We start from the raw sequence: 230,686 nt of genomic DNA, 5'->3' as shown, positions 1-230,686 counted from the left end.
TCGGGGTGCCGCGGGTCGCGTTCCATCGGCCCTGTCACTTCCCCGATCGCGATCCACGCGTCCTCGGTCGCTGAGTTTCTGAGCGGCAGAACCACGATGTCGCCTTCGCGTATCTGGTCGCGGAACCTCAGGATCTTGTGGCGGGCCGTGCGTCTCTTGCTGCGCTTGAATTCCGAGAAATTGTGTTCGAAGTACTCATCGAGTTCTTCTTTGCTTCCATGGTCGGCGACATCGACCTCGGCTACCCAGTCGCCCCATCCCAACGTCACCATGCTCTCACGCAGATTGAAATCGACGGTCTCTTTGCCCTTGCGGCCGCTGCGCACAACCCACGCGATGCGACCGTCAGGCTGCGCGGCGGGAAGGGCACCTATTGATGTGTTGCTCATGTCGCTCCGGGAACCCAGTCTCAAGCTGTCTTCAGGATCGTCGTTGCCGACCTGCCAAGGTGCCTGCATTGTGCCTCAACTAGCAGCCGGATCATTTCGCTGCCAACGTCTCGCCTAGTTGCCGTCGTTGGCTGCGAGGGCGCATTCCGCGGCGAAGAACAGAACGCATGCGATGTGGAACAAGACGATGTACTGCTCGGGTGTGGCTTCGGCGTCGAGTCCGTGAGCGAAGTTGTTTCGCAGGTTCAGCGACCAACGGTCAGTGAGCGCTGCTTGGAGGTATCGATGTCGTGTTGTTCCGAGGAAGTCTTCGAGTTCGGCTAGCAGCGGTTGAAGGGTTCGGGCTTCTGATGTGGGTGTCGTGGTTTGAGGTGCTTTGGTCACGTTGATGCCGACGTGGCTGCAGATGTTCCGCACGGCTTGTTCGAGTGTGGGGATCAGCACTGAGACTGCGCTGGTGCAGTCGCCGTCGAGCCATCGTTCATGAGATCGCGCGATTCGCTGCGCGATCTGTGGCGTGATGATCGTGTTCTGGATGCACTCGGTGAGTTCGGCTGAGCCTGGCTCGTACCGGCGCTGTATCTCGTCCGTGGCGAGCTTGCCTGTGACAGCAGCGAAGACGCCGATGCGCATTGCGTCTCTCTCGCCGATTTCGGCAGCGTCGCGCATCTCGTGGCCGCTGGGAAGCACCACTGCGGAGTTGTGCGGGCCGATTCGGATTTGGGTGACCAACGACTGCAGCGGATAAGCGTTGCGCTGCGCTGCGACCTCTTCCCGAGTTTCCTCAGGGTCGCTGATGGGCAGCAGCGCCCCATAGCGCAGCAGCGCCTCGCGAAGATCGCCGTCTCCTAATATGGAGTCCACCTCGGCGCGCATTTCGGTCATGTCGATCTCGCCGCTGACCTCGACGTGATGAGCGTCTTCCATAGCGTCGGTGTTCTCCAGCTTGTTTCGCAGCCGCTGAGAGTCGCTGGTCAGCCCCGCGGATTCAGCGATCTCCAAAGCAGTGCTCAAGTGAGAGAAACGCAGCAGCCCGTCCGCAGCTTCAGCAGCAGCTTCGAACGCCTCGACGCGCTCGGCTTGCAGCCGCTGGCGCTCCTGTTCGTTGGGTGCGATCTTGAGCGCTATTTCTCGCAGTCTTGAGACCTGCCACGGATCATCGCAGTACACCTCAGATGCCGCCGACATGATTTCGGCGCACTCGAACCCGCTTTCAGCCAGCGCATCGAGGCCGCGGGCCACGATGCCGAACTCGTCAGTGGTCCTGCTCAGAGACTCCCGAACGACACGAGCGAGCGATGCGAGAACACGGTCCAGCAGGTCCTGCTGGCGAGTTTCCTTGCAGATGTCGACGGCTCGTGTCAGTCCAGCGCTGCGCTCAAGAACATCCACCGGTGTGTCTGCGAGATCGAGATACGCGAGCACCGCTTCGCGGAACCACAGTTTCGGGCCGCTGTGGCGTCGAACCCACAACAGATCGCAAAGACGGGAGCGCACCAGCGGATGCATCGCGTCGTGGCTGGTGCACGCGCTCCACACGTCGAGCACGTCGTGCTCAACGCTGTCCAGCGGCATCGGATACACATTTGCGGTGTCGTCTTGATTGCCGAACACGAACAGCGGCTCGAAGGGGCCGCAGGCGAACGGGACATCGCGAGCGGATCGTCTCATGTGATAGCCGCAGGCGTCCGCGAGCGCCCGCAGCACGTCATCGTCGGGCCGGTCCTTCGAGAGCGCCTGTAGACGATCGTGAACCGGATAGATCACGAACCGTCGGCCCTGCTCGGCGTCGACCTGCGCGCACACCCGCGCAACAGTCTCGACGTAGGGGGCGCGATCGACTGTCTTCGAAGTCATCACGATCATCCTTCCAGGCCCCTGTGACACCAAACCCGCAGTCTTCGCTGACACGGCTGCCTCGTCGTGGCATATCGCCTGTGCGCGGTCTGGCTGCAGCGCTCACCTATGGGGCGGATCTCGCCCGTGGACGACACCGGCGATGCGCTGAGCCGATTCGGCTCCGCGGACCAAGCGGCACTGTCGGCATCCTCTGCCGTGTCGCCGCGATACTCGGCGAGTGCATCCTTCGAGGCGCACGATTCCGTCGTGGCCCGCGCAGGCAATGCTGTCCCGTCGACAGCGATGGCGGTGATCTGCGAACGACGCCATCGGGGACGGAGCAAGTGCGGGTTTCGGAAGTCCAACACTGACGCGGGTTTGCGGCGGCGCTTCTGTTTGGAGAACGCGCCAAACCGGAATTGTCAACGCGTCCAGGCCCGTTCTGGAACGCGTTTCGCGGTGCAAATTCGGTGCTCGATGCGGGTATCCGGGGTGTTCGGCGTTCTGCGGAAGGGCTGTCGGTTTGCTCTGGCGGCTCTCGTGCGACCAGAGCGGAACGCCCGTCCTGGGCGCCGTAGACCGCGAGTCGCTGCGGCGCGGTTCGACTTGTGGAACGCTCAGAGGTCGGAAATCGTAGCGACTGTGCCGTTAGCGTCGCTGCAGTGGGAGCAGAATCTCCTGAAGAGACAGACGCCTTCACCGAAGACCAACCATTCTGGTGTCGGTTCCCTGTCGGCATGACGCCTCAGTTTGGGTTCAACCGAGACGATCGTCTGCTGCTGAGAGCGTTCGTGAGCGCCGCGCAGCCGGGCGTCGAGTCGGACAGCGCGGCGGCGGCCGAACAGGAAGGCGACTGGTGTTTCGTGTTCACCACTCAGCCCACCCCGCGTGTGGACTGGAGCTTCGACAACGCGAACGCTCCGGAGGCTGAGGGCAACGATGGCCCGAATGTGTTGCTTCGATGCCGTCCCCCTGACGGCGAACTGATCGATCTGAGGACCACGAAGATCCACCGAGGGCCAGGCGTGACGTGTTCTGTGAGCGGCAGGTTGCCCTCCTATGAGCCGTCCAGCAAGATCGATGTGACCGAGGTCAGATTCGATGTTCTCAACTGGGGAGACATTCTCGGGACCGCGGACACGCGCTGCGAAGAATCGTCCGGCTGGTCGCTCAACAGGCACCAGTGGTCGTCGGACGGCTGGGAGGTCACGATCGACGGCGACCCTCGCCTCAGCGAGCAGTGGCGGAACGCAGAGGCCGACCGGGCGTTCACGGTGACGCACTGCGGCCGTCTCAGCCGTGCCGACCGCCAGCCCTTCGCGTTCCGCGACGCACACGACATCCTGAGATGTCTGCACTGGTTCTTGTCGTTCGTGCGAGGCAGACGAGTCGGCATCGCGTTGGCAGCAGGTTTCGCTGACGATCCCGGCCCGCAGCCCCAACGCGATCCGATTATCACGCATTGGGGCGTGACCCCAGTCGACGAGGCCGCATCGGCCCAGAGCTGGTACACGCTCGGCATGGAACACGAGTTGGACAGGCTGTTCCGGGCCATCCATTCCATCTGGCGCGCAGATGAAGCCAGCACCCATGAGCTGCGAACAATGATCTCGACCTACTGCGTCGCCCAGGACCAGTCGATCCCGATCGACATGCGCATCCTGGCCGGGTACATCGGTCTAGAAACCCAAAGACGAAAAAACCTGAACCTCCAGAAGCTCCAAGCCGTTCTCCACGAGCACAACCTGCCGCATCGCATCAAGGACAAGATCAGGCGACCGAAAAAGAAGTTCGACGGCCCCGAGACCCTCGTCGACGTCCGCAACAGAATCGTCCATCACAAGCCCTGCTACCCCGACACCGACGAACTGTGGCGCGCCTGGGACACCTGCCTGTACTACCTGGAACTGCTCATCCTGCGAAAACTGGGCCACGAAGGGCATTTCTGCGACAGATTCCGAGCCACCGCGCGCGGCATGAAGTACGACATGCCGCACAGTAGGAATGACGCATCTACAAGCCAATCGTTGGGCAGCGGCAGCAGCACCCGGTAGCAGTTCCCGCCCGCGGCTGTCCGATGATCGTCGATCAATCGGGGCTTCCTGGCTCAGATTTCGACAGCACCATTCGAGCCTTCGCGTTTTTGTGGGATTTGGGCTGCTGGGCTCGGCGGGTCGATTATGTCAGCAGGATGCCGCGGGCTTCGAAGTTCGTGTAGCTGGTGAACCCGTGAGCGGTTCTTCGCAGGACCTGGAGCAGGTTGTTGGTGCCTTCGATGCGGCCGTTGCTTGGCCGTGCGGTGTGGTGCCAGGCGAGTATCTCGGTGTGCCATGCGAGGAGCGTGTCGACGGTGTCGCTGAATTCGGGGATCAGCCCGGTGCTGTAGATGTCGGCGAACCTGTCGAGCGCGGCCATCGCGCCTTTGGGGTCCTTGGCGAGATAGAGGCCGTGCAGCTCGCCGAGCGCGCGTCCCAGGCTGATTTGAGCCGTGGATGGGCGGCGAACAGGGCGTCGAGGCGGGCCTGGTCGGCGGCGTCGAGCTTGTCGGGTCTGCGCATCAGCAGGAACCTGGCCCGGAACACGTCGCGGTCGAAGGCGGGCTTGGAGCCCTCGGGGCGGCGCTGGACGTCTCGGCGGACCGCGGTGAGCCCCGCACCGAACCACCGGATGACGTGGAACCGGTCCAGGACGTGGCGGGCGTGGCCGAGCCGCTGGTCGATCGCTGCCTTGTACGCGCGTGACCCGTCGGACACCACGACCTTGACGCCGCGGCACCATTTGTGCCCCTGAGCCGCCAGAAACGCGCTGAGCGCTTGGCTGGGGCGGTGGGGCACCATCGCGAGCACCTCGCCGGTGTCGCCGTTGACGAGCACCGTCACGTAGCGGTGCCGTTTGCGGATCGAGGTCTCGTCCACCAGCAGCACCCGGCATCGCCGGCGGCGGCGGTGCCGGGCGACCAGACCGGCATATGCGGCCACCAGGGCCATCACCGTGTGCCAGCCCACCTTGTGGCGACCAGCGACGGCGTTGACCGGCATCAAGCGGGCATCGGCCACCAGCCGACGCGCCACACGAGCCGTGACCTTGCCTTCGAACGCCCGATGGTCCTCCAAGAACCGCCGACCGCAGACGTCGCAGACCATGCGGCGCCGCACCCACAACAACAGCACCGGCCGTCCCGAGACCCCCAAGTCCCGGATCTTCTGTTCCCGGCGGTCATGGCAGCGCCCGCCCGGCGTCCCGCAATCACAGCAGCGCGGACGCGACACCGTCGAGGCCACCCTCACCGCCAGCCACTCCGGCGCGTCCGCCACGACCTCCAGCACCTTGATGCACGGCAGCCACAGCCGCACCGACATAACATCACTCGCCATCGAGGCCCTCCAGGGTTCGGCATCCAACAACACCGATCCCAGCAGGGCCTCGACCCCTACAAGCGGACCCTCAACCCCCCGTCATCCCACATTTTCGCGAAGGGCCGACTTCTATGAAGCGCAACTCGACGGCCTCTACATACGCAGAACTGGATATCGGAGCCCGCTGCCGCTACCATGAGCGCTAAGTCGTCTGCCAACACGGGCGGGGCCGAGTGATGACCCTTCAGGTGAGATCACGGCCCGCGCCGAATCTGCTCAAGACTGCAAAGGTCTTTGACTTCTTTTGCGGGTGCGGAGGCGCCAGCGCTGGTTTCCGCGCCGCAGGATTAGAAATCGCCTTTGGATTGGACAACGACTCCGACGCCGCGCAAACCTTCCAATCCAACTTCACGGGCGCCGAGTTCATCTTGGCAGACATCGAGCAGGTGTCAGAGGACGCGATTGACGGACTCGTCGATGCCTGGGCCGACCATCCGTTGTTGTTCAACGCCTGCGCACCATGCCAGCCGTTCTCTAAACAGCGGCGCGGCGTTGCAGATCCAGATGACACTCGATTGCAGCTTCTTTATCACCTACTCCGATTCGTATACAGGCACCGGCCAGAGCTGATCTTTGCAGAGAACGTTCCCGGATTGCGAGACGGCAGTGCCGGCAAAGACCTATTCCAAAGATTCACACAAGCTTTGAGCGAATTGGGCTACCGAGTGAGCCACGGGGTAATTCGCTCACAGGATTACGGTGTGCCACAACGACGTGGGCGTCTCGTGCTCATGGCGAGCCTATTGGGTTCAATCGCACATCCAAAGGAAACGCACGGCCCCGACAGCCCATCCCCTAAATACTCGACTGTGGCCGATTGGATTGGAAGTCTTCCCGCAATCGCAGCAGGAGAGACGCATCCTACAATGCCAAGTCATCGAGCAGCCCGTTTGTCACCGCTTAATCTAGAGCGAATCCGAGCAACGCCGCCAGGAGGCGGGTGGCGCGATTTGCCCCCGCACCTCCAGCCCAATAGCCGCCGATCTGGATTCAAGGGATACACCGATGTCTACGGCCGCTTGAGGTGGAACGCGCCAGCGCCTGCCTTGACGACTCGGTGCATTAGCTACTCCAATGGCCGTTTCGGACATCCACAACAGGACCGAGCCCTCAGCATTCGAGAGGCTGCCGCCTTGCAAACGTTCCCCATTGAATTCACGTTCACAGGTAATCTGAACTCGCAGGCCAAACAAATCGGAAATGCCGTTCCGGCACTGCTAGCACAACGCTTCGGCGAATCGATCATTGCTCATCTGAAACAACTTTCTCAGAACGACTACTAATAGTCCAAACAACTTGACCCATGAACAGCATCTGCACCGCCCCGTCTGAATCTAATCGTGCCTAGGTTTCGTACCAGCGCGCGAACGGTTGACATGCTGGGACGCCAGCAGATCGCGGGCATTCCGACGGCTATCAGTGAAGTCTTCAAGAACGCCCACGACGCCTACGCGACACGCGTAGAGGCAGACTTCTATCGGCCTGAACGGCTTCTTGTCTTGAGAGACGATGGACTGGGCATGACCCCGAAGGACATTTCGGAAAAGTGGTTAGTACTCGGAACCGATAGCAAACTGACCAGAGACACTAGCCTAGATTCTGTTGCCAATGATTTAGGACTTGCTCGGCGCGTACCAACGGGCGAAAAGGGAATCGGACGGCTAGCGATCGCTGCGATAGGACCACAAGTTCTCCTCGTAACGCGCGCCAAGCGAACTGACGGAATTTATCCCACTATTGCGTCGTTCGTCAATTGGTCCCTATTCACATTGCCCGGTTTACCACTCGACGAGATAGAGGTACCGGTTCTCGAATTCAATGACGGGGTCCTGCCGGATACGGACGATCTACTCCTTCTAGTCGAGATAGTTCGCGATAATCTACGGCAGATAGGTGCTGGTTTCGGATCCCAACTTATCGATGAAATCAACCAACAACTCGATGACGCGTCCTTCAACGTCAGCCGCCTCCAAGATCGCTTTCAGTCAGCACGGTTAGAGCCAGACACAGTCGGCACCCATTTCTACATTCAACCAACCGATCCGATGCTTGCCATTGCGCTAGATGCTAAGCCGGAGCAGCGCAGAATTGGCGATTTGCAAAAGACTCTCATGGGTTTCACTAACACCATGATTCCCGATCGCGCTGAACCAGTCATTACAACGTCGTTTCGAGATCATCTTTCCAACGATCTCTCAGAATCGATAATCGGCACACAAGAATTCTTTACACCCAGCGAATTCAAAGACGCAGATCATCACATACGCGGAGAATTCGATGATTACGGGCAATTCGTCGGTACCGTTTCGGTTTATGGCATTGAACCTGAAGAGCACGTTATCCCATGGCCGGAAGCGAAGGGGCACCCAACCGCTTGCGGCCCTTTCTCTATTGACTTTGCCTATTTGCAAGGAGCGTCGCGGGAATCTCGCATGCCTCACGATCAGTGGAGCCAGCTCGCGGCAAAACTTGACAGAATGGGCGGCCTATATATTTATCGTAATGGAATCCGAGTGTTGCCCTACGGCAACACCGATTTCGACTTTCTCGGCGTGGAGGTTCGACGAAATCTTGGTGCAGCCTACTACTTTTTTTCATATCGCAGAATGTTCGGAGCGATCGAACTTCCGGTAGAGAGTGCGAGCCGACTAGTGGAGAAGGCGGGCCGTGAGGGTTTCCGAGATAATTCGGCGTACCGGACGTTTCGCGCAATACTCGAAAACTTCTTGATTCAGCTTGCCGCGGACTATTTCCGCACCGAAGCTGCCCGAGGCGCTCAATATCAACAGACCAAGAGTGAACTAGACCGACAAGCCAAGCTGCGCGCCAAGCACGCTGAACGTGCGCGCGAGCGTAGAGCTAACTTGCGAAGTCTTCTCGAAGAGCGAGGAGCAGCCATCGCGAGCCACGAGCCGAGACGACAAGTGGACGCTGCGTTGGATGCATTGTCCAGACGGTTGCGTGCCGCACACAGGCTCGCAGATGAGGATGATCGACTCAGGGCTATCATTCGGGCAGAATCGCAAGCGACATCAGTAGTTGTGGCAGTTGGTGACGCTCTCCGCATACCAGCCCAGCGCGGATTCGCAATACCGAAAGCACTACGCCGAGACCTGAACGCCTACCAAGAAGAATACGCGGGCTTTGATGCCGAATATGTACAGCCGAGCTTGGAGACAATTCGGGAAGACATAGCTGAAGCAACGGAGGGATTGAACTTGGCGAGGCGTCAGCGATTTGATGCAGCCGTTTCAGAGGCACAGCATCTCGCTAGACACGAACTCGGCACAAGCCGCCGATACACCGAAATGCAACTGCGCGATACCACCAAGAAGGTTACTGAAGCTGTACAGAACGCCATCATGGGCCTAGAGTCACACCTCAATGAAATAGCCTCGCGCATTCAACAGACGAATGTAGATGATATGAGCGACTCCAATCTCGTCGATTTGAGGCTTGGAATCGAATCCGACATCAGGGACACAGCAAGCAAGAGAAAGTACCTCGTCGACGCGATTACAAACCAACTGTCCGCCATTTCCGTCGAGCTAGATGCCGACGGAGAGATAGCGACTGCATCAGACACCATCGGCGCGATGGAAGAGGAGCTGCTAGAACTGCAAGAACGGGCAGACTTCGACTTACAACTCACGCAGCTAGGCATGGCCGTCGAGATCATAGACCATGAATTCCAGGCAGTGATCCGTTCGATCAGAAAGAACCTCCAGCGCTTCCATGCCTGGGCTGATGTCAATGATCAGCTCGCGGAAATGTACGAAGGGATGAGCGCGGGCTTCGATCATCTTGACAACTACCTGGCTCTATTCACGCCGTTTCATAATCGCCAACGAAAGACCGAGATCGAAATCAGAGGAAGCGATCTCAGTAAGTTTCTCGAAGATCTCTTTGACGATCGGCTTGGAAGGCACGACGTCAGCCTAACTGCCACGCGTGCATTTCAGCGGCATCGCTTCATGGGACATCCATCTACCTTCTACCCGGTGTTTGTCAATCTCATCGATAACGCAATCTACTGGCTACGTGATCAGCAACCCCCGCGGGAAATCAGGCTCGACGCACAAGGGGATACGATGCTGATCTCCGACAACGGACCCGGAATCTTGCGTCAAGACTCTGAAGCGATTTTTGAGATGGGATTCACGAGAAAACCTGCTGGTAGAGGGCTCGGACTCTATATTTCGAAGGACGTACTCAACAAGACCTATTATGAGCTGCTGCTGGTAGACAAAGTTGAGGAGGTTGGTACGACATTCGCTGTTCAACCGATTCCGGCGGACGTCGATGGTTAGCGCTCATAGGCACTCGGATCTGCAGGCCCAATCGAAAGAAGTAGCGAAGGCCTTCTTGCAGAGCGTTGTGCTTCTCGATGACAAGGTTGAAATGTCTGCTTCGAGCACTTTGCCCGCGCCGCCCACGAGTCCCCAGTCACTTGTTCCCCCGGAATTTCCTGGTGACATAGCGCCGAGTGCGGGTAGGTCACGAGAAACGTTCGAAGTACGCTTAAACGCTGGACAGGTCATTGATGCGTTCGCACGGATAGGAGCCGTCTGCGCTGTTCTCACGACAGGAACCGACGATTCATATCAGGACCGCGTCTATAGCACAGCCATGCGAGCCGACATCGTCATTCTCGACTGGAAGCTAGAAGAGTCGACCGGCGATTCAGCTCTTGAGATCATTCACAGAATACTTGAGGCGGATAGCGACACGCCAAGGCTGCGTCTAGTTGCAATCTATACCGGCGAACCTGGCATTGCCAGAATTGCAGACCGTATCGAAGACCTGCTCCACGAGATTTGCGACCAAGATGTGCACATGGCCGACCGTTGCCACATGGCCACTAAGTCACTCCGAGTAGTCATCTTGGCTAAACCCGACACACTGAATGACCAAACCCGCGCCCTCGGAGCGGAGGAAGTCAGCGAAGATGGTCTTGCCGACAAGCTGCTAGATGAATTTAGCCGCCTAACGACTGGACTCCTGCCCAATGTCGCAGTAGCTGGTGCCGCAGCGATCCGAGACAACGCCCATAAGATGCTAGCACAGTTTAGCCAAGACTTAGACGCTGCATACCTCGGACATAGAATGCTGCTACCGCACCCGCCCGAATCCGAAGACCAACTGGTCAGGGCGCTCGGAGCCGAGATCTTGTCCATACTTGAAGAAGCGAAGCCCGGAGCCCACGCCGACGCCGATGCAATAGATATGTGGCTCGACGAGGCCGATTCTGAGTTGCTGGCCTCACCCTTTACATTTGATGGCAACCTTGATGCGAGAGAAAATTGGAGAGTCCTCTTGAGACAGGGGATCGATGCTGACTCCAGCCGACTACCGAAAGGTGGAAAAAGCAAGCTGGTTCCGAGCAGTACCGAGGTCTTTACAATCGATCAAGCGACAGCAGAACTCTCGAATCGACGCTTCGCAGCGTTGCTGAACCTCAAGACCAGATACGTGGAACACGCGCCATGTCTGGCGATCGGCACCCTAGTACGAATCGAGGGCGAGAATCCCCACCAGTATCTGCTTTGCTTGCTGCCCAAATGTGACAGCGTCAGACTGGATTCGCCTACGAGAGTACCGTTTGCACCATTGCAGCCACACTCAAATAGGAAGGGACAGAAGACGCTTCGCGTAGTTCTGCAATTGGACACCGATACATGGGTGCACCTTGAACTCGCATCAAGACTGTCGGAATTGGAAGTGGCCGTCTTTCAGCCTGGCACAAATCCCCCTGGTGAAATCGTTGCGCAACATGACGCAAGCGGAAGATATATATTTGAAGATGAGAATTCACGTCGGTACATATGGATGGCTGCGCTAAAGGACGAACATGCCTTTGGCATCGCGACAGAAGTTGCCGCCGCGCTAGCTCGCCCCGGTCCTGACGATGCCGAGTGGCTCCGACAGCGTTGAACCTAGGCACCTCTTGGCCCTCGCATGCGTTTGTAGAACCGCTCGACTGAGCCTCACTGACAATTGCTCAGGCCTCGGGTGCGATGAGCTGACGCAGCAGCACTCAACTCGCGATGCTCCCCCATCGTTGGCGCAGACCGTCAGGATGAGTCCGCTGGAGGCTCGGCGAGTCGCCAGATTTGTGTCAGCCACTCGCGCGGGATGCCGCACTCGGCTGCGATTTCGCTGACGATCGCAGGCTCGTCGCGCAGCACATCATAGATCGTGCTCGTCGTGTCTCCCTCGCGCCACGTCATGACAACCGTTACCAATCAACTCCCTCTCAGCAGGCAGGGTTCACCTCATCGCGATCAGATGTGCCTGGCTTCGGCGCTCCGCACGCCTCGATGCCCATCCTGCTCAGCTTCCCATCGCCAGGCAGACCTCACCGGGCTGCAGGCAGATGTGGCCGGGCGGCCAGCAGTCCCCTGTCGGCACGCCGCCGACGTCGGCGGTCCATGTGAGGTCGCCGTCGAGGTCGATGAATACCTCGCCGGGGTCCCATACGCCGTTGCGGTTCGCGTCGGTGTACGGCTCGGGGTGCCCCGCCGGGTACACCGCTGCGAGCAGCGACGGGCTGCCGGTGCACGGCTGATGCACTACCGGCGTCGGGCAGCCGGTGCTGTCGGTTGCGGAGGCCGCAGCGGAGGCTGCGCCGAATGCCGACCACGCCGAGTAGCGGCCGTTGGCGTATGCCCGTGCTCGGGCCTCGGTGGTGACTGACACGGTGGTGACGTCGCCTACTCCGATGGTCTGGTGGACGCTGCTGATGGACGCGCTGCGGCCCGACTGCGGACCGGCGGTGTGCGTCGTGGTCGTCCCGCTTGCGTTCACCGACCACGAGATCGTGTGCCGGTACTGCATGGTGCTCGTGTTCGACGGCGCATCCCAGGTTGCCTGCGCTGTGAAGATGCCGTTGGCAGCGGTGCAGTCCACGGCGAGATTCGTCGGGGCCGCGGCGGTCGGCGGCGTCGGGATCGGAGGCGCAATCGCCGGGCACCTCGGGGTGCTGTGGGCATACTGGGTGCTCCAAGCGCTCCAGCCCGACCACGCCGACCAGACGCCGCCCGCTCGCTGGCGCTGACGACAGCGGGCGCGCACACGGATGTCCACCGGGTTGCCCGGATCGGTCGGGCCGCTGAACTCGTAGCTGCCGCGGGAGTTCTCGGTCAGCGCGAGCGTCTGCCACACCGACGAGGAATCCTCGTACTCGACCTCGTACTCGGACTCGCGCTCCCAGTTCGCCGCGGCGCTGTCGGCCCAGTCGGGGAAATTCCCGTCGAAGGTCGCCGGCCCGCAGGTCAGCCTCGGCGCCGGGTCAGCGAGCGTGGCGGGGGCAGCGGGCGTGGGCGGCACGCCGCAGCCAGGCTCCGGCTGTGCTTGGGCGTCGTCCTGGGCGGCGGTGCCGTGCCGGTTCGGGGGACCGTCGTCGTAGGCGATCACAGTGACCATCACCTCGGTGCCAGCCGGGACCGCCAGCGTGATCGAACCGTCGCCCCACCCGATCAGGTTGCCGTTGAGGGTGCTGTACGCGAACAGCGGGCTTCCATAGCCGCCCTGGCCGTGCCACACATGGGCGTCCAAGGCCCAACCCGAACCTGTCGCCCACCTGCCCGACGGCACTGTCCACTCGACTTCGACGCCCGTGGTGGAACGGCACGCTGTCACAGTCGGGGTCGGCAGCGCCAGCACCGTGCACTGGCCCCAAACCGGGTTGCCTGTCGGAATATTGATCGAGGCAGAGTTCTGGCCGACGGTCCCAGACGAGAGCACTGGGGTTATCGTGATCGTCCACGCATTCGAAGTGGACAGCGAACGCTCATAGGAACGATCCGCTGCGGCGATATCGACAGTGGTTGTCGCCGATGAGCCCTGTATCCCTGACTGGACCTGCCAGCCGCCGAGCGCATTGCCGGTTTGCGCATTGGCAACAGTGACAGCGGACCATGCCAGTCGCACGGCGGTGCTGGACCGGCAGGCTTCCAGGCTGCCTACGCGTGGCTGCTGCGGCGTCGTCGGAGTCGGTTGTGACGGCGGCCGCACGGGACACGATCCGGGCGGGCGGTAGATGCCGTCCCAGCACAGCACGGCGTCCACGGTGGTGCCGCCTGTGGTGCTCTCACAGTTCTGCCCGTTGGTGCCGGCGATGAAGTTGCCCGGCTCGCCCGGCACAGGGCACTGCGATGCGCCGCAGCCCACTGTGTCCACATAGACCACGACCCATGATGTGCCGTCGAAGCAGGGCCGTCCGTGCTCGCCGTCCGCGTTGACGTCCCCGGTGCATCCGCCTGCGCCGTTGTTCAAAGCGGGGTCCCAGGTGCCCAGATCGGTGTCGGTTGCGCTCGTGCAGCGGTCCTGCCACACGTCGTCAAAGTCGAAATCCGGCGGGCAGCCCGGCGGGTCGTCAGCCAAATAGGTGGTGGTGTGCAGGTTCGTGGAGTCCTCGGTGTCGCGAATCAAGCACTGCACACGGCCCATCAGATCGGCTTCGGGGTCCAGCGGCACACAGGTCGTGATCCCTGTGATGAGGTGCAGTTCCGGCTTGTGCCCGCCGCCGCAGTTGCCCGACGCGAACTCCCCAGGGCTGTGACCGACGTCTTCGATGCCGTCGCCTTGATCGACGTCGGTGTTGATGCCGTCGCCGGGGCAGGTTCCTGCCCGGTGCGTGCCGTCAGGGCGATGAGCACGGCAGTCGCCGTTCTCTGCGATGTGGTCGCCGTGGCACCAGCCGTTGGGATCGCTGTAGATGTGAGCATGCAGACCGCTCAGACACGACAGTGTTCCTTCCTGCGTCTGGCACGGGCTGTTCAGGTGTGTGCCGTCAGCACGATGCGTTCGGCAGTCGCCGTTCGCTGCGGTGTGATCGAGGTGGCACCAGCCGTTGAGATTGTTGTAGGTGTGCTCGTGCTCGCCGCCGCCGCAGCCCTGATTCTGAACGGGATCAGCGGGATCAGCGGGATCTGTCTCGATGTCGCAGCCTTGTTCGTATGAGTACAGGCCGTGGTAGTAGTGATCGCCGTCTGGGCAGTGGCTGCGATCCGGGTGATCCGGATGCGAGTAGCTGTGCGGACTGCTGTGCTGTCCCCCCACCGGGCGCTCCACAGGGGTCAAGCTCTCCGGATCGGGGTCTGTCACGATGTCGCAGCCTTGTTCGTACGAGTACAGGCCGTGGTAGTAGTGATCGCCGTCCGGGCAGTGGCTGCGATTTGAGTGATCCGGATGCGAGTAGCTGTGGGGACTGCTGTGCTGTCCCCCCACCGGGCGCTCCACAGGGGTCAAGCTCTCCGGATCGGGGTCTGTGACGGGATCGGGGTCTGTGACGGGATCGGGGTCTGTGACGGGATCAGGGTCTGTGACGGGATCAGGGTCTGTAACCGGGTCCGGTCGTCTCACCCCGCAGAAGTGCCCGTGGCCGTTGTTGTCCCCGGGGTAGCTGAACCCGTTCGGTCCGTAGGTCGCAGTGCAGTCGTGGGCCGCCGCCGGTTCGGGTGAGAGTGCCTCTGACGCACCCCAAACCACAACAGACAGCGCAGCGACTGTGAGCAACCGCCCCAGCACTGTTGCGACGCGGCTGTGCTGGTTGTCTGAGCGGACCCGGAGGTGTGCGTCATCGACGCTTGGCGATGTGTGCATCAGGTACCTCCGGGTCGTGTGCTCATGTGGTGATCGGGCGCTGTCCGCAGATCAGGTTCCGCAGCGCCCACCCCAAGGGGGATGCGTGCTGGTCGTGGCGAAGATGCGGCGACAGGCCCGTCGTGAGCGGGTCGTCGCACATGGCCAGCATTCGCTGAGCGACGCACTTGGGGTGGCGCGTGGTCAGCAGCGTGTGCATCCCCCACACAGCCGGTTCGCGGTCAACAGGCGGGAACTGGATCATGAACCCCATCCAGTCCCACAGAAGCCGGCCGCCCTGGTCGATCCATAGAGCGTCGTTCGGGTCGACACGGCGAGGGTTGCGGATGCCGTAGTGGTCGGCGAAGCCCTCTGCGCCCGTGATCGCATCGGACACGAACCCGTCCATCGCGATGCGGTCATACAGGCCCCGCCAGACCGGGTTCCCAGCCGAGGGGACTTTCATCCAGTCGGGGCCTTGGAGATGGGGCCTCCACCCGAATCCGATCTGCCCGAAATTCCACATCGTGACGTGCTGTTTCGCCCAGGCGACGTCGATCTCGGGATAGGTGTTCTTGTAGACCTCGTACAACGTCTCGTCGGTCCACCAGCCCGTCGTGAAATCGATGGTCGTCGAGCCGAACGCTCCCGGTGTCACCTCGCGGTCGAACCCGCCATAGAGCGCCATCTGGGAGTTATTGAGGGCGATCGTGTTGGGGTGATATTCGGGCGGCGGCCCGCATTCGGGGAACAGCGCTGCAACCTCGCCGTGGTCGATGAAGTACTTGTCTTCCGCGGGCAGCATGCTGCGCTCAGAACGGTTCTTGTAGTGCTTCGCCCCGGCAACAGGGTTCGCGGCCAGATAGCCGTCCAGTGTCGCTTGGGCCACTGCGGCGCCGCCGCCGAACACGCTGAGCGTCACCGGTCGGCTGTCGCTGCGGGCGGCGTCGATGAACTCGACAGTCGCCGACGGGATGTGTGTCGGCTCGGTGAGCACCGCAGCAGCGCAGCGCTGAGCGAGCAATGGTGCGGCGCTGAACGAGTCGAACGGCACATAGGCCCGAGCCAGCCCGACCTGATCGCCGCTGAAGCAGCCCGAGGCCGAACGGTCGGCGGCGTAATTGCCGAACTCGGCGGCTGTCTCGAAACGTGTCGCCCCGGCCATGCGAGCGACACTGATCCCGATGCTGCGTATCGAGGACTCGACCGCCGGCGACAGCGCGGCGAGACCGCCCATCAAGATCACATGGTCGATGTCCGCCGACTCCAGATACGCGGCGACATCGACATGCAACACGGCCTTGGGCGTCAGCAGCACCGGATGAGGGCCGTGTGCTGCGAGCGGACCGGCGACAAGAGCATCAGCGAACACCTCGCCTGATGCGACGATCGCTGTGCGCCCGAATCCGGCGATCTCCCCGACGTCGCTGAGGCTTCGCGCCACAGCCACGCCGGTGCGGTACTGGTTGTTGCCTGACACACGCTCCACTGCCAGCCCCGCTGCGGCGAGGCTGTCGCTGACAGCCTCAGAAACATGCGACGGCTGCCTGAACGGGGCGGTGCTCACGATGACCGCTCGGGACGCCCCCACGCGATCCAAGAAATCAGCAGCATCGGAGCGCAGTTCATCCGGAGGAGTCATCAGCACCGGGGCGCCGAGGTCGCCAGCGAGCGACGCCGCGACCACAGCATCAGTCCAATGCCGTCCCGACGCCAGGACCACTGTGTCCAATGAACCGCCGGCGTGGGCTGCGAACGCCTCGGCCACGAGCAGCGACGTCGCGTACCGGTCAGCGCCGCCGTAACGCAGTATTTCGACTGCTCCAAGCCCGTTCGGAGGGCTGGCGCTGCCAGGCTGCGCTTCGGCCGGTGCTGCTGTCAGCGGAATCGTCAGCGTCGCAGCGGCCATCAGCAAAGCGAAGACTGCTGTCGCCGTGTATGAACCTCGGCCGAACAGGGCGCGCCTGTTCGACACGCCGCTCGGTGATGCGGTTCCGCTGGAAGGTGGGTTTCGGAAAATCATTTGCTGCTTCTTTCTCTCCATGTCGGCCGCCGATTGCGGCTGTCATTGATTGCGATGAGTATGCAGAGATACTCAAATACCCGACCGGCAACAAGTGCGGCCATCGGTCGCATTCACCGGAAGGCATTCCCGGCAATCAATTGCGCAACATTACTTCTAATGCCGAAATCGGCGCTTAAAGGGCATGCCGGGAACCTCCTTGACAGAAGATTCCCGTTGACTTGCAGTGATTTCGCGGACTGTTCGCACATATACGACCGAATCGCCCGCAGATCCGGTCGTTCTGCTCTTCGGCCTGCTCACCCTGCCAGACTCGCTTGCGGCGCGCATTGAGAACTGAGAGGCGGCAAGAACCGGCCCGCCGGCGATGAATCCATTCAATATCGGATCAGTGCCGGACCAATTGCACGATGGAGACTCAGCCAAATCGTGCGTGGCACATACTCGACGGCAACGAAATCAACGCGGCGCCATTGCCCGAAACCCTTGCTGCCGAACGGCACCAATAAGCCGCCGGTATCGAGCGCGTCAGTCGCTGACGCGCTCGATCTGGCAGATATCGCCGGCTGCGGCTTGCAGAGTCACGACGTCGCCTTCAACGAGCCCGAATCGGAAGGTGCGGGAGACGCTGCTGAGTCTCTCCTCGTCCCCTCTTGTCGGCTGGTCGTTCACCGTCACATAGTGCTGCGCTGCATTCGAACCGGCCTCGGCGTAGCTGTGCCTGCAATACGATCCGTAGGTGAAGATCCCGCCGCTGCGGCTGGTGAACTGCCACACGCCGGGCAGCAGGTCCGTGCCGACCCGGAACCGCGCTTCGCTGTAGCCGTTCTGATAGTCCTGCGCATTGCCCGGCCCCGTGGATGCCTCGCTTTGTGCCCCGGTGTCTGTGACCACAGGCACCGCCGATCCCAAGGTGTGCAATGCAGCCAGCGCCGCGGTGTGAATCCGGTCGTCCCCGGCGAGGCGAGTCACCGGGACATCAGGCACGACTTCGCCCAGCTCGGTCACGATGTCTGCGGTGAGTGCTGCGGTGCCGCCGACGAGGATGATCTCTGAGGGCTTGAGCTGCTTGAGGGCATCGACGGTCGGGTCGCCGAGGCTGGCCGTGTTCGCATAGAGGACGCTGCCGCCCAGGCTTGCAGCGAGAGGCGCAGCAGTCCCGACATCAGAAGGCGACCAGCCGTTGGCGATCACCACCGGCTTGTACGCCGTGGCCGACGACGCAGACGATGCGGACAACGTGAGAACCAGCACTATGGCGACTAGCCCTGATTATTCACGAGAATGCCTGTTCAGGGTTTATGGGTTGTGTTTTGGTGTGTCGGGCGGGTTTGTCGGCTTGACGGGACCCGGTGGGTGTTGTTTGGTGCCGCTGGGGTGGTCGCAGGGCCGGTGTTGGACCCTGACATGGGTGTGTGGGCGCGACGGGTCGGCCGCCGCGTGAGCGGCGCTGTTGGCGGCTGGGGGTGCGGGGTGCTCAGTTGGGGTGCTGGGCGGCGAGCAGGCTTCGGGTGCCGGGGTGTGCGGTGGGGAGCCGCAGCCAGGTGCGTCGGCCGGTTTCGCATACGAGCGCGGGCAGGTGCCACAGCTGCCAGCGGAGCCGTTTGGGTGCCGCGCGTTTGAGCGGTCCGGCAAGGCGCTGTGTCTGGAACCAGTGCACGAGCGCGGCGCTGATCATGCACAGCGCTGCCCATGCACAGTTGGCGTCCCAGGCTGTGAAGGGCATGCGGGCCAGTCCGCTGTCTTTGAGGCGGGCTATGGCGTCCTCGACGTCGGCGTGCTTGCGCATGAGACGGTCGAGCCGGGCGGGGCTGCCCGCAGCGTCGGTGAGGAATCCCCAGTAGCGGAAGTTCTCGGACGCGAACAGGCTGCGCTGCGCGCCCGGATGCAAGGGCTCGCGTCGGATGATCAGCCGTGTCCGCGCTGGCCAGCCCGACAGGTCCACCAGGTCGGTGAGCTCGGCGACGTGCGCTTTGGGATGCCGCTGTTTGGGGTTCGGCACCCCCGGCGTCCACCGCCCTGGGTCGCAGCGGGCCGCAGCGATCGCGGCGTCGATGCCTGCTGTGGCCCGGGCGGACATGAAAAACGTCACGTTGCGGTCCCTGCACGCCGCGGCGATACGCGCCGAACAGCCTCCTGAGTCCAAGCGCAGCACCATCTCGCGTCCTGCGAGCGCCAGATCGTCGCCTGCCCGATGGCCTGCCGCGTCAGCGTCGGGCAGCACCGATATCGCAGCGTCGAGCACCTCGACGTGATCGGCGATGCTGTTCGCGGCCGCGTTGCCCGGGCGCAGCTTCGCCCACAACGGCTCCCCGTCCGCGGTCGAGCAGATCATCGGGTGGAACCCGTACCCGCCCTTGAAATGCGGCGCCGCACCCGCCTTGTTGGGCGAGTGGACCTCCACCAGCGTCGAGTCGATGTCGACCACCAACGGACCCGAACCGCGGCGCTGGGACCACACTCGCTCACGCGCCTCGGCCGCGGCTGCCCACAGCCCGCCCAGCGCCGAGGCGTCGATGCCCCGCAGCGCCCGATACAGCGTCGAGTCCGACCCCACCGCCCCGAACAGCTCCCGCTGAGACCGCAGATGCTCGATATCTGTGCACGCCTCACCGCCGCCGGCGAGCACCAACAGCAAATGCGTCAACAGCCGGCCCCGGTCATGGACCGGGGCGCGCTCGCCGCGGCGCGGCACCGCCGCCGACAGCGCCTCGGTCAGCCCGACCCGGTCCGCGAAACCGCCCAAAGCGAACAGCCCCGCACCCCACACCACCCGATCCCCGCCGCCTGCCAGACGCGCGTTTGTCACACTGCTAAGTTTCACCTCGGAGATGCCCCCCTGAACTGCCGACCGCGTGCCTCGACAACACGCATCGTCGCAGATCAGAGGGGCTTTTCCGCGGACTCACACACCCAAGCCCACCAGACTCATGAAAAATCAGGGCTAGTGCTGTGCCGAGTCTCTTCGTCGTTCTCGTGCGGCTGGGTCGGTGCGTGCGCGTCTCAGCGTGGATGTTCTGGTTCACGGGTGGGTCCCTTCGGTCAGAGGGTGGAGGTTGTCTCGAACACCGACGCAACAGCCGATCCGAAGGGACCCGTGAGGGACCCTCTGAAACTTCGGCTGTTTGCCCCGTCGAAGACGGGGGTGTTCGAGACGAACGAAACGGTAGCCGCCGAGCGCCCCGAACGCGCAGCACACGCGGCAGAAACAACGAATTCGACCTGATACGGCGATCCACCCGATCGGGGCCTCGCGTTCGCATTCCCTGTCACATCCCCTTGCAAGGCTGGCCGAAGCAGCGCCCGTTTCGGATCGGACGCTCGATGGCCCGGAGGCTTCACCAATGAATGAGCTGATAACGATTGCCGGAACGGTCGCGACGGTGCAGATGCTGTTCGCTGTGTTCCGGGAGTGGAGGGCTGCGCGACGTGTCGTCGCGGTCGGCGGTCTTGACGCCGACCTGTACGCGGAGCATGGCTGCGTGCCGTTGCAGTTCGCAGGGTCCCGAAACGCCCTAGTGCGTGCTGTGGTGGCGTTTACGGGGTTCTTCACTGTTCGCCCTAAGACACGCAAACACGCCTTTGCAGCCGTTGAGGTCGCCGGGGTGCATGACAGCAGCGTGATCGACTTCCGCGATGTGCGTCCGCGCGACCGCCTGCGAGTCATGCTCGACAAGGGCGAACACTCCTCTGTGTTCGATCGGTCGATGCGTCGCGGAGTTCTCAGCTTCTATCGGACAGTCGCGATCCGCGACCTAGGTGATCCCGACTCCGACAACGCAGCGTGCTGTGTGACGGTTCGAACGCGAGGCAGTCTCGTTCGTGAGCCAACGGGACGACATCGCAGTTGGCTGGAATTCGAGGTGATTGCCGCTGCGCCCCGAGGCAATCGCCGCAGCGGAACAGTTCAGCTAACCGATATTCCCGACGACGCCATCGAAGTGCTTATCATCCCGCCAGCTACACATCGGTCAGTGCGCGACGCTGCGACTGCCTGGCGCCCCGGGGCATTGCGTCGCTGGCTGATGCGCAGGAACCCGAACCCGGTCGTGGCAGCGATGCACTGGGTCGCCAAGTACACCATCCCGTTCGTCGCCGTGAACATCATCACGGCGCTGGCCGTCGGTTCGGTCGATGTTTCGGCACTGCTCACCTCGCTTGCAGTGCCGTTCATCATGATCGCACTGCTCGTAGTCCGATTCGTGCTGCTCGACGCTTTTGGCCGACACGTGCGACGACGCGTCAGAAACCGACGTCTGCAAAAGGGCAGTGCTAGGCAGGAAGCGGTGGCACCGACTCGTGTGACTGTCCCGATCCAATATGTCGACATTTCGCCTCCGCACGTGTGGACCGGTGCAACCGCCTACGGGATGAGCGTCGGACGCAAAGTCAACGCGAACGACGCCCGCTCTGTCATCAGCCACGCCTTGTGGCATTCCACCGGCGGACTTCTGCCACGCAGCTAACCCTGATTATTCACGAGAATGCCTGTTCAGGGTTTATGGGTTGTGTTTTGGTGTGTCGGGCGGGTTTGTCGGCTTGACGGGACCCGGTGGGTGTTGTTTGGTGCCGCTGGGGTGGTCGCAGGGCCGGTGTTGGACCCTGACATGGGTGTGTGGGCGCGACGGGTCGGCCGCCGCGTGAGCGGCGCTGTTGGCGGCTGGGGGTGCGGGGTGCTCAGTTGGGGTGCTGGGCGGCGAGCAGGCTTCGGGTGCCGGGGTGTGCGGTGGGGAGCCGCAGCCAGGTGCGTCGGCCGGTTTCGCATACGAGCGCGGGCAGGTGCCACAGCTGCCAGCGGAGCCGTTTGGGTGCCGCGCGTTTGAGCGGTCCGGCAAGGCGCTGTGTCTGGAACCAGTGCACGAGCGCGGCGCTGATCATGCACAGCGCTGCCCATGCACAGTTGGCGTCCCAGGCTGTGAAGGGCATGCGGGCCAGTCCGCTGTCTTTGAGGCGGGCTATGGCGTCCTCGACGTCGGCGTGCTTGCGCATGAGACGGTCGAGCCGGGCGGGGCTGCCCGCAGCGTCGGTGAGGAATCCCCAGTAGCGGAAGTTCTCGGACGCGAACAGGCTGCGCTGCGCGCCCGGATGCAAGGGCTCGCGTCGGATGATCAGCCGTGTCCGCGCTGGCCAGCCCGACAGGTCCACCAGGTCGGTGAGCTCGGCGACGTGCGCTTTGGGATGCCGCTGTTTGGGGTTCGGCACCCCCGGCGTCCACCGCCCTGGGTCGCAGCGGGCCGCAGCGATCGCGGCGTCGATGCCTGCTGTGGCCCGGGCGGACATGAAAAACGTCACGTTGCGGTCCCTGCACGCCGCGGCGATACGCGCCGAACAGCCTCCTGAGTCCAAGCGCAGCACCATCTCGCGTCCTGCGAGCGCCAGATCGTCGCCTGCCCGATGGCCTGCCGCGTCAGCGTCGGGCAGCACCGATATCGCAGCGTCGAGCACCTCGACGTGATCGGCGATGCTGTTCGCGGCCGCGTTGCCCGGGCGCAGCTTCGCCCACAACGGCTCCCCGTCCGCGGTCGAGCAGATCATCGGGTGGAACCCGTACCCGCCCTTGAAATGCGGCGCCGCACCCGCCTTGTTGGGCGAGTGGACCTCCACCAGCGTCGAGTCGATGTCGACCACCAACGGACCCGAACCGCGGCGCTGGGACCACACTCGCTCACGCGCCTCGGCCGCGGCTGCCCACAGCCCGCCCAGCGCCGAGGCGTCGATGCCCCGCAGCGCCCGATACAGCGTCGAGTCCGACCCCACCGCCCCGAACAGCTCCCGCTGAGACCGCAGATGCTCGATATCTGTGCACGCCTCACCGCCGCCGGCGAGCACCAACAGCAAATGCGTCAACAGCCGGCCCCGGTCATGGACCGGGGCGCGCTCGCCGCGGCGCGGCACCGCCGCCGACAGCGCCTCGGTCAGCCCGACCCGGTCCGCGAAACCGCCCAAAGCGAACAGCCCCGCACCCCACACCACCCGATCCCCGCCGCCTGCCAGACGCGCGTTTGTCACACTGCTAAGTTTCACCTCGGAGATGCCCCCCTGAACTGCCGACCGCGTGCCTCGACAACACGCATCGTCGCAGATCAGAGGGGCTTTTCCGCGGACTCACACACCCAAGCCCACCAGACTCATGAAAAATCAGGGCTAACTGTCGGTTCGCGTGAGGTTGTGTGCGCGTGATGCGGGCGGGCCGCGTCGACTTGACGCCGTTCTCAGTTGACGCCAGAGTGCACGGCCATGACAGCGGGACCGGCGAGCGGGACACGGCGGGGAGCCGGGTCGCCGGCCGCCGTGGTGGGCGTTGCGGCGCGATGCTTGCGTGCCCGGGGCTTCGGTTCTCGGCCGATGGCCGAGGGGCCGTGTCGGGCGGGTCGGTCGTCAGCGAGTGTTGCTCACGTCTATGGGGATGCCCGCACCTGTCTTCGCCGCGCTGCGCTCGATGAGCGCAGCGGCCGTCTCGGGCGAACCCACGAATTCTCGTCTTCTTTTTGCTGCGTTTCGAAGGGGTGTTTCGCGCTCTCTTCTCGGCGTTCCTATTGTTTGCGTGGCATAGTCATTTGTTGCGGGTCCGCAAGTTCGGACAGCGCGTCTACGCGCACGCCTGACCGGGTAATTGTCCCCCGTAGTCGGCTTGTTGTCCGGTTGAAATCTCTCTCGAATTAGCCCCGTTGCTGCCTTAGTGGCTCGGTCGACGGCCGAACCGCATTCTTTTTTGATCGCCGGGTAGTGGCCGGTAGGAGGAGCAGGACACCCAGTCCTCTTCTCGGGTCTGATTCGGCATACGTCAATTGACCGATTGACGCAATTCGTGTGCAGCTCGACAGCACCGATTCGACACAAGGCAATCCTCGACAGAATGACACAGCCCGCCATCGTCTTCTCCGGCTCGCGGGACCTGTCCATCCGCCAATTGACGGAGACCGAAGCACTCGCGCAGCCGGCTGTGACCGGAGCCAGGCCGATCCTCCTTGATTTTTCGAGTGTTCCATCAAGGAACGGACGGATTCTCGGCAATGTGCTCGACGTGCCTTCACTGGCACTGGATTGCTTCACAGGGTCCTTTGAATCAACCGAAGACGCCAAAGGCCATGGGACGTCCTCAAATGTGGTCACCGGGAAGTCGGCCTTATTACATTCCCGTCACGAGGTAATAGACGGGCCGGCCGCAGTGGACCTGACAACAACATCTCACTGCGGCCGGCCGCCAGAACCATGGACAGTAGCAACACTCTTTCGACATCTGATTCGGTCGCCGGGAACTCCCTTGATTTTCGACCGGTCGATGGTCAGACGCGAGATCCGGTCGTCGGCAGGCACCGCGATTCGGCGGTTCGAGGCGACGCTGACAGGTCTCAACTCGCGCTGGTGTTCCCCTCGAATGCCTGCGCCGGCGCAGTGATGCGCCCGCTGCCGCCTGCCGATGCGCCGATGTCGCACTGGTCCGCGGCGATCCGCGAGGACATCATGGCGAGGAGCGGACTGTCGGAAACCTCGGCGCATCGCGTCGCGTCGGTCCGCGAGTCGCTGTTCGCCTATCTGAGGCGGCATGGCATCCGGCACTGGTCCGACCTCATGCTGGAGCCGGTCCTGGAGTGGGCGGCGGAGCCGAGGCGCGACCGGTACGGCGAGGTGCTGGGCGACCGAAGCCCCGACGACATCCGCCACCGAAACTCGTCGGCGCGGCACATCATCAAGTCGGCAGTCCGGCTTGGAGCGCCGGTGCCGCTGCTCGACGACGACAGCGAACTGAGCGACTTCCTGAGTCCGCCGCCGAAGCCGGACCGCGCACCTGACGACCCCGCCGAGATCGCTGATGCGGTGGCCGCATGGCGGCCTCAGCGGTGGCGTCACGGCAGCCAGCGCAATCTCGACAAGGTGCTGCCCGAGGTGCGCGAGCGGGTGCTGGCTAGCGAACCCGTCAACGTGCACCAAACACGAAGAGCGATGGCAGTTCTGTTGGGCTTCGCGTTGTGGGCGCGCTATGACCGTCACAGCGACCCGGTGGCGATGTGCACCCCGAACAACATCGAGACATGGGTGATGCACGTCAACGCCGACCAGGGCGACGACTGGCAGAACCGAGCACGGGGCGTGCTGCGAAGGCTCGGACCCACCGTCAACCCAGCGGCATGGCCGCGACAACCGAAGCCGATACCGCGACGCGGTGTCGCCGCCCCCTACGACGCGAAGGCAGAGCAGCAGTTCCGGCGTGCAGCGATGCTGCCGCGCCGAGACCGTCGGGCACGAATCTGGGTCATCATCGCAGCACCCGGCGCGGGACTCGACGGACCGGAAATCGCAGCCACCGAATACGACGATCTCGTCGCGCGTCCCGACGGACGCTGGGAGATACATGTGCGGGGAGACCAGCCGCGCCGTGTGCCGATACGTCGCGGCTATCTCCCGCTCGTCGCAGAACTTGTCGCGATGGAAGACCAATCGCGGTTCATCTCCTCCGACAAACCGGGTGCCGTGAACCAAACAGTGCAGCGCATCCGTGTCGGCGACGAGAGCCTGTCGCTGACCAAGGCACGTAACACGTTTCTCGCTGCGCATCTCGAAGCGGGGACACCGCCCGCAGCGCTGTCGGTCATCGCAGGCAGCGTGTCCTACGGCACCATGGACAGGCTGCTGCCGCATGTCGCGGACCGCCTCGACCCCGCCGATGCCGTCGAGCAGGCGCTGGGGCCATGAGCACCCATCCCGCTCCCGGCAGCGACGACACGTCGATCCCCTATGGGACGGTGGACCTTTCGGGGCTGCCCAAAGACCATTCCAGCCGATACCGCCAGCGCCACCAGCCCCCAGAGGTGCAGGAGGCCCAGTACCGGCAGGTATTGAAGAACGCCGAGGTGCTTGAGATGTTCGAGGCGCTGGTGTGCGATCACCCCGGACCGCAGTCGCAGCTCAGCCTCGAAGACGCCCACGTCGCGATGCTGTTCGCCGCAGCGGACCACAAGAGCTACAAGCGCACCGACATCACCGCCGCCGCGGCGAAGCTCGCCGGACGCGACGGGGAGGAACCCCCCAGCTACGGGACGACCGCCCGGCTGCTCGCCCGCTTCGAGGACGCCATGGTGGACCTGGCGGCTCATCCCTATTACGGCGAGCACGGATGGCTCGACGAGCACGGCATGTACCTGCTGGCGTACTGGTGGTCCGACGCGATGGTCCAGGCGTCGATCCCGCCCGAGTGGCGGGAGAGGATCACCGCCATCGCGGTCGACGGCACCTGCAAGCACCAATGGGCGAACGCCACCGAGTTCTCCACCAACGACGAGCTGTACCTGGACCACGCACAGCGGCGCGCCGACGAACTCGGACTAGCTGAACCCGACCTGGACGACCGCAAGAACCCCTGCGGCACCAAGCCCGGCGAACTGGGACCCGACGGCAGACCGATCCGCAGCAAGTCACCCACAGCCCGATGGGGATACCGCACCCCGACCCCCAAGGACAAACGGAAGTACTTCTTCGGCCACGACGTCATCTTGGGCGTCGCAGTGCACGACTTCCAGTACCAGGGCGATCCCGAGCGCTGGCAGCCCCATCCCGACCACTGGCAGTCCGATCCCCACCGCTGGCGGCCAGGGGACGACGTGCCCCATGTCGCCACCGGCGCGCGAGTGGTCCCCGCCGGCACAGACCCGTCGCCGCCCTCCGCCGCGGTCGCCGCCGCGACACAGCGCCGCATGCCGAACCTCAAGGACGTGATCGGCGACCGGATCATCACCAACAAGCCCAGCTTCGTCCAACAGATGCACGAGCGCTATCTCAACGGCGTGATGGACTACACCAAGACCGAGATCGCCAATCCCAAGACCGTCAAGCTCGGCCGAAACGGCAACGACTACTACATCCACGCCGGCGGCATCTACCCCGGCTGGGCAGGACCCTCGGTCGTCACCCCGCCCGCGATCCGCACACACGACGAACTCGACGACCCCGAAGTCACAGACGAAGAACTCGCCCAGTGGTACGCCGAACGCGCCAGGAACTTCCGGTGCAGCATCAACCAGCGGTTCCCCGACGGCAGCTTCCAGTACGCAACACCCCTCGCGGCGGGACGCATCGGCACCGAGCACAGCATCCACACCGCCAACACGGCAGCCACCGAGCACCCCGCGGACGTCGTGTACCCCGAGAAGTACTTCAACGTGCCAGCAGAACTAGCCGTCCGGCTGCAAGACAGACCATGGGGCGCACCCGTAGGCAATGCCGACTACGGAAGGCGCGCGATCGTCGAGACCGGCAACTCGCAATTCAAAGACGAAGCAGGGTTCGCCGAAGAGAAATGCCGAGTCCTCAAGTTCGTCGCCGAGATCATCCACACCACGCTCATCGCCGTCATCCACAACCTCGAAGAAATCCGCCGCTTCGAACTCAAACAACAAAAACTGCGCGACAAAGCCGCAAAGAAACAAACCGCCGAAGACCACCGAGACGCGAAGCTCAACGGCAGCGCACCTGATCCGGCGACCGTCGCGACCACAGACGAAGCCGAATCAGCCGAAGCCACAACAAACACCCAGCCCAACGGACAGACGACGAGCACCAACGGCACCATCACCACCGAAACAGACATCGAGATCCCAGACCAACCTGAACACGCCGAAACCGCAGAGGCCACCGCCGACGTTCAGCCGAACGGACACGCCGCTAACGCCCTCCGAACACCGGCAGCCAACCCGACCAACAGCAACAACCGCCGACGACGCAACAAGCGCCGCCGCCAGCCACAACAACGCCGAACGACGCCACCCAACGGCAGAAGCCCGCCACAGAGCTAGCGGACCCCCAGACTGAGGCAGGCGGTCCCTGACCGCCTGCCCTGTCGCGCCCAACAGCAGTCGAACTCTCCTGCAGGGCACCGAATCGCGCCCCAGAAACCCAAATATCGGACGCGCGCCCCACGCACAGCCCCTCCCGCACCTGTTCAAGGCGCGCGACGAGCTAACCCGCGAACATCAACCCACCTAACTCACAAATATGCCCTGCGTGGGCGATACAGGATTCGAACCTGTGACCTCTTGCGTGTCATGCAAGCGCGCTAACCAACTGCGCCAATCGCCCGGAAGGGTTTCAAACGGTAGCACCGCGGGTGCAGTGCACAGCCGAGGCGGAGACCGGATTCGAACCGGCGTACACGGCTTTGCAGGCCGCTGCCTAACCACTCGGCCACTCCGCCCGAGTCCGGGTGAGGGTACCGTCCGACGTGCGCGGGGTTGCCCGCCGTACACTCGTCCGCCAAGGCAGTTCGCCGCGTGGCCTCACTGCCCAGCGTTGTCGCACGAGTCGTCGCGACGTGCGCACCTCGCGGGTCACGCCCTCTGAAAAGATTTTCGTGACAACTTTTAGTGAACTCGGCGTTCCCGAGTCCATGTGCGACACCTTGGCTGATCAAGGCATCACCGAGCCGTTCGCCATTCAGGAATTGACCATCGGCGAAGCGCTTGCCGGCCGAGACGTCTGCGGCAAAGCCAAGACCGGCTCCGGGAAGACGCTGGCGTTCAGCCTGCCGATGCTGGCGCTGACCCCCCGTGCCGCCGACGGCCATCCCACAACCCTCATGCTCACGCCGACCCGGGAGCTGGCGAACCAGATCGCTGCCGTGGTCGAGCCGCTGGCCAAAGCCGCCGACCTGCGGTCAATCGCCACCTACGGCGGCACCAACCTCGACCGGCAGATCGAGCTGTTGGCGGGTGGCATGGACATCGTCATCGCCACACCGGGCCGCCTCATCGACCTCATCGACCGTGGCGCCGTCAACGTGTCGGGCATCCAACGGGTGGTAGTGGACGAAGCCGATCGCATGGCCGACATGGGGTTCCTGCCGCAGGTGGAATGGGTGCTGCGCCACATAGACGGTCAGCATCAGACGCTGCTGTTCTCGGCGACGCTCGACGGCGTTGTGGACACGCTGGTGAAGCGGCACCTGCGGGACCCGGTGTTCCACGAAGTGACCGAGCGGGAGGTGACCGTTTCGGAGATGGGTCACGTGTTCATGTCCGTGCACAAGATGGACCGGGTACGAGTCGCAGCGCGCATCATCGAGGCGAATGGCCGCACATTGCTGTTCACCCGCACCAAGCGGGGTGCCGACCAGCTCACCCGCGAGCTGCGAGAGGCCGGGGTTCGTGCCGGCGCCATTCACGGCGACCTGCCCCAGGTCAAGCGTGAGCGTGCGCTTGCAAGCTTCACTCAAGGCAAGCTGGCGGCCCTCGTCGCCACCGACGTTGCCGCCCGGGGACTGCACATCGACGAAGTCGATGTCGTCGTTCACTACAACGTGCCGCCAGAGCACAAGACCTACCTTCACCGCTCGGGCCGTACCGCTCGGGCGGGACGCGGCGGCACCGCGGTGACGATGTTCCTCTGGGACGAAGAACTCGAAGTCCGCCAGCTTCAACGCCGGCTAGGGCTGCGGCTGCCCTTGCACGACATGTTCTCGAACAATGAACGCCTCGACGACCTCCTGGCGTTCGCCGCCAGCAGCGACAACGTCGGCCGCTGAAATCCGCTTTAGACGGGCGGGAACCGACCGGTACCCTTGCCATTCCAGCGGCAGATTGGCCACTGGACGAAGGCCCCTACCGATGAAGGCTCAGCTGTGGACAGTGCGAGGCGCGCAAGCGCCCTGAGCGACGATGCGGCGCCCTGGCCGCTGCCCGCCTCGGGTGCATGGCACGCGGGCCTTGGCGCGGCCGAGCGGCGGTTCTTCGAGCTGTCGCCGAATCGACCGTTCACGCTGGAAGGCGGCGGCACCCTGGCGGGCCCCGTGCTGGCGTACGAGACCTGGGGCGCCCTCGACGCCGACGCAGCCAACGCAGTGCTGGTCTGCCACGCGCTGACCGGCGACGCCCACGCGCATGGCCTCGCGCATCCGCCGTCGCAACCCACCGAAGGCTGGTGGAACGACTTCATCGGTCCCGGCCGCCCTCTCGACACCAACCGGTACTTCGTGGTGTGCGTCAACGTGCTCGGTGGCTGCCAAGGCAGTACCGGCCCGTCGTCGGTGAACCCGGCCACCGGCGAACGTTTCGGGCCCGAATTTCCCGTCGTCACCAACCGCGACATCGTGCGGTCACAGTGGGCGCTGGGCCGCCACCTCGGCATCGACCGTTGGCTCTCAGTGGTCGGCGGCTCGATGGGCGGCATGACCGTGCTGGAGTGGGGCATCACCTATCCACGGCGGGTCGGCTCGCTGGTGGTGATCGCGTCCACCGCCGAGGCCTCGGCACAGCAGATTGCCTGGAGCAAGGTCGGCCGCCAGGCAATCCTGGACGATCCCAAGTTCAGAGGCGGCCGCTACTACGACGCAGCCGACGGGGACGGACCGCATCGAGGCCTTGCCAATGCACGGCGCATCGCCATGATCCACTACCGTTCCGGCGACGAATTCGACCGCCGGTTCGCCCGCCACAGCGAGGATCCGGTGCTGCCCCTGCGGCTTGAGCAACGCTTCGACGTCGAGAGCTACCTCGACTACCAGGGCGCAAAGTTCGTACCCCGCTTCGACGCCAACACGTACCTGGTGCTGAACAAGCTGATGGACCTCCACGATGTCGGCCGCGGTCGCGGAGGCATCGATGCAGCGCTCGACCGCATCGTCGCGCCGACCATGGTGATGAGCGTTCGCACAGACTTCCTGTATCCGCGGCCCCAGCAGTTGAGGATCGTGGAAGCATTGGCCCGCCGCCCGACGGTGCGAGTCGAACACGTCGACATCGACAGTGACAACGGCCACGACGGCTTCCTCACCGAGCCCGACCAGACCGGGCCGCCGATGGGCGAGTTCATCGACGACGTCTACAAGAGCGATGCGGGACCCTCGGGGGCAATCCGTTGACCACCAGCGCCGCGGCGCTGCTGGCCGAAGTGCACACCAGCGTGCCGTCCGAGGCCGTCGGATCAGGCTTAGGGGTGTGGTGGCTGCTCGTGTCGCTGCTCGGCTTGGTCACCGTGGCATGCGGCACGGGATTCGTGCTGCACCTGCGGCGGACGGTCCCGCAGCAGTGGCAAGGTGAAGAAAGCACCGTAAGGGGGACCCCATGAGCGAAACCTTCGATCCCCAAGAAGTGATCGCCCGCTTCGCAGAGCGCGCTCAGGCAGTGCGCAAGCGAAACCTGCCCGCCGTCGGCGGCGAGGAGCGACGACACTTCATCCGTCAAGCCGAGCTGGACTTCATGGACTACGCGATGATCGGCGACTCCGAGGCGACGCTCGTCGACGGGATTTTGACCCTGCGCATCGACTTGCGCTCCTCCGGGGAATAGCAGCGTTTCTCAGCCGCTCGGGGCCGTAACGGCCCGCTGAATCCACGCGTCTCTGCGGTGGCCGCTTGCTACAGTGATCCGCCCGCGCGGATGTAGCTCAGTTGGTTAGAGCGCAACCTTGCCAAGGTTGAGGTCGCCGGTTCGACCCCGGTCATCCGCTCCACGCTGCCTCTTGTGTGCTCCGCTACGGCAGTTGGCGTCGCGTCGAGCGTCCGGATGTGCCAACCTTATGCGGCCCAATCCGGGCACGGCAGTGGCCGAATCCGGGCAAGGCAGCAACCAGACATGACCCAAGGCTGCGTCTGTGGCGCGCCCCAGCGATCTTCAGGAACGGGAGAACAACATGGGTGCACTCGACGGACGTGTCGTCCTGATCACCGGCGCGGGCCGCGGCATCGGCCGTGAACATGCCCTGCTGATGGCGTCGGAAGGGGCGAAGATCGTCGTGAACGATCTCGGCGGTTCCGCTGATGGCACCGGCGCAGATCAGGGCCCTGCGGGCGAGGTCGTGGCGGAGATCGAGGCCATGGGCGGCGAGGCCGTTGCGAACGGCGACAGCGTCACCGATTGGGAAGGCGCGCAGCGCATGGTGAACCAGGCCGTCGAAGCGTTCGGCGATCTGCACGTGCTGGTCAACAACGCAGGCATCCTGCGTGACCGCGTGGTGGTCAACATGACCGAGCCGGAGTGGGACGCCGTTGTCGACGTGCACATGAAGGGTCACTTCTGCCCCACCCGCTGGGCCGCGGCCTACTGGCGCGAGCAGTCCAAGGCCGGCAAGGAAGTCAGCGGCTCGGTCATCAACACTGCCTCGGGCGCCATGCTCGGCAACCTCGGCCAGTTCAACTACTCAGGCGCCAAGGCCGGCATTGCCGCCATGACGCTGGTGGCTGCTGGCGAGCTCGCCCGCTACGGCGTGCGGGTCAACTGCCTGGCGCCGATCGCACGCACTCGTTTGACGCTGCAGACGCCGGGGCTGGAAGAGGTGGTGCGCGCACCGGAGGACCCTGCAGAATTCGATCTGTACGACCCGGCGAATGTCAGCCCGCTGGTGGCCTACCTGAGCATGGAGAACTGCCCGTTCACCGGTGGCGTGTTCCATATCGGTGGCAACGAGGTGGGGCTGTACCAAGGCTGGTCATTGTCGAACGACGACATCATCGCTGCGGACGGGCGCTGGACTGTTGAGGGCCTGACGTCGATTGCGCCTCGGCTGAATGAGGGTCGGTCGAAGCTGGCTTCGGTGGCTACTGCTATTGGGGACACGTTCAAGGGGTTTGGCAGGCGCGAAGCCACCGTGTAGTGCCGTGGGTGCTCCGCCACTGTCGCCCGGGGTGCGCGGGGGCAGGGGCACCCATGCTCAAACAGTTGCGGCGCCTTGTGCACGCTTTGAGGGTGTTGGGGGCGCGGCAAAACTGCGCGTGGGCACCCGTGCCCCCGCCCGCCCCTCGCTTTCTTGTTCGTTTGACCGCTTCCATCACGACTCCTCACCGCAATTCGCTCGTGAACTGCATGGGCAAGGTGTGACAATGGAGCCGTGGAACGCAGCGACCCGCTCACGATCTCAAAATTCCATGCCTGCGGTAACGACTTCCTCATCTCACTCCTGTCCCCGGCGACCGCGCGATCGCTTGGTGATCAGTTGCTCCGCTGCAACATGAGCCCATTGCTCCTGGCAAAGCGCATTTGCCACCGGCGAGCCGGAATTGGCGCAGACGGCCTCATTCTTGCCATCGCGGCACCACCAGCTGAACTGATAGACGCCGAATTGCCAGCCGACTGGGGTATCGAAGTCGATCGCCCGGTCATTTCCGAATCGGAGGACGACGAGATAGCCGCGCTCATGCTGCTTCAGAATTCAGATGGCTCACGGGCTGCAATCAGCGGCAACGGACTTGCGTGTCTGGGCCATGCGCTCGTCTCTGAGTTCGGTGACGGCGCCGGAAAGCTGTACGTCGGCACCGAGGGACAACTCACGACGCTCGATGTGCCTGTCGGCAACGGCAAGCCAATCGCACGCAATGCGTCCCATCAGTCTCCAGCTTCCCCGAGAGAGCTGCACATCGGCACCGATGCCGATTGGCAGGCAGTATTCGTCTTCGCCGGTGGAACCCCTGCGTCACGGCAGGTCGAGGTTGTCATGCCGCGTGTTGAGGCTGGCCCGACTGTGCCTTCGCGTCTGGTGGATCAGATCAACCATGACTTCGGTCCTGATGCGTCATTCGACACCGGAAACGTTGGCAACGAACACCTCGTAGTGCTGGCCGGACGTCCCATGAATCGCGAGGAAACAGGGCACTATGGCGCGGCGTACGAGGCCTACTTCAAGGACGGCATCAACGTTGAGTTCATTTGGCCTGATCGGTACCAACATCCTCAACTTGGGCCTCGTACTGATGTCGGCATGACGGTGTGGGAGCGAGGCGCAGGCATAACGGATGCCTGCGGAAGCGGCGCAGTGGTCGCAGCCGTGCGTGCTCGAGATTGGTTTGTGCCCGACGACCACGCCGTAGTCACCGTTCGGATGCCCTGCGCATACGCGAACGTCGGTCGCTTTGACCGGGGACCTGCCGTCGACGAAATGGCGAGTCTTGGCCTCGGTGTGTTGACCCATCACGTCGGCGACATCATCTATCCGCTCGATGCGCCTTGGCTGGATGCTTGATGGCTGAGTTTGAACAGCCGGCGGACCCCGACACCGGCGAGAGCCATCGGGGGGGGTTTGGGGAGTTTGGGGGGGCTGAATCGGGGCTGATTGACCGGGCTTTCCGGGAGCAGATCGTTCTGGTGGGGGTGCAGCTGGCGGAGCGGACTGCTGAGGAGGTGGATGCCAACCTTGACGAGTTGGAGCGGCTGGTTGACACCGCTGGGGCCGACTCGGTGGACCGGATCGTTCAGCGACGGGACGCGCCAGACCCTGCAACGTTTGTCGGGCGCGGCAAGGCCGACGAGATCCTGAATGCCTCGCTCGAACACGACGCCGACACGGTGGTGTTCGACGACGAACTCTCGCCGGCGCAGCAGTTCAATCTGGAGCGCATCCTGGGGCGCACCGCGCTCGACCGCGCGGCGGTCATTCTCGACATCTTCGCCCAGAACGCCACCACGCTCGAAGGCAAGGCCCAGGTGGAGCTGGCGCAACTTCGCTACCGGCTCCCCCGTCTCCGAGGCCGGGGGCGGCAGCTGTCCCAGCAGGCCGGCGGCATCGGTACCCGGGGACCCGGCGAGACCCAGCTCGAAGTTGATCGCCGGCGGATTCAGCGGCGTCTTGCTCGGCTGGAGAAGGACTTGCGCGGGCTGCGGCGGACTCGGCTGAACCAGCGCAAGTCGCGCCGCCGCTCTCGATACCACACGGTTGCGATCGTGGGCTACACCAACGCCGGCAAGTCGACCCTGCTCCGGCGTCTCACCGGTGCGAATGTGCTGGTGGAGGACCGCCTGTTCGCGACGCTCGACGCCACGACCCGGCGCCTGCCGCTGCCCGGTGGCGAGACGGTGCTGGTCACCGACACTGTCGGGTTCATCAAAAAGCTGCCCACCTCGCTGGTCGAAGCGTTCATGTCGACCCTCGAGGAGGTGGCCGAGGCCGATCTGCTGGTGCACATCGTGGACGCTGCGGCGGCAGAACCCGAGATGCACATTGACGTCGTGCGCTCAGTGCTGCGCGAGATCGGCGCCGGCGACATTGACGAGCTCATCGCGTTCAACAAGAGCGACGCGACCGACCGCGGCACGGTCCGGCGGCTGCTGGAGCACTACGAGGGCTCGCATGCGATCTCGGCGAACAGCGGCGACGGCGTCGAGGAGCTCTTGCTGGCTGTCGGAGACCGGCTCAGGCACCTCACCGAGGTCACCGAACTGCGAATTCCCTACTCCCGTGGCGACGCCCTGGCCGCTGTGCACCGCGAAGGCGAGGTGCTCTCGGAGACACACGACGACGACGGCACGCTCGTCCATGCCCGCTTCGACGACGTCTCCCGCCGTCTCTTCGCAGAATTCGTGACGCTGGGCTCGGAACGAGAAGACGCTCCACTGCAGTGACCTTCTATATGTACGATTCGTACATGACAGAGGTTGCAGTCAGCGAGGTACGAAATCGGCTGGCCGAAGTGATTGAGGACTCCCGTCGGTCGGGTGAGCCGGTCACAGTGACACGGCGTGGCCGCAGGGTGGCAGTGATCTTGGGCCCGGAGGCTTTCGACCGACTCGTCGACAGCGCTGACGATCTGGAGGACCGTCGTGAACTCGACGCCGCACGCGCCGAAGATGACTACGCGCCTTGGGACGAGGTCAAGGCCGCGCTGGGACTTGGGTGAGCCAATTCAAGGTCGAGATCGCGCGCCGAGCCGTGAAGTCGATCGCGCGCCTGCCACGCCGAGAGCAATTGCGCGTTCGCGCAGCGGTGGACCTGCTCGCCGACGAGCCCCGTCCCCCAGGCTGCGTCGCTCTCGCCGACGAGGACTCCGTATACCGGGTCCGAGTCGGTGACTACCGCATCGTCTATCAAGTCGTTGACGACCGCTTGGTGGTCCAGGTAGTCCGTGTCGGCCATCGCCGCGACGTCTATCGGCCCTGACTGAACCGACCGAGGCGGACATCGACCTCGGACGGAAGTTCGTAGCCGCCGGGCATCTGGAGTCGCACGCACTTTGGCTTCGGCGAGCAATGATGGTGCGGTGAGCGCAGGCACCGGGTTCGTCCCCCCGCCCTACCCCTACGACCGGCTGGACGAGCTGAAACCGCTCGCGGACCGCCATGACGGCGGGCTGGTGGATCTGTCCATCGGCACGCCGGTGGATCCGCCGTCGCCCGCCGTGCTGGCCGCACTCGGCGGTTCGGATTCCGAGCGGGGATATCCACCGTCGATCGGCACGCCTGACTTGCGAGCGGCCGCTGCACGTTGGTGCGAGGAACGCTTCGGTGTGCAGGTCGATGCCGCTGCTGAGGTGGCAGCAACGATCGGGTCGAAGGAGTTCGTGGCCGGGCTGCCCCACTGGCTGCGCCTGCGCACCCCCGATCGCGACACCGTGTTGTACCCCGAGGTCAGCTACCCCAGCTATGCCATGGGGGCTGAGTTGGCAGGCTGCCGGGCGGTGCCGGTGCCAGCGGACGAGCATTGGTCGATCCAGCTCGACGCCATCACCGAGTCCGATGCCGAAAGGGCATTGGTGCTGTGGGTCAACTCGCCTGGCAATCCCGCTGGCGGCCTCGATGATCTCGCTGCGGCTGCTCGGTGGGGTCGGGAACGGGGCGTGCCGGTCTTCAGCGACGAGTGCTATGCCGAGTTCACTTGGGACGGACCGCCTCGCACGATCCTGACACCGACCGACGCTGGTTCAGCGACAGCGGAATCTCGGCGCGCAGAGGTAGACGGCGTGGTCGCCGTCCATTCACTTTCCAAGCGGTCCAACCTGGCCGGTGTGAGAGTCGGCTTCTACGCGGGCGACCCCGAGCTCGTCCACTACCTGCGGGAGCTTCGCAAGCATGCCGGATTCATGGTTCCCGGTCCCGCCCAGTCAGCGGCAGCCGCGGCGCTGGCCGACCAAGTCCATGTGGCCGAACAACGAGACCGCTACCGATCGCGACTCGCGCGTCTCGCACGCATCGTGGGTCGCTTCGGTCCCGAGCCTCCCCTCCCGCGCGGCGGGTTCTACCTGTGGGCTGAGGCTCCTGACGGTGATGCGTGGGCGTTTGCCCGCACCCTGCTGGCGGAGGCGGGGATTCTCGTGTCTCCAGGCGAGTTCTACGGTCTGTCCGCGTCGGATCGGGTTCGGATTGCCGCGGTGCTCACCGACGATGCCCTCGACATGGTCGAATCCCGTCTCAGCTAAACTTTCGATCTTAACTTGAGGCTTCAGCGCGGCCCGGAACCATCAGGCTTCAAGTTGCTGGGCTCGGTCCGCCATCTCTGAGGTGCTTCCGTACCGGATCCAAGTGATCCGCGGGTCTCGTGCGAACCAACGCTGCTGCCGACGGGCGAAGCGTCGGGTCCGTGCAACGGCGACTTCGAGCGCCTCGCCCAGCGAGCACTCCCCTGACAGGTGGCCACGCAGCTCCTTGTAGCCGAGGGCTTGAGCGGCCGTGCGCGACAGTGGGCGCTCCATCAGCCGCCGCACTTCGTCCACGAAACCTTCCTCGATCTGTCGGCGATAACGGTCCGCAATGCATTCGTCGAGCGTGTCCCGGTCAAGGTCGATGCCCAGCATCCGGAAAGGCACCTCGGGATAGGTCTGCAGTCCCGGTCCGTACGAAGAGAACGGCCGGCCGGTGCCTAGGCAGACCGACAGTGCTCGCACGACCCGCCTCAGGTTTGTCGGCTCCATGCGTGAAGCTGCGAGCGGATCCAGTTCAGCGAGGCGGCGGTGCAGCCCGACGACACCGTCCGCGGATGAATGTGCCTCGGCATCGCAGCTCCGCCGCGATTGATCCGAATTCCGGCGGCGGGGTCAAGCCGTCGACGACAGCGCGCAGGTAGAGACCGGTGCCGCCGACGAGCATCGGAACGGCGCCGCGGCCAGCGATGTCGGCCATGGCCGCGTCGAACGCAGTTGCGAAGTCGACGACCGTGAATCGCTCTGCCGGGTCGACAAGGTCGATGAGGTGGTGCGGCACCTCGGCCTGCTCGGCGGCAGTGGGCTTGGCGGTGCCGATGTCCATCCCCCGATAGACCTGCATCGAATCGACCGACACCAATTCCACCGGATCGACGGCTTCGGACTGGGAGCGGGCACGCTTGGCCAGTTCCAGCGCGAGCGCCGACTTACCCGACGCCGTGGGGCCCACGATGACCAGCGGCTGGTCGACGCCGTCACCGCCCACGGCGCCGACCTCGTGCCCCCCGCTCTTGTTCCCCGTTCTCATACGACGGGCTCACGGGCCGCTCGGGACACGGTCTCGCTTCGAGAGCCGGCGGCAGCGCACGACGTACCTCCCAACCGCTCGGCCTCAGCGCGCGGCAACCGGGATGCGGGTGCGGTGCCGTGCGGGCGCGGTGACCTCGATGAGCTCACCGCTGAGATGGAACGTGGCGGCCTCGCGCACCAGCACTCGGGCGTAGGTACCCGTTCTCAGCGGCTCGGGCGATGCGAAGTGCAACAGGCGGTTCTGGCGGGTACGCCCCGTCAATGTGCCCGGATCCCGCTTGGACGGCCCCTCGACCAGCACCTTCTCGATCCGACCGACACGCGACTCGTTGCCCAGTCGTGCCGATCGCTCGACGACGGTTCGCAGCCGCTCCATGCGCTCGGCTGCCACAGCAGGTGCCACAAATCGATCGCTCAGCTCAGCGGCCTCGGTGCCGGGTCGCGGCGAGAAGACGAACGTGAACGCGCTGTCGAAGCGGGCTTCTGCAACGAGTTCGAGCGTCGCAGCGAAATCTGTTTCGGACTCTCCGGGGAAGCCGACGATGATGTCGGTGCTCACTGCCAAGTCCGCAACAGCGTCACGGGCTGCGCCGAGCCGCTCGAGGTAGCGCTGGGCGGTGTAGCCCCGGTGCATGGCGGCCAGCACCTCATCGCTGCCGGACTGCAGGGGAAGGTGGAGGTGCTCGCACACCGCCGGCGTCTGTGCCATGGCCGAGATGACGTCGGCCCGCAGATCCTTCGGGTGCGGGCTGGTGAACCGCACCCGCTCGATGCCTTCGATTGCGCCGACGGCGCGCAGCAGATCACCGAACAGCGGCCGTGCCGTGCGGCGCCCACCTGCCCAGGTCTCGCCGGCACGCCATGCGGCATCGATCTCACCGTTCGTGCCGCGCAGCGCCAGGGTCACGTCTCGGCCATAGCTGTTGACGTTCTGTCCCAGCAGGGTCACCTCGCTGACGCCGTCGGTCGCCAGCCGGCACACTTCGTCGATGAGTTCTCCGAACGGCCGGGAGATCTCACGGCCCCGAACCGAGGGCACGATGCAGAAGGCGCACGCGTTGTCGCAGCCGATCTGGATCGTGACCCACGCTGCGTGCTGGGCATCACGTCGCACTGGAAGCGCCGACGGAAACTCCTCGGACTCGGTGAGGATCTCCGTCAACGGCCCTGATACCCGCGCATCGGCCAGCAGTTCGGCGGCACGGCTCACGTTGTGGGTACCGAAGACCACGTCGACGTGGGGAGCCCGCTCGCGCACAAGGTCCTGGTCCTTCTGTGCCAGGCAGCCTGCAACGGCGATCTGCACTTCGGGTCGGTCCTCCTTGAGGCGCTTGAGGTTCCCGAGCTGCCCGTAGAGCTTGTTGTCGGCGTTCTCGCGGATGCAACAGGTGTTCAGCACGATGATGTCCGCATCGGCCATCGTCGGTGCGGCGACCAAGTCCTCAGCCTCCAGCAGGCCGGCGATCCGTTCGGAGTCGTGCTCGTTCATCTGGCACCCGTAGGTGCGCACGAAGTAGCTGCGCTGGGTCTCGCCTCGTTGGACTTGCTCGCCCGCAGCCACGGCGTCAAGGCTAGGGGCGCGCTCCGAGCCGCAGAGCAGCCTCAGCGACGGGTGAACGCGAAGTTCTGTGACATGTTGTCGCGGGCGTGCGACATGATGAACAGGTTCGGATATCCGGCCGTGTGGATCCCCATCAGCGTGCGGATGCCCTCTGAGTATTTGTCGTTGAGCTCAAGGCCGCCCTCGCCCACAATCTGGTTGTAGATGCCGGTCTGCTGCACCTCGAAGCCCGTGGCATAGATGAGCAGGTCGACCTCGTACTGGACACCGTCGTGCAGTGCCGAATTGCCGGGACGGCCGGCGCGCTGCGTCGGCCGATTGGCTCAGTCGACGCTGGCACCCTCAGTCCGTGTCGCCTGCGCATCGTTCAGACGGTCGAGCACGTCGGCATCGCTGTCGGCAGGGTCACCGTCGACGCCGAGACCCAGCGCACGCCGGATCCGGCCGTCGATCTCGACGGTGACTTCGGGATTAGCGATCAGGAACTTCTTGGCGTTCTCGCGACCTTGGCCCAGTTGCTCGCCCTCGTAGGTGTACCAAGCACCGGACTTCTTCACGATGCCGTGCTCGACGCCCACGTCGAGCAGCGAACCCTCGCGGCTGATGCCATGCCCGTACATGATGTCGAACTCGGCCTGGCGGAACGGCGGCGCCACCTTGTTCTTGACGATCTTGACGCGTGTGCGTCCGCCCACGACTTCGCCTTCGATCTTGATGGCCTCGATGCGGCGGATGTCGATGCGCACCGTTGAGTAGAACTTCAGCGCCCGACCACCCGACGTGGTCTCAGGGCTGCCGAACATCACGCCGATCTTCTCGCGCAGCTGATTGATGAACATGCAGATCGTCTTGGTCCTGCTGAGGTTGGCGGTGAGCTTGCGCAGCGCCTGCGACATGAGACGCGCCTGCAAGCCGACATGGTGGTCGCCCATCTCGCCTTCGATCTCGGCCCGCGGCGTGAGCGCTGCCACCGAGTCGATCACCACCACGTCAATCGCTCCCGAGCGAATCAGCATGTCGGTGATCTCGAGCGCCTGCTCGCCGGTGTCGGGCTGGGAGATCAGCAGCTCGTCCACATCGACGCCGATGTTCTTCGCGTACAGCGGATCCATTGCGTGCTCGGCGTCGACATAGGCGCAGACGCCACCGGTTCGCTGGGCCTCGGCCACCAGGTGCATGGCGAGCGTGGACTTGCCCGATGCCTCCGGGCCGTACACCTCCACCACCCGGCCGCGGGGAAAGCCGCCGATGCCGAGCGCCAGGTCGATTGCGAGACTGCCGGACGAGATCGCCTCGACAGCCATGTGATGCTTCTCGCCCATCTTCATCACCGACCCGTCGCCGAACTGGCGTCGGATCTGTGTGAGCGTCATATCCAGTGCTCGTTCCCGATCCTGCTTATCCATGTCGTCCTCCTCGGACACCCGCCGGCCGCACCCGGTGTGCGATGCCGTCTGGTGGCACCGTAGGAGCGGGGTGTGACAACTCACGGGTGATTTTCTGCCGGTTGATCTCCCTCGGACAGCGGTCACGCTCGGTGCGCCGCACGTCGCTGCACTGGCGGCCCCTGCTCAAGCGCTCTGCGCTGTTACAGCAGCCACTACGAATGACAGCAATGTAGTTCCGAACATCAGTTCGTGTCAAGGCCAGGGGCCGAGATTGGGGAACTCAGACACGCCTCGTGTGTGCGCGAGCGGCCGGCACGTCATCGTGTCGTACCCATGTGGCACGCTGCGCCCCATGAGCTCCCCATCTCAGATAGCCGACGACGACTTCGTGCTGCTGCACATCGAACGCGATGCCGGCGTGGTGTTCGCAACCATTGACGCCCCGCCGATCAACGTGATGACGCTGGCGCTGTTCCGCGAGCTGGCCAAATTCAGCAGCCACGTTGCCGACGACGCCTCCGTGCGGGTGGTCGTGCTGCGCAGCGACAATCCGGACTTCTTCATCGCGCACTTCGACGTGGAGGCAATTCTCGGCTTCCCCACCGAGGGACCGGCTGAGCGCCCCACCGAGCTGGGCGGCTTCCACGCCATGTGCGAGCGCTACCGCACGATGGGCAAGGCCACCATCGTCGAGATCGGAGGACGGGTCGGCGGCGGCGGCAGCGAGCTGTCCATGTCGTGCGACATGCGCTTCGGCGCCATCGATCGCACCTTCATCAACCAGATGGAGGTGCCCATCGGCATCCTGCCCGGCGGGACCGGCACACAGCGTCTCCCCCGGCTCGTGGGACGCGGGCGCGCCATGGAGGTGATCCTGGGCGGCGTCGACCTCGACGCACGTACCGCCGATCAGTGGGGCTACCTGAACCGGGCGCTTCCCGCCGACGAGCTGCGGCCCTTCGTGACCGATCTGGCCTACCGAATTGCAAAGTTCCCGCCCCAAGCAGTCGCGCTGGCCAAGCAGGCGGTCAACGCCGCCGACGACCAGCCGCTGCGCGAGGGACTGTTCACCGAGCAGTACCTGTTCCAGCAGCTCATGCGCACTCTCGAGGCTCGTCCCGCGATGGAGCGGTTCCTTGCTCTCGGCGGGCAGACCCGCGAGGGCGAGATGCGGGTGGCCGATCTGGTCGCCGACATCAGTACTGGCAGCTGAAGCTCGCGGCAGTGGCAGCCACCCATCCCCCACTTGCGGGCAATCCAGAACTCATCGACTCGTGGCGCGCGTGGCTGGTGGCAATTGGGGCCGGCCTGTCCTGTGGCATGGCCTTCGGCACCATCTACACCTTCGGTGCGTTCATCGAGTCGATGTCGACCGAGTTCGGGTCCGGCCAGGGCGGCGCCTCGGTGATGCTGGGCATCGCCACATTCCTCTTCTTCGGCACTGGGATCATCTCGGGTCCCCTGCTGCATCACGTCGGGCCGAGGCCGTTGCTGCTGGTTGGCGGAGCGCTGTTCGTCGGTGGCTTGGTCGCCACCTCGTCGGTCTCGCAGCTCTGGCACGGTTACGTCGTCTACGGGATCGGTTGCGGTTTCGGCTCGGGCATGTTTATCTCGCCCCTCTTTGCGACTTCGGCGGCGTGGTTCCTCCGGCAGCGAGCGGTATCACAAGGCCTGGTCGCGACCGGGCCCGGCCTCGGCACGATGGTGCTGGTCCCGCTGGCCCAGCGGTTGATCGACAACTTCGGTTGGCGCATCGCGTTCCGCTATCTCGCGCTCATTGCAGCGATCATCGTGCTGGTGTGCTTCATGCTGGTGCGGCGCACGCCTCTTGTCGCCACCGTTCATCCGCGGGAGCACGTCCGCCGGGTCATGCGCACGAAAGCGTTCTGGCAGCTGACCATCGGCTCCACGCTGTTCGCCGTGCCGGTCATCGGTTCGTTGGCGGCGATCATTCCCTTCGCTCGCTCGGCCGGAATCAGTGCGAGCGCTGCTGCGTGGCTGGTCTCGATCATCGGTGCCTCGAGCATCTTCGGCCGCCTGCTGCTGACGAGTTTCGCCCGTGCTCTGGGGTCAGTGCGTCTGCTCAAGATCTCGTTCGCAATGCTGCCGGTGGCGTATGTGACCTGGTTCTTCGCATCGGATCGCTACCTCCAGATGGTTGCCTTCGCCGTCATCCTGGGCGTTGGCTACGGCGGCTTCGTCGCGCTGATGGGCGATGTGACCCCTCACTTGTTCGGCGTGGCCGGTATCGGCACGGTGCTGGGGCGGCTGTTCTTCTGTTATGCGATCGGGAGCATGGTCGGCCCGATCGCCATGCTGACGGTGCACGAGAGCTCAGGAGGCACGTCGCTGCCGATCGCGATCGTGGCCGTTGCCGCTGCCTTGGGCGTGCTGACCATCTGGATGCTGCCGCACGAGCCAGTACTGGTTGAGGAGACCGCAAGCGCGCCGGCCCAAGGGTTGCCCCTGCAACTGTCGCCTCCCAACGTCTGGATGCCCGTGCCAGCAAGCAGCGGCCGCGGCAGCTGAGGGCGGGCAACCAGCACTCTCCGGCTCTATCGTCTTGCGCAATGGAGCGACCGCTCGAGGATGTGCTGGTGCTGGATCTGACTCGCGCGGTGGCCGGGCCGATCACCGGACGGCTGCTGGCCGATCTCGGTGCCCGAGTGGTGAAGATCGAGCCGCCCGACGCGGATCTGACTCGCTTCATCGTGCCCCAGGTAGATGGCCATTCGGCCTACTTCGCACAATTCAATGCCGGCAAGGAATGCGTTTCTCTCGACCTCACGACTGCCGCTGGCCGCGACGTGTTGATGGCCATGGTCCCCAAGGCGGACGTCGTGCTCGAGAACTACCGCCCCGGTGTGCTCGACAAGCTGGGCTTGGGGTACGAAGCGCTCGCCGAGGTCAATCCAGGCATCATCGTGGCATCGGTGTCGGGCTGGGGACATGGCAACAGCCGCAGCGACCGCGGCGCGTTTGCATCGGTGCTGCATGCCGAGGCCGGCGTGACCGAGATGGTGTCGCGTCGACATGGTGGCGAGCCCTACCGCAACGATCCGATGTCGCACGCCGACACCTACAGCGGGCTTCATGCGCTCGGCGCAGTGCTGGCCGCCCTGCACATGCGGCACCGCACCGGGCGCGGGCAGACCGTCGAGGTGTCGATGGCGGAAAGCACGCTCATGTGCAATGACCTGGCTGCCACGGACTTGACCGGCCAGGACCCCCAGGTCGGATTCAAGGGAGGACAGAACTGGGCCGCGGTCTACCCGCTGTCGAATGGCCGTCACGTCACCGTGACGCTGGACCTGACCGCCAATTTCGGCATGAAGACGATCATCGCAGCGATGGATCGTCCCGACCTGCGCGACGACCCCCGGTTCGCACGCATCGAAGATCGGGTGCATCACCGAGATGACCTGGAGGCCATCTTCGGCGAGTGGGTGAGCCAATTCGACAGCGCCGAGGCCGTAGAAGCCGCGATCGGCGTGAAGCCTGTGATGGCCGCCGAGGTCCGCACGGTGCCCGAGCTGGCCGCCACAGACTGGGCTCAGGAACGAGGCGCGTTCGTGGACGTTGCCGCAGGCGAAGCGGCAGTGCCGCTCACCGTGCCTCAGTCGCCGTGGCGATTCGCCAGCGCAGAGGCCGGTGCCCAGCCCGGGGCCGTGGTCGGGGACCGTGGTCAGCACAACCGCCAAGTGCTGGCGGAGTTAGCCGGCCTCGACGACGCCGCAATCGACGCTCTCGAAGCCGAGGGGATTGTCTCCGCCGGGCCGCCCATCCGCCGCCCCAACGTTCCCAATCGCGGCTAGCAAAATCACCCACACTCAACCGAAGACTCAACGACCGCTGCGTCAGGGTGCATTTCACGCGACCAGACCGCCTGACGCGCAAGACCCGGCTGCTCACCGTCCGGGGAGGAGCCGGGTCCACTTCCTCGGGCTACTGCCCTCGGCTTCGCCAGTCTTGCTCAATCCCATGCCAATTGCAAGGCGATTATCGATACCCACCGGGCATCGGCAACGTTTCGGCCTATAGCGATCATCGCTCCGCGTCAGCCTATGGGGCCAAGCCTCTGATGTCGATTTGACTCTGAGATCTTCTCGATACGGCGAGATCTTCGGCGCAACACGTCATCCTCCGGCGCTGGAGCGTCCCACTCCCTAGGTCGCGCTGCTCCAAGAACGTTCGTTCGTTGACCACGCGTTGTTCTGGGCTCTGGAACAACTGACCACAGAGCCGCGAGATGTTGGGGTTGAGCGCGGATGGTGGTGCTGGCGACGCTCGGATACGCCGCCTCCACAGCGATTCTTCTGTTGGGGCTGTTCAGACCTAGTCGAGGTACTGGTACAGGAGCTGGTCCGGTACTTCTCTGGCTACCGCTATGACAGCTTCTCATCTGTGATCGAAATGGTGTATGAACGTCGCCATAACATCATCAATCAGCTATTTTGAGGGCGTGAAATCACAGACGCCTGAGAGCACTCGAGCAACTAGCCACCAAACCATCGATGCCATCGTAGACAGCGCCAAGCGCGGTGCCATTCCGGTGCGCCACGGCTTCATCCAGAACAAGAATCGCGCTACGCCTCGAGCTGGATCCCTGGCCGCCTTCGTATCCAACGGCGACCGTACTGGCCTGCTCTTGTACCTACTTGTGCTCACGAAGGCCAGCTCGGAGCCGTGGGATGTGACACTCCATTCCTCGGTATGGGCGCGTGCACTAGGCCTTCCGGATCCAGGCTCAGCCGCCGCACGAGGACGAGTATCGAAGGCTTGGCGCCGGCTCGCTGAGCGCAGCCTTGTCGAACGAAGCCGTCGTCACAGGTACGCGGTTCTCAGTCTGCTGCGTGAGGACGGTTCCGGAGAGCCGTACGAACGGCCCAAACAGAGCTTCATACAAATCCCCCATGAGCTATGGACTACCGGACCTGCCCCACAGCAACGGTGGTACGAGTGCCTGAGTCTCCCTGCGCTCACATTCCTGCTCATCGCCCTGAGAAACGCCGACAACTTCAGCCTGCCCGCTGAACGCGGTCCGGACTACTACGGCATTTCTGCCGACACCCTGACAAGGGGTGTACGCGAACTTCGACACGCCGACCTACTCAGGGTTGACAAAGCCCTGATAACCGCACCGTTGGCGCCCTCGGGATTAACTGCCGAAAACCGGTACACGCTCAAGCCCCCGTTTGGCCCGCACGGCACTTCGAGCAGAGCGACGAGTCGGATTCGATGACGAACCATGCCTTTATCGACGAGTCGGTTCGCGGCGCGAACTACTGCCTCTGCGCCACTCTGATTCCGGAGCACGGCCTCGCGAAGGCGCGCTCTCACATGCGGTCCTTGTTGGTCTCGGGTCAGCGTCGCCTGCATTTTGTCTCGGAAAGCCCGCAGCGCCGAAGAGCTCTGCTCCGGGATATCGCCAAGATCCCTTGCCAATCAACGGTTCACGTCGCAGTCGGTGGTGAGCAACTCGATGCGCGTGCAACAGCGCTCAAGTCGCTCGTGGTCGAGCTCGTAGATGCGAACGTCGATCGCATAGTCCTGGACTGGCGCCAAGGTCAAGATCACCGGGACCGGTCGGTCATAGCGAAGACGCTGGGCAGTGACGGGGAATTGCGCATCCAGTACCGACATCTCTCCTCCGTGGACGAGCCACTTCTGTGGATCCCGGATGCCGTCGCATGGGCCTGGGGCCGAGGACGGGTTTGGCGTTCACTCCTGAGCGATCTTGATCTCATCCACGATGCAGAGGGCGCGACGGTCATACCGGTGAGATCCGCTCGTCCAAATCAGCGACGCTGACAGAGTGACTAGACGTACCGCTGCGATCCAGTTGCCTTCGGTGGCGCCGCTCCCGCAGTTTGCTCACGACAGCAGCGTGGCGCCGATGTGGTCGACGAAGGCGGCGATCTCGTCGACGGTCTGGCCGTTGGGCAGCAGCACCAGCCGGTCGACTCCCATCTCGGCGAAGCGCTCCACCATTTCCGGTGTCGGCCGCATGCGGGGCGTGACGGTGATCTCGAGCCGCCCGAGTTCGGCGGGACGGTCATGGCGGGCGCCAGCTTCGGACAGTCCTTCGATGCAGCGCTGAGTGCCGTCGTAGTCGAGCGCGAAGCCGTACCAGCCCTCGCTCATCGTGACGGCGCGGCGGTACGCCGGCGCGGTGTGGCCGCCCATGATCACCGGCGGACCCGGCTGCTGGACCGGCCGGGGCCGGGCCTGCACATTCGAGAAGCTCACGAACTCGCCGTCATAAGCGGGCGCATCCATCGACCAGATGGCACGCATCGCCTCGATGTACTCCTCGGTCCGGCGGGCCCGGTCGGCCATCGGGATACCCAGCGCATCGAACTCAGGTCCGAGGTAGCCGACACCGACACCGAACAGCAGTCGGCCTCCCGACAGCACATCCACGCTGGCCAATTCCTTGGCCAGAACCAACGGATTGCGCTGGGGCACGATGATGATGCCCGTGCCCAGCTTGATCTCGCTGGTGACCGCAGAGATAAAAGCGAGCGCCACCGCAGGATCCAGCATCGGGTGCAACGGCGGCAGCGGCGACACCGGCGCCTGCGGGTCGGGCAGCACCACATGCTCGCCCGTCCACACGGACTCGAAGCCCGCGGCCTCAGCGGCAGCTGCGACACGCCCAGCTCCCTCTGGGCCAGCCGCGTTGCCCAGCGCCCCCATATTGATCTGGAACAGACCGATCTTCACTGTGTTCCCCTCTAGTTGCCAGCCGTGGTGACGCTCTCGGTCGCCGATTCGCCGATGCGGTCAGCGGAAGTTGGGTGCCACCTCATTGATGAACAGGTCCATGGAGTGTTTCTTGGCTTCCATCGGGCCGAAGGTCAAGTCGGGAATGATCAGCTCGTCGACCCCCACCCTGCGGTACTGCTCGACCACCTCGCTGACCTCGTCGGGCGTTCCCACGATGGCGGCTCGACCGAAGTCCATGGCACGGAAACTCTCCAGCCTGGCCGAGTCCTCACCGATAAACAGCAGCGCGCACGCCGAGCGGCTGATCTCACTGGGATCGCGGCCAATCGCCTCGCAGTGCCCATCAAGCACGCCGCAAAGCTCGGAGATGTCGTCGGGCATTCCCCAGCAGTTCCACTCGGTGGCCCAGCGGGCCGTCGTGCGCAGCGTGCGACGCCGGCCGCCGCCGCCGATGAGCAGCGGCATCGGCGACTGAATCGGCTTGGGGTCCAGCGGCGCCTCGGCAACCGTGTAGTGCTCGCCGTCGAGGTTGGTGCGGTGGTTGCCGAGCAGCGAGCTGATGATCTCGACCGCCTCGTCGAAGCGGTCCATGCGGCTGCGCAGCGTGCCGAACTCGAATCCGTACGCCTCGTGCTCGTTCTCCTGCCAACCCGCGCCGATGCCCAGCACCACCCGACCACCGGACAGATGGTCGATAGTGGTGGCGATCTTGGCGGTCAGCACCGGGTTGCGGTAGGTGTTGCCCGCCACGAGCGGACCCAGGCGCACCCGCGGCACCGCCACCGCCAGCGCCGCCAGCACCGACCACGCCTCGTGAACGGGCTGGTCCACGTTCTCCTCGTTGGGCATGAAGTGATCTGCGAACCACAGACCGTCCCAGCCGGTGGCCTCGGCGTGCGCGCAGCATTCGATGATGGCTGACGTCTGTTGGTCGTTCTTGGTCCAGAATCCGAATCGCATCGGACCAGCCTGCCACCGTGCCGGTCAGGCGCGCAGGATGCGCAGGTGCTCGCCCGCGGATGCTCCCGAATCGATCAGCGGCGGCCGGCCAGCATCAGTCGCAGCAGGTTGAGTGCCGAGATGGCGCTGTAGTCGGCGAGACGCTCGCGGTCGCCGGGGAGGCGGATCTCGTCGGCCTTGTCCCGGTGCGCCACCGCAGGCACATCCCCATGCGCAGGCTGCGCGGTGATCGAAACGGCCAAGAAGGCGGTGCCGAAGGGGTGCTCTGCCGTCGCCGAGGCCTGGTCTTCGACCGCCGTGACGGCCAATCCCACGCTGGCGTTAGTGCGCGACCGGGCAGCCCGCGCAAGCGCTTCGGCACCGGCGGTCGACGCAAGCGGCGGTACGAGATCGTCGCCGAGCGGCGACACCTCCGACGAACCGGCATGCAGGAGGTACTCGGCCAAGTGCTCCGATCGGGCCACGATGCCTCCAGCGAAAGTGCGTGGGCCCGACAGATCCGGCTGATCGCCGCCGGCCGCGGCTGCCAAGCCGGGGTCGCCCAGCTTGGCGCCACCCGGGGCGGTACCGGCCCGCATGGCCGCCTCCGCTGACGAGAGGCGGTTCGCCATGCGGCCGCCGGTGATCGTCTCTGCGACGCCGAGCGTCAGCCCGAGCCGGCCCAACTCGGCCAGCACCGCCGTCTCCATGGTGTCGTCGTCATAGGCGAACACCAGATCGCCCAGCATTGGCTCCAGCACAGCCTGCTCAGCCTCGATGAGGCGCCATGCCTCGGCCGAATCAGCGCCCTTGGCGGTGATCCGTACCTTGATGCCTTCGATACCGCTGGCAAGGAACGCGAGCGTCGGGTTGCCGATCTCGTCCAGCTCGTCAATGCGACCCGCCAGCATCTCGGCAAGCCCCGACTCGCTCTGGCCCCACGTCCGCAGCACCCGGCTCTCGATGGCGGCGCTGACGCCGGCGCGTCGCTGCAGATCGCCCAGCACCGTGCCGTTGAGCATCTCGCGCATCTCATAGGGAACACCCGGCACCACGTACACCACCCGATCGAGCACCTCGGCACCGTCAGGAGATGCAGCACCAGGCGGTACCGCTCCCACGCCAGGCACCCACCGGATCGGCGCCACCAAGCCGGGCGCGGTACCGGGCTGCCGCGGTATCGGCGTAGCACCGGTCGGCACCATGGCTTGGCGCAAGTTGTTCTCGGGCATCGGACGGCTGCGGCTGGCGAACATGGCCCTGATGCGCTGGGCAATCTGCTCGTCGAGGACCAGCTCGGCGCCCATCACCGACGCGAGCACCTCGCGGGTGATGTCGTCCTGGGTGGGTCCCAAGCCGCCGCACACGATGACGGCGTCACTGCGATCGAGCGCAAGCCGGAGTGACGCGTCGATGCGGTCGAAGTTGTCGCCCACCTTCGTCTGATAGTGGCTGTCGATACCGGCGAGGGCGAGCTGTTCACCCATCCACGAGGAGTTCGTGTCGACGATCTGACCCAGCAAGAGCTCAGTGCCGACGGCGATGATCTCGGTCTTCACATCGGGTGACCCTAGGCGCAGGGGGCAACCGGCACAGTGCGAAGGTACGCACGCATAGGAGACCGATGGGTGCCGGGCGGCGCTGTCCAGCGCAGCGCCCTGCGTGTCAGGATGCGGGTTCTTCGCCCAGCTGTGCCGCGGCCACGCTGCGGGCCGAGCGCAGGTAGGCCCAGCCGGTCCAGATCGTGAGCGCCACGGCGATCCACAGCGTCAGCGTGGCAAGCCAGTGCACGTGAGTCGCCAAGGGTGGCATGACGGCGAATCCGATGGCCCACAACTGGGTAAACGTCTTCCACTTTGCGAGCTGTGTGGCGGGAACCGTGATGCCCTTGCGGCCGGCGCGTGACCGGTATGCGCTGATCAACAGCTCCCGCGCAGCGATGATGATGACGGGTGCAGCGTGGAATTGGCCGTTCCATACGAGCGCTGCCAGCCCGCCGAGCACCAACACCTTGTCTGCGAGCGGATCCAGGAAGGCGCCAGCGCGCGTCTTGCCGTGACGTCTGGCAAGCCACCCGTCCAGGTAGTCGGTCATGGCGATCGCGAACCCGGTGGCGAAAGTGCTCCACCGAGCCCCCCACGACACGATCATCGAGATGAATACTGGCGAGGCCGCGATACGGGCGACCGTCACGAGGTTGGCCGGGGTCACCAGTGCCGTCGGCCCGAACGTCGGGGATTCCGGCTCCCCCTCCGCCTGAGGCACGCCCATTGCCGATCGAGGCTAGGCCAGCGCGGCAGAAGCGAAGGGAGGCTCTTGAGCGACCGGCTGTCGCCGCGCCTTCGAATCGATGGGCCTTGGGAGACTGGGTCCAAACGATCATGCGACTGTGACCAAGACACCCAAACCTCTTGGTCCTGGCCGGAGGCCGGAATAGTCTCAGCACAGCGGAGAGGAGTGGCTGCATGGCAAGCAGGCGACATAGCGACATAGAGCGGCGTCGACTGGCGTACGCGACGAGCGGCCTCCCACTCAAGCAGGCAGCCGCCAACGCCGGAGTCGCGCCGTCGACGATGCAGCGGTGGCGCAACGAAGCTGGCGTATCGCTCAAAGGCGGTGCGTCCATCAAGGGCGAGACCTCCTCGCGCAAGAAGCAAGTACAAGAACTGCTGCGCTAGGACACAGCGACGGTGCGGCGCCCTCGAAAGGGACCGGAGATCGTTGGAGAGTGCCTTGACAGGAAGCAAGTCCGCAAGCTCCTGAGGCTCTCGTCACGAGAACTCGCGGAGCGGCGACGCAAGGGTGACGTGCTTGCGATAGCGGGCAAGACGACCGACCTGTTTCCCGTATGGCAATTCGACCGGGATGCTCGTGCAGTACGGCCAGCCGTCAAGCTCGTCACGAGTGCCTTCTACCGGCATCTGCGCGAGATCGACACCTTGCTCATCGCAACGTGGGCAATGAGCCGCAAGGTCGAAGACTTGGACGGGCAGACGCCGGCGCAGTGGATCGCGTCCGGCAATGACAACGAGACTGTGGCCGGGGCTGCGAGCCGCACGGCCGTCCGACTTGCCTGGTGATCGACTATGCGAACTTTCCGGCGCTTCCGCTGCCATCGGGAAATGACCTGTATCGCATCCACAGGTCTTCTCAGTCTCCCGGCTACTTCGGCAATTCTGGAGACAACCGATTCGAACCGCCACAAGGCCGCGAAAACGACTTCGGCGTCTGCTACTTGGGACGGGAACCACTTGCCGCCTATGTCGAAGTGTTCGGCAGTCTCGAGATCGTCTACACAGACATAGTGTCCGATCGCGGGGTGTCGACTGCCTCCCTCAACCAGCAACTACAACTTGGCGATCTGACGGATCGAAGAGTTCTCGGCCAATTCGGTATCACGGCGGAGATCTCGACGGGGCGGGACTACAGCGAATCGCAGCAACTGGCTGGCAGTCTCTTCGATGCCGGATTCGACGGGTTGCTCTATCGGGTCCGCCACGACCCGTCGATGGAATTGGAGGCTGTCGCGCTCTTTGGCGCGCCTGGTTCGGCATCGAGACGCGATCCTCGGCTCGAGTGGTTCGATCCCGAACCGATTCCGGCTGAACTCCAAGAGCGGGGAATGGATTTCGCAATCCTTGTCCAACAACGACCGACGCTTTCTTGAGGGCATGCGGGCAGCAACCAGTCGGCGAGCCCTTCGGCCACAGGGAGTTGCAATATTCCAAGAAACTCTCTGGTCTCGCTTGTCTCCCTGAGCCGACCGAGGCAGTCCACGTAGTATCGGCACGTGGCGCTGCGGACGGTCTCGGAGGACGGCGGCTCTTCCGCACCGGACGAGGCAGGCGACAGCGTGCGTCCCGCCCAACGGATCCTCAGTGCCGCCGACGCCGTCGAACGGATGGCCGCCAAGCGCCAGGGCAAGCGCGGTTGCTACGCCATGTTCAGTTCCTACCTCGGTGGGGTCGTCACCGATCCGATGGTGATGACCGTGCCGCTCGATGACCACATGGTCCACCGCGGACACGGTGTCTTCGACACGTGCTCGCTAGTGAACGGTCGGCTGTACCGGCTCGGCATCCACATCGACCGGCTGCTGGCCAGTGCAGCAGGGGCACGCCTCGAGGTCCCGTGGTCTCGCGACGAGCTCATTGCGATGGTCGCCGACACGGCTGCATCATCGGGCGCCCGGGACGGCATCGTCCGGTACTGGCTGACGGCCGGACCCGGCGGGTTCTCGTTCATGCCTGCCGAATGCGAGGAACCCTGCTTCTACTGCGTCGTGCTCGACCCGATGAGCTTCGGCGCAGGCGGTTTCGATCCGATGAGCGACGGCTTCCGCGAGGCGACGGTGCGCGATACGCCAATGAAGCCGCCGTTGCTCGCCCAGATCAAGTCGAACAACTACCTGCTCAACGTCTTGACCCACCTTGAGGCGGCCGACAGCGGAGGCACGTTCGGCATCATCGTCGACGACGATGGCTTCATCGCCGAAGCGTGCGTGCTGAACGTATGCAGCGTGAGCCACGACGGCGTGCTCGTCACTCCCCCATTTCAGGGAATCTTGCACGGCACCACCATGCGGCGGCTGCTGGATCTGGCCCGGGGAGCCCTCTGCGAGGACGGGCTGCTGCGAGACGTGCAGCAGCGGCCGTTGCGGGCGGACGAAGCTCGCGCCGGCGCCGAACTCATCATGACCGGAGGCGACACCCACGTCTTCCCGGTGGTGGAGTGGGACGGTGCCCCGATCGGCGATGGCAAGGTGGGTCCGGTGGCAAAGCGACTGCACGAGATCATCGAGGCCGAGACGACTGCGGGCGACGGCGCGCCGGAGGACTTCATCGAAGTGCAGTATCCGTGCTGAACAAGGTGCACAAGCGATCTGCTGACTGAACGCGTGAGGTGCTGTTAGCGGTCACGGAATGAAGTCATGCAGCGGAGAAGCGCTCCACCTTGACCGACGCGAGGCGCTCCCGTTGAACACTCACGCTGCGCCCTCGATCGCTTCGAGGAACTTGTACATGCCCGACGATGGGTTGTCGTTGGGGAAGGCAGTGCCGTCTCTCTCATGCTTGTCGCGCAGACAGCGGGCACGACGAGCCGCGTCGGCTCGACGTGGCATGTACTTGGCTCCGTCCACACCCTTGTCCACGGCGCTGTCATAGTCGCGCCGCAGTTTGTCGGCGGCGTCGTTGTCGAGCCACTTGCCGTACTTCTTGAAGTGCAGCGCCAGCCACAACTCGAAGCATGGATTCGACACCGCGGTCCGAATGGCGCGTGCCTTAGCGAGATCGAGGGCTTCCCGCAAGTTCGGGTGGTTGCGCGGCCACTCCACATCGAATACCCACCAAACCTCGTCGATTTCACCATCCTCGCCGGAGATGCGAGCAAGAGCATCGGCTGCCTCCTTCACCAGAGTCATCGGCACACCACCAGCCGAGGCCCGGTCGATCCTTATGTCGACGGAGGCCACGTCGCGCACATCGGGTTCTTGTCTCAGCGCCTTGAGGTAGTCGATCTCGGTCCGCTCGCCTTCGCAGAACACGAGGAAGGTCCGCCTCGGCTTGCGGGTGGCGACGCGTCTGCGCATGGGCCGCGATTTCTGAGGATTGCGTCCAGACGACTTAGCCATCAGAGTGCCGCGGAAGCGATTCCGAGGGCTTCGCGCACGGCGATCTGATCAACTTCGGGAACGGCACCGAAACGGCCCTGCAGGTAGGCCCTTTCAAGATTGAGCGACTTGCGTACCCGTTCTCCCCCGAACTCTGCCAACCCCACGAGGCGGGAAGTGCCATCGGGCTCTTTCTCGGTGAGCCAGACCTCGTCGCGGTTCATGACATTGAGCAGAGAGGTGTCGTGGGTCGTGAAGATCAGCTGTGCCCCGCGAGGATTGGTTTGCGGATCTTGGAATAGCTCGAGGAGCCGGGCTGAGAGCCGCGGATGCAGACTGGCGTCGATCTCGTCGAACAGCAGGACCCGGCCGTCCCGGAGCGCCCCAAGTGCGGGGCCGATGAGGCGGAACCAGGTTTGCGTTCCAGCGGATTCCTGCTCTAGCTCGAATGCGACCGGTTCATCGTCGACGCGGTGCACGAAGCGCAGCCGGCGGCGGGGGCCGGGGCCGCCCTCATCGTCAGTCTCAGTGAGCCGAACGTCGTCGATTCCGGGGTCGGCGAAACGGAGCAGGTCCAGGGGTCGTGCATGGCCTGCGGCTGTACCGAAGAGCTGCTCTTGGCGAACGCCGTGCTCGTCAGTGAACAAGCGCAGCGAAGAAGAGGAAGGGTCGTGCAACGACAGCCGTCGGTGCCACGGCCGGCGCAACCCGAGGGAGCGCATGCCAGCAATGGCACGACCGACACGCCACATTTGCGGGTTCTTGAAGCGGATCGCCGCGGACAGCGCCAGCGTGCTCGGCGTCAGCAACTCTTGAGTTCCACCGGTTTCTTTGAGTCCGCGGCGGAAGCGGATGTCCGTGTCGTGACGTTCAAAGAGCGTTCGTCGCCGTCGCTCGGGATAGCTGTGGAGGCTCTCATAGCGCACAGCGGAGTCCTCGACTTCAAGCTGGTACTCGTATCGGACGCCATCGACGACGATGTCGAGACCGAATAGCGACGGCGTGGTTGGGCCTTTGCCAAATCTGTGGGGATCACGAGGGATGAAGTCGTCCCAGCCGCGCAACGAGGTGGCGACAGCACTGGACAGCCACGCGATCGCATCGAGGAGGTTTGACTTGCCTGAGGCATTGGGTCCGTAGACGCCGGCAACTGTCAGTACCTGTTGCGACAGCAGTTCGAAGCTGCGTGTCGCAGGGCGGTCCTCGTCCACGGCGATCAGGGAGAGTTCGACCGGATCCAGAATCGAGCGATGATTGGAGACCTGAAACCTCAGCAGCATGAGTTGCCTCCTCGCCGGATAATAACACTTTCATACTAGATTTCGCGCAGAATTCTCGAAACTAGTTATATACGTGCACATAAGATACAATTAAGACACGCAAATGCCTGAGGGTGCGCGGCACTCGACCTCGCTGCTGCGGCTCCGCAGCTGTCCGGTGACTGTCACAGGGCCGTCCTAGGGTGCGCTCGTGAACCGCGCTGCCGATGTCGCCGTCGCCGAAAGCGACATCCGACGGCTCGATCCACGTCCTGCGCCGACCAAAGATCCCGCCGCGGTGCCGGTCACGGTCGTGGGTCGGGACGATCTGGGCGAATTCGTCGATGCGCTCCGTGGTTCCGCAGCGCGCGCGGTGGACACCGAGACGGTGTACGAGCCTCGCGAATTGGGGTCGCGCGGCAAGGTCCCCCAGCTATGCGTCATTTCCGCGGCGACCCGTGCTCCCGATGGCACCGAGCGCGCCTGGGTGGTCGATGTCGCCCAGCACGACGGGCCAGAGCTGGCCACGGCGCTCCACGAGGGCCTCCGGGTGCCCGATCTGGCATCCGACGTCTGGAATGCCACCTTCGACGATCGCGTGATCGACACGCATCTCATGGGCCCTGCACAGGCTGCCGGCGCAGCTGTGGGATCACTGCGCTGGTGGGACGCCCAATTGGCCGACGCCCTGCTGCATCAGGGATTGACCGGCTTCGGCTTCTTCCACGGCTTGGCATGGGCAGCCGAGCGCTATCTGGGACTGAGCGTCGAAGGCAAGGCAACCACGCAGCTGTCCTTTGGGGCCAACGGACCGTTGAGCGACCGCCAGGTGGCTTACGCCGCGGCCGACGCTGTCGAGACCCTGTGGGTGTCAGAAGTACTGCGTGACCGGTTGCGCGAAGCGGAGTTGGAAGAGGTGTGCCGGCTCGAGCAGGCAGCCCGGCCATTCCTGGACCGGATGGAGCGGGCGGGCTTGCCGTTTGACGTCCAAGGGTGGGAGGCCGAGCTGGCCGAACTGGCAGCTCGGCGAGTCGACGTGCTCACCCACTTGGCGGACCTGACCGGCGGCGGGCAGGCCGACTTGTTCGGCGGAGGCCTGGAGCCCAACTGGAATCCTGACAGCGAACAGCAGGCCCGCGACGTGTTGAATCGGTTTACCGCCGACCGGGTCGAGGCGTGGACCGCGAAGACCGATGGCCGCGCCCGTGCGCTGGTGCCCACCGATTCGCTGGGCGCTTCGGTGCTGGCAGGCGTCGGCGGCGAACTCTGCACCTCGCTGCTGGCCTACCGCGACCTGTCCAAGACGCTGAGCACCTATGGGCACACGATGGGAGAGCACCTGTGGCCCGACGGCCGTCTCCATCCGGAGTACCTGCAGGTGGTGGGCACGAACACGGGCCGACTGGCCAGCCGCAATCCCAACGCTCAGAACTTCACTCCTCGGCTGAAGCCGTACATGAAGCCGCCGCCAGGGCGGGTATTCGTCTATTCCGATCTGAGCCAAGCTGAGCTGCGGTTCGCCACCCAGCTGGCTGGCGACGAGGGCTTGAGGGCCGCATTCGAGAGAGGGCATGACATTCACACCGCCACCGCCGAGCGAATGTTCGGCGTGCAGATGGACGGTCCTGCGGGACTCGGCGCCCTGGACCGGCCTCGCTACGAGGAATTCCGCACCAAGGCCAAGCGCATCAACTTCGGCATTCTGTACGGGCAGCGCGGCGCGGGGCTGTCGCGTGGGCTCACCGATGCCGGTGTGCCCACTAGTCGCGGCGAAGCCGACGCGCTCATCGAGGCGTATCTGGGCGCCTACCCCGGCATCGCGCAGTGGGTGGACGAACGCGACCGCTTCATCGGGCACTTCGCAGCAACCTCGCTCGATGCCGATTGGCCGTTGACGCTGCAACTGCATGGGCTGTGGCCTCGAACCGATGCGGCCCGCCGCGCGCTGCGCAACCAGCAGCGCCGGCATCACAGCGCAGAAGAGGTTCACGAGGCGGTGCTCGCAGCGGAACGGGCAGCTGCAATCGACGCAGGTCGCTTCGCACAGGGCGGGGAGATTGACCTGCGTGAGGTGGTTGTCGCGGAGGTGGCATGGGCGCTGTCGTTCGCGGCACCGGTGGTCGTTCGGTCCGATGGCTCGCCGCTGTCGTTCAGCTCCCGGACGCCGGCTGGGCGCCGTCAGCAGTTCACGTTCTCGGTGGACTGGGTACTGGGCGAAGCCGCAGCCGTCGTCGGTTGCTCGACCAAGCCTCGGCCCGCTGAGGTGTGGCGCCGGGTGCTGCAGCAATTCGAGCTCGCGCCCCCGACAGCTTCGTCGGGAGAGGCTCTGCGCCCGGCCGTTGACAAGGTGCTCGAGCAGAGGCATGTGCGGCGCGCTGTGGTCGATGAGGTCGGCGTTTCGATGGGCGAAGCCGACCAGCGTTTCCTGCTGCAGCGCGCGCTGCACACCCGGGTCGGCCAGATGGCCAACGCCTACCGCAATGCACCGATCCAAGGCGGCGTGGCTGACGTCATGCTCGACGCCTATGGGCGGCTGGGTGAGATCTTGGAGCAGTATCCGACTGCCGTCGCTGTGCAGACCGTCCACGACAGCGTCGTCATCGAGTGCGACGAGCATGATGCTGCTGCTATCGCCAGCGATGTCAAGGCATCCCTGGAAGCAGCGATGTCGCGCTGGTGCCTCGACGTGCCCACGGTGGCCGACACCGACATCCGGTCAAGCCTGTCGGAAACCTCAATCCTCGAAGCGATCGACTGACGACGCAGCCGGCTCGGCGCGCGACGCCTATGCAACGTCCACGGATTGCGAGCGCTGGCTATTGCCGACATGGGTCATCGCATAGACCGCCATCGCAAGCGTGACGGCAATGCCCATGGTCAAGAACATGCGCTGCACGCCGACCCATTCGGCCAACGCACCTAAGGGCGCAGCTGCGATAGCGAATGCCGCGAACGGCAGCTGCACCAGCGATTGGACGCGGCCCTGGTAGGCCTCATCGGTGGAACGCATGACGATTGTCTGAATCAATGAGATGAACCCGGTAGATGCCGCGCCGACGGCCACCGCGATCAGCATCGCCACTGCATAGCTAGGTGCCCAGCTGAGGGCGATGACCGAGGCGCCGAAACCAAATCCCAGACCGATCAAGATGGTCCCGACACTCGACGAGTCAGCGCGCGACGCAAGCAGTATCGAAGCGATAACGGCACCGGCCGACGCAACCCCAGAGATGAACCCGACATATGCATCGCCATAGCCGAAGACACCTTCCACAAGCGCTGGCATGAATGCGACGTAGTTGAAGCCGAACATGATCACGACAATCGATGTCAGTATCGGCCGGCGGAGCTCGCGGCGGCTCATCGCATACCGGACTCCCTCGCCGATCTCTGCCAATGGTTTGGCGCGGGCATAGCGGGCGATCTGTGACTCGTTGCCTTCGGCCGCCCGCGGTCGATGCGTCTCAGGGAGCTGGAAGAGCAAGAAGCAGCTGAGCGTCGCGATGGCGGTCGAGACGAAGTACGCGCCTGCGAGGCCAAACAGCGCGATTCCCGCCAGTATTCCCGCCAGCGAAGGGGCAATCACGCGGCTCCCGCTCAGCGACAGCGACGAGAGCGTGATCGCGTTGCCCAGACGTTCCCGGCCCACAAGCTCGGTTGTCATCGAGATGCGAGCCGGACCGATCAGGCCGAACATCAGGCCCTGCAGGGCACTGGAGACGAGCAGCATCCAGAACTGGATGACACCGGTCGCGAGGGCCGTGCCCATCCCGAGCGCCGTGAGGACGAGGATGAACTGGCCGACCAGCATGAGGCGTCGCTTCGAGAGCCGATCAGCGGCCACCCCTCCGAACATCGTCGACACCGCCAGGGTGAGCCCGAAGAAGAGGAACACGATGCCGAGAGCCCCTTCGCTCTCGGTGAGATCCCACGCCAGCAGCCCCCGCAGCAGGAACTGCATCTGGATGCTCATAAAGGAGAACACCCCGCTCAGCCATAGTGCCCGGAACGCCGGAACATGCAGCGCTGCGAACGTCCTGGTGCGGTCGTTCGGTCCGGGCCCCGACGATGCCTTGATTTGACCGTCGCTGTCGGCAGGGGGCTGGGCCTGCCCGCCGGGCGCCGTCGTCGCCCGTGATTCCGTCATACCTGTAGCCCCTTCGGACAAGCCGGATGACGACGTTACCGGTTCGCCTGCGCCGGTGAATGGGGCGCGGACGTGGTGTGACCAGCGTTGCGGGCCAGCGTCTCGCAGCCGGCGCTAGCTTCAATTCGGCTCGGATCTGACGTACCAATTCGTGCCACAACCGATACCACCATTCCAGGAGAGTGCCCAAATGCCCCGTCTTGACCTCAGCGGAGCTTCAGCCATCGTCACCGGCGGAGCGTCGGGCATCGGCGAGGCCAGTGCACGCCAGCTGGCCGATGCCGGCGCGCACGTCGTGATCGCCGACCTGCAGGAAGACCTCGGCGCCGAGGTGGCGTCGTCAGTCGGCGGCCTGTTCGTGCGATGTGACGTCACCAGCGTCGACGACGCAAGCGCAGCGGTAGATGCCGCGTCGGAGATGGGGCCGCTGCGAGCGCTCGTCAACTCGGCTGGGCTCGGCCGCGCCGGGCGCACCATCGACCGCAGCAACGTGCCGATGGATCTCGAGCAATTCCGCTTCGTCATCAACGTGAACCTGATCGGCTCGTTCAACATGCTGGCCCAAGCTGCCTCGGCAATGGCCAAGACCGAGCCCGTCGACGGCGACGGATCCCGCGGCGCCGTCGTGAACATGGCCTCGGTTGCCGCGTTCGACGGTCAGATTGGCCAGGCCGCGTACTCCGCCTCGAAGGGCGGTGTGGTGGGCATGACCCTGCCGGTCGCCCGCGACCTGTCCGCCACCGGCATTCGCGTCAACACCATCGCTCCCGGCCTGATCGACACGCCGATTTATGGCGAAGGTGAGCAATCCGACCAGTTCAAGGCGCACCTCGGACAGAGCGTGCTGTTTCCCAAGCGACTCGGCTATGGCGAAGAGCTGGCGTTCATGGTCATGGAGTGCATTACCAACCCGTACATGAACGGCGAGGTGATCCGCGTCGACGGCGGCATCCGGCTCCCCCCGCGCTGATTGGCGCCGTCGCGCCAGGCGCTCAGCCTCTTACAGCTTCGAGGAACTCCGCGACAGCGTCGTTGAAGGCGCCCGGCCGTTCTTGGTTCGCCAGGTGGCCGGCGTCGCCAATCTCCACATAGCGAACATCCGCTATCCCCTCCGCGAGCCGTTGGGAGGCGCGCGGCGGGGTGACCTCGTCGTGTTCGCCGACCACTACGAGCGTCGGCGCAGCGATGCGCTCGAGGTCCGGGTAGTGGTTGGCCTCGGCCATCGAGTCGCACGCCCACTGGTAGCAGGGCATGCGGATCGACGGGATCATCATCTCCGCCACATGCGCCCGCAGCTCGGCGCGCGCACTGGGGCTCACCAGTCGCTGCGCCCGTGCGGCGGCGAAGCCTTCGGCGCCCAGGTCGACGAAGTCTGTGGCCCGCGCTCGCATGGCCTCCGCCTGTTCGGGTTTGGTCCCGGCGCCAGCACTGGAATCGGCCAAGATGAGCGACGACACAGCATTGGGATGCCGCAGGGCGAGGCGCGTCGCGGTGACACCGCCCCACGAGACACCCAGCACGGCAACCGGCCCGTCGGACTCAGCAGCAATCAGCGACGCAGCCGCATCGGCCCAGCCGTCGATGCCAGGGGCGTCTTCGGGATCGGCCGAATAGCGGTATCCGGGAGCGTCCCACGAGACCAGCCGCACTCCGAGCCGCTCGGCAAGCGGACGCTGCCCCAGAAAGGCATCGGCGCACGAGCCGATGCCGTGCAGGCACAGCAGCACAGGTGCATCGTGCGCACCGTATGACCAGCGAAAGATATTGCTCACAGAACTGGGCTCATTGACTCGGGCTCACTGGCTCAAGCGCACCTGCGCCAAGGCGGTGGGCACGCCGGCCACGGGCGCACGAGTCCGGTAAACGCAGCCGCCGTCGGAAGTGCCGCCGCCGGTCACCACGTAGAGATCGCGCATGTCAGCACCGCCAAAGCAGACGCTGGTCACGAATTGGTCGGGCACCGGCACTGCGACGTCCGACTCACCGTCGGGCGTGTAGCGCTGCACCCGGCCGCCTTCGGCCAACGCCACCCACACGCCGCCATCGACATCTACTGCCAAGCCGTCCGGAACCTGACTGTCACGCACGAACTCGCGCCGGTTGGTCACCGAATCGCCGTCCACGTCGGACACCCAGACCCGGCCCGGAATGCTGTCGGAGTGATAGAGCCGGGTGCCGTCGGGCGAAAAGCCAATGCCGTTCGTGAGCCGCACCTCGCCGTAGACCTCGTCCACCGAGCCATCCAGGTTGATGCGGTAGAGCTCGCCGGCTTCATCGGCGGATGACTCGTCGAAGGGGTTGCGACGCAGCGAGCCGACGTAGACGCGGCCCAGCGCATCGGTGTGCATGTCGTTGAAGCCGGCGACTTCAGGCGCAAACAGCACGGTGGAGCCGGCTTCAGTGACGTGCTGGATATTGCGCCCGCTGACGACGACGCCGCCGTCGGCGTGCAGCACCATGCCGCCCACACCTCGCCGCTTGGGAACCACCACCTCGATCTCTCCGCCAGGTGTCCGCCGGCGCACGCCGCCGTTGGGCACATCGGAGAAGTAGAAGTTGTCGTGCTCGTCGACTCGGGGGCCTTCGATGAGCCCCCATCCCGAACTCAGCAGCTCCAGCTCGAACTCAGCGCTCATCGACGTCTCCCCCACTCCAAGTCCTGACGCTCGGCCATCGACCCCGGCCCACAGGCCGGCGGTGTGCGGACCCTAACGAACATGACGTGTGCTGGCGCATAGCTGCTGCCCGAGCAAGAAGGGGCGGGTTTGCGGGATAGCGCAGGGGTGGGAAGCGACGCGGCGTCGGGAACCACCAGCCGCGCTGCTGTGGCATGTATTAGGGAAATAGGGCGGGTTTGCGGGACGGTGCGGAGTTGGGCAGCGACGCGGCGTCGGGAACCACCAGCCGGTAGCGGCCGTCGCGGACGACGACCTGCCAGTTGTGGTCGTGGATGCGGTCGTGGCAGGACCAGCACACCAGCACCAGATTGTCAACCCGCGTCGCGCCGCCACACCTCCAGGGGACGATGTGATGTGCTTCGCAGTCGCTGGGCACTGCACCGCAGCCAATGCACCCGCCGTCGCGGGCGATCAGGGCGCGGCGCTGCGCCGCGGTGGGCGCCCGCCCGGCGGCGGTCTCATAGAGGGGTGTGAGAGGTTTGCCGAACAGCACGACCGAGATGTCGGCGTTGCAGCTGAGGCGATCGATCACGCTGGCGGGGACTGGGCCTGCACCGGCGATCTCGCCCATCCCTCCGCACTCGTCGAGCAGGTCCCCGAGGTCGGCTCGCACGATGATCTCCGTGGATGGCCCCTTGTGCCCCACCGAGCCTGCGCCACCGGAGACCGCACCACCGGACGCAGTGCCGTTCGAGGCCGCGTGGCCACCACCGGAGGCAGTGCTTCCGGGCATCATGTCGCCAGCAGCGGTGTCGCCGGAGGCTGTGTCGCGGGCAGTGGCGGGCGTCGGGGCGGCCTGCGCGAGGATGCGGTCGAGCGCGTCGGCCATGCGTTGATCGCGGGTGCGCACCGCGCCGTCGCCTGTCGAACTGCTGCGTGCTGCATCGTGGAGGGCTGAGTCGTCGGGGCTCGCGGCTGGGCGGGTGCGCTTCAGGCGGCGGTCGGCTTGGCGGAGGCGTTCGGCTTCGGCCCGGACGCGGGCCTGGATGCGGGCACCCATCTCGGCATCGAATGAGCCGCGCATCTGCACAGTTCCGTCGTCACCGTTCCAGAAGCGCACATTGCGGTTGCGCCGGTTGCGACGATGCCGCGCGGCGAGGTCTGCGGCGCTCTGGTGCTGCGCGGTCCAGCGCTTGGAAGCGTGGGCGAACTCGTCGGGCGGCAGCGTCTTGGCCAGATTCACGAGCTCAGCATCGCCCTGCACCGCTTCGGGGCTGGTGTCGCGCGCTGCTCGGGCCAGACGGGCGGCGTTCGCCATGCACATCTCGCCTTGGGTCAGCGCAGATTGAGCAGCGGGCATCTGCTCGAGCTCGGCGGCGGTGCGCACATTGCGCGCCGCGTCTGAGCGCGGGACTGCGGCAATCTGGTGCAGCATTCCGGCACCGCCGTCGCCGTGTCGCTCGCGCCGTGCGATCTGAGACGCCACGGCGGTCTCCAGCGTCTCGAGCTTGGCGCGCAGCGGCTTGGCAAGCCCCAGCGCGTCGCGCAGCTCCCCAGTGGGCGCCGCGTCGACGCGGTCGAGCGCTGCTGCGAGTGAGTCGAGCGCCTGCCGCACCTGAGAGAACATTCGTTCACTCTAGCAGCGCCGTGGCACATATGAACATTTTCATCTCATGAGAATAGTTACAAATATATTACAGTATTTTATATTCCTAATAATTATTTTTCAATCAATTTCAATATCGCCATACGCGCCCACGCCGCGGCCTTGATCACCGCCACCAAGCCCATCGGCAGCCGCACTGACCGCATCGCTCGGCTGATCAGCGGGTGGGGCTGGTCAGCGCGCCGGGCTGAGATCGATCGGCAACCGATGGCCGACCCGGGTGAACAGGTCCTGCAGCATCCGCAGCGTCAGACCCCACACCACCCGGCCGTGCGCGACCTCGATACCGGGGAAGTGCATGTCGGGGCGAGGCGGATAGTGGTAGTCGATGTGGTGGCGGGGATCGGCCAACTCGGCCACCGGCACCCACAGCGCATCGGCGACCTCGTAGTTCAGGGTCAGATCGGGTCGAGCGCCTTCGAGCCAGCACACGTGGGGCGTGACGCGCAGCCCGGAGTTCGACCAGCGAGGGCTGCCCTCGAGGTCGTCGAGCCGGCCGAGCCAGCGAACGCCGCTGTGCGCGGTGATGTCGAATCCGATCTCTTCGCGGCTCTCGCGGACCGCTGTGTCGAACGTGTCATCGTCGTCCGGATCGGTGCGGCCTCCCGGGAATGCCATGTGGCCAGACCACGGGTCGCCGTCACGGGTTGCTCGCTCGATGAAAAGCACCTCAGGGCTGCTGCCGTTGGCTCGCACCACCGCGGCGACTGCGGCGGTCGGACCGTGATGCGGGGTGTCGAGAGTGTGGTTGAGCACCTCGCCCAGGGGCTGCGCCGCGAAGGCGTCGGTGAGACTCGGAACCCCAAGCACAGGGCGAAGCGTAGATCGGCGGTGCGTGACGGCTCCGGGTTCGCCCCCAACGACAGCGGGCTCGGCCGCGATGGCCGCTGCTACCGTCCCCGCGATGACCGCCGCCGACGCCGACACCTCGGGCCCTGACGCCGCGCCTCCTGAGCCTGGCAACTTCGACGATCCAGCCAGCGGCATGGACGCTGCGTCATTCGAAGACTTCGTGGACGAGGTCACGCAGTTCCGCGACACGGTTGTGGCACCGAACGTGTCTCGCTGGGAGGGCGAGAAGCGGATGGCGCCCGAAGCTCTGCGGGAAGCGTCGGGGCTCGGAATGCTGGCGATGGAAGTTCCCACAGCGCTCGGCGGCCTCGGGATGAGCTTCGCCCAGAAGTGCCGCATCGTCGAAGTGCTGAGTGCCGTGTCGATGCCGTTCGCATTCAGCCTCGTCAACACCGCAAACGTGGCCTCACGAGTGGCACAGTTCGGCAGCGATGCCCACCGTGAGCGCTACCTGGCCGACCTCATGGAGGGCCGCCGTTTTGGCTCGTCGGCGCTGACGGAGCCCGGCGCGGGAAGCGACTTCGCCAACATCGCCACCACCGCAACGCCCGTCGAGGGCGGCTGGCGGCTCGACGGTGCCAAGGCCTGGATCACCAACGCCGCTCACTCCGACGTCATCTTCTGTTACGCGCAAACTGAGCCTGGTTCGCGCGGCCGCGGCATGGCGTCGTTCCTGGTGGACGGCACACGGCCGGGCTTCGAACGCCTGCCGCCCTACGAACTCGCCGGCGGCCACCTCATCGGCACGGGGGGTTTCCTACTCGACGGCTATTTCGCCCCGGCCGACGATGTCATTGCGCCGCCCGGGCAAGCCTTCGTGACCGCCCTGTCGGGCATCAACGGGGCCCGGACCTATGTGGCAGCGATGTGCTGCGCGATGGTCGAGGCGACGCTCGCAGGCGCAGTTCGTTTTGGCACCCAGCGTCAGGCCTTCGGGCGGCCGATCATCGAGCACCAAGGGCTCGCGTGGAAACTCGCCGGCGTGCAGAACCGCCTCGAAGCAGCCCGGCTGCTGACGGACCGGGCCATCGATGCGGTCACGGAATCGCTTCGCACCGGCGACGCTTCGGGGGCGATCCTGCCAGCTGCGCATGCCAAGAAATTCGCCACCGAGACCGCCGAAGCCGACATTGCGGCATGCATCCAGGCCATGGGTGCGGAGGGCCTGCGCAGTAGGTACCCGTGGGGCCATCACCTGGCGGGTGCACGCATTGCGAACTACGTGGACGGCAGCACCGAGATCCAGACCGACCGGATTGCGCGTTCGCTGGTCGCCACTTACGCGAAGGACTGAACGGACACGCTCAGCCGAAGGCGCCCTGCTCGCGGAGTGCGTCGATGTCATCCCACGTGTAGCCGTGCTCGAGCAGCACCTCTTCGGTGTGCTGACCGAGCTCTGGCGCGACGGCGCCCGGTTCGAGCGGGGTGGCTGACATGCGGATCGGGGTGCCGATGACAACACGGCTGCCGTCGGGATGTTCCACCCGTTGCAGGTAACCGTTGTCGTACATCGACTGATCGGCGACGATCGACTCGTAGTCGCGGACCAGCCCGTAGCGAACCCCGGCCTCGTCGAGCGTCGCCTCCCAATCACTGATGGTCCTGGTCGGGAACACCTCGTCGATGATGGCGACCAACTCGGCCCTGGCATCGGCGCCCAGCATGAGAGCCATGAACCGCTCGTCTTCGGCAAGATCGGGTCGGTCGAGCAATTGGGCGAAATCGGGCCATTGGGGTCCGGTGCCGCTGAGCAGGTGGATCCAGCCGTCGGCCGCCTCGACGGTGTGGAGCAGGGTCGGGACAATGGCGTGGCCCGAATGGTTGCGCTCCGGGTTGCGGCCGGTCAACAGGGTGTAGGTGATCTCCGACGCCTGGGCGTAGATCATGCCGCCGACGAGCGACACGTCGATCCGTTGCCCTGCACCGGTCTTGTGCCGATGGAGCAACGCGGCCAGAATGCCGGCGACCATGTTCTGGCAGCCGACGTGGTCGGAGATGACTGCCCCGTTGATGATCGGAGGGCTGCCATCGATCCGGGTCGCAAACATGAGCCCGCCTTCGGCCTGACCGGTCATGTCAGCCCCTTCGCGGGCGGACTTCTCGCCGATAGGCCCGAAGCTCGAACCGGCGGCGTACACGAGCCGGGGATTGATGGCTGACAGGTGCTCGTATGACAGACCCCAGGCCTCCATGGTTCCGGGCACGAAGTTGTGGATCAGAACGTCATTTGCCTCGACGAGCCGCTCAATGGTGCTCTTCCCACCTGGGGTGCGAAGGTCGAGGGTGACCGACCGCTTCCCCCGGTTGCACGCTTCGTAGTACGGACTTCGGGGATCGTCCGCGGCAACGGGGATGACCCGACCCAGGTCACCCATGCCCGGCAATTCGATCTTGATGACCGCGGCTCCCATGTCGTGCAGGGTGGCCGCAGCTTGCGGACCCTGCACCAACACGGCCAAGTCCAGCACGGTGTAGTCGTCAAGCGCTCCCATCGCCGGATGGTAACGCCCACCATTCGCGGCAACCTCCCGACGTCTCGCCGTTCGATTCTGGCTTGCCAAACTACGTAGACCACACATCAAAGGACAGTGACCATGTCAGCCGCATCAACGCAGACAGCTTCGGCGGATCTCTATCGGACGATGAGCACGCTGCGGGCCGTGCGCCGTCTTCGCACCGACCCGATTCCCCCCGATGTCCTTGAACGGGTTCTGCAGGCGGCGTGCTGGGCCCCAACTGGAGGCAACCAGCAACCATGGAGAGTGGTCGTCGCTACCGACCCGGCTGTCAAACAAGGATTGTCCGACGTCTACGGGCCAGAGTGGGCGAAGTACACCGGCGGATTCATGAAGCGACTCGAAGGCCTCCCCTCCGACGAAGTCGCCAAGTGGGAGCGGGTCATAGCTGCGGGCGACTACCTCGCCGATCATCTGCATGAGGCCCCAGCGATCCTGCTGTTCTGCGCCAACCCAAAGATGATGGCGATCACCGACGCCAATTTGGATCGGATCAGCATGGTCGGCGGCGGCTCGGTCTACCCGGCAGTGCAGAACCTGATGCTGGCGTGCGCGGCCGAGGGGCTGGGCTGCACCCTCACGACACTGCACTGTTTCCGCGAGGACGAAGTGAAGTCGTTGCTGGGTGTACCCGACGGATGGGCCACGGTCGCGATGGTGCCGATCGGGTACCCGGTCGGCAAGGGCAACGGCCCGATAACTCGACTGCCGCCGGCCGACATGGCCTACCGCGACATGTTCGGTCAGGCCTGGACGAGCTGATCGGCCCAACCGGATTGCGCGTTCGCCTATCGCCACGTGTGCGAAGGACTGAACCCGGATCAACAACCTGTTGCGGCGGCTGCGTTCCGGAATCCGGTATGTCAGGCTCTCACCGTGTTCACAGGGGGTAGGTCATGAGCGAACCACTGGCAACTCCGACATCTCGAGCGCTGTACGAACGTGCGCAGGCGGTGATACCGAAAGGCGTATACGGGCACTACGGGCCAGCTGTGATCGACGACGGCCCGGTCTTCTTCTCCTCCGCAGAGGGTGCCCGTTTCACCGATGCGGACGGCAACTCATACATCGACTGGATGTGTGCCTACGGCCCGAACATCTTGGGCTACAACCACCCGGCGGTCGAGGAGGCCGCCGAAAAGCAGGCCGCCGACGGCAGCACGGTAAGCCTCGCCGCGCCCGTCATGGTGGAACTGGCCGAGGAGCTGATTGACCTCGTGGACGGGGCCGACTGGGCGCTGTTCGGCAAGAACGGTGCCGATGCGACGGGGCTGGCAGTGATGGTTGCCCGCGCGGCAACAGGACGGCGGTACATCCTCAAGATCCAGGGCGGCTATCACGGCTCGGCGCCGTGGATGCAAGCACCTGGCAACACGGGCACGATCGCGGAAGACCAAGCCTTCGTCGTCGAGGTGCCGTGGAATGACGCCGACGCGGTGCAAGCAGCCATCGACGCTCACCCGGGCGACATCGCCTGCTTCATCTCGTCGCCGTACCACCATCCCGTCTTTGCAGACAACGAACTGCCTGCGGACGGCTACTGGGCAGCAGTGGAGACGGCGTGCCGGGCGGCAGGCATCGTCGTAATTCTCGACGACGTTCGCAGCGGGTTCCGGATCGACCTCGCGGGCTCCCATGTCGCCTATGGATTCACACCCGATCTCATGTGCTTCGGCAAGGCGATCGGGAACGGGCACCCCATCGCAGCGCTGGCCGGCAGCGACGCGCTGAAGGAAGCGGCCGGGGAAACGTTCTTCACCGGGACGCAGTTCTTCAATGCGGCACCCATGGCGGCCGCCCTCGCGACGCTGCGGGAGCTTCGGGCCTGCGATGCAGCCGCTGCCGCGACGGAGATCGGCATTCGCCTGGGCCGGGCATTGGCTGATGTGGCGGCAGCACACGGACACGAGCTTCGAGTGACCGGCGTGCCGGCGATGCCGTACCTGCGCGTCGTCGGGCCTGGGGGCGGGCGATTTCATGCGCGGTGGGTTGCCGAGTGCGTTCGGCGGGGCGCCTACCTGATCAGCTATCACAACCACTTCATTTGCACTGCCCACACCGACGACGACATCAAGCGAACGTGCGACATCACGGACGCGGCCTTCGCCGCACTCGACTGACGCCCGACGGGCCAGATCGAACCTGATCGCCCCGCACTACCTGCCCGGCTGCTGCCCTGCGAGGAAGACACATGAAATACGGCTTCACCGTGCCCAACAACTTCGGGGTCGACGATCCCGCCGAGGTGGTCGGCCTGGCCGTCGAGGCCGAGGAACTCGGCTTCGACTCGGTGTGGGTGAATCATCACGTGATCAACGTCGGATATGTGTGGGACCGCCTCGGCGAGCGTCCCTATCACGATGCACTGGTGACGCTCACGTGGATCGCGTCGAAGACGGCCAGGGTGCGCCTCGGCACGAGCGTGCTGGTAATGCCGTACCTGCACCCGATGGTGCTGGCCAAGGAGCTCGCAACGCTGGACCGGCTGAGCGGCGGCCGGCTCGTCGTGGGGCTCGGCGTGGGCAGCCTTCCAGAGGAGAACGCGCTGCTCGGCGTGGGCTACGACGACCGCGGTGCGCTCAGCAACGAGTTCATCGAGGTGCTGGATCTGCTGTGGACCCAGTCCAGCGCCGATTTCGAGGGGCAGCACTACTCATTTCAAGGCGTCGTCAGCTCGCCGAAGCCGCTGCAACAACCCCGCCCGCCGATCCTCATCGGCGGCAACCGCCCGCCGGCGTTGCGACGCGTTGGCCGGCTGGGAGATGGCTGGCATCCGATGATGCTGTCGCCCGAGAGCGTCGCCAAGCGGCTCCCGACCATTCGAGAAGCTGCGGACGCCGCCGGACGACCAGGAATTCCCGCAGAGATATCGGTCCGCCTCGGCGCCGATGAGCTGACCCAAGAACTGGGAGCCGAATACGCAGCCGTCGGCGTAACCGAGCTGGTGATCTCGTGGAATACCGGCGATGTGGGAGTGATCAGCGAGGGCCTCGCTGCCTTCGCCAGCGAGCACGGCCTTCGCAGCTGAGCGCCTAGCGCCGGCCCTTGCCCTTCGCCCGGAACGTGTCGCGCATCTGGTCGGCGTCGTAGCCGCCGAGCACTTGGCCGTCGGTGGCGTACAAGTAGAGCGCCGTCTTGAAGTAGATGCCCAGGGCACCCACGACGACCATCACCGTCACGACTCCCGCAAGGCCGACGGCTGTACCGACGACGGTGCCGACGATGCCCGGAACGATCAGACCAATCAGCACGCCGACGATGACCGCGGGGAGCATCAGCACGAAGCCGAGCAGGCCGAATCCCGCTTGAGAGATCAGGTTCTCGCCCCAGGTCTGTCGAACCAGACCGCCCGACCGTTTGATGCTGGAGATCGGCCCTTCATCATCGATGACAATGGCGGGAACGACGAGATAGGTGGCGATGGCCCAGGCTGCCTCGGCGAACCACGTGAGGATGCTTCCGAGCGCTCCTAGGCGCTCTCGGAGCAATCGGATCAGGATGCCGACGGTGGCAGTGATGACCGCCCAGCCAAACAGGCTCGGCAGGTGCATCGCAGCCCGACCCATGGCGCTGCGCACTGTGGGGTCTCCACCCGACATCCGGTCATAGGCGCCCGCCACAAGCGCCCCTTCGAAGAAGACGCCGATGGCTGTTGCAGCCACGACAAACAAGAAGCCGAGTACCGCCATGCTGCCGCTGACGCTGCCCTCCTCGACATCGCCGACGACGAAGCCCACTACGCATGCAGCAGCAACGAGGGCGAGAATCGCGAGCATGCTGAGGACTGGCAGCCACAGCAGTTCCCGGTCCTGCTTCAGCAATGACCACGAGGTCTTCGTCAGTCGCCACGTATTTGCCATTCGGCCCATTGCCATGCTCCTAGGTGGGTCGGCTCCCCGCCGACGGAACGAAAGCAGCACCCGCAGGTCACGCTGGAGCGCCGCGCCGAACCCGAGCGTACCCAGCTCACGTGACACCGGATCATCACGTCGGTGAACGCGCTGCGACGGGCCGCGCCCCGGCTCAGCGAGCGGTGCCTGCCGGTTCGGGTTCGCGACGCGAGTTGGTTGGCGTGCGAATCACCATCGCCACCGAGAACAGCACAACGGCGCCGCCGGCGAATTGGGTCAGCGTGACCGGCTCCGCGTGGATCATCCACGCCAGCCCCACCGCCACGATGTGCATGGCCAGCACGTACAGCGACGACCGGGCGACCTCAATGTGGGCATGGCACCAGGTCATAAGGACGTGACCGAACACGCCGGTGACGAACGCCACGATGACGATCCAGAGCCAGTCGTAGCCGCCGAACTCCCGCCAACCCGCCGGCGAGACCCACAGCAAGGTGGGCGGGATTGCCACAATCAGCGACCAGAAGTTGATGCCGGCCATCCACTCCATTGGATCCACGGCGCTCGCGGAGCGCGCCATACGCGTCAACACGAAATAGACGGTGAACGTCAGCACCGACATTGCGGTCAGGAACAGTCCGAATGGACTTGCGCGGAAGTCTCCGCCGGCACCAGCGATCACACCAACGGCACCGCCCACCCCGAGCAGCGTGAAGGCGATCTGGCGGAAGCCGACCCTGTCGCCGAACAGGGGTCCCACGACCGCCAGGAGCATGGCCGGCTGCAGGGCCATCATGACCGACATCACCGAGATCGTGACCTGCTGCACTGCGGCGAAAACGAAGACCATGTTGATGCCGAACGACAGGCCCGGCAGCATTGTCTGCCAGAACACCCGCCGAGACAGCCAGCGGCCGCGCAGCGCCAGCACTGCCAGCAAGAACGGTGTCGACATCCCGAAGCGGATGACAGCGCTGACCATCGGGGGTGCACTGAGCAGCTTCGCTATCGGCGGACCCATGCCCCAGGAGATGACGACGAGCCCCATGATGACGAGCGGCAACGCGGCGCTGGTGGGACGCACAGGCATTACCCCGTCGGCGGGCGTCGGTAGTAGGGAAGTTCGGGCGCCGTTGAGGGGATCCCCGATGTCACCTGCTCGACCGATGGCAGGCGCCACAACGAAGATGGCACCGCCTCGGCTCGACGGTTCGGGGATGCTGCCGCCCCACGGCGCAGCCCGATCCGATCCCCTCACCCGAGCGAGGCTACGGCTGTTTCGCCGGCTGAGCCCGGGATCTCCGGACGTCCGGTAAGAGGCGGCCTCCGCTAATACGCTGCGATCCGCAGGCAGTTCAGCCCGCGGCAGAGGGGGAAACCATGACCGACGACGCCGGGTCCGAAAGGAGCCTGGCACCGCAGTGGTCAATTGACCTCAGTGGCCAGACGGCGTTCGTCACCGGCACTACCTCAGGATTGGGCAGGCGCTTCGCCACCGTGCTTGCTGCGTGCGGTGCCAGCGTGGTCATCTGCGGCCGGCGTGTCGAGCGGCTGAACGCCCTGGCGGCCGAGTTGGAGGCCGACGGCGCAACAGTGCTGCCGATGCCGCTCGATGTCACCGACACCGAGGCGCTGTTCGGTGCCGTCGCCACCGCCGAAGAACAGCTCGGGCCGGTGCAGATCCTCGTCAACAACGCCGGCAAGCCCGACGCCCGCCTGGCGCTCAAGATGGACCCGGCGTTTGTGGACGAGATGATCGCCACAAACCTCACGTCGCTGTTCCACCTGTCCTGTGAGGTCACCCGGCGACTGATCGCCGCTGAGCTGCCGGGCCGGATCGTCAACATCTCCTCGGGGGCCGCCTTCAGGGCACCGATCGGGACCTCGATGTACGCGATCACCAAGAGTTCTGTAGTGCGTATGACCGAAGTGCTGGCGCAGGAGTTCGCCCGCTACAACGTGAACGTCAACGCCATTGCCCCGGGCGCTTTCGAGAGCGAGATGATGGACGGGATGCTCGAACGCATGGGTGACATCACCAAGATGTTCCCCCGCCGACGCCTGGGCAAGGCTTCGCAGCTCGACTCGACGCTGCTGTACCTGGTGTCACCGCTGTCGGATTTCGTGTCGGGAACCTGCATCACCGTCGACGACGCGCAAGGAGCCGGCTGAGGTCGTGAGCGCGGCTGACACCACCGCTGGCGTCGGGCTCACCGACCTCGAAGCGGCGGCGCAGCACTGGCAAGAGCACGGCTGGGTGCTCGTGGACGGGCTCGTGCCGACCGCGGACATTGATCATGCGGTGGAGGAACTGTGGGACCTGTACCCGCACCCTGATGAGTTCCACGCCGACGACCCCGCTGTGCGAGATCGCTTCGTCGGCAGCAGCTTCAACCAAGGCCACAAGTTCCCCAAGGCCGACGCTGAGGGCGCCGCCTTCCGGCCCAAGCAATTCCTGGGGCACATCCTGTTCCCCTACACGTCGCCGCGGCTGAACCGACTGCAGGTGCATCCCAACGTCACAGCGTTCGCCCGACTGGCGATGGGCATCGATGACATCCGCATCTACCAGGCCCGCATCTGGGGCAAGTACACCGGCGTCACCAACTACGAGCAGCCCTTCCACCAGGACCGGAACCACAACGTGGTACCCGACCGCCTCGAGCCCGGCTGGTGGAACCTGGAGGGGTTCCTGTACCTGAGCGAGGTCGAGCCCGATGTGGCGCCGACTGAGATTGCGGGAGGCCCAGCCGACACGTCACGGCCCTACGACGGGCCACCCGAGGGCGAGCGGTTCTCCGCCGCCGGCGGCCGGGGCTCGTACCTGGCCTACCGTCCCGACGTGTGGCACCGAGGTGTCGACCTGACGCGGCCCGGCGGCAGCCGCTTCCTCATGAGCGCCTCATTCAAGCCGGCAGGTGCCGACTGGATGGGCTACGACAACGTGCAGCCGGTGACCGTCGGGCGGCCGTGGATCACGTTTGCTGCCGCTTGTTCGCCTGAGGAGTTAGCGCTGTTCGGCGCCCCGCTGCCCGGCCATCCGTACTGGACCCCCGAGTTGGTGGACGCCCTCGAACGCCGCTACCCCGGCATCGACGCAACCCCCTGGCGAGACGCCTTGGCCTGACCGTCCGCAGATGGCGAGTGTGACATTGCAAATCCAATAATTCCTTTGAGATGGGAATTACTGGATTTGGAATATCTCTATGGATCATTTCGGTGAGCCTGGAGGGCTGTCGGGCGCCAGTCGGCGAGAGCTTGCGATTCTGTTCGGAGACGGAGCGCGAACAGTGACCGTTGAGGCTGCTGCCGATGCACTGAACGTGAGTCCAGAGACTGCTGCGCGGCGGTTGTCGGCCTTGGCGTCGCGAGGGTGGCTGGGGCGGATTTGTCGAGGGATGCATTTCGCGGTGCCGGTAGATGCGCAGAACCCAGCTGCCTGGACAGAGGATTCGTGGTACCTCGCTGATCTGGTGTGGAAGCCCTGCTACATCGGGGGGTGGTCTGCGGCGAACCACTGGTCACTCACCGACCAGGTTTTTCGATCGACCATCGTCATGATGGCTCAACGGATAAGGCGGGTCGAGCAGGAACTCGCAGGGGGCCCCACCTTTCTTGTGCGCCACGTTGACCCTGAGCGACTCACGTGGGGCCTCGTAGGGGAATGGCGCCATGACCGGCGAATTCTTGTGTCCACCCCTGAACGGACCGTGGCCGACCTGCTTTCGAAGCCCGCTCTGGGTGGCGGAATCCGCCACTCAATGGAGATCCTGGATTCGCTGCTAGCTGACACAAGCGTCGACAGCCTCGTTGAGATCGTGAAACGTCTCGGCAACGGTGCCGGCCTCAAGAGGCTCGGCTATCTCTTGGAGCAGCTAGGCCACAGCTCTGAAGCGATCGGCCAACCCTTGACCACTGGTGTCCCGCTCTTGGACCCAGCGCTGCCGGCTGTAGGGCCGAGATCGCCCCAATGGTGTTTGCGAGTAAATGCGGACGTATCTGCGTGATAACCCAGCGCGAGATTGCCAACACGGGTGTCGGCGGCCATGAGATCCTGCCCAGTGGCGGCCATGTAGCTGCCCGCTGGCGGCCGACGGTTCTGCCCAGCGGCGGCCAACAGAACTGCCCGCGTTGAAGTCCATTTCCCGTCGGGGTGCACCGCGGCGGGGTGCTCCTCCTACTCGAATAGCCGGTCACCACAACCGTGACCATCGAGCAGGAGGAGCAAGTGAAGTCTCGCGAGGAAATCATGAACATGTTGGAAGCGTTCGACCTGACTGGGTCGTTCCGGGATGCCGGCGAGCTGGCCGGTTGTTCGCATCACACCGTCGCCGCGTATGTGGCTGAGCGCGACGAGGGTCGGCTGGGGGGTGTGGGCCCGGTGCGGCGGAAACGGATCATCGATCCGTGGCTGCCGAAGATCGAGGAGTGGGTGGAGCGCTCCTGTGGCAAGATCCGCGCCGATCGTTGCCACGCCAAGCTGAAAGCGTTGGGGTTCGAGGGTTCGGATCGCACGGTGCGCCGAGCAGTGGCGGAGGCCAAGAAGAGCTTCCGGGCGGGTCGGCGGCGGGTGTATCGGCCGTGGATCCCCGAGCCGGGCATGTGGGCGCAGTGGGACTGGGGCGCGGGCCCGGTCATCGCCGGGCGGCGGACGAATCTGTTTTGCGCGTGGCTGGCGTGGTCGAGGTTCCGGGTGCCGGTCGCGACCTGGGACCGCACCCTGCCCACGGTGATCGCCTGTGTGGATCGGGCGATGCGAGCCTTTGGCGGCGCTGCGACGTATTGGCTCACCGACAACGAGCGCACGGTCACGATCGACCACGTCGCCGGGATCGCCGTGCGCCATCCGGAGATCGTTGCGGTCGGCGGCCACTACGGCGTGACGGTCGCGACGTGTGTGCCGGCGGACCCTGAATCCAAAGGCGGCAGCGAGGCGACGGTGCGGGTCGCCAAGGCCGACTTGGTGCCAACCGACGCGAACCTGCGCGGCGACTACGCCAGTTGGGCCGAGCTGGTCGAGGCCTGCGAGGCGTTCACCGCTGAGGTGAACGAGCGGGTCCATCGGGTGACCCGGCGGGCGCCGGTGGAGATGCTCACCGAGGAACGGCACCGGCTGCACGCGCTGCCCGAACGCCCATACACGGCAGCGCTCGGGGAGACCCGGAAAGTCTCTTGGAGCTCCACGGTCAGCTTCGGCGGCGTGACCTACTCGGTCCCGCACACCCTCGCCGATGAGACGGTGTGGGTGCGCGTCGACGGTGACCAGGTCGTCGTCACCCACTGCGCACCGTCAGGCCCAATCGAGGTCGCCCGCCACCAGAGTTCGACACCCGGGCATCCGATGATCGACGACGCCCACTACCCGCCACGCCCGGCTGGGCCACTGGCGCGGCGTCCGAAGCCGACGAGCGCGGCCGAGACCGAGTTCCTCGCCATCGGAGACGGCGCCCGCACCTGGCTCGTTGAAGCAGCCGCCGCGGGCACGACCCGCATGAAGGTCAAGATGGCCCAAGCCGTCACCCTTGCCCGCCTCCACGGCCAGGTCCGCGTTGATTGGGCGCTCGGCCACTCCGCGATGTTCGGCCGCTTCGCAGACGGCGACCTGGCCTCGATCCTGGCTGCTGACCCGCCCGGACAACCCCGGCGCGCCGATGACGCGCACTCGCTGCAGCCCGGCACCGCCGCTTGGGGTCGCCTCGGAGGCGACCGATGAACCCAGCGCCGATCGACGAGGTCGTCGACTTGCTCCGCGCCCTGCGCCTACCCCACATGCGCGCCGCAGCACCGGACCTGTTGGCCACCGCCAAGGCACAACGCTGGGAACCGGCCGAAGCAATGAGGGCACTGCTGGCCGAGGAGCTCGCCGGCCGCCAAGCATCCTCAATCCGGGCCCGGCGCAAAGCGGCCGGGTTCCCCACCGGCAAGACCTTCGACATCTGGGACGGAACCGTCAGCTCGATCCCGGCGCCGACCCAGCGGGCGCTACGCACCCTGGAGTGGATCCACCGCCACGAGAACCTCGTCGTGTGCGGACCATCAGGCACAGGCAAGACGCACTTCCTTGAAGCGCTCGGCCAGGCCGCCGTCGATGCCGGCCACAAGGTGTCCTGGTTCAGTCTCGAGCACCTCGGCGCGCTCGTGCGCCGCCACAGCGCCGACGACACCGCCGCCAAGGCCATCCGGCGGATCATGCGCTCCGACGTCATCGTGATCGACGACATCGGCCTGCTCCCAGTCACCACCGAGACCGCCGAGGCGCTCTACCGGGTCGTCGACGCCGCTTACGAGAAACGCTCCATCGCCCTGTCGAGCAACCTTCACCCCGCCGGGTTCGACGAACTCATGCCCAAGACCATCGCCAACGCCACCGTCGACCGGCTGCTCCACCACGCCCACGTCGTCATGACCGCCGGCGACAGCATCCGCCTCACCCAAGCCACCGCCGGCAAGGGGGTGACGCCACTGACCAACTGACCCACGGGCAGAACACCTGGCCACCACCGGGCAGTTCTGTTGGCCACCAACGGGCAGTCCTGCTGTCCGCCACTGGGCAGATCCCACTGGCCCTTGACACACGGGCGCCGAGTGGCAATTGGCTCAGAATGTGGTTGAGAAGGACTACGCCCTCGGCTGGATGCTCGCTGGCATTACCCAACACCCAGTCACGAGGTCAGGGGCGTTCAAGGGGGGCACGTGTCTGCGCAAGTGCTGGTTTGAGACGCACCGGTTCTCCGAGGACCTCGATTTCACGGTGTCAGAGGCCGATCTAGATGCTTCCTTGCTACGCGACACCTTCGGCGAGATCGCCGAGCGGACGATCAACGAGTCTGGCTTACAGCTCATCCTGGATGAACGCTCCTTTCGCACTCGAAAGAACAAGAGGGGAAGCCCGACAATCGAAGGCCGCATCGCGTACGTAGGTCCACTCGGAATGCCGACGCCCCAGAAGGTGAAGTTCGACCTCACGGCCGACGAGGTAATCGTCCGGGGGCTCGCGCATCGTCCCGTGATCCATCCGTTCAGCGATGTCGATCTCGGAGGCGCCACCGATCGCCTTACCGATGTGTTGTGCTATTCGCTGCCCGAACTTCTCGGAGAAAAACTCCGAGCGCTGGCCGAGCGATGCCGTCCCCGCGACCTCTACGACGTTGTCCACACGCATCGGCACCCGAGTCTGATCGGACGCGCCAACGACGTTGCGAGCATCTTGCAAGCCAAGTGCTCGCATGTCGGCATCGAGACAGCTTCAGATTGGCGGCCGGCACGCCACATGACGACGTGGCGAACCGGGTCGCCGATCGAGCTGATTCGATTTGCAGGTGCTAATCGTCTCAGGATCACAATTGACTACGTCGCCAGCAACGGCCGAATCGGGCCCCGGAAGGTGGAGCCGTACTCATTCCGCCGATCACAAGACGGGAATCTGCTGCTGTACTTAGTCAACGATCGGGGCCTGACGCGTTCCTATCGAGTCGACCGCATCCGTGGCATCAGCATCGAACCCGAGACCTTTGTTCCTCGTTACTTGGTCGAGTTCTAGCGCATCACCTGCAAGATCGACGCCGGGCATCGGGGCATGGTGGCATCGCTGTAGGCGACCGTCCCGTTGCTGTCGGGGCTTCGCTCGACCGTCTGATCGGCAGCTGGACGCCGGTTGAAGCCGGTTGAGGAAAGGCACTGCGAAAGAGCAGCTCGGGAACATCGAGACGCAGCGTCTGCCGCACGACTGTTTTGACTCAGTATATGATGCATATTGAGTCATATCTGAATCGCATTCTTGTCATGGCGGAGGTGCGCAATGGACCAACTCACCGTTCGCGGATTTGAAGACGACCTCGAAGCTGCAATGCGTCGTCTCGCGCAACGCGAGGGCGTGTCGTTGAACAAGGCTGCGCTGAGATTGCTCCGAAAAGGAGCGGGTCTGTCTGAGGGCGCAGAACGAGCCCACACGGTCGGCACATCGCTCGACCGACTGATCGGTAGCTGGACGCCGGCTGAAGCCGACGAGATCGACCTGGCGCTCGCGGATTTCGAGACCGTCGACGAGGCCTCCTGGGCGTGAGGCTCCTCCTGGACTCCAACGCGTACTCGCTGCTCATGCGAGGACACGAACGCGCTGCGGAGCTGGTGCGAAATGCCGCGGAGTTGCTGTTCTCTGCCATTGTGGTTGGCGAATTGATGTATGGCTTCCGGGCGGGATCGCGTTTCGAGCGGAATGCCGCGGATCTGCGCTCCTTTCTCGAGAGCCCCTATTCGACACTTGTCGAGGTGGGTCAAACAACCGCCGACCGCTATTCGCGAATCGCCGCAGCCTTGAAGGCCAAGGGCCGCCCTATCCCGACGAACGACGTCTGGATTGCCGCACACGCCATGGAGACCGGCGCAGACCTTGTCTCAGCAGACCGGCACTTCGAGCACATCGACGGCCTCGTCTGGGTGCCGATCTCGGCGCGCTGAGCCCTTCGCCGACCCGGCGGCGCGCAGTAGCGTCGGCGGCTATGAGCTTCTTCGGACCTGATCATTTCGAGACCATCACCGACGGTCTGATCTTCCCTGAAGGACCGGTAGTGCTGCCCGACGGCTCGGTGGCCGTAGTCGAGATCGGGCGTGGCACTATCACCCGTGTCGATGTGTCCGATGGTCGCAAGGACATCCTTGCCACGCCCGGCGGCGGGCCGAACGGTGCAGCACTCGGTCCTGACGGTGCGCTGTACGTATGCAACAACGGCGGCTTCGAGTGGATCACGGTCCGCGGCCGCACGGTCCCCGGCGAGGTGGCGGCGGATTACACCACCGGACGGATCGAACGCATCGACCTCGAAACGGGCGAGGTGGACATCCTCTACGCCGATGTGAACGGCGTTTCGCTCAAGGGGCCGAACGACATCATGTTCGACTCCACCGGCGGCTTCTGGTTCACCGACCACGGCAAGACCCGCGAGCGTGACCGTGACCGCGGCGGGCTGTACTACGCCAAGGCGGACGGCAGCCATATCGAGGAGATCGTCTTCCCGATGGACGGGCCGAACGGCGTCGGCATCTCCCCAGAAGAAGACCGCGTCTATGTTGCCGAGACCTTCCAGGGCGCCATGTTCGCGTTCGACCTCGAAGGGCCGGGCAAGGTGGCCGCTGGCGTGCCATCACGGGGCTGGTTCCTGGCGCGACCCGCCGGCCGCAAGTACTTCGACTCGCTGGCGATGGACGCAGAAGGCAACGTGAGCGTGGCGACGATTCTCACCGGGGGCATCACCACCTTCACGCGCGACGGCGAAGAACTCGAATTCGCTCCCACCGACGACTCCGCCACCACCAACATCTGCTTCGGCGGCGATGACATGCGCACTGCGTACGTCACCCTGTCAAGCACAGGCCGCCTCGCCGTCGGCGACTGGCCCCGCCCCGGCTTGAAGCTCCCCTTCTAGGCCAGGCAGCGGGGCATGGCGCCGCCGTTGTAGGCGACGTGTCTGATGGGTCGCCTCCTGCCGACGGCGACTCTTATGCCAGGCAGCGGGGCATGGCGCCGCCGTTGTAGGCGACCATGTCCATGATCGCCCGTTCGACGCCCGGGAATTCGTAGCTGCCGGGGGCGGCCTCTCGGTAGGCCACGTGGAGGTTGCCCGCAAGGCGCTCAGGATCTGTGTAGTGGGCATGTGACCCGAGGTCGCTTGCTTGTGCCTGCTCCAGCGGTGAGCGGCCGGTTGCGATCCCCTCAGCCGCGCAGTCCTGCACGAAGCGCAGGTACGAGCGCTGTTCACCGAGGACCCGCTCAATGTCGTCGCCGCCGAAGTGCGGACCGTGGCCCGGCACGATCACCTCGGCGCCGTAGCCCTCGATGACATCGAGGGCGTCCAGCGTCCCCGACACCGAGCCGAACAGCGCGAACGGCGTACCCCCGTGGAAGATCAGGTCGCCGCAGAACAACGTTCGGCAATCGGGCAGCCACGCCAGGATGTCACCGTTGGTGTGCGCCACGAAGCCCAGGTCCGACAGCTCGATACGCCGGTCGTCGAGGTGCAGCACGGTCGAGCCCTCGAAGGTCACATCGGGCGCCCGGAAGCTCAGGTCCCCCCAGTCCACGCCAGGAAACACTGCGCTGTAGTCGGGTATCCCTGCCGCCACCATCACCTCGCGGCACGCCGTGTGCGACACCACCGTGGCGTCAGCAAAGAGGTAGTTGCCGTGGGTGTGATCGGCGTGGTGGTGCGTGTTGACCAGGATCGTCACCGGGTTGGGGGTCACCGACGCGATGGCATCGAGGTAGGCGCGCGTGCGGCGCTCGGTGGAGGTGGCGTCGATGGACACGACGCTGCGGGAGCCCACCACGAACCCCATGTTGTTGATGAACCAGGTGCCGTCAGGCTGCACGTAGCTGTACACGCCCGGTGCCACCTCGCTGAGCTGCGCTGCCTCGACTGCTGCATGTCCCGACATGTGACCTCCTCGGATCCCGGCGAACAGGCTCCGCTACTACGGCGAAGCGTAGAACCCGTCGCCTACGCTGGGGAGCGCCTCGGATCGCGCCCGCAGGGACTCAAGGGAGCCGCCATGAGCACGACTGCCGACATCGACAGCTCTTCGGTAGAACGGGACTTCGACGTCTACAGCGACGAGTACATCCAAGGCGCTGCTGACGTCTGGGACGATCTGCGCCCAGAGTGCCCGGTGGCTCACAGCAGCCACAACGGCGGGCACTGGATGCCCACCACCTGGGACGACATCGCCGCAATCGCCTACGACACCGAGAACTTCAGCTCCCGTGACATCGCCGTGGCGCCCACACCCGAAGGCGTCGGGCTGCTCACCGCCCCGCCGATCACCTCAGACCCGCCGTTCCATACCGACGCCCGACGGCTGCTGCTGCCGTTCTTCGGGCCCAAGGCCGTCGAAGACATGGTGGAGGTCACCCGCAGCATTGCGCGGGAGCGCATCGATGCGATCGCTGCAGAAACTGGTGCGGACGAGGGTCGCTCAGGGGTCACTGACGCGGCCGACACCTACTCCAAGCACATTCCGGTCCGGGTCATCGCCCGCATCCTGGGGCTGCCCGAGTCCGACGAGCCGGACTTCACCCGCTGGGCCGTCGACGTGCTGCAGTCCAAGGGCGACGAGTTCGACCGGCGAGCAAACGCCACACGCGAAGTGCTCCAGTACTTCGGCGAGCTCACCGACGAGCGGAGGCAGGAACGGGCAGACGATTTGCCGTCAAAGCTGCTCGACATGCGGCTGCCAAACGGCGACCCGCTGGCGAACCACCACATCACCGGTGCCAGCTTCCTGCTGCTCTTGGCCGGTATCGACACCACGTGGAGCTCGATCTCGGCCAGCTTGATGCACTTGGCCATGCACCCTTCCGACCGTGAACGGCTGGTGGCGGAACCCGAGCTCATTCCCACCGCCATCGAGGAGTTCCTGCGGGCCTACGCGCCGGTGACGATGGCCCGGGTCACTGCCACCGACGATGCACAGGTCGGCGGCTGCCCGGTCGCTCATGGCGACAAGGTGCTGCTGCCATTCGGGGCTGGCAATCGCGATCCGTCGAAGTTCGACCGTCCCGATGAGGTCATCATCGACCGGGCCGAGAATCGGCACTTCGCCTTCGGGCTGGGCATCCACCGATGCCTGGGCTCAAATCTGGCCCGCATGGAACTCAAGGTCGCCATCGAGGAGTGGCTGGAGCGGTTCCCGAAATTCGAACTCGCCACCGACGTCGGCCGCGGCGGAGTGGAATGGGGCGGCGTGCAGGTACGCGGCCCCCGCAACCTGCAGATCCGCGTCGGCATCTGAGCTTCAGGGCGCCTCCGCTGGCGCCTCACTCGCCGAGGGCGTCGGACAGCTCCTCTGGCGTCATCATTACATTGCGGGCCTTGGAGCCATGCGAGGGACCCACAACGCCCCGCTGCTCGAGCAGGTCCATGAGCCGGCCGGCGCGGGCGAAGCCGATCTTCAGCTTGCGCTGCAGCATGGAGGTAGAACCGAGTTGGGTCTCCACCACGATGACCATCGCCTGTCGCAACAATTCGTCGTCGTCGGCGTCGCCAGTGGTGCCGCCGGGAAGGCCTGTCGCACCCGCTGGCGCATCGGTGCCCTCGACGCCTTCGACATAGCTGACCTCGGGTGCCTGCCGGCGCCAATGGGCCACCACGTGGGCAATCTCCGACTCGCTTACCCAGCTGCCCTGGATGCGCCTCGGAGTGCTGGAATTGGCGGACAGCAGCAGCATGTCGCCCTGGCCCACCAGCCGCTCGGCGCCCGGCTGATCCAGGATGACCCGGCTGTCGGCCAGGCTCGACACGGCGAATGCCAGCCGGCTGGGAATGTTTGCTTTGATGACACCGGTGATGACGTTCACACTCGGGCGCTGTGTTGCGACGACCAGGTGGACGCCGACGGCTCGAGCCATCTGAGCCAGACGGGTGATGGAGTCTTCGACGTCGCGGGCCGCCACCATCATCAGGTCGTTCAGCTCGTCGACGACCACGACGATGAACGGCATCGATTCGTGTTGCTGGTCTTGGCCGAGCAGCTCGCTCTCGTTGCTGTGCAGCGCTCCGTCGAGCACGGCTGCGTTGTAGCCGGTGATGTCACGGAAGCCCGCTTCGGACAGCACGTCGTAGCGGCGCTCCATTTCCCTCACGGCCCATGCCAGGGCGTTCGCGGCCTTGCGCGGTTCGGTCACCACTGCGGTCAGCAGGTGGGGCAGGCCGTCGTACTGACCCAGCTCGACCCGCTTGGGGTCGACGAGGATCATTCGCACCTGGTCGGGGGTGGACCGCATCAACAGCGACGAGATGATCGAGTTGATGCACGACGACTTGCCCGAGCCGGTAGCGCCTGCAATTAGCACGTGGGGCATCGTGGCCAGGTTGAGCATCACCTCGCGCCCCGAGATGTCCTTGCCCATCGCCACTTCGAGCGGGTGCATCGCATCGGCCGCCGCCTTGGAAGACAGGATGTCGCCCAGCGCGACGAGGTGGCGGTCGGAGTTGGGCACCTCGATGCCGATCGCCGAACGGCCGGGGATCGGCGCCAGGATGCGGACATCGGCGGCCGCCATGGCATACGCGATGTCCTTGTGCAGGGCCGTGACGCGGGACACCTTCACGCCCGGGCCCAGCTTCAGCTCGTAACGCGTGACGGTGGGGCCTGGCTCCCAGCCGGTCACCTGCGTTTCCACGCCATGGCTCGCAAGCGCGGCCACCAGCGCTGCGGCTCCTGCCGACAGCTGCGCCCGGTCGAACTGCTGGGTGCCGCTGCGCTTGAGCACCGACTGCTTGGGCAGCTTCCAGCGCGGACGTTGGCCTCCGGCCCCGGTGCCCCGCGGTGCCGCGCGCGCGGCCGGTACGGGTGGGGGTACGACGTCTCCACCGAGAGGCTCGACGAAGGAAGGTGGCGACGGCTCGAAAGATACGTCGCGAGGCTCGGAGGCGCTCGGATCGAGACCTGGAATCGGGGCCCCCTCCGCGGCCGGCAGCTCGCCTGCGGGCATCTGTTCGCCACCGGTCGCGTCCAAGTCGTACTGCTCGGCATCGAATGAGGGCGGTTCGGGATCGGTGCCCACACGCTGCAGGCTCCGGGCGCCTTTCGACACAGAGCCGCTCAGCGTCCGGCCGAGCGCAGCAACGCCGGTCCACATCCAACGCAGGACCTGACCGAGGCCGACGTTGCCGACGATCATGACGGCGAACAGCATCACGAGCAGCAGCACGGCCCACGTCGCGGGGTCGTCGATGAGACGTCGCAACGGCTCGGCCACAGCGGCGCCCAGCACTCCCCCGCTGCGGCGCAGGTCTTCGAGCTCGGGTCCGAAGCCGTCCGCGGACCCCGACAGGTGCGCCGCTCCGGCGAACGCGACCGTCAGCAAGCTCAGCCCGAACGCGGCGCGACCGCTGCGCTCTGAGGCCGTCATGCGGGCGAGAGCCACCCCGATCCAGATGAGCAGGATCGGCACCGCGAAGCGGAACACACCGAGCAAGACGGCAAGCCCGTTCTCGAGGAGTCGGCCCACGACGCCCGCCCGGTCGCCCAGCAGGCCAAGCCCGCAGATCACGGCAAGTGCGAACAGCGACAGCGCTACGATCTCGCGAGATCGGCCGCTCAAGGCATTGCGGACTACCCGGGACAGGCCGCGCTGGGAATCTCCCCGCGTCGAAGACTTCGACGCATCCTTCGAGCCTTCGGCTCCGGCAGTGCCCTTCGCACTCACCTCTGCGAGAGTACCGAGACGGGGCTGGACCTACGGAGACCCACCGAGGCGACCACTCAGCAGTCTTGTGGCCCAGCGTCGATGCGGCGTTGCTCGGCCGCTTCGTGCTCACGCCCGATTCGAGCGCGCTCGGCGTTCGCGGCTCGGTGCTGGTTACGGGCGGTCTGCACCACAATCAGCACGAACATCGCGACGGTGAACGGGATCGAATAGCGATTGACGAAGTCGATGACTGAGCCGAGCGGCCCTGAGAACAGGTCGGCAACCCACCACACGAGCGCCAAGCGGGTGACCGTGCCGGCCAGGTTCACCACCACGAACGGCAGCTGGTGCATCCGCGCAATTCCCGACAGCAAGCACATCGGGTAACCGGGAATGGCGAACAGCAGCAGCCAGCCCACACGGGGGAACCAGCGCTCCAGCCAGCCCATGGCCCTGATGATGCGATTGCGGGGACCCAGCTCGGCCGCCAGGTAGGCCTTGGCATTCGGGCCGTAGTCATAGCCCAGCCGGTACAGGAACGGGTCGGTGATGAACAGGCGGGTCACCCCGATGGTCATGAAGGCCCACAACGGGGCTTGGTGGGCCACGCCGAGCAGGATCGGGTCGGTGGCATTGAGCGACAGGAGCAGCAGCGGTGCGCGCGCGATGAGCGCAGCAAAGAAGATCTGTCCGGCATAGGCCGCCAGGGCGAAGCCCACGGGCACTGCTGCCAGCAGCTGCATACGCCGCCGATCCGCGTCAGAGATCGCATCGCCTGGCGATGCCCCCTCGGCGTCGACGGCATCGGTCGTCGTTGGATCGTCCCGGCCGTCGTCAACCACCTCGGCCGAGGCTACGCGCCGACGCCGACACCACACCGGCATGCCCGGGAGGCCCTTGGTTGCGCCCTCTAGCCTGCGGCGTCATGGACTCGACGATGATGGACCTGCCGCTCACCTTGGACCCCTTCGTTGAACGCGCTGAGACGCTGTTCGCGGACAAGGAGGTCGTGACCGCAACCGCCACCGGCATCGAGCGCACCAACTACGGGCGCTGGGCCGAACGGACCCGGCTGCTGGGCGGTGCACTTGACGACCTCGGCATCTCCTCAAACGGCCGAGTGGCCACGTTCGCATGGAATACCGACCGTCACCTCGAGCTGTACTTCGCTGCGCCGTGCTCGGGTCGGGTGCTGCACACGCTGAACATCCGGCTGTTCGCCGAACAGATCACCTACATCGCCAACCACGCCGAAGACGAAGTGGTCTTCGCCGACCGTTCGCTGCTGCCGATCCTATGGCCACTGGTGGACGAGATGACGACAGTGCGCCATGTGGTCGTCATGGACGACTCAGGCGGTGGCGACGCAGCCCCTGAGGTTCCCGACGATCCTCGCATCGTCGACTACGAGGAACTGCTGGCCGCCGCGACCCCATCGGGCTTCCGGGTCGCCGACGAACGCCAGGCGGCGTCGATGTGTTACACGAGCGGCACCACGGGCGAGCCCAAGGGCGTGGTCTACAGCCACCGCTCCACCTATATCCACACGCTCGCCGCGATGCTGGTCGATTCGGCTGGCGTCTGCGAGAGCGATGTGATTATGCCGGTCGTGCCGATGTTCCACGCCAACGCCTGGGGTCTGAGCCATGCGGCGGTCGCAGCGGGGGCCAAGCTGGTCAATCCCGGCCCGAACCTGGCGCCCAAGCCGCTGGCGGAACTCATCGAGGCCGAACGGGTCACCCTCGCGGCCGGCGTGCCGACGATCTGGATGGGCGTGCTCGGCGAGCTCGAAGGGCGAGACGTGTCGAGCCTGCGAGCAATCCCGTGCGGCGGTTCGGCGGTGCCCAAAGCGCTGTCGGAGGGGTACCGGGCTACGGTCGGGCTGCCGATCCTGCAGGCATGGGGCATGACCGAGACCAGTCCGCTGTGCTCGCTCGCCCATATCCGCTCGGGCCAGCAAGGCCTCGACGACGATGCAAAGGCCGATCTGCGCACCACGGTGGGAACGGTCCTGCCGACTGTGGAGTTCCGCATCTGCGAGCCCGACACCACCAACGAGCTGCCCCACGACGGCGAGGCGTCCGGTGAGCTGCACGTGCGCGGCCCATACGTGACCGGCTCGTACTACAACCGGCCCGACGCCGCCGACTCGTTCACCGACGATGGCTGGCTGCGCACCGGCGACGTGGCCACCTGTGATCCGAACGGCTATATCCGGCTCGTGGACCGCACCAAGGACCTCATTAAGTCGGGTGGCGAGTGGATCAGCTCAGCCGAGGTGGAAAACGAGATCATGAGCCACCCCAAGGTGGCCGAGGCTGCGGTGGTCGCGGTGGCATCAGATCGCTGGATGGAGCGACCGATGGCGTGCGTCGTGCCCGTTGAGGGCGAGACGATCACCCACGACGAGCTCATCGAGTACCTGACGCCGCGGATGGCGAGGTGGTGGCTGCCCAGCGCCACCCAGATCATTGAAGAGGTTCCGAAGACCTCGACGGGCAAGTTCTCCAAGAAGACGCTGCGGGACCGCTTCGCGGATCTCGTTGTGGAGTGACCAGCGCGTGAACAACTCCGAGTCCGATGCGAGCGGTCCATACCGCTCCGAGCCCGATGCGAGCGGTCCATACCGCTCCGAGCCGCGCCTGATGGTCTGGCTGGCGTTGCGTCTCAAAGGACTCGGCGAGATCGATGACGTTGCCGCAATCCACGGACTAGAACCCGACGAGACCGAGTGGCTGCTTGCCGAACTTGATGCGTCCGGGCATTGCATGTTTCGCGAGGTCGGCGGCGTTCCGAAGTTCATCCTGACGCCGAGTGGTCGTGACGAAGGGGAAGCCGCGTTGGCGGACGAGCTGGACGCCGCCGGCGCCCGGGAGCCCGTCACTGCGGCCTACCAGGAATTCGGGGCGCTGAATCCCAAGATGCTGCAGCTGTGCACCGACTGGCAGGTGCTGCCAGCCGACCATCGGGCAGCGGCCGATGCGGGACCTGGCGACGGCGGGCGGCTCAACGATCACAGCGACGCCGACTACGACGCAGCGATCATCGAGCGGCTGGAGACGCTGCACGGCGAGTTGGCGGGAGTGCTGGAAGCGCTCAACAGCGTGATGGCTCGTTATGAGAACTATGCGCCGCGATTCGCTGAAGCGCTGGGCAAGCTTCAGGCCGGCGACCTGGACTACCTCACCAAGCCGATGATCCCCAGCTACCACACAGTGTGGTTCGAGCTGCACGAGGATCTGCTGGCGACGCTCGGCATCAACCGGGCCGACGAGGGCAGCGTCTAAAGCGCACTGGCACCACTCGCAGGCCCCGCAGCCGCCGATATCAAGACCGCTGGGGCAGCGCCTCGGCAGTAGTCTCGATGACATGAGCGCGCGATTCGGGCGAGTGGTTCCGGCGATGGTGACGCCGTTCGCGGCAGACGGTTCGCTGGATGTGGGCGCTGGCGTGACGTTGGCGCGCTGGCTTGTATCCGAGGGCGCCGAGGGTCTCGTCATTACCGGCACCACCGGTGAGGCACCCACCATCACCGACGAGGAGGACTGGGAGCTCTGGCGCGCCGTCGCAGAGGCCGTCACGGTCCCGGTGGTGGCCGGTACCACCACCAACGACACAGCGCATTCAGTGAGTCAGACCCGCAAGGCCGCCGAGCTGGGCGTAGACGGCATCCTGGCGGTGACGCCGTACTACAACCGACCCTCGCAGGCAGGCATCGCAGCGCACTTTGCTGCCGTGGCCGAGTCCACGGACCTGCCGATCATCATGTACGACATCCCGGTTCGCACGGGGCGCAAGATCAGCACCCCGACGCTGCTGGATCTGGCGCGGATCCCCAACATCGTGGCCGTCAAGGACGCGGCGGGGAATCCCGGCGAAACCGCCAAGGTCATCGCTCAGTCACCAGAAGGCTTCGAGGTGTACAGCGGCGACGACAGTCTCACTCTGCCCCTGCTGGCCGTCGGAGCAGTGGGCGTGATCAGCGTTGCGGCGCACTGGACCATTCCCGAGCACGTGGCGATGTTCGACGCCTGGGATGCGGGTGACGCGACCAAGGCCCGGGAGATCAACGCCACGCTGCTCGAGAGCTTCGACTACGAGACCGGAGACGCGGCGCCGAACCCGGTGCCGACCAAGGCGATGCTGCGCACGCTGGGTTTGCCCGTGGGTGAGCCACGGCTGCCGATGGGCCCAACGCCTGAAGGCTTGGAAGACCGCGCCCGCGAGGTCTACGCCCGACTGAAGCAGACTTGAGCGCCGCCCGGGCCGCCGACGGGCCCGTCACTGTCACGTTCCTGGGCGGGCTCGGCGACGTCGGGCGCAACTGCACAGTCGTCGAGGTTGACGGCAAGCTGCTGATCATCGACTTCGGGGTCATGTTCCCCGACCCGGCGATCATGCCGGGGGTGCAGCAGGTGCTTCCCGACATGGGTTGGCTGAACTCGCGCGCTGGTGACATCGTCGGCCTGGTCGTGACGCACGGGCACGAAGACCACCTCGGCGGTGTGCCGCACTTCCTGCGCAGCATCGAGGTGCCGCTCTACGGCTCAGCCCTGTCCATGGCGCTTGCCGAGCACAAAGTGACGGAGGCGCGCCTCGGTGACCGCACGTCATTTCATGTCCTGGGCGACGGCGAGCGTCGGCGCATCGGCCCCTTCGACGTCGAGGCACTGCCGATCACCCACTCGGTGCCCCAGAGCTTGTGCATCGTGGTGCACACATCCGCCGGCGCTCTCGTCCACACAGGGGACTTCAAGATCGACGAGTCGCCAGTGGACGGTCGTCTGACCGACTTGGCGCGGCTGCGGGCGCTCGGCGACCAAGGCATCGCCCTGCTGATGGCCGACTCCACCAACGCAGACCGTCCGGGACGCAGCGCCTCGGAGACCGAGATCGGCGCCACGCTGCGGCGGCTGTTCAGCGAACGCCCGGGGCGGCGGCTCATCGTGAGCTGCTTCGCCAGCCACCTGCACCGCGTCCAGCAGATTTGCGACGCCGTGATTGACGAAGGCCGCGTTGTGGTTCCGGTCGGGCGTTCGATGGTGAACAACGTGCGCATCGCACGCCAACTTGGGGTACTGGACGTTCCCGAGCGTGCGCTGTTCGGCGTTGAGCAACTCGGCAGTTTGGATCCGTCGAACGTCTGCATCGTGTGCACCGGCAGCCAGGGAGAGCCCAACGCCGCGCTGTCGTTGATCGCGAACGGAAGTCATCCGGACATTCACCTCGGACCTGACGACACCGTGGTGCTGTCGAGCCACCCGATCCCGGGCAACGAGCGCGCCGTGTTTCGCATGGTGTCCCGACTCGCGCGCCGGGGTGCCGAGGTGATCCACGACGGCCACGAACAGGTGCACACATCCGGGCATGCCCAGCGGGACGAGCTGCGCGAGCTGCACAAGGCCTGCCGGCCACGCTGGTTCGTTCCGATCGAGGGCGAGTTTCACATGCTGGCTCGCCACGCCCAGCTCGCCCGCGAGCTCGGCATGCGGGACCATCGAGTGCTGACGCTGACCGACGGTGGGCAGGTGGTGCTTCGGGGCGGCAACCTGTCGGTGGGCCGAGGCGTCCCTGCGCCGTACCACTACGTGGACGGCACGCTCGAAGACCCGGACCCTGAGGTGATCAGCGAACGCCGTGCGCTGTCCTCCGGATTCGTCCACGTCACCGTGGTGCTCGACGCCAAGGCACGCCTGGCGGCACCTCCCGACGTCACTTCGAGCGGCTGGCTGGACACCGAAGCCCACGCAGACGTCATCGAAGCGCTGGTCGGAGAGCTGACGACTGTTGTGAACGGTGCCAACAAGAACAAGGGCGCCAAACGCGACGGGGGCGACATCGAGCGTGCCGTTCGCCGGGCCACCGGACGCTTTGTCAGCAACCGAACAAGACGCCGTCCAGCCATCTCGGCGGCTGTGATTGCGCTCGGCTGACATCTCGGTTTCAGAGCCACGCAGTTCTGGTCGCTGCGCGTCCACGACCTCGGCAATTCCACAGCACCACGACTCCTCCACCAGGCCCAAGGCGTCCCAGAGGCTTCAACCAATCCAGGGCGATTCACCCCCGACCGCTGACCCCGACATCATGGTTGTAACACCCCCTCTTTAGGGTTCGGTCATGTCCCAGGTCCCGCCTCGACTGGCTGCCGGCCCGGCAGCGATGCGTCGGGATCGTTGCGCGGACGGTCCTCTGCGGGCGTTGCGTGAGCGGCTGGTCAGGCGATGCGATGCGCCTGATGTGCGCAGTGCGCTGGATGTGGGCTTGGCAGGATTGTTGGGCGGGGCGCTGCTGGTAGGGGTTGATGTCGACGCGCTCACCGATGACGAGCTGGTGTGGGCCACCCAGCGGGTGCAGCGCGCGGTCAACGCTCTGGAGGGCAGCCGCAGTGCGCTGGTGGCAGAAGCGGCTCGCCGGGAGCTGCAGCGCCGCCGCGGCGACGCGAGCTTGGCCGACACACTCGCGGCGACCACTTCGGTCAGCGGCGCGCAGGCGCGGCGGCTGGAACGAGACGCTGTGTCGGTGGCCGCCAAGCCCGGCGTGGCCGACGCCTTGACGGGCGGGGGCATCAACTCTGACCAGGCCGCGCTGCTCGCAGGCGCGTCGGTGCCCGAAGACGTGCGCGCCGCGTTGACCGACAGCGCCGCGGGTCAGACCGCGGACCAGACCCGCAAAGCCGTGCGCGCCCACGAGGCCGCACACCGCGTGGAGTCAGATACGGCACGGCGCGAGCGTCAGTGCGATGCGCGGTCCGCTTCGATGTGGATCGATCACTACGACGGCATGTGGAACCTGCGCGCCAAGTTCGATCCCGAGACCGGCGACCGGATCCACCGCGGCCTGACGCGCATGATCCAGCGCATGTGGCGCACCGACAAGAACCTGCCGTCCGCGCAGCGCCCCACCGTCGCGCACCGATCCGCGGACGCCCTCGCCCGGCTGCTCACCACCAGCGCTCCCGACCCGCAAACCGCGAGCGTCCCGGAACTGGATACCACCGCGAGCATCCCGCAGCAAGACACCACCGCGGGCGGCACGGAACCGGACACCGCCGCGGGCGTCGCGGGCGAACAACGAGAGGCGGGCCACGCCGATGGCCCTGGCGGCAGCACCGCGCTGGGTCCGGAATTCGATGCCTGGCGGTCTGACACGGCCCACATGATCGTCACCGTCACCCTCGACCAGTTGCGCGACGGCATCGCCGGCGCACCGCTGGGAGCCGTCGGCAGTAGCGGCGGCCAGCTGGTGCGGCCTGGCATGACCGAGTCGGCCACCGAGCTGACCGTGTTCGAGCTGCGCAAGCTGGCCTGCGACGCCGGGATCATCCCCGCAGTGCTCAACGGGCGCAGCGAAGTGCTCGACATCGGACGCATAACACGCACCATCCCGCCGCAGATCCGGCGTGCCCTGATCGCTCGCGACCAAGGATGCGTGTGGCCTGGCTGTGACAAACCGCCCATCGACTGCGTCGGGCACCACATCTGGCACTGGATCGACGGCGGACCTACCAGCGTGGCCAACCTCGCCTCGCTGTGCCACCGACACCACAACCACCTCCACAAACACAACCTCGAACTGCACCCCCCAAGCGACGGTGACGTTTGGACATGGTCACAAGCCCATGCGTCACCGCCATGAACCGGAAGCGTCGAGCAGCCAGCGACATAGACGCCGGTGCAGTCGTAAGCGTGAGCCGTCGTGATGATGTGCTGGTCGTGCACAGGGCAGCGATTCACGCTGCGGCAAAGCGGTGCAGGGCACGCTCCATTGCGCTCGTCGGCTCGATGGCCAGGGGCGATGGCTCCGAGGCGAGCGACTACGACTTCCTCGTTGACTTCGATGACGACGCGGATCTGTTCGACATCGCGGGGCTTCAGATGGACTTGACCGAACTGCTCGGCCACCATGTCGACGTCGTGGATTCCTCGGCAGTGCGTGACAGCCATCGAGGGATGTTCGAGGACGCGATCCCGCTGTAGCCATTCGCAGTGCCTCGACTACCGAATCCGTGCTAGAACGTATCCCTTGGGATACAATTTGTCCGGTAGCGTCCCCGCATCGAGATCGGGATTCGCCAGACCGATGACTACGAGCGATGGTTTGCCAGCCTTCGAGACAGGCAGACCCGAGCGCGACATCGCGCGAACTCGCAGGCTGGCGGCGAGCCTCTAGGGGCCAGCGTGAGTGATGAGATGAAGCGCACGACAACCCGACCTTGGGACCCGGCAGATCACCTCACCAGTGCGGAAGATGCCGTGGCATATCTGGACGCTGCGCTCGAAGCAGGTGAGCCGCAACTGGTGGCGGCCGTGCTCGGCGATATTGCACGCGCAGCGGGAATGTCCACGGTCGCGGCTGCGTCGGGTCTCGGACGCGAGAGCTTGTACAAGTCGTTGTCGGTGAACGGCAATCCCGAGTTCGCCACCGTGCTCAAGGTCATCGAAGCACTCGGCCTGCGACTCCGCGTGTCACCGACGGCCGGCATTTCGGCGGCCTCAGCAGGGAATCTCCGCTAGAGCCCGAGGTACTGGTCGAGGCCGATCGTGACGCCGGGGTGATCGGCGATTGCCTTGCACGCAAGCAGTACGCCGGGCATGAACGACACCCGGTCGAGGCTGTCGTGGCGGATCGTCAGCGTCTCCCCCGCTGTGCCCAGCAGCACTTGCTGGTGAGCCACCAGCCCTCGCAGCCGGACCGAGTGCACCGGGATGCCGCCGGGTCCCTTGCCGCCCCGGGCGCCGGGCAGCACCTCGTCGCGAGTGGGATCAGGGCCCCAGTCGTCCGAGGCCTCGGCCATGGCGCGCACGGTTTGCATGGCAGTGCCCGAGGGCGCATCGACCTTGTTGTCGTGGTGGAGTTCGATGACCTCTGCTGTCGGGAAGAAGGGTGCGGCGAGCTCAGCAAACCGCATCATGAGCACCGCCCCGATGGCGAAGTTCGGTGCGATGAGACAATTGCTGCTGACGAACGCAGCGCGGCACCGCTCGTAGTCGTCGGGATCGAGGCCGCTGGTGCCGACCACGGCGTGGACGCCGTTCGCCGCGCACCACGCCAGGTTCTCCCGAGCCGCAGCAGCAACCGTGAAGTCCACGGCGACGTCGAGGCTCGCCGGATCGACGTCGGCAGCAGACGCCACGATGTCGATGCTGTCAGTGACGTCGCGCTGACCCGGCGCACCGGGGTCCACCCCGGCCACGAGTTCTAGGTCAGCGTCGGCGGCGACCGCCTCGCAGACGGTGGCGCCCATGCGCCCGCCGGCGCCGAATACCAGCACTCTCACCGACGTCACGCTAGTGGCGCGTTCCGTTCCGGGCGAAACGAGTTGCTGTGCGTGCGAGGTGTGTTGGCCCAGCCGGCGGGCTGGGCCTCAATCGCTAGCGGCGGCCGCGGCGGCGGCCTGAACCCCGTCCGGTTTGCTCGACTTCCGGTCCCAGGTCGCCGTAGACGCCCTTCGCAATCTGTTCGAAGTGCTCGCCGAACGACACGTCCTCGCGGGCTGTACCGCTGGGCGCTGATCCGCTCGCCGGGGCCACGTCGTCGCCATCTCCGGCACCGGCCGATGCATCGGCACGGCCCGCCGTCACTGCCGCGGTCACACGCGTACGGGATCGGCGTGTGCCGTTGTCTCCCCCACGACCGCGGTCCCGACGTGGCGCAGAGGCATCGTCGTTCGATCCCTCGGCGTCGCCTTCGCTGCCCCCGACCTGAGTCGGATCGGCCGGCGAGAGGCTGATCTTGCCGTTGGGATCGATCTCCTCGACGATGACGCTGATGACGGCTCCCAGTTCGAGCACCTCTTCGACCGAACTCAGCCGGCGTCGGCCGCCGAGCTTGGAGATGTGCAGCAGACCGTCGGTGCCGGGCAGCACGTTCACAAAGGCGCCGAACTTGGTGATGTTCACCACGCGGCCCTCATAGGTCGCCCCAACATCAGGTGTCGGCGGGTTGACAATGAGCCGGATCTGCCGCTCGGCCTCTGCCACCACCTCACGGTCGGTAGCTCCGATGCTCACGGTGCCGACCGTGCCGTCATCGTCCACATTGATGTCGGCGCCGGTCTCTTCCTGGATGGAATTGATGACCTTGCCGCGCGGACCGATGACCTCAGCGATCTTGTCGATCGGGATCTCGAAGCTGGTGATCTTCGGCGCCATCTCGCCGACGTCGGGCCTCGGCTCGGCAATCGCTGCGCGCATGACCTCGAGGATCTGCAGGCGAGCCTGTCGGGCCTGGCCCAGCGCCTGGGTCAGCACCTCGGCGGGAATGCCTTCGATCTTGGTGTCGAGCTGGAGCGCGGTGATGGCGTCTTGGGTGCCCGCAATCTTGAAGTCCATGTCGCCGAATGCGTCTTCGGCGCCCAGGATGTCAGTGAGCGTCACGTACTGACCGTCGGCGTACACGAGGCCCATGGCCACACCGGCGACGTGATCGATGATCGGCACGCCGGCGTCCATGAGCGACAGCGACGCTGCGCACACCGACCCCATCGAGGTGGAGCCGTTGGAGCTGAGCACGTCGGACACCAGCCGGATGGTGTACGGGAAGTCTTCCTTGGACGGGACGACCGGGAAGATGGCGCGCTCAGCGAGTGCGCCGTGCCCGATCTCGCGCCGCTTGGGGCCGCGCATGAATCCGGCTTCGCCGGTGGAGTACGGCGGGAAGTTGTAGTGGTGCATGAAGCGGCGCCGGTCCTGAGGATTCAGGGTGTCGACGATCTGCTCCATCCGGGACATCGCCAAGGTGGTGACATTCAGCACCTGGGTCTCGCCGCGCTGGAACAGCCCAGAGCCGTGAGCGGTGCGCCCGAGGTAGCCGGCAATCGACGAGAGCGGCCGAACCTCATCGGTTGCCCGCCCGTCGATGCGGAAGCCGTCCGCCACGATGCGCTCTCGCACGATCTCCTTCGACAGCGACCTGACGGCGGAGGAAATCTGATCCTTGGCGCTGTCGAGGTCCGCGAATTCTTCGGCAACTTCGGCAATCACTGCTTTGCTGGTCTCGGATTGTGCGGCCTCGCGTTCGGCCTTGTCGGCGATTGCCATCACTTCACGCATGCGATCCACGGCGATCTCGCGCACGCGATCGAGCACCTCGTCGGAGTAGTCCTTGGTGGAGGTGTACTCCATTGGCTGGATCGGGCCGGAGGCTTCTTCGACCAACCGGCGCAGCGACTTCTGCATCTCGATGATGTCGTCGATCCACTGCTTGGATGCCTCGAGTCCGCTCGCGAGCACGTCCTCGGTGACCTTCGGTGCGCCCTGCGCGTAGTACGAGAAGGACTTCTCGGTGCCGCCGGCCTCGACCATCATCACGGCGATGTCGCCGTTGGAGAGCTGGCGACCGGCCACGATCATCTCGAACGTGGCGGCCTCGGACTCTTCGTGGGTGGCGAACGGGATCCATTCGCCGTCGGTGGAGTAGGCGATCCGCACGCCGGCGAGCGGGCACTCGAACGGAATGCCGCTCAGCCACAGGGCCGCCGACGCACCGTTCAGCGCCACGAGGTCGTACGGGTTGACGTGGTCGGCGCCGAGAATCGTGCCCACCACATGGGTGTCGTGGCGGAAATCGCTGGGGAAGTTCGGACGCAACGGGCGATCGATCAGCCGGCAAGTCAGGATCGCATCGTCGGATGCACGCCCCTCCCGCCGGAAGAACGAACCGGGAATCCGGCCCACCGCGTACATGCGCTCCTCGATGTCGACGGTGAGCGGGAAGAACGACGCGCCGTCGCGTGGACGGTTTGACGCTGTTGCGGTGACGAGCACTTGTGTGTCGCCGATGCGGGACGTGACCGCCCCGTTGGCGAGGCCAGCGAGTACGCCGGTCTCGAAGGTGATGGTCTTGTCGGTGCCCGCGATGGGACCGGTGACCGAAATGGCTTCAGCCATGTCTGCTCCTGTTGTGGTGACGGGACCTTCCCGCCTGTTGGTTGTTGTTCATCGGGTGTTGCCCATGCATGGGGTGTGCGACCCCGACGTGCACCCGTTGCGGCGACCGGCTAGCGGCCTTCGCTGCATGTGAGATCGGATGCGGCCGGAGACTCGCGTCAGCGCCGGAGGCCGAGCTTTGCGATCAAAGCTCGGTAGCGCTCGACGTCGTTAGCGATCAGGTAGTCGAGCAACCTGCGCCGACGTCCGACGAGCTTCAGCAGCCCTCGGCGGGTGTGGTGGTCTTTGTTGTGGGTATTGAGATGTTCGGTGAGGTGCTCAATGCGAGCGCTCAACTGAGCTACTTGCACCTCGGGCGATCCGGTGTCGGCCTCCGAATGACGATGTTCGTCGATCATCGAGGCCGCTGGGCTTGATCTCTTGGCACTCATGCCGTTGCTGTATTTCCTTTGTGGTGGCGTCGCGTGGGGAGTGGGGTGCCCGCTGCCGCGACGCGGCTGGTCGACCCAGCCCTGCTGATGTGTCTCTCTGTATTGCTGAGGCTATCAGCGCCGACCGCGCATGCCATCTGCACCGTTGCGGCGGGTCAGTTCGATGTCGTCTTGGGGATCTCACAGGAATGTGAACTGAATTCATATACTCCAGCCGCAATTTGAATCCTTGTTCATTCATGGAGTAGGCCCGCATCGTGCATAACCAATTCGAGACATCCGCCGCCAGCCCCCGTCGGGCGCACTTGCGGCACGCGCTGACCCCCCCCCCCCCCGCACCTCGTACGCGTAGATCACCCATGAAGCGGCCGTCTCGCCACACGCTGTCCAGAGTCGCGCTCGCGATCGCAGTGCTGGGCGCCGCGGCGTCGCTGACGCTGCTCGGCCCCGCACAAGCGGCGAGCACCGTAACCGAGGCGCTGCTCAGCAATACCGGCCAGACCCAGCACGCGGACAGCGGGGCCACGATGGGTCCCAGCAACAGTCATGCGGAGCATGCCGCACAGGCGTTCACCACAGGCACCGACACCGGCGGCTACGAGCTTTCGTCCATTGGCATCAAGTTCAGCGAGATCAGCGCAACGGCGGCACCAGATTCTTTTCTAGATCTGGACCTGAAGGTTTCGGTTCACGTTGGAGGCAGATACAACGGCGCAGATATCCCTGGGGCTCGACATTGCACCGGCAATCTGGTGAACCCGGACAATCTGGTGAACGCGGTCGCCACAACTCCCAGCGCGGTCTACACATTCACTGTCGATCCAGACAATCCGTGCACGCTCGCCGCAAACTCCACGTACTACATCAAAGTCCGACTCGATCAGAGGTTGGACAACGGTGTTCCGAAGTCACGCGGCAGCATCGTCTGGGACTACACGGGCTCAACGACGCTCGACGACGGAGCAGCGGCCGGCTGGAGTATCGGGGGCGGGTTCTTCCAGAGCATCATCTTCGGCGAGATCAACTGGCAGAGCGTGTCCGGCAAGACCTTGCAGGTCGAGATCAACACCGAGGTCACGGTTGCTGGGCTGATCATCGACCCCACCGAGCTCGACATTGAGGAGGGGGACTCCGCGAGCTACACCGTGAAGCTGGCGGCAGCGCCGGCAGGGGACGTCACGGTCACCATCGGGGGCCACGACAACACTGATGCGACGCTGTCGGGCTCTGGCCTCACTGGCAGCGACCTCACGTTCACGACATCGAACTGGAACAACCTCCAGACGATCACCGTGACCGCCGCCGAAGACGGCGACAACGACGACGAAGCAGCCATCGACCTCACCCACACCGCCTCCAGCACTGGTGACACTAACTACGACAACCTCACCGGCAGCACCGTCACCGTCACCATCGAAGACGACGACGAGGCCGGGCTGATCATCGAACCCACCGATCTCGCCATCGGGGAGGGGGTGGCCGCGGTCCCGGACGGCAACAACTACCTCGTCCCGGCGGGATACACCTACACCGTCAAGCTGGCGACTGAGCCAGATGCAGATGTCGATGTCGAGATCACGGGCCATGCAAGCACTAGCGCGGTGCTGACAGGTGTCAACAATGACACGCTCACCTTCACCTCCAGCAACTGGGACATGGCCCAGACCGTCGTCGTCACCGCCGACGAGGATGACGACGACGACGAGACAGTCACCCTCTCCCATGAGGCCAGCAGCACCGGCGACAACGACTACGACGGGCTGGCCGGCAGCGATGTCACCGTCACCATCACCGACAACGACGGGGCCGGGCTGATCTTCGACATCGACCCCCTCGAACTCACCGTTGACGAGGAGGGTTCCGCCAGTTACACCGTGAGGCTGGCTTCCAAGCCAGAAGCGACGGTCAGTGTCGTCCTGACGGGTCAATCGGGCAGCGATGTGTCGCTGACGGGCGATGTGCAAACGAACACTCTCCAATTCGCCCCCGATGACTGGAACACACCCCAGACCGTCACCGTCGACGCCGGCGAAGACGTCGGCACCACCGAAGACGAGGTCTTCCTCCGCTACACCGCCACCAGCACCGGTGACACCGAATACAACAATCTCACTGACGACCTCGTGAAGGTCACGATCACCGACAACGACAGCCCCGCCGTCGCCATCAATCCCACCGCGATTGACGTCGACGAGGGCGGCTCTGGGAGGTACACCGTGCAGCTCGTCACTCAGCCGTCTGCGAACGTCACCGTCACCGTCCCAGCCAACTCCGGCGCGTCACTGTCTGGCGGCGCGCTGACGCGCGACCTCACCTTCAACTCCGGCAATTGGAATGTGCCTCAGACCGTCACTGTCACGGCTCATGAAGACGATGACGCCCGCAACGGCGCAGTCGACATCAGCCACTCCTCATCCGGCGCCGACTACGTCAACCTCATCATCAGCGACGTCGGGGTCACCATCCTCGACGACGACGAAGCCGAGCTGGTCATCGACCCCACCGAGATCGACGTGGATGAGGAAGGTTCCGCGAGCTACACCGTGAAGCTGGTTACTGCACCGTCTGTGGACGTCACCGTCGACATCGACGGCCACGTCGGCACCGATGCGTCGCTGTCAGGCAGCAACGTGTCCAACGACGCTCTCACCTTCACCCCCCCAGAACTGGGACATGCCCCAGACCGTCACCGTCGTGGCTGCAGACGACGGCGACACCGATGACGAAGCAGCCGTCAACCTCGCCCACACCGCGTCCAGCGCCGACACCGACTACAACCTCACCGGCGACTCTGTCAGGGTCAGCATCACCGACAACGACGACGTCGGCACCGTCGGGAGCGACACCGCAGCGGTGCTCGTGTCCACCGACTCCTTCGAGCTTGTCGAGGGCGATTCGGGCGACTACACGATCACCTTGGGCACGCAGCCGACCGCGGACGTGACCGTCGCCATCGTCGGGCACATCGGCAGCGACGTGACGCTCGGCGGCAACACGCTGAGCAACGACAACAAGCTGACGTTCACGGCCGCGAACTGATCCACGACGCAGATCGTGACGGTGACCGCCGACCACGACGCCGACGCGATCGACGAGGCCGACGTGACGCTCACCCATGTGACCGAGAGCGCGGACTCGGAGTACAACGGCATCAGCGTCGACTCGGTCACCGTCGCCGTCGACGACGACGACACCGCCTCAGTCACCGTGACGGTCGCGGGGTCGGCCACGGAGCTGTCGGTAACCGAGGGCGGCTCCAACACCTATGGTCTCTATGAGCTGTCGCTGAGCTCGCAGCCGATCGCGGACGTCACCGTCACCATCGCCGGGCACGACGGGAGCGACCTGACCCTCAGCGGCCTCACGCTGAACAGCGACTACGAGCTGACGTTCACGGACGCGGACTGGTCCACTGCGCAGACCGTGACCGTGACCGCCGCCGAGGACGACGACGCCGGCACAGACGACCCGGTCGATCTCACCCACACGGCCGCCAGCGGCGATCCGGACTATGACGGCATCAGCGTCGACTCGGTCAAGGTCACCATCATCGAGAACGACGACGCCGCAATCACAGTGAAAGACACTGCCGCGACCACCGAGATGGACACGGAGTTGGACATGCCGGAGATCGGCACCGGTACCTACACCGTCACGCTGTCGCACCCGCCGACCAGCGACGTGACCATCGACATCACCGTCAGCTGCGACACCGGCAGCTGCGAGGTGACCACCAATCCCACCCGGCTCACCATCAACGCGTTGAACTGGGACACCGCCCAGACCGTCACAGTGATCGCCGGCAACGACGATGACGCCATCCACGACGGCGCCACGATCACTCACACCGTCGACGAGGGCAGCGCCGACGAATGCGCCCTGGTCGTCGTGGCCGACGTCACCGTCAACGTCATCGACAACGACACAGCGGGTCTGAGCGTCTCGCCTGCTGCGATCGGGATCGTGGAGGAAGGCACCGGCACATTCACGGCCGTGCTGACCAGCGAGCCATCAGATGATGTGACCGTCGAAGTGGCCTCCGCCGACGCCGCCATCGGGACCGTCACCGCAGGCGCGTCGCTGACGTTCAGTCCCACGAATTGGGACCGCGCCCAGCCCGTCACCGTGTCAGGCACCGACGACGCCGACAACGACAACGGCGACGAAACCACCACCGTGACCGCCACCGCGTCCTCGACCGACACCGGCTTCCAAGGCGAAACCGCCGACGTCACAGTCACCGTCACCGATAACGACGCTGCCGGAGTGGTGCTGACACCGCCGTCGCTGACGGTGACCGAGGGCGAGACTGGTACCTACACCCTCTCGCTCGCCCATGAGCCCTCAGCCAACGTGACCATCGACGCCACGGCCGAGGCCGGGGCCGGCATCACCGTCAACGACGGCGACACCGCCAGCGTGACGTTCACCCCCTCGAACTGGAATCGGCCCCGTTCGGTGACCGTTGCGGCGGCCGAGGATGACGACAAGGACCACAGTACGGCCAGGATCACCCACGCCTTCGCTGCGGACAGCGCCGCCGAGTACGCCGTCATCACTATCGGCGACGTCGTTGTGACAATCGAGGACGACGATGTCCCCGGGCTACGGATCGACACGGAGGGCCACGTCGTCACCAAGGGACGCACAGCGACTTTCACCGTCAGTCTCAACAGTGCACCGGATGCCGGTGCGGTGCAAACCAGCGTGCCGCCTCAGTTCGAGGCGCCCGAGGTCAGGACCGACCTTGGCATCAGACCGCCGACGGACGTGGACGTGACGATCCATGCAGCAGGCGATCTGTCGGTGGAGCCGACCGTCCTCAGGTTCACGGCATCGAACTGGAATGTGCCCCAGCAGGTCGAGGTGACCGCCAATGGTGCTGCGGCCGATTCCAGGTTCACGATCGTCCATGCGATCGCAGGCCCCACCGACTACGCCAACGTCGGCAACGAGGGCCTCGACCTGACCGTGCGACCGCCTGTCCGGTCCAACCCTGGTGGTGGCGGCAGTTCCGGTGGCGGCGGTGGCGGCGGTGGCGGCGGTCTCGATGTCGGTGTTGCGACGTTTGTGGTGGCGAATGGGTGGAGTGCTGCTGATGTGGGTGTGGCGGCGGTGTTGGCGGCGCGTACCTCTGGTGCGGTGGTGGTGTACACAGCGGGGGATGTGTTGTCGGCTGAGACTTCGATGCTGTTGCGGGAGGCTTCGCCTGTTGAGGTGGTGATCGTGGGCGGCATTGCTGCGGTGTCGCGTGATGTCCGTACTCAGATTCGTGCTGCGTCGTCGGAGTCGGGCGTGACGCGTATCACAGGCGACGATCGTTCCGACACAGCGGCGGCCACGGCGCGGCGCATTCTGGGCGGGCCCTCTGATGCGGGCCGTGTGACGTTGAGGGAGTGTCCGACGCTCCCTTGTCAAGCGGCGAGCGCGAGTGGCTGTTGTCGGGTGTATTCGTCTCGCCACATTCGGCGGATGACGCGGTTGGCGAGGTGTCGTTTGTGGGCTCGTCGGGCTTCGCGTCGTGTTTTGCCTTCGGTGGCTTTTCGGGCGAGGTATTCGGCGGCGTCGGGCTGGGTGCGCTGCTGGGTGACCGACGCGATGTAGAGCACTGAGTTGATGCGTCGGTTGCCTCGGAAGTCGAGGCGGTGCTTGACCGGGTCGCCTGAGCCTTCTCGTGATGAGAGCGCGACGGCGCCGGTGCCGCACCAGCGGGCGAACTTGGACTCGCGGTCGAACCGGTGAGGGTCGCCGACCTCGCACACCAGCGTGGCGGCTGCGATGGGGCCGATGCCGGTTTCGTCGCGCAGGGTGGTGCCGTGCTCGTCGAGCAACTCGTCGATGCGCCGTTCGAGACGACGGACCTCGCGGCGCGCTGCACGGTCGGAGTCGATGAACGCCTGGAGCCACTCGAGCCGGTACGCGCCCGCCGGGGTGGTGTCGATGCCAGGATCGACCGCGGCGAGGCGGCGCAGCCGGACCTCGATCTTGCCGTCGCTGGTGAGCAGGTCACGGATCTCGGTGGGGAGCTTCGCGATCTGGTCCCCGACGTGGTGCAGCAGCAAAGTGCGAGCAGCCACAAGGGTTCTGCGGTGCTCGAGGACTGCTTCGATCTCGGCGACGAGCGGGTCATATGCCTCCAGCGCCTGCACGGGACCGAGTGTCGGCTCGGCCTGCAACGCCCGTGCGGTGGCGACCGCGTCGACGGCGTCGGTCTTGCCCAGCCGCCGCGAGCGGCGTTGGGCTGCCGAGCGGGACGCGGGGACCTCGCGGGTGTCGAAGGCGGCCGCGACGAGCGCTATCGCGACATGGGCGCCCCACTTGGCCGACCCTTCCACGCCGACGCGCTTCACGCCGTGCGCGTCGAGCAGATCGATCGCCTCGCCGAACCCGGCTGCGGTGTTCGCGAAAGTCTCGTGGGTGACTTCGACGCCGTGGGGATCCACGATGCCCGCGGTGAAGGTGTCCTGGTGAGGGTCGATGCCCCCGATGGGTGATGTCATGCTGTGCTCCTGCTGGAAGTGGTGTTCCGGTGGGTCCGGGAACGGCAGGGGCGCTTCGTCACATCCGAGTCGAGACAATCAGGCTCCCTTCAAGACAGGAGCGCTCCTGCCGGCCCCACACTCGACGCGACAGGTCGGACAACAGGCACGAAGCCACGATTTTGGTGGAGTCACCGTCGAGCATGGGACCGGACCGTAACCCCCTGGCCGAGGGCACCGGCAACCCAACAGTGACACTCGGATGTTCTGTGTAAGCGGGCCGGTCGGTTGGTCATTTTGGGTGAGCGGGAGTCGTCCTGGGTAGCGGACGGCGAGCTGGTTCAAGCAGCGTTTCCATCCGATGGTTCCTGTTCGTTGTGGTCCTGCTGTGTTGGTGGTGATGTTCCTCATGGCGAGGCAGAGCAGTTTGAGGGCGGCTTGCTCGTTGGGGAAGTGCCCTCGGTTCTTGGTGACCTTTGTGAGCTGGCGGTTGATGGACTCGATCATGTTGGTGGTGCAGATGACCCGGCGGGCTTCTGGGGGGCAGTCCAGGAACGGGATGAACTGTTCCCAGCTCGACCGCCACAGGCTGACCACGGCGGGGTATCTGGCGCCGATGCCGGCTTCGAACTCGTCGAGCGCCGCCTCGGCGGCTTGGGCGTCGACGGCGGCGTACACGGGCCGCAGTTCCTTGGCGACTTGTTTGGGGTCGTTCCAGGTGACGTAGCGGTGCGAGGCCCCCAGCAGGTGCACTACGAGACTCCTGTTGTCAACCTTGGGCCTGACGCTGGTTGTTTGGGGGCAGGCGCGCTGGCGGGGCCGACGTCGTTTCGGTCGGCGACGGAGCGAGGGTTGTGGCGTCAGGTCAGCGGGGCGTCTGGGGTCGGTGGATCGCCGGGTCGTAGAGAGTGCGGTCTTGCCAGCAGCGCCACAGGACGCGCATCCAGCTCGAGGCGACGGCACGCAGGGCAGTGTGCTTGGTGGCGCCGCGTTGGCAGGCCCGGGCGTAGCGATCTGCTGAGATGGGGTCGATTCGCTTGAGCACGTAGGCCCAGCTCGTGGTGGTTGCTCGCAGTCGGCGGTTGCAGGCTCGCCGGATCCGGACCCGTTCGATCTTGCCCGACGACAGCGTCACCGGTGCTGCGCCGGCTTCGGCGAGCAGCGCCTGGGCTGTGGGGTAGCGGCCGCGGTCCTCGCCGATCTCTGAGATCAGCTCGGCCGCGGTGACACGGCCAACGGCGGGGAAGCTGTCGACGATCTGATGGTCGGGATGGTCGGCGAGGAGTTCATCGAGGCGCCGGTTGTAGGACCGGAGCTGGTTGTTCAGCAGCTCGAGCTGGTCAGCCAACGCCAGAGCCGCGTAGCTGTGTCCGGCGACGCTGCCCTCTGCTGCGGTGAGCAGGTTGGTGCGGAGCCGCTCGGCGAGCACAGCAGGCGGGACCCGGCCCGAGTAGCCCGTACGGCGACAGAAGCCGGCCATGCGCGCTTCGCCGACCCGGCCAGCAGCCGCCGGGGTCGGGTAGTCACGCAGAAAGGCAAGCGTGACGTCGCGGTCAACGCTGGAGAACAAGCCGGTCACAGAGGGGTGATACGCGATCAGGGTCTCGCGTAGCTGCGCCTCCACGGTGATCTGGTTCTCGACACACTGGCGTCGATGCCGGGTCACGGCCCGCAGCTCGGCCCCCAGCGCCGACGCGGGCGAGAGCGGCCGCCATCTCCAGCTGTCGGTTCGCATCAGGTCGGCCAACACGAATGCGTCGAAGCGGTCGTTCTTGCGAACGGCGGCCTGGTGCCGTTCGCGGGCAGCTGCTGAAACCCGCGGGCTCACCGGGAACACTGCGAAGCCCTCGCTGTGGAGCCGCTCGACGAGCAGCCCCTCGCTTCGCTCGATCGTGACTCCAACGAGTTCGTCGTGACCGCGCAGCACAACGACGAGCTCGTCGATGCCCGCTCGGTCGTGGGCGAAGCGCTGGTTGGTCAGCTCTCGCCCGATGTCATCGACGACTGCGGCTTGGTGATGAGCCCCGCCCCAGTCGATGCCGGCAAAGGTTGCCATGTGTTGTCCTCCGTCGAGGTCGGCTCATCCGCCTCGACAGGCCACCACCGTCACTCGTTTCGGCGCTCGCAGCGCAACTCCTGATTGCAGTTCGAAGCCCGCCATCGACGGAAGGAACAGGTCTGCGTCTGGACCTCCCGGGTCGGTCTGCACTGGTTCTCTTCCGCCGATGCGGATGACACCCGGAACCTTTCCGGGCCCGCCCATGATGAACCAACGAGGTCTGCACGGTGGCCGCGGGCCAGGTCGCCTCGATCGCGTCGGGGAGGCCTCGCAGGCCGTCGCAGCACACGATCAGCACGTCTTCGACGCCTCGGTTGCGCAGCTCGGTGAGCACCCCCAGCCAGTACTTGGCGCCCTCGCCGTCGCTGTCGCCGATCCAGATGCCCAGCACATGCTTGCGGCCGTCGAGATCGACGCCCACGGCGAGATAGGCGGGCCGGCTGGCGACGTGGCCGTCGCGGATCTTGACGTTCAGCGCGTCGATGAAGACGATCGGACAGACAGCGTCGAGGGGCCGGCTGCGCCACGCCTCGAGCTCGTCGAGCACCCCGTCGGTGACACGGCTGATCAGGTCACCGGACACCTCCACGCCGTAGATCTCCCCAAGATGGGCCGCCACGTCGCGCACGGTCATGCCCCTGGCGTACAAGGCGATGATCTTGTCGCCGAACCCTTCCAGGCGCGTCGCGCCCTTGGGCACGATCCGAGGCTCAAAGGAGCCGTCGCGGTCCCGGGGAGCGTCCACGTCCACGGTGCCGACGTCGGTGTGCACCCGCTTGGACGCGGCGCCGTCGCGCGAGTCGCCCGACCCCCCCCCAGGGTCGCCCTTCTCATAGCCCAGATGACCGGTCAACTCCTGCGCCAGCGCCCGCTCGAGCACCGCCTTGGAGAGCTGGGTCAAAAGCCCGTCCGCGCCGAGCAGCTCGGCGCCCTCGGCGCGGACGCGTTCCATCACCGCGTCCAGCGCCCCGTCACACACCAACGGCGTCGTGTCCGCCGCCGGCCTCGCCGGCAGCCTCTCTCGATCAATCTCAATCATTGCGGTCCTTCCTGTCGCCCCGGCATCCAACACCGACACGACACTCTCAGACCAACCCCCTTACACAGAGGATCTGACACTCTCGCGGCCGTCGAGCTCCGACAACGCGCAGGCGCGAGCTGTGGTCCAGCCCGCCTCGACGGCGCCGTCGACGAGGTCCAACAGGCCGGCCTTCACGCCGGCATCGACACGCGGGGGCACGCCGGCGGTCACCCCCAACGCTCTCTTCCCTCCAACAAGGTCACCTTGACCGCCATCTCCTTGAGCGCCTCGCCGAGACGGGCCACCTCGTCACGGGCCATCACCAACTCAGGATCGGGCCCCTCGCAGCGCGCACCCGGACGAGACGACGCCAACGCGTCCAAAGCACCCCGCTTGGCGACCTCGCGGGCCCGCATGATCGTGGAACGGTCCACACCCCAATGGTCCGCGCACTCGGCCACCGTCATCTCACCAGTGAGCACCTGCACGAACGCCTCATACTTCTGCACAGGCGACAACAACCGCCTCCTGCGCCGACCGCTGCGCTCCCGGGACTTCGACGGATCGGTCATCTGACGCTCCTCTCACAGCGCCATGCTCCCACCCCGATGTTGTGTAATCAGCGACCCAAAAACAGACACGATCCCAGAATCACGACACGCCCTCGCAGCGTTGCGCGACATCCGCGCCCGCCGCCTGCACGACTATCTGCGCTGGCGCAACGCCGCGGTCAGTCAGGCTGCGAACCCTGATTCACACCTCAGGTGTGCAGACACTTCGCCGCGTCCTCGATGTCGCGGCGAAGCTGGGTCTTCAATTCATCGATGCCGTCGAAGCGCCGCTCGGGCCGCAGCCGACGGACGAAGCGCACCTTCGCCGTCTCGTCGTAGAGGTCGCCGCGGAAGCCGATCAGGTGCGCTTCGATCAGCGAACGCTCTGCGAACTCATAGAACGTCGGCCGGCGGCCGATGTTGACTGCAGCCGGGTATTGCGCTCCATCAGGCCGCACGTACCAGGCGGCGTAGACACCATCGGCAGGAATCTGCAGGTCCGGGGTCGTGGGCAGGTTCGCCGTGGGCACTCCGATCTGGCGGCCGCGACGGTCGCCGACGGTGACGACTCCGCGCACCTCGAACGGCCGACCGAGCAGCCGGTGCGCTCGCTCCACATCGCCCGCAGCAAGCGCTTCGCGGATCGACGTGGACGAGATGACGTCGCCGTCGCCGGTCATCTGCTTCACCAGCGGCAGCCCGACCACCTCGTAGCCGTACTCGGCGCCGACTTGTCGCAGCGTCTCGATGTTGCCTCGGCGTCCCTTGCCGAAATGGAAGTCGGCACCGACCACCACGGCACGAGCAGACAGGCAGTTGACGAGAATGTCGTGGGCGAACTGCTCGGCGGGAACCGCTGCCTGCTTCTTATCGAAGGTCACAACAAGCGTGAAGTCGACGCCGGTCTCGGCCAGTAGCTCCAGCTTGTGGCCGAGATTGCACAGCAGCGGCGGTGCCGATTCCGGTCGCACCACGGTGGCGGGGTGACGGTCGAAGGTCACGACCGCTGTGGCGCAGCCCCGCTCGGCAGCTAGACGATGCATCTCTGAGATCACCGTGCGGTGCCCGCGGTGGACGCCGTCGTACTCCCCCACCGTCGCGACGCTGCCGTGGTCGAGCACCGGACACCAATCCAAGTCGCGGATGACCTCCATGCGCGCAACGCTACTCACGCCGGGCCCGTGCGAGTCCGCCCGCCCAGAGATCACTGCGGGATCGCCCAGAGATCACTGCGGGATCACTGCCGGATCGCCCAGAGATCACTGCGGGATCACTGCCGGATCGCCCAGAGATCACTGCGGGATCACGACGGCAAGACCGTGGCACGCAGTCGCCCGTCGACGCGCTCATGCACGGCCACGAGCGCTCCGGTGGGGTCGACCAGCGCCCACGGACCGGAGCCGTCGTAGCGAGCGTCCACGAGATGGACACCGCTTCTGGCCTGAATTGCCTCCTCATCGGACACGAGAATCTGCGCCAGATCCCGCACCAGCTCGAGGGGGGTTCGCAGTTCGGCCTCGGTCGGAGGACCCGCCTCGGACAGCGTGAACGAGCCGCTGCGCGTGCGCCGCAGCGCTCGAATATGCGCCCCGCCTCCCAGCGCAGTACCCAAGTCGGCACCGAGAGTTCTCACATAGGTGCCGGCGGAACAGTCGACCACGGCCCGGTAGACGAGCGGGTCGTCGGTGCGGTCCACTTTGAAGCGGTACACCTCGACATCGCGTGGAGCGCGTTCTGCGCTCTGCCCCGAGCGGGCGATCTCGTGCAAGCGGCGGCCTCCGACGCGCACTGCAGACACCATCGGCGGCAGCTGCGAGATCGTGCCGATGAAGCCCGCAGCTGCAGCGGCAACATCGGCAGGATCCAGATCCATGCACCAGGTCGTGACCGGCTCGCCGGCAGCATCGAGGGTGCTGGTCTCGACGCCGAACACGATCTCGCACTCGTAGCTCTTGTGGGAGGCGGTGGCGAATCGCAGCAACCGGGTCGCATTGCCGATGCCAATCACGAGAACCCCCGTCGCGGACGGGTCGAGCGTGCCGGCGTGGCCAATGCGTCTCTCGCCGAAGCGGCGCCGCAGCATGCCCACCACGTCGTGCGAAGTGGGTCCCGACGGCTTGTCGACGATGACGGCGCCATGAACGGTCGCTGGACGGCGCCGTGCCATGGCTGTCAGGCTTCCTCGTCCCGTTCAGCGGCGATATCGGAGACCTGCGCCTCATCGGGCTCGCCGGACAAGCCAGCCAGCAGGTCTTCGATCCTCTCGGCGTTGATAGGCCCCTGGTCCCGGCGAAAGCGGAGCGCTGGTGTGCGCCTCAAGCTGGTCTGGTCGCCCAAGGCTCGCTGAAGGCGGTGATGGTGCTCATCGAATGCCGCAGCCGCCGCCTCCTCGGATTCCTGATCGCGCACGTCGTAGTGCACCACTGCGACACTCAGCTCGCGATCAACGTCCACACCGGTGATCACAATGCCGTCGAACACCTCGTCGAGCCGTTCCATCTCCGAGGCCACGACGCTGCGCACCACCTGGGCGACGCGGTCGGTTCGCTCGTACTGGTGCGCAGTCGGCATCGAGTGTCGCCGGCGACGGGGGCGACGAGCCATCGGGTGAGTGCTCCCTCAGGCGACGCGGGCGATCTCGCGTTCGGTATACGTCTCGATCACGTCGCCTTCCTTCAAGTCGGTGAAGTCGCTCAGACCGATACCGCACTCCATGCCCGCCGACACCTCGGCGACGTCGTCTTGGAAGTGCCGCAACGACTTGACCGATCCCTTCCAGATGATCGTGCCGTCGCGCAGGAACCTGACCTTGGCGCCGCTGCGCACGTTCCCGTGCTCGACGACGCAGCCAGCCACGGGACCGACGCCAGAGATGCGGAAGACCTGGCGCACCTGCGCCTCGCCCACCACGATTTCCTCGAACTCGGGCTCGAGCAGGCCGACCATGGCGTTTTGCACGTCTTCGATGAGGTCGTAAATGATCTCGTACAGCCGGATTTCGACGTCCTCGGTCTCGGCTGTCTGGCGCGCGTTGCGGTCCGGGCGCACGTTGAAGCCGATGATCGTGGCCTCGGAGGCCGCGGCGAGCTGCACATCGTTCTCGTTGATCCCGCCGACGCCACGGCTGACGAAGGAGAGCTTCACGTCGTCGCGCTCGAGCTTGCGCAGGCTGTCGGTCACTGCCTCGAGCGAACCGTGCACATCGGCCTTGAGCACGAGGTTGAGCGTGGCTGTCTCGCCAGACTGCACCTGCCTGAAGATGTCCTCCAGCCTCGCTCCACCGCCGCTCCCGCCAGCAGTGCCGGCCAAGCTGGCCTGGCGCTGCCAATGCTCGCGGGTCTCGGCCACCTTGCCTGCGGTCTTCTCGTCGGGGGCGACGACGAACAGGTCGCCTGCACGTGCAACCTCGCCGAGACCGAGCACCTCCACTGGTGTGGACGGACCCGCCTCGCTGAGCGGAGCACCGCGATCGTCGGTCATGGCACGCACGCGGCCCCAGGCCGCGCCGGCAACCATCGGTTCGCCGACACGCAGGGTGCCCCGCTGCACCAGCACCGTTGCGACCGGACCCCGGCCGCGGTCGAGATGGGCCTCCAGCACGATTCCGACAGCCCGGCCCGATGATTCGGCAGTGAGTTCCTCGAGTTCTGCGACAAGCAGGATCTGGTCGAGCAGCTCGTCGATGCCCTCGCCGGACATGGCCGACATGAGAACGGTGATCACTTCGCCGCCGTAGGACTCGGGCACGAGGCCCCGTTCCGCCAGCTGGGCGCGCACCCGGTCGGCGTCGGCGCCGGGACGGTCCATCTTGTTGATGGCGACGATGATCGGCACATCGGCCGCATGTGCGTGGTCGATGGCTTCGGCAGTCTGCGGCATGACACCGTCATCAGCCGCCACGACCAGCACGACAACGTCGGTGGCCTGCGCTCCCCGGGCCCGCATCGCCGTGAACGCCTCGTGGCCCGGCGTGTCGATGAACGTGATTCGGTAATCGCCGCGAGAGGTCTGATACGCGCCGATGTGCTGGGTAATGCCACCCGCCTCGCCTTCGACAACGTTGGAGGAACGAATGCGGTCGAGCAGCAGTGTCTTGCCGTGGTCGACGTGACCCATGACGGTGACCACCGGCGGGCGAGTCTGCCCTTCGGCGTCAGAAAGGTCGACCTCGAGGGCCCGCAGCAGCTCCTCCTCCTGCTCGGCGCCGGGCTCGGTGATACGCACTTCGGCGTCGAGTTCGACAGCGAACAACTCGATCATGTCGTCGCTCAGCGACTGCGTAGCGGTCACCATCTCGCCCTGTTGCAGCAGGAACCGGACGATGTCGGCGGCGGAGCGATTCAGACGGGCGGCGACCTCCTGGGCCGTCGAACCCCGCTCGATGACGATCTCGCCTTCGGGAACGGGTGCGTCGATCGGCGTGTAGGCGGTGAGCTGCTGGGGCTGCAATTCCTCGCGCTGGCGACGGCGGCGACGGCGAGGGCGCCCACGGGCGCCGCGTGGTGCACCACGCGGACCTCCCGGGCGTGCACCAGGCGGACCCGCTGGGCGTCCGCCAGGCGCTGACGGGGCTCCTGCGTGAGGGCGACCGCCACCAGGCTGCCCGCCATGGGGACGCTCGCCACCGGCCGCTGGACGGCGGAACCCGCCAGGGGGACCCGAGCGGTAGGGGCCGCCGCTGCGCGGAGTGGTGCGTGGCGGACCGGGCGGCGGGGGAATCGGCTTGCCCGAACCCGAGCGAGGCGCCAATGGCGGGGGCGGAATCGCGCGGCCGTCGGCAGCCTTCGGAGTTACCGGCAATCGAGACGGGGGCGGCGGCAGTTCTGGGTTGGCAGCGTCGGAGGGAACTGGTCTCGATGGCGCCGCCGGTTCGTCGGTTCTGGCCGCCGGTCGCTGAAGTGGCGGAAGAACCGGCCGCGCGGATTCTTGGCCGCTTGAAGTGACCAGACGTCGCGGTGGCGGCAAGTCGGGCGGAAGGGTGCCCGGCGGAGGCATTTCCGGCGGGAGCGGTGGTGCGGACTCGGCTGGTGCCGCCGGCCGAGGCCCTGTTGGCGCAGGCGCTTCTGCCGCAGGAATGGGTTCAGGCGTCTGCGGAACGGGCTCCGGGGCGGGCGCATATTGCGGAGGTGGCTTCGGTTCGGCCGGGGCGGGCCGGGCCGGGCGGGCCGGGCGGGCCGGGCGGGCCGGGCGGGCCGGGCGAGCGGCTGGTGTGGATCGGGGCGCCGCTGCGGACTCTGGGCGTTGTGGCGCGCGCTCGGCCGCAGCGGCGGACTTCGCGGGTGCCTTGCGAGCCTTGCGAGCCCCTGGCTGCGACTCTTCACGAATCAGTCCCTCGCGTGCGGCCTTGCGCCGGACGCGGTCAGCCTGAGCGTCCTCCATGCTGGACGAGTGCGTCTTCACACCGATGCCCAGGGACTCGCATACGTCGAGCACCTCGGTGAGCGTGATGCCCAGCTCTTTGGAGAGCTCGTGAACGCGGACTTTCTTCGGCAAGCGGTCGGTCTTTCTTTCGGGAGTTGAAGCGATGCCCAGCAGGGCTCAGGAAATGGAACGGGGACGCGACGAGACCGGCCATGGGCCCTTAGGGCGTCGCCGAGTCCGATGGAAGCGTACTGGGGTCGGTGTGGGCCTCTGCAGGGGTCTCATCGGCGGTCTCGCCGACCGGCGCGTCATCGGCTGTCTTGCCGACCGGAGCGCCATCGGAGGTCTCGCCGACCTCCTGCTGTTCGTTGACTGCCTCGGACCACTGGCCCGCTGTGATCGCTTCGCCGCCATCGGCAGGAACCCAGGTCTGCTCGCCCGTATCCGGGTTCGTCACCCACTCTCCCTCGGCCCACTCCTCTCCTGAGTAGCCGGCCTCCTCCTCGGCAATCTGCGTCTCACTCTTGATGTCGATCCGCCAGCCGGTCAACCGGGCCGCCAGACGAGCGTTCTGGCCCTCGCGGCCGATCGCCAGCGACAGCTGGTGGTCGGGCACGATGACCTCCGCCACACCTTGTTCGGAGTGGAAGCGGACCTCCCGGACGCGAGCCGGGGACAGCGCCTTGGCCACAAAATCGTGGAGGTCGTCGGAGAACGGGACAATGTCGATCTTCTCGCCTCGCAGCTCGTTGACGACCTGACGGACGCGGCTGCCGCGGGCCCCGACGCATGCGCCGACCGGATCGATGTTGGAGTCGTTCGACCACACAGCGATCTTCGTGCGATGGCCGGGTTCGCGCGCGCACGCCTTCAGCTCGACAACACCGTCGGAGATTTCGGGGACCTCCAGCTTGAACAGCTCACGAATAAGTCCCGGGTGCGTGCGCGACACGACGATCTGCGGGCCCTTGGCGGTCTTGCGCACCTCCACGATGTATGCCTTGAGGCGGCTGTTCGGCTCTGGCCGCTCGTAGGGCACCTGCTCGGATTGGGGCAGCAATGCCTCAACGCGACCCAGGTCGAGCAGGGTGTAACGAGCATCGTTCTGCTGGATGATGCCGGTGACGATGTCGCCCTCCCGCCCGGCGTACTCGTCGTACTTCATGTCGCGCTCGACCTCGCGGATGCGCTGGTTCAGGACCTGCCGGACGGTTTGGGCCACGATGCGCCCGAGATCGTGCGGTGTGTCGTCCCACTCCCGCAAGACAGTTCCCAATTCGTCGACTTCCTGCGCGTAAACCGTGATGTTGAACGACTCGTCGATGATGACGTAGGCCTGCTCAGCGGCACCCTCGCGGCGCTTGTAGGCCGATTCGAGGCCGTTCGCGACTGCCTCGAGCAACACCTCGGTGCTCATGCCCTTCTCGGCGGCGAGTGCTTGGAGCGCCTCCATGATCTCGGGGCTGTTCATCGTCTCTGCCTTCCTGGCTTACTGCGAGGGTCTGACTTGCTGTGAGGGGTGCTGCGGGATCCAGGCTTGCGCCGCGGGCGCGGACCCCATTCGAATGTTGTGCGGGCCTTGGCGATGTCGTCGAATGGCACCGTCAAGATCTGGCCAATCTCATCCGGTCCGGCTTGGGCGTGGCCCTGCTCACCACTGGAAATCTCCTCGACGCGGACCGAGACGCCGGAGGGGTCGGATTCCAGAATCTCGCCGACGATACGCCGCCGCGGCGATTCGCTGGTCCGGATCACCACCTGCTCGCCGACAGCACCTGCAAAATGTTCTAGGCGGTTCAAGCTGCGCTCGAGCCCAGGGCTGGACACTTCGAGCACGTACCGGCCCTCGATCACGTCGGCGGCATCCAGAGCCGCGGACAGCCTGCGGCTCAGTCGGCCGAGTGCCTCGACGCCGATGGCGCCCCCGGCCATGGCAGAAGCCAGCACGACCAGAGTCCCGCCTCGCCATTGCACGTCGTAGAGGGCACAGCCGACCTCGGTCGCCACGGGACCAGCGAGGTCCGCTATTTCGGAGGGGTGAGCACTTGCGGGGGCGCGCGAGGCCGCAGCGGTGTGAGTCATCGCAACCTCCCTGTCCGCGTAGCCCCAGCCGCCCTCGGGGCTGTGCCTGCGGAACCGGCGCTTGCACCGGATCATGCAAGGACGCTTGCGCAGAGCCCACGACCAGCCGAAACTGTCCTGCGGGTCCCACGCTACCAGTGCAACCTCGGGGTTCCCGACCGCGGAGCCGGGTTTGCTGCGCGGCTAGCGGCCCTAGGGCCCGAGCGGCCCGAGCGGCCCGTGAGCGCAGCGAACAAGAGCGGGAGACAACAATCTCGTCAGTGGCAGCCGCATGCTGCGCGGCTAGCGGCCCTAGGGCCCGAGCGGCCCGTGAGCGCAGCGAACAAGAGCGGGAGACAACAATCTCGTCAGTGGCAGCCGCATGTTGCGCGGCTAGCGGCTCCGAATGAGGGCAACGCGCTCGGCGGCGTGGTTGACATCGTCACCCTGCTCGCTCGCCTGCGCAGCTCGATCAGCTTCAGCTGCTGCTGCGGCGCCGGCCTCGGCTCTCCCAAGTGCGGCCTCGACGCCGTCGGCCGCCACGATCTTGGCCCACTTCACCAAAGCCGCGACCATCTCGTCCTCGGGCACTACGGCCACGACTTGGCCCTTGACGAACAGGTGACCGCGCGAGCGGCCTGCTGCTATGCCCAGATCGGCGCTGCGGGCCTCGCCGGGCCCGTTCACCACGCAACCCATGACGGCCACCTGCACGGGCAGGTCCAGGCCTTCAAAGGTTGCTTGTGCCTCCTGGGCCACCGAGATCACGTCCACCTCCGCCCTGCCGCACGAAGGGCAGGCAACAAGATCGGTACCGGAACGCTCCCGCAGTCCGAGTGCCTGGAGCAGCTGCTGGCCGGCAGTGGCCTCTTGGACGGGGTCGGCTGTCAGGCTGTAGCGAATGGTGTCGCCGATGCCCTCGTTCAGCAGGGTCGCGATGCCAGCGGTGGCCTTCACCAGGCCGGCCGGCGGGGGTCCAGCCTCGGTGACGCCGAGATGCAAGGGAAAGTCAACTGCGTCGGCGAGCATCCGGTAGGACTCCACCATCAGCGTCACGTCGCTGGCCTTCACCGAGATCTTGACGTCGTCGAATCCCACCTCTTCGAAGTACCCGAGCTCTCGCTTGGCCGATTCCACCAGCGCGGCGGGAGTCATGCCATAGCGCGCCTCGATGTCGGGATCGAGGGACCCGCCGTTGACGCCGATGCGGATCGGGACGCCGCGGTCCCGGGCCTCAGACGCCACGGCGCGTATCTGGTCAGGCTTGCGGATATTGCCTGGATTCAGCCGCAGGCAGGCCACTCCGGCGTCGAGCGCTGCCAGCGCGAGCCGGTACTGGAAGTGGATGTCGGCCACCAAGGGCACGGGCGAGCGGGGAACGATGTGCGCAAGCGCCTCCACAGCCGCAACGTTGTTCGCGGTGCAGCGGACGATGTCGGCCCCGGCCCCGGCCTGCGCATAGATCTGAGCGAGCGTGCCGTCGACGTCCGATGTCTTCGTCGTCGTCATCGACTGCACAGAAATGGGTGCCCCACCCCCGACGGCGACCGAGCCGACGTTCACTTGGCGTGTGTGGCGTCGGACGTAGCGCCCAGATGACTCAAGCGTCATGTCCACCTCTCACAGATCTACCGGTCACAGGTCCACCGGGTTGGCGATATCGAGGTACAGCAGCCCCACTGCCAGCAGTGCGAGTGCGGCGACCACGACGGTGGCGAGCGGCGCAAGTTTGCTCGGATCGATCAAGTATCGGCCGCGACCCCCGCGTTCTCGCCAGCGCTCATAGGTAGCGACAGCCACATGACCTCCGTCGAACGGCGGCAGCGGCAACATGTTGAACACACCGAGGAAGACGTTCACCAGCGCAAACATCAGCGCGCGCTCGGACCAGCCCCAAGATGTGTCCGACGCCAGGTCCACGATGCCGTAGACCCCCAATGGGCGCATGCCCAGGTTGCTGTTCGCCGAAGGATCACCGGGCGGCGACACGATGCGGTCGACGACGTCGCCGAAATTCGCGAACAAGCCCCAAATGCCTCGTACAGAGTCGACTATTGAGCGCCCAAGGTCGACCAATGCCTGGACCACCGCAGTCGGCAGACCGACGGTCTCGTAGACGATGACCCACTCGGGCCGAACACCCAAGAGTCCCGACCCGGTACCGGGGTCTGTCGCCAGTTCGGCCTCAACGGTGCGCAGGACGCCATCTCGCTCGATCTCCAGCGCTACCCGCTCGCCGGGTCGGGACTGCACCTGGGACACGAAGACGTCCCATTCCTCGGTGGCTGCACCGTTCAACTTCACGATGCGGTCGCCGGCCTCGATGCCTGCCGCATCCGCCGGGAATGTGACTCCGTCTCGCTGCTTGACCACTTCGGCGACCTGCCAGTTGTTCCCATCGCGAGTCGGCGCGCCGAGCGCTGCATGCACCACTCCGAACGCGACGAGCGCGAGGCACAGATGCATGAGCGAGCCGGCGCACACGACCAGCAACCGGCGCGGATAGGTCTGGGTGCGGTAGGCCCGGCTCTCGTCGCCCGGTTCCACGGGTTCGGAGCGCGACATGCCGATGATGCGCACGTATGCCCCAAGCGGCAGCGCGCGCAGTCCGAACGACGTCTCTCCGCGTCGGAAGCTCCACAGACGGGGGCCGAAGCCCAGAAAGAAGTCGGTGACCTTCATCCCGACGGCACGAGCGGCCGCGAAATGGCCGAACTCGTGCATGAACAGCACACCGGCAAGCACCGCTGCGGCACCTACGGCGAACGGGTAGCTCCAAGCCAGCACCACCAGCGCCACGAGCCCCACGATCCAGCGAGCAGTGCGCGCCGCCGAGCCTGGCGCCGGGGGTTCCGGCTCGTCTGTGTGGCCCTTCATGATCGGATTCCCACCACTGCGTCGGCGGCTCGGCAGCGGCCAGCTCGATCAGCTGCGATCACGGCGTCCACGCTGTCAGCCGCGGCGCCGTCATGGTGCTGCATCGCGCTGTCGATGACGGTGGCGATCTCGTGCCACCGCAGCCGGCCATCCAGGAATGCGGCCACGGCCTCTTCGTTGGCCGCATTGAGCCACGCCGGGGCGGTGCCTCCGGTTCGGCCCGCCTCGTAGGCAAGGTTCAAGCAGCCGAAAGTGTCGGTATCGGGCAGCTCAAAGGTGAGGCTCCCCATTGCGGACCAGTCAATTGCCCCAAATGGCGTCCCGATGCGCTCGGGATAGGCCAGGGCGTAGCCAATCGGGAGACGCATGTCGGGCAGCGAGAGTTGCGCGACGGTGCTGCCATCAGCGAAGGTCACCATCGAGTGGATCACCGACTGGGGTTGGATGACCACATCGATCTGGTCGTAGTCCACCCCGAACAGTTCGTGCGCCTCAATGACCTCGAGGCCCTTGTTCATGAGGGTCGACGAATCGACCGTGATCTTGGGTCCCATCGACCAGGTGGGGTGCGCCAAAGCGTCTGCGACTGTCACCTCACGCAGCGCCGCAGCGCCGCGACCCCTGAAGGGCCCGCCGCTGCCGGTGAGAATCAGCCGCTCCGGCGCAGACGCTTGGCCGGCGAGGCACTGGTGCAGGGCGCTGTGCTCGCTGTCGACCGGAATGAGCTCGGCGCCCGGCACGGCTCGCAACGGCTGTACCAGCGGACCCGCTGCGATGAGGCTCTCCTTGTTGGCGAGCGCGAGGCGTCGCCCGGCCCGCAGTGCTGCCAGCGTGACGCCCAAGCCCGCGAAACCCACGACGCCGTTCACGACGACGTCGGCTCGGCCTGCGAGATCGGCGAATGCGTCGGGGCCCGCCAGCACCTCGACGCCAGCAGGCAGCGCAGCCCGCAGCTCCCGAACCAATCCCGGATCGCCGATGCCGACGGCAGCCGGTTTGAACTCGGCAGCCTGTGCCGCGAGCTCGCTCACGGAGCTGTTCGCGCCAAGCGCGATGGCCCGGAACCGATCTGGCTCGGCGCGCATCACCTCTAGCGTCTGGGTGCCGATCGAACCTGTCGATCCGAGCACCGCGACCGTCGTCGCGCCCATGGGCCTATCCCAACACGTATGTGCCGACGAAGTACGCCGCTGGCAATGCAAACAGCAGCGCATCGAAGCGGTCGAACACGCCGCCGTGACCGGGCAGCAGATTGCCCATGTCCTTCACGGCCACATCGCGTTTGACCAGCGACTGCGCCAGATCCCCGAGCGGCGCTGCGAGCGCGACGGCGAGGCTCAGCCACAACGCATCAAGCAGGCTTCCGGTCCACGGGAACACCCCGGGGAAGCGGTTCAGCACGAGAGTGGTGACCACCACCGACAGCACGATTCCCCCGATGAGCCCTTCGTGGGTCTTGTTGGGGCTGATTCGTGGTGAAAGCCGGCTCTGGCCGGTCGTGCGGCCGATGACAAAGCCGCCGACGTCGTACACGGCGGTCCCGATCACGGCGCCGATCAGCATCGAGTCGCCGTTGGGTTCGCGCAAGATCAGCGCAGCGAATGAGCCCAATCCGCCCACCCACAACAGACCGAGCGCGGTAATGGCCAAGTTCGCCGTGGGATGATCCCGCTCGATGCCGAGCAAGAACCAGCAGAAGATCGTCACTGCGGACACGGCCAGCACGATCGGATAGGCCTCCACACCACGCAGGTGCACCCCGACGGTCAGGCCGGCGACGCCCGCGAGTCCTGCCAGCGTCGCCGGGCGGTATCCAAGCGGCCGGGCGGCCCGGTAGAACTCCGCTGCAGCCAAGACCAAGACAATCACGACGAGCGCGACGGTGGCTGCCTCGCCGAGCCGAAGCGCGCCGAAGAACAGCGCAGCCAGCGCCAACCCGACGACGATGGCGGCAGGCAGGTTGCGACCGCTGCGGCCTGCATCAGAGGGGCCGTTGTGCAAGACGGTTCGGGTTTCGTCGCTCACGACTCCACGCTCCTCGTAGTCCTGGCTCCCCTCGCGCCAGTGCGAGGCAGACGCATCCAGCCGGGCCCATTGAGCGAAGCGATCAGGTTCAGATGTCGCCGCGCCAGCCTCCGACGGTACTTCGGCTGCGGCTGGCGCTGTTGCGACCGGCGCCGATGCGGCAGCGGCCTCAGTCCCGGTGTCTTCCGGCATCTCGGCCGGAGTCGGCTCGATGTCGGCCTGCGGGATCTGCGGCGTTGTCTCATCGTCGGGGGAATCGAACAACGGTTCATAACCGGCAGCATCGGGTTCGTCGGTTGGCGTTTGCGTCTCGCCGGCGATACGCGGGTCGTCGGGCAGCTGCGGAAACAGTCGCGAGCCCCCGCGACGCGCTGACTCTGCAGCCGCTGCGTCTGGCACCGGCGGATCCACAGGCTCAGCCGGAGCTGGGGGCGCGGGAGGGTCAGTCGACTCGAAGTTCACCAACGGCCGGGTCGAGCCCAGCGGATCATCAGTAGCCGCTGGATCGCTCGGATCCCCACCAGGGTGCGCCGGCGGATGCTCGCTGCTCTCGGACATCTACTTCCACACCTGTTCGGTCACACCTCGAGGAGTTCTTGCTCCTTGGCGTCCAACGCCCGATCAATGTCTCCGACGAACTTGGCGGTGTCAGCGTCGAGCTCCTGTTCGAAGCTGCGCTTCTGGTCGGCGGAGATCTCCTTCTCCTTTTCGAGCGTATCGAGATCGTGGCGAGCGCTGCGACGCAGGTTACGCACCGCGACGCGCCCGTCTTCGGCCATCTGTTTCACCACTCGTACCAGATCTTTGCGCCGATCCTCTGTCAGCGGGGGGAAGAGGAGGCGCAGGACATGGCCATCACTCGATGGGTTGATGCCCAGGTCAGACTCCATGACCGCTTTGGAGATGGCGTCGAGCGCAACGCGGTCAAAGGGCTGGATGACCAGCATGCGAGCCTCGGGTACCGAGAATCCCGCCAACTGTTGCAGCGGAACGGCCGCGCCGTAGTAGTCGACCTGAAGCTTCTCGACCAGCGCCGGCGTTGCTCGGCCAGTCCGGACCGTGCCGAAGTTGCCGCGGGTGTGTTCGACGGCGCTGCGCATGCGCTGGCGAGCGTCTCCGCAAATCTCGGCGGCGAATTCGCTCACCTGACCAGCGTACCGGGGCCCGTTCGAGTGTCGCCGTCACTCACAAGCCCAGTGTTAGCCGCTGAACCGATCAACGCACCAGCGTGCCCAACGCTTCACCTTCGACGACGCTGCGGAAGTTCCCTCGCGTCATCAGATCGAAGACCACGATGGGAGTGGCGTTGTCCTTGCATACGGCGATGGCTGCGGAGTCCATCACTGCCAGCTCCCGGGAGAGCACTTCGAGAAACGTAACCTCGCTGAGGAGCTGAGCGTCGGGGTCCGTCTGCGGATCGGCCGTATAAACACCGTCGACGCCCGAATGGGTGCCCTTCAGCACGACATCGGCGTCGACTTCCGCGGCACGCAGCGCCGCAGCGGTATCCGTCGTGAAGAACGGGTTGCCGGTACCTGCCGCGAAGATCACCACGCGACCCTTTTCCAGGTGGCGCACAGCGCGACGTCGGATGTACGGCTCTGCGATCTGAGCCATCCCGATGGCGGTCATCACCCGTGTGGGCACGTCCCGCCGCTCGAGCGCATCTTGCAGCGCGAGCGCATTGATGACGGTGGCGAGCATGCCCATGTAGTCAGACTGGGCGCGGTCCATGCCGCCAATCGAGCCTGCCATGCCACGCCAGATGTTGCCGCCCCCGACCACGACGGCGATATCGACTTCCAAGGAGGCCCACACATCGGCAATCTCCGATACCAGCGCGTCGACCACCAAGGCGCTCACGTTGTGACCCCCAGGTTCAGCCAAGGCTTCGCCAGACAGCTTCAGCACCACCCGCCTCCACATCGGCGGGCCTTCCCAACGACGGGGCCTCTGCGGCTCGTCAGACACAGCCACAGCCACCGGAGCGCTCAGCGGCCGATCTCGACCTGGACGAAACGCGTCACGGTTGCCGACCCGACGACATCGGCTACCGATCGTTTCTCGTCCTTCACGAACTTCTGCTCCATGAGCGTGTGCTCGCGCAGATAGCCCTTCAGGCGGCCTTCGACGATCTTTCCCAGTGCCGCCTCGGGCTTGCCCTCATTCCGGCTGATGGCCTCGAACGTGGCCCGCTCGCGGTCAAGCACGTCCGCAGGCACATCCGAGCGCCGGATATAGGTGGGGCGGCTGCTGGCGATGTGCAGCGCAACGTCGTGGGCAACCTCGGGGGTCGCTCCGTCGAGTTCCACGAGCACAGCATTGACGCCACGGCCGTTCTGTTGGTGGACGTAGGCGTCGATACACGAACTGGCCGGTGCCTCGAAGCGCTCGACCGAGCCGACAGCGATGTTCTCTTTGAGCGTGATCTTGAGGTCGTCGATGGCTCCGGCCGCATCGGCAACAGCCGAAGGGCCGCCCGCGATCACATCGCTCAGCAGCTGATCTGCCATCGACAAGAACCCATCGGACTTGGCCACGAAGTCTGTCTCGCAGCGCAATTCGACGATGGCACCAACTGGGCCGTTGCCATTGGGGACCACGCGCGCCACTACGACGCCCTCGCTGTTGTCGCGATCGGCTCGCGCCGCGGACTTGGCGATGCCGTTCTCACGCAGCCATTGGGCTGCGGCCTCGGCGTCCCCGTCGCATCGGGTCAGCGCGTTCTTTGCATCCATCATCCCGGCGCCGGTGGCCTGGCGCAAGGCCTGGACATCCTTCGCGGTGAACGCTGCCATGTCAGCTGGCTTCTTGTGTTCCGGTTGACACGGTGACGGTTTCGGATTCGCCAGTCTCAGCGGCAGGCTGTTCGGCAGGCTCGGCCTCGAGGGTCGCCGCAGCGTCATCGGAGGACTCGGCGTCGCTGCCGGCATCGGGGGATGCAGCAGGAGCCTCCGCGGAGCGCATGTCAGGAACCGCCGCGGCGGCAGCCGCCTTGGCGGCTTGGTCGGCAGCGATGCGGGCCTCGCGCTCAGCAGCCTCGGCCATTGCCGCACGCTGTGCCTCGGCCTGCTGCGCGGCGATGCGCGCTTCTTCGGTTGGCGAACGCTCCCCTGCTGGGGCCACCGCCACACCGCTGCGCTCGGCCATGTACCGACCTTCCCGGGCGGCATCTGCCATGACCCGGCACAACAGTTCGGTTGAGCGGATGGCGTCGTCGTTGCCCGGGATGACGTAGGTGATCGGGTCGGGATCGGAGTTCGAGTCGGCAACGGCCACCACTGGCAGCTTCAGCCGGACGGCCTCGGCAACTGCGATGTGTTCCTTCGGCGTATCGAGCACGAAGACGGCATCAGGCAGTTTGTCCATGTCCCGTATGCCGTTCAAGTTGCGTTGGAGCTTGGTGAGTTCGCGGGTGTGGAGGAGGGCTTCCTTCTTCGGCATGTTGTTGAAGTCACCGGCTGACTGCATCCGCTCGTACTCGAGCATCTTGGTGACACGGCCGCGGATGGTGCGGAAGTTGGTCAGCATCCCGCCCAGCCAGCGCTGGTTCACGTACGGCATGCCACACGCGTCGGCGTGACGCTGAATCGGATACTGCGCTTGGCGCTTCGTACCGACGAACAGAATCGTTCCACCTCGCGCCACGGTGTCGCGTACGTACGCGTAGGCGTTCTCGAGGAGATCCAGCGTCTGCCGTAGATCGATGATGTAGATGCCGTTGCGCTCGCCCCACAAGAAGCGTTCCATCTTCGGATTCCAACGACGGGTTTGGTGGCCGAAATGGACGCCGGCTGCGAGCAGGTCGGACATGGTCACGACAGCGGACATGGGTTCTCCTCCCCACGGTTCGAAACTCTGCGCCGGGAACGACGCCGCTTTGGGAAGCGGCGACCGCGGGGTCGCCCCGGCTGGTCAGTCAATAGGTGGTGGTGCTGCGGTCCCGAAGAGACTGCGCCTCCGGAAGATTGGGCCTCCGGGAGACTGGGCCTTAGAGCACCGCAATGCCAGCGCCGGAGTGTAACCAGCGCAGTTGCAGCCGGTACACCGAGGTTGACGCGGGCACGAGCCTCGGACGGCTGAAGGGTGGTCGCACGCCTGTGCTGGCGTCACCGTCGAAGATCAGGACTGGGTCGAGGTAGACGTCGCCCCGGCGCACGCCGACGTGGAGCCGGTCGGCCGTGGTACCGAGCAGCTGTCCCTGATGCACCCGTTCACCTCGTGTGACGCCGATGCCGGCAACCCCGGAGTACGAGATCCGCAAACCATCGGGGTGGCTCACTGTGACGTGCAACCGGCCTCCCACGGGTCCAGCGAAGCTGACAATGCCGCGTGCGGCTGCCCAGAACGATGAGCCGGGCCGGGTCGCAAACTCGAGGCCGCGATTGCCCGGCCCGTATTCGTGCGCCGGGGGCCTGAAGTGATCGACGATGGTCCCGTGCACGGGCCAGATGTAGGTCAGCGCCGGCTCAGCCTGCGCTGACGCCGGAGCGGTTCCGGCGGCCAAGACAGCAGCGCACGCGGCAGCGAACGCAGCTGATGTGCTGAGACCACGGCCGCTGCGGCGCACCCCTCGACCGCCGAGGCCTCGTTTGATGCGCCGACCCCACGAGGGCCGGCTGTGCTTGATGCGCCGACCCCACGAGGGCCGGCTGTGCTTGATGCGCCGACCCCACGAGGGCCGGCTGTGCTTGATGCGCCGACCCCACGAGGGCCGGCTGTGCTTGATGCGCCGACCCCACGAGGGCCGGCTGTGCAGCAGGCACTCGAAGGCGGCGCTTACGCGCGCGGGTGCGCCGACTCGTACACCTCTCGCAGTCGTTCCCTGCTGAGGTGGGTATAGATCTGGGTCGTCGCGAGTCGCTGGTGGCCGAGCAATTCCTGCACGACGCGCAAGTCGGCTCCCCCGTCGAGCAAGTGTGTGGCGTAGGTGTGTCGCAAGGCGTGCGGATGGGTCGGCACAACGGAGTGCCGATCCAGGATCCGCTGAACGTCGCGTGCACCGAGCCGGTTGCCGCGCAGGTTCACGAACAGCGCAGCAGGGTCGCGATCGGCCCGATTGCGCAGACGCTGCGCATCGAATTCGTCGCTGCCGCCGTCCCGCCATGCTGCGAGCAGCGACACGGACGGCTCGCTGAGCGGCACACGCCGATGCTTGGCACCCTTGCCGATGACCTCGATGTGACTGTTGCCTGGCCGGAAGGCGCCGCGGTCGAGTTGGCACAGCTCGGCAACCCGCAGGCCGCTGCCGTACAGCATCTCGAGCACGAGCCGATCGCGTAGCTCCGTCGGGTCTGCGGGCACCGTGCCGTCGCCGAGCATCTCGGACACTTCGGCTGCGCCGAGCACGCGCGGCAAGCGTCCTGCGCCGGCGGGCGCGGCGAGCCCGAGCGTCGGATCGAGGTTGATCGCGCCGTCGCGCACCAGCCAGCCGTAGTAGCGCCTCAATGCCGATGCCTTGCGGGCCACGGACCGTCGCGACAGCCCGCGAACTGTCAGAAACGCGACGTAACGCCGAAGCCAACGCCGGTTGATGTCGCCTGGATTGCCGTGGCCGGCTCGGGAGGCCCAATCGGCGAATTGGCAAAGATCGGTCCGATACGCGCGCTTGGTGGACTCCGATGCCGCAGTGAGCGACAGCAAGAATTCTCCGACTCGCCACTCCGGGGGCGCTAGGTCCACCAGATCCACAGTACCGAGGAGTCCCCGCCCCTTCGCAAGCGCGATCGCGGCGATGCGGAAGTCTCATCTGGACTTCTCCCACCATCCGCCCGTCTCGGTGACCCAGCCTGACAACTGCAGCCGGCCGAGCGAAGATGCCAGTTCCGCCAGCGTCGCTTCGACTCGCAACGCCAGCTCATCGACCGAGCGGGGTCCGCCAATCAGCTCGTCCAGAACCTGACGGCCGAGATTGTCTTGGGGTGCTTCGGGCACTGCAGCCCCGGCCGCAGAGCCAGCATGCTCTCCCAGAGCCAGCAGGACATCGGACACGTCGCACACGGGCGCACATCCGTCCGCGAGGAGACGGTTCGTGCCGACTGACGTCGCGCTGGTGATCGGCCCGGGCACCGCCATCACGGGCCGGTCTCGCTCAACAGCAGCGTCGACGGTGTACATCGAGCCGCCCGAGGCACCCGATTCGACCACCACCAGTACCTCGCTCAGCGCAGCCACGATGCGATTGCGAGCGGGAAAATGCCACTGCACGGCCGGAGTGCCGAGCGGATACTCACTGAGCAGCGTTCCGTACTGTGCGACGTCCGCCCACAGCGTCCGGTTGGCGGCCGGGTACACGCAATCCAGCCCGCTGCCAACGACACCGATGACAGGACCGCCCTCATCCAGCGCGGCACGCTGCGCGATGCCATCGATGCCAGTGGCAAGGCCTGACACCACCGCTACCCCATGGGCAGCCAGGCCCGTTCCGAGCAGCTGTGCCACGGTGCGGCCGTATGCGCTGCAGCGACGCGTACCGATGATGCCGACCCGCCTGGGCCCCGGCTCTAACGGCGCTCCCTGCCCGAACAGCACCGCTGGAGGCTCGGGCTCCGATTCCCACATCTCGGCAGTGCCTTGACTGTCCGGAACGTGCAGCCAGACGCCCGCTCTCGTGTGGGCTTCGAGCAGATCCGCCCCGATCGGCCGCTCGCCACGTGCAGCTCGGTCAAGCGCTGCGGCTGCGTGCCGCTGCCACGTCGCGATCAATGTTGCGTCCACGCCCCGGCAAGCGCTCAGCCCGGCAACCGTTGCAGCCCGACCAGAGCGCAGGTCCTCGACGGCATCGAGTGCAGTGCGGTCACCGAGCAGGGCCCGTAGGCGCGCCGGTCCAATTCGGGGCAAGGAGCACAATTCGAGCAGCGCTCCGATCTCTGACCGCTCGCCGGCATCGGCTGTTTCGACAATCATCTGGCCGCCGCGGGAACGTGCAGGCTTCCGACGCTCGCACGCAGCGCGAGTGCCTCGTTCAGGCGTTCAGCGTCGACGACTGGATCGTCGCCGTCGAGGTCGCACAACGTCATGACGACGCAACGGACACGGTGCAATCCCCGGCCACTGAGCAGTCCCTTGGCCAGGCGCGTTCGCAGTTCGCGCCGGGCGGCCGCGGTGATCGGAGCGTGACGCTCCAGCTGCTCGTGGGTGAGCTCGGCGTTCGTCGCCACGCCGCGGCCCGCGGCCCGGGCACGTGCCGCCGTCACTCGTGCGCCGACCGTCTCGGTGGATTCACCACGAGCGCCGTCGAGCAGCTGATCGGGTTCGGGACGCTGAACTTGAACACGAAGGTCAAAGCGATCGAGCAGCGGCCCTGACAGCCGGCGCAGGTACCGGAGCCGGGCATGGTCGGAGCAACGACAGGAATCGGGGCGGCCGGCCTGCCCGCAAGGGCATGGGTTCATGGCAGCCACCAGCAGGAATCGGGCGGGAAAGGTGCAGGCCCCCGACGCACGACTGACCCGCACAACGCCCTCTTCGAGCGGTTGGCGCATGGCGTCGAGCACACTCGGTGCAAACTCTCCCAGCTCATCGAGGAACAGCACGCCGCGATGGGCCAGCGAGATTTCTCCCGGGCGAATGGCCGTCGAGCCGCCGCCGATGAGTGCAGTCACGGTGGCGGTGTGATGCGGACTGCGAAGTACGGGGCGGGTCGCGAGGCCCGTCGGCAACGGCAAGCCAGCGGCCGATTGGACCCGCGTCGCCTCCATCGCGAACTGGCGGCTGAGCTCAGGCAGCAGACCCACGAGCCGTCGAGCCAGCATGGTCTTGCCTGCACCCGGTGGTCCCAGCATGAGCAGGTGGTGACCGCCCGCAGCGGCAACCTCGACGGCTCGGCGGGCGAGCGGCTGCCCGATCACGTCACCGAAATCAGGTACTGGCGCTGCGGGCGGTTGGGGCGGATCGGGCGGCGGATCAGGCCACGGCGCGCGGCCCGCGAGCACTGACGCCAGCTGGCCCAGCGTTTGAACAACGTGGACATCGCGGGGACCCGCAGCGAGAGCAAGGTGATACGACTCGGACGCGACGACGACGGCCCGGTCACGAAGCGCGTCGACAAGCGGCAGCACGCCCACCCCGCCCCGGACGACACCGTCGAGACCCAGTTCGCCCAAGAACGCTTTGCCGCGTAGCGACTCGGCCGGCAGCTGCTCGGTGACGGCCAATACTGCGACGGCCATCGCCAGGTCCAAGACGGCGCCGCCCTTGCGCACACCCGACGGTGCCAGGTTCAGCGTGACGCGCCTGTCGGGCCAATCGAGTCCCGACGAGAGCACGGCGGCCCGAACCCGGTCCCGGGCCTCTCGGCACGCGGCGTCAGGGAGTCCGACGATGGTGAAGGACGGCAGACCGTTGGAAACGTGCACCTCGACGGTGACAACATGACCGTCGACGCCGACGAGCGTCGCGGCGGTTGCAGCAGCCAGCATGAGCCTCCTCCGGCAGTTCGGACCGGACGCAACCACACAGGGCGCTGTCCGGCGTTGACGGGGAAGCCCGCTCGGGGCCACGATCGAGTCGGTCTGTGGTGCGCCAGCGTGGTCGTGTTGCTCGCTGCCGCGTGGACCTCTCCGGGACCGTAGATCACGCTCGCGCATCCCAAGGAAGGGTTTTCTGCCGGTCTGCGCCACGCCGATGCCGCGCTTGGGGGGCGATACTGCTCTCATGGGCTACAACCCGTACCGCGAGCACCGCACGACACGGCTCGACTACGTGCTCCTAGCCGCCGCTGCGGTCGTGGCGGCCGGCCTGGTGGTGTGGGCGTTGTTGGGCTGAGGTCTCAGATGCGCAAGCTTGAGCCAGTACCGGGATTCGAAGTGCGCCGGGTGCAGCCGTATGAGGCAACCAAGCGGTATGTCTGCGGCGGCTGCGCCCACAGCATTGAGGCCGCAGTGGGTCACGTGGTCGCAGTGCCAATCGACAACCCTGATCTGCGACGCCACTGGCATTGGGGATGCTGGCAGGCCCGGGATCGGCGACGGCCGGTGGGCTGAACGCCCTGGCTGTCAGAACGCCCCGCTGAGCACCTCGACGTTGCGACCCATGACCGCGGCTGCGTCGAAACGCACCGGCCCTTTCCAGCCGCCGCGCTGGCGCACGTAGTACGCGGCGAGGCGCCGGACTTGCTGCTGCTTGCGACCGGTGATCGCCTCAAAGCCCGTCCCGAAGCGATCGCTTGAGCGAGTCTTCACCTCGCAGACCACCAGCTGTGTCCCGTCGGTGACGACAAGATCCAACTCGCCTGCGGGGCAACGCCAATTCCGGTCCAGCACGCGGTACCCACGCTCGATGTACCAACGCTCGACAAGATCCTCGCCGTAGCGGCCAAGCGCTTGACGCCGGGCGGTCATACGCGCATCGCGCCCAGCCCCCGCCAGCGCGACCGAAGCTGGCCCGCTAGAAGCGCTTCTCGGGAATCCGGGCTGCCTTGCCAACGCGATCGCGCAAGTAGTAGAGCTTCGCCCTGCGCACATCGCCCACGGCCACGCGCTCGATCTTGGCAATGGTGGGAGCGTGCAGCGGAAATGTCCGCTCGACCCCCACGCCGAAGCTGAGCTTGCGTACCGTGAACGTCTCGCTGATGCCCGACGAATGGCGGGCGATCACATAGCCCTCGAACACCTGGGTTCGCTGCCGGTTGCCCTCGACGACGCGCACGTGGACACGCACCGTGTCACCGGGGCCAAAGTCAGGATGATCGTCGCGGAGACGAGCCTGGTCGACCAGATCGGTGCTTCCCATAGCGATCCGACTCCCGTGAAAGGCGTGACGACGACCACTGGAGGGTAGTGGTCCGTCGGCGAATTGCCGCAGCGATGTGCCGTGACAGCCGCAATGAGCTCAGCCGGATTCTCCAAGCTCCAGGTTGAACTCAGCGAGGAGCTCCCGGTCGAGGTCGCTCACGCCCCGCACCGCCAGCAGGTCGGGGCGCTCGCGTGCGGTTCGGACGAGCGCCATGGCTTGGCGCCAGCGACGAACCCGGGCGTGGTCGCCGCTGCGCAGCACTTCGGGAGCCTCGAGCCCGCGGAATGACGCAGGACGGGTCCAATGGGGATACTCCAGCAGACCCGCGGCAAAACTCTCGTCCGCGCTGGAAGCCGCATTGCCGAGCACGCCGGGCACCAACCTCCCAACGGCCTCGAGAACGACCATGGCTGCGAATTCGCCGCCGGCCAGCACGACATCGCCGACGGAGATCGAGCCGTCCACGAGGTCGGTGCGGATGCGCTCGTCAACTCCCTCGTAGCGGCCGCACAGCAAGCTGAATCCGCCCGATGCCGCCAATTCGGAGGCCAAGGATTGATCGAATCGCCGGCCACCGGCATCAAGCAGCAGCAACGGCCGCGGGGGCGAGACCGTCTCGACGGCAGCGAAGACCGGTTCGGGCATCAGGATCATGCCCGGGCCCCCTCCGAATGGTGCATCGTCAACCGTGCGGTGGGCGTCAGTGGTCGCCATTCGCAGGTCCCTGCAGCGGATATCCAGCAGTCCTTGGCTGCGGGCCCGACCCAGCACGCTCAGCCGGCACATTGCATCGAGCTCGGCAGCGAAGATCGAGAAGATGTCGATGCGCAGCCCAATCTCGGGACTGGGTGACGAAGCGGACTCAGTGCCGGTCGAGCTCGAAGAGCCCATCGGGCACCTCCACGTGGACCGTGCCGGGTTCGCAGCGCACGATGAACGTCAGCGGCACGAGGTGGCCCGTGTCGAGCTCGAGCAGGTCTGCTGCCGGATTCGCCACCACGCTCGTGACCACGCCGGCGTCGTATCCGTGCTGATCGATGACTGAGCTGCCGCACAGCTCATGCACCCACAGCTCGTCAGGATCATCCAGTGGCTCGGCGAACAACGTCGTGCCTGTCAGCGCCGCCGCAGCATCACGGTCATCGATGCCGTCGAAGCTCACCAGCCAACGGTTGCCGTCACGGCGAGCGCCCGATACCACTCGCTCGCCAGCGGCGGTCACGAGCGTCGAACCGACGTCGAAACGCTCGAATCGGTTGGTGACCGGGTGCACGGCAACCTCTCCGCGTAATCCGTGTGCGCGTCCGATAGTTGCGATCTCCAGCAGGTCTGCCGGACGGCGGGGATCAGTCCCGGAAGTCGACTTCGACCTGGACGCCATCGCGGTGGGCTGCGGCGCGCACCAGCGTGCGGATGGCGTTCGCGACGCGTCCTCGCTTGCCGATGACCCGACCGATGTCCTCTGAGCTCACGGTTGCCGTCAGGCTCAGTTTCGATCCCGACTCGGCAATCTCGACCTCGACCTGGTCGGGATGCTCGACGAGCTGGGCAATGAGGTACAGCAAGACCTCTTCGGCGGTGGTGGTCCCGGTGTCCGCCCCGGTGTGGCCCTCAGTCACTAGGCCTCCTCAGGTTCGGATGTCTTCGGCTCAGACGCCGCAGGTTCTGCCGAGACTTGCGTCTCCGCATCTTGTGGGGGGATGTCAGCGCTCGGCTCAGGGGTGTCGAGCACCAAGTCGGGCTCCGGCGGCGGCGGCGCGGGAGCTTCAGGGGCCGATTCTGTGGCCGTGTCGGCGGGCTGGGGTGAGCCCGGAGAGCGGAATTCGTCCCACGCGCCGGAAATCGTCAGCAGCTTGGAGACCGTCTCGCTCGGCTGGGCCCCGTGGTTGAGCCAGTGGACAGCGCGCTCATTGACGATCGAGATCGCAGAGGGTTCCTGTCGCGGGTCGTACGTGCCGATGACCTCCAGCACACGTCCGTCACGAGGCTTGCGACTGTCGACAGCGACGACGCGATAGCTGGGCTGCTTCTTCTTGCCGGTGCGCTTGAGGCGCAGACGTACGGCCATGTTGCTCCCGGTTAGGTGATTTCGAAAGGGGGCTCGTTGGGGGGCGGGCGAACCGGCACATGGGGCTTGGCATATGGGGTTTGGTGCACCGATGGGCTGCCGCGCCGACGGCTGAGCCTAACGGGGCATCGCCTCGCAACCCCCGCCCGCACCTGCAAAGGACGCGGCCATCGTCGCCGCTCAGCGGCCGGGCAGCTTCAGGTCCAGCGAATCGGTGTCAATGGCTCCGCCTGCGGGCTTCGTGTTGAGCTTTCCAAGCGACGGCGCGCCCTTGGGCGACACACGTCCTCCACCGCCCGTGCGGGCGCTGCCGCCAGATCGAGTCGGGCCCCGCCCTCGTTTGCGGGCAGTCTTGCGGCTCGCTGGACGTCGCTTCGAGCCCAGCCCCATTATGCCGCCCATCATCTTGCGCATCTGAGTGAACTGCTTGAGCAGGTTGGCGACCTGTGCCGACGATGTGCCGCTGCCCGCGGCGATGCGAGCCCGGCGAGAAGCGTCGATGATCTCCGGCGACACTCGCTCGGCTGGCGTCATCGACAGCACAATGGCCTCGGCGGTGGCGATCCGATCGTCGTCGATCTCGGCATTGCGAACCTGGTCGGAAATGCCCGGCATCATCTGCACAATGCTCTGCAAGTTGCCCATCTTGCGAAGCTGCCTGAGCTGATCCACGAAGTCGTCGAGTGTGAATGTGCCTTCGGCGAGACGCTGTGCTGCTGCAGTCGCCTCGTCGGTTTCGTAGACCTGCTCCGCCTTCTCGATGAGCGTGAGCACGTCGCCCATGCCGAGAATCCGGCTCGCCATCCGATCTGGATGGAACTGTTCGAAGTCGTCGATCTTCTCGCCGACTGAGGCGAACGCCACCGGACGGCCGACGACCTCGGCGACCGACAGCGCCGCTCCGCCACGAGCATCGCCGTCGAGCTTGGTCAGAATGATCCCGTCCACTTCGAGCGTGGCATGGAAAGCCTCGGCGGTCGCAACAGCGTCCTGACCCACCATCGAGTCGACCACGAGGAACGTGTAGTGGGGTTCGACAGCGTCGGAGATGCGGGCCACCTCGGTCATCAGCTCGACGTCGATTGCCAGCCGACCCGCCGTGTCCACGATGAGCACATCGCGGCCGGACTGCCGGGCATGCGCCAGGCCCCCAGCCGCGCAGGCGACAGGGTCACCCGGTTCGCTCCACACCTCCACATCGATGCTGCGGGCGAGCGTCCGCAGCTGCTCGACAGCTGCCGGACGCTGCAGGTCGGCCCCGACCAGCAGCGGGTTTCGGCCCTGGGACCTGCACCACTGAGCCAACTTGGCGGCAGCGGTCGTCTTGCCAGAACCCTGGAGCCCAGCCAGCAGCACGACCGTCGGCGGCTTCGAAGCGAACTGGACGTTGAGCGGGCTGCCGCCCAAGATGTCGATGAGCTCGTCGTTGACGATCTTGGTGACCTGCTGGCCGGGCGTGAGGCTGGCCGTGACCTCGCCGCCGACGCTGCGCTCGCGGACCCGTTCGACGAAGCGGCGCACCACCCGAACGTTCACGTCGGCTTCGAGCAGCGCCAACCGGATCTCGGCCAGTGCCTCGTCGACGTCGACGGGGCGCATCCGCCCGCGACTGCGCAGCGCCCGAAGGGTGCCGGACAGGCGGTCAGTCAGCGTGTCAAACATCGCTCAGTCCTCCTCCCAGGATGCTGATTGCGGGGAGGCTGATTGCGGGCTGGCGGGAAGCAGTGCATCGACGTAGCTGTCAGGGTCGAAGTCGACGAGGTCATGAGCGCCCTCGCCAAGACCCACCAGCTTCACGGGCAGTCCCAGCTCGGCCTCGATGGCGAAGACGATCCCGCCCTTCGCCGAACCGTCCAGCTTGGTGAGCACGACGCCGGTGACGTCAGTGGCCTCGGCAAAGGCTCGTGCTTGGCTCAAGCCGTTCTGTCCAGTGGTGGCATCGATCACCAGCAGTGTCTCGGCGACTGCGCCAGGCTCCCGATCTGCGACTCGGCGCACCTTGGCCAGCTCGTCCATGAGGTTCTTGCGGTTCTGCAGCCGGCCGGCGGTGTCGGCGAGGACCACGTCCGCGTCGCGAGCCGCCGCGGCGGTGATGGCATCGTGCACGACGGAACTGGGGTCTGCGCCTGAGCTGCCTGAGACCAGATCAGCCCCGCACCGATCAGCCCATGTCTGCAATTGGGAGGTCGCTGCGGCGCGGAACGTGTCACCGGCGGCCATCACGACACTCCGGCCTTCCTCCGTGAACCTGGCGCCTACTTTGCCGATCGTGGTGGTCTTGCCCACGCCGTTGACTCCCACGAACAGCCAGACCGGCGTCGCTCCTTCGCGCCCTGGGGTCGACACGGCGAGCGAACGGTCCGCATCCAGGGATGCACGCATCTGGTCCCCGAGCGCGCTGACCAGCTGCTCCGAGTCAACGATGCCCAGATCGAGGGCAGAGGTGCGGAGGCGCTTCAGCGTCGCCATGGTGGTCGCTACGCCCACGTCGGCCCCTAGCAAGGCCTCCTCGAGTACCGCCCACGTGTCGACGTCGGGCCGACGGCCTCGGATCGACGCCAGCCGATCACGCAGTGATCGGCGGGACGAGGCCAGACCCGATGCAAAGGTGGCCGCAGATGGTTGGGCCTCCGTCTTGTCGAGGTCGGCCACTTCGGATTCAAATGAGGGCTCCCGCCCGCCCGCCACGGTGTCGGTCGCTGTCACAGCCTGGGGTGCAGCCCGGCCGAAGCGGCGCTGCACCGTCCGGTGCACGAACGGCACCGAGACGAGCAGCACAAACATGGCGACGAAGATGACGATGGGAACGCTCAAGGATTCCCCGAAGACCTCCCCCAAGACCTCGCTTTGCACAAGAATCACTATCGCGGCGACAAAGACGACGGTGGCGGCAACCTTGGCGATCACTGCCGGGCAGGCTACCGAGGCGTCGTCGCGGGCTCTCCGATCTCAGACGTCGCGTGCGCGGCAACGAGCGCCGCTGCGCGCTCGGGCCGCTCCGACACGACCACGCTGGAGCCTCCCGGCGGCATCGACACGCCGTACAGGACGTCCGCCGACTCCATGGTGCGACGTTGATGACTCACGATGATGAGCTGCGACTCACGCCGGAAGTCCGCCACGAGATCCAGGAAACGCTGAAGGTTGACGTCATCGAGGGCTGCTTCGACCTCGTCGAGGACGTAGAAAGGCGACGGACGGCTGCGGAACACCGCAAAGAGGTACGCCAGGGCGACCAGCGAGCGTTCGCCGCCCGACAGCAGCGACAAGCGACCAATGCGCTTGCCGGCAGGCCGAACGTCAAGCTCCACACCGCACGTGAGGAGTTCTTCGGGCTCGGTCAGCGAGAGCTTGCCGACTCCACCGGGGAACAGGGTGCCGAACAACTCGGCGAAGTTCCGAGCGACATCTTCGAATGCGGTCGCAAACGTCGCCACGATCTCGGCGTCGATGGCACGAATCACCTTGTGCAGCTCGCGCCGACTGCTGCGCACGTCAGCGAGCTGAGCGGCCACGAACTCGAAACGCTCGGAGGCGACCTCATACTCGGACAACGCCAGGGGGTTCACCGGCCCGAGGCGATTGAGGTCTGCGCGCAATGCCCGCTCGTGGGCCCGAGCACTGACGCCTTGCGGCAGCGGCGGGGGTGGTGCTGCGAGCGCCGCTGCCGGCTCCGCAGCAAAATCCGCACGCAGCACCGAAACCAGGGCGTCTCGCTTGGTTCGCCGCTCGGCATCGGACACGTCAAGGGCTGCCAACTCCGTGCGAAGTTGCTCCTGGCGTGCAGACGCGGCGTCGCGCTCGAGCCGGAGCGCATCGAGGCGGTCCGACAGCTGACGCACCAACTCCGTGCGCGCGTCGTGGCGTGCTCGCAAGCGCTTGAACTCAGCGTCGAGTCGCTGGCGCCGCTCCGACAGCAGCAGCGCAAGCTGATCCAACGCCGTCACGATGGCCTCAGCGCGCGCCAGCCGGGCCCCAGCAGCCGCGTGAGAGTTCTCATGGCCAGCCAGCCGCTCCGTGATCGCCCGGAGTCGATGCTCAAGGCCCGATCGGCGCTGCAGCTGGGACTCGGCCCGAGCCTCACGCGCCTGGGACTGCGCGGCCCGCCGGGCTGTAGCAGCTGCGACCTGCCGTTGCAGCACGTCGGCCGAGCGCTGGGCGCCTCGGAACTCATCGAGTGCCGCTCGGTGCGCCTGGTGTGCTGAAGTCCACGCCTCGGCGGCCAGCTGGTGCTGGCGCTTCAGTTCGTTGATGTGCTCGCGCGTCTCGTCGAGCGCCGCGGCGGCCGCTGCCGGTCCCGCACTGCCGATCCGCCAACGACCTGGCCCGAATCGGTCGCCGCCGGCCGTGACGAACACGGCGTCACGATCGAGCGTTGCGCGTTCGAATGCGCTGGCCCAGCCGCCCCGAACACGCACTGCTGAACCCATCACCTCATCGAGCAGCGTTTCCAAGCCGGGACGGCTCCACTCGGGAGCGTCAGGTCTCACATGAACGTGCGGCCGAACGAGCTCCATTCCCGCCCCGAACCGCAGTTCGCCGTCACGATGCGACGAGAGGCCGTGGGCAGGCACGCCGATGAGCGAGACCACCGACCCGCTCACACCGGCCTCGGCAATCGCGGCAAGTGCATCAGCCGCTGCGGTGTCATCTCTCACAATCACAGCGCCCAATGCGCCGTCCGCTGCAGCTTCGGCGGCAGCTTCCCAGCCTTCGTCGATGGTCACGAGGTCGGCGAGCACGCCCAATAGGCCCGCAACGTCATTCAGCGCTGCGATGCCGGACTGGGCCTGCGCCGTTTCCACTGCGGAGGTCAAGGCCTCGGATCGCCCGATCCAGCGCTGCAGCTCCTCCGCCACCTCGCGCTGTCGTTCGTCTGCGGTCCCCAGCGCCTCGGCGGCTGCTGCCACGCCTGTCTCGGCCTCGGCGACTGCCAGATCGGCTTCTTCAGCGGCCGCTTCGGGGGTGTCGGATGTCTGGCCGGCTAGCTCGCCGGTCGGGACACTCGCATTGCCGCCCTGCGACGGCGCCTCGGCGGCCGCGTCAAGGTCTGCCAACTCCGCGGAGAGGCGAGCGTGCTCGTCAGTCAGCGTTGCGACCACGTCGGAATCGAGCAACACATTTCGTTCTCGCTCGACCGAGCGCATCCGCTCGTAGGTCTGACCGATGAGGCCCCGTGCCCGTTCAGACAGCGATGCCACACGCGAGAGCCGGTCCGCTGGTTCTGAAGTCAGTTGTGCGAGCTGAGACTGCGCGTTGCCGATCGCACCGTCGATGTCGCTGATCGACGCAGCGGCGGCTTCCTGCTGCGCCGCGAATTCGGCCCGTCGAGCATCAGAGGCACTCTGCGCCTGCTGATGCGCCGCCAGCTCGCGTCCAGCGTTGTACAGCTGAAGGTCAGACAGTGCCGCGCTGAGCTCTCGGTGCTGGCGAGCGGCCTCTGCCTGCCGTTCGAGCGGCCGCAGCTGGCGGCGGAGTTCGCGCTGCAGGTCGACGAGGCGCGTCACGTTCGCCTCGGTGCCTTCCAGCCGCCGCTCTGCCCGCTCCTTGCGGCGACGGAACTTGAGAACACCCGCGGCCTCCTCGATGAGCGCGCGCCGCTCTTCGGGCCGAGCTGCGAGCACCTGGGTGATCTGATCTTGGGCCACGATGATGTGCTGCTGGCGTCCGACGCCAGCATCGTTCAGCAGTTCCTGCAGGTCGAGAAGCCGGCAAGGCGTCCCGTTGAGTGCGTACTCCGAGTCGCCGGAGCGGAAGAGCGTTCGGGTGATGGCCACCTCTGCTGTGGAGGTCGGCAATGTCTGCGATTCGTTGTCGATGACCAAAGTGACCTGCGCTCGACCAAGCGCCACACGGCGATCGGTGCCGGCGAAGACGACGTCGTCCATCCGCTGGCCTCGCAACGTGCGCGGCCCTTGAGCGCCGAGCACCCAGGCGATGGCATCAACAACGTTCGACTTGCCGCTGCCGTTCGGACCCACCACCACGGTGACGCCCGGTTCGAACGTGAGCGTGGAGGTCTCGGCGAACGATTTGAAACCGGACAGTGTCAGGGAGCGGAGGAACACAGGAACTCGATGTGCGGAAGTTGACGTCTACACCTGATAGTCGCAGTAGTGGTGCGTCATGCCCCGGATAACAGCCGTGAGGACATCGCCCCGGCCGTTGCGGCATCGCTCGCCTGCCCGTCCATACACCTCGAAGTAGGAATCGAAGCCCCCTGCCTTGCCGAAGATGTCGAGATGGCCGCCGACCGAGGAGCCCCGGTACTTGATCGAGTTGTGAACCGTCTCGACGATGGCGCGGTAGAGCCGCCGGACCTCCTGGGTGTTCAGCTCCCTCGCAGCGCGCGCATGCCCCAGGCGAGCCGCGTGCAGTACCTCATCGGAGTACATCGGCCCGAGCCCCACGACGAACGTCGGGTCCAGCAGCAGGTCCCGAATGGTGTCAGAACGACCCCGCAGCATGAGAGCGAAGTCGGTCCACGGCATCGGCATCTCCACCGGGTCGAATCCCAAATCGGCCTGGGACGGGTACACCTTGTGGTAACGGGCTTTCGCGATCACGCGCAACGTCACACCGGCACCCGAGTCAACTACGCGCAACTGACCGCCGGTGGTGAAGCCGAGCACCACCTTGGTACCGGGGATCTGCGGCGTTCTCGAAGTGGCCCGACGCAATGAGCCAGTGGCACCGAGGTGCACCACCATGACCTCGTCTGGGCCGAGGTCGAACAGCAGCAGCGTGCCGTCTCGTGACACAGACAGGATCTTCTTGCCGACGAGGAGATCGGCAAACTGCTGCTTCGAACGCATCGCAGGCAGCGATTTCTTGGTGCCGGGGACATCGACCATCTTGATCCGGCGGCCCGCGATCTCCTTGTCAAGATCGCGCCGAGCGATCTCGATCTCTGGCAATTCAGCCATGGGCGGGCTCCTCCGCAATTGTCGGTCGGTCACTGCGGTCTGCGATCAACCGCAGGCACGCAGCTTGCGCTGCGCGACGCTCCGCGGCTCGTTTCGTCAGACCCTCTCCCCGGCCCCAAACGTCTGTGTCGATCCGCGCTTCGGCTACGAAGCGCGGACTGTGCGCGGGACCGGAACGCGACACTTCGTAGGTGGGTTCGGTTCCATAGCACCGAGCCACGAGTTCCTGGAATCGGGTCTTGGCCTCGCCAGCGCCGGGTTCGGCAGCTGCCTCCGCAATACGTGGGCCCAGAAGACGTTGCACGGCGCCGCGAGCTGCGTCGAGGCCACCGTCGAGATACACCGCACCCAGCACCGCTTCGAGTGCGTCAGCCAGGATCGACGCCTTGTCGGCTCCCCCGGTCGCCACCTCACCGCGACCGAGCAGCAGCGCAGACCCCAGGCCGCAGTCTCGAGCTGCGTCCGCCAAAGCCTCGGCGCTCACAACAGCCGACCTCACAGCGCTCAGCTCGCCCGGGCCGAGTTCGGGCGAGTTGGTCATGGCAACGTCGCAGACGCAGAGCCCTAGCACGGCGTCGCCCAGGAATTCCAAGCGCTCATTGGACGTAGCTTCATGGTCAGGGTCCGCCGCGCCGTTGTGCTCGTGGCACCAGCTTCGGTGTGAGAGAGCCTCGGTCAGAAGGCTGGCGTCAGTGAAGTCATGCCCGACACGCTCCGCGAAGCTGTCGTGGGAGGCACGTTCGGCGACAGCAATCTCCACGTCAGTCGACGCGCTCCATCACATAGTCGATGGCATCGCGCACAGTCTTGAGGTCTTCGAGGTCCTCGTCTTCGATGCGGAATCCAACCGTGCGATCCGAGAGCTCTTCTTCCAACGCTTCGACCAGCTCGATCAGCGCCAGCGAGTCTGCACCGAGGTCGTCCACGAAGGAAGCGGACTCGGCCACCTGAGAAGGTTCCAACTCCAGAATGTCGGCGAGCTGATTGCGAATGAGATCGAAGACCTCTTCACGCTCGGGCGGATTCTGGCGCACATGAGTTTCAGCGGGCATGGCGACTCCTGCCCCGGGGGCGTTCCGACGCCACTGCGGCGTCGTTCTGGGACAACGGACAGGTCCTGGCTATCTGGGCTATCCGTTCTGCGGATGCGCGGGCCAGCCTACCGGTGGTCAACCGAAGGAGATGGGAGGCTGACGGCTGCGAGCTCGCCCAACAAGTCCGCCTCGACCATGCGGTGAGCGACCCTGATGGCGTTCGTCACCGCTCTGGGGCTCGACGAGCCGTGCGCGATCACGCAGACTCCCCGCACGCCGAGCAGCATCGCGCCCCCGACGCTGTCGGGGCTCATTTCGTCGGCGAGCGGCGCAAGCAGGCGGAGCGCTTCGGCACCCGCCGGCCCGCTTTGGGAGAGTCGTTCAAGAATCAGCCGGACAAAGAACGATGCCGTGCCCTCGAGGGACTTCAGCACCACATTTCCGGTAAAGCCATCAGTGACCACAACATCGACGGGGCCATCGAGGACGTCGCGCCCCTCGATGTTGCCGAAGAAATCGATCTCGCTGTCGGCCGCGAGCAGCTTGTGGGTCTCCTTCACGAGCAGGTTGCCCTTCTCGGGCTCCTCGCCGATCGAGAGCAGCCCGACACTCGGTACTGCCACACCGAAACGGATGCGGCTATAGGCAGAGCCGAGGCGGGCGAACTGGTGCAGCCATCGGGCATTGCAGTCGGCCATGGCGCCTGAATCGAGCAAGACGCGTTCCGTGCCGCCGCCGGGCACGGGAAACGCGGTCGCGATGGCGGGCCGGGCAACTCCAGGCAAACGCCTCAGCCGCAAGAGAGCCGCCGCTGCGACTGCGCCAGTGTTTCCGGCGCTCACCACCGCCGAGGCCTCGCCGTCGCGTACGGCATTGACAGCGCGGGCGATCGAAGAGTCCTTCTTTGTCCGCACGGCGCGGCTCGGCTCCTCGGACATCTCGATGACCTCGGAGGCCTCGATGATGTCGAGCGAGTCGCCGCCGGCCGCAACGATCGCGTCGCTACGCCCCACGAGGACGACGTCGAGGCCCTCCCGTACTGCGTCCAGCGCTCCCTCGACGACCGCGCCGGGCGCATGATCGCCGCCCATGGCGTCGACAGCGACCGGCAGTGTCATCAGCCCCGGCGCCGATCTATGTTCAGGCGATGTCGAGGGCTTGACGGCCGCCGTACCAGCCGCATTGACCGCAGACCCGGTGGGGCAGCTTCGCGGCGCTGCACCGAGGACACAGGCTCCGTGGTGGTTCCGAGAGCCGCCACGCTGCTGCGCGACGCGATCTCGTCTTGCTCTTGGATGTCTTCTTCTTGGGGACTGCCACAGCTGGACTCCTCGAGCACTGGCGGCTGTGGGGCTTTGCCGCAGCCTGGGGCGGCACTGGTGCCGACGAAGGAATTGCGGCCCACGGTGATGCACCGCCCTGCGGTGCCATCGGCGGGTCGCGATCGAAGCAGCCTAGCCATCAGGGCTCTCCGAGCCGACCCGGTGAGCATCCTCAGGAGGACTCGTCTGGGTGGCCCCGCAGCGCTTCCAGTGCCGCCCAGCGCGGATCTGCGAGTTCGGCCGAGTCGTCGAGCGCCGCATCGTCGTGAATCGAATCGTCGTGAAATTGTACGAATTCCGACGGGAGATTCGGGCATGGATCGGCCTGCGGGCACGGGATCGCCTCGATGGGCAGCTCCAGCAGGACCGCCTCCCGCACCATTGGAACGAGATCGGCGTGTTCGGGATCGAGTCGGTATTGCTCCCCTTCGCGGGGTTCAGCGGTGAACACTTCGCGGACTGTCGTGCGTACCTCGCCTTCGAGCGGTAACCAGCAACGGGCGCACGGACCCTTCCAGGTCGCGGTGAGCTGGCCTGCGACGCTGAGTCCACCGCTGATGAGCTCCAGCGACAATCTCACCCCTACGTCGCTGTCGAGCGGCACTTCCACATCGGCGATGCGCAGGGCGTCTGGTGAGTCACGCTCGACCAGATCCGAGGCTGTCACCGTCGCAGACCACTCGAGCTGCCCGTCGCCGACCAGTCGCAGGGGCACCGACAGGGACCGCTCGGGGTCCCTGCGGCTCACTTCTGATCCTGGTCGAAAACCACCGGGTGTGTGTCGGGACCGCTGGCGGACGTCCGCGGGGCTCTGGTGCCGGCGGCAGCTCCTCCGTTCGGTACAGGTGGAGCAATCGGCGATGCGGGCGCCAACGGCGTCGCGACACGCTTGCCCAGTTTGCGCCGCGCCGCCTGCACAGCGATCTGGATCTGGTCGACTGCGCCCGCAAATTGCGCGAGCTGCCGCTCGCAGTACTCGTCGACTTCATGGCGGCGGCGACGGGTCTGGATCTGCGCGTCGTCCAGCAACTGGCGTGCACGGCGCTCCGCGGTGCGCACGACCTCGGTGCGCTGGACCATCTGAGCCACGCGGCTGCGTGCTTCATCGATGACCAGGTTGGCGTCGACACGCGCCTGGGCAAGCACCTCGTCGCGCTCGCGAAGCAGCCAGCGGGCCTGCCGGGTCTCGTCGGGCACGGCTGCCAGCGCAGACTCGAGCAACGTCATTACCTCGTCGCGGTTGATCATGACCGAGGTGGACAGCGGCATCGGCCGTGCGGCGTCGATGATCTCCATGGCTTCACGGATGAACTGCTCAGCCGTGACCGAGGGGCGGCGGGGCGCCAGCGTTCCCGGATAGCGAGACTGCGACGGCGTCGGAGTTTCCTCGGTAGGCGCAGCTTCCGCCCCGAACGGGGTTCGCGGTTGTGGCACTCCCGGGTGCGCATACGGTTGCGGCGGCGCCTCGACGCCACCTTCGGACATGCTCATGTGGCTGCCTCCTGCGCTATGCGCTGCCGGAGTCGATCGGCCACCGGGGGCGGGACCAGATGCGAGCAGTCGCCGCCGAACTTGGTGATCTCCCGGATGTAGTTGGAGGCGATGAAGAGATGCTCAGTGCGGGGCGGGACGAAGACGGTCTCGACGCCGGTGACTGAGTGATTCATGTGCGCCATGCGAAGTTCAGACTCGAAGTCACTCTGGCTGCGAAGCCCCTTCACGATGACATCGGCACCGAGGCGTTGAGCGAGGTCCACAACCAGTTCTCCGAACTGCACCACCGCGACGTTGCCGAGGTAGCCGGTTGACTCGGTGATCATTTCGACACGCTCGTCGTCAGAGAACAGTGGTGTGGCCTTGGACGGATTCCGCATGGCTGCCACAACGACCGAGTCGAACAGCCGCGACGCCGCCGCAATCACGTCAAGATGCCCGTTGTGCACAGGATCGAACGAGCCTGGATACATCGCCATGACCACCGAAAACGGCTCCTCCGGATCGATCCGCGTCCAGTGGGGCGACCGTACCGCGCGGCGGTCGGGAATCGAGGGACCCCCGGCGGCAAGTGCTCAGCTGGATGTACCCAGCCGGATGTGCTCCGCTGGATGTACCCAGCCGGATGTGCTCAACCGGATGTATCAGCGTCGGAGACGATGAGGTCCCAGCGGTCGCCGCAGTCAGCACAGCGGTAGGTGGCGACGTCTCCGGGCCCGAAGCCCCAGTCCGGCTCGGGCAGGTTCAGGAGGCCGCAGCGCCCGCCGCAGTCGACACAGATGATCTCTGCGGGCACCTCGACGCCGCCGATATCGCCGTGCGCATTCGGGGGGATCGCCATTGCCGCAGTGTCTCACGCGCCGGTTTTGCCGCCTGCTGCCAGAACGTAGGCGTGCCGCCTGCTGCCAGAACGTAGGCGTGCCGCCTACGGTGACGCCATGCGTGTCGTCGGCGGGGCGTTGGGCGGTCGCCGCCTGGAGACTCCCGGCAGCGATGCGATCCGGCCGACTTCCGATCGGGCCCGCGAGGCCGTCTTCAACATGCTCGTGAGCCTGCAGCCGCCGGATGGCGCCACCGTGCTGGACCTGTTCGCCGGCTCAGGCGCACTCGGCATCGAGGCACTGTCGCGAAACGCCACGCATGTCACATTCGTGGATTCGGACGCGACCGCTTGCCGGATTATTGATGCGAACCTGGCCGCGCTCGGACTCGCCGAACGGGCCACGGTGGTTCGATCCGACGCTCAGAGATTCTTGGCCGGGCCCCGGGACCCGGTGGACTTGGCATTTGCCGATCCGCCCTACCGATTCGATGGCTGGAACGATCTTCTCGGTGCGGTGAGCGCCCAGGTGCTGGTGTGCGAGTCGGACCACGAGATCAAGCCGGCTCCCGATCACCGCTGGCGCACCTCTCGGGTACGCCGCTACGGCACGCCCGTCATCACGGTCTTGCTGCGTCACGACGAGGCAGTTGCTGAGGGGTGAGCGGTCAGCTTCTAGCTGCGCTGCAAGTACTCGGAATCGCGGCGACTGGAAAACCAGTCGATCTCATCAACCAGCGCAGGGTGGGCATCAAGATCCCCGTCGGCCGAAATGAGTTCAGTGGCCGCGTCGCGGGCAGCCTGCACCCAGGTCAGGTCACGGGCCAGCGACGCCAGCTTCAAGTCGCTGCGTCCCGATTGCCGTTCGTCGAACAGCGTGCCCTCGCCGCGCAATTCGAGGTCACGCTCGGCCAACTCGAACCCGTCGGATGACTCGGAGAGCGCAGTCAACCGCTCGACGGCGGTGGGGGTCGGATCGTCGTCGCTCACCAGATAACACGCCGACGCATGACTGCCGCGGCCCACCCGACCCCTCAATTGGTGCAGCTGTGCGATGCCGAATCGATCTGCGGACAGCACGACCATCACGGTCGCGTTCGGCACGTCGATCCCGACCTCGATGACCGTCGTCGCGACCAGCGCGTCGAGATCTCCTGCCCGGAACCGGGCCATCACCGATTCCTTGTCGACCGACGGCATGCGCCCGTGCAGCAGGCCGACCCGCAGGCCGGCGAGAGAGCCCGCCACCAGCTCCGCATGCATTTGCTCAGCCGAGCGCGCGTCGAGGCTCTCGCTCTCGGTGATCAGCGGACACACCACGTAGGCCTGACGACCGGCCTCGATCTCGGTGCGCACGCTGGACCACATGGCTTCGGCGGCGAGCGGCCCACGCACCCAATGAGTCACCACGGGCGTCCGACCCGGCGGGAGTTCGTCGAGCACCGAGACATCGAGGTCGCCGTACACCGTCATCGCGGCGGTGCGCGGGATGGGTGTAGCCGTCATGACCAGCAGGTGAGGGAGACGGCGGTCGTCGCGCCCGCTCTCGCGGAGCCGGGCACGCTGCGACACGCCGAACCGGTGCTGCTCATCCACAACGACGACGCTGAGCGAGCCGAACTTCACTGATTCTTGAAGAAGGGCGTGCGTGCCGACAACGATGTCTGCGGTCCCCGTCGCAATCTCCACCAGTACCTCGCGGCGATGCGTTGCCGAGCCCGAACCGCTGAGCAGGCGCAGGTTCAGCGGCCGTGTTCCGCTGAGTCGTGCACCATCGGGCACTTCGAAACCGTCGAGCAATGCCCGCACAGCGATGAAGTGCTGTTCGGCGAGCACTTCGGTGGGCGCCATGAGCGCACCTTGATGGTTGTTCTGTACGGCGACGAGCAATGCGTGCAGCGCTACCAGCGTTTTGCCGGAACCAACGTCGCCTTGCAGCAGCCGGTGCATCGGACGCACGGTGCTCACGTCGGCGTCAATCTCGGCCATGGTTCGCTGCTGTGCACCTGTCAGGGCGTACGGCAGGCGTCGATGGAACGCATCGACGAGATTGCCGGATGGGTCGTGCGCAATGCCGAGCTCGTCTGCCTCGCGCGCCAAGCGCTGGCTCCGCAGCACGAGCTGGACTCGCAGCAGCTCGTCGAACACGAGACGATTTCGCGCTGTGGTGCGATCGGCCATTGAAGATGGTTCGTGAATGTCGGCGAGCGCCTGAGCCCGTCTAGCAAGGCGCAGCCTGGTTCGCAGCCGGTCCGGCAGCGGATCGGCGATTCCTCGGGGAGAACAGCGCCGCTGCGCTTCTGCGACCCAGTTCGCGACGTCCCACGTGGCAATGCCGGCCGTTTCGGACTGCGGGTAGATGGGAACGATCTTTCCGGTGCGATCCCCGAGCAGGTCGACCACAGGATTGGTCATCTGCTTGCGCCCCCGGTAGTTCTCCACCTTGCCGAACAGTGCGACGGTGAGACCCTCGGCGAGCTGACGCTCCCTCCACGCCTGGTTGAAGAACACCACGCTCATGGAGCCGCTGGCGTCGCCGACTTCGACGTTCACCAGCTGGCGGCCGCCACGCAGGCGACGGCTCGACGTCGACATCACATCGGCCACGACGGTGATCTCGGCTCCGACCGTTGCCTCGCTGATCGGGGCTTGGGCCGTGCGGTCGACGTAACGCCGGGGGTAATAGGTCAGCAAGTCGAACACCGACTCGACGCCGACTTCGCGCAGGGCCTTGCGGCGGTGCCGGCCGACGCCGTTGAGTCGTTCGACGCCGATCGCATCGAGTTCGCTCAGCGTCAGCGGACCCTTTGCCGCCGCGGGCCGCGGAACAGTCTCATCGGCTTCGACCGCGCCCTCGGCCCGGCCCCCGATGGGCTGGCCGCGACGGCGAGCGTTCATTCGATGCCGAACAGATACGGGTAGTGGTCCTGGCCGCCGACGTGCCGTTCGACTTCGACATCGGGCCAGTTCTGCGCGAGCCACGAGACCACTTCGTCGGTTTCTCCCGCCTGAGCACCGGCGCCTTCGATCAGCGTCAAGATCTCGTGCTCGGGTTGCAGCAGGTGAGCGAGCAAGCCAAGGGCAGCATCGGCTGCAGTCTCACCTGCAGCCGCAATACCGTCCGAGTCCAGGCCAATCCATTGTCCAGCGGTGACAGGACCGGTCGGCGCCGCGGTGTCGCGCACGGCTTGGGTCACCTCGCCCGCCGCGACCAGGGCCGCAGCGTCGCCCATCGATGCGGCATTGGCGTCTGCGCTGACACCGGGGTCGTAGCCGATCAGGGAAGCCAGGCCGGCGGGCACTGATGTCGTGGCCACGACCGCCACGGTCTTGGAGGTGTGCTCGCCGACCTGCCGGGCTACCGGAACAATGTTGGAGTTGTTGGGCAGCACGACGACGTGCTGCGACGGTGCCGCCTCGACGGCCGCTAGCAGCTCGGCGGTCGAGGGATTCATCGTCTGTCCCCCGGTGACAAGTTCGTGGCAGCCCAGCGAGGCGAAGAGCTCGTCGAGCCCGGCCGATGGCGAGACCGCTACCACGGCACATTCCACCATCGGGCGGTCGTCGGTTCTGGTGCCGGCGACGGCACTCGCGCCCGGGTCGCCGTGCCCAGCGTGCGCTCCGTGCCCCGCGTGCGCACCGTGCCCGCCGAGTTCGGCGACCTGCTCGTGCAAGTCGGTGATCTGGATGCGATACGGCCGTCCGGCCTCGATCCCTGCCTCGACGACGGGACCGATGTCGTCGGTATGGATGTGACAGTTCCACAGGCCGTCGCCGCCGACCATCACTATCGAGTCGCCAAGGGAGTCCCAACCGGCCTTGAACGCGTCGATTTTGGAGTCCGGGGCCGCCAGCAGGTACATCACCTCGTAGCGGGTGCCAGAAGGGTCGTGCGCGTCGTGGCCGGCAGCGTCACCGGCATCGAGATGGCTGTGCATCTCGGCGCGGCGTTCGGCTACCGGGTCGTCGGCATCGCGCTGCACGCTCGCGCCGGCGTTGCCGTGCGCGATGACGGCTGCCACGTCCGCTGGCAAGTCCACCTCGGTAGGCAGCGGGCGCCCGTCGACGACTTTGAGGAGAGCGTCGAGCAGCAGCAGATAGCCAGCGGCTCCGGCATCGACCACCCCAGCGTCGGCCAACACCGGCAGTTGCTGCGGTGTCGCCTCGAGTGCGGATTGACCAGCCCGGCGCGCCTGCTCCAACACCCCGACCAGGCGCTCGAAACCATCATCGCCTTCGTCGGTGGCGATGGCCTGCTGAGCGGCGTGGGCCGAGGCACGCGCCACGCTCAAGATGGTGCCCTCGACCGGACGCATGACTGCCCCATCGGCTGCCACGCTCGCGGCGACCAGGCCTTGGGCGAGCAGGTCGGCATCGATCATCGGTTCGGCTTGGTCGTCGCCGTCGGAGGGAGCCAGCGTGGCGGCGAGTCCTCGCAAGAGCTGACTGACAATGACTCCGCTGTTGCCGCGCGCCCCCATGAGAGCTCCGTGGGAGATGGCCTGGCAGACCTCGGCACGCTCAGAGCCCGCCCGATCCAGCTCCTCGCTGACCGCTGCAAGCGTCAGCGCCATGTTGGTGCCCGTGTCGCCGTCGGGCACCGGGTACACGTTGAGACGATCGATCGTGATGCGGTGCTGATCGAGTGCTTCGCCATAGGTGCGTATCGCTTCGACGAACGCGTTCGTGTCCAGGGCGCGCGCGGCGAGATGAGTTGCAGACTGTGCAGCAGACGCACCGCCCCCACTGTCGCTCATAGCTGCCGAAGCTACAACGCGCTCGCAGCAGTCGGTTGGTAGCTTTCGGGTGCTGCGCGGGCTGCCACGCCAGTCCTGCAGATTCCCTGCCACTGGAGGCGCGAGTGCAAGGCGTCATCAAGTCGTACGACCCTGCATCGGGAGTCGGCGTCGTTACCGACGACGTCACGCGCTTAGAGCACGAGCTGGCCCTTGACGCCTTGGAGGGCTCCATCTTTCGGATGGTGCGGCAGGGCCAACGAGTGATCTTCGACCTTGACGAACGGAGGCTTGCCACACGGCTTCGTCTGGGCTCGGAGGTGGACCTGGGAACACCTGACTGGATCACCACCGGGGGGAAGACAACGTGATCTGAGGCCGGTGCAACCGCACTGGCCAAGGAGCGAAGCGAGTAGGACAACTCAGCGCGAAGCGAGTAGGACAACTCAGCGCGAAGCGAGGATCAAGACTCAGCACAAAGCGAGTGCGAGACTCGGACCCGGAGGACAACTTGTCTGCCATTGCCAACCGCGAGCTGATCGATTGGGTTGATCATTGGGTCCGCGTGCTTCGGCCCGACGCGGTCCACTGGTGCGACGGCTCCGAAGCCGAATTCCAGCAGCTGTGCAGCCAGATGGTGGAGTCTGGGACACTCATCGCGCTCGATCCCGAAGCTCGTCCCAACAGCTATCTCGCTCGCTCCGACCCCGGTGATGTCGCCCGGGTGGAAGATCGCACGTTCATCTGCACCGAGCGCGAGTTGGACGCAGGCCCCAACAACAACTGGCGTGCGCCCGACGAGATGCGGGATGAGGTGCTGAAGCTGTTCGGCGGCTCGATGCGCGGCCGGACGATGTATGTGGTGCCGTTCTCGATGGGCCCGCTCGGCTCGCACATCGCCCACATCGGTGTCCAGCTCACCGACTCGCCCTATGTGGCGGCCTCCATGCGGATCATGACGCGCATGGGCCAGGGTGCGCTCGACGTGCTCGCAGACGGCGAGTTCGTGCCGTGCATTCACTCGCTCGGCGCCCCGCTGGAACCGGGCCAGCCTGACGTGCCGTGGCCCTGCGACGCGGAGCGCAAGTACATCGTCCATTTCCCCGAGACACGCGAGATCTGGTCCTACGGCTCCGGCTACGGCGGCAATGCCCTGCTGGGCAAGAAGTGCTTCGCCCTGCGGATCGCGTCGACCATGGCGCGCGATCAGGGCTGGCTGGCCGAGCACATGCTCATCGTGGGCGTGACGCCTCCCGAAGGCGAGACGGTGTACGTGGCGGCCGCTTTCCCGTCAGCCTGCGGCAAAACGAACATGGCCATGATGATTCCCACCCTGCCGGGCTGGAAGATCGAGACCATCGGCGACGACATCGCCTGGATGAAGTTCGGCGGCGACGGGCGGTTGCACGCGATCAATCCCGAGGCAGGCATCTTCGGCGTAGCTCCTGGCACCGGTGATGACACCAACCCGAGCGCGTTGGCGACCATGTGGGGCAACTGCGTGTTCACCAACGTGGCTCAGACCCCCGATGGCGACGTCTGGTGGGAGGGCCTGACGCCTGAACCGCCCGACGATCTCATCGACTGGCGCGGAAACCAGTGGTCGCCTGCGGTGGGCACGCCCGCCGCTCACCCCAACGCCCGCTTCACGGCTCCCGCTACGCAGTGCCCCACCATTGCTCCCGAGTGGGAGGATCCGGATGGCGTGCCGATCTCGGCAATCCTGTTCGGCGGCCGGCGAGCAACCACGGTGCCGCTGGTGGCCGAGGCGCTGGACTGGGAGCACGGGGTGTTCTTGGGTTCCCAGATGTCGTCGGAGAAGACGGCTGCCGCGGCAGGGACCATCGGCGAGGTGCGGCGGGATCCGTTCGCGATGCTGCCGTTCTGTGGCTACAACTTCGGCGACTACTTCCAGCACTGGCTCGACATCGGCAACACCCCAGGCGCGCAGCTGCCCAAGCTGTTTTACGTCAACTGGTTCCGAAAGGACGCCGACGGAAAGTTCATCTGGCCGGGATTCGGCGACAACTCCCGGGTGCTCAAGTGGGTGCTCGAGCGGGTGGCAGGCCACGGCGAAGCAACTGCCACCCCCATCGGTCTGGTGCCGCCGCCGGAGGCCATCGATACCGACGGACTCGACCTGACGGACGAGCAGATCAAGTCGCTGCTCACGGTCGATGAGGACGACTGGCGCGCAGAGATGGACATGATTGAGACGCACTACCGGTCGCTGGGCGAACGGCTTCCCAAAGAAATGCGGCGCCAGCTCGATCGGCTCGAGGAACGTCTCGGCGTCTGAGGATCCCCCTCGACGCGACAGCAGGCGCGGTCGCTGTGCTCGGGTCCGTCAGCTTCCGAGGAACATGGCCCGGATGGCGAGCCCCATGATGAACAGCGCACCGAGGCCGAACAGCTCGTAGCGGCGGTGTTCCAGCTGCTGGCGGTAGGCGTAGACGAAGACGACCGCCACTGCGCAGCAAGCCCCGTAGAACACATGAAACGCCGGGGCTTCCACCGCTGCGACCCGCATGAGGATGACGCCGGCGGTGAGCTGGACGAATACCAGGACCCAAGCGGCCCCCAAGAACCACCACAGACTGCGGTGGCGCAGCGTTTCCCAACGGATAGCGCCGAGCGCCCAGAGCCCCGCAGCGCCGTTCGACAGCACCAGTGCCCAGCCGAGCGCGGTGTGGACCGTCGAGGTGACCCCGGCGCTCACTGTGCCGGCGGCGACTGCGCCCGATGGTCTCGCCGCTCCGGCGGCGAGACGTGCTGCGTGAACAGGTGGATGAACATCAGCAGGTTCTGGGCGTCTCCGTGACCATTTGCGAGATTGAGCTCACCGGGACGGCGCGCCTCGGTGTCGCTCAGCTTCATGACGTCGAGCGCACGCAGCAGCCCGACGGGGGCTCCGGCAGATACCAGCTCGCCGATGTCGCGCACGAGGTGGCGGCCCCGAAGCCCTTGGGACTGAATGAGGCTGCGCAGCAGCAGGCGCGCCAGCGCGCAGGCACTCGCCGGAGACACGTCGGCGACTGCGGCTGCTTCTTCGTAGAGCGGGACCAGCTTGCGATCGAGCCCCGCAGGCGCGTCATGCGGCTCTTTGCGTTCCGGCTCGCCGGCACTGGCCGCGCTGGGCGCATCGGCCCCTGTCTCAGGCAACGGCACCGGTGTCGCGCAGCTTTGCGATGTCGTCAGGGTCGTAGCCGGCAAGCGCCAGCACCTCGTCGGTGTGCTGGCCTGGGTGCGCCGGCGGCCCTTGCACGGCCCCGACGGTGCGGTTGAAGCGCGGCGACGGACTCGGCTGGATCACTCCGGCCACTTCGCAGAACACCTCGCGATGGACGTTGTGCGGATGCTGCGGGGCCTCTGCCAACGTCAGCACTGGGGCGAAGCACACGTCGGTGGCATCCATGATCTCGCACCACTCGTCGCGGGTCTTCGACCTGAAGACTTCAGCGATCCGCTCTTTGAGCTCGGGCCACCGGCCGCGTGAGTTCTGCTTGGCGAACTCCCGGTCCCCCTCAAGACCGGTGAGACGGAGCAATTCGGCGTAGAACTGCGGCTCGATCGACCCGACCGAGATGTAGTTGCCATCGGCGCACTCGTACACGTCGTAGAAGTGACTGCCGGTGTCGAGCAAGTTGGTGCCGCGTTCGTCGTTCCACACGCCCAGCGCCCGCATCGAGTGGAACATGGCCATGAGCGTTGCTGAGCCGTCGACCATGGCAGCGTCCACCACCTGGCCCTGGCCGGAGCGCTGCGCCTCGATCAGGCCGCAGGCCACCCCGAACGCCAGCAGCATCCCGCCGCCACCGAAATCGCCCACGAGGTTCAGCGGGGCGATCGGCGGCTCGCCCTTGCGGCCGATCGGGTCGAGCGCTCCCGCCAATGCGATGTAGTTGATGTCGTGTCCGGCACCCATGTGGTACGGACCCTCCTGCCCCCAGCCCGTCATCCGGCCGTAGACCAGCCGCGGGTTGCGTGCCAGACACTCATCGGGCCCGATGCCGAGCCGCTCCATGACGCCGGGACGGAATCCCTCGATGAGCGCATCGGAATGCTCCACCAGCCGCAGCAGCGCCTCGACTCCGTCAGGGTTCTTGAGATCGAGCCCGATCGAGGCACGACCTCGGGCCAGCACGTCGATCGGCGGGGCGTCGAGGTCGTGATCGGTCACGTTGGCCGAACGATCGATGCGGATGACCTCCGCGCCCATGTCAGAGAGCATCATCCCGCAGAAGGGTCCCGGGCCGATGCCCTGCAGCTCGATGACTCGCACACCTGCCAAGGGTCCTGTGCCCATATTCATTCCCTTCGTCATTGGACGGTCACGCTACTTCGCGCTGTCTGCGGGGGTCCTTGCTGGCGCAGCGCCCGTCTCACAGTTTCGGCCACCCGCACGACCGCTCCGGGTGTACGAGTGCCCCACCAGAACAGGTCTTGACCGTCGATCACATGCGTCGGCGCGATCTTCGCCAGTTCGTCGAGATGGCGCAGGTGACACGGGTAGGGCTCCGTCGGCGCGAGCACGATGTCGAAGTGGCCCGCGGACAGGTCGCCGGCGTCGATTGTTGGATACCTGCCCCGATCGGCGAACGCCACGTCGACTCCGCACCAGGCGAGCAATGAAGCGCCGTACGTACGTGCACCGATGGTCATGTAGGGCCGGCGCCAGATAGGAACGAAGACGCGCACGTTGCGGCCCGACGGGTGCTCCAGCGGCTTGCACTGCTCTGGGAGCGGCTCGGTTGACCACTCGACGCCGATGCGCGCCGCCAGTTGGCCGAGTTCGGGCTCGACATCGTCCAGTGATGCGACGTGCAGAGCTTGGACGTCGGTGCCGTTGGCGACTAGCGCGTCATAGTCCTCGGAGCGGTTCTCCTCGCGATCGACCACGACGAGATCTGGTCGCAGTTCGGTGATGGCCTCGATGTCGGGGTTCTTTGTGCCGCCGACATGTTCCAAGTCCGGTCGCTCGCAGAAACGAGTGCATGCGATCGGGTCGACGCCCCAGGCCGCCAGCGTCTCGGTGACGCTCGGAACCAGGCTGACGATGCGCACTGCCGGCAGCGTATTGGCGCTGACTATGCGCGTCGCCGGCAGCGCATTGGCGGTGACTATGCGCGTCGCCGGCAGCGCATTGGCACTGCGGGTGCGTATTGCCGGCAGCGTCACGCAGGCCGTCGCCTCGGTGCAGTTCCTCCGTGCACTTCCTCTAGGTTCGCCCTCGTGAACGACGCGGCTCTCGCGGCGCCTCCGGATGAGCCACTGCCGTCCGACGACGGCCTCGATGCCGCGCAGCGTGCAGCGGTGCGCTCGCCCGCGGCCGCGCTGCTGGTGGTGGCCGGTCCGGGAAGCGGCAAGACCCGTGTGCTCACACAGCGAATCGCCTGGCGAGCCGCCACCGAGTCGGTGCAAGCACGACGCGCCATGGCAGTGACGTTCACCCGCCGCGCTGCGCGGGAGCTTCGGTCACGGCTGCGGCAGCTCGCCGTCGACGACATGGGACCAGTCGGCACGTTTCACTCGATCGCACTCGCCCAAATACGCCAATACGACACCGATCGCGGCCGCTCCGAGCGGAAGATCTTGCCGAACCGGGCGTCGCTCAGCGGCGAACTGTCAGAGCACCTCCAGCGGGCGTTCGGGCCCAGACCGCCGATCACCATCAACACTGCTCTGCGAGAGATCGACTGGGCGAAGGCAAGCGACCTGTCGGTTGCCGACTATCGCGAGGGGCCCGCGCTGGCGCGGCTGGGACGCGAGGGCGGCGAAGCAGCGGCGGAGCTCTTCAAGCACTTTGAGCGCACCAAGTCCCGTCGCCGGCTGCTGGACTTCGACGACCTGCTCGCCGAGTGCACTCGCCTGATGCGTTCCGACGAACACTTCGCTGCGGCTCAGCGTTGGCTGCACCGACATTTCTTCGTCGATGAGTTTCAGGATCTGAACCGGCTGCAGTGGAACCTGCTGTGGGAATGGATCGGCGGCGCCGAGGCAGTGCACAACCAGACTGCCGATATCTGCGCCGTCGGCGACATCGACCAGGCGATCTACGGCTGGAACGGCGCCGACAGCCGCTACATCGCCGAGTTCGACCGGCACTTCGAAGGCGCGCAGGTCGTCCGGCTCGAACTCAACTACCGCAGCCACCCATCGCTGGTCGCAGCGGCACAGGCAGTCATGGCAACCGAGTCCGACTCGGGCGTCACAAGCGTCGGCGGCCATGCACAAACGCCGGCGCGCCCGCACGAGACCGGCCCTGCGCCGACCGTGACGGCGTTCGAGGACCCTGCGGCCGAGGCCTCCGGCATTGCCCGCTGGATTGCGGATCGACACGTCGGCCGCGTGCGCTGGGACTCATTCGGCGTGCTCGCCCGCACGAACTCCCAGCTCGGAGACATCGCTGCAGCCCTTGAGGCTCGCGGCATCCCCGCTCGTCTCAGCGGGCAGCGAAGCCCGTTCCTGCAGCTTCCTGCCGTCCAGCAACTGCTCAAGCACCTCAGCACGGCAGATGCGCACTTCTCCACCGTCGTCGAGGACCTGCGCGCCGATGCGCTCAATGCCGAGCCGGGCACGGCCCCCGAACCAGTGCTGATGCGAGTGCTCGAACTCGCCGATGCCTACCTGACCGAGATGTCACGAACCTCCAGTCGCCAATCGGGGCGCAGCGGCCCCACCGGCGAGGGCTTTGCGACCTGGGTGGGGCTGCTGTCGGGCAGCGATCGCGAACTCACTGCCGACCTGTTCGACAGCGACCGATCAGGCACCCCCTTCCACCCACGCGACGGTGCCGTGGCCCTCGCAACCTTTCACGCCGCCAAGGGTCTGCAGTGGCGCAACGTCGTCATCGCCGGCGTCGAGGACGGTCTCGTGCCCTTGCGCCGCGACGACCCCGAGGAACGGCGGCTGTTCTACGTCGCCGTTTCGCGGGCCACCCACACGCTGCATTTCACCTGGGTACGCCACCGCACTGGACGTGGTGCGACGGGCGGGCTGCGCAGCCCCTCACCCTGGCTGGAACTCATCTCCGCGGCTACCGCAGAGCCCCCGGCGCTGTCGCCTGACGACGCCGCGTCGCGGGTGGCCGCGGCTCGAGCCGCGCTCGACACAACTCGACCTCGCTGAGTCAACGCGAACAGGCGCTCAGCGAACCGGCCTGTCTGCGTGCGCGGGTGTGCTGGCGAAATGGTCGATATATGCGTTGCACTCATATGTAATTGAATTATACTGGACAGTTCGTGTAGGGTTCCGCAGTCAGCAATCAGTTCGGGTCCCCGGCGCTGTGCGGTCATGAGCCGCTTCGAGCCTGTTCAGGGTCCCAAGGCCGTCTTGGAGTTTGTCCGTGATGTTTGACGCCCGCCTGTCTCAGACCCCCCTCCCCCCCCGCGGAATGAGGCCCCGCAGGCGCAGATGGTCGGTGCCCGCAGCGCTGGCGGCGATGGCGCTCGCAGCAGCAGTGCTGTCGCCTGCCGTGGGAGCGTCGTCTAGCTCTTTGCATCCCAAGGGGCTGTCCGCGTCGCTGGTGGACGGGACGGTCACGCTGAGCTGGAACGCACCGGTTGACGACGCCGGGTCGGTCACCGGCTATCAGATCCTGCGACGCCGCCCCGGGGTGGACGCAGTCGGCACGTTCCATGTGATCGCCGCAGACACCGCCACCGCCGACGTCTCGTTCGTGGATCGCTGCGCGGACCAGCCCGGCACCGCCTACACCTATCGGGTCAAAGCGCGCCGCGGCGACCAGCTCAGCCGCTGGGGCAACTACTCACGCATCGACCTCGCCGCCGGCTACGTGCCGGGGGACCCACAGACCGGCTGTGATCCCGACACCGGCACCGGGGGATTCCAGGACCGCTCCGCACTGCCCGGCCTGCCCTCCAGCTACCCGAACGCGCTCGGTTTCGCTGACCCAGATCCGCAGACGGCTGATGTGATCGCAGACTTCACTTACGAGCACTTCCAGCCCCGCGATGTCACCGCGAAGCTGACCGATGACGGCATCGTCATCAGCTGGCGATGGCCGTCGCAGCAAGATGCCTGCGCCAGCTACGACATCGAGCGGGTGCCCGGCACCCGCACCTTGAAAAAGGTCACCCACCCCAGCGGCCACAACACCTGGGAAGTGACAGAGACCGGCGCCTACTACGAGTACACCTGCACCGACAGGCGCAACCTGACGGGCTTCGAGATCTACCGCACCTCGTTCGGGCACGTGCACCGCGGCGGCGGCACGGTGGAGCTGCTCTCGGACAGCCAGCCCTACTCGATCGACATTGGCAGGCATGCGGCGTACACCGACCGGAGCCGCGACGCTGTGGTCGGCCCGCGCTCGCACAACTACCAGGTACGCGCCCTGTACGGGTCCGTCAACAGCCTCGATCCTGACCGCGACTTCGGCAGCCGCCTGTCCGAGGGCGCGTTCATCCACCGCTAGCGCGACGCTGCGCGACCCGACGCGCGCTCCCCGCAGAACCTCACCATCTCGATCCCCACCAAACAAGACGTCGCAGACGGCACTGCCCTGGCCATCAACCTCGACTGGGACCCGTCCACAACCGACACAACCACGGTCACCGGCTACGTGACCCAACGGCGCCTCGTCACCCAGAGCGACCGCGCGCTGCCCTTCGCTGACATCGCCATCATCACCGGCACCACCCAATGGGCCGACACCAGCGACGACGTGACCACGTTCCAGGTCAGATCGGGCACCCAGTACAAGGAGTTCGCGCCGCTCACGCAGTTCTCCTACCGGGTGATCGCGGTGCGCGGCACCGACCGCAGCAACCCCACCAAAGCTGTGTCCACCGATTCGGAACGCCAACTCCCCGCCGACGGCCTCGTGACGGTCACCGACACCTGGCGCACCGGCGCCACCATCCGGGTCAACATGACCGGCACCGACGCCAACGGCAACCAGCTCGGCAACCACGCGAAGCACCACATCGCCCTGTCCCCGCCGCGCAGCAGCCCCGAGAACCGGCTCCTGCACGTCAGCATCGGCACCACAGGCTGGGGACACAACACCTGCATCGGCAACCCCGACACGACCGACACGACCGACAAAGTGACCGTGAGCACGACGTTCGTCGAGTTGGCTCCGGGTGCCACGGCGACCTACACCGTGACGCTCGAAGACGTTCCCGCGACGATCGTGAAGATGAGGCTGCGCCCCAACGTTGACAATCGCATACGCATCAACGGCAGCTCGGATGTGATCCTGTCTTTCAGCCCGTCTGACGCGGTCAACGGAAAGATCACCAAGACAGTGACCGTGGGCACGCTCTCCGATTCTGATTCCGACTATGCCGGGTGGATCTCCCACACCGTGATCGACGCGCAGAGCGACAACGCCTATGACGGGCTCTCCATCGACCCGGTGATGGTGGTCGTCAGCGACGAGGGGGCCCCCTACGGCTACCAAGCCGCTCAAGCCCGCTACCTCAGCCCCGCCAGCAACTGCACCCACACCGACGACGCGTACGTCACCGTTGGGGACCTGACTCCCGGCACCGACTACAGCGCCGAAGCACTGTTCCGGCTCGTGTCCGAAGAGAAGTTCATCGGCGGTCAGGGCGCCGGCGTCAAGGCTGAGAACTTCATCCCCACCTGGGACGGCGGCTTCTACCCCGGCGGCATCTGGTCACCCGCACACCTCGTCGGCACAGTCACCTTCACCACCGACCCATAACCCCACAACTGACACCGTGGGTCGGGGATGCTCGTGGGAACCCGGGATCCATGACATGCCGCAGCATTTCGTGAGAGAAGCCGACTGCCTCACCGGGCACCGCAGAAGAACTCGCACCGGACCAGCGCAGTGCCGTGGCTACGGTGAGCCGTCGTGAGCCGCAAGGAGATTCTGATTGTCGCCGGACCCAACGGCGCTGGTAAGAGCACGTTCGCGGCCAGCTATCCGGGTCTTGCGACCGGTGAATTGACCTACGTGAATGCCGATCTCATCGCCGTGGGACTCTGCCCAGGTGAACCCGCCCGCGCTGGCATTCGGGCTGGCCGCCTGATGCTCGCCGAGCTCGACCGGCTCGCCAGCAGCGGCCAGAGCTTCGCATTCGAAACGACCCTTTCGGGCAGGGGCCATCTCCGACGGATACGCCGTTGGCGTCAAGACGGTTATCGCGTCACACTGCTGTTTCTCTCCTTGCCGTCCGCCGAGCACGCCGTCGCGAGGGTTCTTCAGCGAGTCGCCCTCGGAGGCCACGACGTGCCAGCCGATGTCATTCGCAGGCGATACCGCGCGGGTCTCGCCAACTTCCGTCGCGAGTACGCTCCTGTGGTGGACGAGTGGCTACTCTTTGACAACCAAGGGAACCGCCCGCAGATGATCGAACGGAGCAGCACTCTTGCCTGATGTCGCCAGCGCCAACGCCGCTGACCGCCGCAAAGACGGTCCGAGTGCCAACGGGGCGCCCCAGTTCTCCGGGGACGAATTCGTGGCGAGCGTCGCCAGATCGCTGGTTCAGGCCGCGAAACAAGCCCACCTGGTTGCCCACCAGACGGGCACGGGTGTTGCGTACAGCCGCGACGGGCAGTTCGGCATCTACAAACCCGACCCAGCCATGTACGAAGACCTGGTCCCGCCTCCCTTCGAGGACGAGCAAATCCTCGCTACCTCCGCCGACAAGTAGCCGAATCCGGCGATATCTGGTCACCCGCACACCTCCTCGGCTCGCCGACCGCAGTGGTGTCGACTCTGCTGCGCAGCTTCTGCAAGCTCTCGTGGACGGCCGCTCGCTTCTCAGGCAGAAGACGACAACACGGGACAGCGCACAGCAAGCCCCATGCGGCCGGGCGAGGCCCGTCCGATGCGACCGCTACGGGGCGAGATCGACGAACACCGGGGTGTGATCTGAGGGCTTGGTGCCCTTGCGCGCATTGCGGTCGATCAAGCAGAACTCGGCGGCCGCCACCACCGGCTCGGTGCCGAGCAGCAGGTCGATGCGCAGGCCATGGCGCTTGTAGAAGGCACCGTCGCGGTAGTCCCACCAGCTGAACAGGCCCGCATCGTCGTAGTGCTCGCGGAAGATGTCACGCAGCCCCCAGTCGCACACGTCGCGGATCGCTGCCCGCTCGCGCTCGGTGACGTGGGTGCGCGGCTCGGGGTTGTCCGGGTCCCACACGTCGCGGTCGTCGGGGCACACATTGAAATCGCCCCCCACCAGCACCGGTGCCGCCGGATCGCAGGTTGCCTCGAGGTGTGCCCGCAAGCGCCCGAGCCAATCGAGCTTGTAGTGGTAGTGATCGTGGTCGACGGCCCGGCCGTTGGGTACATACACCGAGCTGACCGTCACACCGCCGCAGCGGGCCGAGATGATCCGGGCGTCGGGGTCGGGCTCTCGGCCGTCGGCAAAGCCCGCAATCGGGTCTTCGATCCTGACGGTTGACAGGATCGCCACGCCGTTCCAGCGCCCCTCGCCATGGTGGACCGAGGCGTAGCCCTGCGCCTCGAAATGCAGGTGCGGGAACTGCTCGTCGGACATCTTGGTTTCCTGCAGCAGCAGCACGTCGGGCTCGGCGTAGTCCAGCCATTCGTCGACCCGTTCCAGCCGGGCATTCAGGCTGTTGACGTTCCAGGTCGCAATTCGCACCGGTCCGACGCTAACGGCCCGCCTCAGCGGGCGAGCGGCCTGTAGGTGATCCGGTGCGGTCCCGCATCTGCGCCGAGTTCACGCTTGCGGAACGTCTCGTACTCAGAAAAGTTGCCTTCGAACCAGCGCACGACGCTGTTGCCCTCAAAGGCCAGCACATGGGTGGCAATCCGGTCGAGGAACCAACGGTCGTGGCTGATGACCACCGCGCAGCCTCCGAACGACTCGAGGGCGGCTTCCAGCGACCGCAGCGTGTCCACGTCGAGGTCGTTGGTGGGCTCGTCGAGCAGCAGCACGTTGCAGCCCGACGTCAGCGTCCGAGCCAGGTGCACCCGGTTGCGCTCGCCGCCCGCCAGCTCGCCGACGCGCTTCTGCTGATCGGCGCCGGTGAAGTTGAACGATGCCACGAACGCCCGGCCGTTGACCTCCCGAGCGCCCCCTACGCCGTCGATGCGCAGCGTGTCGTGCCCGTCGGTGATTTCTTCGTACACGGTGCGACTGTCGTCGAGCCGTGCCCGCGACTGGTCCACATAGGCGATGTCCACCGTCTCGCCGACCGTGATGGCGCCGGCGTCGGGCGACTCGTCGCCGACCAGCATCCGGAACAGCGTCGTCTTGCCGGCACCGTTCGCTCCGATGACGCCCACGATGCCGCCGGGCGGCAGGCTGAAGGTGAGGTCGTCGAACAGCAGCTTGTCGCCGAACGCCTTGGCCAGACCGTCTGCTTCGATGACCAACGAGCCGAGGCGCTTCGACATGGGAATGGTGATCTGCAGATCGGACCGACGCTGCCGATCGGCAGCGGTCTGGTGCGCAGCCAGCAGATCCTCGTACGCGCTGATGCGCGCCTTGCTCTTGGCCTGGCGTGCCCGGGGCGACATGCGCACCCACTCCAGCTCGCTCGCCAGCGTGCGGGCCCGGGCATCGGCCTCGCGTTGCTCGGCAGCCAGCCGAGCCGACTTCTGCTCAAGCCAGGCGCTGTAGTTGCCCTCGAACGGCATCGTGCGACCGTGATCGATCTCGAGGATCCAGCCCGCGACGTTGTCGAGGAAGTAGCGATCGTGGGTGATGGCCACGACGGTGCCGGAGTAATCGGCGAGGAAGCGCTCCAGCCATGCCACCGACTCGGCATCGAGATGGTTGGTCGGCTCGTCGAGCAGCAGTAGATCCGGATGCGACAGCAGCAGCCGGCACAGCGCCACGCGGCGCCGCTCCCCTCCCGACAGCGTCGACACGTCGGCATCGGACGGCGGCAGGCGCAGCGATTCCATGGCGATGGCGACCTGCCGGTCCAAGTCCCAGGCATTGGCAGCCGCGATCCGATCCTCCAGCTCCGCCTGACGGGTTCCGAGCGCATCGAAGTCGGCGTCGGGCACGGCCCAGCCGGCCATCACTTCCTCGTAGGCGGTCAACAGCTCGGCTGTTTGGGCAACGCCGGTCATCACATTGCCCTCGACGTCGAGCGTGGGGTCCAGCTCCGGCTCCTGCGGCAGTAGTCCCACCGTGGCTCCCGAGGCCAGGCGGGCCTCACCGCTGTAGCCGTCGTCGAGTCCGGCCATGATCCGCAGCAGCGACGACTTACCCGAGCCGTTGTGCCCGATCACGCCGATTTTCGCCCCAGGCAGAAACGCCAGCGTCACGTCGCGCAGCACTTCGCGGTCGGGCGGGTAGTAGCGCCCGAGGGCGCGCAGCGTGTAGATGAACTCGGCAGCCACGCCAGCAGCCAATCAGCGCGTCGACACCGGAGGCATCACCGCAGGTCGAAACCCACGAGCGCCTCGAGTTCGCGCAGAGCAGCGTCAGGATCGGTCACCTTGATCGCCTTCATGCCCATCGCGGCGGCCGGCTTGCAATTGATGCCCAGGTCGTCCAGGTAGGCCGTGCGGACCGGGTCGATGCCCAGCTCGGAGCACGCCAGCTCGTAGATGCGCGGATCGGGCTTGCGAAGTCCGACAACCGACGATTCGATCACCACCCCGAAGAGCTTCATCACGTCCGCTACTGCGGCTGCCGCGGCGGCATCCCGGGCCATCCCGGCACCATGGCCGGTCCGCACGTTGTTGGTGATGCAGCCGACCGGCAGACGCTCCACCAAGATCTCCAGTGCGCGCACCATCTGCGGTCGCAGTCCGCCGCTGAGGCACGCCAGCACCTGTGAGCCCGACACCTCGTATCCCCGGTCGGCAGCCTCCGCCTCGAACAGGCCAGCGAACTCGTCGACGTTCACCTCGCTGCGCTCCAGCCGTGCCCACGCGTTGGTGTCGGGATTGGTGGCGTTGATCTGCCGGATGGTGTCGCGAGGTACGCCAATGCGGTCCTCGTAGCGGTTGAACGACCCGAAGGGGCTCTCAGTGATGACACCGCCGAAGTCGAAGAGCACCGCATCGACAACTGCTGGCGCGAACTGGCCGCCTGCAGCGGTTTTCGCAGCCACTTCGGCAGTGTCGACGGTGCTGGATCGGCGGTCGGACACGGCCCGGCACGCTATCTGGGCCTGTTCGCCGCCGGGCACCTCTGCCAGCCGGCGGTCGAGGTTTCGCGCTTAGAGCCTTGGCGGATAGGCGGCAGTGCCCGGCAGCCCCGATGTCCTGGACTCTGCGCAGAAATGCCGCCACAGACGGCAAATTTGCACACAGACAGCGTGACAGCAACTTTCCGAGACGTCACCTATCCGCGCGGCCTCTTAGCGCGCGAGTCCTTCGCAGAGATCGCGCGTAGCGTACCAATATTCGCGCGAAACGCGCGAATATCCACCATGAGCGCGCGAGCGTTCGCTAGGGTCCCGCCATGGCTACGGACACAACGACGTCGTCATCGACTCCAACGCAGGCCCCAGCTCCAAGACGCAAGCGGTGGAAGAGCAGGGCGGTGTCGCGGACCGTCGATGCGGGCAATTCGGCCTATTGCGCCGTGTGCGATGAACTCATCAAGTTCCGGGCGCGCATCCGGGCTGAGCAGATCATATGCAACGTTTACGCGAAGAACCGTTGGGATCGTGTCGAGCACTACCACCCGTCGTGCTACGAGGAGGCAGACAGCCCCTACGGCGAGCCCAACGACTGAGCCTGCACCATCAGCAGAGAAGAACCCGCTCTTCGCGGCTAGAGGACTTGGCTCAAGAACAGCCTGGTGCGTTCTTCGGCCGGATCGGTGAAGAAATGGTGGGGCGTACCCACCTCGACGATCTCGCCGCCCTCCATGAAGATGATGCGGTCGGCGACTTCTCGGGCGAAGCCCATCTCGTGAGTCACGACCATCATGGTCATGCCCGAGCGTGCCAGCCCTTCCATCACGTCGAGCACCTCTTTGATCATCTCGGGGTCCAGCGCCGAGGTGGGCTCGTCGAACAGCATCACGCGGGGCTCCATCGCCAGCGCCCGGGCGATCGCCACGCGCTGCTGCTGACCTCCTGAGAGCTGGCCGGGGAACTTCTGCGCCTGCTCGGGGATGCCGACTCGTTCGAGCAGCGACTCCGCCAGTTCCTCGGCCTCGGGCCGCGACTTCTTGCGCACCCAGATCGGCGCCAGTGAGATGTTGTCCATCACGGTCAGGTGCGGAAACAGGTTGAACTGCTGGAAGACCATGCCGACTTCGGAACGGATCTTCTCGATGTTGCGCAGGTCATTGGTCAGCTCGATGCCGTCCACGATGATCTGGCCGCTCTGATGGGCCTCCAGCCGGTTGATGCACCTGATCCAGGTGCTCTTTCCCGAGCCTGACGGCCCGAGCACGACCACGATTTCCTGCTCCTTGATCGTGGCAGTAATGCCGCTGAGGGCCTGAAAGTCACCGAACCACTTGTCGACGTCGCGGCACACGATCATGTCGTCGCGCGCCGCGAGCTCGTCGGACACAGCAATGGTGGCGTCGCCGTGGGCCGGTTGTGCGCTCGAACTCATGGTCAACTCCCCCTTATCGCCGGCCTGTCGACCGGTGCCTCATTCTCATCGCTGGCCCAGCCCCACTCGCTGCTCGAGTCGTTGGCTGTACTTCGACATAGCGAACGCCACAACCCAATAGACAGCCGAGACGAACAGCAGTCCCTCACGTCTAACACCCAGGAACTGCGACTGGTTCGGGACCACCGAGTTGGCCATCCGCAGGAAGTCGAACAGCCCGATGATGGCGAGCAGCGACGTCTCCTTGAACGTAGCGATGACCTGTCCTACCAGCGGCGGGATCGACACCCGCAGCGACTGGGGCAGCACGATGAATCCGGTGCGCTGGACGGCGGTCAGCCCGACGGCATCGGCCGCCTCGTACTGCCCGCGGCGGATCGACTGCAGCCCTCCGCGCACGTTCTCGGCCAGGTACGCCGCCGAGAACAAGGTGTAACCGATGATCGCTGCGGCCAGTTCCGCTAGCTCCATGCCGTCGGGCAGGAACAGCGGCACAACGCCGGAGAAGAACAGCAGCAACGTGATGAGCGGGACGCCGCGGATCACCTCGATATAGACCGTCGACAGCACCCGGAAGATCGGCAGGCGGGAGGTTCGTGCCAGCGCCAGCAGCACCCCGATCGGGAACGACAGCATGATCGTCAGCACCGAGACAAGCAATGTGACGCTGAATCCCCCGATGAACATGTTCGTCGGCGTCTCCACAGTCGACGGCGAGTTGATGACCGTCGCGCCGTAGAAGACGAGCAGCACAACGAACAGCCACGCTCCCACCAGCCTGCGACGCTGGGCGGCAACGCCTGTGAAGTTGGGCGCCAACAGCCCTGCGACCGCCAGCAGAACGAAACCGATGCGTGCAACCTGCAGCATCGAGTACCAGCCGAAGAACGCCGCAACCCACTGGAACGCGGCCAGCAACAGCAGGCCGATCGCTGCCAACCGCCCGAACTCGCCGGCGTCGGTCCGCGTCATCCACCACAGCACAGCCGAGCCCGCTACCCCGAAGGCCAACCCCATCGGCAGCATGGTCGAGAATACATGGGCATAGTCGATCTCGGGGTCGCGCATGACGACCCAATAGAGGAAGAACGGGCTCAGCAGCCACAACAAGTTGACCGTTGCACGTGTCTTCGCCAAGGATCTGCGTGGCAGCACCGATGCGGCGTCCTCATCGGCGCCGTCGGCATCATCGGCGTCCGCGGCCGCCTGTGACAAGGCGATGGCGCGGTCGCGTGCGAGTCGTCCAAGGGCAAAACAGCCCACCAACAGCAGCCACATGACTGTCCACGGCAGCCTTGTGCTCATCGCCACGATGCGGCCAGGCTCAGCGATGAACTCGCCTTCGGTGAATCCGTAGTGACCGTAGCGAACCACCCAGGTGGACGCCACCAGCAGCCCCGGCACGCCGAAGATGAGCCAGGAGACCGGGACCTCGGTCGTGCGACGGCGCAGATCATCGAGTGACAGCCACAGGGCCAGACTGATCCCGAACAGCACCAACGCAACGACCCACCACACCCATCGATCCGCCATCGCGGAGGCGAAGGACTCGCGCACCCGCTCGCCGGCACCGTCGCGCAGCGCCTCGCCCGCTGCATCGGTGAGCACGCTCGGCTCGCGCAGCACCACGCCAGTCGCGATGAGGGCGGCCCCTGACATCAGCCAGCCCATCAATCGCTTTACGGTCACCCCGCCCCAGCGAGCCCAGATGCCGGCACTCACTCCCGCGAGCACCATGATCGTTCCGACCACCACCCAGATGCGCACGTACTGGTGCTCGGGGTAGGCCTGGGTGAACAGGAGACGCAGGTTGGTGCGCACGGCAATCCAGGAGCGCTCCTCGCTGAACACGAAGTTCAACAGGCCGCGGTATGCGAACAGTGCGAGGAGCACCGCCAAGACGGTGAGCATCGAATTGCGGGCGTTGGGGAAGAGGTTCTCGCGGATCCAGCGACCTGGCGGCAGGCTCGGGCGGTCAGGCGGGCTCGTCGCCGGGCCCACCGGCTCGGCCGCCGTGACCGTCAAGGCAGCGGGCTGCATCGGATCGGTCACCTCAGCGCTCCACGATCCGCAGCCGGATGTTGAAGAAGTTGACGACCGCGGAGATCGTCAGCGAGCACGCCAGGTAGAACAGCATCCACACCGCCATGACCTGCAGCGTCTTGCCGGTCTGGTTGTAGACGGTCTGGCCGATCTGGACGAGGTCGCTGTAGCCCACGGCGATTGCCAGCGATGTGTTCTTGGTGAGGTTCAGGTACTGATTGCCCACCGGGGGCAGGATCACCCGCAGCGCCTGGGGCAAGATCACCTGCCGCAACGCCGTCGAGCGTCGCAGACCCAGTGCTTGTGCGGCTTCGCTCTGGCCCTTGGGCACTGCCAGGATGCCGCCGCGCACGATCTCTGCGATAAACGCTGCCGTGTAGAAGACCACGCCGAAATAGACGGCGGCGAAACCGATGGGCAGGTTCAGACCGGCGGGTCCGTAGTTGGGAAAGTTGCCCGGCTGCACGATGTCGGGCCTCATTGCATCGATAGGCGGACCGGTGCGGCCATTTCCGAACTTGTCGGCGAGCACGCCGAGGCCGTCAGACGATGAGTTGACGACCCAACTCGACAATCCGGGCCACAGCACCGCCACGAAGAGCACGACAATCGCCGCTGCCGCCACGGCGAAGATCATGCGGAACCAGTCGTCGTCGGTGAGCCGCGTGCGACCTGCGGGCGTGCGGTGCTGAGCGAGGAAGCGGCGTATCCACCACACCGCCACCGCTACCGCAGCGACGGCCGCGACGAGTTGCACAGCTCCCTGTGGGATGGCTCCGACCGCGTCAGCCAGACCGCCGAGAATGTTCCCCAACCAGCCAAAGGTGGGATGCACCCACCAGCCCACGATGGCGAACACAGCAACGATTCCGGTGGCCCACGCGCCAGCGTTAGTCTGCGCGCCGGTCATCTCCCGCTTGGTTGCAAGCCGCCGGAATACGAAGTGGGCGATCACCGCGCCGATCACCAAGATGACGGCCCACTGGTAGAAGCCATCGGCGACGAAGACGCGCGGGATCGACAGGCCCTTGTTGGACAGGTGCACCCAACCGGGAATCGGCCCTATCCCGAAGGAGACATTCGGGAGCGTCGCCAGAACCGCGGCGTACACCAGGATCTGAACCAGCAACGGAATGTTCCGCAGGGTTTCCACGTACACGCCCGCCAGACGGCGAAGCGGCCAGTTGGACGACAGCCGCGCCAGACCCACCAGGACACCGACCACCGAGGCGAGAGCGATGCCTGCAGCCGCCATGCGGATGGTGTTCACCATGCCGACCCAGAGCGCTCGGCCGCCCGAATCGGGATTGGTGTCGATGCCCCAGCCGACCTTGATGCCGATGTGGTCGGAGATGAAGTCGAAGTCGATGTTCGCGCCACGGGCGCGCAGGCTGTCTCCCGCCTCGGTGGCAAGGAACCACATCGCCGCCACGACCAGGATGAGCGTGGCGACCTGGGCGATCCAGCGCACGACGGTGGCGTCCCGGTAGAACGGCGGACGGCTCCCCAACGTGGCAAGGGAGTCGTCACGGGCTGGTGCTCGAGGGTCGCTCACCGCAGGTCACCCTACGCGACGGTGTTTCTCACATCGGGCTATTGGGCTTTGCTACTCATTGTGCTCATACAAGCGACGGCCCCCGATCCGGTCGGATCGGGGGCCGTTCGCTTGTCATGTGTTCGCTCACCCACACGACTGGGGAGGTCCCCAGCCGGCAGGCTCAGCGATTAGCGAGCAGGTGGTGCGTAGATGAGTCCGCCCGCAGTCCAGCGCGCGTTCGCCGAACCGTCACGGCTCAGGCCGACCGGGCCGAGGTTGCGGGTGTAGATCTCGTCGTAGTTCCCGACCTGGCTGATCACGTTGTAGAACGCGTCGGCCGTCAGACCCATCTTGGTCTGCAGCTCACCCTCGCCGCCGAGCATGCGGATCGCCTCGGCGTCGAGGCTGCCGCCCGAGAGCATTGAGTCGATGTTCTCCGACGTGATGCCCTTCTCATCAGCGATGATCGTGGCGTACACGGTCCAGTTGACGACGTCGCCGAAGGTCGACTGGTTCTGCGGGTAGACCGGACCCAGCGGCTCCTTCGAGATCGGCGTCGGCGGGAAGATCACCCACTCCTGATCGCCTTCCTGCTTGACCTTGCGGCCGACGAGGGCGGAACCGTCAGTGGTGATCGCATCGCATGCGCCTTGGATGAAGCTCTCGGTGACGATGTCGAAGTCCTCGAACGTCGACAGCGTGATCTCGATGCCGGCTGCGTTAGCCGCGTCAGCGATGTTCTTCTCGGTGGTGGTGCCGGCGTTGGTGCACACCGTGGCACCATCCAGATCGGCCACCGACGACGAGCCTGAGAAGTTGTCGCTCACGCGGGCCATGATCTGCTGGCCGTCGTAGTAGGTGGTCGGTCCGAAGTCGAGCACGAGGTCGGTGTCCCGGCTCTGGGTCCAGGTGGTGTTACGCACCAGCAGGTCGATGTCGCCGGTCTCCAGCGCGGTGAACCGCTCGGCCGCGGTCAGCGGCACGAAGTTCACAGCGCCGGCATCACCCAGGATCGCTGCTGCTACTGCACGGCAGTAGTCGGCGTCGAAGCCGGTCGTGCTGCCGTCGGGCTGCGTTTCGGAGAAGGCAACTGCCGAACCGCTGACGCCGCAGTTGAGCGAGCCGCGATCCTGGACAGTCGCCAGCAAGTCGCCTGTGTCCTGTACCAGGGCGACTTCAGTTTCAGGCTCTGCCGCCTCGGTCGTGGCAGCTGGCTCGTCGCCATCGACATCCTGGTCGTCGCCATCGCCCGAGCCGCACGCAGCGGCCATCAAGGCGAGCGCAACAAGCACGCCGCCGAGTCGCAGTGCAGACCGCCGGGAAATCGGCGCGATACGTCTATTCATTGAGAACGTTCCCTCCATCGGTAGTACAGAACGCGGGTGCGATACGCGCTATTACGCGCTCCACTACACCCGACGGTCCGCGAGACTACCCGCCTCCAATTGCGGCCCGACACCGTTTACTTACGAAGAAATATGAGACAAATTATGAAGAAACGTGAGATAGAAACATGACTTCGTCCTCGGAGCATTCGGTTTTGGAAGGTTCGCAGAGGGCTTGGACAGCTCCCAAGCGGGCGTCTCAAGTGGTGGCGGAGCATCGAGGGGGCACACTTGGCCGATGGCCCAGTCAGCCGACCACACCCTTGCCGCGAGTGTGGCCACCGAGACCGGGACCCTGCTGGTGGAGATCCGCGAGCGGCTCTTCTCATCGGGAGCCGGAACCTGGGAGGTCCGCGACACCGGCGACAACGAGGCCCACCGGCTCATCGTGAACCGCTTGTCCCAAGCGCGGCCGGGTGATGCGATCCTGTCCGAAGAAGGACACGACGACCTGGCGCGACTTACCGCAGATCGAGTCTGGATCGTGGACCCGCTGGATGGAACCCGCGAGTTCTCCGAACCGGGCCGCACTGACTGGGCTGTTCATATCGCCTTGGTCGAGAACGGCGTGCCGACCGCAGCCGCGGTGGCACTGCCCGCTGTCGGCCAGACGCTGTGCACTGAACCGGAGCCGCAGTTGCCGGAGCCCCACAACGGCCGCCCGCGCATGGTCGTCAGCAGATCGCGCCCGCCGGCGGCAGCAATCATCGTTGCCCAAGCGCTCGACGCCGAATTGATGACGCTCGGCTCGGCGGGCGCTAAAGCCATGGCAGTCGTGCTTGGCATGGCCGATATCTATGCCCATTCGGGTGGACAGTTCGAGTGGGACAACTGCGCCCCGGTTGGGGTGGCGCGAGCAGCCGGCCTGCACGCCAGCCGGTGCGACGGTTCGGAGCTGGCGTACAACTTCGCCGACCCTTGGCTGCCGGATCTGCTCATCTGCCGCCCCGAGTACGCAACAGACGCCCTCGAGGCGTTGAGAAAGGTGATCGAAGGCGAAGCCTGAGATCGCCGGCTGGCCCGCAGCCAAAGGAGGGATCCGTGGAACTGAAGGCAACGAAGTACGCCATCGACGGTCCCGTCGCGACGTTGACGCTGTCACGACCGAACCGCCGAAACGCGTGGACCGGGCGGATGCACACCGAGTTGCGCTGGGTGCTGGAACAAGCGGAACAAGACACGCAGGTCCGGGTCATCGTGATCACCGGCGAGGGTCGCGACTTCTGCGTGGGCGCCGACAGCCAGGCGTTGGAAGGTCATGGCGCAAAAGGGCGGCTACGACCCGGGCACGGCCCCTGACCTGGCAATGCCGGGCTATGGCGTGGCGCCGCAGTTCGACCAGAACTTTGCGTTCATGATGGCGCTGGAGACCGTGACCATCGCAGCCGTGAACGGCGCTGCGGCGGGCGCCGGGCTCGTGCTGGCCTGCTATTGCGACCTGCGCTTCGCTGCCGCGGACGCCAAACTGACCACCGCGCATGGCCCGCTCGGACTGCCCGCCGAGTACGGCCTGTCATGGGTGCTGCCCCGCCTGGTAGGCGTCACGCGATCCAACGACCTGCTGCTGTCGAGCCGCAAGTTCCTGGCATCGCAGACCGAAGGCTGGGGTCTGTTCAACGAGATTCTCGAGGGCCCCCAGCTCATGGACCACGTCTACGCGTACGCGCACGACATGGCGGCTCGGGTAGCGCCCAGCTCACTCGCCACGACGAAGCGGCAGATCTATCTGGACCAACACCGGGACGTGGGCACCGCCGTCTCGGAGTCGGATCGACTGCTCGACGAAATGATCCCCAGCCCCGACTACCTCGAGGGTGTCCAAGCACTCACCGAGCGACGCTTGCCCGACTGGCCGTCCCGCTGAAGGCTCTCGCCCTGCGTCACGCCTCGAGCACAGTGACGCCCTGAGTCACACCTCCAGCACAGTGATCATGCCGGTGTCGCCGTTCACTTCGACGAGCGCGCCATCGGGGATGCGTCCCGTCGCTCCGGTCGCGGAGATGACGCACGGCAGACCCAGCTCGCGGCTCACGATGACCGAATGGCTGAGCGCCGCGCCGACGTCCACGACGACCGCGCTCGCGCTCACGAACAGCGGAGTCCACGACGGGTCGGTGAGCGGCGCCACGAGCACATCGCCGGATCCCAGCGCCGTCGGGTCGCTGCTGTCGAGCACCACGCGAGCCCGGCCCCGGGCGATGCCTGGGCAGCCGGGCAGCCCTGCCAGCACCTCCCCCGCTGCGAGCTGGGGAAATTCGTTCGCACCCCGGAGCGGCCACTGCGACATCGGCGGCGGGTCACCGACGATGACGAAGGGCTCCTGTCGTGCATTTGCGTCATCCCAGACCGCTTGGCGCTGGGCGATGACGTCGGACCAATCGGCCGGGTCGTCGATCATCTCGTGCATCTCGCCGAAGCGGAGCATGGCGAAGTCGGTTTCAGACGCAAAGAGCCCGCGCTCAACCAACCTCCGTCCCATCACACGCGAACCGATGCGCGTCTCGTTGACGTAGCGCACGCAGTTGGTCTTGGTGCGCTCACGCCCGGGCAGGTACACCGCAGCAGCTCCCCGAGCCAGGTCGAACTGCATCTGGGTGTCCGGGTCGCCGGCGAGTAACGCTGAGATCTCTGCGCCCAGAGTTTCGCGCTGTGCCGCGAGCTCGGCGCGGCGTCGTCCGGGGTCTACGTCCGCTGGAGCGAGACGCATGCGGTCGATCGCTGCGAGTGCGATGTCGGGATCGGTCTCCCACGATGGGCAGCTGATCTCCCACTCGTTGGGACCTCGCGAGCCGAAGTCGTACAGGAACTGTGCGAAGGCCTCGCTGAATGCTGCTGCGTCGCCGCCGGCATCTTCGGCCGCTGCCGCGCTGAGGCGCTCGGCCAATCCGGCTGGGCCGCTGTCGAACAACTCGCCGAGCGTGGTCGACGCTGCGACCTGCCGGCCGAGCTGCCACATCGCATCCGACGGCGCTGCTGAGGCCACGTCGCCGTACCCGGCCACCAGCTTGAGCGTGTCTTCGGGGCGACCCAGTGCAATGCACACCTGCTCGAGCGCGCCCAGCGGCACAGCTGCGAGGAACGACACCTTCAGGTGGCGCGCGAACAGCTCACGGAACCCGGCGCCGTCCACGTAGCCCGACTCGAGGAAGTGCATCATCCAGTCAGCGATCTCGTGGTTGCCCATCTGCGCGAAGTCAGGCCTTTGCGCGCGGATCTCGGCAATGTTTCGTTCGTCCTCGTGAATCTCCGGCAGCGCTGGTGCTGCGAACAGGAACAGGAACGTCTCGCCGATGCGCTGTTCGGCTTCGGGGCTGGGATCGTCAGGGTGCGACTCGTAGGGCGGAATCCCGGGCTGTTCGCCAAAAAAGTTCCGATCGACGGTCTCCACGTCGATGCCGGGAGCTCGGGCGCCGAAGACGCGCCCGACGGCTGCGTTCAGGTACGTGTAGCCGCCGAACACGCCGAGGAATACGCATTCGTCAGGGTCGAACTCGTCGTAGGTGAACGCACCGATCTGCACGTAGGCGTCCCGGAACGCCAGCTCGGACATGCGGATGCCCTCGTCGTTCTGGAAGGCGAAGTCGAAGGTGCTCATCTTCACCGGGTCGGGAAAGACCTCGCCGACGTTCGCTCGTGTCCAGATCGGGAACCGGTCTGACGGCTTGGTACCGACGAAGTAAGCGCCGCTCGCATCTGTCTGCCCTGACATTTCGCCTCCCTCGCGCGCCTTCGGTGGGCGCGCAATGCACCGCACAGCCTCGCGCGGCGTCGCGGCGGTAGGTACCACGTCGATCGAAGGGACGCGGCGTGGCCGGAAACGAAGCGGGCCGGGCAGCCGCTTCCCCCTCATGGCGGCTGCCCGGCCAGGCCGTGATGTGATGCTAGGCCGAAAGGGACGACTTCGAACCATGTTCGCCGCGGCACGCTCGCAGCCAGGGGCGCGACGCCAGCAAGTCGACCGGCTGGCGCGCCTACCCTTGCCATTCCAGACCGGGACTTACCCCGCTCGCCCGAAGCCCGCGCAGCACGTGGGCCAATCACCACAGGAGAAGTGGCCGATGCCGGTGACCATCGAGCACTACCGGGATCTCGGCGAATTCGACTACGGCGCCTGTGATCAGGTAACCCCGCTGATCCGCCGCGTCATCTGCAAGAACCCAACGCCGTTCACCTATCGCGGCACCGGCACGTACATCGTCGGCCGCGGCGAGGTGGCGGTCATCGACGCCGGTCCGCCGCTGGCAAGCCACCTCGACGACATCCTGGGGGCACTTGAGTCTGGCGAGACGGTGGGCGCTTCGCTGGTGACGCACACCCACAGCGATCACTCGCCCCTCACTCGCGATCTGGTCGCCGCTACTGGGGCGCTGAGCTATGGCTACGGACCGCACGCGAGCGTGTGGAAGCTCGATCCCGACGACCGCGTCGACTTCTCCGACTACATCAGCGCCGAGGAACAGGAGAAGTACCAGGCCGAGTTCGACGAGCTGCCCGACGAACTCAAGCGGGAAGGTGCCGACACCGACTTCGTGCCCGATGTGGCCCTGGTCGATGGCGACATCGTTGCCGGCGACGGCTGGACGCTGCGCGCCGTGCACACGCCTGGACATTGCTCGAACCACCTGTGCTACGAGCTGCTGGAGGAAAACTCACTGTTCTCAGGCGACCACGTGATGGGTTGGGCGACGAGCGTGGTGGGGCCACCCGACGGATCGATGCAGGACTACCTGGACTCGCTAGCGAAGCTGCTCGAGTTCGACCACACCCAGTACTGGCCCACCCACGGTCCGCCCATCGGGGAGCCGACCGCATACGTGCGCTCGTTCATCGCCCACCGCAGCGACCGGGAACGCCAGATCATCGAATACCTCCGTCAGGGCCCGTGCCGTATCGCGGACTTCGTGCCGAAGATGTACGAGGCCTACGACAAGCGGCTGTGGTATCCCGCCGCAAGCTCGGTGTATGCGCACATGCTCCATCTCACCGAGAGCGGTCGAGCGCGTGTGCTCGATGACGGCGGTGAGCCGAAGCTCACGTCGGTCTACGAGCTGACTGCAGCCGCCTAGAGAATGCGCGGATTGCTCAACCTTCCCGCTGCGGCACCTGTCGTTTCCCGCTCTTGTTCGCTACGCTCACGGGCCGCTCGGGCCACGGCTTCGCCTGCCGGCTCAGCCTCTTAGTTCGTTGCGGCTGGTCATCGCACGCTGCACGGTCGACTACTCGGGCCGGCTCGACGCGCACCTGCCCTCCGCCGTGCGACTGATCATGGTGAAGGCCGACGGCTGCGTGGCAATTCATGCCGACGGGGGCGCCTACAAGCCGCTCAACTGGATGAACGCGCCCAACCGGCTCGTCTGCGAGCCCGATCTGTGGCGTGTCACGAACGATCGGGGCGAGCGCCTCGAAATCCACCTCGCCGAGGTGTTCAGCGACACCACACATGAAATGGGCATCGATCCTGGCCTCGAGCGGGACGGCGTCGAAGCCCACCTGCAGGAGCTGGTGGCCGCGCATCCCGAGACTCTGGCCGAAGGCACGGTGCTGGTGCGCCGCGAGTACCCAACCGACATCGGTCCGGTGGACCTGCTGTGTCGCAGTGCGGACGGCGGCACCGTGGCTGTCGAGATCAAGCGCCGGGGCGAGATTGACGGCGTGGAGCAACTGTGCCGGTACCTCGAGTACCTGAACCGGGATGCTCGCTTGGCGCCCGTGAACGGCGTCTTCGCCGCACAGGAGATCAAGCCCCAGGCTCGAGTGCTCGCGGCCGACCGGGGCATCCGCTGTGTCGTGCTCGACTATGACGAGCTTCGCGGCATCACCAGCGACGCTCTCAAGCTGTTCTAGTTGTGCCGCACCAGGGGCGGTGACGCGTCCCTCAGGCGTAGGTGCACAGACCGTTGTCGATGACGACGCGCTCGGAGTCGGTGCCGCGCCTCGAGATCGTGCGATAGATCGCGCGGCCCTCGCCGTCGTCCCACACCTGAATGGTCAACTCGTCACCCGGGAATACCGGCGCAGAGAACCGGGAATCCATTGAACGGAAGCGGGCCGGGTCACCGTCGCACAGGGTGTGCAACAACGCTCGACCGGTGAAGCCGTAGGTGCACAGTCCGTGCAGGATCGGCTTGGGAAAGCCGGCGAGCTCGGTGGCGAACCAGGGGTCGCTGTGCAGCGGGTTGTAGTCGCCGCTGAGTCGATAGGTGAGCGCCTGATCGGAGCGCGTCTGGTAGACGATCTCAAAGTCGGCGTCGCGATCGGGTGCGCTGACCAACGGCGCCGTGCTGCCCGGCTCGCCGCCGAAGCCGCCCGAGCCGCGGATCACCACCGAAGAGCGCAACTCGAAGATGACGTCGCCGGTGTCAGGGTTGACCGCACTGGCCTCGGTCTCGATGATCGCGTTGCGGCCCTCGCCCTTGTCCCACATCCCGGCGATGCGATCGGTGATCTCGACCGATCCCTCGGTCGGGATTGGCTGGTGCACGCTGATCCCCTGACTGCCGTGCAGCAACTTGCCCCAATCGAGGTCACCAGCGTTGGCCATGGCGCCGCCAGCGCCGAAGCCGATGACGACGCCCTGAGTCGGGAACGCCTTGTGAGTGATGTCCTTGGAGTTGTGGGTGGTGAATTCCAGCTCGGATCCGAAGGGATCCTGCGCGCCTGCACCGATGCCGACGGCGTAGAGCAGCGAGTCGCGGAAGGTCCACGACCGCTTGGTCGGCGTACCGGTGGCGCCGACTGCATCCGGATTGAGTCCCATGTTCGATGTCCTTTCCGAAGAGTTCGAGATGAGTTTCTTGGTTAGCTGCGTCTGCGGGAGCCGCTGGCTCAGTCGGCCACGCCGCCGTCGGCAGGCGCCCCGTTCATGCCGCTGTTGAGGCGAGCATCGCGCACCAGCTGCCGGGCTGCGTCGCCGATCTGAGCCGGGTCGTCGATGGCATCGACGGTCGGACCCCGCTCCCAGCCTTCGGCGACCGCCAGCATCCGGCCGGAAGCCTCAAAGACTCGACCCGTGACACCGGCTGCTTCGGCTGAGCACAGCCAGGTCACGATCGGTGCGATGTAGCGCGGGTGCATCATCGCCTGGTCCTCCTCGGAGGCTTCGCCCATGTCCAAGTCTTCGGTCATGCGCGTGAGCGCACCCGGTGCCACAGCGTTGACCCGAACGCCGTAACGCGCCAATTCACGCGCAGCAATGATCGTGAACGCCGCGATGCCCATCTTGGCGGCGCCGTAGTTGGTCTGGCCCGGATTGCCGTAGAGGCCCGAGACCGATGTCGTATTCACGATCGACGCGTTGACCTGCTCGCCTGCCTTCGACTTCTCTCGCCAGTAGGAACTGGCCCAGCGTGCAGGTGCGAATGTGCCTTTGAGGTGAACCTTGATCACCGCATCCCACTCGGCCTCGGTCATGTTCACCAGCATGCGGTCACGCAAGATGCCGGCGTTGTTCACCACGCCGTGCAGGTCGCCGAATGTCTCGATGGCCTGGTTCACGAGCCGCTGAGAGCCTTCCCAGTCCGATACATCGTCGCCGTTGGCGACAGCCTCTCCACCCATCGCCTCGATCTCGGCGACCACTTCATCGGCGGGGCTCATGTCGGCACCGGTGCCGTCTCGGGCACCGCCGAGGTCGTTGCAAACCACCCTTGCCCCATGCTCGGCAAGCATGAGGCAGTGCTCCCGCCCGATGCCCCGGGCACCCCCGGTCACGATGACGACCCGACCTTCGCACAGCTTGCTCATGACGTTGTGAGTTCCTTCCCTGAGTGTGGCTGCAGACGCAAACGGCACCGTTGCGCAGCCGTCCCTGCAGTGCCAGCGGCTCGGAGTATCGCACGCCCGCCGTGCATTCCGCAGAGTTGGAATGCTGCAGGCGGCGACTGTCGACACGCCGCGGGCAGTGTTCGAGCTTGACGCTTGGCAGCGGCAGTTGACACGTACGCTCATCGGTCGTGCACTGGCCGACGTGGGCCCCCCGCTGGTCGATTATCACTGCGGCCGCAATCCTGGTTGCGTCGATCCTTGGAACGGCCGTGCTTGCCGTCAGTAACTCGGCGGATGCGCCCGATCCGACTGCCTCCGTCGCAACTGATGCACCTACCGCAACCGCCGCCGTGGTGGTGGCTCCGACGACGGCCGCAGGCACGCCATCGGAGGTGAGCTCCGATGCGCTGCGACTTCGCATTGCCATGCTCGCAACCGAGTTGGCCGCCACACCGGTCGTGGTGCGCACCGACACCGGCGAGGTGGCCCTGACGGTGGCCGACCTCGGCATCACGCTGGAGATCGACGCCACCTACGACGCAGTCCGGGAACTGCGAACCGGTTCGGTTGACGTCGCCGGATCGGCAGAAGAGCCGTGGACCGCGATGTCCACTGACCCGCAGTTCAGCGAGCGCCGCTTCCGCGTCGACCGGTCAAAGGCACGATCCACGCTGGCCAACGCCACCGATCTTGGCGTGACCGCCACTCCCCCAGCTGTCACCGTCGTCAACAATACGCTGGCCGTCGACCTCGGCCAGCCCGGTCAGGTCGTGGATGCGGATGCAATCGTCGACCAGGTCCTCGAGGGCATAGCCCGCTCGTTCAGCCGGATCGAGATCGCTGCCGAGCTGACACAGAGCGAACCGCTCGCCCATACACCTGAGCTGCAGCAGGCCGTCAACGCCGCCCATGAGAACTACGGACGCAGTCTCGTCGTGGCGTACGGCGAGGTGACCCACGAGTTCACCATCGAGACGGTCGCCGGCTGGCTCAATCTGGACCCGAACGCGGCGCCACCGGTGATCACCTTCGACGACACTGCGGTCGGGCCGTACCTCGAAGAGGCGTTCGCCGCAACCTCGGCACCCTTCACTGCTGCCGCCATGACCGTCGTCGACGGCGTGCCGACGGTGGTGGCGAGTGATGGCAGCGTCGCCTGCTGTGCCGACGAAGTGGGACCCCTGATCGAACAAGCGCTCATCGCACCCGTCGAGGACCCGCTCGTGCTGCCATCGCGCCCTGCGGTGAGCCGCGAGGAGCAGGCATACCTAGAATCCCTCGGCATCGTCGAGTTGGTCGCCACGTTCACCACGAGGCATGCCTGCTGCCAGTCACGTGTCGACAACATCCACCGCTTCGCCGAGTTGATGCGCGCCGTGGTGGTCGAACCCGGCCAGAGCCTGTCGCTCAACGGTCACGTCGGCAGACGAACCACCGAAAAGGGCTTCGTGGAGGGCGGCTTCATCGACAAGGGCGTTCTCGTCGACGACATCGGCGGCGGGGTGTCGCAGTTCGCCACCACGATCTTCAACTCCCTGATCCTGGCGGGCATGGGCATCGACGAGTACCAGACGCACTCGCTGTACCTCAGCCGCTACCCGTTCGGGTTGGACCCCACGATCTCGTACCCGAAGCCCGATCTGAAGTTCACCAATCCCACCCCGTACGGCGTGCTGGTGTGGCCGACCTACACCGACACTTCCATCACCATCGAGCTCTATTCCACCCGCAACGTCCAGGTGAAGATCGGCGAGCCCGAAGAGGACATGCAGGACTTCTGCCGCCGGGTCCGCACGGATCGAACGCGAGTGTTCTCAGACGGCACCATAAAGAAGGACACCTTCAATGCTCGCTACCGGCCCGAGGAAGGCCGCGACTGCGACGGCACACGTTCGGTTCCGCGCCAGTGCGTGGACCCGCTGCTGGTGCCCCCCGGGTCCCCCGAAGGCGCAGAGACGCCGGACGGCGCTGAGGGGGCGCCCGGCGATAGCGAGCTCGAAATGGTCGATGACGGCAGCGAGCGCGCTGATGGATCCATCGTGGAGTGCCCGTCGGTCGAGTGCGAAGAACGGCCCGGAGAACGCGACTCAGAACTGCCGCGCTATCCCGACGATCCCTGCCTCGGCGTCGATCTGAGCACGCTGGTCCCACCCGACGAGTCGGGCGACGTCGGCGAGGGCACCGACGGCGAGGACGACCAGACCCAGCCCGGCGACGGCACCGACGGCGAGGACGACCAGACCCAGCCCGGCGACGGCACCGACGGCGAGGACGAGCCCGGCGAGGACGAGCCCGGCGAGGACGAGCCCGGCGAGGACCCGGTGGATACGAGCGAACCAGACAACCCAGACAACCCCGATGGCTCTGTCAACGAGCAGGCCAGCAACAACGGCGGGAACACAGAAACCGGCGAGCTCGAGGAGTCCTGAATCGATGTCGGTCGTAGATGTCTTGGTCGTGGGCGCCGGCCCGGCTGGCGCATCCGCTGCCGTGTGGGCCCGGCGCGCAGGCCTCGAGGTGGTGCTCGTCGACCGCGCAGCGCCAGGACGTGACAAGTGCTGCGGGGACGGCCTCACCGCGCTCGCACTGCGTGAACTCGAATGTCTCGGCCTGCGGCCTGAACGGCTGGACTCGTGGATGGGTGTAGATGCCGCTTGCGTGCGTACGCCTCGCGGGCGTGTCATTCGCCTGCCGTTGCCTGCCGGGCGCGGACAGTTCGCCGCCCTGTGCCGCCGCACCGAACTCGATGCCGCGCTCGTCGAGCTCGCTGCAGCAGCAGGAGCCGATGTCCGCCTCGGCATCGCATTCGATGGCTTCGAGGACTCCGGCGAGCGAGCGAACACGGCCTCGATCCGGCTCAGCGACGGCAGTCGCACACAGGCCCGGTTCGTCGTAGCCGCGGATGGCGTCTATTCGAGTGTTCGCAAAGCGCTCGGCATCGGCCCGCTCCGCTACCGGGGCGACTGGCATGCGTTCCGGGGCTACCTGACCGCAAGCGGCGATGCGGCTCGCGACATGTGGGTGTGGTTCGAGCCCGACCTGCTGCCGGGTTACGCCTGGTCGTTCCCACTCGGCGACGGACGCGTCAATGTCGGCTTCGGTGTGCCGCGCAGCTCCGGCAGCCCGAACTCTTCCAACGGCACGGGCACACTCGCCGGCAGTGAGATCGCAGCTGTCTGGGCGAGCCTCACCGAGCGTCGTCACATTGCGGGCGTGCTCGGGAACCACGAGGCCGACGGGCCGACAAGAGCGTGGCCGATTCCTGCGCGACTGGGAGATCTGGAGCTGGCGCGAGGGCGCACGTTGCTGTGCGGCGATGCTGCGGCGGCCGCCGACCCGCTGACAGGTGAAGGCATTGGCCAAGCCATTCAGATGGGACGGATGGCGGCGGCGGCGATCGCTCGCGGCGGACCCCCACACAGCGTGACCGCTCGCTATGTGCGCGACTCGCAGGCCGAGTTCACGCTGGACCACGGGTTGGCGCGCACCCTCAGCCGCGTGCTGGCCCATGAACGGCTGGCCGAGCTGGCATTGGGTGCGGTCGATCTGTCGGGCTGGACTCGCCGGCAGTTTGCACGCTGGATGTTCGAGGACTACCCGCGCGCGGCCGTCGCGACGCCTCGGCGCTGGCACCGGGGCATCGCCAAACCGCAAGGCGCATACGGTCCCAGATCCCAACCGGTTGCGGCCGATGCCATAAGTTCGCCAAGCTAGGCGGGTGACGGACGGCGCAACGCTCGAGCCGGGCTTCGATGATCGGCATTGCAGGTTCACCCGCGAGCAGTGGGCGAAGCTGCGAGATGCCACGCCGTTGTCGCTGACGGAGGCTGAACTCGAGGCACTGGCCGGTCTCGTCGAGCCGGTGACGCTTGACATGGTGAAGGACATCTATCTGCCGCTGTCGCGCCTGATGAATCTGCGGGTTGCGACCAAGCGCCACCTCCGCGCCGCTACCGAGGGCTTCTTCGGAAGGGTGTTGCCGCCGAGGCCCTACCTCATCGGCATCGGCGGCAGCGTGTCTGCGGGCAAGAGCACCACTGCACGCATCCTGCAAGCCGTCCTGGCCTCGTGGCCGGACCATCCCGAAGTGGATCTGGTCACCACGGACGGGTTCCTGTTGCCCAATGCCGAACTGACCGCGCGCGGCATTCTTGGGCGCAAGGGCTTCCCGGAGTCATACCGCCGTGGCGAGATACGGGACTTCCTCCAGCGGATCTCCAGCGGAGAACCCGACGTTGCCGCGCCCGTGTACTCGCACAGCCTGTACGACGTCACCAATGAGGTCCAGCTCATCAACCAGCCAGACATCCTCATCGTCGAGGGTCTGAACGTTCTCCAGACCGGTCCGCCGTCGAACACGCCGTTCGTCTCGGACTTCTTCGACTTCACCATCTACGTTGACGCCGAGGCCGAAGACCTTGAGGAGTGGTACGTCGAGCGCTTTCAGCAGCTGCGCAAGACGGTTTTCCGTGAGCAGTCTGCGTACTTCGCGCAGTTTGCCGAGCTGCCGCCGTCAGCTGCTGACGCCGTCGCTCGCACGATCTGGCGTTCGATCAACCTCGTGAACCTGCGCGAGAACATTCTTCCGACGCGCGCTCGGGCCGACCTGGTGCTGGCGAAGGGCCACGACCACGTCGTCGACCACGTCGAGCTCCGGTATCACTAGACGGCTGCGATCCGGTCCCTCGGTGAGCTCTACTACCCCTGATCAAATGGCTGCGGACCGGATGCCGGGCTGCGCCTTCTGTTCGATTGCGGCTGGCGATATCCCGGCGTTGCGCTTCTACGAGGACGAGCACGCAGTGGCGTTCATGGACCGCCTGCCGATGACCGTCGGTCACTGCCTCGTCATTCCCCGCCGGCACGTCACCGACGTCTGGGATCTCACTGATGACGATGCCGCGCAGGTAATGCGCGCAGTGCGGCGGGTGGCGGACCTGGTGCGCGAGCGGCTGGCGCCCGCGGGCGTGAACCTGCTGAACAACAACGGTGCCGCAGCAGACCAGACGCAGTTTCACTTCCACGTCCACGTCATTCCCCGTTATGGACGCGACCGGCTGCTGCACCCGTGGGAGCGGATCTTCGCACCGGCAGGCGAGATCGAATCGGCCTACCGGATGCTCAGCGCAGCGGACTCGCAGCCCCGGTTGACTGCCACCCCAGAGAATTAGGGCGCATCAACATCGCTGCGAGTCCGCTTCATCACCGCTCGCAACCCCGGGCGACTGCTGCGGAAGGGAACTAGCGTCAGCCTTCATGAACGACCGTTACGCATCCTTTTCCGCGCTCCAGATCACGGGCCCCGACGACGACGGCGTGCTCGAGATCGTGATCGACACGCCGGGTCGTCTGAACTCAGTCGACGCGCCGAAACACTTGGCGCTGGCCGATGTGTGGCGGGAGGTCGACACCGATCCCGACACGAGGGTGGCGGTAATCCGGGGAGCGGGCGGCACATTTTCCGCCGGCGGCGACCTGGACATGATCCAGGAGATCATGGACGATTTCGAGACGCGCCAGAGGGCCCTGCGCGAGGCGAGAGACATCGTCTACAACATGATCAACTGCTCCAAGATCATCGTGTCGGCGATCGAGGGCGTGGCGGTCGGAGCCGGCCTCGCGGCGGCACTCATGGCCGACATCTCCATTGCCGGTCGCAGCGCGCGGATCGTGGACGGGCACACCAAGCTCGGCGTGGCCGCGGGCGACCATGCGGCGATCGTGTGGCCGATTCTGTGCGGAATGGCCAAGTCGAAGTACTACCTGCTGACCTGCGACACCATCACCGGCGAAGAGGCCGATGCCATGGGCCTCGTCAGCAAGGCTGTAGATGACGATGCGGTGGTCGACGAGGCCTTCGCCGTCGCTCGCAAGCTGGCCAAGGGCAGCCAGAGCGCCATTCGTTGGACGAAGTACAGCCTCAACAACTGGATGCGGATGGCGGGACCGATCTTCGACACGTCTGCGGCCCTGGAGATGCTGGGCTTCACGGGGTCCGACGTTCGAGAGGGACACGCCGCAATCGTCGAGAAGCGCCGCCCGAACTTCGCCTGATCGCAGCGCGGCACCGCAGGGACGACAACATGGCACTGCTGGACCCACCCGACAGCGATCACCTGACCGCACACGAGCGGGTTGCCCCGATGGCTGCCCACAACTCAGGTCCGCTTCAAGGGGTGCGCATCATCGACTGCACCCACGCCCTTGCCGGGCCGTGGTCCACGATGATGCTGGCCGACCTGGGCGCCGACGTCATCAAGGTGGAGCCGCCGCGGGGAGAGCTTGCCCGCAAGATGGCACCGTTCACCCGTGAGGACTCCGAGCGGAATTTCGGCGCCGGGTTCGCCAACTACAACCGCAACAAGCGCGGCGTCGCGCTCGATCTCACCGACCACGGCGACCGCGAGAAGTTCCTGCAGCTCGTCGACAGTGCCGACGCGCTGGTCGAGAACATGCGCGCCGGGGTGATGGATGCGCTCGGCGTGGGCTGGGAAGTGCTCCACGAGCGCAACCCGCGGCTCGTGTACGGCGCGATTCGCGGCTTCGGCGACCCGCGATCGGGTGAGAGCCCCTACGTGGACTGGCCCGCGTACGACGTCGTGGCCCAGGCCATGTCAGGCATGGTCTCCGCCACTGGCAGCGGCCCCGATGACCGCCACGTGGTCGGTCCCTACATCGGCGACACCTACCCAGGCACGATCGGCGCCATGGGGGTGCTCGCGGCGCTCTTCCACGCACAGCGGACCGGTGAGGGCCAGTTCGTGGACGTGTCGATGGTGGATGCGGTGATGGCCCTCTGCGAAGTCGGTGTCACCCGCTACAGCGTGATGGGCCAGCCCGACACGCCGCCCAGCGGGAACCGCAATCAGTACATCGTGCCGTTCGATGTCTTCGAGACGACTGATGGCGCAGTTGCCATCGGCGCGCCCACCGACAACCACTGGCGCGAACTGGCGGTCGCCATCGGGCGGCCCGAGTGGGCCTGGGCAGAAGAGACCCGCACGCTGCGCGCGAGGTTCCACCATCGAGAGGAAATCATCAGCGCGCTGACGGAGTGGGCCGCGTCGCACACCAAGGCCGAAGTGCTCGCTGCGATCGGCGGCAAGGTGCCCTGCGGGCCGGTGAATCACCCCGGCGACCTGTTCGAGGACCCCCATGTGGCCGCTCGCGACATGCTGGTGGCGGTCGACCAGCCGGTCGGGCGGCCGATCGTGCAGATCGCCCCGCCGATTCGCATGAGTGCCACGCCGCCCGGCATCTACCGCCGCGCACCAAAGCTCGGCGAACACAACGACGAAGTACTCGGCGATCTCGCCGAGGACCATTGACACAGCGCTCGGCTATCTCGTCGAGGACCATTGACACAGCGCTCGCCGATCTCGCCGAGCAGGCGGGCGCTCAGTTCGACAAACGCAGCCCTGATGGCGCGCTCGCGAAGTACCACCGGCTCACGGGTAGCGTGACCACAATGGGCAGGCGCAAGCGTCGGGTGCCAGCGGCGCGCATGAGACCCTCAGGATTCGAGCCGGTGTGCGCCGGCCGTGTCTCGCCGCGCAGAGCGGTGCCTGCACATATCGAAGCGCCGCCCTATGCGCGAAGTGGCAGGTCCCCAACGGCCACGAACGCCATCGAGCCCTCGGACAGCGCCACGATCGAGGCAATGCGATCGGCGGGCTCGGCTGCGCGACGTGTGCTGGCGGCCGTGGCGGCCGAAGTTGCACCAGGCGTCACCGGTGAACATCTCGACGAGGTGTGCCACGAGACCTGCATCGCCGAGGGCGGTTACCCGAGCCCGCTCAACTACAACGGTTTCCCGAAGTCGCTGTGCACCTCGGTCAACGAGATCATCTGCCACGGAATCCCCGACGATCGACCTCTGCGCGACGGCGACATCGTGAACTGCGACGTCACGATCTTCGTCGGGGGCGTCCACGGAGATCACTCCGAGACGTTCTTGGTGGGCGATGTCGGCACTGAGTCTCGACGGCTTGTGGAGGTGACTCGCGAAGCCATGTATCACGGCATCGCCGCCGTAGGGCCCGGAGCCCAGGTGTGCGACATCGGCCGTGCCATTGCGAGCCATGCCGAAGCTGCGGGGTACGGCGTGGTGCGCGAGTTCGTCGGGCACGGAATCGGGCAGATCTTCCACCGGCTGCCCAACATCCCCCACTACTACGACCCGGGCGCACGCACCGAGCTGGTTGAAGGCTTGACCTTCACCGTGGAGCCGATGATCACAATGGGCACGCCACGCGCCCAGCTGTGGCCCGACGGCTGGACCGCCATGACCGCGGACCGCAGTCGAACGGCCCAGTTCGAGCACACGGTGGTGGTCACTGCCAGCGGTGCCGAGTTGCTGACCGTGGCCGACGACGAGCCACAGCCCTTCATGGCCGGAGATCTCGCCGCTCGGCTCGAACCGGGCAACTGGCCCCGGCAGCTCAGCACTTTGGCCGTACGGGCCGGCTGAGCGATGGGGCGGTTGCGTGCCGTGGCAGTAGCTGCGTGCGCGGCGGTGATGCTCGCCACGGGTTGTGCCTCAGAGCCCGACGCCGAACCGATCCCGACGACGCTTCCCGTGCTCACGACATTGCGTCCCCAGCTCACGACCACGACAATTGCGCCGCCGCCTCCGCAACGCCGGATCTACGTGGTCCAGCCGGGCGACACGCTCAGCAAGATCGCCAACGGCTTCGGCGTCTCGGTGCAGGCGCTCATGGAAGAGAACGGCAAGGAAGACACGTTGCTGCGGATCGGCGAGCAGCTCGTCATCCCGCCGACAGTGGTCGGTGCCGACAACTGACCGTGAGGGAGGCGCGTGGTGTTCTCACAGCAGGGCGACGAGGCGTGATGGCGGTGGCTCTCGCGCTTGGCGCTGCCGGCATGACGAGCGGTTGCACCCTCCTGCCGGGCGAGCCGCGCACGGAGGTCTCCGCCACGACAGTTCCCACGCCGGCGATACCGGCAACGACGACGACAGAGCCGAAACTGCTGACGCCGTACACCGTCGTGCGTGGTGACACGCTGATTCAGATCGCGGACCGGCACGGCATTCACCTCAACGATCTCGTGCGCGTGAACAACATTGCCGATCCGACCAAGATCTTCGTCGGTCAGATCCTGCTGATCCCGCCGCCGGCCCATCCGAACGCCGGGCCGGCGCTCACGATCGCACCCGCCACCGACCCGATCCTTCCGCCGCTGCTGCCGACGACCACGGCGCCGCCCGTCACAGCCCCGGGATCTGGGTGATGAACGCAGCACGACAGATTGCGCGCTTCGACGATGCCGTCGACCGATGGTGGGAAGTCCTACGTGGCCGCAAGTGGGTTGACCGCGTCATGTACGGCGCCTCAGACGTCGGCGAGTTCAGCCAGCTGTGGCACGTGCTGGGTGCAATTCGGGCCCTGGGGCCACGCCGGGAGGCCTCCGATGCACTGCGGTTCAGCGCGCTGATGGCGCTCGAATCGTTGGTCGTGAATCAGGGCATCAAGCGGCTGTTTGCCCGGCGCAGGCCTGGTACGGCCGCCGAGAACCCCACAAACCATCGGTTGCGGCAGCCCATCACGTCCAGCTTCCCGTCGGGGCACGCCTCGGCTGCGTTCTGCGCTGCAGCCGTGCTGTCGCGCCGGTCTCGGCTGGGACCGCTCTATCGACTGCTCGCCACCATCGTGGCCACATCACGCATCCACGTACGCCTGCATCATGCGAGTGACGTCATTGCCGGGGCGCTTGTCGGCGAGGTAGTCGGGCGCGTTGCCGCTCGGCTGATGCGGCGCTGAGCGGGGATCAGGCCCGAGCGACGTCTTGGTCGCTCTTGGAGATGGCAGCCACCGCTGCAGCCTCATCACCACGACGCAGCAGCGTGCGCACATCGAGGAGCACATCGGTGATCTCGCCCGACGAGACCAGCTCGCGTTGGAAGAAGTCTCCCAGTGCGCTGTCGATGACTTCGAGCGCGTCGGAAATGATCTGGGGCTCAGCAGTCCGAGTCGGTTCGGTTGTCTCGGTCATCTCGGCTCCCTCCCCGCGCTCGGCGCCTGATAAGGCGTCGCTGCCGGTTGTGTTCCTCACCCTATCTCGCACCTGACGCCCGGCACCGTCAGTTCACCAACACGTCACACAACTGCTCCAAGCGGCCCTCAGGCACTCGGCGGCCCGCTCGGGAGGCGGGTACGGTGCGCCGCCATGAGCACGACTGAACCACGAGGGCGACCGCCCCTGGGCGTGACGTTCGGCAGCCTGGGAGTGCTGGGTCCGGCTGCCATCGTCGACATCGCCCAGTCCGCGCAAGCCCATGGCTACTCATCAATCTGGACGGTCGAAGCCACCGGAACCGACGCTTTCTCCATGCTTGGCGCCGTCGCGCACGCCGCCCCAGGTCTCGATCTGGCCACCGGCATCATTCCGGTGCAGCTGCGCGCCCCGACGCTCGTGGCCATGACGGCCGCCACGCTGCAGTCGCTCAGCGACGATCGCGATGTGCTCGTCGGCCTGGGTGTGTCGGCACCCGGCATCCTCCGCCAGCACGGCGAGTCGCCGACGGATCGGCCCATTGCGATGATGCGTGAGTACGTGGCGCTGCTGCGCGAGTGCATGAGCGGGGAGCCGGTCACATTCGAGGGCGACTTCTGGCAAGTCCGCCGCTTCCGTCTCGGAGTGCGGCTGGGCGAACGCCGCCCGAAGATCGTGCTGGCGGCGCTGAACCCGCAGATGCTGCGCCTGGCGGGAGAGGTGGCGGACGGGGTGCTGCTCAACTACCTGCCGGCATCTCATGTTCCCGCGGCAGTGTCGGATGTACGCGCCGGCGGCGACGCGCAGATCATCTGCTATGTGCACGCCGCCGCGGGCGACCTGGAACGCTCGGCGCGTTCAGCCCAGCGCGACTTGCTCAACTACGCGATGGCCGACGGCTACGCCAACGCTTTTCGTGCGGCCGGCTTCGGCGACGAAGTGGACGAAGCCCGCGCTCGCCAGTCCGAGCGGGATCGCGAAGGCGCGCTGGCAGCGATCTCGAACGAGATGATCCAGGCGATCGACTTCATCGGTTCGCCAGCGGAGATCGGCGAGTTCGCCCGGACCTATGTCGACGCCGGCGTGGAGCACCCGGTCCTGATGCCGCTGCCGTGGGGTGAGGACAGGCGCGCTGTGGCCGACGAGACAATGGAAGCGTTCGCCAACGCGTTCGATTGACGGTCGACCGGGCGCCCGGCCTCTCGGCCGCGAAGCCACCCGGCCTCTCAGCCGCTCAGTCGGCGGTTGCGACCCCGACCGGGCAGGTCTGGCCGGTGCTGCCCAAGCCGCAGTAACCCCACGGGATCTTGTGCAGGTACTGCTGGTGATAGTCCTCGGCGTAATAGAAGGGCCCGGCCAGGCAGATCTCGGTGGTAATGGGGCCCAGTCCGGCACGGTCGAGCACCGCTTGGAACATGTCCCGCGACGAGGTGGCGCGCGCCAACTCGTCTTCGTCCGCCACGTATATGCCCGATCGGTACTGGGTGCCGATGTCGTTGCCCTGCCGCATGCCCTGCGTGGGGTCATGACCCTCCCAGAACGCCTTCAGCATGGCCTCATAGCTGGTGATGGCTGGATCGAAGACAGCCAGCACGGCTTCGGTGTGGCCGGTCAGACCCGAGCACACCTCTTCGTAGCTGGGATTCGGCGTTGTGCCGCCGGCGTAGCCCACGGCTGTGGTGTACACGCCGGGCAGCTGCCAGAAGATGCGCTCGGCGCCCCAGAAACAGCCCATGCCGACCACGAGGTGCCCGAACCCCTCGGGGAATGGCGGCGTCATCGGCGTTCCGAGCACGACGTGCGCTGGGTCCACCGGCATCGTCTGGCTGCGCCCGGGCAGCGCCCTCTCGGCGTCCGGTATCTCCAGCTTCCTCGACCACAACGCCACGCTGGCTTCCTCCTGCTGCGCCTCAAACGCTAGCGACCTAGTGTCAGGAACATGAGCGAGTCGCTGATTCCAGCCGAGTCGCTGGCTCGCGTAGGCGAGGTGCTGTCGGGGCCGGTCACCGTGGTCATCGACCGCCGGGAAGCGCAGCGCTATGCCTACGCCGTCGGCGACGAGAATCCCATCTACTTCGACGAAGCTGCAGCCCAAGCTGCCGGGTACCGGACATTGGCGGCACCGCCCACCTACGTCACCCATGCGGTGATGCAGCCGCAAACCGCATCAGACCTGCGCACGGACGGCCTGTACCGCGATGGCACCGGCGTGCGGCTGCTGGTCAATCGGATGATGTTCGGCGGCGAGGAATGGGACTTCATCGAGCCGGTCTGCATCGGCGATGAGATCACCGCCGTCACCCGGCTCGCTGCGCTTGACCAGAAGGAGGGACGCAAGGGGCCCTTCGTCCGGCAAGTTCGCGAGACGACCTTCGTCAACCAGTTCGGCGACGAAGTCGCCCGTTCCCGCCTGATCGGCATCGCCCGATGACACAGACAATCCGGATTGCACCATGAGCACACTCGACAACGATCTCAACGCAACGGCCCGTCTTGGGGACCTCAGCGTCGGAGACGAACTGCCGACGATCTTCAAGTTCCCCGACGAGGCGCAGCTCTTCCTGTACAGCGCGGCGAGCCACAATCCGCATCGCATCCACTACGACCGCGACTACGCCCGCTTCGAAGGGTACGAAGACATCCTCGTGCACGGTCCCCTGCAGGGCGCATGGCTCACGCAGTATGTGACCGACTGGGCCGGACCGCAGGCACGCCTCGAGAACGTCACCTGGCAGAACCGCGCCAGCGCGCTCGCGGGCGAAGAACTGGTGTATTCGGGCACGGTGACCGCGGTGGATGCCCAGTCGGGCGTCGTGGAGTTGGAGATCGCCGAACACACCTCCGACGGAAGGCTGCTCATGCCGGCGACAGCTAGGGTCCGCCTGCCCCCTGATCCCGATTGAGCACAGGGCCCGAGCCGGAGAACAACCACGCATGAAGATCGCCGTCGACTTCCCGTCGATCGTCTTTCGGGAAGGACCCCAGCGGGTGTCGTTGTCCACCGAAGTGCTGGTGCTGCCTCAACGTCAGCCCGTGCTGGTGGCGAAGCAGATCTCGACGCTGGACACGCTGTCGGGCGGGCGCGTGCGGCTCGGCATCGGCGTGGGCTGGCAGGACTCCGAGTACGACGCTCTGGGGAGGACTTCGGCACGCGTGGCAAACGCATGGACGAGGCGATTGACCTCATGCGGACCTACTGGACTGGCGGTCGCATCGAGTTCTCCGGCGAGCACTACAACAGCTACGACATGGGAATGGAGCCCGTTTCGCCACAGGGCGCTGGGATCCCGCTGTGGATCGGCGGCGACAGCCCAGCCGCGCTGCGCCGGACCGCCCAGAAAGGCGACGGCTGGATGGCGTCTGGCGTCAGCGACGAGCGAGCGCTCGAGTGCATGGCAGAAATTCGCCGTCGAGCCGAAGAGGACTTCGGCCGAGATCCCGCGTCCATCGGCATGCAGCTGATGCTGGCCCCGCCGCCGCGCACCGACGCCGACAAGGGCTTCTACAAGGACTTGGACGCGATCGGCGAGCGTGCCGCCATCGTCGCTGCAATGGGCTTCGACTGGGCTTCGGTGAACGTCACGGCGATCTTCCAATCCGGTGCGCGCTCGGTGGATGCCATGATCGAGCGGCTGGGCGAGATCCTCGAACGCATCCGAGCCGAGGTCGACTGAGCACATGGGCTACTCCCTCGAATACGACTCTCTCGATCACCAACACGGACAACACATCACGGGACGGACCTCATGAGCCAGCCGCAACTCATCATCGACAACCTCAAGGCCTGCTGGGCAAGCTGCAACGAGCTGTACGGCTCGCTTGAGGGCGACCAGTGGGACGTGCAGTCGCACTGCCCGGACTGGACGGTCCACGGCGTGCTGGCCCACCAAGTCTCGGTGGAACAGGCGCTGTCGGGCTGGCTGCCTGAATCGGTCGAGACGCCGCCACCGTTCGGCGACATAGCGGGGTACATCTCAGCCGCCATGGCCATGAGCGGGCCCGACCTGGCCGAATTGGCAACCGAGGTGTGGGCCGGGCGTGCTGCACAACTCGAAGCGCTCGACGATGAGGTCTTCGACCGCGGATCGATCACGCCAGTCGGCCCGGCAACGTACGGCCGCTTCATGGCGATCCGGGAGTTCGACCACTGGATGCACGAGCGCGACTGCCGCACACCGTTGGGGCTGCCGACCGACAACAGCGGACCGACAGCCGAGATGGCGCTGAACGAGGTGCACCTGTCGATCGGTTACATCACCGGCAAGCGGGTCGGCTTGCCCGACGGCGCCTCCATGCACTTCGAGATCACGGGCGCCGTCGAACGCGACATCTACGTCGCGGTCGATGGCCGCGCTGGCGAGGTCGACCATGTCGAGGATCCGACCGTCACCTTGCACTGCGACTCGATGGCGTTCATGGATCTCACTTGCGGTCGCATCGATCCTGAGGTCCCCATCGCTGCGGGACTCGTGAGCTGGTCGGGAGACGCCGAAATCGGCGCCCACGCTGCCCGCAGTCTGCGTTTCACCATGTAGCTCGGTAGCTCACAGCAATCAGCGGCGGTTGCAGCCGCCGCATCATCCATTTCTCAACCGACAACCCCATTTCGACAAGCCCTCAATTTCGACAAGCAAGGAGCATTCCAATGCCCGAGACTTCACTGCCGGTACGGCACCTGTTCACCATGGCCATCGACGCCGACATGTCCAGCGCAGCCCGCATCAAGGGCGGTCCGGCCGGCAGTCGCATGATTGTCTCGGTCGACAGCGGCACCGTCACCGGCGAGCGCATCAATGGCTCGATCATCGGCCCGTCTGGCGACTGGCTGTACCGCTGGGCCGACGGATCCATGCATCTCGACGTGCGCATTTCCATCCGCACCGACGACGACGCTGACATCTTGATGGAGTACCAGGGGAAGATCACAGACGACGGCACGCCCCGATCCGCGCCGACGTTCCAGGCGTCGATGGACGGCGACTACGCCTGGATGAACAAGATCCAGGCGATCGGCATCGGTTCGTTTCCCGAAGGCAAGCTCGTCTACGAGGTCTACGAGCTGCTGTAGCCAGCGGAGCTAGAAACGGCGGGCGGCAGCGTCGCTTAGGCCGCTGCCGGGTGCTTGCGGGGGTAGGCAAATCCCATGAGCGGGATGCAGAGCGCTTGCAGGCCACCGAGCAGCAGCCATAGCCAGTTGTAGAGGTGCACCTCGTGGGCGCCGCCCAGCACTGCGATGGACACAGCCACGCCGATGCCCCCGACGCTGTACCGCAGCGATTGATGCACGCCGTTCGCGGTCGCGATGGAGGCCGGCTCGATATCCGCGAGCGCTGCGGAGTTCAGGTGGCTGGCCAACACGCCCATCCCCAGGCCGAAGAACACGGTTGCGGGGAAAAACGCAAACCAGAAACGCACGTTTTCGTCAAGGAAGAACAGCAGCCAGAGATGGCCGCCGGTGGCGATGACCGACGCCAAGGCCATCATCCCACGAAATCCGTGCTTGTCGGCCCAGCGGCCGCCGAGCACCGCCACAACCGCCGAGATGATCGGCGCCGGGGTAAACGCCAGGCCGACGGCCCACAGGCTGTAGTCCCAGACCCCCACCAGGTACTGCGGCCACAGGAACCAGCTCGTGAAGGCTCCGACCATCGCCAACGACACCGCCATGTTGGCGACGGCGAAGCTGCGAACTCGGAAGAGCCGCGGATCGAACAGCGGCTCGTCGTGGCCGGCTGAGCGCCAGAGGAACAGCGGCAGCAGCACCGCGGCACCGACAAAACATGCCAGCGTGCTGGCCGATCCCCATCCCCAGTGGCGACCCTGCAAGGTTGCCAGCACGATCAGGAACACCGCGCTGCTCCCCATCGCGACGCCCAGCAGGTCCAGCGGCCGGCTGCGGTCAGGCTCCGCTGTCTCTCGGAGAAACCACAGGGAACCCAGGAAGGCCAGCGCAGCGATCGGCGCAATTGCGAGGTACACCCAGCGCCAGTTCGCGATTTCCAGGATTCCCGCAGCCATGCCCGGTGCCAAGCCCGACGCCGCCATGCCCGCCGAAGCCCAGATTCCGATGACGCTCGCTTGGCGCGCCGCGGGAAACTGCGGCAGCACGAGCGCAAGTGAGGAAGGCACTGTCAGCGCCCCGCACAGCCCCTGCACCACACGGGCAACGAGAAGCAGCTCGATGCCGGGCGCCAGCCCTGCTGCAATCGACGACACGAACAGGCCCAGCACGCCGATCCGGAACACCACGAGGCGGCCATAGCGATCGGCGAGACGGCCGCCCACGATGATGGTGGAAGCGAATGCGATCGCGTAGCCGCTCACGATCCAACCGGTGACCGCCCCGGAGTTGCCCGGAAAGGCCCGCACGATGTCGGGGAACGCAACGTTCGTCACCGTGACGTTGACGGCGCCGAGCACGAACGCCAGCGAGCCGGTGGCGAGCGCAAGCCGTGCTCGACTTGAGACACGCTCGGCGGTATGTGTCTCGGGTTGTGAGCTCGGTGCCAGCGGGGGGCGCGCTGGCGTGACGCGTCCGATGCGCGGCCGGATGGCTTCGCCCGCGTGAGCTGAGCCTGCGCTCGGCGTCAGGCGCGGCGCGCCGTCAGCAAATCGGAGTCGGAAGACCTCTGGTGCGTTGCTGGTCGTTGGTGCCGTGTCCTCAGTCATCGCCCGCCGGGGGACGGCGCTCGCGCAGGCCGCTGAGCCGAGGAGGATGCGCTGCAAGAGCCTCTTCGATGGGCTCGGTTCCCCAGCCGGGCGCGTCTCCCAGCACCAGGTGACCGTCGACATAGTTCGGCGCGACGGTGACGATCTCGTCGTCCCACGGAATCCGGTCGATGTCGGTCTCCATGATGATGATGTTGGGTGTAGCCGCTGCCCAGTGCACGTTCATCATGGTGGCGAGGTGCCCGTAGAAGTTGTGCGGGGCGACGCTGTGGCCCATGCCGTCGGCCATTGCGGCCATCTTGGAGGACTGCCAGAAGCCGTTCCAGATGCCGTCGATGATCGGCACGTCGAGCGATCCGGCTTGCAGGTACGGGTATAGCTCGCGCACTCCGAACAGCGACTCTCCCCCGCTGATGGTGCAGCCCGCCTTCGAGCGGATGTGCGCCATGGCGTCGGGATGGTCGGAGTCGATCTCAATCCAGAACAGCCCGAAATCGGCCAGTTCGCGCACGATGCGGGCGTAGCCCTCGGTGCGGGCGTTGAAGTTCAGGTCGAGCAGGATGTCCATGTCGTCGCCGGCGCCGTCCCGGAATGCCTGCAGGGTCGCCCGGATCTCGTCGATGAGCTGGCGCGACACGTTCAACTCGGGCGCGAATGGCGTGCCGAAACCCGGCAGCCAGCCGCGCAGCCCATCGGGCGTCTGGCGGAAGATGTTCGTCTTGAGCGCCGTGAAGCCTCGCTCGGCAACCTCGGCGCCGAGCGCCCGCACGCCGTCGAGGTCGGTGATGCGGTTGCCGTAGATGTGCGGGAGGTTGATGCGCCAGGTCCCACAGTGCGACCAGTACACACGGATGCGGTCTCGCACCTTGCCGCCCAGCAGGTCGTAGCAGGGCACGCCCAAGTTGCGGGCCTTGGCGTCGAGCAGCGCATTCTCGATGGCACCGATGGCTTCGCCGATGATGCCGCTCGCCGCCTGGCGGGTACGGGCAAAGAGGTACTGGTAGATGGGCTCGTGATCGAAGACTGATCGGCCGATGACCAGCGGTGCCAGAGCTTCGATTGCGGTGGTGAGGCCAGGCGAGGAGAAGCCCTCGTCGTATTCGGCCCAGCCGACGACGCCGTCGGCGGTGGTGATCTTCAAGAAGTAGTAGTTGCGCCACGCCGCGTCGCACGACAGCGTCTCGATGCGCTCGACCGCCGTCCCCCGGTCGGCGGAACCCCTGCTCGATGCGACATCAACCATGGACTGCTCCTTTGGGTGCTCGGGGTTAGCGGCCCGGGTGAGTCTTGCCTGCCCGCGGCGCGCTCGCCAGATAGCCGACGCACTGTCGGCTGATGCGAACCGGCTTCGTACGGCCGAATCGCCACTCTGAAGCCACTTTGGGTCCGGTGGTACGATCCGGCCATGACGGCTGTCACGCTGAACATCGAACCGGTCGATGCCTCGTTTGGTGCGTGGGTGCACGACATCGAGCTGCGGTCCATCGACGATGTCACCTTCGAAGCGTTGCACGAGACGTGGTTGGAATACGCACTGCTGATCTTTTCGGGCCAGTTCCTGACCAACGACGAGCAGGACGCATTCGCGATGCGGTTCGGCAATCTGGAATTCAACGCGGCGCCAATCTCGAACGTCGGCAAGGACGGCCAAGTCCACTACGAGCCCGCCGACGAACTCGTGAAGTCGCTGAAGGGAAACTGGGGCTGGCATCACGACAGCACCTACATGCCGCTGCAGGCCAAGGGCGCCGTATTCACCGCCGAGCTCGTCCCCGCAGGCGGGGCTGACACCGGCTGGGCCGATATGCGGGCTGCGTATGAGGTCCTGTCCGATGAGGACCGTGAGCTGGTGCACACGCTGGAGGCACACCATTCGCTCTACTACAGCCAGGGCCGGGCGGGCTTGCTGCCCGAGAAGAAGGACGACGGCACCTACGGCATGTACGGCTACCACGACTTGGACATCTCGGTCCGGCCGATGGTGAAGTATCACCCCGACACGGGTCGGCCAAATCTGCTGATCGGTCGGCACGCTCACGACATCGTGGGCATGGACCCGGACAAGTCCGTGGCACTGCTCGACCGCCTCAACCGCGAGGCTTGCCAGCTGCCGCGCACGTACCAGCATGCGTGGACAGAGGGCGAGGCGGTCATCTGGGACAACCGGCGGCTCATGCACCAGGGCGTGCCGTTCGATATGTCCCAGCCCCGCAAGATGTGGCACTCGCGCATCGCCGGCGAGCTCGAATCCGAGCTGGCGCTCAACCACACGGCTGAGAGTGCTGGGTTCAAGCACGGCCGCGACGCCATCCTCAACTCGGTCGGCTAGCAGCCGGCGCAACGACACATTCGGCTAGCAGCCGGCGCAACAACACAGTCGGCTAGCGAGTCCACCCCGGCACCTGTACCCAAAGGAGCACTGTGGCTGCCTACGTCATCACGCGGATCAACGTCACCGATCCGGCCCAATACGAGGAATACAAGAAGCTGTCGCCGGGAGCGGCGGCCGCCCACGGGGGGAAGTTCATCGTGCGCGGCGGCGAGTCGGTGACGCTCGAAGGTCCCATCGAAGACCGCCGCCTGGTTGTGTTGGAATTCCCCGACATCGACTCGGCCAAGGCGTTCTACGACTCAGAGTTGTACGTCCAAGCCCGGGCGGTGCGAGCGGGTGCTGCCGAGTTCCAGATGGTCGCCGTCGAGGGCGCCTAGCCCCCTCAATACACCAAGCAAGCAATCAGCACAGAGGAGCAACCAACCATGAGCCGCAAATCGATTGAGATCGAGAGCTTCCAGCACACCAATCCGATACCCGCAGCGACCCGTGTCGGACCGCTCGTGATGAGCAGCATCACGCCGCCGACCAATCCGGGAACGCGGGACGTCCCCGACACCCTCGAAGAGCGGATCGACAACCTGTTCACCCACGTCGGCCAGATGCTTGAGGGCGCCGGCGCCACCTGGGACGACATGGTGAAGATGTCGTTCTACGTCACCGACCCGGCGGTATCCCGACAGGCGCTGAACGGGCCATGGGTTGAGCGCTTCCCCGACCCGGATTCGCGGCCGGCGCGCTACTGCATGAAGGTGGAAGGCGGCGGGCCCAATCAGATCGCCTGCGACTTCGTGGCCTACGTCGAAGACTGAGCTGCTGAGTCTCAGGCTTCGGGCTGCCCGACCCCGCTGAATCTCAGGCTTCGGCGTCTCCGACGCCGCTGAGTCTCAGGCTTCGGGCTGCCCCACCCCGAAGCTGATCTGCCCGAGGGGGCCGAAGTCGGCGACGATGGCGTCGCCGGGGCGAATCGTGCGGGCGCGTATGAACGAGCCCGACAGGATCGCGTGGCCTGCCGACATGGTCACGCCGAATTCGCTGAGCTTGCGGGCCAGCCAGGCCACGGAGTTGAGCGGATTGCCCATGACGGCCGCTGCGGTGCCCGACTCTTCCAGGTCGCCATTCAGATAGAGCGCGCCGCCGATGTGCCGGATGTCGACGTCGGTCAGCTTGGTCGGACGGCCGCCGACGATGATGAACCCGCACGAGGCAGCATCAGCGATGCTGTCCACCACGCCAGCCTGCGTGCTGCGCCGGTTGTAGCGCCGGTCCACCACCTCGATGGCAGGCAGGATGAAGTCGGTGGCGCGCATCACATCGATGGCGTTGGTGCTGGGCCCGCCCAGGTCCGACTTCAGCACGAAGACGATCTCGATCTCCACCAGCGGCACGTTCAGGATTGACGCCGGCACGATCGAACCCTCATCGAGGAACCAGTTGTCAAACAGCGTGCCGAAGTCGGGCTCGGTGGCGCCGCTGGTCGAGCGCATGGCCTTCGAGGTCAGCCCCACCTTGTGTCCCTTGATGACCCGCCCCGCCGCCACCTTCGCATCGGTCACGTACTGGCCGATGGCATAGGCGTCCTCGATGTCGGCACCCGGGTACGTGTCAGTGATCGGATCGATCCACTCGCGGGTGTTCTCGGCATGAAGCAGTGCCGCAGCGGCCTCGCGCCGCTGCTCGTCGGTCATCGCCATGTCGTGCTCCCCGCCTGAGGCATCCGAGCGCCTCTGGTCACCAGCCCGCCGCCGAAGATAGAGGCTGAGCCGCCGTAGCGCGCAGCGTTTCCACGGCGCACCCGCGTGCTTCGACCGGCGGTGAGTGCCAAGAAATGACGGATACGAGATGGCAAGAATGACAAGTAGACGGCGCTGAGTCTGTCGGACGTTGCATTGATCAGATACAGCGCCGCCGACTCCGTCACCAGTTCTCGCTCGCAGCACGAACCATCTCCGGCGTCATCGGACCGCTGTCGGCCTCAACTTCGAATCCGGGCACGCCAGGTGCAGCCGTGGGCGGGCCTTGCAGGCATCCGCGGCGGGCCAGTTCCGACATCGCAGCTCCGATCGAGATGCCCCGCTCCTGGGCCAGCGAACGGGCCACCGTCAGCACGTCGTCATCCAGGTCCAGCGTTACCCGCATCGCAAGATCATGACATCACGACATCGCACGTTGGCGCGTGCCAATTGGGACGGCAGCGTCGGTGACAACCCGTCAAGTATCGTCGGCGGCAAGAAGATCGTGCCTACGGCTCAACCCGCTCGACGGTTCGCACCCGGTCGATACCACGATCGAACGAGGCAATCCTGCCGATGCCGGTTATCTCCGCACAGGCCACGAGGTAGGCATCCGCGAAGCTCAGACGGTAGGCCTCGTAAACCTCAATGGAGCGGGACAACAGCGTCGGATCCTCCACGTGAACAGCTCCAGTGGCCAAGACACCCTGAGCCAACTCGGCCACGCGAACGCGCGGCATGGCATAGAACGACTGGAGAACATAAATGGTCTCGGCCAAGATCAAATCCGGCAGCAACAGTGTCTCTCCGGACGCCAGCAGCCTTGCGGAGGCGGCCGCGGCATCGGGCGGGCTGCCAGTGAGTTGACGGACGAGGACGTTGGTGTCAACGAACGCCGTCACGACTCGTCGATATCCATTGCCTCACGCGCCCACGCTTCATGCGCTTCCGCAAGCACCTCTTCCCACGGCGTGTTGCGCTTCGACAAGGGCACTTCGACGCTTCCTGCGAGTTCGATGAGATCGGGAATGCGCTTCATGACCGCCCGCTCAGACTCGACCTTGAACAGCACGGCATCGCCCGGGCCGATGCCGAGCGCTTCACGGACTCTCTTGGGAATCGTCACCTGCCCCTTGGAGGTGACCCGGGCCATGACATCCATGCCTGTTTCCTTACCTTCGTCAGAAAGTAAGGAAATCTTACTCGGGACCAGTGCATCGGCCTGCGACATCTGCACGTCATATCGCGCTGATTCAGATACATCCAATGAATTTCACATGGCGACAGCGCTGCGGCTCAGGCGAAGCCGAAGATCGGCGGAAAAGCCACGACGACCACAGCAGCCCATGCGGCGTAGATGCCGAAGTGGGCCGTCTGCCAGCGCACGATGTTCGCAAACGGTCCGTGCCGTCGCCAGAGTCGGAAGTACAGCCACACGCTGCCAGCCAGATTCACGAGGAGGATGAGATTCATGCCTGCGATCGCGGTTCGGTTAGGACTCCAGCCGAAGTCCGCAATGCGCCCCACAATGGCGACGAGCGTGAGCACGCTGGTGACCAAACCCGCTGTCGCAAGCACTGCCGAAGCGAGATCGAAGACGCCCGGTCGGGAGTCGGCGGGCCGCGCGGCAGCCGAGAACAGCAGCAGGCCCACGACGAGGCCCAGCAGCACGTTGAACAGGATGAGCACGTCCCGGTCGTTCTCGATGCTTCGACCGCTGGCAGCCACGGCAACCAGGAAGATGAGGAGCATTGCTGCGAAGAGCGGCGTGAAGACTTGCGCCAGCATCGAGGCGATCTTCGGGACGGCGCCCGCCCAGAACTCGACCAGCCAAGCGGTGACGACGACCGCAGCGGCAGACCCAGCAACCATTACCCACTCGGTCATCCACCCGGTGTCGACATCAAGGGCGACAAACACGCCGACCGTCAAGGCGCTGAACACCGCTCCTCCCAGCGCAATGAGCACGTAGTAGACGACCCACTCTCCGGTGAAGCGCACGTAGTCCATGCGCCGTGCCGACGACCGCCAGTCGCCACCGGTGTGCGCGACGCCCACGACGAGCCACAGCAGTGCCGGCAGGTGGGCTATCGCCAGGATGTCGGTCGATCCGCCCTCGTCGAACGGATACGCATTCACGACCGCCGCCGAAGCGGCGAAGACCGCACCCATCGCAACGACGCACCACTTGTGCGGACGCCGCGCCCACACAAACCAGCCCGCCAACGCAGCCAGCACGAACAGGCCGATGTTTCGTGCATAGAAGATGCTGTCGTCAGAGTCAGTCAGCCCGACCCCGAATGCTTCCGGCAGCCGTACCGCCACCCCAGCCACGCCGGCGAAAGCAGCCATGATCCAGAAACCCCGCCGCCCACGAGCAAGTTCGTCGGTTGTCGGCGCGCCTTCGTCGGACCGGTTGGCCGGCTCAATGACAGGCTCGGGTGGCAAGGCTGTGGCCGCACTGTCTTCTGGTACCGGCTCGGCATCATCCCAAAGCCCCGCGAAGTGCTCCCTCGCCAGCGCGCGTACTTCCGCATCAGTCGCCGCAAGACGCTTGGCCGCGATGAGGAACGCCTCGTCCTCGGACAGCCCAGCCCGTCCGAGCGACTGGAGCTCATCTGAGAGGCGAGCGCGCAACTCGTCTTCAGTGATGTTGCGGTGCGATGCAGCCATCTATTCAGCCGAACCCCGAAGTATTTCGCGTTCGCGCCAGCGGCACCCGTGGTGACTTGTGAGCCAGCTAGTAGTTCGACTCGCCCCAGGTCTCGTCGAAGACGATCTCCGAGAGCGGCAGCCGGTCGAGCTTGCGCGGGAAGGGGGTGGACCGGTAGCCGACGGCGATGTGGGCCGCGGTGGCCACGCCCTCGGGAATGTCGAGCATCTCCGCGACCTGCGGCTCGTACATGCACAGCAGCGTCGTGAGGGCGGTGCCGAGACCGGCCTCGCGGCACCCGAGCAGGAAGTTCTGCACGGCCGGGTAAATCGAGCCTCCGCCGACGATGCTGAGGCGTCCCAGCTCGGTGTCGGTGGGATGCACCCCGTCGATGTAGCCGCAGGCCACGACGATGATGGGCACCTCTGCGAAGTGCTCGGCGAAGTAGTCAGCGCTGTCCAGCAGACGCTTCGCCTTGTCCCCGACAATCTCGATGTCGCCGGAGCGAGCCAGCGCCAGGTAGGCCTTCCACGGCTCCAGGTACCACTCCTGAAGCTGACGCTTCTTGTCGGCATCGCGCACCACGATGAAGCGCACCGGCTGGCGGTTGCCGCCCTGGGGCGCATGACGCGCATAGTCGAACGCACGCTCCAGCGTCTCGTCCGACACCGGGTCGGTCGTGAAGTACCTCGTCGTCATCGACGTGAGTGCTGCCTCGCCAAGTTCCATGGGTTTCCTCGCTTGCTCGGGACACGCGGGTGACGGCGCAACAGTACCCACCGCCCGTCGCGTCACGGGCAGCGGCGAGTCGACAAAGCAGAACTACTGCAGCAATCCGAGCACATAGCGCTTGCCTTGGCGTCCGAGCGGCTGAATCCCGTATTCGAAGTGCCAAACGCCGGTTGTTGCATCAAGTGATTCATAGATGTGGCGTGCCACTCGGCGGACGCTGTCGAAGTCCGCCAGCCAATTGTGGTCTTGTGCACATTCCTGAATCTCCCCGGACTTCGAGTCGACGTGACGTAGCCATCGTTCCACCGCGGCAGGTGCGAGCAGCGAGCCCGCCTTCTTGCTGTTGACGCTCGGTGTGGTCATGAGGAAGTTCTCGATTTGCGACAGGCGTGCTCGCGACCAAGGCACTACATGGTCCAACGATCCGCTGGATGTCGGCAACGAATCACCCGAGTAGATGCAGCGCCCCTGTTGAATCTGACCGAGCTGTTCACGCATCTTGGGGGGCGGCATGATCCGGTCACGGCCGAACAAGTGGGAATGGACATCGTCGACAGGCAGATTGAGCGTCTCGTGGTTGATCCTCACGACTGCCTGAGCGAATCTGAACTCGACCAGGGGGCGTAAGACACCCGCGAACCTTGTGAGGCTCTCTGCGACGCCTGGAAGCAGCATGAACCCCGTCTTGTCCGATGTCACGTGATACAGGAACGGTTCGGGATCACCCGGCAGCTGCTGAAGCAGGCGCACGGGGTTCTTCAACAAGGCTGCCCGGACGCGTGCAAGCGCCGTCTCCACCGCTTCCTCCCACTCCGAGTTCCACTCGGCGTCTTCAACCCGAAGCCTGACGATGCCGAGTGGATTGTCCCGGAGATCTCCCCGTTTGCGGTCTGTTAGCAGTTTTCTCAGTCGGTGGACCTCCTGCATGACGGTCGTGTCATCGGCAGTTGTGCCGTCGGCACGCGATTTGCGCGCCGAACTCTGGCGCAGCGTGACGCCTCCGAAGGGGCGGGCGTGCTCCCAGTGGATATCGAGGTAGCGCTCCGCCATTGCGGTTCGGCTGATTATGGGAGCATTGCTGTCGAGCGTCGGAGCCAAGTCGAGCAAGGTGAGCAGCAGACCAAGCTTGTTGGTACCGGTCATCGAAGCTCGGTCAAGGACTTCCAGCACGCCCTGAATTGGGTCCAACCGTTCTGAACGACCGGAATTCGAAGAACTCACCTAAGCGACCGTAGCTTCAGCATCGGGACGGCCTAGTGCAAAGCAGTCACGGCTCAATCGCTCGCGGACCGAATCACAACCGAGATGGCCATCGCAGCGTCCCGACCCGCTCACCAATCTGCTTGCGAGAGTTTGAGTTCGCTGCTGTCGGCGAGCCGAGTTGTGTGCGACTCCGAATGTTGATCGAGCCGGATTCGGAGACACCGTGAATCACCCCGGGTTCAGTAGAGACTCGGGTTGTTGAGTCACGGCCGGGGTGGCTGTGACGGTTTGACGGTAGTAGGCGGTTTCGTGTTCGGCGGGGGTGGTGTAGCTGCCGCGGCCGGGCAGCAGGGCGCTGTGGCTGCGTCGGTGGTTGTACCAGTCGACGTATTCGAGGGTGGCGAACTCGACGTCGCGCAGTCCTTGCCACGGTCCCCGGGGGTAGACGAGCTCCCATTTGAACAGGCCGTTGAAGCTCTCGATCATGGCGTTGTCATAGGAATCGCCTCGGGTTCCGACCGAGGCGACGATGTCGTTGTCGTCGAGGCGCTGGCTGTAGCGAATGGAAAGATATTGACCGGATTCAATCGGTCGTCGCAACACTGGTTTGTTGGAGGGAGCGTAGGTGTTCGTTGAGGGTTTCGGCGGGTGTGCGCCAGCCGAGGTTCTTGCGTGGCCGGGAGTTGATGATCGCGGCTACTGCTTCGAGCTCTTCGCTGCTCCATCGGGAGAGGTCGGTGCCTTTGGGGAAGTACTGGCGCAGCAGTCCGTTGGTGTTCTCGTTGGTGCCGCGCTGCCAGGGGCTGTGGGGGTCGGCGAAGAACACGGCGAGGCCGGTGTCGATCGTGAGCTGGGCGTGCTGGGCGAGCTCTTTGCCGCGATCCCAGGTGAGCGACCGTCGCAGCTGATCGGGCATCGACGCGAAGCTCGTCGCTAGTGCCTCACGCATCGACTCGGCGCCGTAGCCGCCCAGAGCGGGCCCGTTCTTGACGGGTTCCTGGGTGCCCCAGCCCTCCTTGCGCGGCAGGTGCACGAGCACGGTGAATCTGGTCGTTCGCTCCACAACGGTGCCGATAGCGGACCTGCCGACGCCGATGATCAAGTCGCCTTCCCAATGCCCGGGCACGGCCCGATCGTCGGCTTCGGGCGGCCGCTCGCTGATCATGGCCTCATCGGTGACATGGCCGCTGGCGCGCTGTTGCGCGCGGGCACGAGGAACCCGCAGCGCACGCCCGGTGCGCAGGCAAGCCACCAGTTCGCGCTTGAGAGCGCCGCGGCTCTCGACATAGAGCGCCTGGTAGATCGCCTCGGGAGAGATCCTCATCGTCTCATCGGCGGGAAAGTCGACCCGCAGCCGGTTCGAGATCTGCTCTGGGCTCCACGCTGTAGCCCACACTCGGTCCTGCCGACGAGGCCGGTTGCGCCCCTTCCACGTCGCTGTCGGCGGACCGACCACCGCCCCATCGGCGCTGTGAACCACGCCAGCGAGCCGGTCCTGGACATAATCGCGGAGCCGTTCATCGGCGACCAGTTTCGCAGTCTTGGGACGCCGGGCGGCCAGCTCCGCTTTCCACTGAGCGACACCGGCCCGGTACTCGAGCTTGCCGCCGCGGGTGGCTGCGTTGCGGCGCAGCTCACGAGAGACCGTCGACGGCGACCGTCCGATCACGCGTGCGATCGACCGAACCCCGCGGCCTTGCGCGCGCAGCACAGCGATCTCCTCGCGTTCCTGAAACGACAGATACCGGCCCGACGACGGACCCAGATCGATGCTCGGCATGCCACCACGCTCGCGGAACCAGCGCGACCCCACAGGACCCGACACACCGCACGCGACCGCGGCATCCTCGCTCGTGAGCCCCTTGGCGATCTCACACCAGAACGCCCGCTCAACATCCCGACGGATCGGCGGCCGACCCGGCGACCTCATCGCCGGCCGCCCCCTCAGCGTCACCAACCACCCCGCCTGCCTGCTCACCGCTCACCTCCACATCAAGGTGTTGCGACGACCGATTGAATCCGCCTTGCGACCCGCGGTCGCTGTGATGAGTCACCTCCTCGATGCTGTGGCCGTCGCGGCGGCGCCCCGAGATGGCCATCTCCAAGGCATCGAGCGCCAGCTCGGTGCGCAGCGACCACGACGCCTGCCAGCCCAGGACCCGGCGCGAATAGGCGTCGATCATGAACGACACGTACACCCAGCCGCTGCGGGTGCGCACGTAGGTGAGATCGGCGAGCCACAGCCGGTTCGGGGCCGGCACTGTGAAATCCCGGTTCACCAGGTCCGCGGGCCGGCAGGCGTCGGGGTCGCTGGTGGTGGTGCGCACCGTGGCGCCTCGGCGGGTCCCTTCGAGGCTCAGCTGGCGCATCAGCCGCTCCACAGTGCAGCGAGCCACCGTGATGCCCTCGACGCGGTTGAGGTGATCCCACACCTTGGCCGCCCCGTACGCGTCGTAATTGTCCCGGTGCACACGAGCGATCTCTCCGCACAACCAGGCGTCGCGCTGCGCCCGCGCCGACGGCGGCCGGCACCTGGCTGCGTAATAGGTGGACGGGGCGATCCCGACGCCGTGCTCGGCGAGCACAGCGCAGATCGGCTCGACCCCGAACCGGTCGCGATGGGCGTCGATGAACGCCACTATCGCTTCGACTGGCGGTCGAGCTCCGCCCCGAAGAAAGCCGACGCCGCCTTCAATATCTCGTTCGCTCGGCGCAGCTCACGGTTCTCGCCTTCGAGCTCTTTGATCCGAGCCCGCTCCGCTGAGGTCACCCCGGCCCGGGTCCCGCCGTCGATCTCAGCGCGGCGCACCCACAGCCGCACCGTCTCCGGGGTCGGGCCCAGCTTGTCGGCGACCGAGCAGATCGCCTCCCACTGCGACCCATAGCAGCGCTCGTTGTCGAGCACCATTCTCACCGCACGCTCACGCAGCTCGGCTGGATATCTCCCATTTCCTGGCATCGCTCCATCCTCTCAAGGAACAGAGCCTCCACCAAACCCGGTGTGATTCACCGACTGCCAGCTGGGGTCATTCCACTGGCGATGGCCGTTCGTCGTCAACGTGTATGCAGCGATTGCAGATGCACTCCTCCTGATCGAGCCGATCAGGAGGACACTCGATCTCGATGCCGAGATGGGCCATCTGTCCATTGAGCTCGCCCACCGTCAGCGCTTGGTACCGCTGTCCGGTGCCGTCGGCAAACTCAACGTATGTGACTGGCCCGAAGTGGTAACCAACCTCACCCGATTCATCGTCAACGAAGTCGACATCACTCCACCACGAATGCCATCCGACGACATCGGGCGTGCCATGGGACGGGGCTTCACCGGACATGCGCATCTTCACCTTCTCTAACCGCGGCCCCATACTCGTGGCGGGGTGCAACATCAATAGCGACGGTGCGGAGTCCCCACCAGACCTGCCGCCCTGAGCCCACGCATCGACTGGGCAAGCCCGACTGCGCGCCAGACGGGCACCAATTGACACCCGGCATGCGACTTGCCCAAGCCGATCCCCGCCCGACGAACTGACGCCGAAGGGGCTGCGGTGCACGACGCCATACACAGCGAACCGTCTAGTGTCCTGTTTGGGGAATTCGTTGTAGATATGCGGCCATGGTCTCGAAGATCTGGTCTGCCATCGACGGGCGAACCACCCGCCACGCCGGGTACACAACATCCCAGCGGACCCGAAAACGCGTCGAAGAGCCCTTCGGATGGATCAAGACCATCGCCGGAGGACACAAGCTCAGACACAACGGACGCGACCGCAACCGGGGCTGGTACCTGGTCGCCGCCGCCACCTACAACCTCGTCCGCATAGCCAAGCTCGACACCCAAACCGCCTGAACCCGCCCCACCCGCCACACACTCGCCAAACACCAAAACCGCCAAATTTCAGCATCCTGTTAGTAGGTGTCAGCCGAATGCAGCCGAAATACCGCGGCAACGGGACCCCGGAACGCACGGGGTCCCTTTCTTGTTCCGCGCCGACATCCTGGGGCGGCGTCATCTGATTGACCGCCTATCAGCCGGATAGCACCCGGCTGGGTCCCGTGGAGTGGTGGGGTCTTGGGCAACTGACCATTTTCCCGAAACTGAAGGCGTTTCGCGTTTCTAAGTGACCTGATTTCAGGTTCGGTTGATAGGCTCACGACGCGTGGGGCGGCTCATTCGATTGGAATTCCGCCACTGGCGGGGCACCTCGATGGCCTCGCTGCCGTACGAGGCGTATGTGCCGCACACGCTTGGGGCTTGGCTGCACGCCCCGATGCCAGACGTGCTCGAACGCGTTGCGCGCGCCGAGCGCAGGCTGGCGAGCTTGCATCGTGCCGTCGTCGACACGCCCGCGCTGAGATGGTGCTTGAACCGCGCTGAGGGCATCGCGTCGAGCAGCGTCGAGGGGATCGCGACGACGCTGCGTTCCTTGAGCCTGCTGGAGTCGCTGCGAGGCAGACGCCACCAGGCGACCGATGCCAAGGATCGCCAAGCGCTCGGGAGCGTGCTCATGAACGCCCAAGCAGTTGCGCTCGGGGAGCGCGCCGGGGGCGAGGTGAGCATCGCTGACATCGAAGAACTTCACCGCCGACTGTTCGCCGACACCGAGCAAACCTTCGGCGCTGGCCGGCTGCGAGATGAGCAGGTGTGGATTGGCGCAGGGCATGCGACCCCCGAGCGCGCCTACTACATCCCTCCCCCACACGACATGGTGCGCCCGTTGATGAGCGACCTCACCGGACACATGTCGAGAGCGACATGGGGTCCGCCGTTAGCCAAAGCAGCAATCGTCCACACCCAGTTCGAGACGATCCATCCGTTCACTGACGGCAACGGTCGCGTCGGCCGCGCTCTGATGCACTTCGTGCTGCGCAGAGACGGCCATCTGACACTGCCGATGCCGTTGTCGGCAGCCATCGATGCACGCCGAGACGACTACTACCGAAGCCTGCGCCCGTACCAGACCTTCATCGGCGACCAGGATGCCCCCGCTCGCGCAGAAGCGATGTACGCGTCAGTGGAATACATCGCCGATGCAGCGGTCGTCGCTTGCGACTACGCCGAGGCAGCATCTCGTTCCATCGTCGACTGGATCCGACGAAGCGACGATGCCGGCTTCCGAGAGAACTCATCTGCCAAGGAGATCCTGGCAGTCATGCGAACTATGCCAGCCGCGACGCACAAGTTCCTCACGGAGGTGATCGGCCGCCCGTCGCGCTCAATCGCACGCGGGCTGCGACAACTCGTCGATTCCGCCCTGATCACCGAGACGTTCGACTCCGAGAGCGGGTCACGCACGTTCGAAGTGCCGGCGATGCTGTCCGTCGTTGACGGCCGAAGCGACCTGCTCGACCAGGGCTGGGCACTCAACACCGGCGATTCACCCGATGTCGCCGATCACCTGCATGAGATGATCACAGCGAAGATCGCGAAGCAGCACGGGACCAGCCTGAAACCCATGCCGCGATGCGGGCATGTGGGCGTGCGCACCGGCAAGGCCTGCGTGCGACGAGCCGGGCACGCGGGAGATCACAGTTACTGAGTAGAGCATTGCGAGGCTGGCCGTCTACCAAATGCGGCGGGCGGCGGCCCAGCGGGTGAGTTCGTGGCGGTTCGACAGTTGAAGCTTGCGCAGCACGGCCGAGGCGTGGGTCTCCACCGTCTTGACCGAGATCGACAGCTGCCGGGCGATCTCCTTGTATGTGTAGCCCCGAGCCAGGTGGCGCAGCACCTCGCGCTCACGCGTCGTCAGGCTGTCAAAGTCTTCGTCCGTCTCTGGCCCCGCGTGCACTACGGCCCCAGCGGCGAAGGCGTCGAGCACGAATCCGGCGAGGCGAGGCGAGAACACGGCATCGCCGTCACGCACCCGAAAGATGGCGTCTACTAGGTCGTCGCCGCCGATCGACTTGGTGACATAGCCACGTGCCCCGGCACGCACCACCCCAATCACGTCTTCGGGAGCATCCGACACCGACAGGGCCAGAAACTGTGTCTCGATGCCGGCCGCGGCCACCGCCTCGATCACCTCGCGTCCCGAGCCTGAGGGAAGATGGACATCCAATAGCACCACGTCGGGCCGCCAACGCTCGATCTCCTCCACGGCCGAGCCCACATCATCGGCCTCCGCTACCACAGTCGCCCGATCTCCGATTTCAGCGCGCACGCCGCTACGGAACAATCTGTGATCATCGACGATCACCACCCGTGGACTCGGCGCTGCCACAGGCGTCAACGTAACCGCGGCCCCCGGGCTCTCAGCACGGGTCCCACAACGACCGCATCCGGACCGTCATTGCCGGTCCAGCCGCAATCGCACTTCTGCACCGTTGCCGGGCGAGCTGAGAATCTCGCTCTCGCCCCCGGCTCTTTCGAGGCGACCGTGAATCGAATCGCGAATGCCGTGGCGGCCTTCGTCCACGCCCTCTGGGTCGAAACCCACGCCGCGGTCGCGCACGAATGCCTCGACTGCGGTCGCTGTCGCCTCGACGTACACCGACACCGTCGGGCATCCCGACCATCTGGCCGCGTTGGTCATTGCTTCGCCGGCCGCAGCCACCAGAGACTCCATCGCCGGATCCAGCAGAGCATCGCCGACGGCTACCACGTCGATCACGACGCTGTGGCGGTCCTCTACTCCCCCAGCGAGATGCTCCACGGCCGTGACCACCGTGGACGGGTGCGGCTCGCCCGTCTCGCCGAAGAGCCAGCTGCGCAGCTCGCGTTCTTGGCGACGGGCGAGAGCCGACACGCGAGCAGGATCGTCGGTGCGCTGTACGAGGGCGAGCGTCTGTAGCACTGAATCGTGCAGATGGGCGGCCATGTCGGCACGCGCATCGGCCCGAATGCGTCGTTGGCGCTCCTCGCGACTGTCGCGGATCAGCACCGCAACCCAAGGCCCGAGAATCATCGCCAGCCCGCCCAGCACGAGACCTGTTGAGAGCAACCCGTCGCGAACTGCCGACAGCGAGAGGTTGGCAGCGACGACGACGACTATTCCCATGGCCAGCAGGATCGTTCCGGCCGCGATCCGCACTGCCCCTGCTCGGTTGAGGCCCGCGACCGGCTGGGCCCTCCAGACCACCGCTCCAAATCCGAACGCGAGGCACAGCACTGGCCAAATCACGGCGTCGGGCAGCGCTGCGCCCAGATTCCGGGCCAGCAGCACCGTCCCGATGACGATCAAGGCCAATCCCGCCGCGCGCCTGGTCACTGTGCGAGCTGGAGGCGCAGGTCCAGCGAATTCGGTCCGGACCGCAGAGGACTGGGGCAGCAGTACCCAGCCCAACAGGTAGAGGGGCACGCCGATCCAAGCCAAGGCGAGCGACGCGAAGGCGATCCTCACGATGGTCGCGTCGATGCCGAGCCGATTGCCGATGCCGCCGCACACGCCTGCGATCAGCCGGTCGGAGCGGGATCTCACCGGCCAGCCAGCACGACGCCACACCATCAGTCGATCATGACACGACGGTCCCGGTCCGGCAGTCAGGGCTAACCCTGACATCGGTCGATTCATGGGGGACCGCTCAGGGACATCCCCTATTGGACGCTGCGAGTCCGACTTCCACAATGGGGCCTATGGCCGACGAGAAGCCGTCTGACAGCGACTCAGACGACGGATTGACTGGCGAATCAGCCGACGAAGAAGCGGCTGATGAAGAAATGGCCGACGAGGAACCGACCGGCGAGGAACCGGCCGGAGTCCGGGAGCCGGAATCTGACGGAGATCGAGACGCCGATATCGGCGAGACCACCCAGCGCCGTCCTCTGCGCCGCAGCACCGCTGACCGCGTGATTGCCGGTGTGGCCGGAGGGGTGGGTGACTATTTCGGCATCGATCCCGTGATCGTTCGAATCGCTTTCATCGTGCTCACGTTCCTGGGCGGTGCCGGCGCATTCCTCTACCTCCTCGGTTGGCTCGCGCTACCCGGCGACAACTCGCCAAGCGTCATCGCCAAAGCACTGGGCGGCGATTCCCCCCATCGCTTCCGCAGCCTCGCGGCCGTAGCGCTGATCGGTCTCGGCTTGCTCATGGCGGCCGCCCTCAGCGAGGACTTGTTCCGCCTCTTCGGCAAGGTGTGGACTGCTGCCCCCTACTTGGCCCTGATGCTCATAGCCGTCGGCGTGGCCTTGGTCGTTTGGCCGGGCCCCGCCCGCCGATCACGTTCAGATCGAGCCCAACCACCGACGCCACTACCCGCAGCGCCTTCCCAGGCTCCAGCAGCCCAACCAGGGCCGGTTGTGTTCTCAGAAACGCGGACACCGGTGCCTACGGAGCCGTCGCGCGCCCCAACAGCCAAACCGAAGCGCAAGCGCTCCGTGATCGGACCGCTCACCATCGCCGTCCTGTTGATCTACATGGGCGCGACAGTGATCTTTGGCACGCTCAGTGGCTTCGAGTTTGAGATCGGCGAATTCTTCGCCATCGCACTGGTCATCACCGGCCTCGGGTTGGTGATCGCTGCATTTGCCGGGCCTGCGCGTGGCCTGATCCCGCTCGGAGTGGTGATTGTGGCCCCAGTTCTGCTGTTCTCGGGAACCGACGTCGGGTGGGGATCTGGGGTGGGTGAAGTTCGAGTGAACGCCAGCGAGCCCAACGATCTGACGAGCGATTACCGCCACAACATCGGCCGGCTCATCGTGGACTTGCGCGATTTCGATGCTGACGGTTCGACTACTTCGCTGGGCGTCAGCGTCGGAATGGGCGAGGCGCTGATCTATGTGCCAGACAACCTCAGGACCATCGCCGATGTCAAGGTGGGGGCAGGGGGCCTCAGCATCTCCGATCGGTCAACGTCGGATCGGTCTCAGGACCTGAGAGGCATCAGTTATCGGCTTGAGGAACTACAGACCCTGCCCTTTGGCGAAGATGACAGCATTGACAGCGTCACCGAGTACTTGGACGCCTACGAGAGCTACAGCGGACACCAGATCACCCGCTTCGAACAGCAGATCCTCGACCGCTGGCTCCCCGACCAATCATCGGTATTGGTAGATGGTGGGATCGATCCACGCGACGTTCTCCGCGGTCTTCTTCTGGAATCGATGGCGTCCGATAGGCCCCGCGAAGTCAGAGAATACGGACTCGGCCTCACCCGCCGAATCGAAATGCCTCCCGAAGGCGGTTTGGCGGGTGAGCTTCGACTCGACATCGACATCGGCATCGGTCGTGCAGAACTCATCACCGGCGCAGCGCCGACCGCGGAGGACAACCGATGAGAGCCGATGACCTGGCAGACGCAATGATGCGCGATGCCGCCCCTCAGTCTCAGCCGCCGAAGAATCGGCCCAGGCGATTCGATGCCATCTCGTTCGTGGCCGGCCTGCTGTTCATTGCTATCGGGCTCCTCGCGATGGCCGACAGCATCTGGGTCGACATCGACCCGGTGCTCATCGTCGGCGGCTCAGTGGTCGCCGTTGGCATGGCCCTGATCATCAACGTGATCGGTCACCAGATACGCCAGCGACACGTACGGCAGGTTCGGACGACACCCCCTCGGAAAGAACGGGAATAATGCGGGAATAGTGCTGGGACCGACCGACGCGGATGCAAAACCTCAGGTCAGAGCTCTACAGCACTTCACAGACACCCCCTCGAAAAGAAGGGGAATAGAACGTCGACGGCGTGAGCGCTAGGTTTCGGGCGGCATTGGCCACGGTGCTTCGGGAGGGTGCGTGAGCGAGGCGACGGATGCAGAAGAACGCGAAGTGCTCGACTGGCGGGCGTACGGGGTGGCGGTGCGCGAGCTGGCCCAAGCGATCGCCGACGACGGCTACCGGCCCGAGATGATCCTGGCCATTGCGCGGGGCGGGCTGTTCTGCGCCGGGTCCCTGGGCTATGTCCTGTCGGTCAAGAACATCTACGTCATGAACTGCGAGTACTACACCGGCGTCGACGAGCGCCTTGAAGTGCCGATCATGCTGCCGCCGACGCCCGACCTGGTCGACCACCGCGACTCGGACATCCTCATCGCCGACGACGTTGCCGACACCGGCCACACGCTCAAGATGGTGTACGACTTCTGCCTGCCGCGGGTACGAAACGTCCGCACCGCCGTGCTGTACGAGAAGCCCTGGTCGACCGTCAGCTGCGACTGGGTGTGGCGCCGCACCGACCAATGGATCAACTTCCCCTGGTCGACCGAACCGCCGATCGTCACCGACGAGCAGGCCCGGGCCTGAGTTCGACGCCGTCGTCACCTAGCGCCTCCGCTGGCGCCGGCCGCCCGCACAGACGTATCGGCGAACGCGAATTCATCCTGCTCATGGCGCTGGGGTCGTGGCGCTACACCTTGCTCTTCGGTGCAGTGAGCGCAGGTGCGTTGGCGCGCTCTTCTCATTCCTTGCCAGCTCGGAACTGATCTTTGTCGACGTCTATGACCGGCCGATCTGGTTCGTTCCGTACTTCTCCACGATGAGCGCAATCGCCGCAGGCGTGTCGATCGCCAACAACCAGATGCTGCGCCGGGTTGAAGCGCGCCCGCTTGCACTCGTTGCCGGCGTCGCATTCATGGTGACCTCCGGTGCGCTGCTGGCTGTCACTGCCGCAGCGGGCGGGCTGCCCAGGATCGGCGTATGGATGCTGCTGTTCAGCCTGGCGAATGCTTCGATGATCGGGTTCGCGCCCGTCGCCATCAGCCTGGCGCTCGAACCGATGGGCGCACTGGCAGGCACGGCTGCTGCGGTAGTGGGCTTCTGCTCGACCGGGCTGGGCGCATTGCTCGCCGCCATCACCGACCGAGCGATCGCTGGCGACGTGATGCCGATTGGCGTGAGCTACTTCGCCTATGGCGCCCTGGCCCTCACCTGCCAACTGTGGACACGGCGCGCATCCAAGAGGGCCCGCTTCTGACGTCGGCTCTAGCCCGCGGGAGCCCGCCGACACTGCGGGGCCGCGCGGAAAGGTGGCGTCTCGGAAAGTTGCTGTCACGCCTTCTTTGTGCAAATTTGCCGTCTGTGGCGGCATTTCTGCGCAAAGTCCAGTCCGTCGGGGCTGCCGGGCATCGCCGCCTATCCGATGCTCCTATGTTTGTCAAGCCGCTTGTTGGGTGAGCCAGTTTTGGTAGCGGAGGGCAAGGTCAAGGTTGTGTCGGGTGCCTCGTTCGAGTTCTGAGAGGCGGTTGGTGCAGGCGTCGATGGCTTGTGCGGCGTGGTGGAGGGTGAGGCCTGCGCTGTGTCGGAGCCGGCGCAGGTCTGCGCCTTCGGGCACCACAGGCGGGCTCGTGAGCAGCCGGTGGATCTCTCGTGCGATGTGGCGCTTGAGGCAGCGGATGGTCTCTCGGCTGGTCTTGCCTTGTGCCGTGCGCCGCTGTGCGTAGGCGATGGTGCGCTCGTCGTGGCGCAGGCGGACCATGGCGATTCGCCACAGGGCGTTGTTGGCTTGGCGGTCGCCGCCTCGGTTGAGGCGGTGCCGCACGGTTCGGCCCGAGGAGGCCTCGATGGGGCTGGCGCCGCACAGCGCAGCGAACGCCGCCTCGCTTCTCATGCGCTGCGGGTTGTCCCCGGCGGCGACGAGCAGGGTTGCCGCGACCTCAGGCCCGACGCCGCAAGCGGCCAGCAGGGCAGGGTTGGCCCGACGCCGCAAGCGGCCAGCAGGGCAGGGTTGGCCTGCGCGCACAAGCGGCCAGCAGGGCAGGGTTGGCCTGCGCGCACAAGCGGGCGATCTCAGCGTCGAGTTCGGCGATCTCGGAGCTGAGGGCCTGGTAGCGGCGAGCGAGTATGCGCAGCGATCTCTTGGCTGCGGCGACGGGCTCGCTGCTGGCGGGGCCGGGGCGCAGGCGTGCGCAGGTCTGGACCAACGCCGCGGTGCGCAGTTCCCGCAGCGGGCCTGCGATCTGCTCATCGACGGTGACGAGGTGTCCCTTGAGCTGGTTGATGGCGCACGTGCGAGCCTTGATCGCCGAGCGACGGGCCGCTCGCAGCAGCCGTATCGCCTCCACCGGGCCGTCGGCGGACTTCGGGCGGCCTGACGCCACCCCCGACAGCACCGCGCGCGCAGCCGCTTCGGCGTCAGCGGGATCGGACTTGCCCCCGCGACGGGCCCAGCGGCTGGGGCGGATCACCTCCACCGCCCGCACGCCTTCATCCGCGAGGTGCCGTGCCAGGCCCGTCCCGTAGCTGCCGGTGCCTTCCACGCCGACACGCTCGACCTCGCCCCAGCAGCCCATCCAGCTCACGAGCCGGCCGTAGCCGGCGCGCGTCGCCGGGAACGACCCCACACCCAACAGCCTCCCAGCGGTGTCGATCACCGCCGCCACATGAGTGTCGCGATGAGTGTCCACCCCACCGACCACACTCGCTTGATGTTCTGACATAATGGTTCTGCCCTCCTTCGAGCAATCCGACGGATCAGGCACCACCGGCCGCGATGACGGACAGTGCACTCACGGCGCTAGCGACAACGCTCCTGACTTGTTTGAGTGGGGCCAGCATCCCGGTCCTGACGGGGACGTAGGGTGCGAGGTCGGTGACCGGCTGGTGCGCGTCCCCGACAAGCGACAGCCCGACAGATCGGATTCAAGGCACGAAGCCAGCGAAGGCTCGAGTCAGGACTGCGCCCGTCAGGGACACCCCCAGTATGAGTGCGAAGGCTCTTAGGTGCGTTGGCGGGAGCTGTCCCGATCCAGGTGGTGGTCTTCGGTGCAGTCGGCCTCGGAGCGCTCGAGCTGCAACGTGAGATGCGAGATGCCGTGCCGATCCTTTGCAATCGCCCTCAGGTCGCTGAGCACCCGATCGGCATCGGCGCCGAGTTCGGGATCGGTGACCACATGGGCGCTCATCGTCACGTAACCCGACGTCACCATGCGCACGTGGATGTCGTGCATCACCGTGATGCCTGCCACTCCCTCCATGTCCGAGCAGAGCGCATCCATGTCGAGATCTTTGGGCACGCCGTCGATCAGCACCTCGAACACCGACGTGGCGAGCTTCCACGAGCTGATCACCACGATCACCACGATCACAATGCTCAGCGCGGGGTCGACCCACCACCAGCCGGTCAGCAGGATGACCACCGCCGACACGATCACAGCGACCGAAACTAAGAGGTCGGCGAGCACGTGACGGAACGCCGCCTCCATGTTGAGGCTGCGGGTCGATCCCGAGCGCAGCAGCAGGGCCGCAACGGCGTTGATGGCGAGCGCGATGCTGCCGACTACCAGCACCCAGCCCGCTTCGACCTCGACCGGGTTGCCCCGAAGACCGTCCAGGAAGCGCAGCGCCGCCTTCCAGCCGATCCACACAGCCACCGCCCACAGCGCAACTGCGTTGACCGCCGCCGCCAGTACTTCGGCACGTTCGAAGCCGAAGGTACGCTTGACCGAGGCCGGTTTGCGTGCCGCCCAGGAGGCCAGCAGGGCCAATCCGATGGCAGCGCTGTCGGTAAAGGCGTGTCCAGCGTCGGCGAGCAGCGCCAAGCTCCCCGACAGCACAGCACCGAAAATCTCGAAGCCAGCAATTGCGAGCGTCAGCGCAAACGCCACCGTCAGGCGGCGACGGGACACTTCGCGCAAGTCGTGTTGATGCTGCTGTGAGATGCGCTTCAGCCTATGACAGGTGTGCTGAATTGCCGGGCACGCGCTCGGTCATGACACCGGACTCAGCGCTCAGCCGCGCAGTCGCCGCACCGTCCGTACAGGTCCAGGTTGTGGCGCAATGGCGTAAAGCCTGATTCGCGCGCAGCGACAGCGAGCGAATCGTCGATGCGTGCCTCGGTCTCGCTGTCCAGCTCGATGTCGGAGATTGCTCCGCAGGCCACGCAGATCAGGTGATGGTGATGGCCCAGCAGTGACTCGGCCAGCTCGAAGTAGGCGCGTTCGCCTCCGGTCTCGAGACGCTGCACCACCCCGCATCGCTCGAGAGCCTCGAGATTTCGGTACGCCGTGCTGCGGGCCAGATCGGGCACCATCGACTCGATATCGGGCAACCGAACCGGCCTCGCCGCACGCGCCAGCGCTTCCACCAGTCGCCGTCGGCCGCCGGTGTAGCGCTGATCGGCTTCTCGCAGTCGCGCTGCGACACTGACGTGCAACTCGCCGAAATCTCTCGACCTGGTGTCCGCGTCCGCGGACTGCTCGGTCACGGCCGCGTCCGCGGACTGCTCGGTCACGGCCGCGTCCGCGGACTGCTCGGTCACGGCCGCGTCCGCGGCCCGAGCGACGACACCGCTTCTCCAGCGATCTGGCTCGCGCGGCCGAAGTCGGCGTCGCGGGCAGGCCCGGGCTCCTCCAGAACGAGCAGCGACGACATGTCGTCGCCCTCGCCGAACTCCAGCCGGGTCACTGCATTGGCACCGAACGCCGCGGCCATGTTCTCCTCGTTGAGCACCTGTTCGGGCGTGCCGTCCGCGAGCACAGCGCCCTTGAGCAGCACGATCCGCTCGCACAGGCGGGCCTCGCTGAGGTGATGCGTCGAGAGCACTACCAGCTTGTTGCGCATCCGCTCGGCATCGACGACTTCAAGGACAATGTCCTGGCTCGGGATGTCGAGGCCCGTGATGGGTTCGTCAAGCAGCAAGCAGTCTGACTGGGAAGCCAGCGCGGACGCGATCAGGACGCGCTGGCGCTGCCCACCCGAGAGCTGACCGAACGACCGCCTCCGCAGATCTGCCACCTTCAATCGCTCGGCTGCCACGTCCATCGCATCATGATCGACCTTGCGCATACGGCCGAGCAGACCCCGTTCGCGGAATCGCCCGATCATCAGCACCTCATTCACCGTCATCGGCATGAATGCGTGTGGGCTGTGGTGCTGGCTGACGTAGCCGACCGTGATCTCATAGTCCTTGTGAACGTCGCCTGAGGTCGGTACAAGCAGGCCACCGAGCAGCCGCAGCAGCGTCGTCTTGCCCGAGCCGTTCGAGCCCATGAGCGCCACCGCAGCGCCCGAGTCGAACCTCATCGAGTCGATGTCGAGGACCTGTCGGTTGCCGAAGGACACCTTGACGTCATTGAGCGTGAACATCGCGGCGGCGTACCTCACTCATCATCTGCTCGTCCATCCGGTCACCGGATTGAAGATGAGAATGAGTCTCACTATAGTCACGGCGGTGCATGAGTCCATGGGTGCCTCGACGCGTTCCCGCGGGCGAGTGCCGCCTCCGCTTCGCCCCGGCGAATCCGGACGCGGCCGACGGCGCCGCTCCGGCCGTCTCGCGGTGCTGATCGGTGCCGGTGTCCTGCTTGCAGCAGCGTGCGCGAGCGACGACGTGACTGATGCCAGCACAGATGACCGCACCCCCACGGTCGTAGCGTCCATGAGCATCTGGGCCGATGTTGTCGAGAACGTCACCTGCAACGGCCTCGTTCAAGTCGAATCCCTCGCGCCTCCCGGCGTCGATACACACACGTACGAGCCGTCGCTAAGAGATCGCGCCAAGATGGATGACGCGAACATGATCGTGGTCAACGGTCTGGGGCTCGAAGCCTCGCTTGAGGACACGCTTGATGCCGTTGCCGCAGACGGAACGCCCGTGTTCGTCATCGGCGACCACATCGAGCCTCTCACCGCTGCCGACAGCGAAGATGACCAGTCCGACGATCCCCCCGACGACGAATCAGACGACCACGCCGATGAGGCGGACGCTCATGGCCACGACCACGAAGGCGGTGCCGACCCGCACATCTGGTTCGATCCCGTGCGGATCTCGGGCACCCTCGATGAGCTTGCCGACACCATCGCTGAGGCCACGGGGCTGCCTGAAGCCGAACTTGCGGCCTGCACACAGGACTACAAGGACGCATTGCGCGACGCCCACACCGACATCGTCGATCTCGTCGAGGGTCTGGCGCCCGAACAGCGCGTGTTGGTCACCAACCACGACTCGCTTCGCTACTTCGCCGACAGGTACGGCTTCCGGGTAGTGGGCACCGTGATTCCGGCTGCAACCACAGCAGCGGAAGCCAGCATCGCTCGCCTCGAAGAGTTGGCTCACGTCATCGAACACGAAGGTGTCGTGGCCATCTTCGGCGATACGACTCATGCGTCGGCGACGCTCGATGAATTGGCTTCACAGGCAGGCGTCGTGGTGGTGAGCTTGCACACCGACAGCCTCGGACCCGCCCGCAGCGCGCACAGCAGCTACATCGGATTGCTGACGACCAACGCCAAAGCCATCGTCACTGCGTTGCAGTCGGGCGGCAAAGAGCAGTGATGTGGAATTCCTGACCGACCCGATCGCCTGGTGGATCGACCCATTTGTCGACAACACGTTCATGCGCAACGCGCTGTGGGCGGCGTTGCTCGCAGTGCTCACGACATCGGTCGTCGGTACCTGGGTCGTGCTGCGCGGCATGACATTCCTGGGCGATGCCTTCGCACATGGGGTGCTGCCCGGCATCGCGCTCGCGTACATCATCGGTTTCAGCACCACCATCGGGGCGCTGGGTGCCGCGCTGCTGATCGTGGGCGGCATTCACCTGATCCGCAGTTTCTCCCCGCTATCCGAGGAAACCTCGATCGGGGTGCTGTTCGTGGGCTTCCTGGCACTCGCGGTGGTGATCATGTCCTCCGGCGCCGGCGCCTACTCGGGCGATCTCACACGATTTCTCTTCGGCTCGATCACCGGAATCGACAACGACGATCTTCGCCGTCAGGCCATTGCTGCGGCAATCTCCGTCGGCACCACTGTGCTCCTGCATCGGGCTTTCTTCGTGACCACCTTCGACGAGGCCCAAGCGCAGATCGCCGGGATGCGCCCGAAGCTGGCACATGCTGCACTGCTGACGCTGCTGGCAATCGCAATCGTGTCGTCATTCGAGGCCGTCGGCAGCCTGCTCGTCTTCGCGTTCTTGGTTGCCCCGGCCGCCACGGCGAGCCTGCTCGTGCGACGCGTACCGCGCATCATGATGACCGCGGTCGGGCTCGGCGCCATAGCGGCGCTGGTCGGCCTGCTGGTCAGCTACCACCACGACACGGCCGCAGGAGCCACCATGGCGCTCGCTACCGTCGTGATGCTGCTGACGACACTGTTCGTCACCGGCGTGATCAGGGCGCTGCGCCGGCCCCCGAGCCGTCAGGTGTCCGAAGCCGAGCTAGACGCGCCCACACGCCAGCACACCCGTTGAGCACACGCGCTGAGGGCGCCCGGCACCGGTTGCCCGGCGCGTACAGCGTTATTGCTCGCCGTCGGTGAAGCTCGCCCGCACGGTCGGGTTCTCGAGGTTGGCGAGCTGCTGGTTGCGGTGGTTGACGTCGGCGAGCAGCTCGGGATGGGACAGCACCCAGAAGCGCCGCTCGTACATCGCCTCGATCACTTTGGCGGCGACCTGGGACGGATCCATGCCGCGCTCGAGCGCCGCCGCGATGTTGGCGTTGCGCCGGCGGGCGTCGGCCGTCTCGGTACGAGCTTCACCGGCCGGCCGCTCTCGCCGTTGCCGGCGCAGTTCTTCTGGCCGGTTCCGCTGAGAAGTGGCGATGTTGGTGCGCACCACGCCTGGGCACAGCACCGAGACGCCGACGTCGGCGTTGCGGTCATGCTGCATTTCCAGGTGCAGCGTCTCCATGATCGCCACCACGCCGTACTTGGCGGCGTTGTAGGGGCCGAGTCCTGGCACCGACATGAGTCCCGCAACTGAAGCGGTGCTCATGATGTGCGACTCGGGGGACTCGATGAGATGGGGCAGGAAGTGATGGACGCCGTGGATCACGCCCCACAGGCAGACGTCGACCACCCACTTCCAGTCGACGAGCTGCTGATTGCGGATCAGCCCTCCCCCGCCGACGCCAGCGTTGTTGCACACCATGTGCACGGCGCCGAAGCGGTCGATGGTCGCACGCGCCAACGCTCCGACCGAGTCGGCATCGGTCACGTCGGTGATGACGCCCAGGGCTTCGACCCCCCGGTCGGCGACCTCCGCCTCGGCAGCCCGCAGCGGGGCCTCCTCAATGTCGGCCAGCACCACGTTGGCACCCTCGGCCGCAAAGCCCAGCGCCAGCGCCTTGCCGATTCCCGACGCCGCGCCCGTCACCACCGCGACGCGTCCCTGCATGGTCTCCATGGCTGTGCCCCCCGCGAGCCGTGTATGGCCAGCCCGAACAGTACGGGCTGCGATGTCCGCAGCGCCGAGACGAAGTACGAGCTAAGAGTTGAGCTGGTCGAAGCGGTCCATCACGTCGAGGTACTCGCTGATCATCTCTTCCACGACCCTCGTGGCGGAAATGGACTCGTTCAGCTGACCGACCACCTGGCCAACGAAGTAGTTGGCGAGCTCGACGGCGCCCTTGTTGGAGGGATTCATGGCCGCCCGGTCGATGCGGCGGCTTGCGGCGCCGATAAGCATCGGCTGCAGCGGCATGGGCAGCGTCCCCGGCGAAGTGTCGCCTTCCCATTCGTCGGTCCACGCCGAGCGAAGCTGGCGGGCCGGTTTACCGGTGCGAGAGCGCGACCGCAGCGTGTCCGACGATCCTGCAGCCAGGAACTTCTCCTTCACGACCGGGTGCGTCTCGGCCTCTTGGGTGGTGAGCCACACCGAGCCGCACCACACGCCCTGCGCGCCAAGTGCGAGCGCCGCAGCGACCTGGCGACCGTTGCCGATGCCGCCAGCGGCGAGAACGGGCACCGGGGCAATGGCGTCGACCACCTCGGGCACCAGCACCATCGTGGCGATGTCGCCCGTGTGGCCGCCGGCCTCATGGCCTTGCGCGATGACGATGTCAACGCCCACAGCCACGTGCCGCTCAGCATGAACCTTCTTGCCGGCCAGCGCTCCCACCAGCACGTCGTTGCCGTGCGCCCGCTGGATCATGTCGGGAGGCGGCGGACCGAGCGCATTCACGGCCAGCCGGATCGGGTACGAGAAGGCCACATCCATCAGCGGAACGGCCTGCGCATAGGTCATCGGCGGCTCGGAGTCGTACGCCGACGCCTTCTCGCCGTCATCCGCGGGCAGCGGCGGCACGTCGTAGCGCTCCATCATGTCGTCGAGGAACTGGCGATGCTGCGGCGGGATCATCGCCTTGAGGTCCTTCACCGACAGCTCGCCCTCGGTCTTGCCCTCGTACTTGGCCGGCACGATGATGTCCACACCGAAGGGCCGACCGCCCACCTCGTCAACGATCCATCCCATGTCGATATCGAGTTCTTCAGGCGTGTGACCCGCGGCACCGAGCACGCCGAAGCCGCCCGCCTTGGTCACTGCCGCCACCACGTCCCGGCAATGGGTGAATGCGACGATCGGAACGTCACAGCCCAGCATCTCGCACAAAGGTGTCTTCATGCCCCGAAACTACCGGCCTGAGCCGGGACGCACCGAGCCGCCTCATGCGGAGGCAGGACAGAATGGCCGTTCGGTGTGCCGGGGAATCGGGGAAGCATGATGCCGCTGAGGCAGGAACACTGCCATCTGACGCGAGCGCTCGGTGCAGTCGTTGCCATGGCAATCGCGCTTGCTTCATGCTCACCGGCCGCAGAGGAACCGGAGGTCCGCGAAGCGCGGCCCCAGGCGACGACGGCCACGCTTGCAGTCGATGCCAGCCCCATCGTGGTGGCGGCCCACGACTGCCTCGAGAATGGTGAGACGCACGAGCTGCTGCCTCCCGACGACGACACGATCCTGGGCACTCTGGAGAACGGCCTGACGTACTACGTCAGGTCGAATGACGCTCCGGCAGGACACCTGGATCTGCGCCTCATTGTGCGGGCCGGCGGAATGCACGATCCCGTTGGCGCTGAGGGCACGGCTCACTTCGTCGAGCACATGCTCTTCAACGGCACTGAGTCGTTCCCTCGAAACGAATTGAACGAAACGCTCCGAGACATCGGGCTGGAACTGGGACCCGACGAGAACGCGTTCACCACGTACGACTCGACCGTCTATTTCATGTCGATCACGACAAGTGGCACTGAGCAACTCATCGACAAGCTGGACGTCCCGTTCGAGATTTTGAGCGAGTGGGCAACCTCGGCGACGATCCTTCCCGATGACGTGAGCGCCGAACGAGGGATCGTCCGCAACGAGCTCGATCTGCGCGCCGGCAGTGCAGATGGCCATGTGCGTCAGGCCATCAACGATCTCATGTTCGTCGGGACGCCCTACGAGGCTGTACGCATCGGCGGCACGCATGCATCACTCGGCGCAATCGCGCCGGGGCACCTCCTCGATTTCTACGCCACTTGGTACGTGCCGCGGAACATGGCTGTCATCGCCGTCGGGGATCTTGACGAGTCCAAGCTGCAAGACCTCGTCGAGCGCCACTTCGAGCGCTTGCCGTCGCGCCCGCCGGTCCCAGCGTCGAAGCGCTGGCCAGCGTCGATTGCCCAGGTTCCTCAGTTCACCCACGCTGTGCATGCCGACGTGGGCGTCCCCTACGTCTCGATCAACTGGCAGACACCAGTGTGGCGCCGGGGAACCGCGTGCGGGGAAAGATTCCGGATCTTCGATCAGATCGTTCACCGCATGCTCGATGCGCGCCTGTCTCGGGCACACGAGACCGGAAGGCTCTCCCAGGCAAACGCGCCCGATGTCGACCTGATGAACCCTGCGGCCCGAGTGCAGTACTACACGGCCGACGTTCAGGGTTCAGACCTGGCTCGGTCGACTGCCGACTTCTGGTCAGTCGCGCGCGGTACCGAGATGCACCCGTTCACCCGAACCGAGCTGGAGCGAGCGACAGCCGGCGTTCGTAGGGGAATCGAACGCGAAACCGAGGGAGTCACATGGCGGCACGATTCCAGCTACGCGGCAGACTTCACCGCCCACTTCGTGCGGGGTGCCGACTTACGCGCTGCGGCTGACCGCTTGTCCAGCGTTACCCAAGTCCTCGAGTCGATCTCCGCAGCAGAACTCAACAACTACCACCGGTGGGTCATGAGCCGCGCGGCCCCGGTCGTCGTCGTTGCAGGATCCGATGAGGCGAATCTGCCACCGATCAGTGAACTCGAGTCCGCAATTGCAGCTGTCGCTCCCGCGGCGCCTCCCCCAGTAGACGAGACGGCAACCGCATTCATGAAGGCGCCGGATCCCGTTCCTCCGACCGGCTCCCAAACCTTCAGCATCGAGGCATACGACGGACCCATCGTGAGTGAATGGACCTTCGCCAACGGTGCCCGCGTCGTGTTCGACGACCGTGGGTACGGCGGAAACCTCGTCCACGTCATGATCGAATCGCAGGGCGGCACGTCGCTGCTGGACCCGGCTGATGCAGCTCTCGCACCGCTTGCGCTCGAGGCGGTCGCCGCCAGCGGACTTGGCGACCTGTCGGCCTTTCAGGTAGCCGACTTGGTTGAGCAGTCCGGCATCTCGGTGACGCCGTTTATCGAGCACACCACCGAGGGCTTTATCGGCCAAGTGAACGACTCCGGGCTCGAAGCACTCTTCGCGTACGTGCATCTGCTGCTCACCGAACCGCGGGTCAGCGACGGGGCGGCTCGCGCTGCCCAGCAGAACGCCCGCAACGCAGCAGCCGAAGCTGCCTCGTCGGCCGTGCATGCAGGGCAGGCGGCCTATGCGACTGCGCGCTTCGGCGACAGCGAGTACTTCTGGCCGCATCCGTCAACGGACCAGATCGACACGATGACGGCGGACAGGCTGCTGGGGCTCTATAACCAGCGCTTCGTCGGTGTCGACGATCTGACGATCGCGATCGTGGGAGACGTTCTTGCCAACGAGGTTGGGGATCTTGCCGCTCGCTACATCGGTTCGCTGCCCAACCGCCCCGCCGATGCCGGGGTCGACCGGAGACCGCCTCATCCACCGGGTGTGCGCCGGATTGAAGTGCCCGCCGATACCGCCGCCGAGTCGGGCCTTGTCTACTACTACGAGTTGTCCCTTTCGGTGAGCCCGCAGCTCGTCGCGACCGCCGATGTCCTCGCTGCAACGCTCAACGAGCATCTTTTGCAGAGCGTTCGCGAAGATCTCGGAGAGACCTACGCCGTCCAGGTGTTCGTCGTTCCGCTGTACGAGCCGGAACCGAGGCTGTGGTCGTACATTTCTGCAACCGGTTCTGGTGACGCGCTGCCCGACATTGACCGACGGATCCACGAGATCATCGAGCATCTCTCAACGGTGGGCCCGAGTGCATCGGACCTCGACCAAGCGATCAGCATCGTGACGAACGACGCACACTTCGGCGGCCGTTTGTGGAGGCCGTACCTGCTGCAGATGCGCCGGGTGGTCGGCGACGAGAACTTGCCGACGTCGTCGCGCATCGAACGAGCAGCTGCAAACGTGACCGCTTCGCAGATGCGGGACTTGGCACGCTCGCTGTTCGGCAACGGCCAGCGAATCGAGATCGTCCGGGTGCCACCTCCGGCGAATTGACCGTGGCCCTCCTGCAGTAGCTCAGGCCAGCCCCAAGAAGACCACGAAGGCGCGGCCGAGCTTGGTCATGTCGTGGTCGCCGAGGCGGCCGACGTGTTGGCCGAGCTGGGTCTTGGGGACCGTCGTGATCTTGCGACAACGCCGAGCTCAAGGCACTCGGGCAATGAACCAGCGGACAGACGGGGGGCCGGCTTGGCGCGACTCGACGACTGTCGCTCCGTCACTTGTCTCGGTGGTCGTCTCGATGTAGTCGAACGTCTGCACCATGGCGATGACGAAGTCCCCGCCGACGGCAATGTTGACGTTCACTTCACCGCCGTCGAGGCCGAACGCGTCCCGGGTCGACTCCCATCCCCACTCGGTGCCATCTGCCGACCAGCCCACCCAGTACTCGGGCGCGTCGATGTCGTCCCCTGAAGGCAGCCCTACAGCTTCGTCGATTTTCTCGAACGTGAACGTCACGAGATCTTCGCCGGTGTCAGGATCCACGAACGTGATGTCGGAAGATGCGCCGTCTTGTTCCCTGACTCCCTCGGGAGCCGTGGTGCTGGCAAGGTCCTCGGCATCAAACACGTAGACGGCGGCGTCGGCCGTGAGATCCCACAGGGTCAAGCCTCCGACGGGCTCGTTGAAGCGCAACTCGTAGCCGTCTTTCGCCAATCGTCCCGAGGGAACGATGTTGGCGTTGCTCACGTCGGAGTCCAGCGACGGCCATGCCAGCGCCGCGAGTCCCGGAGGACCCGTCGACAACCGGATCACGGCGTCGAGGCCACCCAGCAACGCCGACGCGCTCGCAGTCTCGCCGCGGCGAATGCGTTCGATCCGAGTTCCCTCAGCGTGTGGAACGGCACCCCAGACTGTTCCGTCGTCGGCAAAGGCATATGTGCCGGGAAATTCCCCTGCCTGGCCGCCCGCGAGTGGTTCGGTGCTCCAGACGGACCCGTCATGCGATGTCAGCAATTCCAGCCCGTCGTCGGTTCGCAACAGCAGCACGAAGCCGTCAGTCGTGGCGGCTCCGCCAGCGGCCCATCCTTTGAAGGAGCCCGTCTCGGTGAGTTCGACGCCATTGCCTGCGAAGAGCCGCAGGCGAGTGTCGATTTCCCGGTCATCGACCAACTGCTGCTGTTCGGGCGACAACGCCGACTGGTCGAATTCGACGAAGCTCTGGACCGCTGCAACGACCCGTTCACCAGAGGTGTAGACCGTGACCACACCGGGCGTCAGGCTGGCATGCTCAGGCAGCTCAGGATCACGTGAGGCTGCGCGGAATGTGACTTCGTCCCACGTCAATCCTTGGTCGTCGGAGATGAAGACCGGAAGCGAGACGTTGTCGTCGCTCCGTTCGCTCTCAAGCGGTCCTCCGGTTGGCCACCCGGCGAGTGCCCAGCGCGGGCCGGACAGATCGAGGCTGAACGGGAATATCCCTTCGGGCAACACCACCGGTGTCCACGAGGTGGTGTCGTCGCTGACGAACGCCTGCACTGCGGTCGGGAGCGGACCGCCGACAACAACAATGCGGCCGCCTGCGGAAGACTCCATCGCGTGGACATAGTCGACATCGAATGGAAACTCCCATTCCGTCCACTGGAGCACCGGCCCGGTGGACAATCCCTCCGGCGACAATGCGCCTGAATCATCCACGTCGATCTCAGCCGACGCCGGCACGGATGCCTCGGTTCCTGACTGTTCGGTGTCCCCCAGCGCGGGCGCTTCAGTGCCAACCGTCATGACCTCCTGTTCCGCGCCACTCGATTCTCCGTCGATCTCCTGAACCTGTACCTGCTCGTCGCCGCCCTCCGCGTCGACGACAACGGGGCCACTGCCTCCGCAGCCCACTAGAGCCCAGACAGCGACAGCCGTCGCAGACAACGTGGGCAGGCGCTTCACTGCGCTCAGACGCCACTGACGACCCACCGAACCGAGCATGGGCAGGCGCTTCACTGCGCTCAGACGCCACTGACGACCCACCGAACCGAGCATATGTGCGCGCCCGACATCGCGGATCGCGGTCCGTGCACCGGGGCGGACTAGGCAGGACCGGGAATGCGGGCGATGAACCATTGGTGAATGCCGGAGGTCTGGGCCTCGTGTTCGTCGTCGGAATTGTTGGGAATGCTCGGCGATAGGTCGAATCCCTGGGCGAGCGCGATGACGAAGTCGCTGCCGACGGCAAAGCTGATGTCTGTTCCCGCCCCGCACAGATCAAACGCATCGGTGATCGACTGCCAGCCCCATTCGGATCCATCGGTGGACCATCCCACCCACTCCCTGAATTCGGGAAAGACACCGGCACCCCAGGAAGCCTGCGTCGAGAACACATTGGGTCTTCCCGAAGTCCACCAACAGCGACCGAACACTGCCTCGAGATCGGCCGCGGTAAACGTCACCAGCTCATCGCCGACGTCGAGATTCTCGAATATGAGCTGATACGACTGCCCGTGACCCACCTGCCGGACGCCCTCCGGCGCTTCGATGTTCCTGCTGGAGAACTCACGCTCCGTTGTGTCGGCCGTCAGGTTCCACAGCGTCACGCCCCCTTCGGGTTCGTCGTAACGCAGTTGGTATCCGTCCTTCACTATGCGACCCGCGCGCGCAAAGGACCAGCGGTCTGGCATGTGCGGCCACGCCACAGCCGCAAGGCCCGCCTCCCCGACGGCCAGCGGCTCAATGAGGCGGATGCCCTCGAAGCGGGACGTCTCCTGCGGCGATCCGCTGTCGCCGTCGGTACGGATACTCACCCAGCGACCATCCGACGCGCGCCATGTCGACCAGACCGTGCCGGTGGCGTCGACCACTGAGGATTCGCGACGCGAACTGTCCGCGTACGGACTCAGCGGGTCAGCTCGCCAGGCACGGCCATCCGCGGACGAGAGCCGGCTGGGGTCATCCCGGGCGACGACCAGGATGACGCCTTCGGAATCTGGTCCCTTCGGCACACGCGGCCGCGGCGGCACATGCGACCAGTCATCGAGCAACAGCACGAAACCCTCGTTCGTCCACCTCCCCACCGCGTCCGATCCGCCGAAGGACCCCACCCAGCCGAGTACCGCGTCGTCGCCGGCAAACAGATGGATGAGCGCGTCGCTCTCAACGTTCCGGACGATCTCCACCTGTGCGGACGTCAGTCCGAGTTCGGCGTAGGTCAGTGTGACCTCGGTCTCATCGGGCCTGCCGTCAACTGGCCCAAGGTCTCTGAACCAGACCGTCAGCGATTCTTCATCCGGTTCCCAATACGCCATGAACTCACCGTCGGGTATCCGGCCCCGGTCGGCGAGGAGCGACTCGAGGTCAAAGCCGGAGTAGGTGAGGACGGCAACGACCATCTGGTCGCCCGACGTAAGCGCCTCGACCACCCGCGTCGACCTGGTCGCGTACTCGGGCAATGGCTCGTCAGGTGGCCACCAAGCATCGCCTCGGTCCAGGACGATCCGTCGTTGTCTGTGAAGAACACGCGCCCGAAAACACCCTCGTCAACGTCGTGGAGGCCTGGCGGAGCGCCGATCATCACCCAGCGATCGTCGGTCCCATCCACTGCGAGCGGCGCGATGCCGTCCGGTAGCGGCAACGCCGTCCAAACCTCGCCGTTGCCGGTCACGTGGGCAACGAAGGCCCCGTCAGAAATTCCGCCGACGGCCACGACGCGCCCGTCACTCGTGGTCTCCAACGACAGCGGGAAGTCGAATTCGAGATCCAGATCGGTCCACTGCAGTACGGGGCCCGCGGACAGATCGGCAGGAGCAGGGACATCCGCATCGCCCGAGCCACAGCCGGGCAGGCTCGATGCTGCAACTGCTGCGGCCAGCAGCGCGGCGATCGGCACGAACCGTTGAACAGCACTGCGGGGACTCACCTAGCGGATCGTAGGTACCTGGCGGGCTGACTCTGTGGCGGAATGCAGCGACGGGTTTGCGGCTTGCGATGGCAGGATGCGGCCATGAGCATCTCGGGCAGCATCAGCGCCGTTGGTCACAGCTATCTGGACGCCGCATCGGGCACACGGCTCGATGCCTGGTTCCCGGTCGGGGCGAGCGACGATGCGCCGCCAGCCCGGTCATGCCTGGCGGTTGAACTCGGCGTCAATGTCGGCGAGACCATGACCGTCGCCATCGACGACCTCGACGCTCCGCCCGCGGACCTCGCCGACGCCTACCTTCGCCTCCACCTGCTGAGCCGTCGCGAGATCCGGCCGCACGACGCAAACCTCGACGGGGTGTTCGGCCTGCTCACCAACTGCGCTTGGACCAGCGCGGGACCCGTATTGCCCGATCGAGTCGACGCACTTCGCACGTCTGCCGCAGGTGTCGGCCAGCCCGTCACGGTCACCTCGGTCGACAAGATTCCGCGGATGGTCGACTACGTGATCCCGTCGGGAGTCCGCATCGCCGACGCTGGCCGGGTGCGGCTGGGCGCCCACCTCGCCGACGGCACCACCGTGATGCACGAAGGCTTCGTCAACTTCAACGCCGGCACGCTCGGTCCCGCCATGGTCGAGGGGCGCATCTCCGCTGGCGTTGTCGTGGGGGCGCACTCTGACCTCGGCGGCAGTGCGTCCACCATGGGCACCCTGTCGGGCGGCGGCAAAGAGATCGTGTCCGTCGGCGAGCACTGTCTCCTTGGCGCCAACTCGGGCATCGGCATCGCGCTCGGCGACTACTGCACCGTTGAAGCCGGCCTGTACGTCACAGCGGGCAGCCGTGTCACGCTGCCCGACGGCTCAGTTGTGAAGGGCCGAGACATCTCGGGCCGCTCGGGCATGCTGCTCATCCGCAACAGCACGACGGGCGCCATCGAGATGCGCGTCGCCGATCCCTCCCGCTGGGAAGGCATCAATCCCGAACTCCACAAGAACTGAGATCGGCACGTGCCAGACGACCGTAGGCGGGAGAAATCTACCAGTAGACCTACGGCAAACCTACTGATAACTTGTTGAAATAGCTATCAGTACGAGTCGGGCGTCTGCTGAGGAACGCACGCTGCCTGGAGGCACTTAGGCATGGTCGACAGCGCAGTGCTGCAACGAGGAATTGAACCGGCGCTGCGGCACGCACTTGGCACGTTCCGAGTGGTCGTGCTGCAAGGTCCTAGACAATCGGGCAAGACGACGCTCGCTCGCCGCATCGTCGGCGGCGGAACGTTTTTCAGTCTCGACGATCCGGCGCTGTTGCCGCTGGCGCTCGACGACCCGACAGGGCTCATCGCCGACCGGGCACGGCCCGTCATCATCGACGAGGTACAACGCGGCGGCGACGATCTCGTGCGCGCCGTAAAGCTGGCCGTTGATTCGGATCCGTCTCCAGGCGGATTCCTGTTGACGGGCTCGACGAGCTTTCTGACGGTGCCTGTGCTGTCGGAATCGCTGGCAGGCCGCGCCGTGTTCCTGGATCTGGCCCCATTCTCGCAGCTCGAGATCGCCCGCAGCGATGCCGGATTGCTGAGCGTCGTGCTCGATGCCCTCACACGGGGTACCGCGTCATCCGCCGGTTCACGCCTGCTCGAGGCTCCACCTTCGACCGTGACACAACTCGAGTACGCGCAACGCATCTGCAGCGGTGGGTACCCCGAGGCCATCGGCCTGAGTGATGCGGATCGCGGACTGTGGTTCAGCGCGTATGTCCACACGGCGGTGACCCGCGATGTCGTCGAGTTCACCGGAGCGAGGCGATCGAGCGAGCTGCCCCGACTCTTGCGGGCGATTGCTGCGCGTACTGCCGGAGAACTCGTCATGGCGGACCTGCACCGAGACCTTGAGTTCGGCAGCATCGAGACCACCGCCGACTATCTGTCGTACTTGGAGATGACGCACCTCGTGGCCCGGCTCCCTGGCTGGGCCACCGGCGCTGCAACTCGCGCCAAGAAGCGATCGAAGGTCCATGTCACCGACACGGGCCTCGCTGCAGCGATGCTCGGCGTGACCGCGGCGTCCCTGAGCAATCCAACCGCAGCGAGCCGCGGGGCGCTCCACGAGTCGTTTGCCGTCAACGAGCTGCGCCGACAAGCGGCGGCCATCGCGCCAGACCTGCGCTTTTCCCACTACCGCGACTCCCGCGGACGCGAGGTCGACTTGCTCATCGAGCGCCCCGACGGACGATTCATCGCAGTGGAAGTGAAAGCGGGTGCCACGGTCCGGCCCGCCGACGCCAAGTGGATGGCCTGGCTGCGTGACTTGGTCGGCGATCGATTCGAGCTCGGCATCGTCCTGCACACCGGAAGACAGCCCATCAGGCTTTCCGAACGCATTTTCGCCCTGCCACTGTCGTTCCTGTG

210 protein-coding genes, 3 tRNA genes, 5 pseudogenes and 1 other annotated feature (2 of these 219 running past the window's edge) are annotated in these 230,686 nt (G+C 65.8%); of the genes and pseudogenes, 96 read left to right on the top strand and 122 right to left on the bottom strand.

Annotation, left to right across the window (positions count from 1 at the left end; genetic code table 11):
* Together ACPXYO_RS12585 and ACPXYO_RS12580 are read right to left on the bottom strand one after the other, a co-directional pair.
* Nucleotides 1-389, bottom strand: the 5' portion of a protein-coding gene (locus ACPXYO_RS12585) for a hypothetical protein (protein ID WP_423920967.1). Its footprint begins 190 nt before the window's first position; 389 of the gene's 579 nt are visible here — the first part of the coding sequence; its start codon is at nt 387-389; its stop codon lies beyond the left edge, outside the window.
* 114 nt (nt 390-503) lie between these two features.
* Complete coding sequence (locus ACPXYO_RS12580) at nt 504-2,246, bottom strand: DUF4209 domain-containing protein (RefSeq protein ID WP_423920964.1); 1,743 nt, start codon at nt 2,244-2,246, stop codon at nt 504-506.
* A gap of 719 nt (nt 2,247-2,965) precedes the next feature.
* Here ACPXYO_RS12580 and ACPXYO_RS12575 point away from each other — a divergent pair.
* Nucleotides 2,966-4,282, top strand: coding sequence for a hypothetical protein (locus ACPXYO_RS12575; RefSeq protein WP_423920962.1), 1,317 nt, complete (start codon nt 2,966-2,968; stop codon nt 4,280-4,282).
* 124 nt (nt 4,283-4,406) lie between these two features.
* Here ACPXYO_RS12575 and ACPXYO_RS12570 read toward each other — a convergent pair whose 3' ends face one another.
* A complete protein-coding gene (locus ACPXYO_RS12570; RefSeq protein ID WP_423920959.1) occupies nt 4,407-4,643 on the bottom strand; it encodes a transposase in 237 nt (78 codons plus the stop codon).
* A complete protein-coding gene (locus tag ACPXYO_RS12565) occupies nt 4,598-5,602 on the bottom strand; it encodes an ISL3 family transposase (RefSeq protein ID WP_423920956.1) in 1,005 nt (334 codons plus the stop codon). Before ACPXYO_RS12565 ends, ACPXYO_RS12570 begins: the two co-directional genes overlap by 46 nt.
* Nucleotides 5,603-5,820: 218 nt before the next feature.
* Between ACPXYO_RS12565 and ACPXYO_RS12560 the strand changes: the two genes are divergently transcribed.
* The 3 genes from ACPXYO_RS12560 to ACPXYO_RS12550 all read left to right on the top strand — a co-directional run bounded on the left by ACPXYO_RS12560 (nt 5,821) and on the right by ACPXYO_RS12550 (nt 11,578).
* Nucleotides 5,821-6,927: a DNA cytosine methyltransferase gene (locus tag ACPXYO_RS12560; RefSeq protein ID WP_423920953.1), complete on the top strand. Its 1,107-nt coding sequence runs from the start codon at nt 5,821-5,823 to the stop codon at nt 6,925-6,927.
* 93 nt (nt 6,928-7,020) lie between these two features.
* Nucleotides 7,021-9,954, top strand: coding sequence for an ATP-binding protein (locus ACPXYO_RS12555; protein ID WP_423920950.1), 2,934 nt, complete (start codon nt 7,021-7,023; stop codon nt 9,952-9,954).
* Entirely contained in the window at nt 9,947-11,578 is a 1,632-nt protein-coding gene (locus ACPXYO_RS12550; RefSeq protein ID WP_423920947.1) for a response regulator receiver domain, read from the top strand. The genes ACPXYO_RS12555 and ACPXYO_RS12550 overlap by 8 nt, the downstream gene beginning before the upstream one ends.
* A 399-nt stretch (nt 11,579-11,977) precedes the next feature.
* On the opposite strand, the gene ACPXYO_RS12545 is transcribed toward ACPXYO_RS12550, so the two are convergent.
* From ACPXYO_RS12545 to ACPXYO_RS12530, 4 genes are all read right to left on the bottom strand, one after another.
* The gene (locus tag ACPXYO_RS12545; protein ID WP_423920944.1) at nt 11,978-15,250 is read right to left on the bottom strand and encodes a hypothetical protein; all 3,273 of its coding nucleotides are present in this window, start codon (nt 15,248-15,250) and stop codon (nt 11,978-11,980) included.
* 22 nt (nt 15,251-15,272) lie between these two features.
* Nucleotides 15,273-17,138, bottom strand: coding sequence for a cell wall-binding repeat-containing protein (locus ACPXYO_RS12540; protein ID WP_423920942.1), 1,866 nt, complete (start codon nt 17,136-17,138; stop codon nt 15,273-15,275).
* Nucleotides 17,139-17,780: 642 nt separating this feature from the next.
* Nucleotides 17,781-18,491, bottom strand: coding sequence for a hypothetical protein (locus tag ACPXYO_RS12535; protein ID WP_423920939.1), 711 nt, complete (start codon nt 18,489-18,491; stop codon nt 17,781-17,783).
* A 238-nt stretch (nt 18,492-18,729) separates the two neighbouring features.
* Entirely contained in the window at nt 18,730-20,061 is a 1,332-nt protein-coding gene (locus ACPXYO_RS12530; RefSeq protein WP_423915956.1) for an IS1380 family transposase, read from the bottom strand.
* Between the two features lie 535 nt (nt 20,062-20,596).
* Between ACPXYO_RS12530 and ACPXYO_RS12525 the strand changes: the two genes are divergently transcribed.
* Nucleotides 20,597-21,718, top strand: a complete 1,122-nt coding sequence (locus ACPXYO_RS12525; protein ID WP_423920937.1) for a hypothetical protein — start codon at nt 20,597-20,599, stop codon at nt 21,716-21,718.
* A gap of 211 nt (nt 21,719-21,929) precedes the next feature.
* On the opposite strand, the gene ACPXYO_RS12520 is transcribed toward ACPXYO_RS12525, so the two are convergent.
* The gene (locus ACPXYO_RS12520; protein ID WP_423915956.1) at nt 21,930-23,261 is read right to left on the bottom strand and encodes an IS1380 family transposase; all 1,332 of its coding nucleotides are present in this window, start codon (nt 23,259-23,261) and stop codon (nt 21,930-21,932) included.
* Between the two features lie 1,356 nt (nt 23,262-24,617).
* On the opposite strand from ACPXYO_RS12520, the gene ACPXYO_RS12515 reads away from it, so the two are divergent.
* On the top strand, nt 24,618-25,946 hold the full coding sequence (locus ACPXYO_RS12515) for a hypothetical protein (RefSeq protein ID WP_423920934.1): 1,329 nt from the start codon (nt 24,618-24,620) through the stop codon (nt 25,944-25,946).
* Nucleotides 25,943-28,042, top strand: a complete 2,100-nt coding sequence (locus ACPXYO_RS12510; protein WP_423920931.1) for a hypothetical protein — start codon at nt 25,943-25,945, stop codon at nt 28,040-28,042. Before ACPXYO_RS12515 ends, ACPXYO_RS12510 begins: the two co-directional genes overlap by 4 nt.
* A 209-nt stretch (nt 28,043-28,251) precedes the next feature.
* Here the strand turns inward: ACPXYO_RS12510 and ACPXYO_RS12505 are convergent.
* Nucleotides 28,252-28,325 (bottom strand) — tRNA-Val (locus ACPXYO_RS12505).
* Nucleotides 28,326-28,369: 44 nt separating this feature from the next.
* A tRNA-Cys gene (locus ACPXYO_RS12500) sits at nt 28,370-28,440 on the bottom strand.
* Nucleotides 28,441-28,596: 156 nt separating this feature from the next.
* Here ACPXYO_RS12500 and ACPXYO_RS12495 point away from each other — a divergent pair.
* The 11 genes from ACPXYO_RS12495 to ACPXYO_RS12445 all read left to right on the top strand — a co-directional run bounded on the left by ACPXYO_RS12495 (nt 28,597) and on the right by ACPXYO_RS12445 (nt 37,359).
* Nucleotides 28,597-29,766: a DEAD/DEAH box helicase gene (locus ACPXYO_RS12495; protein WP_423920928.1), complete on the top strand. Its 1,170-nt coding sequence runs from the start codon at nt 28,597-28,599 to the stop codon at nt 29,764-29,766.
* A gap of 123 nt (nt 29,767-29,889) precedes the next feature.
* A complete protein-coding gene (gene metX / locus ACPXYO_RS12490) occupies nt 29,890-31,101 on the top strand; it encodes a homoserine O-acetyltransferase MetX (protein ID WP_423923840.1) in 1,212 nt (403 codons plus the stop codon).
* Nucleotides 31,098-31,307 (top strand): hypothetical protein, encoded by a 210-nt coding sequence (locus tag ACPXYO_RS12485; RefSeq protein WP_423920925.1) that lies wholly within the window; start codon nt 31,098-31,100, stop codon nt 31,305-31,307. The genes metX and ACPXYO_RS12485 overlap by 4 nt, the downstream gene beginning before the upstream one ends.
* The gene (locus ACPXYO_RS12480; protein ID WP_420621203.1) at nt 31,304-31,528 is read left to right on the top strand and encodes a hypothetical protein; all 225 of its coding nucleotides are present in this window, start codon (nt 31,304-31,306) and stop codon (nt 31,526-31,528) included. The genes ACPXYO_RS12485 and ACPXYO_RS12480 overlap by 4 nt, the downstream gene beginning before the upstream one ends.
* Before the next feature lie 86 nt (nt 31,529-31,614).
* Nucleotides 31,615-31,691: transfer RNA gene (locus tag ACPXYO_RS12475), tRNA-Gly, on the top strand.
* 180 nt (nt 31,692-31,871) lie between these two features.
* Complete coding sequence (locus tag ACPXYO_RS12470) at nt 31,872-32,831, top strand: SDR family oxidoreductase (protein WP_423923838.1); 960 nt, start codon at nt 31,872-31,874, stop codon at nt 32,829-32,831.
* A gap of 354 nt (nt 32,832-33,185) precedes the next feature.
* Nucleotides 33,186-34,193: a hypothetical protein gene (locus tag ACPXYO_RS12465; RefSeq protein ID WP_423920921.1), complete on the top strand. Its 1,008-nt coding sequence runs from the start codon at nt 33,186-33,188 to the stop codon at nt 34,191-34,193.
* A complete protein-coding gene (gene hflX, locus ACPXYO_RS12460; protein ID WP_423920919.1) occupies nt 34,193-35,569 on the top strand; it encodes a GTPase HflX in 1,377 nt (458 codons plus the stop codon). Before ACPXYO_RS12465 ends, hflX begins: the two co-directional genes overlap by 1 nt.
* 23 nt (nt 35,570-35,592) lie before the next feature.
* Complete coding sequence (locus ACPXYO_RS12455) at nt 35,593-35,844, top strand: type II toxin-antitoxin system Phd/YefM family antitoxin (protein ID WP_423920916.1); 252 nt, start codon at nt 35,593-35,595, stop codon at nt 35,842-35,844.
* Nucleotides 35,841-36,104, top strand: coding sequence for a type II toxin-antitoxin system RelE family toxin (locus tag ACPXYO_RS12450; RefSeq protein ID WP_423920914.1), 264 nt, complete (start codon nt 35,841-35,843; stop codon nt 36,102-36,104). Before ACPXYO_RS12455 ends, ACPXYO_RS12450 begins: the two co-directional genes overlap by 4 nt.
* 100 nt (nt 36,105-36,204) lie before the next feature.
* Nucleotides 36,205-37,359 carry an aminotransferase class I/II-fold pyridoxal phosphate-dependent enzyme gene (locus ACPXYO_RS12445; protein ID WP_423920911.1) on the top strand — a complete coding sequence of 385 codons (1,155 nt, stop codon included), beginning with the start codon at nt 36,205-36,207 and terminating at the stop codon, nt 37,357-37,359.
* 42 nt (nt 37,360-37,401) lie between these two features.
* On the opposite strand, the gene ACPXYO_RS12440 is transcribed toward ACPXYO_RS12445, so the two are convergent.
* The 5 genes from ACPXYO_RS12440 to recA form a co-directional block, all read right to left on the bottom strand.
* Complete coding sequence (locus tag ACPXYO_RS12440; protein WP_423923836.1) at nt 37,402-37,896, bottom strand: tRNA (adenosine(37)-N6)-dimethylallyltransferase; 495 nt, start codon at nt 37,894-37,896, stop codon at nt 37,402-37,404.
* The gene (locus ACPXYO_RS12435; RefSeq protein ID WP_423920908.1) at nt 37,877-38,389 is read right to left on the bottom strand and encodes a tRNA (adenosine(37)-N6)-dimethylallyltransferase; all 513 of its coding nucleotides are present in this window, start codon (nt 38,387-38,389) and stop codon (nt 37,877-37,879) included. The genes ACPXYO_RS12440 and ACPXYO_RS12435 overlap by 20 nt, the downstream gene beginning before the upstream one ends.
* Nucleotides 38,390-38,473: 84 nt before the next feature.
* Complete coding sequence (locus tag ACPXYO_RS12430; RefSeq protein WP_423920905.1) at nt 38,474-39,952, bottom strand: MiaB/RimO family radical SAM methylthiotransferase; 1,479 nt, start codon at nt 39,950-39,952, stop codon at nt 38,474-38,476.
* 41 nt (nt 39,953-39,993) lie between these two features.
* Nucleotides 39,994-40,173, bottom strand: coding sequence for a hypothetical protein (locus ACPXYO_RS12425; protein WP_423920902.1), 180 nt, complete (start codon nt 40,171-40,173; stop codon nt 39,994-39,996).
* A 102-nt stretch (nt 40,174-40,275) separates the two neighbouring features.
* Entirely contained in the window at nt 40,276-41,358 is a 1,083-nt protein-coding gene (gene recA, locus ACPXYO_RS12420) for a recombinase RecA (protein WP_423920899.1), read from the bottom strand.
* 334 nt (nt 41,359-41,692) lie between these two features.
* Between recA and ACPXYO_RS12415 the strand changes: the two genes are divergently transcribed.
* From ACPXYO_RS12415 to ACPXYO_RS12405, 3 genes are read left to right on the top strand one after another with little or no spacing between them, the layout of a single operon-like run.
* Nucleotides 41,693-42,553, top strand: coding sequence for an enoyl-CoA hydratase/isomerase family protein (locus ACPXYO_RS12415; RefSeq protein WP_423920896.1), 861 nt, complete (start codon nt 41,693-41,695; stop codon nt 42,551-42,553).
* A gap of 11 nt (nt 42,554-42,564) precedes the next feature.
* Complete coding sequence (locus ACPXYO_RS12410; protein WP_423920894.1) at nt 42,565-43,869, top strand: MFS transporter; 1,305 nt, start codon at nt 42,565-42,567, stop codon at nt 43,867-43,869.
* Between the two features lie 41 nt (nt 43,870-43,910).
* Nucleotides 43,911-45,155, top strand: a complete 1,245-nt coding sequence (locus ACPXYO_RS12405) for a CaiB/BaiF CoA transferase family protein (RefSeq protein WP_423920891.1) — start codon at nt 43,911-43,913, stop codon at nt 45,153-45,155.
* Nucleotides 45,156-46,785: 1,630 nt separating this feature from the next.
* Here the strand turns inward: ACPXYO_RS12405 and ACPXYO_RS12400 are convergent.
* From ACPXYO_RS12400 to pgsA, 5 genes are all read right to left on the bottom strand, one after another.
* Nucleotides 46,786-46,983, bottom strand: a complete 198-nt coding sequence (locus tag ACPXYO_RS12400) for a hypothetical protein (protein WP_423920889.1) — start codon at nt 46,981-46,983, stop codon at nt 46,786-46,788.
* A 231-nt stretch (nt 46,984-47,214) separates the two neighbouring features.
* A complete protein-coding gene (locus ACPXYO_RS12395) occupies nt 47,215-48,066 on the bottom strand; it encodes a TIGR03619 family F420-dependent LLM class oxidoreductase (RefSeq protein WP_423920886.1) in 852 nt (283 codons plus the stop codon).
* Nucleotides 48,067-48,126: 60 nt separating this feature from the next.
* Complete coding sequence (locus ACPXYO_RS12390; RefSeq protein WP_423920883.1) at nt 48,127-49,029, bottom strand: TIGR03560 family F420-dependent LLM class oxidoreductase; 903 nt, start codon at nt 49,027-49,029, stop codon at nt 48,127-48,129.
* 74 nt (nt 49,030-49,103) lie between these two features.
* Nucleotides 49,104-50,567, bottom strand: a complete 1,464-nt coding sequence (locus ACPXYO_RS12385) for a molybdopterin-binding protein (protein WP_423920880.1) — start codon at nt 50,565-50,567, stop codon at nt 49,104-49,106.
* Between the two features lie 106 nt (nt 50,568-50,673).
* A complete protein-coding gene (pgsA, locus tag ACPXYO_RS12380; protein WP_423920877.1) occupies nt 50,674-51,279 on the bottom strand; it encodes a CDP-diacylglycerol--glycerol-3-phosphate 3-phosphatidyltransferase in 606 nt (201 codons plus the stop codon).
* A 194-nt stretch (nt 51,280-51,473) separates the two neighbouring features.
* Here pgsA and ACPXYO_RS12375 point away from each other — a divergent pair, with 194 nt between their 5' ends.
* From ACPXYO_RS12375 to ACPXYO_RS12360, 4 genes are all read left to right on the top strand, one after another.
* Nucleotides 51,474-51,686, top strand: a complete 213-nt coding sequence (locus ACPXYO_RS12375; protein WP_423920874.1) for a hypothetical protein — start codon at nt 51,474-51,476, stop codon at nt 51,684-51,686.
* A 129-nt stretch (nt 51,687-51,815) separates the two neighbouring features.
* Nucleotides 51,816-52,088, top strand: coding sequence for a hypothetical protein (locus ACPXYO_RS12370; protein WP_423920872.1), 273 nt, complete (start codon nt 51,816-51,818; stop codon nt 52,086-52,088).
* Nucleotides 52,085-52,675 (top strand): RES family NAD+ phosphorylase, encoded by a 591-nt coding sequence (locus tag ACPXYO_RS12365; RefSeq protein ID WP_423920870.1) that lies wholly within the window; start codon nt 52,085-52,087, stop codon nt 52,673-52,675. The genes ACPXYO_RS12370 and ACPXYO_RS12365 overlap by 4 nt, the downstream gene beginning before the upstream one ends.
* A 123-nt stretch (nt 52,676-52,798) precedes the next feature.
* The gene (locus ACPXYO_RS12360) at nt 52,799-53,872 is read left to right on the top strand and encodes an aminotransferase class IV (RefSeq protein WP_423920867.1); all 1,074 of its coding nucleotides are present in this window, start codon (nt 52,799-52,801) and stop codon (nt 53,870-53,872) included.
* 120 nt (nt 53,873-53,992) lie between these two features.
* Here the strand turns inward: ACPXYO_RS12360 and ACPXYO_RS12355 are convergent, their stop codons facing one another.
* Together ACPXYO_RS12355 and ACPXYO_RS12350 are read right to left on the bottom strand one after the other, a co-directional pair.
* Nucleotides 53,993-54,598: an RloB family protein gene (locus tag ACPXYO_RS12355; RefSeq protein WP_423920864.1), complete on the bottom strand. Its 606-nt coding sequence runs from the start codon at nt 54,596-54,598 to the stop codon at nt 53,993-53,995.
* Between the two features lie 41 nt (nt 54,599-54,639).
* A complete protein-coding gene (locus ACPXYO_RS12350) occupies nt 54,640-55,899 on the bottom strand; it encodes an AAA family ATPase (RefSeq protein WP_423920861.1) in 1,260 nt (419 codons plus the stop codon).
* 190 nt (nt 55,900-56,089) lie between these two features.
* Here ACPXYO_RS12350 and ACPXYO_RS12345 point away from each other — a divergent pair, with 190 nt between their 5' ends.
* Nucleotides 56,090-58,636: a DNA polymerase gene (locus ACPXYO_RS12345; RefSeq protein ID WP_423920858.1), complete on the top strand. Its 2,547-nt coding sequence runs from the start codon at nt 56,090-56,092 to the stop codon at nt 58,634-58,636.
* 27 nt (nt 58,637-58,663) lie between these two features.
* Here ACPXYO_RS12345 and ACPXYO_RS12340 read toward each other — a convergent pair whose 3' ends face one another.
* Entirely contained in the window at nt 58,664-60,025 is a 1,362-nt protein-coding gene (locus ACPXYO_RS12340) for an MFS transporter (protein WP_423920856.1), read from the bottom strand.
* A gap of 190 nt (nt 60,026-60,215) precedes the next feature.
* On the opposite strand from ACPXYO_RS12340, the gene ACPXYO_RS12335 reads away from it, so the two are divergent.
* On the top strand, nt 60,216-60,995 hold the full coding sequence (locus ACPXYO_RS12335; RefSeq protein ID WP_423920853.1) for an SDR family NAD(P)-dependent oxidoreductase: 780 nt from the start codon (nt 60,216-60,218) through the stop codon (nt 60,993-60,995).
* Nucleotides 60,996-61,017: 22 nt separating this feature from the next.
* On the opposite strand, the gene ACPXYO_RS12330 is transcribed toward ACPXYO_RS12335, so the two are convergent.
* From ACPXYO_RS12330 to ACPXYO_RS12315, 4 genes are all read right to left on the bottom strand, one after another.
* Nucleotides 61,018-61,797: an alpha/beta fold hydrolase gene (locus ACPXYO_RS12330; RefSeq protein ID WP_423920851.1), complete on the bottom strand. Its 780-nt coding sequence runs from the start codon at nt 61,795-61,797 to the stop codon at nt 61,018-61,020.
* 24 nt (nt 61,798-61,821) lie between these two features.
* Nucleotides 61,822-62,661 (bottom strand): SMP-30/gluconolactonase/LRE family protein, encoded by an 840-nt coding sequence (locus ACPXYO_RS12325; RefSeq protein ID WP_423920848.1) that lies wholly within the window; start codon nt 62,659-62,661, stop codon nt 61,822-61,824.
* A 199-nt stretch (nt 62,662-62,860) separates the two neighbouring features.
* Nucleotides 62,861-64,270 carry a DUF222 domain-containing protein gene (locus ACPXYO_RS12320; RefSeq protein WP_423920845.1) on the bottom strand — a complete coding sequence of 470 codons (1,410 nt, stop codon included), beginning with the start codon at nt 64,268-64,270 and terminating at the stop codon, nt 62,861-62,863.
* Between the two features lie 213 nt (nt 64,271-64,483).
* The gene (locus ACPXYO_RS12315) at nt 64,484-65,119 is read right to left on the bottom strand and encodes an NUDIX hydrolase (RefSeq protein WP_423920842.1); all 636 of its coding nucleotides are present in this window, start codon (nt 65,117-65,119) and stop codon (nt 64,484-64,486) included.
* Nucleotides 65,120-65,213: 94 nt separating this feature from the next.
* On the opposite strand from ACPXYO_RS12315, the gene ACPXYO_RS12310 reads away from it, so the two are divergent.
* Nucleotides 65,214-66,455 carry an acyl-CoA dehydrogenase family protein gene (locus ACPXYO_RS12310; RefSeq protein ID WP_423920839.1) on the top strand — a complete coding sequence of 414 codons (1,242 nt, stop codon included), beginning with the start codon at nt 65,214-65,216 and terminating at the stop codon, nt 66,453-66,455.
* A gap of 10 nt (nt 66,456-66,465) precedes the next feature.
* On the opposite strand, the gene ACPXYO_RS12305 is transcribed toward ACPXYO_RS12310, so the two are convergent.
* Complete coding sequence (locus ACPXYO_RS12305) at nt 66,466-67,653, bottom strand: CaiB/BaiF CoA transferase family protein (RefSeq protein ID WP_423920837.1); 1,188 nt, start codon at nt 67,651-67,653, stop codon at nt 66,466-66,468.
* A gap of 102 nt (nt 67,654-67,755) precedes the next feature.
* Here ACPXYO_RS12305 and ACPXYO_RS12300 point away from each other — a divergent pair, with 102 nt between their 5' ends.
* The 3 genes from ACPXYO_RS12300 (at nt 67,756) to ACPXYO_RS12290 (ending at nt 70,705) form a co-directional block, all read left to right on the top strand.
* Nucleotides 67,756-68,439 (top strand): nitroreductase family protein, encoded by a 684-nt coding sequence (locus tag ACPXYO_RS12300; RefSeq protein ID WP_423920834.1) that lies wholly within the window; start codon nt 67,756-67,758, stop codon nt 68,437-68,439.
* Nucleotides 68,440-68,573: 134 nt separating this feature from the next.
* Nucleotides 68,574-69,797, top strand: a complete 1,224-nt coding sequence (locus ACPXYO_RS12295) for an aminotransferase class III-fold pyridoxal phosphate-dependent enzyme (protein ID WP_423920832.1) — start codon at nt 68,574-68,576, stop codon at nt 69,795-69,797.
* 71 nt (nt 69,798-69,868) lie between these two features.
* On the top strand, nt 69,869-70,705 hold the full coding sequence (locus ACPXYO_RS12290; RefSeq protein WP_423920829.1) for an LLM class F420-dependent oxidoreductase: 837 nt from the start codon (nt 69,869-69,871) through the stop codon (nt 70,703-70,705).
* Nucleotides 70,706-70,709: 4 nt separating this feature from the next.
* Here the strand turns inward: ACPXYO_RS12290 and ACPXYO_RS12285 are convergent, their stop codons facing one another.
* On the bottom strand, nt 70,710-71,546 hold the full coding sequence (locus ACPXYO_RS12285; RefSeq protein ID WP_423920826.1) for a DUF6159 family protein: 837 nt from the start codon (nt 71,544-71,546) through the stop codon (nt 70,710-70,712).
* A 154-nt stretch (nt 71,547-71,700) separates the two neighbouring features.
* Complete coding sequence (locus tag ACPXYO_RS12280; protein ID WP_423920823.1) at nt 71,701-72,786, bottom strand: DMT family transporter; 1,086 nt, start codon at nt 72,784-72,786, stop codon at nt 71,701-71,703.
* A 122-nt stretch (nt 72,787-72,908) separates the two neighbouring features.
* Between ACPXYO_RS12280 and ACPXYO_RS12275 the strand changes: the two genes are divergently transcribed.
* The 9 genes from ACPXYO_RS12275 (at nt 72,909) to ACPXYO_RS12235 (ending at nt 80,950) form a co-directional block, all read left to right on the top strand.
* Complete coding sequence (locus tag ACPXYO_RS12275; RefSeq protein WP_423920820.1) at nt 72,909-73,700, top strand: SDR family NAD(P)-dependent oxidoreductase; 792 nt, start codon at nt 72,909-72,911, stop codon at nt 73,698-73,700.
* A 4-nt stretch (nt 73,701-73,704) separates the two neighbouring features.
* Complete coding sequence (locus tag ACPXYO_RS12270; RefSeq protein WP_423920817.1) at nt 73,705-74,655, top strand: hypothetical protein; 951 nt, start codon at nt 73,705-73,707, stop codon at nt 74,653-74,655.
* Nucleotides 74,656-74,734: 79 nt separating this feature from the next.
* Entirely contained in the window at nt 74,735-75,535 is an 801-nt protein-coding gene (locus ACPXYO_RS12265) for a type IV toxin-antitoxin system AbiEi family antitoxin domain-containing protein (RefSeq protein WP_423920814.1), read from the top strand.
* A gap of 221 nt (nt 75,536-75,756) precedes the next feature.
* Complete coding sequence (istA, locus tag ACPXYO_RS12260) at nt 75,757-77,241, top strand: IS21 family transposase (RefSeq protein WP_423918680.1); 1,485 nt, start codon at nt 75,757-75,759, stop codon at nt 77,239-77,241.
* Nucleotides 77,238-78,002: an IS21-like element helper ATPase IstB gene (gene istB, locus ACPXYO_RS12255; RefSeq protein WP_423916039.1), complete on the top strand. Its 765-nt coding sequence runs from the start codon at nt 77,238-77,240 to the stop codon at nt 78,000-78,002. The genes istA and istB overlap by 4 nt, the downstream gene beginning before the upstream one ends.
* A 130-nt stretch (nt 78,003-78,132) precedes the next feature.
* Nucleotides 78,133-79,068: a nucleotidyl transferase AbiEii/AbiGii toxin family protein gene (locus tag ACPXYO_RS12250; RefSeq protein ID WP_423920812.1), complete on the top strand. Its 936-nt coding sequence runs from the start codon at nt 78,133-78,135 to the stop codon at nt 79,066-79,068.
* A 258-nt stretch (nt 79,069-79,326) separates the two neighbouring features.
* On the top strand, nt 79,327-79,590 hold the full coding sequence (locus ACPXYO_RS12245; protein WP_423920809.1) for a hypothetical protein: 264 nt from the start codon (nt 79,327-79,329) through the stop codon (nt 79,588-79,590).
* On the top strand, nt 79,587-79,985 hold the full coding sequence (locus tag ACPXYO_RS12240; RefSeq protein WP_423920806.1) for a type II toxin-antitoxin system VapC family toxin: 399 nt from the start codon (nt 79,587-79,589) through the stop codon (nt 79,983-79,985). The genes ACPXYO_RS12245 and ACPXYO_RS12240 overlap by 4 nt, the downstream gene beginning before the upstream one ends.
* Nucleotides 79,986-80,026: 41 nt before the next feature.
* A complete protein-coding gene (locus ACPXYO_RS12235; RefSeq protein WP_423920803.1) occupies nt 80,027-80,950 on the top strand; it encodes an SMP-30/gluconolactonase/LRE family protein in 924 nt (307 codons plus the stop codon).
* Between the two features lie 73 nt (nt 80,951-81,023).
* Here the strand turns inward: ACPXYO_RS12235 and ACPXYO_RS12230 are convergent, their stop codons facing one another.
* Nucleotides 81,024-81,959, bottom strand: a complete 936-nt coding sequence (locus ACPXYO_RS12230) for an MBL fold metallo-hydrolase (protein WP_423920800.1) — start codon at nt 81,957-81,959, stop codon at nt 81,024-81,026.
* Between the two features lie 114 nt (nt 81,960-82,073).
* Between ACPXYO_RS12230 and ACPXYO_RS12225 the strand changes: the two genes are divergently transcribed.
* Nucleotides 82,074-83,312 carry a cytochrome P450 gene (locus ACPXYO_RS12225; protein WP_423920798.1) on the top strand — a complete coding sequence of 413 codons (1,239 nt, stop codon included), beginning with the start codon at nt 82,074-82,076 and terminating at the stop codon, nt 83,310-83,312.
* Between the two features lie 25 nt (nt 83,313-83,337).
* Here the strand turns inward: ACPXYO_RS12225 and ACPXYO_RS12220 are convergent, their stop codons facing one another.
* Nucleotides 83,338-85,731: a DNA translocase FtsK 4TM domain-containing protein gene (locus tag ACPXYO_RS12220; protein ID WP_423920796.1), complete on the bottom strand. Its 2,394-nt coding sequence runs from the start codon at nt 85,729-85,731 to the stop codon at nt 83,338-83,340.
* A gap of 56 nt (nt 85,732-85,787) precedes the next feature.
* Nucleotides 85,788-86,555 carry a hypothetical protein gene (locus ACPXYO_RS12215; RefSeq protein WP_423920794.1) on the bottom strand — a complete coding sequence of 256 codons (768 nt, stop codon included), beginning with the start codon at nt 86,553-86,555 and terminating at the stop codon, nt 85,788-85,790.
* An 83-nt stretch (nt 86,556-86,638) separates the two neighbouring features.
* Between ACPXYO_RS12215 and ACPXYO_RS12210 the strand changes: the two genes are divergently transcribed.
* From ACPXYO_RS12210 to ACPXYO_RS12180, 7 genes are all read left to right on the top strand, one after another.
* A complete protein-coding gene (locus ACPXYO_RS12210) occupies nt 86,639-88,267 on the top strand; it encodes a long-chain fatty acid--CoA ligase (RefSeq protein WP_423920791.1) in 1,629 nt (542 codons plus the stop codon).
* A gap of 7 nt (nt 88,268-88,274) precedes the next feature.
* The gene (locus ACPXYO_RS12205) at nt 88,275-89,000 is read left to right on the top strand and encodes a transcriptional regulator (protein ID WP_423920788.1); all 726 of its coding nucleotides are present in this window, start codon (nt 88,275-88,277) and stop codon (nt 88,998-89,000) included.
* Between the two features lie 82 nt (nt 89,001-89,082).
* Nucleotides 89,083-89,967, top strand: a complete 885-nt coding sequence (gene dapA / locus ACPXYO_RS12200; RefSeq protein ID WP_423920785.1) for a 4-hydroxy-tetrahydrodipicolinate synthase — start codon at nt 89,083-89,085, stop codon at nt 89,965-89,967.
* The gene (locus ACPXYO_RS12195) at nt 89,964-91,646 is read left to right on the top strand and encodes a ribonuclease J (RefSeq protein ID WP_423920782.1); all 1,683 of its coding nucleotides are present in this window, start codon (nt 89,964-89,966) and stop codon (nt 91,644-91,646) included. Before dapA ends, ACPXYO_RS12195 begins: the two co-directional genes overlap by 4 nt.
* Nucleotides 91,647-91,830: 184 nt before the next feature.
* On the top strand, nt 91,831-93,348 hold the full coding sequence (locus ACPXYO_RS12190; RefSeq protein WP_423920779.1) for a hypothetical protein: 1,518 nt from the start codon (nt 91,831-91,833) through the stop codon (nt 93,346-93,348).
* Between the two features lie 50 nt (nt 93,349-93,398).
* The gene (locus ACPXYO_RS12185) at nt 93,399-93,689 is read left to right on the top strand and encodes a nucleotidyltransferase domain-containing protein (RefSeq protein WP_423920776.1); all 291 of its coding nucleotides are present in this window, start codon (nt 93,399-93,401) and stop codon (nt 93,687-93,689) included.
* 213 nt (nt 93,690-93,902) lie between these two features.
* A complete protein-coding gene (locus ACPXYO_RS12180) occupies nt 93,903-94,226 on the top strand; it encodes an addiction module antidote protein (protein WP_423923834.1) in 324 nt (107 codons plus the stop codon).
* Here the strand turns inward: ACPXYO_RS12180 and dapB are convergent.
* The 3 genes from dapB to rpsO form a co-directional block, all read right to left on the bottom strand.
* Nucleotides 94,223-94,999 (bottom strand): 4-hydroxy-tetrahydrodipicolinate reductase, encoded by a 777-nt coding sequence (gene dapB / locus ACPXYO_RS12175; RefSeq protein ID WP_423920774.1) that lies wholly within the window; start codon nt 94,997-94,999, stop codon nt 94,223-94,225. The two genes, ACPXYO_RS12180 and dapB, sit on opposite strands and share 4 nt — an antisense overlap.
* A gap of 85 nt (nt 95,000-95,084) precedes the next feature.
* Entirely contained in the window at nt 95,085-97,601 is a 2,517-nt protein-coding gene (locus ACPXYO_RS12170; protein WP_423920771.1) for a polyribonucleotide nucleotidyltransferase, read from the bottom strand.
* Nucleotides 97,602-97,759: 158 nt separating this feature from the next.
* Nucleotides 97,760-98,032, bottom strand: coding sequence for a 30S ribosomal protein S15 (gene rpsO / locus ACPXYO_RS12165; RefSeq protein WP_423920768.1), 273 nt, complete (start codon nt 98,030-98,032; stop codon nt 97,760-97,762).
* Nucleotides 98,033-98,391: 359 nt separating this feature from the next.
* Between rpsO and ACPXYO_RS12160 the strand changes: the two genes are divergently transcribed.
* Nucleotides 98,392-100,755 carry a hypothetical protein gene (locus ACPXYO_RS12160; protein WP_423920765.1) on the top strand — a complete coding sequence of 788 codons (2,364 nt, stop codon included), beginning with the start codon at nt 98,392-98,394 and terminating at the stop codon, nt 100,753-100,755.
* Complete coding sequence (locus tag ACPXYO_RS12155; RefSeq protein WP_423920763.1) at nt 100,727-101,071, top strand: hypothetical protein; 345 nt, start codon at nt 100,727-100,729, stop codon at nt 101,069-101,071. Before ACPXYO_RS12160 ends, ACPXYO_RS12155 begins: the two co-directional genes overlap by 29 nt.
* Nucleotides 101,072-103,446: 2,375 nt before the next feature.
* Here the strand turns inward: ACPXYO_RS12155 and ACPXYO_RS12150 are convergent.
* The 25 genes and pseudogenes from ACPXYO_RS12150 to ACPXYO_RS12030 all read right to left on the bottom strand — a co-directional run bounded on the left by ACPXYO_RS12150 (nt 103,447) and on the right by ACPXYO_RS12030 (nt 128,886).
* Nucleotides 103,447-104,532 (bottom strand): IS110 family transposase, encoded by a 1,086-nt coding sequence (locus ACPXYO_RS12150; protein ID WP_423920760.1) that lies wholly within the window; start codon nt 104,530-104,532, stop codon nt 103,447-103,449.
* A gap of 78 nt (nt 104,533-104,610) precedes the next feature.
* Nucleotides 104,611-105,474 carry a transposase gene (locus ACPXYO_RS12145; RefSeq protein WP_423920757.1) on the bottom strand — a complete coding sequence of 288 codons (864 nt, stop codon included), beginning with the start codon at nt 105,472-105,474 and terminating at the stop codon, nt 104,611-104,613.
* Entirely contained in the window at nt 105,377-106,567 is a 1,191-nt protein-coding gene (locus ACPXYO_RS12140; protein ID WP_423915653.1) for an IS110 family transposase, read from the bottom strand. Before ACPXYO_RS12140 ends, ACPXYO_RS12145 begins: the two co-directional genes overlap by 98 nt.
* Nucleotides 106,568-106,763: 196 nt before the next feature.
* Nucleotides 106,764-107,522 (bottom strand): annotated as a pseudogene (locus tag ACPXYO_RS12135) (IS256 family transposase); the annotation flags it as partial.
* Between the two features lie 147 nt (nt 107,523-107,669).
* Entirely contained in the window at nt 107,670-107,822 is a 153-nt protein-coding gene (locus tag ACPXYO_RS12130) for a hypothetical protein (protein ID WP_423920755.1), read from the bottom strand.
* Nucleotides 107,819-108,163, bottom strand: a complete 345-nt coding sequence (locus tag ACPXYO_RS12125; RefSeq protein ID WP_423920753.1) for a hypothetical protein — start codon at nt 108,161-108,163, stop codon at nt 107,819-107,821. Before ACPXYO_RS12125 ends, ACPXYO_RS12130 begins: the two co-directional genes overlap by 4 nt.
* Nucleotides 108,164-108,351: 188 nt before the next feature.
* Nucleotides 108,352-109,296, bottom strand: coding sequence for a bifunctional riboflavin kinase/FAD synthetase (locus ACPXYO_RS12120; protein ID WP_423920750.1), 945 nt, complete (start codon nt 109,294-109,296; stop codon nt 108,352-108,354).
* 149 nt (nt 109,297-109,445) lie between these two features.
* Nucleotides 109,446-110,309, bottom strand: a complete 864-nt coding sequence (gene truB / locus ACPXYO_RS12115) for a tRNA pseudouridine(55) synthase TruB (protein ID WP_423920748.1) — start codon at nt 110,307-110,309, stop codon at nt 109,446-109,448.
* A 5-nt stretch (nt 110,310-110,314) separates the two neighbouring features.
* Complete coding sequence (locus ACPXYO_RS12110; protein ID WP_423920745.1) at nt 110,315-110,713, bottom strand: ribosome-binding factor A; 399 nt, start codon at nt 110,711-110,713, stop codon at nt 110,315-110,317.
* A gap of 48 nt (nt 110,714-110,761) precedes the next feature.
* Entirely contained in the window at nt 110,762-112,591 is a 1,830-nt protein-coding gene (infB, locus tag ACPXYO_RS12105; protein ID WP_423923832.1) for a translation initiation factor IF-2, read from the bottom strand.
* A gap of 906 nt (nt 112,592-113,497) precedes the next feature.
* A pseudogene (locus tag ACPXYO_RS12100) lies at nt 113,498-113,635 on the bottom strand (translation initiation factor IF-2 N-terminal domain-containing protein); the annotation flags it as partial.
* Between the two features lie 88 nt (nt 113,636-113,723).
* Nucleotides 113,724-114,974 carry a transcription termination factor NusA gene (nusA, locus tag ACPXYO_RS12095; RefSeq protein ID WP_423920742.1) on the bottom strand — a complete coding sequence of 417 codons (1,251 nt, stop codon included), beginning with the start codon at nt 114,972-114,974 and terminating at the stop codon, nt 113,724-113,726.
* Complete coding sequence (gene rimP / locus ACPXYO_RS12090; RefSeq protein WP_423920739.1) at nt 114,971-115,660, bottom strand: ribosome maturation factor RimP; 690 nt, start codon at nt 115,658-115,660, stop codon at nt 114,971-114,973. Before rimP ends, nusA begins: the two co-directional genes overlap by 4 nt.
* Nucleotides 115,661-115,957: 297 nt before the next feature.
* Nucleotides 115,958-117,175 carry a flavodoxin-dependent (E)-4-hydroxy-3-methylbut-2-enyl-diphosphate synthase gene (ispG, locus tag ACPXYO_RS12085; RefSeq protein ID WP_423920736.1) on the bottom strand — a complete coding sequence of 406 codons (1,218 nt, stop codon included), beginning with the start codon at nt 117,173-117,175 and terminating at the stop codon, nt 115,958-115,960.
* Nucleotides 117,176-117,199: 24 nt separating this feature from the next.
* Nucleotides 117,200-118,441, bottom strand: a complete 1,242-nt coding sequence (locus ACPXYO_RS12080) for a M50 family metallopeptidase (protein WP_423920733.1) — start codon at nt 118,439-118,441, stop codon at nt 117,200-117,202.
* On the bottom strand, nt 118,438-119,592 hold the full coding sequence (gene dxr, locus ACPXYO_RS12075; protein ID WP_423920730.1) for a 1-deoxy-D-xylulose-5-phosphate reductoisomerase: 1,155 nt from the start codon (nt 119,590-119,592) through the stop codon (nt 118,438-118,440). The genes ACPXYO_RS12080 and dxr overlap by 4 nt, the downstream gene beginning before the upstream one ends.
* A gap of 4 nt (nt 119,593-119,596) precedes the next feature.
* A complete protein-coding gene (locus ACPXYO_RS12070; protein ID WP_423920728.1) occupies nt 119,597-121,024 on the bottom strand; it encodes a phosphatidate cytidylyltransferase in 1,428 nt (475 codons plus the stop codon).
* Nucleotides 121,025-121,044: 20 nt separating this feature from the next.
* Complete coding sequence (frr, locus tag ACPXYO_RS12065; protein WP_423920725.1) at nt 121,045-121,611, bottom strand: ribosome recycling factor; 567 nt, start codon at nt 121,609-121,611, stop codon at nt 121,045-121,047.
* A gap of 70 nt (nt 121,612-121,681) precedes the next feature.
* Nucleotides 121,682-122,392, bottom strand: a complete 711-nt coding sequence (pyrH, locus tag ACPXYO_RS12060) for a UMP kinase (RefSeq protein WP_423920723.1) — start codon at nt 122,390-122,392, stop codon at nt 121,682-121,684.
* Between the two features lie 65 nt (nt 122,393-122,457).
* A complete protein-coding gene (tsf, locus tag ACPXYO_RS12055; protein WP_423920720.1) occupies nt 122,458-123,264 on the bottom strand; it encodes a translation elongation factor Ts in 807 nt (268 codons plus the stop codon).
* Nucleotide 123,265: 1 nt separating this feature from the next.
* On the bottom strand, nt 123,266-124,297 hold the full coding sequence (rpsB, locus tag ACPXYO_RS12050; protein WP_423920717.1) for a 30S ribosomal protein S2: 1,032 nt from the start codon (nt 124,295-124,297) through the stop codon (nt 123,266-123,268).
* Between the two features lie 160 nt (nt 124,298-124,457).
* A complete protein-coding gene (locus ACPXYO_RS12045; protein ID WP_423920714.1) occupies nt 124,458-124,973 on the bottom strand; it encodes a murein hydrolase activator EnvC family protein in 516 nt (171 codons plus the stop codon).
* A gap of 272 nt (nt 124,974-125,245) precedes the next feature.
* Nucleotides 125,246-126,148, bottom strand: coding sequence for a tyrosine-type recombinase/integrase (locus ACPXYO_RS12040; RefSeq protein WP_420621280.1), 903 nt, complete (start codon nt 126,146-126,148; stop codon nt 125,246-125,248).
* A gap of 63 nt (nt 126,149-126,211) precedes the next feature.
* Nucleotides 126,212-127,372, bottom strand: a complete 1,161-nt coding sequence (locus ACPXYO_RS12035; RefSeq protein ID WP_423920709.1) for a DNA-processing protein DprA — start codon at nt 127,370-127,372, stop codon at nt 126,212-126,214.
* Complete coding sequence (locus ACPXYO_RS12030; protein WP_423920707.1) at nt 127,369-128,886, bottom strand: YifB family Mg chelatase-like AAA ATPase; 1,518 nt, start codon at nt 128,884-128,886, stop codon at nt 127,369-127,371. Before ACPXYO_RS12030 ends, ACPXYO_RS12035 begins: the two co-directional genes overlap by 4 nt.
* Before the next feature lie 205 nt (nt 128,887-129,091).
* Between ACPXYO_RS12030 and ACPXYO_RS12025 the strand changes: the two genes are divergently transcribed.
* On the top strand, nt 129,092-129,232 hold the full coding sequence (locus ACPXYO_RS12025; RefSeq protein ID WP_423920704.1) for a hypothetical protein: 141 nt from the start codon (nt 129,092-129,094) through the stop codon (nt 129,230-129,232).
* Nucleotides 129,233-129,240: 8 nt separating this feature from the next.
* The gene (locus ACPXYO_RS12020; protein ID WP_423920702.1) at nt 129,241-129,450 is read left to right on the top strand and encodes a hypothetical protein; all 210 of its coding nucleotides are present in this window, start codon (nt 129,241-129,243) and stop codon (nt 129,448-129,450) included.
* A gap of 12 nt (nt 129,451-129,462) precedes the next feature.
* Here the strand turns inward: ACPXYO_RS12020 and ACPXYO_RS12015 are convergent, their stop codons facing one another.
* The 18 genes from ACPXYO_RS12015 to ACPXYO_RS11930 all read right to left on the bottom strand — a co-directional run bounded on the left by ACPXYO_RS12015 (nt 129,463) and on the right by ACPXYO_RS11930 (nt 143,886).
* Nucleotides 129,463-129,807, bottom strand: coding sequence for a YraN family protein (locus ACPXYO_RS12015; RefSeq protein ID WP_423920699.1), 345 nt, complete (start codon nt 129,805-129,807; stop codon nt 129,463-129,465).
* Nucleotides 129,808-129,853: 46 nt separating this feature from the next.
* A complete protein-coding gene (rplS, locus tag ACPXYO_RS12010) occupies nt 129,854-130,198 on the bottom strand; it encodes a 50S ribosomal protein L19 (RefSeq protein WP_419553838.1) in 345 nt (114 codons plus the stop codon).
* A gap of 99 nt (nt 130,199-130,297) precedes the next feature.
* The gene (gene trmD, locus ACPXYO_RS12005) at nt 130,298-131,032 is read right to left on the bottom strand and encodes a tRNA (guanosine(37)-N1)-methyltransferase TrmD (protein ID WP_423923830.1); all 735 of its coding nucleotides are present in this window, start codon (nt 131,030-131,032) and stop codon (nt 130,298-130,300) included.
* A gap of 31 nt (nt 131,033-131,063) precedes the next feature.
* The gene (gene rimM / locus ACPXYO_RS12000; RefSeq protein ID WP_423920695.1) at nt 131,064-131,582 is read right to left on the bottom strand and encodes a ribosome maturation factor RimM; all 519 of its coding nucleotides are present in this window, start codon (nt 131,580-131,582) and stop codon (nt 131,064-131,066) included.
* Nucleotides 131,548-131,820 (bottom strand): KH domain-containing protein, encoded by a 273-nt coding sequence (locus ACPXYO_RS11995; protein ID WP_423920692.1) that lies wholly within the window; start codon nt 131,818-131,820, stop codon nt 131,548-131,550. Before ACPXYO_RS11995 ends, rimM begins: the two co-directional genes overlap by 35 nt.
* On the bottom strand, nt 131,820-132,269 hold the full coding sequence (gene rpsP / locus ACPXYO_RS11990) for a 30S ribosomal protein S16 (protein WP_423920689.1): 450 nt from the start codon (nt 132,267-132,269) through the stop codon (nt 131,820-131,822). Before rpsP ends, ACPXYO_RS11995 begins: the two co-directional genes overlap by 1 nt.
* Before the next feature lie 180 nt (nt 132,270-132,449).
* Nucleotides 132,450-133,931, bottom strand: a complete 1,482-nt coding sequence (gene ffh / locus ACPXYO_RS11985; protein ID WP_423920686.1) for a signal recognition particle protein — start codon at nt 133,929-133,931, stop codon at nt 132,450-132,452.
* Nucleotides 133,932-133,934: 3 nt separating this feature from the next.
* Nucleotides 133,935-135,176 carry a signal recognition particle-docking protein FtsY gene (gene ftsY, locus ACPXYO_RS11980; RefSeq protein ID WP_423920684.1) on the bottom strand — a complete coding sequence of 414 codons (1,242 nt, stop codon included), beginning with the start codon at nt 135,174-135,176 and terminating at the stop codon, nt 133,935-133,937.
* Between the two features lie 11 nt (nt 135,177-135,187).
* Nucleotides 135,188-138,337, bottom strand: coding sequence for a chromosome segregation SMC family protein (locus ACPXYO_RS11975; protein WP_423920681.1), 3,150 nt, complete (start codon nt 138,335-138,337; stop codon nt 135,188-135,190).
* Nucleotides 138,338-138,364: 27 nt separating this feature from the next.
* Entirely contained in the window at nt 138,365-139,195 is an 831-nt protein-coding gene (locus ACPXYO_RS11970) for an Fpg/Nei family DNA glycosylase (protein WP_423920678.1), read from the bottom strand.
* A complete protein-coding gene (gene rnc / locus ACPXYO_RS11965) occupies nt 139,188-139,955 on the bottom strand; it encodes a ribonuclease III (protein WP_423920675.1) in 768 nt (255 codons plus the stop codon). The genes ACPXYO_RS11970 and rnc overlap by 8 nt, the downstream gene beginning before the upstream one ends.
* 1 nt (nt 139,956) lies before the next feature.
* Nucleotides 139,957-140,247: a phosphopantetheine-binding protein gene (locus ACPXYO_RS11960; RefSeq protein WP_420621290.1), complete on the bottom strand. Its 291-nt coding sequence runs from the start codon at nt 140,245-140,247 to the stop codon at nt 139,957-139,959.
* Between the two features lie 107 nt (nt 140,248-140,354).
* Complete coding sequence (plsX, locus tag ACPXYO_RS11955; RefSeq protein ID WP_423920671.1) at nt 140,355-141,347, bottom strand: phosphate acyltransferase PlsX; 993 nt, start codon at nt 141,345-141,347, stop codon at nt 140,355-140,357.
* 22 nt (nt 141,348-141,369) lie between these two features.
* On the bottom strand, nt 141,370-141,660 hold the full coding sequence (rpmF, locus tag ACPXYO_RS11950) for a 50S ribosomal protein L32 (protein ID WP_420621292.1): 291 nt from the start codon (nt 141,658-141,660) through the stop codon (nt 141,370-141,372).
* A 63-nt stretch (nt 141,661-141,723) separates the two neighbouring features.
* On the bottom strand, nt 141,724-142,299 hold the full coding sequence (locus ACPXYO_RS11945) for a YceD family protein (protein WP_423920668.1): 576 nt from the start codon (nt 142,297-142,299) through the stop codon (nt 141,724-141,726).
* Nucleotides 142,296-143,042 (bottom strand): hypothetical protein, encoded by a 747-nt coding sequence (locus tag ACPXYO_RS11940; RefSeq protein ID WP_423920666.1) that lies wholly within the window; start codon nt 143,040-143,042, stop codon nt 142,296-142,298. Before ACPXYO_RS11940 ends, ACPXYO_RS11945 begins: the two co-directional genes overlap by 4 nt.
* A complete protein-coding gene (gene coaD, locus ACPXYO_RS11935) occupies nt 143,039-143,524 on the bottom strand; it encodes a pantetheine-phosphate adenylyltransferase (RefSeq protein WP_420621295.1) in 486 nt (161 codons plus the stop codon). The genes ACPXYO_RS11940 and coaD overlap by 4 nt, the downstream gene beginning before the upstream one ends.
* 152 nt (nt 143,525-143,676) lie before the next feature.
* A complete protein-coding gene (locus ACPXYO_RS11930) occupies nt 143,677-143,886 on the bottom strand; it encodes a hypothetical protein (RefSeq protein WP_423920664.1) in 210 nt (69 codons plus the stop codon).
* A gap of 97 nt (nt 143,887-143,983) precedes the next feature.
* On the opposite strand from ACPXYO_RS11930, the gene rsmD reads away from it, so the two are divergent.
* Nucleotides 143,984-144,529, top strand: a complete 546-nt coding sequence (gene rsmD / locus ACPXYO_RS11925; protein ID WP_423920661.1) for a 16S rRNA (guanine(966)-N(2))-methyltransferase RsmD — start codon at nt 143,984-143,986, stop codon at nt 144,527-144,529.
* Nucleotides 144,530-144,540: 11 nt separating this feature from the next.
* On the opposite strand, the gene recG is transcribed toward rsmD, so the two are convergent.
* The gene (recG, locus tag ACPXYO_RS11920) at nt 144,541-146,763 is read right to left on the bottom strand and encodes an ATP-dependent DNA helicase RecG (protein ID WP_423920658.1); all 2,223 of its coding nucleotides are present in this window, start codon (nt 146,761-146,763) and stop codon (nt 144,541-144,543) included.
* Entirely contained in the window at nt 146,760-148,622 is a 1,863-nt protein-coding gene (locus tag ACPXYO_RS11915) for a DAK2 domain-containing protein (RefSeq protein ID WP_423920656.1), read from the bottom strand. Before ACPXYO_RS11915 ends, recG begins: the two co-directional genes overlap by 4 nt.
* Nucleotides 148,623-148,726: 104 nt before the next feature.
* Here ACPXYO_RS11915 and ACPXYO_RS11910 point away from each other — a divergent pair, with 104 nt between their 5' ends.
* Together ACPXYO_RS11910 and ACPXYO_RS11905 are read left to right on the top strand one after the other, a co-directional pair.
* Complete coding sequence (locus ACPXYO_RS11910) at nt 148,727-148,972, top strand: hypothetical protein (RefSeq protein WP_420621300.1); 246 nt, start codon at nt 148,727-148,729, stop codon at nt 148,970-148,972.
* A 113-nt stretch (nt 148,973-149,085) separates the two neighbouring features.
* The gene (locus ACPXYO_RS11905) at nt 149,086-150,900 is read left to right on the top strand and encodes a phosphoenolpyruvate carboxykinase (GTP) (protein WP_423920653.1); all 1,815 of its coding nucleotides are present in this window, start codon (nt 149,086-149,088) and stop codon (nt 150,898-150,900) included.
* Between the two features lie 48 nt (nt 150,901-150,948).
* Here the strand turns inward: ACPXYO_RS11905 and ACPXYO_RS11900 are convergent, their stop codons facing one another.
* Genes ACPXYO_RS11900 through ACPXYO_RS11885 form a run of 4 tightly spaced genes read right to left on the bottom strand, consistent with a single transcriptional unit; the run spans nt 150,949 to nt 153,779 of the window.
* Complete coding sequence (locus ACPXYO_RS11900) at nt 150,949-151,320, bottom strand: hypothetical protein (RefSeq protein WP_420621302.1); 372 nt, start codon at nt 151,318-151,320, stop codon at nt 150,949-150,951.
* Nucleotides 151,317-151,769, bottom strand: coding sequence for a hypothetical protein (locus tag ACPXYO_RS11895; protein ID WP_423920651.1), 453 nt, complete (start codon nt 151,767-151,769; stop codon nt 151,317-151,319). Before ACPXYO_RS11895 ends, ACPXYO_RS11900 begins: the two co-directional genes overlap by 4 nt.
* Entirely contained in the window at nt 151,756-152,907 is a 1,152-nt protein-coding gene (locus tag ACPXYO_RS11890; RefSeq protein WP_423923827.1) for a CaiB/BaiF CoA transferase family protein, read from the bottom strand. The genes ACPXYO_RS11895 and ACPXYO_RS11890 overlap by 14 nt, the downstream gene beginning before the upstream one ends.
* A 14-nt stretch (nt 152,908-152,921) precedes the next feature.
* On the bottom strand, nt 152,922-153,779 hold the full coding sequence (locus tag ACPXYO_RS11885) for a helical backbone metal receptor (protein ID WP_423920648.1): 858 nt from the start codon (nt 153,777-153,779) through the stop codon (nt 152,922-152,924).
* A gap of 54 nt (nt 153,780-153,833) precedes the next feature.
* Between ACPXYO_RS11885 and ACPXYO_RS11880 the strand changes: the two genes are divergently transcribed.
* From ACPXYO_RS11880 to ACPXYO_RS11860, 5 genes are all read left to right on the top strand, one after another.
* Complete coding sequence (locus tag ACPXYO_RS11880; protein ID WP_423920645.1) at nt 153,834-155,729, top strand: ATP-dependent helicase; 1,896 nt, start codon at nt 153,834-153,836, stop codon at nt 155,727-155,729.
* A gap of 292 nt (nt 155,730-156,021) precedes the next feature.
* Entirely contained in the window at nt 156,022-157,038 is a 1,017-nt protein-coding gene (locus ACPXYO_RS11875; RefSeq protein ID WP_423920642.1) for a fibronectin type III domain-containing protein, read from the top strand.
* Between the two features lie 147 nt (nt 157,039-157,185).
* A complete protein-coding gene (locus tag ACPXYO_RS11870) occupies nt 157,186-158,295 on the top strand; it encodes a hypothetical protein (RefSeq protein WP_423920640.1) in 1,110 nt (369 codons plus the stop codon).
* A 153-nt stretch (nt 158,296-158,448) separates the two neighbouring features.
* On the top strand, nt 158,449-158,973 hold the full coding sequence (locus ACPXYO_RS11865) for a zeta toxin family protein (protein ID WP_423920637.1): 525 nt from the start codon (nt 158,449-158,451) through the stop codon (nt 158,971-158,973).
* Nucleotides 158,966-159,250, top strand: coding sequence for a hypothetical protein (locus ACPXYO_RS11860; protein ID WP_423920635.1), 285 nt, complete (start codon nt 158,966-158,968; stop codon nt 159,248-159,250). Before ACPXYO_RS11865 ends, ACPXYO_RS11860 begins: the two co-directional genes overlap by 8 nt.
* Nucleotides 159,251-159,436: 186 nt before the next feature.
* Here the strand turns inward: ACPXYO_RS11860 and ACPXYO_RS11855 are convergent, their stop codons facing one another.
* The 3 genes from ACPXYO_RS11855 to ACPXYO_RS11845 are packed head-to-tail and all read right to left on the bottom strand — an operon-like array spanning nt 159,437 to nt 162,683.
* The gene (locus ACPXYO_RS11855; protein ID WP_423920632.1) at nt 159,437-160,210 is read right to left on the bottom strand and encodes an exodeoxyribonuclease III; all 774 of its coding nucleotides are present in this window, start codon (nt 160,208-160,210) and stop codon (nt 159,437-159,439) included.
* Between the two features lie 23 nt (nt 160,211-160,233).
* The gene (ettA, locus tag ACPXYO_RS11850) at nt 160,234-161,925 is read right to left on the bottom strand and encodes an energy-dependent translational throttle protein EttA (RefSeq protein WP_423920629.1); all 1,692 of its coding nucleotides are present in this window, start codon (nt 161,923-161,925) and stop codon (nt 160,234-160,236) included.
* A 35-nt stretch (nt 161,926-161,960) separates the two neighbouring features.
* Nucleotides 161,961-162,683: an HAD-IA family hydrolase gene (locus ACPXYO_RS11845; RefSeq protein WP_423920626.1), complete on the bottom strand. Its 723-nt coding sequence runs from the start codon at nt 162,681-162,683 to the stop codon at nt 161,961-161,963.
* 395 nt (nt 162,684-163,078) lie between these two features.
* Here ACPXYO_RS11845 and ACPXYO_RS11840 point away from each other — a divergent pair, with 395 nt between their 5' ends.
* Complete coding sequence (locus ACPXYO_RS11840) at nt 163,079-163,273, top strand: hypothetical protein (RefSeq protein ID WP_423920623.1); 195 nt, start codon at nt 163,079-163,081, stop codon at nt 163,271-163,273.
* A gap of 38 nt (nt 163,274-163,311) precedes the next feature.
* Here ACPXYO_RS11840 and ACPXYO_RS11835 read toward each other — a convergent pair whose 3' ends face one another.
* From ACPXYO_RS11835 to ACPXYO_RS11820, 4 genes are all read right to left on the bottom strand, one after another.
* The gene (locus ACPXYO_RS11835; RefSeq protein ID WP_423923825.1) at nt 163,312-164,034 is read right to left on the bottom strand and encodes an amino acid ABC transporter ATP-binding protein; all 723 of its coding nucleotides are present in this window, start codon (nt 164,032-164,034) and stop codon (nt 163,312-163,314) included.
* Between the two features lie 120 nt (nt 164,035-164,154).
* Complete coding sequence (locus ACPXYO_RS11830) at nt 164,155-166,161, bottom strand: amino acid ABC transporter permease (RefSeq protein WP_423920620.1); 2,007 nt, start codon at nt 166,159-166,161, stop codon at nt 164,155-164,157.
* A gap of 1 nt (nt 166,162) precedes the next feature.
* Nucleotides 166,163-167,707 carry an amino acid ABC transporter permease gene (locus tag ACPXYO_RS11825; RefSeq protein WP_423920618.1) on the bottom strand — a complete coding sequence of 515 codons (1,545 nt, stop codon included), beginning with the start codon at nt 167,705-167,707 and terminating at the stop codon, nt 166,163-166,165.
* A gap of 170 nt (nt 167,708-167,877) precedes the next feature.
* On the bottom strand, nt 167,878-169,035 hold the full coding sequence (locus ACPXYO_RS11820; RefSeq protein ID WP_423920615.1) for an amino acid ABC transporter substrate-binding protein: 1,158 nt from the start codon (nt 169,033-169,035) through the stop codon (nt 167,878-167,880).
* A gap of 277 nt (nt 169,036-169,312) precedes the next feature.
* Between ACPXYO_RS11820 and ACPXYO_RS11815 the strand changes: the two genes are divergently transcribed.
* Genes ACPXYO_RS11815 through ACPXYO_RS11805 form a run of 3 tightly spaced genes read left to right on the top strand, consistent with a single transcriptional unit; the run spans nt 169,313 to nt 170,938 of the window.
* A complete protein-coding gene (locus ACPXYO_RS11815) occupies nt 169,313-170,080 on the top strand; it encodes a 3'(2'),5'-bisphosphate nucleotidase CysQ (RefSeq protein WP_423920613.1) in 768 nt (255 codons plus the stop codon).
* 35 nt (nt 170,081-170,115) lie between these two features.
* Nucleotides 170,116-170,373 (top strand): enoyl-CoA hydratase/isomerase family protein, encoded by a 258-nt coding sequence (locus ACPXYO_RS11810; protein WP_423920610.1) that lies wholly within the window; start codon nt 170,116-170,118, stop codon nt 170,371-170,373.
* Nucleotides 170,333-170,938: an enoyl-CoA hydratase-related protein gene (locus ACPXYO_RS11805; protein WP_423920607.1), complete on the top strand. Its 606-nt coding sequence runs from the start codon at nt 170,333-170,335 to the stop codon at nt 170,936-170,938. The genes ACPXYO_RS11810 and ACPXYO_RS11805 overlap by 41 nt, the downstream gene beginning before the upstream one ends.
* Nucleotides 170,939-170,983: 45 nt before the next feature.
* Here the strand turns inward: ACPXYO_RS11805 and ACPXYO_RS11800 are convergent, their stop codons facing one another.
* Nucleotides 170,984-172,783 (bottom strand): PEP-utilizing enzyme, encoded by a 1,800-nt coding sequence (locus ACPXYO_RS11800; protein ID WP_423920604.1) that lies wholly within the window; start codon nt 172,781-172,783, stop codon nt 170,984-170,986.
* A gap of 349 nt (nt 172,784-173,132) precedes the next feature.
* Between ACPXYO_RS11800 and ACPXYO_RS11795 the strand changes: the two genes are divergently transcribed.
* Entirely contained in the window at nt 173,133-174,140 is a 1,008-nt protein-coding gene (locus ACPXYO_RS11795) for an MBL fold metallo-hydrolase (protein ID WP_423920601.1), read from the top strand.
* Nucleotides 174,141-174,258: 118 nt separating this feature from the next.
* Nucleotides 174,259-174,918 carry an endonuclease NucS gene (gene nucS / locus ACPXYO_RS11790; protein WP_423920598.1) on the top strand — a complete coding sequence of 220 codons (660 nt, stop codon included), beginning with the start codon at nt 174,259-174,261 and terminating at the stop codon, nt 174,916-174,918.
* A 31-nt stretch (nt 174,919-174,949) separates the two neighbouring features.
* On the opposite strand, the gene ACPXYO_RS11785 is transcribed toward nucS, so the two are convergent.
* Together ACPXYO_RS11785 and ACPXYO_RS11780 are read right to left on the bottom strand one after the other, a co-directional pair.
* Nucleotides 174,950-175,831: a MaoC/PaaZ C-terminal domain-containing protein gene (locus ACPXYO_RS11785; RefSeq protein ID WP_423920595.1), complete on the bottom strand. Its 882-nt coding sequence runs from the start codon at nt 175,829-175,831 to the stop codon at nt 174,950-174,952.
* A 68-nt stretch (nt 175,832-175,899) separates the two neighbouring features.
* Nucleotides 175,900-176,817, bottom strand: coding sequence for an SDR family oxidoreductase (locus ACPXYO_RS11780; protein ID WP_423920593.1), 918 nt, complete (start codon nt 176,815-176,817; stop codon nt 175,900-175,902).
* A 209-nt stretch (nt 176,818-177,026) separates the two neighbouring features.
* On the opposite strand from ACPXYO_RS11780, the gene ACPXYO_RS11775 reads away from it, so the two are divergent.
* The 10 genes from ACPXYO_RS11775 to ACPXYO_RS11730 all read left to right on the top strand — a co-directional run bounded on the left by ACPXYO_RS11775 (nt 177,027) and on the right by ACPXYO_RS11730 (nt 186,620).
* Nucleotides 177,027-179,267, top strand: coding sequence for a VanW family protein (locus ACPXYO_RS11775; protein ID WP_423920590.1), 2,241 nt, complete (start codon nt 177,027-177,029; stop codon nt 179,265-179,267).
* A gap of 4 nt (nt 179,268-179,271) precedes the next feature.
* Nucleotides 179,272-180,552 (top strand): NAD(P)/FAD-dependent oxidoreductase, encoded by a 1,281-nt coding sequence (locus tag ACPXYO_RS11770; RefSeq protein WP_423920587.1) that lies wholly within the window; start codon nt 179,272-179,274, stop codon nt 180,550-180,552.
* Between the two features lie 4 nt (nt 180,553-180,556).
* Complete coding sequence (gene coaA / locus ACPXYO_RS11765) at nt 180,557-181,504, top strand: type I pantothenate kinase (protein WP_423920584.1); 948 nt, start codon at nt 180,557-180,559, stop codon at nt 181,502-181,504.
* A 46-nt stretch (nt 181,505-181,550) separates the two neighbouring features.
* The gene (locus ACPXYO_RS11760) at nt 181,551-182,009 is read left to right on the top strand and encodes an HIT family protein (RefSeq protein WP_423920581.1); all 459 of its coding nucleotides are present in this window, start codon (nt 181,551-181,553) and stop codon (nt 182,007-182,009) included.
* 85 nt (nt 182,010-182,094) lie between these two features.
* Nucleotides 182,095-182,892, top strand: coding sequence for an enoyl-CoA hydratase/isomerase family protein (locus ACPXYO_RS11755; protein ID WP_423920579.1), 798 nt, complete (start codon nt 182,095-182,097; stop codon nt 182,890-182,892).
* A gap of 29 nt (nt 182,893-182,921) precedes the next feature.
* A complete protein-coding gene (locus tag ACPXYO_RS11750; RefSeq protein WP_423920576.1) occupies nt 182,922-184,166 on the top strand; it encodes a CaiB/BaiF CoA transferase family protein in 1,245 nt (414 codons plus the stop codon).
* A 140-nt stretch (nt 184,167-184,306) separates the two neighbouring features.
* Nucleotides 184,307-185,308 (top strand): type I methionyl aminopeptidase, encoded by a 1,002-nt coding sequence (map, locus tag ACPXYO_RS11745; protein ID WP_423920573.1) that lies wholly within the window; start codon nt 184,307-184,309, stop codon nt 185,306-185,308.
* Between the two features lie 21 nt (nt 185,309-185,329).
* Nucleotides 185,330-185,641 carry a LysM peptidoglycan-binding domain-containing protein gene (locus ACPXYO_RS11740; protein ID WP_423920570.1) on the top strand — a complete coding sequence of 104 codons (312 nt, stop codon included), beginning with the start codon at nt 185,330-185,332 and terminating at the stop codon, nt 185,639-185,641.
* 47 nt (nt 185,642-185,688) lie between these two features.
* A complete protein-coding gene (locus ACPXYO_RS11735) occupies nt 185,689-186,090 on the top strand; it encodes a LysM peptidoglycan-binding domain-containing protein (protein WP_423920567.1) in 402 nt (133 codons plus the stop codon).
* Nucleotides 186,090-186,620 (top strand): phosphatase PAP2 family protein, encoded by a 531-nt coding sequence (locus ACPXYO_RS11730; protein ID WP_423920564.1) that lies wholly within the window; start codon nt 186,090-186,092, stop codon nt 186,618-186,620. The genes ACPXYO_RS11735 and ACPXYO_RS11730 overlap by 1 nt, the downstream gene beginning before the upstream one ends.
* A gap of 7 nt (nt 186,621-186,627) precedes the next feature.
* On the opposite strand, the gene ACPXYO_RS11725 is transcribed toward ACPXYO_RS11730, so the two are convergent.
* Nucleotides 186,628-186,852, bottom strand: a complete 225-nt coding sequence (locus ACPXYO_RS11725) for a hypothetical protein (protein WP_423920561.1) — start codon at nt 186,850-186,852, stop codon at nt 186,628-186,630.
* A gap of 174 nt (nt 186,853-187,026) precedes the next feature.
* On the opposite strand from ACPXYO_RS11725, the gene ACPXYO_RS11720 reads away from it, so the two are divergent.
* Complete coding sequence (locus tag ACPXYO_RS11720; protein ID WP_423920559.1) at nt 187,027-188,031, top strand: LLM class F420-dependent oxidoreductase; 1,005 nt, start codon at nt 187,027-187,029, stop codon at nt 188,029-188,031.
* A 55-nt stretch (nt 188,032-188,086) separates the two neighbouring features.
* Here the strand turns inward: ACPXYO_RS11720 and msrA are convergent, their stop codons facing one another.
* The gene (gene msrA, locus ACPXYO_RS11715; RefSeq protein WP_423923822.1) at nt 188,087-188,671 is read right to left on the bottom strand and encodes a peptide-methionine (S)-S-oxide reductase MsrA; all 585 of its coding nucleotides are present in this window, start codon (nt 188,669-188,671) and stop codon (nt 188,087-188,089) included.
* A 120-nt stretch (nt 188,672-188,791) separates the two neighbouring features.
* Between msrA and ACPXYO_RS11710 the strand changes: the two genes are divergently transcribed.
* The 5 genes and pseudogenes from ACPXYO_RS11710 (at nt 188,792) to ACPXYO_RS11690 (ending at nt 191,920) form a co-directional block, all read left to right on the top strand.
* Nucleotides 188,792-189,283, top strand: a complete 492-nt coding sequence (locus ACPXYO_RS11710; RefSeq protein WP_423920556.1) for an FAS1-like dehydratase domain-containing protein — start codon at nt 188,792-188,794, stop codon at nt 189,281-189,283.
* A 22-nt stretch (nt 189,284-189,305) separates the two neighbouring features.
* The gene (locus ACPXYO_RS11705; protein ID WP_423920553.1) at nt 189,306-189,755 is read left to right on the top strand and encodes a MaoC/PaaZ C-terminal domain-containing protein; all 450 of its coding nucleotides are present in this window, start codon (nt 189,306-189,308) and stop codon (nt 189,753-189,755) included.
* Nucleotides 189,649-190,526: pseudogene (locus ACPXYO_RS11700) on the top strand (TIGR03619 family F420-dependent LLM class oxidoreductase). The gene ACPXYO_RS11705 and the pseudogene ACPXYO_RS11700 overlap by 107 nt, the downstream one beginning before the upstream one ends.
* Before the next feature lie 72 nt (nt 190,527-190,598).
* Nucleotides 190,599-191,387, top strand: a complete 789-nt coding sequence (locus tag ACPXYO_RS11695; RefSeq protein WP_423920551.1) for a maleylpyruvate isomerase family mycothiol-dependent enzyme — start codon at nt 190,599-190,601, stop codon at nt 191,385-191,387.
* Nucleotides 191,388-191,497: 110 nt separating this feature from the next.
* A complete protein-coding gene (locus ACPXYO_RS11690; protein WP_423920548.1) occupies nt 191,498-191,920 on the top strand; it encodes a DUF3237 domain-containing protein in 423 nt (140 codons plus the stop codon).
* 35 nt (nt 191,921-191,955) lie between these two features.
* Here the strand turns inward: ACPXYO_RS11690 and ACPXYO_RS11685 are convergent, their stop codons facing one another.
* Nucleotides 191,956-193,521, bottom strand: a complete 1,566-nt coding sequence (locus ACPXYO_RS11685; RefSeq protein WP_423920545.1) for an MFS transporter — start codon at nt 193,519-193,521, stop codon at nt 191,956-191,958.
* On the bottom strand, nt 193,514-194,764 hold the full coding sequence (locus ACPXYO_RS11680) for a mandelate racemase/muconate lactonizing enzyme family protein (protein ID WP_423920542.1): 1,251 nt from the start codon (nt 194,762-194,764) through the stop codon (nt 193,514-193,516). Before ACPXYO_RS11680 ends, ACPXYO_RS11685 begins: the two co-directional genes overlap by 8 nt.
* 162 nt (nt 194,765-194,926) lie before the next feature.
* Between ACPXYO_RS11680 and ACPXYO_RS11675 the strand changes: the two genes are divergently transcribed.
* The 3 genes from ACPXYO_RS11675 to ACPXYO_RS11665 all read left to right on the top strand — a co-directional run bounded on the left by ACPXYO_RS11675 (nt 194,927) and on the right by ACPXYO_RS11665 (nt 196,665).
* The gene (locus tag ACPXYO_RS11675) at nt 194,927-195,850 is read left to right on the top strand and encodes a TauD/TfdA dioxygenase family protein (protein WP_423920539.1); all 924 of its coding nucleotides are present in this window, start codon (nt 194,927-194,929) and stop codon (nt 195,848-195,850) included.
* Between the two features lie 92 nt (nt 195,851-195,942).
* The gene (locus ACPXYO_RS11670) at nt 195,943-196,230 is read left to right on the top strand and encodes a DUF1330 domain-containing protein (RefSeq protein WP_423920536.1); all 288 of its coding nucleotides are present in this window, start codon (nt 195,943-195,945) and stop codon (nt 196,228-196,230) included.
* A gap of 48 nt (nt 196,231-196,278) precedes the next feature.
* Complete coding sequence (locus ACPXYO_RS11665; protein WP_423920534.1) at nt 196,279-196,665, top strand: RidA family protein; 387 nt, start codon at nt 196,279-196,281, stop codon at nt 196,663-196,665.
* A 75-nt stretch (nt 196,666-196,740) separates the two neighbouring features.
* Here ACPXYO_RS11665 and ACPXYO_RS11660 read toward each other — a convergent pair whose 3' ends face one another.
* The 12 genes from ACPXYO_RS11660 to ACPXYO_RS11605 form a co-directional block, all read right to left on the bottom strand.
* Nucleotides 196,741-197,547, bottom strand: coding sequence for a 2-keto-4-pentenoate hydratase (locus ACPXYO_RS11660; RefSeq protein WP_423920531.1), 807 nt, complete (start codon nt 197,545-197,547; stop codon nt 196,741-196,743).
* 223 nt (nt 197,548-197,770) lie between these two features.
* Nucleotides 197,771-197,992 carry a CopG family transcriptional regulator gene (locus tag ACPXYO_RS11655; RefSeq protein ID WP_423920529.1) on the bottom strand — a complete coding sequence of 74 codons (222 nt, stop codon included), beginning with the start codon at nt 197,990-197,992 and terminating at the stop codon, nt 197,771-197,773.
* A 103-nt stretch (nt 197,993-198,095) separates the two neighbouring features.
* Complete coding sequence (locus ACPXYO_RS11650) at nt 198,096-198,488, bottom strand: PIN domain-containing protein (RefSeq protein ID WP_423920526.1); 393 nt, start codon at nt 198,486-198,488, stop codon at nt 198,096-198,098.
* Complete coding sequence (locus tag ACPXYO_RS11645) at nt 198,485-198,748, bottom strand: AbrB/MazE/SpoVT family DNA-binding domain-containing protein (RefSeq protein WP_423920523.1); 264 nt, start codon at nt 198,746-198,748, stop codon at nt 198,485-198,487. The genes ACPXYO_RS11650 and ACPXYO_RS11645 overlap by 4 nt, the downstream gene beginning before the upstream one ends.
* Before the next feature lie 134 nt (nt 198,749-198,882).
* Nucleotides 198,883-200,259 carry a hypothetical protein gene (locus ACPXYO_RS11640; RefSeq protein ID WP_423920520.1) on the bottom strand — a complete coding sequence of 459 codons (1,377 nt, stop codon included), beginning with the start codon at nt 200,257-200,259 and terminating at the stop codon, nt 198,883-198,885.
* 67 nt (nt 200,260-200,326) lie between these two features.
* Nucleotides 200,327-200,968 carry a nitroreductase family protein gene (locus tag ACPXYO_RS11635; protein WP_423920517.1) on the bottom strand — a complete coding sequence of 214 codons (642 nt, stop codon included), beginning with the start codon at nt 200,966-200,968 and terminating at the stop codon, nt 200,327-200,329.
* A 93-nt stretch (nt 200,969-201,061) separates the two neighbouring features.
* A complete protein-coding gene (locus ACPXYO_RS11630; RefSeq protein ID WP_423920514.1) occupies nt 201,062-202,192 on the bottom strand; it encodes an HNH endonuclease in 1,131 nt (376 codons plus the stop codon).
* A 210-nt stretch (nt 202,193-202,402) separates the two neighbouring features.
* Entirely contained in the window at nt 202,403-202,774 is a 372-nt protein-coding gene (locus ACPXYO_RS11625) for an integrase core domain-containing protein (RefSeq protein ID WP_423918852.1), read from the bottom strand.
* Nucleotides 202,758-204,104 carry an IS30 family transposase gene (locus tag ACPXYO_RS11620; protein ID WP_423918849.1) on the bottom strand — a complete coding sequence of 449 codons (1,347 nt, stop codon included), beginning with the start codon at nt 204,102-204,104 and terminating at the stop codon, nt 202,758-202,760. Before ACPXYO_RS11620 ends, ACPXYO_RS11625 begins: the two co-directional genes overlap by 17 nt.
* Nucleotides 204,064-204,813: an IS3 family transposase gene (locus ACPXYO_RS11615; RefSeq protein WP_423918846.1), complete on the bottom strand. Its 750-nt coding sequence runs from the start codon at nt 204,811-204,813 to the stop codon at nt 204,064-204,066. The genes ACPXYO_RS11620 and ACPXYO_RS11615 overlap by 41 nt, the downstream gene beginning before the upstream one ends.
* Nucleotides 204,727-204,855: a sequence feature (AL1L pseudoknot), on the bottom strand. Its footprint overlaps the gene before it by 87 nt.
* Complete coding sequence (locus tag ACPXYO_RS11610) at nt 204,813-205,133, bottom strand: transposase (RefSeq protein ID WP_423918569.1); 321 nt, start codon at nt 205,131-205,133, stop codon at nt 204,813-204,815. Its footprint overlaps the feature before it by 43 nt. The genes ACPXYO_RS11615 and ACPXYO_RS11610 overlap by 1 nt, the downstream gene beginning before the upstream one ends.
* 67 nt (nt 205,134-205,200) lie before the next feature.
* Nucleotides 205,201-205,506 (bottom strand): hypothetical protein, encoded by a 306-nt coding sequence (locus tag ACPXYO_RS11605; RefSeq protein WP_423920511.1) that lies wholly within the window; start codon nt 205,504-205,506, stop codon nt 205,201-205,203.
* Between the two features lie 299 nt (nt 205,507-205,805).
* Between ACPXYO_RS11605 and ACPXYO_RS11600 the strand changes: the two are divergent.
* Together ACPXYO_RS11600 and ACPXYO_RS11595 are read left to right on the top strand one after the other, a co-directional pair.
* A pseudogene (locus ACPXYO_RS11600) lies at nt 205,806-206,021 on the top strand (transposase); the annotation flags it as partial.
* Nucleotides 206,022-206,331: 310 nt separating this feature from the next.
* A complete protein-coding gene (locus tag ACPXYO_RS11595; protein ID WP_423920509.1) occupies nt 206,332-207,711 on the top strand; it encodes a Fic family protein in 1,380 nt (459 codons plus the stop codon).
* Between the two features lie 24 nt (nt 207,712-207,735).
* Here ACPXYO_RS11595 and ACPXYO_RS11590 read toward each other — a convergent pair whose 3' ends face one another.
* Together ACPXYO_RS11590 and ACPXYO_RS11585 are read right to left on the bottom strand one after the other, a co-directional pair.
* Complete coding sequence (locus ACPXYO_RS11590; protein WP_423920506.1) at nt 207,736-208,401, bottom strand: response regulator; 666 nt, start codon at nt 208,399-208,401, stop codon at nt 207,736-207,738.
* A 57-nt stretch (nt 208,402-208,458) separates the two neighbouring features.
* Nucleotides 208,459-209,616: a PspC domain-containing protein gene (locus tag ACPXYO_RS11585; RefSeq protein WP_423920504.1), complete on the bottom strand. Its 1,158-nt coding sequence runs from the start codon at nt 209,614-209,616 to the stop codon at nt 208,459-208,461.
* Between the two features lie 128 nt (nt 209,617-209,744).
* Here ACPXYO_RS11585 and ACPXYO_RS11580 point away from each other — a divergent pair, with 128 nt between their 5' ends.
* The 4 genes from ACPXYO_RS11580 (at nt 209,745) to ACPXYO_RS11565 (ending at nt 213,018) form a co-directional block, all read left to right on the top strand.
* Nucleotides 209,745-211,385 carry a PspC domain-containing protein gene (locus tag ACPXYO_RS11580; protein ID WP_423920501.1) on the top strand — a complete coding sequence of 547 codons (1,641 nt, stop codon included), beginning with the start codon at nt 209,745-209,747 and terminating at the stop codon, nt 211,383-211,385.
* Complete coding sequence (locus tag ACPXYO_RS11575; protein ID WP_423920499.1) at nt 211,382-211,681, top strand: hypothetical protein; 300 nt, start codon at nt 211,382-211,384, stop codon at nt 211,679-211,681. The genes ACPXYO_RS11580 and ACPXYO_RS11575 overlap by 4 nt, the downstream gene beginning before the upstream one ends.
* Before the next feature lie 160 nt (nt 211,682-211,841).
* A complete protein-coding gene (locus tag ACPXYO_RS11570) occupies nt 211,842-212,348 on the top strand; it encodes a phosphoribosyltransferase (RefSeq protein WP_423920496.1) in 507 nt (168 codons plus the stop codon).
* Nucleotides 212,349-212,580: 232 nt separating this feature from the next.
* Nucleotides 212,581-213,018, top strand: coding sequence for a hypothetical protein (locus ACPXYO_RS11565; RefSeq protein ID WP_423920494.1), 438 nt, complete (start codon nt 212,581-212,583; stop codon nt 213,016-213,018).
* Between the two features lie 369 nt (nt 213,019-213,387).
* Here ACPXYO_RS11565 and ACPXYO_RS11560 read toward each other — a convergent pair.
* From ACPXYO_RS11560 to ACPXYO_RS11545, 4 genes and pseudogenes are all read right to left on the bottom strand, one after another.
* Nucleotides 213,388-214,480: pseudogene (locus ACPXYO_RS11560) on the bottom strand (IS110 family transposase); the annotation flags it as partial.
* Between the two features lie 279 nt (nt 214,481-214,759).
* On the bottom strand, nt 214,760-215,668 hold the full coding sequence (locus ACPXYO_RS11555) for a cation diffusion facilitator family transporter (RefSeq protein WP_423923820.1): 909 nt from the start codon (nt 215,666-215,668) through the stop codon (nt 214,760-214,762).
* 95 nt (nt 215,669-215,763) lie between these two features.
* Nucleotides 215,764-216,300 (bottom strand): Fur family transcriptional regulator, encoded by a 537-nt coding sequence (locus ACPXYO_RS11550; protein WP_423920491.1) that lies wholly within the window; start codon nt 216,298-216,300, stop codon nt 215,764-215,766.
* Nucleotides 216,297-217,127, bottom strand: coding sequence for a metal ABC transporter ATP-binding protein (locus tag ACPXYO_RS11545; protein ID WP_423920489.1), 831 nt, complete (start codon nt 217,125-217,127; stop codon nt 216,297-216,299). The genes ACPXYO_RS11550 and ACPXYO_RS11545 overlap by 4 nt, the downstream gene beginning before the upstream one ends.
* On the opposite strand from ACPXYO_RS11545, the gene ACPXYO_RS11540 reads away from it, so the two are divergent.
* Complete coding sequence (locus ACPXYO_RS11540) at nt 217,120-218,316, top strand: metal ABC transporter solute-binding protein, Zn/Mn family (protein ID WP_423923818.1); 1,197 nt, start codon at nt 217,120-217,122, stop codon at nt 218,314-218,316. The two genes, ACPXYO_RS11545 and ACPXYO_RS11540, sit on opposite strands and share 8 nt — an antisense overlap.
* Before the next feature lies 1 nt (nt 218,317).
* The gene (locus ACPXYO_RS11535) at nt 218,318-219,229 is read left to right on the top strand and encodes a metal ABC transporter permease (RefSeq protein ID WP_423920486.1); all 912 of its coding nucleotides are present in this window, start codon (nt 218,318-218,320) and stop codon (nt 219,227-219,229) included.
* 48 nt (nt 219,230-219,277) lie between these two features.
* Here the strand turns inward: ACPXYO_RS11535 and ACPXYO_RS11530 are convergent, their stop codons facing one another.
* Both ACPXYO_RS11530 and ACPXYO_RS11525 read right to left on the bottom strand, forming a co-directional pair.
* Nucleotides 219,278-220,162, bottom strand: a complete 885-nt coding sequence (locus ACPXYO_RS11530; protein ID WP_423920484.1) for an SDR family NAD(P)-dependent oxidoreductase — start codon at nt 220,160-220,162, stop codon at nt 219,278-219,280.
* An 81-nt stretch (nt 220,163-220,243) separates the two neighbouring features.
* Nucleotides 220,244-221,380: a nitronate monooxygenase gene (locus ACPXYO_RS11525; RefSeq protein ID WP_423920481.1), complete on the bottom strand. Its 1,137-nt coding sequence runs from the start codon at nt 221,378-221,380 to the stop codon at nt 220,244-220,246.
* Nucleotides 221,381-221,536: 156 nt separating this feature from the next.
* On the opposite strand from ACPXYO_RS11525, the gene ACPXYO_RS11520 reads away from it, so the two are divergent.
* Complete coding sequence (locus ACPXYO_RS11520) at nt 221,537-224,422, top strand: M16 family metallopeptidase (RefSeq protein ID WP_423920478.1); 2,886 nt, start codon at nt 221,537-221,539, stop codon at nt 224,420-224,422.
* 147 nt (nt 224,423-224,569) lie between these two features.
* On the opposite strand, the gene ACPXYO_RS11515 is transcribed toward ACPXYO_RS11520, so the two are convergent.
* Nucleotides 224,570-226,390 (bottom strand): hypothetical protein, encoded by a 1,821-nt coding sequence (locus tag ACPXYO_RS11515; RefSeq protein WP_423920475.1) that lies wholly within the window; start codon nt 226,388-226,390, stop codon nt 224,570-224,572.
* Between the two features lie 59 nt (nt 226,391-226,449).
* Nucleotides 226,450-227,775, bottom strand: a complete 1,326-nt coding sequence (locus ACPXYO_RS11510) for a hypothetical protein (protein ID WP_423920472.1) — start codon at nt 227,773-227,775, stop codon at nt 226,450-226,452.
* Between the two features lie 581 nt (nt 227,776-228,356).
* Here ACPXYO_RS11510 and ACPXYO_RS11505 point away from each other — a divergent pair.
* Both ACPXYO_RS11505 and ACPXYO_RS11500 read left to right on the top strand, forming a co-directional pair.
* Complete coding sequence (locus tag ACPXYO_RS11505) at nt 228,357-229,274, top strand: DapH/DapD/GlmU-related protein (RefSeq protein WP_423920469.1); 918 nt, start codon at nt 228,357-228,359, stop codon at nt 229,272-229,274.
* A 141-nt stretch (nt 229,275-229,415) separates the two neighbouring features.
* Nucleotides 229,416-230,686, top strand: the 5' portion of a protein-coding gene (locus ACPXYO_RS11500; protein ID WP_423920468.1) for an ATP-binding protein. The gene runs 10 nt beyond the window's last position; only the first 1,271 of its 1,281 coding nucleotides appear in the window; it begins with the start codon at nt 229,416-229,418; its stop codon lies off the right edge, out of view.

The organism is Candidatus Poriferisodalis sp., from assembly GCF_965237655.1.
In the GTDB taxonomy this organism is placed as follows: domain Bacteria; phylum Actinomycetota; class Acidimicrobiia; order Acidimicrobiales; family Poriferisodalaceae; genus Poriferisodalis.
The sequence above is the reverse complement of the archived record's forward strand: the minus strand, read 5'-3'. Positions and strand labels throughout refer to the sequence as shown.

Excerpts from the sequence above, each read along its gene's own strand:
- ACPXYO_RS12465 (WP_423920921.1), top strand. The coding sequence starts at position 33,186 with ATGAGCCCATTGCTCCTGGCAAAGCGCATTTGCCACCGGCGAGCCGGA.
- ACPXYO_RS11750 (WP_423920576.1), top strand. The coding sequence starts at position 182,922 with ATGGCACTGCTGGACCCACCCGACAGCGATCACCTGACCGCACACGAG.
- rpsB (WP_423920717.1), bottom strand. The coding sequence starts at position 124,297 with ATGTCCGCTGTCGTGACCATGTCCGACCTGCTCGCAGCCGGCGTCCAT.
- ACPXYO_RS12125 (WP_423920753.1), bottom strand. The coding sequence starts at position 108,163 with ATGACCGATCCGTCGAAGTCCCGGGAGCGCAGCGGTCGGCGCAGGAGG.
- ACPXYO_RS11575 (WP_423920499.1), top strand. The coding sequence starts at position 211,382 with ATGAGAGCCGATGACCTGGCAGACGCAATGATGCGCGATGCCGCCCCT.
- ACPXYO_RS11565 (WP_423920494.1), top strand. The coding sequence starts at position 212,581 with ATGAGCGCAATCGCCGCAGGCGTGTCGATCGCCAACAACCAGATGCTG.
- recG (WP_423920658.1), bottom strand. The coding sequence starts at position 146,763 with ATGAACGCTCGCCGTCGCGGCCAGCCCATCGGGGGCCGGGCCGAGGGC.
- ACPXYO_RS11960 (WP_420621290.1), bottom strand. The coding sequence starts at position 140,247 with ATGCCCGCTGAAACTCATGTGCGCCAGAATCCGCCCGAGCGTGAAGAG.
- rpsP (WP_423920689.1), bottom strand. The coding sequence starts at position 132,269 with ATGGCCGTACGTCTGCGCCTCAAGCGCACCGGCAAGAAGAAGCAGCCC.
- ACPXYO_RS11580 (WP_423920501.1), top strand. The coding sequence starts at position 209,745 with ATGGCCGACGAGAAGCCGTCTGACAGCGACTCAGACGACGGATTGACT.
- ACPXYO_RS11820 (WP_423920615.1), bottom strand. The coding sequence starts at position 169,035 with ATGAATAGACGTATCGCGCCGATTTCCCGGCGGTCTGCACTGCGACTC.
- ACPXYO_RS12210 (WP_423920791.1), top strand. The coding sequence starts at position 86,639 with ATGGACTCGACGATGATGGACCTGCCGCTCACCTTGGACCCCTTCGTT.
- ACPXYO_RS11640 (WP_423920520.1), bottom strand. The coding sequence starts at position 200,259 with ATGGCTGCATCGCACCGCAACATCACTGAAGACGAGTTGCGCGCTCGC.
- ACPXYO_RS11725 (WP_423920561.1), bottom strand. The coding sequence starts at position 186,852 with ATGACCGAGACAACCGAACCGACTCGGACTGCTGAGCCCCAGATCATT.
- ACPXYO_RS11675 (WP_423920539.1), top strand. The coding sequence starts at position 194,927 with ATGACGGCTGTCACGCTGAACATCGAACCGGTCGATGCCTCGTTTGGT.
- rpmF (WP_420621292.1), bottom strand. The coding sequence starts at position 141,660 with ATGGCACCGCAGGGCGGTGCATCACCGTGGGCCGCAATTCCTTCGTCG.
- ACPXYO_RS11890 (WP_423923827.1), bottom strand. The coding sequence starts at position 152,907 with ATGGGCACAGGACCCTTGGCAGGTGTGCGAGTCATCGAGCTGCAGGGC.
- ACPXYO_RS11705 (WP_423920553.1), top strand. The coding sequence starts at position 189,306 with ATGAGCACACTCGACAACGATCTCAACGCAACGGCCCGTCTTGGGGAC.
- ACPXYO_RS12510 (WP_423920931.1), top strand. The coding sequence starts at position 25,943 with ATGAGCACCCATCCCGCTCCCGGCAGCGACGACACGTCGATCCCCTAT.
- ACPXYO_RS11940 (WP_423920666.1), bottom strand. The coding sequence starts at position 143,042 with ATGAGCATGTCCGAAGGTGGCGTCGAGGCGCCGCCGCAACCGTATGCG.
- ACPXYO_RS11585 (WP_423920504.1), bottom strand. The coding sequence starts at position 209,616 with ATGGTGTGGCGTCGTGCTGGCTGGCCGGTGAGATCCCGCTCCGACCGG.
- ACPXYO_RS12275 (WP_423920820.1), top strand. The coding sequence starts at position 72,909 with ATGACCGACGACGCCGGGTCCGAAAGGAGCCTGGCACCGCAGTGGTCA.
- ACPXYO_RS11695 (WP_423920551.1), top strand. The coding sequence starts at position 190,599 with ATGAGCCAGCCGCAACTCATCATCGACAACCTCAAGGCCTGCTGGGCA.
- ACPXYO_RS12235 (WP_423920803.1), top strand. The coding sequence starts at position 80,027 with ATGAGCTTCTTCGGACCTGATCATTTCGAGACCATCACCGACGGTCTG.
- ACPXYO_RS11835 (WP_423923825.1), bottom strand. The coding sequence starts at position 164,034 with ATGATCGTGTGCCGCGACGTCGACAAGTGGTTCGGTGACTTTCAGGCC.
- ACPXYO_RS12525 (WP_423920937.1), top strand. The coding sequence starts at position 20,597 with ATGAATGAGCTGATAACGATTGCCGGAACGGTCGCGACGGTGCAGATG.
- pgsA (WP_423920877.1), bottom strand. The coding sequence starts at position 51,279 with ATGGGCGTGCCTCAGGCGGAGGGGGAGCCGGAATCCCCGACGTTCGGG.
- ACPXYO_RS12405 (WP_423920891.1), top strand. The coding sequence starts at position 43,911 with ATGGAGCGACCGCTCGAGGATGTGCTGGTGCTGGATCTGACTCGCGCG.
- ACPXYO_RS11805 (WP_423920607.1), top strand. The coding sequence starts at position 170,333 with ATGGCGCAAAAGGGCGGCTACGACCCGGGCACGGCCCCTGACCTGGCA.
- nusA (WP_423920742.1), bottom strand. The coding sequence starts at position 114,974 with ATGAACAGCCCCGAGATCATGGAGGCGCTCCAAGCACTCGCCGCCGAG.
- ACPXYO_RS11760 (WP_423920581.1), top strand. The coding sequence starts at position 181,551 with ATGGCTGCGGACCGGATGCCGGGCTGCGCCTTCTGTTCGATTGCGGCT.
- ACPXYO_RS12470 (WP_423923838.1), top strand. The coding sequence starts at position 31,872 with ATGGGTGCACTCGACGGACGTGTCGTCCTGATCACCGGCGCGGGCCGC.
- ACPXYO_RS11635 (WP_423920517.1), bottom strand. The coding sequence starts at position 200,968 with ATGGAACTTGGCGAGGCAGCACTCACGTCGATGACGACGAGGTACTTC.
- ACPXYO_RS12160 (WP_423920765.1), top strand. The coding sequence starts at position 98,392 with ATGAAGCGGCCGTCTCGCCACACGCTGTCCAGAGTCGCGCTCGCGATC.
- ACPXYO_RS12350 (WP_423920861.1), bottom strand. The coding sequence starts at position 55,899 with ATGCTGCTGAGGTTTCAGGTCTCCAATCATCGCTCGATTCTGGATCCG.
- ACPXYO_RS12455 (WP_423920916.1), top strand. The coding sequence starts at position 35,593 with ATGACAGAGGTTGCAGTCAGCGAGGTACGAAATCGGCTGGCCGAAGTG.
- ACPXYO_RS12030 (WP_423920707.1), bottom strand. The coding sequence starts at position 128,886 with ATGCTGGCTGCTGCAACCGCCGCGACGCTCGTCGGCGTCGACGGTCAT.
- ACPXYO_RS12070 (WP_423920728.1), bottom strand. The coding sequence starts at position 121,024 with ATGTCCGAGAGCAGCGAGCATCCGCCGGCGCACCCTGGTGGGGATCCG.
- recA (WP_423920899.1), bottom strand. The coding sequence starts at position 41,358 with ATGGATAAGCAGGATCGGGAACGAGCACTGGATATGACGCTCACACAG.
- ACPXYO_RS12245 (WP_423920809.1), top strand. The coding sequence starts at position 79,327 with ATGGACCAACTCACCGTTCGCGGATTTGAAGACGACCTCGAAGCTGCA.
- ACPXYO_RS12015 (WP_423920699.1), bottom strand. The coding sequence starts at position 129,807 with ATGACCGCCCGGCGTCAAGCGCTTGGCCGCTACGGCGAGGATCTTGTC.
- ACPXYO_RS12545 (WP_423920944.1), bottom strand. The coding sequence starts at position 15,250 with ATGCACACATCGCCAAGCGTCGATGACGCACACCTCCGGGTCCGCTCA.
- ACPXYO_RS12560 (WP_423920953.1), top strand. The coding sequence starts at position 5,821 with ATGACCCTTCAGGTGAGATCACGGCCCGCGCCGAATCTGCTCAAGACT.
- ACPXYO_RS12390 (WP_423920883.1), bottom strand. The coding sequence starts at position 49,029 with ATGCGATTCGGATTCTGGACCAAGAACGACCAACAGACGTCAGCCATC.
- ACPXYO_RS12340 (WP_423920856.1), bottom strand. The coding sequence starts at position 60,025 with ATGACGGAATCACGGGCGACGACGGCGCCCGGCGGGCAGGCCCAGCCC.
- truB (WP_423920748.1), bottom strand. The coding sequence starts at position 110,309 with ATGGCACGGCGCCGTCCAGCGACCGTTCATGGCGCCGTCATCGTCGAC.
- ACPXYO_RS11690 (WP_423920548.1), top strand. The coding sequence starts at position 191,498 with ATGCCCGAGACTTCACTGCCGGTACGGCACCTGTTCACCATGGCCATC.
- ACPXYO_RS12540 (WP_423920942.1), bottom strand. The coding sequence starts at position 17,138 with ATGGCCGCTGCGACGCTGACGATTCCGCTGACAGCAGCACCGGCCGAA.
- dxr (WP_423920730.1), bottom strand. The coding sequence starts at position 119,592 with ATGGGCGCGACGACGGTCGCGGTGCTCGGATCGACAGGTTCGATCGGC.
- ACPXYO_RS12555 (WP_423920950.1), top strand. The coding sequence starts at position 7,021 with ATGCTGGGACGCCAGCAGATCGCGGGCATTCCGACGGCTATCAGTGAA.
- ACPXYO_RS12110 (WP_423920745.1), bottom strand. The coding sequence starts at position 110,713 with ATGCCGACTGCGCACCAGTACGAGCGAACCGACCGCGTCGCCCAGGTG.
- ACPXYO_RS12025 (WP_423920704.1), top strand. The coding sequence starts at position 129,092 with ATGCCGCGCTTGGGGGGCGATACTGCTCTCATGGGCTACAACCCGTAC.
- ACPXYO_RS11605 (WP_423920511.1), bottom strand. The coding sequence starts at position 205,506 with ATGTCCGGTGAAGCCCCGTCCCATGGCACGCCCGATGTCGTCGGATGG.
- ACPXYO_RS11930 (WP_423920664.1), bottom strand. The coding sequence starts at position 143,886 with ATGGCGATCCCCCCGAATGCGCACGGCGATATCGGCGGCGTCGAGGTG.
- ACPXYO_RS12435 (WP_423920908.1), bottom strand. The coding sequence starts at position 38,389 with ATGAGAACGGGGAACAAGAGCGGGGGGCACGAGGTCGGCGCCGTGGGC.
- ACPXYO_RS11665 (WP_423920534.1), top strand. The coding sequence starts at position 196,279 with ATGAGCCGCAAATCGATTGAGATCGAGAGCTTCCAGCACACCAATCCG.
- ACPXYO_RS11620 (WP_423918849.1), bottom strand. The coding sequence starts at position 204,104 with ATGAGGTCGCCGGGTCGGCCGCCGATCCGTCGGGATGTTGAGCGGGCG.
- ACPXYO_RS11730 (WP_423920564.1), top strand. The coding sequence starts at position 186,090 with ATGAACGCAGCACGACAGATTGCGCGCTTCGACGATGCCGTCGACCGA.
- ffh (WP_423920686.1), bottom strand. The coding sequence starts at position 133,931 with ATGTTTGACACGCTGACTGACCGCCTGTCCGGCACCCTTCGGGCGCTG.
- ACPXYO_RS11545 (WP_423920489.1), bottom strand. The coding sequence starts at position 217,127 with ATGTTCACGCTCAATGACGTCAAGGTGTCCTTCGGCAACCGACAGGTC.
- map (WP_423920573.1), top strand. The coding sequence starts at position 184,307 with ATGGGCAGGCGCAAGCGTCGGGTGCCAGCGGCGCGCATGAGACCCTCA.
- dapA (WP_423920785.1), top strand. The coding sequence starts at position 89,083 with ATGAGCGCGCGATTCGGGCGAGTGGTTCCGGCGATGGTGACGCCGTTC.
- ACPXYO_RS12120 (WP_423920750.1), bottom strand. The coding sequence starts at position 109,296 with ATGGAGGTCATCCGCGACTTGGATTGGTGTCCGGTGCTCGACCACGGC.
- ACPXYO_RS11770 (WP_423920587.1), top strand. The coding sequence starts at position 179,272 with ATGTCGGTCGTAGATGTCTTGGTCGTGGGCGCCGGCCCGGCTGGCGCA.
- ACPXYO_RS11685 (WP_423920545.1), bottom strand. The coding sequence starts at position 193,521 with ATGACTGAGGACACGGCACCAACGACCAGCAACGCACCAGAGGTCTTC.
- ACPXYO_RS12140 (WP_423915653.1), bottom strand. The coding sequence starts at position 106,567 with ATGGCAACCTTTGCCGGCATCGACTGGGGCGGGGCTCATCACCAAGCC.
- ACPXYO_RS12170 (WP_423920771.1), bottom strand. The coding sequence starts at position 97,601 with ATGGCTGAAGCCATTTCGGTCACCGGTCCCATCGCGGGCACCGACAAG.
- rimP (WP_423920739.1), bottom strand. The coding sequence starts at position 115,660 with ATGATCCGGTGCAAGCGCCGGTTCCGCAGGCACAGCCCCGAGGGCGGC.
- ACPXYO_RS12565 (WP_423920956.1), bottom strand. The coding sequence starts at position 5,602 with ATGGCGAGTGATGTTATGTCGGTGCGGCTGTGGCTGCCGTGCATCAAG.
- ACPXYO_RS12035 (WP_423920709.1), bottom strand. The coding sequence starts at position 127,372 with ATGATTGTCGAAACAGCCGATGCCGGCGAGCGGTCAGAGATCGGAGCG.
- ACPXYO_RS12230 (WP_423920800.1), bottom strand. The coding sequence starts at position 81,959 with ATGTCGGGACATGCAGCAGTCGAGGCAGCGCAGCTCAGCGAGGTGGCA.
- tsf (WP_423920720.1), bottom strand. The coding sequence starts at position 123,264 with ATGGCAGCGTTCACCGCGAAGGATGTCCAGGCCTTGCGCCAGGCCACC.
- ACPXYO_RS11780 (WP_423920593.1), bottom strand. The coding sequence starts at position 176,817 with ATGAGCAAGCTGTGCGAAGGTCGGGTCGTCATCGTGACCGGGGGTGCC.
- ACPXYO_RS12020 (WP_423920702.1), top strand. The coding sequence starts at position 129,241 with ATGCGCAAGCTTGAGCCAGTACCGGGATTCGAAGTGCGCCGGGTGCAG.
- ACPXYO_RS12480 (WP_420621203.1), top strand. The coding sequence starts at position 31,304 with ATGAGCGAAACCTTCGATCCCCAAGAAGTGATCGCCCGCTTCGCAGAG.
- ACPXYO_RS12325 (WP_423920848.1), bottom strand. The coding sequence starts at position 62,661 with ATGAGCGCTGAGTTCGAGCTGGAGCTGCTGAGTTCGGGATGGGGGCTC.
- ACPXYO_RS12580 (WP_423920964.1), bottom strand. The coding sequence starts at position 2,246 with ATGACTTCGAAGACAGTCGATCGCGCCCCCTACGTCGAGACTGTTGCG.
- ACPXYO_RS12150 (WP_423920760.1), bottom strand. The coding sequence starts at position 104,532 with ATGACATCACCCATCGGGGGCATCGACCCTCACCAGGACACCTTCACC.
- ACPXYO_RS11655 (WP_423920529.1), bottom strand. The coding sequence starts at position 197,992 with ATGCGGGTAACGCTGGACCTGGATGACGACGTGCTGACGGTGGCCCGT.
- ispG (WP_423920736.1), bottom strand. The coding sequence starts at position 117,175 with ATGACGCTTGAGTCATCTGGGCGCTACGTCCGACGCCACACACGCCAA.
- ACPXYO_RS11505 (WP_423920469.1), top strand. The coding sequence starts at position 228,357 with ATGAGCATCTCGGGCAGCATCAGCGCCGTTGGTCACAGCTATCTGGAC.
- ACPXYO_RS12285 (WP_423920826.1), bottom strand. The coding sequence starts at position 71,546 with ATGGGCCGAATGGCAAATACGTGGCGACTGACGAAGACCTCGTGGTCA.
- ACPXYO_RS12305 (WP_423920837.1), bottom strand. The coding sequence starts at position 67,653 with ATGGGAGCGCTTGACGACTACACCGTGCTGGACTTGGCCGTGTTGGTG.
- istB (WP_423916039.1), top strand. The coding sequence starts at position 77,238 with ATGAACCCAGCGCCGATCGACGAGGTCGTCGACTTGCTCCGCGCCCTG.
- ACPXYO_RS11660 (WP_423920531.1), bottom strand. The coding sequence starts at position 197,547 with ATGGCGATGACCGACGAGCAGCGGCGCGAGGCCGCTGCGGCACTGCTT.
- ACPXYO_RS12400 (WP_423920889.1), bottom strand. The coding sequence starts at position 46,983 with ATGTCGGTACTGGATGCGCAATTCCCCGTCACTGCCCAGCGTCTTCGC.
- ACPXYO_RS11530 (WP_423920484.1), bottom strand. The coding sequence starts at position 220,162 with ATGGAGACCATGCAGGGACGCGTCGCGGTGGTGACGGGCGCGGCGTCG.
- ACPXYO_RS12320 (WP_423920845.1), bottom strand. The coding sequence starts at position 64,270 with ATGTTCTCTCAGGTGCGGCAGGCGCTCGACTCACTCGCAGCAGCGCTC.
- ACPXYO_RS11800 (WP_423920604.1), bottom strand. The coding sequence starts at position 172,783 with ATGTCAGGGCAGACAGATGCGAGCGGCGCTTACTTCGTCGGTACCAAG.
- ACPXYO_RS11735 (WP_423920567.1), top strand. The coding sequence starts at position 185,689 with ATGGCGGTGGCTCTCGCGCTTGGCGCTGCCGGCATGACGAGCGGTTGC.
- ACPXYO_RS11755 (WP_423920579.1), top strand. The coding sequence starts at position 182,095 with ATGAACGACCGTTACGCATCCTTTTCCGCGCTCCAGATCACGGGCCCC.
- ACPXYO_RS12355 (WP_423920864.1), bottom strand. The coding sequence starts at position 54,598 with ATGCGCAGACGCGTCGCCACCCGCAAGCCGAGGCGGACCTTCCTCGTG.
- plsX (WP_423920671.1), bottom strand. The coding sequence starts at position 141,347 with ATGACACTGCCGGTCGCTGTCGACGCCATGGGCGGCGATCATGCGCCC.
- rpsO (WP_423920768.1), bottom strand. The coding sequence starts at position 98,032 with ATGAGTGCCAAGAGATCAAGCCCAGCGGCCTCGATGATCGACGAACAT.
- ACPXYO_RS11680 (WP_423920542.1), bottom strand. The coding sequence starts at position 194,764 with ATGGTTGATGTCGCATCGAGCAGGGGTTCCGCCGACCGGGGGACGGCG.
- ACPXYO_RS11970 (WP_423920678.1), bottom strand. The coding sequence starts at position 139,195 with ATGGCTGAATTGCCAGAGATCGAGATCGCTCGGCGCGATCTTGACAAG.
- rsmD (WP_423920661.1), top strand. The coding sequence starts at position 143,984 with ATGCGTGTCGTCGGCGGGGCGTTGGGCGGTCGCCGCCTGGAGACTCCC.
- ACPXYO_RS12550 (WP_423920947.1), top strand. The coding sequence starts at position 9,947 with ATGGTTAGCGCTCATAGGCACTCGGATCTGCAGGCCCAATCGAAAGAA.
- ACPXYO_RS11610 (WP_423918569.1), bottom strand. The coding sequence starts at position 205,133 with ATGCCAGGAAATGGGAGATATCCAGCCGAGCTGCGTGAGCGTGCGGTG.
- ACPXYO_RS11720 (WP_423920559.1), top strand. The coding sequence starts at position 187,027 with ATGAGCACGACTGAACCACGAGGGCGACCGCCCCTGGGCGTGACGTTC.
- rplS (WP_419553838.1), bottom strand. The coding sequence starts at position 130,198 with ATGGGAAGCACCGATCTGGTCGACCAGGCTCGTCTCCGCGACGATCAT.
- hflX (WP_423920919.1), top strand. The coding sequence starts at position 34,193 with ATGGCTGAGTTTGAACAGCCGGCGGACCCCGACACCGGCGAGAGCCAT.
- ACPXYO_RS12415 (WP_423920896.1), top strand. The coding sequence starts at position 41,693 with ATGAGCTCCCCATCTCAGATAGCCGACGACGACTTCGTGCTGCTGCAC.
- ACPXYO_RS12335 (WP_423920853.1), top strand. The coding sequence starts at position 60,216 with ATGCCCCGTCTTGACCTCAGCGGAGCTTCAGCCATCGTCACCGGCGGA.
- ACPXYO_RS12225 (WP_423920798.1), top strand. The coding sequence starts at position 82,074 with ATGAGCACGACTGCCGACATCGACAGCTCTTCGGTAGAACGGGACTTC.
- ACPXYO_RS12375 (WP_423920874.1), top strand. The coding sequence starts at position 51,474 with ATGGCAAGCAGGCGACATAGCGACATAGAGCGGCGTCGACTGGCGTAC.
- ACPXYO_RS12300 (WP_423920834.1), top strand. The coding sequence starts at position 67,756 with ATGTCAGCCGCATCAACGCAGACAGCTTCGGCGGATCTCTATCGGACG.
- ACPXYO_RS12180 (WP_423923834.1), top strand. The coding sequence starts at position 93,903 with ATGAAGCGCACGACAACCCGACCTTGGGACCCGGCAGATCACCTCACC.
- ACPXYO_RS12080 (WP_423920733.1), bottom strand. The coding sequence starts at position 118,441 with ATGAAGGGCCACACAGACGAGCCGGAACCCCCGGCGCCAGGCTCGGCG.
- ACPXYO_RS12290 (WP_423920829.1), top strand. The coding sequence starts at position 69,869 with ATGAAATACGGCTTCACCGTGCCCAACAACTTCGGGGTCGACGATCCC.
- coaD (WP_420621295.1), bottom strand. The coding sequence starts at position 143,524 with ATGGCGATGTATCCAGGCTCGTTCGATCCTGTGCACAACGGGCATCTT.
- msrA (WP_423923822.1), bottom strand. The coding sequence starts at position 188,671 with ATGCCGGTGGACCCAGCGCACGTCGTGCTCGGAACGCCGATGACGCCG.
- ACPXYO_RS12295 (WP_423920832.1), top strand. The coding sequence starts at position 68,574 with ATGAGCGAACCACTGGCAACTCCGACATCTCGAGCGCTGTACGAACGT.
- ACPXYO_RS11710 (WP_423920556.1), top strand. The coding sequence starts at position 188,792 with ATGAGCGAGTCGCTGATTCCAGCCGAGTCGCTGGCTCGCGTAGGCGAG.
- pyrH (WP_423920723.1), bottom strand. The coding sequence starts at position 122,392 with ATGTGGAGGCGGGTGGTGCTGAAGCTGTCTGGCGAAGCCTTGGCTGAA.
- rimM (WP_423920695.1), bottom strand. The coding sequence starts at position 131,582 with ATGGCGTCCAGGTCGAAGTCGACTTCCGGGACTGATCCCCGCCGTCCG.
- ACPXYO_RS11525 (WP_423920481.1), bottom strand. The coding sequence starts at position 221,380 with ATGAAGACACCTTTGTGCGAGATGCTGGGCTGTGACGTTCCGATCGTC.
- ACPXYO_RS11520 (WP_423920478.1), top strand. The coding sequence starts at position 221,537 with ATGGCAATCGCGCTTGCTTCATGCTCACCGGCCGCAGAGGAACCGGAG.
- ACPXYO_RS12265 (WP_423920814.1), top strand. The coding sequence starts at position 74,735 with ATGGATCATTTCGGTGAGCCTGGAGGGCTGTCGGGCGCCAGTCGGCGA.
- ACPXYO_RS12190 (WP_423920779.1), top strand. The coding sequence starts at position 91,831 with ATGTCCCAGGTCCCGCCTCGACTGGCTGCCGGCCCGGCAGCGATGCGT.
- ACPXYO_RS12310 (WP_423920839.1), top strand. The coding sequence starts at position 65,214 with ATGACCGCCGCCGACGCCGACACCTCGGGCCCTGACGCCGCGCCTCCT.
- ACPXYO_RS11795 (WP_423920601.1), top strand. The coding sequence starts at position 173,133 with ATGCCGGTGACCATCGAGCACTACCGGGATCTCGGCGAATTCGACTAC.
- ACPXYO_RS12570 (WP_423920959.1), bottom strand. The coding sequence starts at position 4,643 with ATGGCCGCGCTCGACAGGTTCGCCGACATCTACAGCACCGGGCTGATC.
- ACPXYO_RS11785 (WP_423920595.1), bottom strand. The coding sequence starts at position 175,831 with ATGGGACTCAATCCGGATGCAGTCGGCGCCACCGGTACGCCGACCAAG.
- ACPXYO_RS11915 (WP_423920656.1), bottom strand. The coding sequence starts at position 148,622 with ATGAGCGACAGTGGGGGCGGTGCGTCTGCTGCACAGTCTGCAACTCAT.
- ACPXYO_RS11645 (WP_423920523.1), bottom strand. The coding sequence starts at position 198,748 with ATGGATGTCATGGCCCGGGTCACCTCCAAGGGGCAGGTGACGATTCCC.
- ACPXYO_RS12575 (WP_423920962.1), top strand. The coding sequence starts at position 2,966 with ATGACGCCTCAGTTTGGGTTCAACCGAGACGATCGTCTGCTGCTGAGA.
- ACPXYO_RS11815 (WP_423920613.1), top strand. The coding sequence starts at position 169,313 with ATGGCCCAGTCAGCCGACCACACCCTTGCCGCGAGTGTGGCCACCGAG.